This window comes from Rugamonas brunnea (genome assembly GCF_014042345.1).
GTDB lineage: Bacteria > Pseudomonadota > Gammaproteobacteria > Burkholderiales > Burkholderiaceae_D > Rugamonas > Rugamonas brunnea.
Genome location: NZ_JACEZT010000002.1, coordinates 111,876 through 338,392, shown reverse-complemented (window position 1 = coordinate 338,392; position 226,517 = coordinate 111,876). Strand labels below are relative to the sequence as shown.

The 226,517-nt window shown below is 66.3% G+C and carries 213 protein-coding genes, 1 other RNA gene and 1 riboswitch (2 of these 215 cut by a window edge); of the genes, 99 read left to right on the top strand and 115 right to left on the bottom strand.

Translation table 11 applies throughout. From position 1 onward, the window contains the following. The 4 genes from H3H37_RS05355 to H3H37_RS05340 form a co-directional block, all read right to left on the bottom strand. On the bottom strand, positions 1-1,202 hold the 5' portion of the coding sequence (locus H3H37_RS05355) for a PqiB family protein (protein WP_229218665.1). Its footprint begins 424 nt before the window's first position; only the first 1,202 of its 1,626 coding nucleotides appear in the window; it begins with the start codon at positions 1,200-1,202; the stop codon falls past the left edge of the window. Beyond that, positions 1,183-2,466 carry a paraquat-inducible protein A gene (locus H3H37_RS05350; RefSeq protein WP_311197396.1) on the bottom strand — a complete coding sequence of 428 codons (1,284 nt, stop codon included), beginning with the start codon at positions 2,464-2,466 and terminating at the stop codon, positions 1,183-1,185. The genes H3H37_RS05355 and H3H37_RS05350 overlap by 20 nt, the downstream gene beginning before the upstream one ends. Positions 2,467-2,620: 154 nt before the next feature. Continuing rightward, the gene (locus H3H37_RS05345; RefSeq protein ID WP_182160601.1) at positions 2,621-3,853 is read right to left on the bottom strand and encodes a M20/M25/M40 family metallo-hydrolase; all 1,233 of its coding nucleotides are present in this window, start codon (positions 3,851-3,853) and stop codon (positions 2,621-2,623) included. A gap of 30 nt (positions 3,854-3,883) precedes the next feature. Beyond that, complete coding sequence (locus H3H37_RS05340; protein WP_182160600.1) at positions 3,884-5,101, bottom strand: urate hydroxylase PuuD; 1,218 nt, start codon at positions 5,099-5,101, stop codon at positions 3,884-3,886. 109 nt (positions 5,102-5,210) lie between these two features. Here H3H37_RS05340 and H3H37_RS05335 point away from each other — a divergent pair, with 109 nt between their 5' ends. After that, positions 5,211-6,146, top strand: a complete 936-nt coding sequence (locus H3H37_RS05335; RefSeq protein ID WP_182160599.1) for a LysR family transcriptional regulator — start codon at positions 5,211-5,213, stop codon at positions 6,144-6,146. Positions 6,147-6,268: 122 nt separating this feature from the next. Here the strand turns inward: H3H37_RS05335 and H3H37_RS05330 are convergent, their stop codons facing one another. The 10 genes from H3H37_RS05330 to aptA form a co-directional block, all read right to left on the bottom strand. After that, positions 6,269-6,757, bottom strand: a complete 489-nt coding sequence (locus tag H3H37_RS05330; protein WP_182160598.1) for a hypothetical protein — start codon at positions 6,755-6,757, stop codon at positions 6,269-6,271. A gap of 556 nt (positions 6,758-7,313) precedes the next feature. Continuing rightward, positions 7,314-7,637 (bottom strand): hypothetical protein, encoded by a 324-nt coding sequence (locus H3H37_RS05325; protein ID WP_182160597.1) that lies wholly within the window; start codon positions 7,635-7,637, stop codon positions 7,314-7,316. A gap of 126 nt (positions 7,638-7,763) precedes the next feature. Further along, positions 7,764-9,026, bottom strand: a complete 1,263-nt coding sequence (locus H3H37_RS05320; RefSeq protein WP_182160596.1) for a Zn-dependent hydrolase — start codon at positions 9,024-9,026, stop codon at positions 7,764-7,766. Between the two features lie 13 nt (positions 9,027-9,039). Beyond that, positions 9,040-10,437 (bottom strand): dihydropyrimidinase, encoded by a 1,398-nt coding sequence (gene hydA, locus H3H37_RS05315; protein ID WP_182160595.1) that lies wholly within the window; start codon positions 10,435-10,437, stop codon positions 9,040-9,042. Positions 10,438-10,453: 16 nt separating this feature from the next. Then, complete coding sequence (locus H3H37_RS05310) at positions 10,454-11,938, bottom strand: NCS1 family nucleobase:cation symporter-1 (RefSeq protein ID WP_182160594.1); 1,485 nt, start codon at positions 11,936-11,938, stop codon at positions 10,454-10,456. Between the two features lie 118 nt (positions 11,939-12,056). Beyond that, complete coding sequence (gene preA / locus H3H37_RS05305) at positions 12,057-13,385, bottom strand: NAD-dependent dihydropyrimidine dehydrogenase subunit PreA (RefSeq protein ID WP_182160593.1); 1,329 nt, start codon at positions 13,383-13,385, stop codon at positions 12,057-12,059. Next, the gene (locus H3H37_RS05300; RefSeq protein ID WP_220456339.1) at positions 13,378-14,754 is read right to left on the bottom strand and encodes an NAD(P)-dependent oxidoreductase; all 1,377 of its coding nucleotides are present in this window, start codon (positions 14,752-14,754) and stop codon (positions 13,378-13,380) included. The genes preA and H3H37_RS05300 overlap by 8 nt, the downstream gene beginning before the upstream one ends. A 64-nt stretch (positions 14,755-14,818) precedes the next feature. Next, complete coding sequence (locus tag H3H37_RS05295; RefSeq protein WP_182160592.1) at positions 14,819-16,321, bottom strand: CoA-acylating methylmalonate-semialdehyde dehydrogenase; 1,503 nt, start codon at positions 16,319-16,321, stop codon at positions 14,819-14,821. Positions 16,322-16,346: 25 nt separating this feature from the next. Continuing rightward, entirely contained in the window at positions 16,347-17,462 is a 1,116-nt protein-coding gene (ald, locus tag H3H37_RS05290; RefSeq protein WP_182160591.1) for an alanine dehydrogenase, read from the bottom strand. A gap of 80 nt (positions 17,463-17,542) precedes the next feature. Beyond that, positions 17,543-18,859: an omega-aminotransferase AptA gene (gene aptA / locus H3H37_RS05285; protein ID WP_182160590.1), complete on the bottom strand. Its 1,317-nt coding sequence runs from the start codon at positions 18,857-18,859 to the stop codon at positions 17,543-17,545. A 195-nt stretch (positions 18,860-19,054) separates the two neighbouring features. Between aptA and H3H37_RS05280 the strand changes: the two genes are divergently transcribed. The 7 genes from H3H37_RS05280 to H3H37_RS05250 all read left to right on the top strand — a co-directional run bounded on the left by H3H37_RS05280 (position 19,055) and on the right by H3H37_RS05250 (position 24,545). Continuing rightward, on the top strand, positions 19,055-20,524 hold the full coding sequence (locus H3H37_RS05280) for an aminotransferase-like domain-containing protein (RefSeq protein ID WP_182160589.1): 1,470 nt from the start codon (positions 19,055-19,057) through the stop codon (positions 20,522-20,524). A gap of 11 nt (positions 20,525-20,535) precedes the next feature. Beyond that, positions 20,536-21,219, top strand: coding sequence for a TetR/AcrR family transcriptional regulator (locus H3H37_RS05275; RefSeq protein WP_182160588.1), 684 nt, complete (start codon positions 20,536-20,538; stop codon positions 21,217-21,219). A 26-nt stretch (positions 21,220-21,245) separates the two neighbouring features. Beyond that, positions 21,246-21,845, top strand: a complete 600-nt coding sequence (locus H3H37_RS05270) for a GNAT family N-acetyltransferase (RefSeq protein WP_182160587.1) — start codon at positions 21,246-21,248, stop codon at positions 21,843-21,845. A gap of 145 nt (positions 21,846-21,990) precedes the next feature. Next, complete coding sequence (locus H3H37_RS05265) at positions 21,991-22,257, top strand: hypothetical protein (RefSeq protein WP_182160586.1); 267 nt, start codon at positions 21,991-21,993, stop codon at positions 22,255-22,257. Further along, positions 22,254-23,165: a sensor histidine kinase gene (locus H3H37_RS05260; protein WP_182160585.1), complete on the top strand. Its 912-nt coding sequence runs from the start codon at positions 22,254-22,256 to the stop codon at positions 23,163-23,165. The genes H3H37_RS05265 and H3H37_RS05260 overlap by 4 nt, the downstream gene beginning before the upstream one ends. Next, the gene (locus H3H37_RS05255) at positions 23,162-23,938 is read left to right on the top strand and encodes a LytR/AlgR family response regulator transcription factor (RefSeq protein WP_182160584.1); all 777 of its coding nucleotides are present in this window, start codon (positions 23,162-23,164) and stop codon (positions 23,936-23,938) included. The genes H3H37_RS05260 and H3H37_RS05255 overlap by 4 nt, the downstream gene beginning before the upstream one ends. Before the next feature lie 178 nt (positions 23,939-24,116). Further along, positions 24,117-24,545, top strand: a complete 429-nt coding sequence (locus tag H3H37_RS05250) for a VOC family protein (RefSeq protein WP_182160583.1) — start codon at positions 24,117-24,119, stop codon at positions 24,543-24,545. A 38-nt stretch (positions 24,546-24,583) separates the two neighbouring features. Here the strand turns inward: H3H37_RS05250 and H3H37_RS05245 are convergent, their stop codons facing one another. From H3H37_RS05245 to xapA, 7 genes are all read right to left on the bottom strand, one after another. After that, a complete protein-coding gene (locus H3H37_RS05245; RefSeq protein ID WP_182160582.1) occupies positions 24,584-25,804 on the bottom strand; it encodes a nucleoside deaminase in 1,221 nt (406 codons plus the stop codon). A gap of 5 nt (positions 25,805-25,809) precedes the next feature. After that, positions 25,810-26,217, bottom strand: a complete 408-nt coding sequence (locus H3H37_RS05240) for a cytidine deaminase (RefSeq protein ID WP_182160581.1) — start codon at positions 26,215-26,217, stop codon at positions 25,810-25,812. Between the two features lie 14 nt (positions 26,218-26,231). After that, positions 26,232-27,554 carry a thymidine phosphorylase gene (deoA, locus tag H3H37_RS05235; RefSeq protein WP_182160580.1) on the bottom strand — a complete coding sequence of 441 codons (1,323 nt, stop codon included), beginning with the start codon at positions 27,552-27,554 and terminating at the stop codon, positions 26,232-26,234. A 51-nt stretch (positions 27,555-27,605) separates the two neighbouring features. Beyond that, complete coding sequence (locus tag H3H37_RS05230; RefSeq protein ID WP_375539982.1) at positions 27,606-29,999, bottom strand: aldehyde dehydrogenase family protein; 2,394 nt, start codon at positions 29,997-29,999, stop codon at positions 27,606-27,608. A gap of 18 nt (positions 30,000-30,017) precedes the next feature. After that, positions 30,018-30,980, bottom strand: coding sequence for a deoxyribose-phosphate aldolase (gene deoC, locus H3H37_RS05225; protein WP_182160579.1), 963 nt, complete (start codon positions 30,978-30,980; stop codon positions 30,018-30,020). Beyond that, complete coding sequence (locus H3H37_RS05220) at positions 30,977-32,170, bottom strand: phosphopentomutase (RefSeq protein ID WP_182160578.1); 1,194 nt, start codon at positions 32,168-32,170, stop codon at positions 30,977-30,979. The genes deoC and H3H37_RS05220 overlap by 4 nt, the downstream gene beginning before the upstream one ends. A gap of 121 nt (positions 32,171-32,291) precedes the next feature. Beyond that, a complete protein-coding gene (gene xapA / locus H3H37_RS05215) occupies positions 32,292-33,131 on the bottom strand; it encodes a xanthosine phosphorylase (RefSeq protein ID WP_182160577.1) in 840 nt (279 codons plus the stop codon). A 295-nt stretch (positions 33,132-33,426) separates the two neighbouring features. Here xapA and H3H37_RS05210 point away from each other — a divergent pair, with 295 nt between their 5' ends. From H3H37_RS05210 to H3H37_RS05200, 3 genes are all read left to right on the top strand, one after another. After that, positions 33,427-34,578, top strand: coding sequence for a carbohydrate kinase (locus H3H37_RS05210; protein WP_182160576.1), 1,152 nt, complete (start codon positions 33,427-33,429; stop codon positions 34,576-34,578). 72 nt (positions 34,579-34,650) lie between these two features. Further along, positions 34,651-35,574, top strand: coding sequence for a pseudouridine-5'-phosphate glycosidase (locus H3H37_RS05205; protein WP_182160575.1), 924 nt, complete (start codon positions 34,651-34,653; stop codon positions 35,572-35,574). Between the two features lie 30 nt (positions 35,575-35,604). Continuing rightward, positions 35,605-36,513, top strand: a complete 909-nt coding sequence (locus tag H3H37_RS05200) for a LysR family transcriptional regulator (RefSeq protein ID WP_182160574.1) — start codon at positions 35,605-35,607, stop codon at positions 36,511-36,513. Here H3H37_RS05200 and H3H37_RS05195 read toward each other — a convergent pair. Beyond that, entirely contained in the window at positions 36,485-36,667 is a 183-nt protein-coding gene (locus H3H37_RS05195; protein ID WP_182160573.1) for a hypothetical protein, read from the bottom strand. The two genes, H3H37_RS05200 and H3H37_RS05195, sit on opposite strands and share 29 nt — an antisense overlap. Then, entirely contained in the window at positions 36,664-36,963 is a 300-nt protein-coding gene (locus tag H3H37_RS05190; protein ID WP_182160572.1) for a toxin-antitoxin system TumE family protein, read from the bottom strand. The genes H3H37_RS05195 and H3H37_RS05190 overlap by 4 nt, the downstream gene beginning before the upstream one ends. A gap of 219 nt (positions 36,964-37,182) precedes the next feature. Here H3H37_RS05190 and sorA point away from each other — a divergent pair, with 219 nt between their 5' ends. Further along, entirely contained in the window at positions 37,183-38,436 is a 1,254-nt protein-coding gene (gene sorA / locus H3H37_RS05185; protein WP_182160571.1) for a SorA family sulfite dehydrogenase catalytic subunit, read from the top strand. Between the two features lie 10 nt (positions 38,437-38,446). Next, the gene (gene sorB / locus H3H37_RS05180; protein ID WP_182160570.1) at positions 38,447-38,782 is read left to right on the top strand and encodes a SorB family sulfite dehydrogenase c-type cytochrome subunit; all 336 of its coding nucleotides are present in this window, start codon (positions 38,447-38,449) and stop codon (positions 38,780-38,782) included. A 49-nt stretch (positions 38,783-38,831) separates the two neighbouring features. On the opposite strand, the gene H3H37_RS05175 is transcribed toward sorB, so the two are convergent. The 4 genes from H3H37_RS05175 to H3H37_RS05160 form a co-directional block, all read right to left on the bottom strand. Then, on the bottom strand, positions 38,832-40,631 hold the full coding sequence (locus H3H37_RS05175; protein WP_182160569.1) for a GGDEF domain-containing protein: 1,800 nt from the start codon (positions 40,629-40,631) through the stop codon (positions 38,832-38,834). A 189-nt stretch (positions 40,632-40,820) separates the two neighbouring features. After that, a complete protein-coding gene (gene pcp, locus H3H37_RS05170; protein ID WP_182160568.1) occupies positions 40,821-41,471 on the bottom strand; it encodes a pyroglutamyl-peptidase I in 651 nt (216 codons plus the stop codon). A 14-nt stretch (positions 41,472-41,485) separates the two neighbouring features. Beyond that, positions 41,486-42,442, bottom strand: a complete 957-nt coding sequence (locus H3H37_RS05165) for a DUF979 domain-containing protein (protein ID WP_182160567.1) — start codon at positions 42,440-42,442, stop codon at positions 41,486-41,488. After that, positions 42,439-43,206: a DUF969 domain-containing protein gene (locus tag H3H37_RS05160; protein WP_182160566.1), complete on the bottom strand. Its 768-nt coding sequence runs from the start codon at positions 43,204-43,206 to the stop codon at positions 42,439-42,441. Before H3H37_RS05160 ends, H3H37_RS05165 begins: the two co-directional genes overlap by 4 nt. Before the next feature lie 195 nt (positions 43,207-43,401). Between H3H37_RS05160 and H3H37_RS05155 the strand changes: the two genes are divergently transcribed. From H3H37_RS05155 to H3H37_RS05110, 10 genes are all read left to right on the top strand, one after another. After that, positions 43,402-43,914, top strand: coding sequence for a MarR family winged helix-turn-helix transcriptional regulator (locus H3H37_RS05155; RefSeq protein ID WP_182160565.1), 513 nt, complete (start codon positions 43,402-43,404; stop codon positions 43,912-43,914). A 243-nt stretch (positions 43,915-44,157) separates the two neighbouring features. After that, on the top strand, positions 44,158-45,345 hold the full coding sequence (locus H3H37_RS05150) for an MFS transporter (protein ID WP_182160564.1): 1,188 nt from the start codon (positions 44,158-44,160) through the stop codon (positions 45,343-45,345). 28 nt (positions 45,346-45,373) lie between these two features. Continuing rightward, positions 45,374-46,039 (top strand): hypothetical protein, encoded by a 666-nt coding sequence (locus tag H3H37_RS05145; protein WP_220456337.1) that lies wholly within the window; start codon positions 45,374-45,376, stop codon positions 46,037-46,039. A 61-nt stretch (positions 46,040-46,100) separates the two neighbouring features. Continuing rightward, entirely contained in the window at positions 46,101-46,913 is an 813-nt protein-coding gene (locus H3H37_RS05140; protein WP_182160563.1) for an AfsA-related hotdog domain-containing protein, read from the top strand. Between the two features lie 55 nt (positions 46,914-46,968). Next, positions 46,969-47,652, top strand: a complete 684-nt coding sequence (locus H3H37_RS05135) for an HAD family hydrolase (RefSeq protein ID WP_182160562.1) — start codon at positions 46,969-46,971, stop codon at positions 47,650-47,652. Between the two features lie 10 nt (positions 47,653-47,662). Further along, positions 47,663-48,184 (top strand): DUF2165 family protein, encoded by a 522-nt coding sequence (locus H3H37_RS05130; RefSeq protein ID WP_182160561.1) that lies wholly within the window; start codon positions 47,663-47,665, stop codon positions 48,182-48,184. A gap of 41 nt (positions 48,185-48,225) precedes the next feature. Continuing rightward, positions 48,226-49,650, top strand: coding sequence for an efflux transporter outer membrane subunit (locus H3H37_RS05125; RefSeq protein ID WP_182160560.1), 1,425 nt, complete (start codon positions 48,226-48,228; stop codon positions 49,648-49,650). Positions 49,651-49,674: 24 nt separating this feature from the next. Next, positions 49,675-50,889, top strand: coding sequence for an HlyD family secretion protein (locus tag H3H37_RS05120; protein WP_220456336.1), 1,215 nt, complete (start codon positions 49,675-49,677; stop codon positions 50,887-50,889). A 13-nt stretch (positions 50,890-50,902) separates the two neighbouring features. Continuing rightward, positions 50,903-52,516, top strand: a complete 1,614-nt coding sequence (locus H3H37_RS05115) for a DHA2 family efflux MFS transporter permease subunit (RefSeq protein ID WP_182160559.1) — start codon at positions 50,903-50,905, stop codon at positions 52,514-52,516. A gap of 83 nt (positions 52,517-52,599) precedes the next feature. Then, positions 52,600-52,860 carry a DUF4148 domain-containing protein gene (locus H3H37_RS05110; RefSeq protein ID WP_182160558.1) on the top strand — a complete coding sequence of 87 codons (261 nt, stop codon included), beginning with the start codon at positions 52,600-52,602 and terminating at the stop codon, positions 52,858-52,860. An 82-nt stretch (positions 52,861-52,942) separates the two neighbouring features. On the opposite strand, the gene H3H37_RS05105 is transcribed toward H3H37_RS05110, so the two are convergent. Both H3H37_RS05105 and H3H37_RS05100 read right to left on the bottom strand, forming a co-directional pair. After that, positions 52,943-53,347, bottom strand: a complete 405-nt coding sequence (locus H3H37_RS05105; protein WP_182160557.1) for a hypothetical protein — start codon at positions 53,345-53,347, stop codon at positions 52,943-52,945. Between the two features lie 206 nt (positions 53,348-53,553). Beyond that, complete coding sequence (locus H3H37_RS05100) at positions 53,554-55,863, bottom strand: TonB-dependent receptor (RefSeq protein ID WP_182160556.1); 2,310 nt, start codon at positions 55,861-55,863, stop codon at positions 53,554-53,556. Positions 55,864-56,474: 611 nt separating this feature from the next. Here H3H37_RS05100 and H3H37_RS05095 point away from each other — a divergent pair. The 5 genes from H3H37_RS05095 (at position 56,475) to H3H37_RS05075 (ending at position 61,444) form a co-directional block, all read left to right on the top strand. Then, positions 56,475-57,479, top strand: a complete 1,005-nt coding sequence (locus H3H37_RS05095; protein ID WP_182160555.1) for a BMP family lipoprotein — start codon at positions 56,475-56,477, stop codon at positions 57,477-57,479. 71 nt (positions 57,480-57,550) lie between these two features. Then, positions 57,551-59,080 carry an ABC transporter ATP-binding protein gene (locus tag H3H37_RS05090; RefSeq protein WP_182160554.1) on the top strand — a complete coding sequence of 510 codons (1,530 nt, stop codon included), beginning with the start codon at positions 57,551-57,553 and terminating at the stop codon, positions 59,078-59,080. Then, positions 59,077-60,159, top strand: coding sequence for an ABC transporter permease (locus H3H37_RS05085; protein WP_182160553.1), 1,083 nt, complete (start codon positions 59,077-59,079; stop codon positions 60,157-60,159). Before H3H37_RS05090 ends, H3H37_RS05085 begins: the two co-directional genes overlap by 4 nt. Before the next feature lie 2 nt (positions 60,160-60,161). After that, positions 60,162-61,133, top strand: a complete 972-nt coding sequence (locus tag H3H37_RS05080; protein ID WP_182160552.1) for an ABC transporter permease — start codon at positions 60,162-60,164, stop codon at positions 61,131-61,133. 146 nt (positions 61,134-61,279) lie between these two features. After that, positions 61,280-61,444: a hypothetical protein gene (locus H3H37_RS05075; RefSeq protein ID WP_182160551.1), complete on the top strand. Its 165-nt coding sequence runs from the start codon at positions 61,280-61,282 to the stop codon at positions 61,442-61,444. Positions 61,445-61,504: 60 nt separating this feature from the next. Here the strand turns inward: H3H37_RS05075 and H3H37_RS05070 are convergent, their stop codons facing one another. Continuing rightward, a complete protein-coding gene (locus H3H37_RS05070) occupies positions 61,505-61,891 on the bottom strand; it encodes a c-type cytochrome (protein ID WP_182160550.1) in 387 nt (128 codons plus the stop codon). Positions 61,892-62,014: 123 nt separating this feature from the next. Here H3H37_RS05070 and H3H37_RS05065 point away from each other — a divergent pair, with 123 nt between their 5' ends. Beyond that, complete coding sequence (locus H3H37_RS05065; protein ID WP_229218664.1) at positions 62,015-62,920, top strand: substrate-binding periplasmic protein; 906 nt, start codon at positions 62,015-62,017, stop codon at positions 62,918-62,920. Positions 62,921-63,104: 184 nt separating this feature from the next. Beyond that, the gene (locus tag H3H37_RS05060; RefSeq protein ID WP_182160549.1) at positions 63,105-63,704 is read left to right on the top strand and encodes a hypothetical protein; all 600 of its coding nucleotides are present in this window, start codon (positions 63,105-63,107) and stop codon (positions 63,702-63,704) included. Between the two features lie 37 nt (positions 63,705-63,741). Here H3H37_RS05060 and H3H37_RS05055 read toward each other — a convergent pair whose 3' ends face one another. From H3H37_RS05055 to puuE, 7 genes are all read right to left on the bottom strand, one after another. Continuing rightward, a complete protein-coding gene (locus H3H37_RS05055) occupies positions 63,742-64,983 on the bottom strand; it encodes a phospholipase D-like domain-containing protein (RefSeq protein WP_375539981.1) in 1,242 nt (413 codons plus the stop codon). A 5-nt stretch (positions 64,984-64,988) separates the two neighbouring features. Further along, positions 64,989-66,689 carry a bifunctional metallophosphatase/5'-nucleotidase gene (locus H3H37_RS05050; RefSeq protein ID WP_182160548.1) on the bottom strand — a complete coding sequence of 567 codons (1,701 nt, stop codon included), beginning with the start codon at positions 66,687-66,689 and terminating at the stop codon, positions 64,989-64,991. Positions 66,690-66,766: 77 nt separating this feature from the next. Then, positions 66,767-70,186, bottom strand: a complete 3,420-nt coding sequence (locus H3H37_RS05045) for a TonB-dependent receptor (protein WP_182160547.1) — start codon at positions 70,184-70,186, stop codon at positions 66,767-66,769. Between the two features lie 604 nt (positions 70,187-70,790). Beyond that, a complete protein-coding gene (locus H3H37_RS05040; RefSeq protein WP_229218663.1) occupies positions 70,791-72,389 on the bottom strand; it encodes an amidohydrolase family protein in 1,599 nt (532 codons plus the stop codon). Positions 72,390-72,421: 32 nt separating this feature from the next. After that, on the bottom strand, positions 72,422-73,717 hold the full coding sequence (guaD, locus tag H3H37_RS05035) for a guanine deaminase (RefSeq protein ID WP_182160546.1): 1,296 nt from the start codon (positions 73,715-73,717) through the stop codon (positions 72,422-72,424). A 12-nt stretch (positions 73,718-73,729) separates the two neighbouring features. After that, complete coding sequence (gene xdhB / locus H3H37_RS05030) at positions 73,730-76,057, bottom strand: xanthine dehydrogenase molybdopterin binding subunit (RefSeq protein WP_182160545.1); 2,328 nt, start codon at positions 76,055-76,057, stop codon at positions 73,730-73,732. A gap of 58 nt (positions 76,058-76,115) precedes the next feature. Continuing rightward, positions 76,116-77,069 (bottom strand): allantoinase PuuE, encoded by a 954-nt coding sequence (gene puuE / locus H3H37_RS05025; RefSeq protein ID WP_182160544.1) that lies wholly within the window; start codon positions 77,067-77,069, stop codon positions 76,116-76,118. Between the two features lie 122 nt (positions 77,070-77,191). On the opposite strand from puuE, the gene uraH reads away from it, so the two are divergent. The 3 genes from uraH (at position 77,192) to H3H37_RS05010 (ending at position 80,786) form a co-directional block, all read left to right on the top strand. Further along, complete coding sequence (uraH, locus tag H3H37_RS05020; RefSeq protein ID WP_182160543.1) at positions 77,192-77,542, top strand: hydroxyisourate hydrolase; 351 nt, start codon at positions 77,192-77,194, stop codon at positions 77,540-77,542. A 254-nt stretch (positions 77,543-77,796) separates the two neighbouring features. Continuing rightward, positions 77,797-79,095 carry an HD-GYP domain-containing protein gene (locus H3H37_RS05015; protein WP_182160542.1) on the top strand — a complete coding sequence of 433 codons (1,299 nt, stop codon included), beginning with the start codon at positions 77,797-77,799 and terminating at the stop codon, positions 79,093-79,095. Continuing rightward, complete coding sequence (locus H3H37_RS05010; RefSeq protein ID WP_182160541.1) at positions 79,092-80,786, top strand: PAS domain-containing sensor histidine kinase; 1,695 nt, start codon at positions 79,092-79,094, stop codon at positions 80,784-80,786. The genes H3H37_RS05015 and H3H37_RS05010 overlap by 4 nt, the downstream gene beginning before the upstream one ends. Before the next feature lie 16 nt (positions 80,787-80,802). Here H3H37_RS05010 and H3H37_RS05005 read toward each other — a convergent pair whose 3' ends face one another. The 3 genes from H3H37_RS05005 to H3H37_RS04995 form a co-directional block, all read right to left on the bottom strand. Then, the gene (locus tag H3H37_RS05005; protein ID WP_182160540.1) at positions 80,803-81,915 is read right to left on the bottom strand and encodes a transporter; all 1,113 of its coding nucleotides are present in this window, start codon (positions 81,913-81,915) and stop codon (positions 80,803-80,805) included. A 228-nt stretch (positions 81,916-82,143) separates the two neighbouring features. Continuing rightward, on the bottom strand, positions 82,144-82,770 hold the full coding sequence (locus tag H3H37_RS05000) for a TetR/AcrR family transcriptional regulator (protein WP_182160539.1): 627 nt from the start codon (positions 82,768-82,770) through the stop codon (positions 82,144-82,146). A 170-nt stretch (positions 82,771-82,940) separates the two neighbouring features. Further along, complete coding sequence (locus H3H37_RS04995) at positions 82,941-84,011, bottom strand: amidohydrolase family protein (protein ID WP_182160538.1); 1,071 nt, start codon at positions 84,009-84,011, stop codon at positions 82,941-82,943. A gap of 165 nt (positions 84,012-84,176) precedes the next feature. On the opposite strand from H3H37_RS04995, the gene H3H37_RS04990 reads away from it, so the two are divergent. The 14 genes from H3H37_RS04990 to H3H37_RS04925 all read left to right on the top strand — a co-directional run bounded on the left by H3H37_RS04990 (position 84,177) and on the right by H3H37_RS04925 (position 98,410). Continuing rightward, complete coding sequence (locus H3H37_RS04990) at positions 84,177-85,061, top strand: alpha/beta fold hydrolase (protein WP_182160537.1); 885 nt, start codon at positions 84,177-84,179, stop codon at positions 85,059-85,061. Then, positions 85,058-86,053 (top strand): VOC family protein, encoded by a 996-nt coding sequence (locus tag H3H37_RS04985; protein ID WP_182160536.1) that lies wholly within the window; start codon positions 85,058-85,060, stop codon positions 86,051-86,053. The genes H3H37_RS04990 and H3H37_RS04985 overlap by 4 nt, the downstream gene beginning before the upstream one ends. A gap of 44 nt (positions 86,054-86,097) precedes the next feature. Further along, complete coding sequence (gene mhpA / locus H3H37_RS04980) at positions 86,098-87,825, top strand: bifunctional 3-(3-hydroxy-phenyl)propionate/3-hydroxycinnamic acid hydroxylase MhpA (RefSeq protein ID WP_182160535.1); 1,728 nt, start codon at positions 86,098-86,100, stop codon at positions 87,823-87,825. Further along, entirely contained in the window at positions 87,822-88,616 is a 795-nt protein-coding gene (locus tag H3H37_RS04975; protein WP_182160534.1) for a 2-keto-4-pentenoate hydratase, read from the top strand. The genes mhpA and H3H37_RS04975 overlap by 4 nt, the downstream gene beginning before the upstream one ends. A 9-nt stretch (positions 88,617-88,625) precedes the next feature. After that, complete coding sequence (locus H3H37_RS04970; RefSeq protein WP_182160533.1) at positions 88,626-89,600, top strand: acetaldehyde dehydrogenase (acetylating); 975 nt, start codon at positions 88,626-88,628, stop codon at positions 89,598-89,600. Continuing rightward, entirely contained in the window at positions 89,597-90,637 is a 1,041-nt protein-coding gene (gene dmpG, locus H3H37_RS04965) for a 4-hydroxy-2-oxovalerate aldolase (protein WP_182160532.1), read from the top strand. Before H3H37_RS04970 ends, dmpG begins: the two co-directional genes overlap by 4 nt. Positions 90,638-90,651: 14 nt before the next feature. Continuing rightward, on the top strand, positions 90,652-91,092 hold the full coding sequence (locus tag H3H37_RS04960) for a DoxX family protein (protein ID WP_182160531.1): 441 nt from the start codon (positions 90,652-90,654) through the stop codon (positions 91,090-91,092). 247 nt (positions 91,093-91,339) lie between these two features. Further along, the gene (locus tag H3H37_RS04955) at positions 91,340-92,629 is read left to right on the top strand and encodes an HlyC/CorC family transporter (RefSeq protein ID WP_182160530.1); all 1,290 of its coding nucleotides are present in this window, start codon (positions 91,340-91,342) and stop codon (positions 92,627-92,629) included. A 204-nt stretch (positions 92,630-92,833) separates the two neighbouring features. Then, positions 92,834-94,567, top strand: a complete 1,734-nt coding sequence (pilB, locus tag H3H37_RS04950) for a type IV-A pilus assembly ATPase PilB (RefSeq protein ID WP_182160529.1) — start codon at positions 92,834-92,836, stop codon at positions 94,565-94,567. A 10-nt stretch (positions 94,568-94,577) separates the two neighbouring features. Beyond that, on the top strand, positions 94,578-95,795 hold the full coding sequence (locus H3H37_RS04945; RefSeq protein ID WP_182160528.1) for a type II secretion system F family protein: 1,218 nt from the start codon (positions 94,578-94,580) through the stop codon (positions 95,793-95,795). A 102-nt stretch (positions 95,796-95,897) separates the two neighbouring features. Next, on the top strand, positions 95,898-96,767 hold the full coding sequence (locus H3H37_RS04940) for a prepilin peptidase (RefSeq protein ID WP_311197401.1): 870 nt from the start codon (positions 95,898-95,900) through the stop codon (positions 96,765-96,767). 1 nt (position 96,768) lies between these two features. After that, positions 96,769-97,410: a dephospho-CoA kinase gene (gene coaE / locus H3H37_RS04935; RefSeq protein WP_182160526.1), complete on the top strand. Its 642-nt coding sequence runs from the start codon at positions 96,769-96,771 to the stop codon at positions 97,408-97,410. A gap of 64 nt (positions 97,411-97,474) precedes the next feature. Next, positions 97,475-98,230: a cell division protein ZapD gene (gene zapD / locus H3H37_RS04930; protein ID WP_182160525.1), complete on the top strand. Its 756-nt coding sequence runs from the start codon at positions 97,475-97,477 to the stop codon at positions 98,228-98,230. A gap of 9 nt (positions 98,231-98,239) precedes the next feature. After that, positions 98,240-98,410, top strand: coding sequence for a DNA gyrase inhibitor YacG (locus H3H37_RS04925; protein ID WP_182154239.1), 171 nt, complete (start codon positions 98,240-98,242; stop codon positions 98,408-98,410). Positions 98,411-98,429: 19 nt separating this feature from the next. On the opposite strand, the gene H3H37_RS04920 is transcribed toward H3H37_RS04925, so the two are convergent. Genes H3H37_RS04920 through argJ form a run of 3 tightly spaced genes read right to left on the bottom strand, consistent with a single transcriptional unit; the run spans position 98,430 to position 101,016 of the window. Further along, positions 98,430-98,894, bottom strand: a complete 465-nt coding sequence (locus H3H37_RS04920) for an NUDIX domain-containing protein (protein WP_182160524.1) — start codon at positions 98,892-98,894, stop codon at positions 98,430-98,432. Continuing rightward, entirely contained in the window at positions 98,891-99,775 is an 885-nt protein-coding gene (locus H3H37_RS04915; protein ID WP_182160523.1) for an ATP-binding protein, read from the bottom strand. The genes H3H37_RS04920 and H3H37_RS04915 overlap by 4 nt, the downstream gene beginning before the upstream one ends. A 2-nt stretch (positions 99,776-99,777) precedes the next feature. Beyond that, entirely contained in the window at positions 99,778-101,016 is a 1,239-nt protein-coding gene (gene argJ / locus H3H37_RS04910) for a bifunctional glutamate N-acetyltransferase/amino-acid acetyltransferase ArgJ (RefSeq protein ID WP_182160522.1), read from the bottom strand. Between the two features lie 417 nt (positions 101,017-101,433). Here argJ and H3H37_RS04905 point away from each other — a divergent pair, with 417 nt between their 5' ends. From H3H37_RS04905 to H3H37_RS04885, 5 genes are all read left to right on the top strand, one after another. Further along, positions 101,434-102,654 (top strand): porin, encoded by a 1,221-nt coding sequence (locus tag H3H37_RS04905; RefSeq protein ID WP_182160521.1) that lies wholly within the window; start codon positions 101,434-101,436, stop codon positions 102,652-102,654. Positions 102,655-102,677: 23 nt separating this feature from the next. Next, a complete protein-coding gene (locus H3H37_RS04900; RefSeq protein ID WP_375539980.1) occupies positions 102,678-103,076 on the top strand; it encodes a type 2 periplasmic-binding domain-containing protein in 399 nt (132 codons plus the stop codon). A gap of 277 nt (positions 103,077-103,353) precedes the next feature. Beyond that, complete coding sequence (locus H3H37_RS04895) at positions 103,354-104,562, top strand: porin (RefSeq protein WP_182160519.1); 1,209 nt, start codon at positions 103,354-103,356, stop codon at positions 104,560-104,562. A gap of 13 nt (positions 104,563-104,575) precedes the next feature. After that, complete coding sequence (locus H3H37_RS04890) at positions 104,576-104,983, top strand: type 2 periplasmic-binding domain-containing protein (protein WP_182160518.1); 408 nt, start codon at positions 104,576-104,578, stop codon at positions 104,981-104,983. Positions 104,984-105,071: 88 nt separating this feature from the next. Then, positions 105,072-107,072 (top strand): ATP-binding protein, encoded by a 2,001-nt coding sequence (locus H3H37_RS04885; protein WP_182160517.1) that lies wholly within the window; start codon positions 105,072-105,074, stop codon positions 107,070-107,072. Between the two features lie 95 nt (positions 107,073-107,167). Here the strand turns inward: H3H37_RS04885 and secA are convergent, their stop codons facing one another. After that, the gene (secA, locus tag H3H37_RS04880) at positions 107,168-109,933 is read right to left on the bottom strand and encodes a preprotein translocase subunit SecA (protein WP_182160516.1); all 2,766 of its coding nucleotides are present in this window, start codon (positions 109,931-109,933) and stop codon (positions 107,168-107,170) included. Between the two features lie 259 nt (positions 109,934-110,192). Between secA and H3H37_RS04875 the strand changes: the two genes are divergently transcribed. Further along, positions 110,193-110,678: a DciA family protein gene (locus tag H3H37_RS04875; protein ID WP_229218662.1), complete on the top strand. Its 486-nt coding sequence runs from the start codon at positions 110,193-110,195 to the stop codon at positions 110,676-110,678. Between the two features lie 27 nt (positions 110,679-110,705). On the opposite strand, the gene lpxC is transcribed toward H3H37_RS04875, so the two are convergent. Beyond that, positions 110,706-111,641, bottom strand: coding sequence for a UDP-3-O-acyl-N-acetylglucosamine deacetylase (gene lpxC, locus H3H37_RS04870; protein WP_182160514.1), 936 nt, complete (start codon positions 111,639-111,641; stop codon positions 110,706-110,708). 54 nt (positions 111,642-111,695) lie between these two features. Further along, positions 111,696-112,538 (bottom strand): DMT family transporter, encoded by an 843-nt coding sequence (locus H3H37_RS04865; RefSeq protein WP_182160680.1) that lies wholly within the window; start codon positions 112,536-112,538, stop codon positions 111,696-111,698. 329 nt (positions 112,539-112,867) lie between these two features. Between H3H37_RS04865 and H3H37_RS04860 the strand changes: the two genes are divergently transcribed. Further along, complete coding sequence (locus H3H37_RS04860) at positions 112,868-113,764, top strand: diguanylate cyclase (RefSeq protein WP_182160513.1); 897 nt, start codon at positions 112,868-112,870, stop codon at positions 113,762-113,764. A gap of 95 nt (positions 113,765-113,859) precedes the next feature. Here the strand turns inward: H3H37_RS04860 and H3H37_RS04855 are convergent, their stop codons facing one another. Then, the gene (locus H3H37_RS04855; RefSeq protein WP_182160512.1) at positions 113,860-114,636 is read right to left on the bottom strand and encodes a helix-turn-helix transcriptional regulator; all 777 of its coding nucleotides are present in this window, start codon (positions 114,634-114,636) and stop codon (positions 113,860-113,862) included. Positions 114,637-114,726: 90 nt separating this feature from the next. Between H3H37_RS04855 and H3H37_RS04850 the strand changes: the two genes are divergently transcribed. Then, complete coding sequence (locus H3H37_RS04850) at positions 114,727-115,500, top strand: class I SAM-dependent methyltransferase (RefSeq protein ID WP_182160511.1); 774 nt, start codon at positions 114,727-114,729, stop codon at positions 115,498-115,500. Between the two features lie 18 nt (positions 115,501-115,518). On the opposite strand, the gene H3H37_RS04845 is transcribed toward H3H37_RS04850, so the two are convergent. The 20 genes from H3H37_RS04845 to rnpB form a co-directional block, all read right to left on the bottom strand. Then, positions 115,519-115,794, bottom strand: a complete 276-nt coding sequence (locus H3H37_RS04845; protein WP_182160510.1) for a type II toxin-antitoxin system RelE/ParE family toxin — start codon at positions 115,792-115,794, stop codon at positions 115,519-115,521. After that, positions 115,791-116,189, bottom strand: coding sequence for a hypothetical protein (locus H3H37_RS04840; protein WP_182160509.1), 399 nt, complete (start codon positions 116,187-116,189; stop codon positions 115,791-115,793). Before H3H37_RS04840 ends, H3H37_RS04845 begins: the two co-directional genes overlap by 4 nt. A gap of 177 nt (positions 116,190-116,366) precedes the next feature. Beyond that, positions 116,367-116,870 carry a peroxiredoxin gene (locus tag H3H37_RS04835; RefSeq protein ID WP_182160508.1) on the bottom strand — a complete coding sequence of 168 codons (504 nt, stop codon included), beginning with the start codon at positions 116,868-116,870 and terminating at the stop codon, positions 116,367-116,369. Positions 116,871-117,034: 164 nt separating this feature from the next. Further along, a complete protein-coding gene (gene ftsZ / locus H3H37_RS04830) occupies positions 117,035-118,252 on the bottom strand; it encodes a cell division protein FtsZ (protein WP_182160507.1) in 1,218 nt (405 codons plus the stop codon). A 191-nt stretch (positions 118,253-118,443) separates the two neighbouring features. Beyond that, a complete protein-coding gene (gene ftsA / locus H3H37_RS04825; protein ID WP_173593949.1) occupies positions 118,444-119,676 on the bottom strand; it encodes a cell division protein FtsA in 1,233 nt (410 codons plus the stop codon). Positions 119,677-119,685: 9 nt separating this feature from the next. Further along, the gene (locus tag H3H37_RS04820) at positions 119,686-120,525 is read right to left on the bottom strand and encodes a cell division protein FtsQ/DivIB (RefSeq protein WP_182160506.1); all 840 of its coding nucleotides are present in this window, start codon (positions 120,523-120,525) and stop codon (positions 119,686-119,688) included. Between the two features lie 4 nt (positions 120,526-120,529). Further along, entirely contained in the window at positions 120,530-121,498 is a 969-nt protein-coding gene (locus H3H37_RS04815) for a D-alanine--D-alanine ligase (protein WP_182160505.1), read from the bottom strand. Between the two features lie 11 nt (positions 121,499-121,509). Beyond that, positions 121,510-122,901, bottom strand: a complete 1,392-nt coding sequence (murC, locus tag H3H37_RS04810) for a UDP-N-acetylmuramate--L-alanine ligase (RefSeq protein WP_182160504.1) — start codon at positions 122,899-122,901, stop codon at positions 121,510-121,512. Continuing rightward, complete coding sequence (gene murG / locus H3H37_RS04805; protein ID WP_229218661.1) at positions 122,898-123,965, bottom strand: undecaprenyldiphospho-muramoylpentapeptide beta-N-acetylglucosaminyltransferase; 1,068 nt, start codon at positions 123,963-123,965, stop codon at positions 122,898-122,900. Before murG ends, murC begins: the two co-directional genes overlap by 4 nt. Beyond that, the gene (gene ftsW, locus H3H37_RS04800; RefSeq protein WP_182160503.1) at positions 123,962-125,182 is read right to left on the bottom strand and encodes a putative lipid II flippase FtsW; all 1,221 of its coding nucleotides are present in this window, start codon (positions 125,180-125,182) and stop codon (positions 123,962-123,964) included. The genes murG and ftsW overlap by 4 nt, the downstream gene beginning before the upstream one ends. Further along, positions 125,182-126,696: a UDP-N-acetylmuramoyl-L-alanine--D-glutamate ligase gene (gene murD, locus H3H37_RS04795; RefSeq protein ID WP_182160502.1), complete on the bottom strand. Its 1,515-nt coding sequence runs from the start codon at positions 126,694-126,696 to the stop codon at positions 125,182-125,184. Before murD ends, ftsW begins: the two co-directional genes overlap by 1 nt. Then, complete coding sequence (gene mraY / locus H3H37_RS04790; protein ID WP_182160501.1) at positions 126,696-127,865, bottom strand: phospho-N-acetylmuramoyl-pentapeptide-transferase; 1,170 nt, start codon at positions 127,863-127,865, stop codon at positions 126,696-126,698. Before mraY ends, murD begins: the two co-directional genes overlap by 1 nt. Before the next feature lie 2 nt (positions 127,866-127,867). Continuing rightward, a complete protein-coding gene (locus H3H37_RS04785) occupies positions 127,868-129,253 on the bottom strand; it encodes a UDP-N-acetylmuramoyl-tripeptide--D-alanyl-D-alanine ligase (RefSeq protein WP_182160500.1) in 1,386 nt (461 codons plus the stop codon). After that, positions 129,253-130,803: a UDP-N-acetylmuramoyl-L-alanyl-D-glutamate--2,6-diaminopimelate ligase gene (locus tag H3H37_RS04780; RefSeq protein ID WP_182160499.1), complete on the bottom strand. Its 1,551-nt coding sequence runs from the start codon at positions 130,801-130,803 to the stop codon at positions 129,253-129,255. The genes H3H37_RS04785 and H3H37_RS04780 overlap by 1 nt, the downstream gene beginning before the upstream one ends. Continuing rightward, entirely contained in the window at positions 130,800-132,575 is a 1,776-nt protein-coding gene (locus tag H3H37_RS04775) for a peptidoglycan D,D-transpeptidase FtsI family protein (RefSeq protein ID WP_182160498.1), read from the bottom strand. Before H3H37_RS04775 ends, H3H37_RS04780 begins: the two co-directional genes overlap by 4 nt. Then, positions 132,572-132,847, bottom strand: a complete 276-nt coding sequence (ftsL, locus tag H3H37_RS04770; RefSeq protein WP_182160497.1) for a cell division protein FtsL — start codon at positions 132,845-132,847, stop codon at positions 132,572-132,574. Before ftsL ends, H3H37_RS04775 begins: the two co-directional genes overlap by 4 nt. Then, positions 132,844-133,809, bottom strand: a complete 966-nt coding sequence (rsmH, locus tag H3H37_RS04765; RefSeq protein WP_182160496.1) for a 16S rRNA (cytosine(1402)-N(4))-methyltransferase RsmH — start codon at positions 133,807-133,809, stop codon at positions 132,844-132,846. The genes ftsL and rsmH overlap by 4 nt, the downstream gene beginning before the upstream one ends. Before the next feature lie 9 nt (positions 133,810-133,818). Beyond that, entirely contained in the window at positions 133,819-134,247 is a 429-nt protein-coding gene (mraZ, locus tag H3H37_RS04760) for a division/cell wall cluster transcriptional repressor MraZ (protein WP_182160495.1), read from the bottom strand. Positions 134,248-134,960: 713 nt separating this feature from the next. Further along, positions 134,961-136,451: a glycerol kinase GlpK gene (glpK, locus tag H3H37_RS04755; RefSeq protein ID WP_182160494.1), complete on the bottom strand. Its 1,491-nt coding sequence runs from the start codon at positions 136,449-136,451 to the stop codon at positions 134,961-134,963. An 87-nt stretch (positions 136,452-136,538) separates the two neighbouring features. Continuing rightward, an RNA gene (rnpB, locus tag H3H37_RS04750) (RNase P RNA component class A) lies at positions 136,539-136,872 on the bottom strand. Between the two features lie 132 nt (positions 136,873-137,004). Between rnpB and H3H37_RS04745 the strand changes: the two genes are divergently transcribed. Continuing rightward, entirely contained in the window at positions 137,005-138,711 is a 1,707-nt protein-coding gene (locus H3H37_RS04745) for a thiamine pyrophosphate-binding protein (protein WP_182160493.1), read from the top strand. A gap of 61 nt (positions 138,712-138,772) precedes the next feature. On the opposite strand, the gene H3H37_RS04740 is transcribed toward H3H37_RS04745, so the two are convergent. Both H3H37_RS04740 and H3H37_RS04735 read right to left on the bottom strand, forming a co-directional pair. Continuing rightward, positions 138,773-139,402 carry a hypothetical protein gene (locus tag H3H37_RS04740; RefSeq protein ID WP_229218660.1) on the bottom strand — a complete coding sequence of 210 codons (630 nt, stop codon included), beginning with the start codon at positions 139,400-139,402 and terminating at the stop codon, positions 138,773-138,775. A 142-nt stretch (positions 139,403-139,544) separates the two neighbouring features. After that, on the bottom strand, positions 139,545-140,576 hold the full coding sequence (locus H3H37_RS04735) for a porin (protein ID WP_182160492.1): 1,032 nt from the start codon (positions 140,574-140,576) through the stop codon (positions 139,545-139,547). A gap of 1,251 nt (positions 140,577-141,827) precedes the next feature. On the opposite strand from H3H37_RS04735, the gene H3H37_RS04730 reads away from it, so the two are divergent. The 9 genes from H3H37_RS04730 to H3H37_RS04690 all read left to right on the top strand — a co-directional run bounded on the left by H3H37_RS04730 (position 141,828) and on the right by H3H37_RS04690 (position 151,647). Beyond that, entirely contained in the window at positions 141,828-142,781 is a 954-nt protein-coding gene (locus H3H37_RS04730) for a MerR family transcriptional regulator (protein ID WP_182160491.1), read from the top strand. 196 nt (positions 142,782-142,977) lie between these two features. Further along, positions 142,978-143,997, top strand: coding sequence for a signal recognition particle-docking protein FtsY (gene ftsY / locus H3H37_RS04725; RefSeq protein ID WP_182160490.1), 1,020 nt, complete (start codon positions 142,978-142,980; stop codon positions 143,995-143,997). Between the two features lie 4 nt (positions 143,998-144,001). Beyond that, positions 144,002-144,676, top strand: coding sequence for a cell division ATP-binding protein FtsE (locus H3H37_RS04720; RefSeq protein WP_182160489.1), 675 nt, complete (start codon positions 144,002-144,004; stop codon positions 144,674-144,676). Continuing rightward, a complete protein-coding gene (gene ftsX / locus H3H37_RS04715) occupies positions 144,673-145,593 on the top strand; it encodes a permease-like cell division protein FtsX (RefSeq protein WP_182160488.1) in 921 nt (306 codons plus the stop codon). The genes H3H37_RS04720 and ftsX overlap by 4 nt, the downstream gene beginning before the upstream one ends. Before the next feature lie 459 nt (positions 145,594-146,052). Then, entirely contained in the window at positions 146,053-146,946 is an 894-nt protein-coding gene (gene rpoH / locus H3H37_RS04710) for an RNA polymerase sigma factor RpoH (protein ID WP_182160678.1), read from the top strand. A gap of 205 nt (positions 146,947-147,151) precedes the next feature. Next, positions 147,152-147,616 (top strand): hypothetical protein, encoded by a 465-nt coding sequence (locus H3H37_RS04705; protein ID WP_182160487.1) that lies wholly within the window; start codon positions 147,152-147,154, stop codon positions 147,614-147,616. An 81-nt stretch (positions 147,617-147,697) separates the two neighbouring features. Beyond that, complete coding sequence (lepB, locus tag H3H37_RS04700) at positions 147,698-148,384, top strand: signal peptidase I (protein ID WP_182160486.1); 687 nt, start codon at positions 147,698-147,700, stop codon at positions 148,382-148,384. Between the two features lie 111 nt (positions 148,385-148,495). Next, positions 148,496-149,233: an ABC transporter ATP-binding protein gene (locus H3H37_RS04695; protein WP_182160485.1), complete on the top strand. Its 738-nt coding sequence runs from the start codon at positions 148,496-148,498 to the stop codon at positions 149,231-149,233. Then, positions 149,230-151,647 carry a CPBP family intramembrane glutamic endopeptidase gene (locus tag H3H37_RS04690; RefSeq protein WP_182160484.1) on the top strand — a complete coding sequence of 806 codons (2,418 nt, stop codon included), beginning with the start codon at positions 149,230-149,232 and terminating at the stop codon, positions 151,645-151,647. Before H3H37_RS04695 ends, H3H37_RS04690 begins: the two co-directional genes overlap by 4 nt. A 37-nt stretch (positions 151,648-151,684) precedes the next feature. Here H3H37_RS04690 and H3H37_RS04685 read toward each other — a convergent pair whose 3' ends face one another. The 7 genes from H3H37_RS04685 to H3H37_RS04655 form a co-directional block, all read right to left on the bottom strand. Beyond that, positions 151,685-152,452 (bottom strand): FadR/GntR family transcriptional regulator, encoded by a 768-nt coding sequence (locus H3H37_RS04685; protein ID WP_182160483.1) that lies wholly within the window; start codon positions 152,450-152,452, stop codon positions 151,685-151,687. A gap of 74 nt (positions 152,453-152,526) precedes the next feature. After that, the gene (locus tag H3H37_RS04680) at positions 152,527-153,357 is read right to left on the bottom strand and encodes an HDOD domain-containing protein (RefSeq protein WP_182160482.1); all 831 of its coding nucleotides are present in this window, start codon (positions 153,355-153,357) and stop codon (positions 152,527-152,529) included. Positions 153,358-153,445: 88 nt separating this feature from the next. After that, positions 153,446-154,093 carry a UdgX family uracil-DNA binding protein gene (locus tag H3H37_RS04675; protein ID WP_229218659.1) on the bottom strand — a complete coding sequence of 216 codons (648 nt, stop codon included), beginning with the start codon at positions 154,091-154,093 and terminating at the stop codon, positions 153,446-153,448. A 64-nt stretch (positions 154,094-154,157) separates the two neighbouring features. Then, a complete protein-coding gene (locus H3H37_RS04670) occupies positions 154,158-154,739 on the bottom strand; it encodes a TerD family protein (protein WP_182160480.1) in 582 nt (193 codons plus the stop codon). A gap of 37 nt (positions 154,740-154,776) precedes the next feature. Next, the gene (locus tag H3H37_RS04665) at positions 154,777-155,472 is read right to left on the bottom strand and encodes a TIGR00266 family protein (protein WP_182160479.1); all 696 of its coding nucleotides are present in this window, start codon (positions 155,470-155,472) and stop codon (positions 154,777-154,779) included. Between the two features lie 43 nt (positions 155,473-155,515). Next, on the bottom strand, positions 155,516-156,091 hold the full coding sequence (locus H3H37_RS04660; protein WP_182160478.1) for a TerD family protein: 576 nt from the start codon (positions 156,089-156,091) through the stop codon (positions 155,516-155,518). Between the two features lie 117 nt (positions 156,092-156,208). After that, positions 156,209-157,255, bottom strand: coding sequence for a DUF475 domain-containing protein (locus H3H37_RS04655; protein ID WP_182160477.1), 1,047 nt, complete (start codon positions 157,253-157,255; stop codon positions 156,209-156,211). Positions 157,256-157,355: 100 nt separating this feature from the next. On the opposite strand from H3H37_RS04655, the gene nhaR reads away from it, so the two are divergent. Together nhaR and H3H37_RS04645 are read left to right on the top strand one after the other, a co-directional pair. Beyond that, positions 157,356-158,267, top strand: a complete 912-nt coding sequence (nhaR, locus tag H3H37_RS04650; protein ID WP_182160476.1) for a transcriptional activator NhaR — start codon at positions 157,356-157,358, stop codon at positions 158,265-158,267. 124 nt (positions 158,268-158,391) lie between these two features. Then, on the top strand, positions 158,392-159,732 hold the full coding sequence (locus tag H3H37_RS04645; RefSeq protein ID WP_182160475.1) for a hemolysin family protein: 1,341 nt from the start codon (positions 158,392-158,394) through the stop codon (positions 159,730-159,732). Here H3H37_RS04645 and H3H37_RS04640 read toward each other — a convergent pair. From H3H37_RS04640 to H3H37_RS04615, 6 genes are read right to left on the bottom strand one after another with little or no spacing between them, the layout of a single operon-like run. After that, positions 159,729-160,772 (bottom strand): AI-2E family transporter, encoded by a 1,044-nt coding sequence (locus H3H37_RS04640; protein ID WP_182160474.1) that lies wholly within the window; start codon positions 160,770-160,772, stop codon positions 159,729-159,731. The two genes, H3H37_RS04645 and H3H37_RS04640, sit on opposite strands and share 4 nt — an antisense overlap. 53 nt (positions 160,773-160,825) lie before the next feature. Further along, the gene (locus tag H3H37_RS04635; RefSeq protein WP_182160473.1) at positions 160,826-161,425 is read right to left on the bottom strand and encodes an SCO family protein; all 600 of its coding nucleotides are present in this window, start codon (positions 161,423-161,425) and stop codon (positions 160,826-160,828) included. Between the two features lie 8 nt (positions 161,426-161,433). Next, positions 161,434-162,327 carry a heme o synthase gene (gene cyoE, locus H3H37_RS04630; protein ID WP_182160472.1) on the bottom strand — a complete coding sequence of 298 codons (894 nt, stop codon included), beginning with the start codon at positions 162,325-162,327 and terminating at the stop codon, positions 161,434-161,436. Next, entirely contained in the window at positions 162,327-163,490 is a 1,164-nt protein-coding gene (locus H3H37_RS04625) for a COX15/CtaA family protein (protein ID WP_229218658.1), read from the bottom strand. The genes cyoE and H3H37_RS04625 overlap by 1 nt, the downstream gene beginning before the upstream one ends. Positions 163,491-163,496: 6 nt before the next feature. Then, complete coding sequence (locus H3H37_RS04620) at positions 163,497-164,087, bottom strand: SCO family protein (RefSeq protein WP_182160676.1); 591 nt, start codon at positions 164,085-164,087, stop codon at positions 163,497-163,499. Between the two features lie 31 nt (positions 164,088-164,118). Further along, complete coding sequence (locus H3H37_RS04615) at positions 164,119-164,850, bottom strand: SURF1 family protein (RefSeq protein WP_182160471.1); 732 nt, start codon at positions 164,848-164,850, stop codon at positions 164,119-164,121. Between the two features lie 39 nt (positions 164,851-164,889). Here H3H37_RS04615 and H3H37_RS04610 point away from each other — a divergent pair, with 39 nt between their 5' ends. Beyond that, complete coding sequence (locus tag H3H37_RS04610) at positions 164,890-165,093, top strand: twin transmembrane helix small protein (protein ID WP_182160470.1); 204 nt, start codon at positions 164,890-164,892, stop codon at positions 165,091-165,093. Positions 165,094-165,223: 130 nt separating this feature from the next. On the opposite strand, the gene H3H37_RS04605 is transcribed toward H3H37_RS04610, so the two are convergent. From H3H37_RS04605 to H3H37_RS04580, 7 genes are all read right to left on the bottom strand, one after another. Continuing rightward, positions 165,224-166,084: a cytochrome c oxidase subunit 3 gene (locus tag H3H37_RS04605; protein ID WP_182160469.1), complete on the bottom strand. Its 861-nt coding sequence runs from the start codon at positions 166,082-166,084 to the stop codon at positions 165,224-165,226. Positions 166,085-166,125: 41 nt separating this feature from the next. Then, positions 166,126-166,338: a DUF2970 domain-containing protein gene (locus H3H37_RS04600; RefSeq protein ID WP_182160468.1), complete on the bottom strand. Its 213-nt coding sequence runs from the start codon at positions 166,336-166,338 to the stop codon at positions 166,126-166,128. A 14-nt stretch (positions 166,339-166,352) separates the two neighbouring features. After that, positions 166,353-166,904, bottom strand: a complete 552-nt coding sequence (locus H3H37_RS04595) for a cytochrome c oxidase assembly protein (protein WP_182160467.1) — start codon at positions 166,902-166,904, stop codon at positions 166,353-166,355. Positions 166,905-166,911: 7 nt separating this feature from the next. Further along, a complete protein-coding gene (locus H3H37_RS25620; RefSeq protein WP_220456333.1) occupies positions 166,912-167,019 on the bottom strand; it encodes a cytochrome oxidase small assembly protein in 108 nt (35 codons plus the stop codon). Positions 167,020-167,082: 63 nt separating this feature from the next. Beyond that, a complete protein-coding gene (gene ctaD, locus H3H37_RS04590; protein WP_182160466.1) occupies positions 167,083-168,678 on the bottom strand; it encodes a cytochrome c oxidase subunit I in 1,596 nt (531 codons plus the stop codon). A gap of 13 nt (positions 168,679-168,691) precedes the next feature. Beyond that, positions 168,692-169,915 (bottom strand): cytochrome c oxidase subunit II, encoded by a 1,224-nt coding sequence (coxB, locus tag H3H37_RS04585; RefSeq protein WP_182160465.1) that lies wholly within the window; start codon positions 169,913-169,915, stop codon positions 168,692-168,694. A 462-nt stretch (positions 169,916-170,377) separates the two neighbouring features. Continuing rightward, on the bottom strand, positions 170,378-171,301 hold the full coding sequence (locus H3H37_RS04580) for a methyltransferase domain-containing protein (RefSeq protein WP_182160464.1): 924 nt from the start codon (positions 171,299-171,301) through the stop codon (positions 170,378-170,380). A 99-nt stretch (positions 171,302-171,400) separates the two neighbouring features. Here H3H37_RS04580 and H3H37_RS04575 point away from each other — a divergent pair, with 99 nt between their 5' ends. Next, positions 171,401-172,153 (top strand): ComF family protein, encoded by a 753-nt coding sequence (locus tag H3H37_RS04575; protein ID WP_182160463.1) that lies wholly within the window; start codon positions 171,401-171,403, stop codon positions 172,151-172,153. A gap of 18 nt (positions 172,154-172,171) precedes the next feature. Beyond that, complete coding sequence (gene trmL / locus H3H37_RS04570; protein WP_182160462.1) at positions 172,172-172,642, top strand: tRNA (uridine(34)/cytosine(34)/5-carboxymethylaminomethyluridine(34)-2'-O)-methyltransferase TrmL; 471 nt, start codon at positions 172,172-172,174, stop codon at positions 172,640-172,642. Between the two features lie 61 nt (positions 172,643-172,703). Here trmL and H3H37_RS04565 read toward each other — a convergent pair whose 3' ends face one another. Next, a complete protein-coding gene (locus H3H37_RS04565; RefSeq protein ID WP_182160461.1) occupies positions 172,704-173,609 on the bottom strand; it encodes a DJ-1/PfpI family protein in 906 nt (301 codons plus the stop codon). 147 nt (positions 173,610-173,756) lie between these two features. Here H3H37_RS04565 and H3H37_RS04560 point away from each other — a divergent pair, with 147 nt between their 5' ends. The 3 genes from H3H37_RS04560 (at position 173,757) to H3H37_RS04550 (ending at position 176,128) form a co-directional block, all read left to right on the top strand. Continuing rightward, complete coding sequence (locus tag H3H37_RS04560; protein WP_182160460.1) at positions 173,757-174,845, top strand: sensor histidine kinase; 1,089 nt, start codon at positions 173,757-173,759, stop codon at positions 174,843-174,845. Next, entirely contained in the window at positions 174,842-175,567 is a 726-nt protein-coding gene (locus H3H37_RS04555; protein WP_182160459.1) for a LytR/AlgR family response regulator transcription factor, read from the top strand. Before H3H37_RS04560 ends, H3H37_RS04555 begins: the two co-directional genes overlap by 4 nt. Positions 175,568-175,657: 90 nt before the next feature. After that, positions 175,658-176,128, top strand: coding sequence for an acyl-CoA thioesterase (locus tag H3H37_RS04550; RefSeq protein WP_182160458.1), 471 nt, complete (start codon positions 175,658-175,660; stop codon positions 176,126-176,128). A gap of 7 nt (positions 176,129-176,135) precedes the next feature. Here H3H37_RS04550 and H3H37_RS04545 read toward each other — a convergent pair whose 3' ends face one another. The 3 genes from H3H37_RS04545 to H3H37_RS04535 are packed head-to-tail and all read right to left on the bottom strand — an operon-like array spanning position 176,136 to position 178,263. Continuing rightward, positions 176,136-176,579, bottom strand: coding sequence for a MarR family winged helix-turn-helix transcriptional regulator (locus H3H37_RS04545; protein WP_182160457.1), 444 nt, complete (start codon positions 176,577-176,579; stop codon positions 176,136-176,138). Next, positions 176,576-177,052: an adenylyltransferase/cytidyltransferase family protein gene (locus H3H37_RS04540; RefSeq protein WP_182160456.1), complete on the bottom strand. Its 477-nt coding sequence runs from the start codon at positions 177,050-177,052 to the stop codon at positions 176,576-176,578. The genes H3H37_RS04545 and H3H37_RS04540 overlap by 4 nt, the downstream gene beginning before the upstream one ends. Positions 177,053-177,093: 41 nt before the next feature. Then, positions 177,094-178,263, bottom strand: a complete 1,170-nt coding sequence (locus H3H37_RS04535; RefSeq protein ID WP_182160455.1) for a PilT/PilU family type 4a pilus ATPase — start codon at positions 178,261-178,263, stop codon at positions 177,094-177,096. A gap of 191 nt (positions 178,264-178,454) precedes the next feature. Between H3H37_RS04535 and H3H37_RS04530 the strand changes: the two genes are divergently transcribed. The 4 genes from H3H37_RS04530 to H3H37_RS04515 all read left to right on the top strand — a co-directional run bounded on the left by H3H37_RS04530 (position 178,455) and on the right by H3H37_RS04515 (position 181,696). Beyond that, complete coding sequence (locus H3H37_RS04530) at positions 178,455-179,393, top strand: hydrogen peroxide-inducible genes activator (RefSeq protein ID WP_182160454.1); 939 nt, start codon at positions 178,455-178,457, stop codon at positions 179,391-179,393. A gap of 75 nt (positions 179,394-179,468) precedes the next feature. Further along, on the top strand, positions 179,469-180,323 hold the full coding sequence (ubiA, locus tag H3H37_RS04525; RefSeq protein ID WP_182160453.1) for a 4-hydroxybenzoate octaprenyltransferase: 855 nt from the start codon (positions 179,469-179,471) through the stop codon (positions 180,321-180,323). A gap of 118 nt (positions 180,324-180,441) precedes the next feature. Continuing rightward, positions 180,442-180,807, top strand: coding sequence for an ElaB/YgaM/YqjD family protein (locus H3H37_RS04520; protein WP_182160452.1), 366 nt, complete (start codon positions 180,442-180,444; stop codon positions 180,805-180,807). A 136-nt stretch (positions 180,808-180,943) separates the two neighbouring features. Next, the gene (locus H3H37_RS04515) at positions 180,944-181,696 is read left to right on the top strand and encodes a substrate-binding periplasmic protein (protein WP_229218657.1); all 753 of its coding nucleotides are present in this window, start codon (positions 180,944-180,946) and stop codon (positions 181,694-181,696) included. A gap of 74 nt (positions 181,697-181,770) precedes the next feature. Here the strand turns inward: H3H37_RS04515 and H3H37_RS04510 are convergent, their stop codons facing one another. Beyond that, a complete protein-coding gene (locus H3H37_RS04510) occupies positions 181,771-182,070 on the bottom strand; it encodes a high-potential iron-sulfur protein (protein WP_182160451.1) in 300 nt (99 codons plus the stop codon). A gap of 187 nt (positions 182,071-182,257) precedes the next feature. On the opposite strand from H3H37_RS04510, the gene H3H37_RS04505 reads away from it, so the two are divergent. Next, positions 182,258-183,505, top strand: a complete 1,248-nt coding sequence (locus tag H3H37_RS04505) for a parallel beta-helix domain-containing protein (protein ID WP_182160450.1) — start codon at positions 182,258-182,260, stop codon at positions 183,503-183,505. Positions 183,506-183,528: 23 nt separating this feature from the next. Further along, on the top strand, positions 183,529-184,704 hold the full coding sequence (locus H3H37_RS04500) for an SO2930 family diheme c-type cytochrome (protein ID WP_229218656.1): 1,176 nt from the start codon (positions 183,529-183,531) through the stop codon (positions 184,702-184,704). Positions 184,705-184,803: 99 nt separating this feature from the next. On the opposite strand, the gene proC is transcribed toward H3H37_RS04500, so the two are convergent. Together proC and H3H37_RS04490 are read right to left on the bottom strand one after the other, a co-directional pair. Further along, positions 184,804-185,628, bottom strand: coding sequence for a pyrroline-5-carboxylate reductase (gene proC / locus H3H37_RS04495; RefSeq protein WP_182160449.1), 825 nt, complete (start codon positions 185,626-185,628; stop codon positions 184,804-184,806). Between the two features lie 14 nt (positions 185,629-185,642). Then, on the bottom strand, positions 185,643-186,344 hold the full coding sequence (locus H3H37_RS04490) for a YggS family pyridoxal phosphate-dependent enzyme (protein WP_182160448.1): 702 nt from the start codon (positions 186,342-186,344) through the stop codon (positions 185,643-185,645). A gap of 121 nt (positions 186,345-186,465) precedes the next feature. On the opposite strand from H3H37_RS04490, the gene H3H37_RS04485 reads away from it, so the two are divergent. The 8 genes from H3H37_RS04485 (at position 186,466) to H3H37_RS04450 (ending at position 193,452) form a co-directional block, all read left to right on the top strand. Next, positions 186,466-187,509 carry a type IV pilus twitching motility protein PilT gene (locus H3H37_RS04485; protein WP_182160447.1) on the top strand — a complete coding sequence of 348 codons (1,044 nt, stop codon included), beginning with the start codon at positions 186,466-186,468 and terminating at the stop codon, positions 187,507-187,509. 27 nt (positions 187,510-187,536) lie between these two features. Then, entirely contained in the window at positions 187,537-188,673 is a 1,137-nt protein-coding gene (locus H3H37_RS04480) for a PilT/PilU family type 4a pilus ATPase (RefSeq protein ID WP_182160446.1), read from the top strand. Then, positions 188,673-189,158 carry a glutathione peroxidase gene (locus H3H37_RS04475; RefSeq protein ID WP_182160445.1) on the top strand — a complete coding sequence of 162 codons (486 nt, stop codon included), beginning with the start codon at positions 188,673-188,675 and terminating at the stop codon, positions 189,156-189,158. Before H3H37_RS04480 ends, H3H37_RS04475 begins: the two co-directional genes overlap by 1 nt. A 196-nt stretch (positions 189,159-189,354) precedes the next feature. Then, positions 189,355-191,826 (top strand): putative bifunctional diguanylate cyclase/phosphodiesterase, encoded by a 2,472-nt coding sequence (locus H3H37_RS04470; protein ID WP_182160444.1) that lies wholly within the window; start codon positions 189,355-189,357, stop codon positions 191,824-191,826. Positions 191,827-191,847: 21 nt separating this feature from the next. Then, positions 191,848-192,339, top strand: a complete 492-nt coding sequence (locus tag H3H37_RS04465) for a hypothetical protein (protein ID WP_182160443.1) — start codon at positions 191,848-191,850, stop codon at positions 192,337-192,339. Between the two features lie 80 nt (positions 192,340-192,419). Further along, the gene (locus tag H3H37_RS04460; protein WP_311197395.1) at positions 192,420-192,752 is read left to right on the top strand and encodes an ArsR/SmtB family transcription factor; all 333 of its coding nucleotides are present in this window, start codon (positions 192,420-192,422) and stop codon (positions 192,750-192,752) included. Positions 192,753-192,760: 8 nt separating this feature from the next. After that, positions 192,761-193,018 (top strand): hypothetical protein, encoded by a 258-nt coding sequence (locus tag H3H37_RS04455; protein ID WP_182160442.1) that lies wholly within the window; start codon positions 192,761-192,763, stop codon positions 193,016-193,018. A 32-nt stretch (positions 193,019-193,050) separates the two neighbouring features. Beyond that, positions 193,051-193,452, top strand: coding sequence for a hypothetical protein (locus H3H37_RS04450; protein WP_182160441.1), 402 nt, complete (start codon positions 193,051-193,053; stop codon positions 193,450-193,452). Here the strand turns inward: H3H37_RS04450 and glcF are convergent. Genes glcF through H3H37_RS04435 form a run of 3 tightly spaced genes read right to left on the bottom strand, consistent with a single transcriptional unit; the run spans position 193,449 to position 197,256 of the window. Next, entirely contained in the window at positions 193,449-194,696 is a 1,248-nt protein-coding gene (glcF, locus tag H3H37_RS04445; protein ID WP_182160440.1) for a glycolate oxidase subunit GlcF, read from the bottom strand. The genes H3H37_RS04450 and glcF overlap by 4 nt on opposite strands. 9 nt (positions 194,697-194,705) lie before the next feature. After that, positions 194,706-195,755, bottom strand: a complete 1,050-nt coding sequence (glcE, locus tag H3H37_RS04440) for a glycolate oxidase subunit GlcE (RefSeq protein WP_182160439.1) — start codon at positions 195,753-195,755, stop codon at positions 194,706-194,708. 10 nt (positions 195,756-195,765) lie between these two features. Continuing rightward, the gene (locus H3H37_RS04435) at positions 195,766-197,256 is read right to left on the bottom strand and encodes an FAD-linked oxidase C-terminal domain-containing protein (RefSeq protein WP_182160438.1); all 1,491 of its coding nucleotides are present in this window, start codon (positions 197,254-197,256) and stop codon (positions 195,766-195,768) included. A gap of 191 nt (positions 197,257-197,447) precedes the next feature. On the opposite strand from H3H37_RS04435, the gene H3H37_RS04430 reads away from it, so the two are divergent. Both H3H37_RS04430 and H3H37_RS04425 read left to right on the top strand, forming a co-directional pair. After that, entirely contained in the window at positions 197,448-198,002 is a 555-nt protein-coding gene (locus H3H37_RS04430; RefSeq protein ID WP_182160437.1) for a cob(I)yrinic acid a,c-diamide adenosyltransferase, read from the top strand. 55 nt (positions 198,003-198,057) lie between these two features. Continuing rightward, positions 198,058-199,221: an alpha/beta fold hydrolase gene (locus H3H37_RS04425; RefSeq protein ID WP_229218655.1), complete on the top strand. Its 1,164-nt coding sequence runs from the start codon at positions 198,058-198,060 to the stop codon at positions 199,219-199,221. A 51-nt stretch (positions 199,222-199,272) separates the two neighbouring features. Here the strand turns inward: H3H37_RS04425 and H3H37_RS04420 are convergent, their stop codons facing one another. The 4 genes from H3H37_RS04420 to H3H37_RS04405 form a co-directional block, all read right to left on the bottom strand. Further along, on the bottom strand, positions 199,273-200,040 hold the full coding sequence (locus H3H37_RS04420) for a M48 family metalloprotease (RefSeq protein ID WP_182160436.1): 768 nt from the start codon (positions 200,038-200,040) through the stop codon (positions 199,273-199,275). Between the two features lie 190 nt (positions 200,041-200,230). Next, the gene (gene dxs, locus H3H37_RS04415) at positions 200,231-202,102 is read right to left on the bottom strand and encodes a 1-deoxy-D-xylulose-5-phosphate synthase (protein WP_182160435.1); all 1,872 of its coding nucleotides are present in this window, start codon (positions 202,100-202,102) and stop codon (positions 200,231-200,233) included. Positions 202,103-202,106: 4 nt separating this feature from the next. After that, positions 202,107-202,991 carry a polyprenyl synthetase family protein gene (locus tag H3H37_RS04410; RefSeq protein ID WP_182160434.1) on the bottom strand — a complete coding sequence of 295 codons (885 nt, stop codon included), beginning with the start codon at positions 202,989-202,991 and terminating at the stop codon, positions 202,107-202,109. Further along, the gene (locus H3H37_RS04405; protein WP_182160433.1) at positions 202,988-203,251 is read right to left on the bottom strand and encodes an exodeoxyribonuclease VII small subunit; all 264 of its coding nucleotides are present in this window, start codon (positions 203,249-203,251) and stop codon (positions 202,988-202,990) included. The genes H3H37_RS04410 and H3H37_RS04405 overlap by 4 nt, the downstream gene beginning before the upstream one ends. A gap of 366 nt (positions 203,252-203,617) precedes the next feature. Between H3H37_RS04405 and H3H37_RS04400 the strand changes: the two genes are divergently transcribed. Genes H3H37_RS04400 through H3H37_RS04390 form a run of 3 tightly spaced genes read left to right on the top strand, consistent with a single transcriptional unit; the run spans position 203,618 to position 206,543 of the window. Continuing rightward, positions 203,618-204,718 carry an aromatic ring-hydroxylating oxygenase subunit alpha gene (locus H3H37_RS04400; RefSeq protein WP_182160432.1) on the top strand — a complete coding sequence of 367 codons (1,101 nt, stop codon included), beginning with the start codon at positions 203,618-203,620 and terminating at the stop codon, positions 204,716-204,718. Positions 204,719-204,755: 37 nt separating this feature from the next. After that, the gene (locus tag H3H37_RS04395; protein WP_182160431.1) at positions 204,756-205,679 is read left to right on the top strand and encodes a DMT family transporter; all 924 of its coding nucleotides are present in this window, start codon (positions 204,756-204,758) and stop codon (positions 205,677-205,679) included. A gap of 9 nt (positions 205,680-205,688) precedes the next feature. Beyond that, a complete protein-coding gene (locus tag H3H37_RS04390; protein WP_182160430.1) occupies positions 205,689-206,543 on the top strand; it encodes a sulfurtransferase in 855 nt (284 codons plus the stop codon). A 41-nt stretch (positions 206,544-206,584) separates the two neighbouring features. Here H3H37_RS04390 and H3H37_RS04385 read toward each other — a convergent pair whose 3' ends face one another. The 3 genes from H3H37_RS04385 to polA form a co-directional block, all read right to left on the bottom strand. Then, positions 206,585-207,334, bottom strand: a complete 750-nt coding sequence (locus tag H3H37_RS04385) for a ZIP family metal transporter (protein ID WP_182160671.1) — start codon at positions 207,332-207,334, stop codon at positions 206,585-206,587. A 155-nt stretch (positions 207,335-207,489) separates the two neighbouring features. Beyond that, complete coding sequence (locus H3H37_RS04380) at positions 207,490-208,374, bottom strand: dienelactone hydrolase family protein (protein ID WP_182160429.1); 885 nt, start codon at positions 208,372-208,374, stop codon at positions 207,490-207,492. An 85-nt stretch (positions 208,375-208,459) separates the two neighbouring features. Next, complete coding sequence (gene polA / locus H3H37_RS04375) at positions 208,460-211,234, bottom strand: DNA polymerase I (protein ID WP_182160428.1); 2,775 nt, start codon at positions 211,232-211,234, stop codon at positions 208,460-208,462. 224 nt (positions 211,235-211,458) lie between these two features. On the opposite strand from polA, the gene H3H37_RS04370 reads away from it, so the two are divergent. From H3H37_RS04370 to H3H37_RS04360, 3 genes are all read left to right on the top strand, one after another. Continuing rightward, the gene (locus H3H37_RS04370; protein WP_182160427.1) at positions 211,459-211,878 is read left to right on the top strand and encodes a hypothetical protein; all 420 of its coding nucleotides are present in this window, start codon (positions 211,459-211,461) and stop codon (positions 211,876-211,878) included. A 66-nt stretch (positions 211,879-211,944) separates the two neighbouring features. Further along, complete coding sequence (locus tag H3H37_RS04365; RefSeq protein ID WP_182160426.1) at positions 211,945-212,901, top strand: homoserine kinase; 957 nt, start codon at positions 211,945-211,947, stop codon at positions 212,899-212,901. Next, positions 212,901-213,683 (top strand): BPSS1780 family membrane protein, encoded by a 783-nt coding sequence (locus H3H37_RS04360; protein ID WP_182160425.1) that lies wholly within the window; start codon positions 212,901-212,903, stop codon positions 213,681-213,683. Before H3H37_RS04365 ends, H3H37_RS04360 begins: the two co-directional genes overlap by 1 nt. 81 nt (positions 213,684-213,764) lie before the next feature. Here the strand turns inward: H3H37_RS04360 and H3H37_RS04355 are convergent, their stop codons facing one another. From H3H37_RS04355 to thiC, 9 genes are all read right to left on the bottom strand, one after another. Then, a complete protein-coding gene (locus H3H37_RS04355; RefSeq protein ID WP_182160424.1) occupies positions 213,765-216,074 on the bottom strand; it encodes a UvrD-helicase domain-containing protein in 2,310 nt (769 codons plus the stop codon). A gap of 76 nt (positions 216,075-216,150) precedes the next feature. Next, positions 216,151-217,257, bottom strand: coding sequence for an S-(hydroxymethyl)glutathione dehydrogenase/class III alcohol dehydrogenase (locus tag H3H37_RS04350; protein WP_182160423.1), 1,107 nt, complete (start codon positions 217,255-217,257; stop codon positions 216,151-216,153). 80 nt (positions 217,258-217,337) lie between these two features. After that, entirely contained in the window at positions 217,338-217,811 is a 474-nt protein-coding gene (locus tag H3H37_RS04345) for a response regulator (RefSeq protein WP_182160422.1), read from the bottom strand. A gap of 274 nt (positions 217,812-218,085) precedes the next feature. Next, entirely contained in the window at positions 218,086-218,715 is a 630-nt protein-coding gene (locus tag H3H37_RS04340; RefSeq protein ID WP_182160421.1) for an ANTAR domain-containing response regulator, read from the bottom strand. Between the two features lie 82 nt (positions 218,716-218,797). Continuing rightward, positions 218,798-219,412 (bottom strand): thiamine phosphate synthase, encoded by a 615-nt coding sequence (thiE, locus tag H3H37_RS04335; protein ID WP_182160670.1) that lies wholly within the window; start codon positions 219,410-219,412, stop codon positions 218,798-218,800. Positions 219,413-219,438: 26 nt separating this feature from the next. Continuing rightward, positions 219,439-220,311, bottom strand: a complete 873-nt coding sequence (thiD, locus tag H3H37_RS04330; RefSeq protein WP_229218654.1) for a bifunctional hydroxymethylpyrimidine kinase/phosphomethylpyrimidine kinase — start codon at positions 220,309-220,311, stop codon at positions 219,439-219,441. Then, positions 220,308-221,099 (bottom strand): thiazole synthase, encoded by a 792-nt coding sequence (locus H3H37_RS04325; RefSeq protein ID WP_375539979.1) that lies wholly within the window; start codon positions 221,097-221,099, stop codon positions 220,308-220,310. The genes thiD and H3H37_RS04325 overlap by 4 nt, the downstream gene beginning before the upstream one ends. Before the next feature lie 24 nt (positions 221,100-221,123). Further along, entirely contained in the window at positions 221,124-221,327 is a 204-nt protein-coding gene (gene thiS, locus H3H37_RS04320; protein ID WP_182160419.1) for a sulfur carrier protein ThiS, read from the bottom strand. A 7-nt stretch (positions 221,328-221,334) separates the two neighbouring features. Next, complete coding sequence (thiC, locus tag H3H37_RS04315) at positions 221,335-223,254, bottom strand: phosphomethylpyrimidine synthase ThiC (protein WP_182160418.1); 1,920 nt, start codon at positions 223,252-223,254, stop codon at positions 221,335-221,337. Between the two features lie 72 nt (positions 223,255-223,326). Continuing rightward, positions 223,327-223,439, bottom strand: a riboswitch (TPP riboswitch). 296 nt (positions 223,440-223,735) lie between these two features. Between thiC and H3H37_RS04310 the strand changes: the two genes are divergently transcribed. From H3H37_RS04310 to H3H37_RS04295, 4 genes are all read left to right on the top strand, one after another. Beyond that, positions 223,736-224,620 carry an FxDxF family PEP-CTERM protein gene (locus H3H37_RS04310; protein WP_182160417.1) on the top strand — a complete coding sequence of 295 codons (885 nt, stop codon included), beginning with the start codon at positions 223,736-223,738 and terminating at the stop codon, positions 224,618-224,620. A gap of 109 nt (positions 224,621-224,729) precedes the next feature. Continuing rightward, complete coding sequence (locus H3H37_RS04305; protein WP_182160416.1) at positions 224,730-225,587, top strand: AraC family transcriptional regulator; 858 nt, start codon at positions 224,730-224,732, stop codon at positions 225,585-225,587. An 18-nt stretch (positions 225,588-225,605) separates the two neighbouring features. Continuing rightward, positions 225,606-225,905 (top strand): putative quinol monooxygenase, encoded by a 300-nt coding sequence (locus tag H3H37_RS04300; protein ID WP_182160415.1) that lies wholly within the window; start codon positions 225,606-225,608, stop codon positions 225,903-225,905. A 161-nt stretch (positions 225,906-226,066) separates the two neighbouring features. Beyond that, positions 226,067-226,517, top strand: partial view of a DUF4382 domain-containing protein gene (locus tag H3H37_RS04295; RefSeq protein WP_182160414.1) — the 5' end (the start) only. The gene runs 776 nt beyond the window's last position; only the first 451 of its 1,227 coding nucleotides appear in the window; the start codon lies at positions 226,067-226,069; the stop codon falls past the right edge of the window.

Sequence of the window (226,517 nt, the reverse complement as noted above, 5' to 3'; positions counted from 1 at the left end):
AGCGCCACGTACAGTTGACCCGTCAGCAGATTCCCCGTGCGCAGCTGGGCCCGCAGGCCACGGCTCACCATGCGCTCCAGCACGGCCTGGCCGGCGTTGCGGTCAGGATCGGCCGCCATCGCCTGCTGGAAGCGCTTGCCCAGCCGCTCGGGATACATGTCCACCGTGACGGGCATGCGGAAGCTCTTTTTGACCGGGTCGTATTCGACGCCGACGGAACGCACCTCACCGAGCACGATGCCCCGGAAGTCCACCGCCGCTCCCGGCGACAGCCCGCGCAGCGACTGGTCGAAATACAGCACGGTGGTAATCGGCAGCCCGTCCGGCTCGCGCATGGCGCTGGCCTGGTCAGACGCCAGCAGGAAATTGGCGCCCGCCGGCGCCTCTGCCTCCGGCTTCTGGCCGCTGATCGATTCGAACGCGATGCCACCCACCAGCAGCGCCGTCAGCGACTGCGTGTTGAGCTTGAAGCCGTTCGAGTCGAGCCGCACATCCACACCGCTGGCATGCCACCAGCGCGTGTTCTGGCCCACGTAACGATCGTAGGGCGCGTTGACGAACACTGTCATGCTCACGCCGTTCCCCTGGTCGTCCAGGTCGAAGCCGATCACCTGGCCGACCTGGATGCGGCGGTAGAACACCGGTGAGCCGACATCGATCGAGCCAAGGCTCTCGCCGTGCAGCGTGAACTGGCGGCCTTTCTGGTCGCCCGTCACCTGCGGCACCCGTTCCAGTCCCGTGAACTCGTCGCGCGTGACGGCCGACTTGCCCGCGTCCACGCCGATGTAGGCCCCCGACAGCAGCGTGCCCAGGCCCGACACGCCGCTCGCGCCCACGCGCGGGCGCACCACCCAGAAGCGCGTGTCCTCGGCCGTGAAGCGCTTCGCTTCTTTGCTCATGTCGATCGTCACCAGCACTTTCGACAGGTCGGGCGAGAGCGAGATGGCGCGTACCAGGCCGATATCGACATCCTTGAATTTGACCTTGGTCTTGCCCGGTTCCAGTCCGTCGCCCGTGCGGAAGCTGACCACCACCGTAGGGCCCTGGTCCAGTATCGACTTGATCACCAGCGTGGCGCCGATCAGCGCCGCCAGCAGCGGCACCAGCCACACCAGCGAGGGCAGCCAGCGGCTGGCCTTTTCCACCACGGGCGCCGGCAGGTGGACATCGCCATGCTCGGCGTCAGGGCCGGTTTCTTCCATCGGTTTCTCCATTCACTCCAAGATGATCCCAGATCAGGCGCGGATCGAACTGCATCGATGCCAGCATGGTCAGCACCACCACCGCACAAAAGGCCAGCGCGCCGGGTCCCGCCGTGATCACGGCCAGCGTCTGGAAGCGCACCAGCGCCACCGTCAGCGTGATGACGAAAATATCGAGCATGGACCAGCGGCCCACCAGTTCCACCACGCGGTACAACACGGTGCGCTGCAACGGCCGCCAGCGCGAGCGGCGCTGCGCCGTCCACGCCAGCAGCGACAGCGCGGCCAGCTTCAGCACGGGCACCACGATGCTGGCGATGAAGATGATGGCCGCCAGCGCCGGCGAGCCGCTGTGCCAGAAGTAGATCACGCCGCTGATGATGGTGTCGTCCTCCTTGCCGAACAGCGAGTGGGTGTACATCACCGGCAGCAGGTTGGCTGGGATATAGAGGATGGCGGCGGCCAGCAGCAACGCCCAGGTGCGCGCCACGCTGTCGGGCCGGCGCCGGTGCAGGACGGCGCCGCAGCGTGGGCAGTGCTGGCGCCGTTGTTGATGCCTGCCCCGGTCCAGGGACACCAGCCCGCACGCATGGCAGGTAAGCGCGGGCGCGCGGCCCGCCAGCACGGAAGCGGGCGCGGGCAGCGCGGCGCCGCGCGCGCGGGCCTGCTCGTCGGCCAGGTGCCACAGGATGCGCGGGTCGAACGCGGTGACGATGGCCAGCATCAGCGTGAGCGCGCCGAAGGCGAACAGGCCGGGCTGGGGCTCCACTTGCGCCAGGCTGGTCATCTTGACGACGGTGATCAGGATGCCGATCATCAGCACTTCCGTCATGCCCCAGTGGCGCGCGGCGCGCACGATGCGCAGCAGCCGGTGCAGGCCGGGCGGATGCAGGCCGGCGCGCAGGCTGAGGGTCACGTACAACAGGCAGCCCAGTTCCACGGCCGGCAGCAACAAGGTGCACAGGAAGACGATGGCCGCCACCACCTGCATGTTCTCGTTCCACAGCACATGAATGGCGCCCAGCAGCGTGGCGCTGGAGCGCTGGCCATTCACTTCGAGCGCGACGATGGGGGAAAGTTGGGCGATGAGGAAGGTGACCACGGCGCCCAGCACCAGCGCCGCCATGCGGTTGGCATCGGAAGCGATGCCGCGATAGAGAACAGAACGACAGCGCACGCAACGCGCCTTCTGGCGCGGCGCGAGCGGGTGGCGGCGGTGCAGCTTGCCGCAGTCATGACAGCTGATCAGTTCGTATCTGTGCACGGTCACTCTCAGGCTGAGTCCAGCATGCATGATACGACAAGCGGCCGCGATTTCCTCTAAAAATGGCTAGAGGCGTCATCCCCACGAAAGTGGGGATCCATACGGCGCCAATGGCTGCCGCGACGCATGGATTCCCGCCTACGCGGGAATGACGTTAAGCGGCCAGGAAATCGAACAGCGTCATCGCCACCACCTTGGTCGCCTTGCGCAAATCTTCCAGCAGCAGCCGTTCGTCCGCTTTCTTGGCGTTCGACTCGGGCACGGTGCGCGGGCCTGCACCGTACAGCACGGCCGGGATGCCCTGCTCGCCGTACAGGCGCGCATCCGCGTACAGCGGCGTGCCCTGGGCCGGGATATCTTCGCCGATCACGGTTTTGGCGTTCCGCTGCAAGTTGGCTACCAGCCGTTCGCCGCCGGGGAGCGGGCGCAGCGCGTGCGACAACAGCAGGCGCTTGATCTCGATGCGGATGCCCGGTTCGCCGCGCACGGCGTCTTCGATCAACGCGCGCACCTGCCCCTCCACCGCCACCGGATCTTCCTCGGGGATCATGCGGCGGTCCAGCTTCATCACCACTTTGCCGGGCACCACGTTGGTGTTGGTGCCGCCGTCGATGCGGCCCACGAGCATGGTGGGCGAGTCGATGCCGGGCACCTGCGATTTGACCTTCTTCAGTTCCGGCAGCTGGCCATAGATGGCGTTGAGGATCTTGGTGGCCGCTTGCAGCGCATCGTGGCCCGTCTCCGGCATGGCGCCGTGACCGGACTTGCCGTGCACGGTGATCTCCAGTTGCAGGCAGGCGTTGTGCGCGGTGACGATGTTGTAGCTGAAGCCGGCCGCGATCACGAAGTCCGGTTTGGTCAGCTTCTGCTGCAGCAGCCAGCCCGGTCCCAGCAAGCCGCCGAACTCCTCGTCATACGTGAAGTGCAGTTCCAGCCCGCCCTTGAGCGGCACGCCCAGCGCTTCCAGCGCGCGCACGGCGAAGATGTAGGTGGCGAAGTCGCACTTGGAGACGGCGGCCGCGCGGCCGTAGATGTAGCCGTTGTCGATCACGCCGCCGTACGGTGGATAGGTCCAGTTGTCGCCCGGCGGCACCACGTCACCGTGCGCGTTCAGGGCCACCGTGGGCCCGCCCGGCTGGTAGGGCCGGCGCACGATCAGGTTGGTGATGGTTTCCATGCCGTAGTCGCGCACCACCGGCTCGGGCACGGCGTGCTTTTCCGCCTGCCAGCCGTAGGCCTTGACCAGTTCCGCCACCATGTCCGCATGGGGCGCGTTGTTGCCGGGCGGGGTGTCGGTGGGCACGCGCAGCACCTGCTGCAGCACGCCCACTTCCTCGTCGAAATGGGCGTCGATCCAGGCCGCCAGTTGTTCCTTTTGATTGCTCATCCCGTTGTTCTCCTTGATAGTGGGTCGCGCTTACTTGGCGCCGGCTTCGTACCAGGCCGCGATGGTGGCCCGCTCCGCGTCCGTCATGTTGGTCAGGTTCCCGATCGGCATGGCCTTGAGCTGGACGGCCTGCTTGTAGATCTTCTCGGCGCTCTGGTGGATTTGCTGGTCGGTGTCGAGCACCATGCCCAGCGGCGCCGTGGCGAAGCCGGGCTGGGTGGGATGGGCCGAATGGCAGGCGACGCAGCGCTGGGCGATGATGGCTTCGACCTTCTGGAAGGCGGCCGCCGGATCGGCCGACGGCGCCACGGCCACCGGCGCGGGCGGCGCAATGGCCACGGCCACGCCCAGCAGCAGCGCCACGCCGGCCACCGGATAACGCCATTCCACGCGGCCCTTGTGGCGCAGGTTGAAGAAGTGGCGGATCAACACGCCGGCCGCCATGATGAAGGCCAGCACCAGCCAGGCGTGGTCGTTCCGGTAGGTCATCGCGTAGTGGTTGCTGATCATGATGAACAGCACCGGCAGCGTGAAGTAGTTATTGTGGACGCTGCGCTGCTTGGCCTTCTGGCCGTGCTTGGGATCGGGCAGGCCGCCGGCCTGCATGGCCTCGACCATCTTGCGCTGGCCGGGAATGATCAGCATCAGCACATTGCCGACCATGATGGTGCCGATCAGCGCGCCCACATGGATGTAGGCGGCGCGCCCGCTCAGCACATGGGTCAGGCCGTAGGCCGCGGCGACGATCAGCGCGAAGATCACGATCCCGAACGGCAGCTCGCGCTGGCCCAGCGGCGAGCGGCACAGCAGATCGTACACCGTCCAGCCGGCGACCAGCGTGCCGACGCCGATGCCGACCGCCTGCCAGCTTCCGATGTCGGCCACCTGCTTGTCGATCATCATGGCCTGGGCGTTGAAGTAGTAGGCGATGGTGAGCAGCGCGATGCCCGACAGCCAGGTGGTGTAGGCCTCCCATTTGAACCAGTGCAGTTCCTTGGGCAGTTCGGCCGGCGCCACCAGGTATTTTTGCGGGTTGTAGAAGCCGCCGCCGTGGACGGCCCACAGTTCGCCGGACACGCCCTTCTTCGCCAGATCGGACCCCGGCGCGGGCGGACGGATCGAATTATCGAGCCAGACGAAATAGAACGAGGCACCGATCCATGCGATGCCGGTGATGATGTGCAGCCAGCGCACGATCAGGTTGAGCCACTCAAGGCCATACGGGATCAGATAGGCAAATGCGTCCATGCGTTCCTTGGGTAAGAGGAGTGGCGAATTTACAGAAGATAATCGGATTTGATTCCGGCAACATGAAGATTAGAGTATATTTAACATATCGCCTAACATATATCGCACCATGCCAGCATTGCCGCAACACCTGGACCTGCACCTGATCCGCATTCTCTATCTGCTGCTGGTGGAGAAGAACGTGTCGCGCGTGGCGCTCAAGCTCAATCAACCGCAACCGTCGATTTCCGCCTCGCTGCGCAAGCTGCGCGAACTGACGGGCGATCCGCTGCTGGTGCGCGGCGCGCGCGGCATGGTGCCCACCCAGCATGGCGAGAGCCTGCTGGCGCCGGCCAAGCGCATTCTCGACGAGACGGAGAATCTGTTCGTCAAGAAGACGCCGTTCGTGCCGCAGGAGGAAGCGCGCGTGTTCCACATCGCCGCGCCCGATTACCTGGACAGCCAGTTCCTGCCCAATGTGGTGGCCCTGCTGCGGCGCGGCTCACCGCTCAGCCGCATCAAGATCCACAGCCTGGGACCGGGCTCGGACTACGTCCGCCTGCTGTCGGACGGCGACATGGACCTCGTCATCGCCAACTGGGACGAGCCACCCGAGCACCTGCACATGTCCAAGCTGTTCGAGGACCCCATCATCTGCACCATGCGGGCCGATTGTCCGTACGCGATGCGCACCGGCAGCGAGGACATGACGTTGTCCGATTATCTGAGCCTGCCCCACGTGCGGCCCACGCAGATGCTGCCCGGCTACCACGGCGTGGTGGACTCCTACCTGGAGGCGCAAGGCATGCAGCGCAATGTGATGGTGGAATCGGCCTACTTTGGCCTGATCCCCTACATGCTGACCCAGACCGACCTGGTGCTGACCACAGGCCGCCAGTTCGTGCGCTACTACGAGCGCAATCTGCCGCTCAAGATGTTCACCGTGCCCGTCAAATTCCCGGCTATGCGCTTTTACCAGCTATGGCACGAGCGCGTGCACCAGGCGCCGGAGCACAAATGGCTGCGCGACCAGGTCAGCGCGGCGGCCCGCACGCTGCAAAAATAAACGCCGCTTATCAGCCACGACATATATCAGCCACGCGTTGCCGGCTTTTTTTTCGCGGCACGATGCGTCGGCGCGACACCGCTATTCCCCGTTTTCGATTAGGCCTTGCGACGGTGATGGCGCTAGTCGCACTTGCCCCGTAATTTGGCCACCGCCACGAACGGCAATGCCAGCAGGCCGAAGAAGATGTAGGTCGGCTGGAATTTCAAGCCGTCCGCGTGTAGACAACTGGGTATCTGGGCCTGGTCGAAGGCGGCGGACAGGACGTCGGCCTGCGCGCTGCCACGATAGACGACGCCTCCGGGCGCCACGCCCGGCTGCATCTGCTTGTTGGCCGCAGCCTGTCGTTCGGCGGCAGCCTGCTGATCGGCCTCCACCAGGGTTGCATGGATCGCCTCGTGGATGGCGGCGTCGCTCAGTGGAGGATGGCCGGCGACGGGGGCGGGCGCGAACGGATCAGGGACGGCTGATCCGCTGGCCTGGGCGAGCGACGGTGCTGGTGCTGGCGTCGGACCAGGTGCACGCGCGGAGGTGGCTGGCGGCGCGGCACAGGTCGCGCTGCTGAAAGCGGCCAGGGTAATGACGACACAGACTTGAGCCAGACGTCGCATAGGGAGCAGGAATACGGTAGGCCGCGCGACGACGCCGCGCACACGAGCCATTTTTCACTATATATGCCGGCTACGCAGCAGTTGTTAAAAATAACATGTTGTTACACTCCCCTGCCGCGTCCACTGGCACCGCATCAGACATGCGATTCCGGAATAATGCTTATTGGAAAGATTGATTGGCTTTGTCTGCCGCGATGCAGCATAATTCACTTGTCTCCTCCAACTCCGTAACAAGAATTGGATTTAACCCGCCACCATGGCGGGTTTTTTTTTTGCCCATCATCGCGTCCATGGGTGCGCGCCAGCGGCGAAACGCAACGCCATCAGATATACAAACTGAAAATAATGCTTATTGGAAATATAAATTGGCCACGCCTGGCGCGCCGCAGCATAATGGAACTGTCTCCTCCAACTCCTAAGAAGAATTGGATTTAACCCGCCACCATGGCGGGTTTTTTTTCGACTTAAGGTGGGCATCCGACAAGCTGGCGCATAAAAAAAAAGCCCGCCATCTTGCGATGGGCGGGCGTTGCGCGGGCCACGGGCCGATGACGGCTTAACCGGCCGTGCGGGCGTTATGCTTCTTGCGGTAGATCTTGTTGCTGCTGTGGTCCAGTTCCCGGTTCAAATGGGCGCGCTCCTGACGCGTCACCTTGCCGTCCGCCTCGGCTTTTACCTTGTCGGCCTCGATCTTCGCTTCGCGCTTTTCCAGGTTGGCCGTTTCCTTGCCCGTCAGCTGGCCGCTGTTGATCCCCTGGTCGATGCGCATTTCCTGGCGCTCCTGGCGGGCATCGATTTTCGGAGTGGCCGTGTTCTGGGCGAAGGCCGGCGCGATCAAGGTGGCCAGGGCAGCGGTCAACAGCACTTTATTGATCTTCATGTTCGTATCCTCTATCGTCGGGGTTGCGGGCAACGCGCCCATGCACACTCTAACGAAACACCGGCAGAATGGTGTACCGCCCAGCTGTAAGGGATGTAACGAGATGCTACGCCGGCCAGCGCACCGCTAGGCTGCCACGCCCGCCCGCTCCAGCATCGCGTGCAGCAGCACATTGCAGCCAGCCTCCAGGTGTTCGGCCTTGGCGTCCTCGATCTCGTTGTGGCTGATGCCGTCCTTGCAGGGCACGAAGATCATGCCGGCCGGCGCCACGCGCGCCGCGTAAATCGCATCGTGTCCGGCGCCCGATACCACGTCCATGGTCGAATACCCGAGCTTCTCGGTGGCCTTGCGCACCGCGCCCACGCAGTCCGGGTGGAACGGGCATGGCGGGTAGTAGGACACGCGTTCGATCGTGATGCCCAGCCCCGTCTCGCCGCGCGTGCGTTCGACGAAGGCCAGCATCTCCTCGTGCATGGCGTTGAGCAGGGTGTCGTTCACATTGCGCAGGTCGATGCTGAATTTGACTTCGCCCGGAATCACATTGCGGCTGTTGGGGAACACCTGCACCATGCCCACCGTGCCCCGCCCATACGGCGGATAGCGGTTGGCGATGACCACCACCTCCTGCATGATCCTGGTGGCCACCTGCAGCGCATCCTTGCGCAGGCCCATGGGCGTGGGGCCGGCATGCGCCTCCATGCCGGTCACCACGCAGTCGTACCAGCTCAGGCCCATCACGGCCGGCACCACGCCGATCACCTTATCCGCATCCTCCAGCACCGGGCCCTGCTCGATGTGGGCTTCAAAATAGGCGCCGATCGGATGTCGGCCCGGCACTTCGCTGCCCTTGTAGCCGATGCGCTCCAGTTCCTCGCCCACGGTCTTGCCGTCCACGTCGCGCGCGGCGTAGGCCGTCTCCAGCGTGAAGGCGCCACAGAAGACGCCGGAGCCCATCATCACGGGCACGAAGCGCGAGCCTTCCTCGTTGGTCCAGAACGCGACTTCGATCGGCGCCTCGGTCTGGATGTTCAGATCGTTCAGCGTGCGCACCACTTCCAGCCCGGCCAGCACGCCGTAGTTGCCATCGAACTTGCCGCCGGTTGGCTGGGTGTCGATATGGCTGCCCGTGACCACCGGCGGCAACGCGTTGTTGCGGCCGGCGCGGCGCATGAAGACATTGCCGATCTGGTCCACCGTGACGGACAGGCCGGCCGTCTTGCCCCAGCCGACCACCAGGTCGCGTCCCTGCCGGTCCAGGTCCGTCAAGGTCAGGCGCTTGACGCCGCCCTTGGGTGTGGCGCCGATGCGGGCCAGTTCCATCAGCGCCGCCCACAGGCGTTCGCCGTTGATACGCAGTTCGTTCCGCAGTTCGTTCCGCAGTTCGTTCATCTCTCGCTCCCGATCAAGACTTGGCCGACACCGGCACGAAGGCCGGCCGTTCCACATAACGCCCCGCGCCCTCCTCCGCCATCAGCACGCCGCGGTCGAACACGACCTTGCCGGCGGCCATCGTGGTGCTGGGGATGCCGCGCACGGTGCGCCCTTCGAACACGTTGAAGCCGCCCTTGGCGTGCTGGGTTTTGGCGCTGATGGTGCGCGTGCCTTCCGGGTCCCACACCACGATGTCGGCGTCCGAACCCACGGCGATCACGCCCTTGCGCGGGTACATATTGAAAATCTGGGCCGCGTTGGCCGACGTCACGCGCACGAATTCGGACGGCGTCAACCGGCCCGTGTTCACGCCCGCATCCCACACCACGGCCATGCGCTCCTCCACGCCGCCGCAGCCGTTGGGGATCTTGGTGAAGTCGTCCTTGCCGGCCGCCTTCTGCGCGGCGCAGAAGGTGCAGTGGTCAGTGGCCGTCGTGTGCAGGTTGCCAGCCTGCAGGCCGTGCCACAGCGCAGCCTGATGGTGCTTGCTGCGGAACGGTGGGCTCATCACGTGGCCGGCAGCGAACTCCGGGTCGGCGCTGCGGTACACGCTGTCGTCGATCACCAGGTGGCCGGCCAGCGCCTCGCCGTACACGCGCTGGCCGTTGGCGCGCGCCCGCGCGATGGCTTCCAGCGATTCGGCGCACGACACGTGCACGATGTAGAGCGGCGTGTTGAGCACCCCGGCGATGGTGATGGCGCGGTTGGCCGCCTCCGCCTCCACGGCCGGCGGGCGCGAGAGCGGGTGCGACGACGGCCCCGTCAAGCCCCGGCGCAGCAAGTCCTGCTGCAACTGGAACACCAGTTCGCCGTTCTCCGCGTGCACGGTGGGGATGGCGCCAAGTTCCAGCGCGCGGCGGAAGCTGTTCACCAGCGTTTCATCGTCGGCCATGATGGCGTTCTTGTAGGCCATGAAGTGCTTGAAACTGTTCACGCCATGGTCGCGCACCAGGATGCCCATCTCCTCGCGCACGCTGTCGTCCCACCACGTCACGGCCACGTGGAAGGTGTAGTCGCCAGCCGCCTTCTGGGCCCAGCCGCGCCACGTGTGGAACGCTTCCAGCAAGGACTGCTGCGGGCTGGGGATAACGAAATCCATGATGGTGGTGGTGCCGCCGGCCAGCCCGGCCGCCGTGCCGGTGAAGAAGTCGTCCTGCGTGACGGTGCCCATGAACGGCAGGTTCATGTGGGTGTGCGTGTCTATCCCGCCCGGCATCACATACTGGCCGTGGGCGTCGATCACGCGCGCCGAATGGGGCGCCTCCAGGTTCTCGCCCACAGCGACGATCTTGTCGCCGAAGGTCATCACATCGGCACGAAAGGCGCGGTCCGCGTTGACGACGGTGCCGCCGCGAATAATCATGGTCATAGGCTGGTCCTTTCCGTTATGGCTGGGCCGCCGCGCGCATGGCCGGCAGCGCCTTGCCCTTCATCAGCACACCGTACACCAGCGCCGAGATGGCGATGCCGACGAACCAGGCGTAGGTGTAAATGGTCTTGAAGCCGTCCGCCACGCCGGGGAACGACGCGGGGAATGCTGCGTTCAAAAAGCCCGGGATATTGGGCAGCACGCCGATCACGAACGCCACCAGCGCCGCCATGTTCCAGCCGTTGCCGTAGGAGTAGCTGCCATCCTCGCGGTACAGCTGCGGCACATCCAGCTCCGTCTTGCGCACCACGTAGTAGTCGATGATCAGGATGCCGGCGATGGGGCCCAGCAGCGCGGAATAGCCGATCAGCCAGGTGAAGATGTAGCCCTGGGTCGATTCCAGTATCTTCCACGGCATCATCAGGATCGCGATCGAGGCCGTGATGTAGCCGCCCGTCTTGTAAGAGATCAGCTTGGGCGCCAGCGAGGAGAAATCATAGGCCGGCCCCACCAGGTTGGCCGCCAGGTTCACGCTGACCGTGTCGATCAGCAGGATCAGCAGCGCCACCAGCACCGCCACGCCGGTCATGCGGCTGGACAGGTCGACCGGGTCCCAGATCGCCTTGCCATACAGGACTACGGTGGCCGAGGTGACGATCACCGCCATCATGGCCAATAAGCCCATGGGAACAGGCAGGCCGACGGACTGGCCCAGCACCTGGTCGCGCTGCGAACGGGCGAAACGGGTGAAGTCGGGGATGTTGAGCGCCAGCGTGGCCCAGAACCCCACCATGGCCGTCAGCGAAGGCCAGAAGGTGGACCAGAACTGGCCGGCCTTCTTGCCGCCTGCAACGAACTGCGACGGCGCCGACAGCAGATCGCCAAAGCCGCCCGCCTTGTTGTACACCCAGCCCAGCAGCACGAAGCAGATCAGGATCTTGAGCGGCGCCGTGTAGGTTTCCAGTTTGCGGATGGCGTCCATGCCGTGCACGATGTACCAGAACTGGATGCCCCAGAACGCCAGGAAGCACGCCAGCTGCGCGCCGTTGATGCCGAGGCCCGCCAGCTTGGCGCCGCCGATCTCGCCGCCCATCATCACGCCCAGCAGCGTGTAGATCATCTGGCCGCCGAACCAGGTCTGGATGCCGTACCAGCCGCAGGCCACGATGGCGCGCATCAGCGCCGGCAGCCGCGCGCCCATGGTGCCGAACGAGGAGCGGGCCAGCACCGCATAAGGGATGCCGTACTTGGTGCCGGCGTGGCCGATGGCCAGCATCGGCAGCAGCACGATGGCGTTGGCCAGGAACACGGTCAGCACGGCCTGCCAGCCCGACATGCCGCCTTCGATCAGACTGGCCGACAGGGTGTAGGCCGGGATGCACATCACCATGCCCACCCACAGCGCGGCGAAGTGATACCAGCGCCAGGTACGTTGCGCCGCCGAGGTGGGCGCCAGGTCTTCATTCCACAGTTGCGTGCTGCCAGTCGCTTCTTTGCTCACGTTGGTCTCTCCTAGGGTTGATGATGCATCCGGCCCGGCCACGTGAACGTATCAAGTGGCCGGGCCAGTGTATCCCAGTCTTTGCAATTTTTATACCTAACCCTGTCTTCGCTGCGCACTAGTTCTGGGCCACCTCCGCCGCCGGCTCCTGTGCTGTGCTTTGCACGGCGCTTTGTGCTGATTCTGCGCGCGGATTGCGGGGGTCCTGCGTCCAGTTCATGTACGGCTTGCCCGTCTTCTGCGGCACCATCGTGATGCAGCCCTGCACCGGACAAGTGATTTCGCACAGGTTGCAGCCCACGCATTCCTCCTTGATCACCTCGTAGCGGCGCCCGCCCTGCTGGTCGATCAACTGCGCGATCGACTGGTGCGACGTGTCCTCGCAGGCCACGTAGCAGCGGCCGCACTGGATGCAATCGTCCTGGTTGATCTGGGCGATCACCTGGTAGTTCATGTCCAGGTATTTCCAGTCCGTCGTATTGGGCACGGCCTTGCCCGAGAATTCGCTGATGCTGCGGTAGCCCTTCTCGTCCATCCAGCGCGACAGCCCGTCCTTCATCTCCTCGACGATGCGGAAGCCGTGCAGCATGGCCGCCGTGCACACCTGCACCGAACCAGCGCCCAGCGCGATGAACTCGGCCGCGTCGCGCCAGTTGCCGATGCCGCCGATGCCGGAGATGGGCAGGCCCGCCGTGGCCGGGTCGCGCGCGATCTCGGCCACCATGTTGAGCGCGATCGGCTTGACGGCCGTGCCGCAGTAACCGCCGTGCGTGCTGGCCCCGCCCACGGTGGGGAAGGCCACCATGCGGTCCAGGTCCAAATGGGTGATGGAGTTGATGGTGTTGATCAGCGAGACGGCGTCCGCCCCGCCCTCCTTGGCCGCGCGCGCTGGCCCGCGGATGTCGGTGATGTTGGGCGTGAGCTTGACGATCACCGGCAGCTTCGAGTGCTTCTTGCACCAGCTGGTCACCATGCGCACATACTCGGGCACCTGGCCCACGGCCGCGCCCATGCCGCGCTCGGGCATGCCGTGCGGGCAGCCGAAATTGAGTTCGATGCCATCCGCGCCAGTCGCCTCCACCAGCGGCAGGATATCGGCCCAGGCCTTTTCCTCACACGGCAGCATCAGCGACACGATCAGCGCGCGGTCCGGCCAGTCCTTCTTGACCTGGGTGATCTCGCGCAGGTTGATCTCCAGCGCGCGGTCCGTGATCAGTTCGATGTTGTTAAAGCCGATCACCTCGCGGTTCTTGCCGTAATGGGCCGAGTAGCGCGACGACACGTTGACGGCCGGCGGGTCCTCGCCCAGCGTCTTCCACACCACGCCGCCCCAGCCGGCCTCAAAGGCGCGCACCACGTTGTAGGCCTTGTCCGTCGGCGGCGCGGACGCGAGCCAGAAGGGATTGGGCGACTTGATTCCGCAAAATTCGATGCTCAGATCAGCCATGATGCGGCTCCTTATTGGATTGTATGTCGCGGTGGATGGCCAGCGCCGCCAGCTTCCCGTGCTGCACGGCTTGCACCGTCAAATCCTGTCCCGGCGCCACGCAGTCGCCGCCCGCGTAGATGCGCGGCAGGATGGTGCGGAAGTGGGCGTCCACGTGGATCTTGTCGCCGTCGCGCTGCAAGGTCTTGGCCAGCGGATCGCTGATGCTGTCCGGGTCCATGCTCTGGCCGATGGCCTTGAAGATGGCATCGGCCGCGATCTCAAACGTCTCGCCGGTGCCGGCCAGGCGGCCGTTGTTGAGCGCCGTTTTCTCGAAGCGCATGCCGCGCACGCGGCCGGCCTCGTCCAGCAGCACTTGCTGCGGCTGGGCCCAGGTGCGCATGCGGACCTGGTTTTCCTTGGCGATGTGCTGCTCGTGGCCGGTGGCGCTCATGGCATCGAAGCCGCGCCGGTACACCAGCGTCACCTCCTCCGCACCGAGGCGCTGGATCTGCACCGCCATGTCGATGGCCGTGTTGCCCGCGCCGATGACGATGGCGCGCGCCGGCACCGGCAGTTGCGACAGGTCGTCGGCCTGGCGCAGCGCGGCGATGTAGTCCACGGCCGCCAGCAGGCCAGGGGCATCCTCGCCGGTCAAGCCCAGGCGGCGGCTGGCGCCCAGGCCCAGGCCCAGGAACACGGCGTCGTACTGGGCCTGCAAATCCTTCAGTTGCACATTGCCGCCCAGGGTCTGGCCGTGGCGGATTTCGATCCCGCCTATGCCGAGCAGGAACGCCACTTCCTTCTGCGCGAAATCGTCCGTCAGCTTGTATTTGGCGATGCCGTATTCATTGAGGCCGCCCGACTTTTCCCGTGCCTCGTAGATGACGACATCGTTGCCCAGCATGGCCAGCCGGTGCGCGCACGACAGGCCGGCCGGGCCGGCGCCCACCACGGCGATCTTGCGCCCCGTGGCCGGCGCGCGCTGGAACGGATGCTGGCTGAACGCCATGTGGTCGATGGCGTAGCGCTGCAGCAGGCCGATCTTCACGGGCTGGCCTTCCGCGTCGTGGTTGCGCACGCAGGCGTCCTCGCACAGGATCTCGGTCGGGCACACGCGCGCGCAACTGCCGCCCAGGATGTTCTGCTTGAGGATGCCGGCCGCCGCGCCGTTCACATTGCCCTCGTGGATATTGCGGATGAAGCTGGCCACGTCGATCTCGGACGGGCAGATACGCGAACAGGGCGCATCGTAGCAATACAGGCAGCGCGCGCTTTCAATGGCGGCCTGGCGCGCGTTAAGCGCGGGCGCCAGGTCGGTGAAATGCTCGGCCAGCGCGCTGCCCGATTGCGGGGACTGCGGCATGTACTTCAGGGATTCGATCATCATTGCACAATTCCTGACTTGGCTGGTTGACGGGGACGCGGTCAAACATGCTGCACGGGACCGGCCTTTACTTCATCTGCGGGAACGCAAATTCCGCGCCGGCGCTGGCCGTGTTGGGCCAGCGCTGCATGACGGCCTTGTGGCGCGTGTAGAAACGCACGCCCTCCGGGCCGTAGGCGTGATGGTCGCCGAACAGGCTGCGCTTCCATCCGCCGAAACTGTTGAAGGCCATGGGCACGGGCAGCGGCACGTTCACGCCCACCATGCCGACCTGGATCTGGCGCACGAACTCGCGCGCCACGCCGCCGTCGCGCGTGTAGATGGCCACGCCGTTGCCGTACTCGTTGCGGTTGATCAGGGCCACGGCCTGGCCCACGTCGGGCGCGCGCAGCACGCACAGCACGGGGCCGAAGATCTCCTCCTTGTAGATGCTCATGTCCGGCGTCACATGGTCGAACAGGGTGCCGCCCACGAAGAAGCCATTCTCGCGCCCGGCCACGTGGTAGTTACGGCCATCGACCACCAGCGTGGCGCCCTGCTCCAGCCCTTCGCCGATCAGCCGCTCAATGCGCTCCTTGGCCGCGCGCGACACCACCGGGCCCATTTCTGCGTCGGCCGCCATGCCGTCGCGGATCTTCAGCGCGGCCGTGCGCTTGGCCAGCGCGCCGATCAATTTGTCGCCCGCGTCGCCCACGGCCACCACCACGGAAATGGCCATGCAGCGCTCACCGGCCGAACCATAGGCCGCGCCCATCAGCGCATCGATCGCCATGTCCATGTCGGCGTCCGGCATCACCACCATGTGGTTCTTGGCCCCGCCCAGCGCCTGCACCCGCTTGCCGCTGGCGCAGCCGCGCGCGTAGATGTATTCCGCGATCGGCGTGGAGCCGACGAAGCTCACGGCCTGCACCACGGGATGGTCGAGCAGCGCGTCCACGGTGACCTTATCGCCCTGCACCACGTTGAACACGCCGTCCGGCAAACCGGCCTCCTTGAGCAGGCGCGCGTGCAGCAGCGACGGCGACGGGTCGCGTTCGGACGGTTTCAGCACGAAGGTGTTGCCGCAGGCTAGGGCGACGGGGAACATCCACATCGGCACCATCACGGGGAAGTTGAACGGGGTGATGCCGGCCACCACACCCAGCGCCTGGCGCATGGACCAGGCGTCGATGCCGCGCGAGATCTGGTCCGTGAATTCGCCCTTGAGCATTTGCGGAATGCCGACCGCGAATTCCACCATCTCGATGCCGCGCGCCACCTCGCCCTGGGCGTCGGCGAAGGTCTTGCCATGCTCGCGCGTGAGCATGGCCGCGAATTCATCCGTGTGCTGCTGGCACAGTTGCAGGTACTTGAACAGCACCCGCGCGCGCGTCAGCGGCGGCGTGGCCGACCACGACGGGAAGGCGGCGGCGGCGGCGGCCACGGCCGCGTCGACCTCCTGCGCCGTGCCCAGCGCCACGCGCGCCACCGGCTCGCCCAGCGCCGGGTTGTACACGTCCGCATAACGGCCGCTGGTGGTGTCGGCCTTGGCGCCGTTGATGTAATGGGTGATGGTGTCAAGCATGGTCATGATGTTCCGTTCTCTTTAAATGCGCTCAGCCCAGCAGGCTGTCCGCTTCGACATAGTGATAGCCCAGGCCATGCGCCACCGCTTCATAGGTGACGTGGCCGTGGCAGACGTTCAATCCGTTCTTCAGATGGGGGTTGGTCCGCAACGCCTTCTGCCAGCCCTTGTCGGCCAGCGCCAGCGCGTGGGTGATGGTGGCGTTGTTGAGCGCGAAGGTGGAGGTGCGCGCCACGGCGCCCGGCATGTTGGCCACGCAGTAGTGCACCACGCCGTCCACCACGAAAGTGGGCTTTTCGTGCGTGGTGGGATGCGACGTTTCGAAGCAGCCGCCCTGGTCGATGGCCACGTCCACCACCACCGCGCCCTGCTTCATGCGCGAGATCATGGCCGCCGTCACCAGCTTGGGCGCGGCCGCGCCGGGCACCAGCACGCCGCCCACCACCAGGTCGGCGTCCAGCACCGCCTCCTCCACCGTGTGCGCGTTCGAGTACATGGTGCTCACGCGGTTGCCGTAGATCAGATCGAGCTGGCGCAGGCGGTCGATGTTTTTATCGAGGATGGTCACGCGCGCGCCGATGCCCACGGCCATCTGCAGCGCGTTGGTGCCCACCACGCCGGCGCCGATGATGGCGATATGGCCGGGCGCCACGCCGGGCACGCCGCCCAGCAGCAGGCCCATGCCGCCCTTGGATTTTTCCAGATGGGCGGCGCCGGCCTGGATCGCCATGCGCCCCGCGACCTCGCTCATCGGCGCCAGCAGCGGCAGGCCGCCGTTCGGGCCGGTGATGGTTTCGTAGGCGATGCAGACGGCGCCGGAGGCGACCAGGGCGCGGGTCTGGTCCGGGTCGGGCGCCAGGTGCAGATAGGTGTACAGGATCTGGTCGTGGCGCAGCATCGCGCATTCCTCGGGCTGCGGTTCCTTGACCTTGACGATCATCTCGGCCCGCGCGAAGATTTCCGCTGCCGTGTCGACGATGGTCGCGCCGGCGCCCTCGTACATCGCATCGGTCAGGCCGATGGCCGCGCCGGCGTTCTGCTGCACCAGCACCTGGTGGCCGCGCAAGACCAGCTCCTTCACGCTGGCCGGCGTCAGGCCCACGCGCGACTCCTGGTTCTTGATCTCTTTCGGTACGCCTACTAGCATGCTGTTCTCCTCGTTGTTATATGAGTGTGTGTAGCCGCTTCAGCAACGCCGGGGACATGGCCCCGGCCTGTCCGTCTCCGTCAATCGAGGGTTTTCAGCACCTTGGCCAGCTTGCCGAACAACTCGTCGATGTGCTTCTTCTCCAGCACCAGCGGTGGCGACAAGGCGATGATGTCGCCCGTGGTGCGTATCAGCAGGCCGTCCGCGAACGCCTTCTTGAACGCGTCGAAGGCGCGCGCGCCGGGTTTGCCGGCGATCGGTTCCAGCTCAATGCCGGCGATCAGGCCGATGGTGCGGATGTCGATCACGTGCGGCAGGCCGCGCAGCGAGTGCACCGCGTCCTCCCAGTACTGCTGCAGGCTGGCCGCGTGCTCGACGATCTGCTGTTCGCGGAACACTTCCAGCGTGGCCAGCGAGGCGGCGCAAGCCAGCGGGTGGCCTGAGTAGGTGTAGCCGTGGAACAGTTCGATGCCGGCCGGCGCCTGCATGAACGCTTCGTACAGGAAGGGCTTGGTGAACACGGCACCCATCGGCACCACCCCGTTGGTCAGGCCCTTGGCCGTCGTCATCAGGTCCGGCTCGACGTCAAAATAGTCGGCCGCGAACGGCGTCGTCAGGCGGCCGAAGCCCGTGATCACTTCGTCGAAGATCAGCAGGATACCGTGCTTGGTGCACAGCTCGCGCAGGCGCTTCAAATAACCCTTGGGCGGAATCAGCACGCCAGTGGAACCGGCCACCGGCTCCACGATCACGGCAGCGATGGTGGACGCGTCGTGCAGGGCGACGATGCGTTCCAGCTCGTCGGCCAGGTGGGCGCCGTATTCGGGCTCGCCGCGCGTGAACGCGTTCTTCTCCAGGTTGTGGGTGTGCGGCAGGTGGTCCACGTAGGGCAGCATGGCGCCGTAGGGCTTGCGGTTGCCGGCGATGCCGCCCACCGAGATGCCGCCGAAGCCCACGCCGTGGTAGCCGCGCTCGCGGCCGATCAGGCGGGTGCGGGTGCCCTCGCCGCGCGCGCGGTGATAGGCCAGCGCGATCTTGAGCGCCGTGTCCACGGCCTCGGAGCCGGAGTTGGTGTAGAACACGTGGCCGAAGCGGTGGTTGGTGTACTCCATCAGCTGTTCGGCCAGATCGAAGGCGGCCGGGTGGCCCATCTGGAAGGTGGGCGCGAAATCGAGCTGGCCTATCATTTCGCGCACGGCCGCCACGATCTTGGGCTGGGCGTGGCCGCAGGGCACGCACCACAGGCCGGCCGTGCCGTCCAGGATGGTGTTGCCGTCCACGTCCTTGTAGTACATGCCTTCGGCCGAGACCAGCAGGCGCGGATGGATCTTGAAATCGCGGTTGTTCGTGAACGGCATCCAGAAGGACGCCATCGATGCCGGACGGGTTTCATTCATGTCTGTCTCCAGTTCCTCGGGACGGCGCCGCAGCGCGGGCGCATCGTAAAAATAATTTACCAGTTGGCAAAATGATGATGCAATAATAGACAGCACAACAACTATGGCACAGATACACAAATATCAAAACTCGCCAACCGTACAGGCGGCAAAAACACTACAGTTTTGTTCAGCGCAACATGAAGGAGAGCACGGATGGAGGACGCGCACACTGCGCCCGATCGGCACCCGGACACGCCGCCCGACGGCGGCTGGCCCGTGGTGTCCATCGCGCGCGGCGGCAAAGGCAGCCTGGTGGACCAGATCGTGGCCGCCATCAGCGCCCTGGTGGGCCGGCGCGAGTTGCGCGTGGGCACCAAGATGCCGTCCGTGCGCCAATTCGCCAAGTGTAATGGTGTCAGCACCTTCACTGTGGTGGAGGCCTACGACCGGCTCGTCACGCTGGGTCTGCTGTCCTCGCGGCGCGGTTCCGGCTACTTCCTGGCCCGCCAGGACGTGCCGGCCGCCCTGCTGCCGGCCCCGTTCCACCCCACCCCGGCCGCCATCGACGCGCTCACGCCGGAACTGTATTCGGGCATGTCGGACGCGTTGCCCGTGGGCGCCGGCTGGCTGCCGCCCGAGTGGTATGGCGAGGACACCATCCTCGACGCCGTGCGCCACGCCATGCGCATCCCGGCCAACCGGCTGCGCGGCTACGGCCATCCGCTGGGCTTTCCCACGCTGCGCCAGCACATGGCCGCCACGCTGAGCGAGGAGCTGTATGCGATCGAGCCGGAGCAGATCCTGCTCACCCACGGCGCCACCCACGCGTTCGACCTGATCCTGCGCACGCTCACCAAGCCGGGCGACACGGTGCTGGTGGAGGACCCCGGCTACAGCAACCTGCTGTCGCTGATCCGCCACCACGGCTGCGTGGCGGTGGGCATCACGCGCAGCGAACAGGGGCTGGACATGGACCAGCTGGCGGCCCAGGCCAAGGCCACCCAGCCCAAGCTCATGTTCGTCAACACGGCGCTGCAAAACCCGCTCGGCACCTCGCTCATCGCGGCCCAGGCCCACCGCCTGCTGGCCCTGGCCGAACAGTTCGACTTCTGGCTGGTAGAGGACGACATCTACCGCGAACTGGCGCCGCGCGGCGAGGCGTCGCTGGCGGCCATGGATGGCTTGCGGCGCGTGATCCGGATCGGCAGCTTTTCCAAGACGCTGTCGCCGGTGCTGCGCGTCGGCTCCATCTGCGCCTCGTCCTCGCTGCTGCCCGAGCTGCTGCGGGTGAAGATGCTGGCCGGCCTCACCACCTCCGAGATCAACGAACGGGCCGTGTACCACGCCATCACGGCGCGGCCCTACAAGCGCATGGTGGAACGGCTGGTCGCCCAGCTCGACGCAGGACGCGAACGCACCATCGCCCTGCTGCGCGAAGCGGGCATGGTGCCGCTGGCGCGCCCGCGCGGCGGCATGTTCGTCAGCGCCGGCTGGCCGGACGCGCCCACCCCGGAATTCAACGGCAAGGTGGTGGCCGAACTGGCGCTGAAAGCCGGCATCCTGCTGTCGCCCAACGACTTCTTCCTGCTGCACCCGGCCGACACGGTCTGGTTCCGCTTCAACGCGGCCTACGCCGACCATCCGCAACTGCTGCAATTCCTGCGTTCGATACGCCCTCGCTGAAAGACGACTCCATGCCGACCGCCAAATCCCCTGCCGCCCCCCTGCCGAAGAACAGCCGGCGCGCCCTCAACCGCGACCGCCTGGAAGCGGACATCGCCGCCGAAGCCGTGCGCGTGTTCGCCGAATGCGGCTACGAAGGCACCTCGATCGCCACCGTGGCCGAGAACGCGGGCCTGTCCAAGCAAAACCTGATGTACTACTTCCCGTCCAAGCAGGCGCTGTACCAGCGCGTGCTCGACAACGTGCTCGACGAATGGCTGGAGCGGATGGAGAACCTGGCCGATCCCAGCCAGGAACCGCAGGACGTGCTGCGCGCCTACGTGCAGGCCAAGCTGCGCTTCTCGCGCGAGCAGCCTTGGGCCTCGCGCGTGTACGCGATGGAGGTGATCGGCGGCGCGCCCCTGTACGGCGCCCAGATCCAGAACCGCGTGGTGCCGCTGCTGCGCAAGGACATCGACGTGTTCGAGCACTGGATCGCGGCCGGCAAGATCGCGCCCATCAACGCCACCCACCTGCTATTCGCCATCTGGGCCATGACCCAGTCCTATGCCGACTTCTCGACCCAGATGGCGCTCGTGCTGGGCCGCAAACAGCTGACCCGCAAGGACTTCGACGATGGGGAAAAGCTGATCGTCGACATGGTGCTGGCCGCCATCCGCGTGCAGCCGCCGGCGCCGCTGTCCGCCGCCGACTAAACAAACTTTTCATCCTGCTGACCACCATGCCCGTGTTCGAACCATTCACCCTGCAAACGCCGCGCCTGACACTGCGCTTCCTGGAACCCTACGACGCCGACGCCCTGTTCGCCATCTACGCCGACCCGCAAGCAATGCGCTACTGGAGCTGCGCGCCGTGGCGCGAACTGGGCCAGGCCGCCAGCCATATCGCCACGTCGCGCCAGCACTACGACAGCGGCGAATCGCTGCGCCTGGCCATCACGCTGGCCGCCACCGGGGAGCTGATCGGCACCGCCACGCTGTATGCGTTCCACCGCGCCAACCGCCGCTGCGAGATCGGCTACATGCTGTCGCGCTCCCACTGGGGCCAGCGCTACATGCCCGAAGCGCTGGCCGCGCTGATCGACCATGGCTTCGGCGCGCTCGACCTGCACCGCATCGAAGCGGACCTGCATCCGGCCAACGACGCATCGGCCACCATCCTGGAACGGCTGCACTTCCGCCAGGAAGGACGGCTGCGCGAACGCTGGTTCGTGGACGGTGAACTGTCCGACAGCGTGATCTACGGCCTGCTGCGCAGCGACTGGCGGGCGGCACGAGGCAACGACAACGGCGGCAAGCCCGGTCCGGCCCCGGTGGTCTGATTCTTTGCCAGCGCCACGGCCGCCATTCATCGCGCGTTGCCGCAGGTCAGGCCCCGCTATGCGCAATTGGTCGGATGGCGCTGTCGCCGCCGGCCCGGCTACGCTACATTGACGTCATCGGCCATCTTTCACAAGGAGTTGCCAGATGAGTAAAATCACCCGCCAGGGCGTGCTGGACGTCCTCAACGAAGTGGGCACCGCCTTCCTGCACACGGCCCGCTACGGCGCGCGCACGCTGCAGCGCATGTCGTGGCCGGCGTTGCTGCTGGTCTGCGTGCTGATGGCCATGATCCTGACCCTGCTGCCGCTGGCGCTGCTGCTGTTCACGGCCTTCCTGCTGCTCAAGCTGGCCGTGGGCGCCTGCATCCTCGAACGCCACCACAAGGCCCGGCCGCCGGAGCACCATTCGTGACATCGGCCAAGCGCACCCCGGGCCGCGTGGTCGGCTTCGTGCGGGAGCTGGGCGATACGGCCAGCGCCCTGTGGTGGCGCTTTTTCGACTGGCTGGCCCAGGTGGCATGGCGCAAGCTGATCATCATCTGGGTGCTGGTGCTGCTGCTGGATCTGACGCCGTTCGGCCAGCCCGAACAGGCGCTGGCCTTCGTGCTGGCCTCGTTCGGGCTCAAGGTGCTGGCCGGCGGCAAGCGCAAGGCCGAACTGGAAGCGCGCCAGGCCGCGGCCCACGCCGGCGAGGAAACGCTGGAACGGCGGCTGGTGGAAGCCCGGCTGGCGGCCCTGCAAGCCCAGGTTGAGCCGCACTTCCTGTTCAATACCCTTGCCCTGATCGGCCAGCTGATCGAGACCGACCCGCCCGAGGCGGCCCGCATCCATGCCCACCTGATCGACTACCTGCGCGCCACTCTGCCCCAGATGCGCTCCCGGGGCAACGGCACGCTGGGCCGCCAGCTTGACATGGCGCGCGCCTACCTGGCCATCATGCAGGCGCGCATGAAGGCGCGGCTGGCCGTGTCGATCGACGTGCCGGCCGAATTCCACAGCGCCAGCTTCCCGCCCATGATGCTGCAGATCCTGATCGAGAACGCCATCAAGCACGGGCTGGAACCGAAGATAGAGGGCGGCCGCATCGACATCCGCGCCAGCGTCACGGGCAGCCAGTTGCAGGTGGACGTGATCGACGACGGCGTGGGCTTTTCCACCCACGCCGGCGACGGCATGGGCCTGGCCAACGTGCGCGAACGGCTGCAACTGCTATACGGCGCGCGCGCCGAACTGGTGATCGAAGCGCCGCTGACGGGCGGCGCGCGCGCCACGATACGGCTGCCGTACGCGCCCGACATCTTCGCCAAGGGAGCCGCATGAATCCGCAACTGCGCGCCACGGCGCTGATCGCCGACGACGAGGACGCCATGCGCGACCAGTTGCGCACCCGCCTGCGCGACGTGTGGCCGGCGCTGGAGATCGTGGCCGAGGCGGCCAACGGCATCGAAGCGGTGGCGCTGGCCGGCCAGCACCAGCCCGACATCGTGTTCCTCGACATCCGCATGCCCGGCCTGTCCGGCATCGAGGCGGCCCGCATGCTGTTCAACCGCTGCCACCTGGTGTTCGTGACCGCCTATGACCAGTACGCGATCGAAGCGTTCGAACAGGGCGCGCTCGACTACGTGCTCAAGCCGGCCGGCGGCGAGCGCCTGAAGACGACCTGCGACCGCTTGCAAACGCGGCTGGGCAAACAGCCGGCCAACATCGAACAGCAATTGACGGCCCTGCTGCGCAGCCAGCACGGCGGCAAGGCGGCGGCCAAGCCCGACTACCTGCGCTGGATACAGGCCGTGGTGGGCAGCAGCCTGCGCATGATCAGCACGCGCGAAGTGCTGTTCTTCCGGGCCGACGAAAAATACACGCGGGTGCAAACGCTGCAGTCCGAAGTCCTGATCCGCAAGACGCTGAAGGAACTGGCCGATGAGCTCGACCCCGACGAATTCTGGCGCATCCACCGCTCCACGCTGGTGCGGGTGGACGCCATCGAGGAAGTCACACGCGACTTGCGCGGACGCCAGATGGTGCGCGTGCGCAACTTTCCCGAGCTGCTGGAAGTGAGCCGGGGCCACGCCCACCTGTTCCAGCAGATGTGACGGCGCGCCGGTTGTGGCGGCGTCCCCACTGGTCTATATTGGAGCCAGCCACCGGATTTGCCACCCAATGACCGTCCTTCTGAGCGACATCAATACGGCCCCCGCGCGGGCCGGCCACGGCGAACCCCCTGGGCCTCGGCACGATCGAAGCAGTTCCACACCAGATTGGGAGAGAACCATGTCCACGATACCGAAAGCCACCAAGGCCACCATCATCCCCTGCATGCGCTACCGCGACGCGCCCGCCGCCATCGAATGGCTGTGCGACACCTTCGGCTTTGAAAAACAACTGGTGGTGCCCCACGAGGACGGCACCATCGCCCATGCCCAGCTTTCATACGGCAATGGCATGATCATGCTCGCCTCCGTGTTCGACACGGAATACGGCCGCCTGATCCGGCAGCCGGGCGAGAAGGACAAGGCCGTCACCCAGTCCGCCTACCTGGTGGTCAACGACGCCGACCTCGTGTACGGCCGCGCGCTCGAAGCGGGCGCCCACATCGTGCTCGACATCAAGGATGAGGACTACGGCGGACGCGGCTTCACCTGCCGCGACCCGGAAGGCCACCTGTGGAGTATCGGCACCTATGATCCCTGGCAGGGTTGAAGGGCGCGCCGGTTCGAGGGTGCGCCGGCTGCCCAGTCTCAGGCGAGCGCCGCGACCAGCGCCGCGTCGGCCACCTGCGTGGGGCGGATGCGGATCACGCCACGGTACAGCGGCGGCAAGCCCGCGCACAGCGCGGCCAGCGCGTCCGGGTCCATGCGCGGGCGCACGTACTGGAACTGCGCCGGATTCCGCAACGGCAACGGGCCTTCCATGGTCGAGCCATACGCGCCCAGGTCCATGAAACTGCGCGCGCTGTCGTCCGGCCCCTGGGCGAACACGAAGGTGCCGTCCTTGGGGTGGCCCAGGTACTGGCGCACTTCCTCGCGCTGGGCGGGACATGCCTCGACCATCAGCTGGTAGCGCAGCCGCGCGTAGGCGCGTGTGGTCTCCATGAACGCGGTGCGGATGCCGGAGCGATCACGTCCACCGGGCAGGCATAGCAGCAGGTTGCCGAACGAATCGAGCAGTGCGACGGCGTCACCGGCGCCACCACGCTCGCGGTCCTCGGCCATGGCGCGCAGCAGGTAGGGCGCCAGGTCCGCGTCCGGCTGCTGCGGGGTGCAACGGTAATGCAGCGCGTCGGGATAAACGGCCCTGAGCGCGCGCACGATGGCGTGGTCGGGCGCCAGCGTGGCCGGGCACTTGAGCTGCGATTGTGGCAAGTCGGTATTGAACAGCGCGGTCACCTCCTCCTGCGTGGCCTCGAACACGAGCGAACACAAGGCCTGGGTCGGCTCCGCGATGGTCTTGCCGATAAAGAAGGACTTGGGCGCGGCGCCCGCAGCGGGCCGTGCATACTGCGACGAGCCCAATACGGCCGGATAGCTGAACGCGGCCCCGGCCTGTTCGCGCAACGGCGCCGGCAGCGACGGGAAGGAAGCGCTGGCATCGAAGTTGACACCCGCCTGATGATCGGGTGCGGCCGCCACCACATTGAAGCCGGCGGCCAAGATCGCTCCGCTACACATGCAGCACGGGTCAAGCGAGGTGACGATGGTGATGTCCTGCGGCGCCGGCAAGTCCCGGCCCTTGGCCAGTTCGGAGAAATACCAGTCGATCAACTGGCGCTCGCCATGGGCCGTGGGATCGAACACCAAGCCGTGGCGGACCACATTGTTATGCAGCGACATCAGCACGGCGCCATGCTGGTCGAGCATCACCCCGCCCACGCCGAAGGTGCCCTGGGTCTTGGCCGCGATAGCCTCGGCCGCCGCGATGGCGACGGCGGCCTGCACGTCGATGGTCTTCTTGAGCGCCAAGGTGCTTACTTCTTTTTCAGGTCGGCGCCGCCGAAGGCGTTGGGCAGCTGGGCCGCCGCCGTGGTCTCGAACACGTCGCCCTTCAGGTTGCTCAGCACCACGGGCAGCTCGTTGCCGCCCAGTTCCAGGATCACCTGGCGGCACGCGCCGCACGGGGCGATGGGACCGTCCGTCTCGCCGATCACGGCCAGCTTGTCGAAGTCGCCCGGCTGGTAGCCATGCGCGAAGGCGCTGAAGAAGGCCGTACGCTCGGCGCAGTTGCACAAGCCGTAGGACGCGTTCTCCACGTTACAGCCGTGGAACACGCGGCCGTCATTGCACAGCAGCGCGGCGCCGACCTTGAAGTTGGAGTACGGCGTGTAGGCCTTGAGGCGCGCGGCGGCGGCCTCCGCGATCAGTTGTTCGTTGTTCATCTGTGTTCTCTATATTAGGGCCGGATCGCGCGGTAGATCACGGGGTTGGCGGCTGGCGCGGCATCGGCGATATGATACGCGGCCTGGATTTCGCGCACCGCTTGCTGGGCCGCCGCTTCTGTGCGCGCGTGCACCAGCGCCAGCGGCTGGCCCGCCTCGATGCGCTCGCCCAAACCAGCGAGCTCCGTCAGGCCGACGGCGAAGTCGATACCATCGCTCGGACGGCGACGGCCGCCACCGAGGCTGACCACGGCCAGGCCGATGCCACGGCAGTCGGTGCTGACCGCATAGCCGGCCTTGGGCGCGGGCACGGGCACCACGATGGGCGCGCGTTCCAGGTGACGGTCCGGGTTTTCCAGCAGATCGGCCGGGCCGCCCAGCGCCACCACCATGCGCGCAAAGCGGGAAGCCGCTTCGCCGCTGTCAAGCGCCGCTTGCAACTTGGCGCGCGCCGCCGTTTCGTCGGCGGCCAGGCCGCCCAGCACCAGCATTTCCGCGCACAGCGCCATCGTCACTTCATGCAGGCGCGCGGGACGCGAACGGCCCGTCAGGTAATCCATCGCGCCGCGCACTTCGAGCGCGTTGCCGGCATACGGCGCCAGCGATTCGTTCATGTCCGTCAGAATGGCCGAGGTACGCATGCCGGCGCCATTGCCGACCGCGACGATGCTCTGCGCCAGTTCCAGCGATTTCTCGTAGGTCGGCATGAAGGCGCCGCTGCCCACTTTGACGTCCATCACCAGCGCATCCAGCCCGGCCGACAGCTTCTTCGACAGGATGGAGCCGGTGATCATGGCCACCGATTCCACCGTGGCCGTCACGTCGCGGATCGAATAGAAACGCTTGTCGGATGGCGCCAGCGACGAGGTCTGGCCGATGATGGCCACGCCCACCTCGCGCACCACCTGGCGGAAGCGCGCGTTGTCGGGAACCGTGCAGTAGCCGGGGATGGCGTCGAACTTGTCGAGCGTGCCGCCCGTGTGGCCCAGGCCACGGCCCGAAATCATGGGCACGTAGCCGCCGCAGGCCGCGATCATGGGGCCCAGCAGCAACGACACCACGTCGCCCACGCCGCCGGTGGAATGCTTGTCCAGCACGGGGCCGGGCAGGTTCAGCGAACGCCATTCCAGCACTTCGCCCGAATCGCGCATGGCCAGCGTGAAGGCCACGCGCTCGTCCATGTTCATGTCATTGAAGAACACGGCCATGGCCAGCGCGGCGATCTGCCCTTCGCTGACGCTGCCGTCCGTGATGCCGCGTACGAAGAACTGGATCTCCTCGGCGCTCAGGGCGCCGCCATCACGCTTCTTGCGGATGATCTCTTGGGTTAAAAACATGCGATGCTCCGCTTGAAAAATCTTTGTGTTGAAAGTGGGGCCTGTGGCCGCTTAAACGCCGTACGGAATCCAGATGTTCTTCACCTGGGATGCGTGCGCCAGCACGGCACGGCCACCGCTTTGCGCGGTGCTGTACCAGTCGCGCCCTTTTGCGCCGCCCACCCAGGTGCGCTTGAGCGTGCCGGCCGACAGGCGCTCCACTTCGGCACAGCCCTCGGCCGATCCGTCGTGGCGCCAGACGGCGTCGATGTCGGCGTGGGTGGCCAGCGTGCGCGCCAGTTCGTCGGCGCTGCCGGTGACGATGTTGACCACGCCGCCCGGCAGGTCGGAGGTGTCGAATACCTGGTACAAATCCGTGGCCGACAGCGGATGCGCTTCCGAGGGCACCACCACCACGCGGTTGCCCAGCGCGATGGCCGGCGCCACCAGCGAGATGAAGCCCAGCAGCGGCGCCTCGTTCGGGCACACGATGCCGATCACGCCCACCGGCTCGTTGAGCGCGACCGTGATGCCGTGCATCGGCGGCTGGTGCGCCTGGCCGTCATACTTGTCGGCCCACGCCGCATAGTAGAACAGGCGTTCGATGGCGGCCTGCACTTCGCGTTCAGGGTTCTTCGCACCCGTCATGGCGGCGATGCGGGCCGCGAATTCCTCGCCGCGCGCGGCCAGGTTTTCAGCGATGTAGTACAGCACCTGGGCGCGGTTGTGCGCCGTGGCCTTGGTCCAGCCGCCGGCCTTGTGGGCTGCTTCCACGGCATTGCGGATGTCCTTGCGGTTGCCCTCGCCCACTTCGGCGATGAATTCGCCGTTGGCGCCGTGGATGGCGCGGCTGTAAGCACCATCCGGGCGCGCCTGCTTGCCGCCGATGTACAGCTTGGCCGTGCGGTCGATGCCGAACGGGCTGTCGTGCGGGGCCGCCGCGTGTGCGTTGGCCTTGGCCTTGGCCTGCGCTTCCACCAGCGGTGCGGGCGGGCGGGCGTCCTCCGACAGCGCCGTCATGTATTCAAACATGCCTTCACGGCCACCCTCGCGGCCGAAGCCGGATTCGCGGTAGCCGCCGAAGCCGCACGCGGCGTCGAACTGGTTGGCGGTGTTGATCCACACCACGCCAGCCTTGATCTGCGGCGCCACGTCCAGCGCCAGGCTGATGTTCTCGGTCCACACGCAGGAAGCCAGGCCGTACACGGTGTTGTTGGCCAGCTGGACCGCCTCGGGCGGGGTGCGGAAGCTCATCGCCACCAGCACCGGGCCGAAGATCTCGGCCTGGGCCACGGCGGCCGTGGTGGACGCGCCCGTGATCAGCGTGGGCGGGAACCACGAACCGTCGGCCGGCAGTTCGCAGGCCGGCTGGTAGATGGTGCAGCCTTCGGCGCGGGCCGATTCCACCAGCCCGGCGATGCGCTGGCGCTGCACCGGGTCCACCAGCGCGCCGATGTCGATCGACTTGTCGAGCGGGGAACCGAGCGTGAGCTTATCCATGCGGGCGCGCAGCTTAGCCAGGAACTTGGCTTCGACCGATTCCTGCACCAGCAGGCGCGAACCGGCGCAGCAGACCTGGCCCTGATTGAACCAGATCGAATCGACCAGGCCTTCCACGGCCGCATCCAGATCGGCATCCTCGAACACGATGAACGGCGATTTACCGCCCAGTTCCAGCGACAGCTTCTTGCCGCTGCCGGCGGTGGCGATGCGGATCGCGCGGCCCACCTCCGTCGATCCAGTGAAGGCGATCTTGTCGATGCCGGTATGCTTGACGATGGCTTCGCCCACGCGGCCATCGCCGGTGACGATGTTGACCACGCCGGCCGGCACGCCAGCCTGCACGCACAGTTCGGCGAACAGCATGGCCGTCAGCGGCGTGAACTCGGCCGGCTTGAAGACGACGGTGTTACCGGCCGCCATGGCAGGTGCGATCTTCCAGGCCAGCATCAGCAGCGGGAAGTTCCACGGTACGATCTGGCCCACCACGCCTACGGCGCGGTAGTCGGCGAATTCCTCGGCCTGCAGCTGGGCCCAGCCGGCGTGGTAGTAGAAGTGGCGCGCGGCCAGCGGCAGGTCGACGTCGCGCGTTTCGCGGATGGTCTTGCCGTTGTCCAGCGTTTCGAGCACGGCGAACAGGCGCGCGTGCTTTTGCAGCAGTCGCGCCAGCGCGTACAGCACGCGCGCGCGGCCATGGCCACCCAGCACCTGCCAGCCCGGCTGGGCGCGACGGGCGGCGGCCACGGCGCGCTCCACGTCCGCTTCCGTAGCCTGGGTCAGGTCGGCCAGCTTGCTGCCATCGGCCGGATTGGCTGAGGCGAACAGCTCGCCCGGCGCGCTCCACGCATTGTCGATGAACAGGCCGAAGGTGCGGCCGCGCTGCTCCAGCCAGGCTTGCGCTTCCTTGGTGCTCTCGGGTGCTGGGCCGTATTCCATGGTATTGAGAATCTCGTTAATAGTTGGCATGACGAATCCGTTGTGATCTTAAGGTTGCGCGTGGCGGTGGGCGGCCGAGTAAGCACCGGTGACGTAGTGCTCGATCTGGCGCTCGATATCCGTCAACAGGCTGGAGGCGCCGATGCGGAACAGGTGCGGCTGCAGCCATTCATTGCCCAGTTCTTCCTTCATCAGCGTCAAATACTGCAACGCGGCCTTGGCCGTGCTCACGCCACCAGCCGGCTTGTAGCCGATCTTGAAACCAGTTTGCTCGTGGTAGTCGCGGATCGCGCGCACCATCGTCAGCGAGACCGGGATGGTGGCGTTGACGGGCTCCTTACCGGTCGAGGTCTTGATGAAATCGGCGCCCGCCATCATGCACACCCACGACGCCTTGGCCACGTTTTCCAGCGTGACCAGTTCGCCCGTGGCCAGGATGGCTTTCACGTGCGCCTCGCCGCAAGCTTGGCGGTAGGCCACCATCTCGTCGTACAGCGCCTGCCAGTTCCCCGTCAGCACGTGCTGCCGGGTGATCACGATGTCGATCTCGGACGCGCCGGCGGCCACCGACAGCTCGATCTCGCGCACCTTGGTTTCCAGGCTGGTCAGACCGGCCGGGAAGCCGGTGGAGACGGCGGCGATCGGCAAACGGCCCTGCAGCACTTGCACGGCCGGCTTGATCATCTCGTGGTAGACGCACACGGCGCCCGTCGTCAGCGGGTAATCCTGCAAGCCCATGGCCTGCACCAGGTCGGCGCGCAGCGGGCGCAGCGCCTTGCGGCACAGGCGCTCCACGCGGCCCGGCGTGTCGTCGCCCGACAGCGTGGTCAGGTCGATCAGGCCGATGGCCTTGACCAGCCACGCGGCCTGGTATTCCTTCTTGACCGTGCGGCGGTTGGCCAGGCTGGCCGCGCGGCGGTCGGCGGCGGCCTTGTTGATGTGGATGTGGTTGATCCAGCCCAGGTCGAGGGGGACCGCTTCGTTGCGCTTGAAGCCGGGGAGAGTGCTCATAACAGGTTGGTTCCGTTCGAAAGAGGTTGCACGCCGAGGTGGTGGGCCACGGTCTGGCCGATGTCGGAGAAGGTGTCGGAGATGCCCAGCGCGCGCGGCTGCACGCCGGGGCCGAAGAAGATCATCGGGATGTGTTCGCGCGTGTGGTCCGAGCCGGTCCAGGTGGGGTCGCAGCCATGATCGGCCGTCACCACCACCAGGTCGCCTTCGCGCAGCTTGGCCATGAATTCGGGCAGGCGCGCATCCATCTCGTGCAACGCGTTCGAGTAGCCGGCCACGTCACGGCGGTGGCCGAAGGCCTGGTCGAAGTCGACGAAGTTGACGAAGGTGAGCGCGCCGTCGCCCGCCTCGTCGGCCACCTTCAGCAGCGCGTCGAACAGGGCCATGTTGTCGGCGCCCTTGACCACGCGCGACACGCCTTGCGCGGCGAAGATGTCGCTGATCTTGCCGAGCGCGATCACCTCGCCGCCGCCGTTCTTTACGTGGTCCAGCAGCGTGGGCGCGGGCGGCGCCACGGCGTAGTCATGGCGGTTGGTGGTGCGCGTGTACTTGCCGTTGGCGCCCACGAACGGGCGCGCGATCACTCGGCCGATGTTGTACGGTTCGACCAGTTTGAAGGCGATCTCGCACAGTTCGTACAAGCGTTCGAGGCCGAACGATTCCTCATGCGCGGCGATCTGTAGCACTGAGTCGGCCGAGGTGTAGATGATCGGTTTGCCGGTGGCCACGTGCTCGTCGCCGTGCTTGTTGATGATCTCCGTGCCGGAGGCGTGGCAGTCGCCCAGGAAGCCGGGCACATTGCCCAGCTCCCGCAGGCGGGCCGTCAACTCGGCCGGGAACGAGGGCACGGTGCGGGGGAAGTAGCCCCAGTCGAATTCCACCGGCACGCCGGCGATCTCCCAGTGGCCGCTCTGGGTGTCCTTGCCCGTCGAGCGCTCGCGGGCGGCGCCGTAGGCGGCCGTGAAGCCGTCGCGTTGACTGAAACCGTCGGCCCACCGGCCGCAGGCCGTGTGGGCGGCGGCGGCCAGGCCCAGTTTTTCCAGCGTCGGCATGTTCATCGGGGTGCCGGCCTTGGCGGCCCAGGCGGCGATGTGGCCGAAGGTGTTGGCGCCCGAATCGTTGTACTTGGCGGCGTCCGGCGTGGCGCCGAGGCCGAAGGAATCCAGCAGGAGGATAAATGCGCGTTTCATGATGTGCTCCGGTGCGGCGAGGTATTCAGTGTAAGCAGTGTAGGCCGATGGCCCAAAAAACAAAGGGGCGGACCACGCCGCAGAAATACAAAGGGGCGGACCAGGCCGCCCCCACAGGGATTTACGCTTGCGGCGTCTTCGCCACGTTGGCCAGGAAGCCCAGTATCAGTTCGATCAACGACTTGGCGCCCACGGCCGCGTATTTGAGCGTCTGCTCGTGCGACAGCGGGAACGGCGACAGGCCCTCGGCCAGGTTGGTGATGACGGACACGCCCACCACCTTCAGGCCGCAATGGCGGGCCGACACCACTTCCGGCACCACGGACATGCCCACCACGTCGGCACCCAGCGTCTTGAAGGCGCGGATCTCGGCCGGGGTTTCGAAGTTCGGGCCGGCGTAGGCGATGTACACGCCTTCGTGGATGGTGATGTTCTTGTCGGCGGCCGTCGCTTGCAGCAGCTTGCGCAGGTCGGCGTCGTAAGCATTGGCCATGCTGAAGAAGCGCGGGCCGAAACGCTCGTCGTTGGGGCCGATCATCGGCGTGCCGGGCATGAAGTTGATATGGTCGGTCAGCGCCACCAGCGAGCCGGCGTCCACTTCCGCGCGCAGCGAACCGGCGGCGTTGGTCACGAACAGCATCTCGCAGCCGAGCAGCTTCATGGTGCGCACGGCCGACGTCATCACGCCCATGCCATAACCTTCGTACACGTGGCCGCGGCCTTTCATGCACACCACGGAGACGCCGGCCAGGGTGCCGATCACCAGTTCGCCGGCGTGGCCGTGCACGGTGCTGATGGGGAAGCCGGGCAGTTCGTCGAAGCTGATGGTCACCGCGTCCGTCATCTGTTCGGCCAGCACGCCGAGGCCGGAACCGAGGATCATCGCGATGCGCGGCTTGAAATCGGCCGGGATGCGGGCGCGGATGATGGCGGCGGCCTGGAATGGGGAATTGTTAGACATGGATATCCTCGTTGTAATCGGTATGGTTCGGAATGGCGATGCTGTGTTGCCCTGCGCGCGCAGCGCAGTCTGGCCGGGCGCCGGGCGCCGCTACAACAACTGCTGGTGATGCGGGTATGCTGTGGATCAAAACTGGTTGAACGACACTATGCCTGATCGTTATATGTATGGCAAATACCATTTTTCTTCACCATTTATACGTGTAATGAATAAATAAGCGCGATAATAGGGCTGCTCAATTGACAGGCAGAAAACATTTGTTTAGCATTAAAAACAAATGTCTTGTGGAGTGGCCGTGACGGAACTGTCGAAAAAGGAACAGCTATACCAGCTGATCCGCGCCAACCCTTTCATCTCCCAGCAGGACCTGGCCATCGAATTGCGCCTGTCGCGCTCGGCCGTGGCCGGCCACATCGCCGGCCTGATCCGCGAGCGCCGGTTGCTGGGCCGGGCCTATGTGCTGCCCGACAAACGCCCCATCGTCTGCATCGGCGCGGCCAACCTGGACCGCAAGCTGCGCACGCTGGCGCCACTGCAACTGGGCACCTCCAACCCGGCCAGCGCCGAGGAAGTGTTCGGCGGCGTGGCCCGCAACATCGCGGAAAACCTGACCCGGCTCGCCATCCCGGCGGCCCTGCTGACGGCGCTGGGCACGGATGCGGCCGGACGCGCGCTGGCCGACCACGCGGAAGCGGCCGGCATCGATATGCGCGGCAGCCTGCACGTGGCCGACTGCGCCACCGGCACCTACACGGCCGTGCTGGACGCGGGCGGCGAGATGACGGTGGCGCTGGCCGACATGGCGCTGTACGACCGCCTCACGCCCGCCTTCCTGGCCAGCCGCCAGCCGCAGCGCGCGGCCGCCGCCATGACGGTGGCCGACCTGAACCTGCCGCGCGACGCCGTCGCCCTGCTGCTGGCCGACGCCCGCCACGACGCCGTGCCGCTGATCGTCGTGGCCGTGTCGCAGCCCAAGATGGCGCGCCTGCCGGCCGACCTGCACGGCCTGCGGCTGCTGATCCTCAACCGAGGCGAACTGGAAACCCGGGTCGGCCGCGCCCTGCCCACCGGGGACGACGTGGCCGCCGCCTGCCGCGAAGTGCAGGCCCAGGGCGCGCGCGACGTGATCGTCACTTGCGGCGGCCAGGGCGTGTTCCACACCACGGCCAACCAGGGCCCGCTGGCCTGGCTGCCGGCCCACCAGGTCGAGGTGGTGGACGTGACGGGCGCCGGCGACGCGTTCGCGGCCGCCGTCTGCTGGTCGCTCTACCAAGGCAGCGACGACCTGGGACTGGCCTGCCGGCGCGGCCTGAAGGTCGCCGCCATGACGCTGGAAAGCCCGGACACCGTCTCGCCCGTGCTGGCGGCCGACGTGCTCGACGAAATCAACGACTTCGACCTGAACGCGCCGCCCTTCCCCGCGCCGGACGCGCCGCACATGCGCTAGCGCACGGCCCAACCATCGCCCGCTACAACGACCGCCACCATCGCCAATATCGCCACCATCAGGACCGACACCATGCACTCCTTCCTCTCATTCTCGCCCGAAGTGGCGGCCGCCCGCGCCGCCGGCAAAGCCATCGTGGCACTGGAATCGACCATCATCTCGCACGGCATGCCGTATCCGCAGAACGTGCAGATGGCGCGCGAAGTGGAACAGATCATCCGCGACGGCGGCGCCGTGCCGGCCACCGTCGCCATCATCGACGGCAAGATCTGCATCGGCCTCTCGCCCGAACAGCTGGAACTGCTGGCCACGGCGCCCGATGCCATGAAGGTGAGCCGGCGCGACCTACCCTACGTGCTGTCGCAAGCCAAACTGGGCGCCACCACTGTGGCCGCCACCATGATCTGCGCCGAACTGGCCGGCATCGAAGTGTTCGTCACGGGTGGCCTCGGCGGCGTGCACCGTGGCGCCGAGACCAGCTTCGATATCTCGGCCGACCTGCAGGAGTTGGCCCGCACATCGGTGGCCGTGGTGTGCGCCGGCGTCAAGTCCATCCTCGACATCGGCCTCACGCTGGAATACCTGGAGACGCACGGCGTGCCCGTGGTCAGCGCCGGCCAGCCCGGCTTTCCCGCGTTCTTCACGCGCGAGAGCGGCTACAACGCGGACTTCCAGCTCGACACGGCGGCCGAACAGGCGGCCTTCATCCGCACCAAGTGGGAACTGGGCCTGAACGGCGGCGTGGTGGTCAGCAATCCGGTGCCGGCGGCGGACGCCATGCCCAAGGCGGAGATCGACGCCATCACGGAACAGGCCTTGAACGAGGCGGCCCAACGCGGTATCACCGGCAAGCAGGTCACGCCATTCCTGCTGGGCCGCATCAAGGACTTGACGGCCGGGCGCAGCCTGGCCACCAACATCGCGCTGGTGAAGCACAACGCGCGCGTGGGCGCCGCGCTGGCTTGCGCGCTGCACGCCCATCCGGCGACCCGCTGATCCACGCTGAACCACTCCAGACACCACGCCATGTCCATCGACCTGAAACAGTTACGCTACTTCCTGGCCGTGGCCGAGGAAAAAAGCTTCAGCCGGGCGGCCGAGCGGCTGCACATCTCGCAGCCGCCGCTCAGCCAGCAGATCATGAAACTGGAAGCGGAACTGGGCGTGCGCCTGTTCACGCGCACCACCCGCACCTTTGAGCTGACGGTGGCGGGCAAGGCGCTGATGCAGGAGGCGGCCGAGCTGCTGGCGCGCATGCGCATGACCATCGACACTATCCGCCAGATCGACCGCGGCGAAGTGGGACGGCTGCGGGTGGGCATCGTCGGTTCGGCCATGTGGGGCCCGATCCCCAGCCTGCTGGAGGAATTCCAGACCAAGTACCCGCGCGTGACGTGGACCCTACACGAGCTGGGCCCCACGGTTCAGTACGATGCGCTGCGTGCCAAGCAGGTGGACGTGGGCTTCTGGCGCGAGCCGAAGCTGGACGAGGATGAACTCAAGCGCGACAACCTGCGCCAGGAACTGTGCTACCGCGAGAACGTGTGCGTGGCCATCAACGACCACCACCCGCTGGCCGCGCGGGCCGAGATCGACCTGATGGACATCGCCCAGGAACCGATGCTGACGCTGGCGCTCGACAAGTCCTCCTTCCCGCGCTACCTGATCGAATGCTGCGTCAAGGCCGGCTTCCAGCCGACCATCTTCCAGGAAGCGAACGAGCCGCAGACGCTGCTGGCCATGGTGGGCGCGGGCCTGGGGGTGACCCTGCTGCCGGAGACGACCAGCCGCATCGGCTGGCCCGGCGTGGTGTTCGTGCCGCTGCGCGATCCGCCGTCGGCCAACCTGTACATCACCTACCCGGCCAACGACGACGCCCCGGTGGTGCGCGCCTTCCTCAACATCATCAATCCGCCAGCGCCGGGCGAGGGCTGAGGGTCGCCAGCCACTTAAGCATGTCGTCGGGGTCTTCGAAGCTGACGACGTGCGAGGGCGGAATCGGAAGTTGTTGGTCGGCCAACTGCGCGATCTTGCGTCCGCGCTCGAAAAACTCTTCCACAGTTTCTACCTTAACAATAAGCTTAGTCATTTGTGCTCCAGAAAGGCAGTCCAGTCACGTCGGAAGCGGGCTTCGACATCGTCGAAATTTGTATAACTAACAGGTTCAACCAGCCCCATGTAATGCCTGTGATGACCATTGCCATGCGCATTGTCATAACCGACAACCCGTCCGTTGTCGCGTTGGAATACGCGATGGTTTATATACGCCAGATTGTACCGCGTGACGCGCCCGCACGAATCAACCCAGACTTCACGCCGTAACTGGCCATTACCGCGTTTTTTGGTAATGGAACACGTCTCGTCGATAATCTTTTTATCAGTCATGCCCCATGCTATCGCGCCACCACTGTCCTCTCTCTGACCGAACGCTAAGGAACAGAGAGAACAACGTGACTGTCGCTTACGCGCGCCGCCGCACTTGCCATTTGACGACAGCGCGCTGCCATTTGATGACAAAAACCACACATTTTCCGCTATACGATTGACCGCGCCCCCGCGCGCCGGGCAGACTCCATTTCTATTCCAACCAGCATGGAGGCCCGCATGACCCAGTTCCAGAAACCGCCGGCGCTACCCCTGCCGCAACGGCGCGCATTCCTCAAACAGGCCGGCGCGCTGGGCGCGGCGGGCACCCTGGGGGGCACCGCGCTGACGGCGCTGGCCGCCGCGCCGGGCCGCATCGTGCTGCCGTTTGAAAACGGCGAGCGAGAACTGGTGGCCTATCCGCAAAAGCGCCCGCTGATCCTGCTCACGGCCCGCCCGCCGCAACTGGAGACGCCGTTCGCCATCTTCGACCAGGGCGACATCACGCCCAACGACGCGTTCTTCGTGCGCTACCACTGGAGCGGGATCCCGACCTCCATCGACCTGAACACATACCGCCTGAACGTGGGCGGCAACGTGAACCAGCCGCTGACGCTGACGCTGGACGAACTCAAACAACTGGGCCAGCCGGTCGAGGTGGTGGCCGTCAACCAGTGCTCGGGCAACAGCCGCGCCCTGCTCGCGCCGCGCGTGGGTGGCGGCCAGCTGGGCAACGGCGCCATGGGCAACGCACGCTGGACCGGCATCCCGCTCAAGACCGTGCTGGAAAAAGCCGGCATCAAGGCCGGCTCGGTGCAGGTCAGCTTCAACGGCCTCGATACGCCGCCACTGGGCGACGGCCCCGATTTCGTCAAGGCTCTGAGCGTGGACCAGGCCATGGATGGCGAGGTGCTGCTGGCCTGGCAGATGAACGGCGCCGACCTACCGGTGCTGAACGGCTATCCGCTGCGGCTGGTGGTGCCGGGCCACTACGGCACCTACTGGGTCAAGCACCTGTCCGATATCACGGTGCTCGACAAACCATTCGACGGGTTCTGGATGAACCCCGCCTACCGCATCCCCGACAACGCCGGCGCCAGCGCGACGCCCGGCGTGGCGCCCGCGAAGACGGTGCCGATCAGCCGCTTCAACGTACGTTCCTTCATCACCAGCGTGGCCGACGGCGCGCAGGTGGCCAAGGGCCGGCCGCTGGAAGTGCGCGGCATCGCCTTCGATGGCGGTTATGGCATCACGGAAGTGGCCTTCTCGGCCGACGGCGGCCGCAACTGGCAGGCCGCGCGGCTGGGCAAGGACCTGGGCCGCTACTCGTTCCGGCGCTGGAGCATCGCCTTCACCCCGCCGCGCAAGGGCGCGTATGAACTGAAGGTGCGCGCCGTGAACCGCATCGGCCAGAGCCAGCCCATGGACCCGCTGTGGAATCCGGCCGGCTATATGCGCAATGTCGTCGAATCCACCCACATCGTCGCCGTCTGAGGAGCACCGCATGCGCCCCATCCTGTTTGCCCTGTCCCTGTCCGCGGCGCTGGCCGCGCCGGCCGCGCCCGCGGCCAGCATCGACCTGCCGCCCGAGACGGCCCTGTTCAAACCCAGCACCCTGCCCGGCTATGCGCTGGTGCAGCGCAACTGCATGTTGTGCCATTCGGTGCACTACATCCAGAGCCAGCCGCCCCAATTGCCCCGCGCCTATTGGGAAGCCACCGTCAAGAAAATGAAAAAGCCGTTCGGCGCGCCGTTCCCGGAAAGCGAGATGGCCGACATGGTCGACTACCTGGTCAAGACCTATGGCGCCGAGCGCCCGCCCGCCAGCGGCGCGAAATAAACACAGAGCCGGCCGGGAACGGAAAGCCGGTAGCCAGGCCGGCCGCCGTTCAGGCCACCATCACACAATTGCGCCCGCCGTTCTTGGCGCGGTACAGGGCCTGGTCGGCGCGCAGCAGCAGGCGCGAGATACTGTCGCTGCCGCCCGTTTCCAGCGCCGCCACGCCGACGCTGACGGTCATGCTGTAGTGGCAGCCATCGTCGCCCCGCAGCGGCATGGCCGCCACCGACGCGCGCAGGCGTTCCACCAGCTCCACCGCCACCTGCGGTCCCGTATTGGCCAGCAACAGCACGAATTCCTCGCCGCCGAAGCGGGCGATCAGGTCGGCGCCGCGCATGGTGCTGCCCAACACGTTGGCGATGGCCACCAGCGCGCGGTCGCCCGCCATGTGGCCATGCTCGTCGTTGATGCGCTTGAAGTGGTCGATGTCGAGCATGCACAAGGTCAGTTCGTGGCCATAGCGGCGCGCGCGCTCGATCTCGTGTTCGATCCATTCCATCATGCGGCGCCGGTTCGGCAGGCCTGTCAGTTCATCGGTGCTGGCCCGCTGCTCCAGTTCCGCGTTGGCGCTGCGCAGTTCCTGGGTGCGCAGCGCGACGCGCGCCTCCAGCTGCAAGCGTTCCTCGCCCAGCGCGCGGTGCAGGCGCAGCGCGCGGCGCGCCAGCGCGAAGCAGAACATGGCCGGCAACGGCAGCCAGGTGAGCGCGCCGTTGAAGTGGATGGCGTAATCGACGCCGGACGGCAGCGTGTAGCCCCAGCCTGCCCGCAGCCAGGGCGCCAGCCAGGGGTCCCACAGCTGGTGCACCAGGTCAATGTACAGCGACGGCGCCAGGCCCAGCATGAGCAGCAAGCCATCCTGGCTGTCCTGCTCGGCGCGCCGCCAGCCCAGCCAACCGCCGAGCATGATGAGCGATTCGACCACCATGTCCTGCCGATTCTCGAACTCGAAACGGTCCATCGGCGGCATGGGCAGGGGCACGCCGGCCAGCGCCAGCAGCGACCAACCCATCAGGGCGACATCGACGGCGATCACCATATGCAGCGCGCGCGCCAGCCACACGCTGCTGCGCGCGAAGCGGCCGAAATGCAGCGCCAGCCAGCACAGCAAACAGGTCGACAGCGGCGTGGCCAGCTGCCACAGCCAACCGGCATCGACGTCCAGCAGCATCACGTCCAGCCGCGCGTAACACAGCAACGACAGGCCCAGCGCGAATGAATAGCCCGCGTATTCGCCGAATTCGCGCTCGCGCAAGGCCAGCCCGAAGGCGGCGGTGAACATGGCCGAGGTGAGCAGCAAGGTGGACGCCAGCATCGTCGTCATCAGCGTGCGCTGCTGCTCCTGCAACACGGCGGGCAAGGGCCCCTGCCCGCGCGCGATCACGCGCTCGGGAAAGGCGGGATTGGATGAATCGAGTTTGAGATAGAAAGGCGCGGCCTGCAGCCCGGCCAGCGGCAACAGCGTGCGCCAGCCCTGCTCCAGCGCGCCGCCCGCATCGGTGCGGGCGGTGCCGACGGGCAGCTGGCGCCCGCCGCTGTCGAACAGGGTCATGTGCAGCATGGTCGAGTGCTGCAACACCAGGTATTCCGCCTGCGGCGCCGCCAGCGCGCCGGCGGCGGCGACCCGCAGCCAGCAAGCGTCGCCACGCGCGATCAGGGCGCCCGCGTCGGGCACGGGCAGCCAGCCTGCTGCGGCCTGCCAGCCCGGCATCACCGGCGCTGGCGAAGGCGATGGCGGAGCGCAGCGGTAGTCAAGCCGCACTTGTGCCGCCTGCGCCAGGCACAGCGCGGGCAGCAGTATCCCCCACGCCAACACGATGGCGGTCAAGACGCGGCGTAATGTGCTATGCATGGGCCAGATCCAGGGCGGAGGGGATTCACGGCAACTAGTGTTTACCGTCGGAACGATTATAGCCCGTTGGCAATACTGATAACACTATTATGATGAAAGAAAGAGAAAAGAGTGGGGGCAATACCAACACATCCCGCACACATCCAAGCGCCGCCATGCGCCCGGATGCGGTCAATACTGTCTAAGCGCTTAGTGCGTCACGCCCCCCGCCTCGCGCAGATCGACGTCGTAGGCCAGCACCGTGCGCACGGCGATGCGCAAGCCTTCGATCATGTCGGTCAGCCGCATGCTGGGCGCGCCCGGGTGGCGCGCGGCCTGCTGCGGCAGGTAGGGCACGTGGATCAGGCCGGCCCGCATGGTGGTGCCCCAATCGGCCGCCTGGTGCATCAGGCTGTAGAACACGTGATTGCACACGAAGGTGCCGGCCGACTGCGACACGGACGCCGGCAGGCCCGCCTCGCGCAGCTGGTGCACGATGGCCTTGATCGGCAGCGTGGAGAAATAGGCGGCCGGGCCGCCGGCCACCACGGGCACGTCCACCAGCTGGCGCTTGCGGTTGTCCTGGATGGGCGCGTCGTCGACATTGATGGCGATGCGCTCGACCGACATGTCGACCCGGCCGCCGGCCTGCCCCACCATGATCACGACGCTGGGCTGGACCTCCTCCACGATATGGTGCAGCAGCTTGCTGGCCACGCCGAACGCGCACGGCAGCTGGCGCGCCACCACCGTGAAATCGCCCTCCTGCCAGTCGCCCAGCACGCGCACGGCTTCCCACGACGGGTTGATGTCTTCGTTGTTGAACGGTTCAAAACCAGTCAACAATATGATCTTGTTCATGCATTTCACTCCGGTTACCGGTACATCAAAAAATACAACAGGCCGATGTTGACGGCCAATAGCGGCAAGGCGGTGGGCCACTGCGCCTTGATCACGCCATGCTTGTCGTCCAGCTCCAGCAAGGCCGCCGGCACGATGTTGAAATTGGCCGCCATCGGCGTCATCAGGGTGCCGCAGTAGGCGCTGAACATGCCGATGGCCGCCATCACGGCCGGATCCGCATGGTACACCTCCACCAGCACCGGGATGCCCACGCCGCCCGTCATCACGGGGAAGGCGGCGAAGCCATTTCCCATCACGATCGTGAACAAGGCCATGCCCACGCAGTACACGGCCACCGCCGCCAGCCGGGTGTCGAGCGCGATCCACTGCGTGACGACATGGGCCACGGCCTTGCCGACGCCGGCCTGCACGAACAACAGTCCCAGCACGGCCAGCATGTGCGGCAGCACCACGGCCCAGCCCATGCTGTCGACCAGGCGGCGCGCCTCGCGCAGTGCCTGGGCCGGGGTGGCGCGGGTCAGCCAGCAGGCCGCCGCCACGGCCAGCAGCGCGCCGCAACCGAGGCACACCAGCGTCAGATTCTTCGCCTCCAGCAGCGGCTGGCCACCGACTTGCGCCTGCTTGAGCAGCGTGGCGCCGGCGATGGTGACGGCGGGGATCAGCAGCGCCGGCAGCAGCAGGCGGTGTCCCAGCCGGCGGGCGCTGGCGGCCCGTTCGGCGGCCGGCCGTTCGCCGTGGCGCCCCGGCAGCACGCCGCCAAAACCGGCCAGCAGCGCCATCACCACCATGGCCAGCCCCACCACTTGCGGCGGCAGGCGCTCGCCGGCCAGGTAGACCAGCGCGTACAGGCCCCAGAACAAGGCGGCCGCGTGACGGCGCGGGTGGTGGCGGTCGCGCAGCGTCATGAGGGCGATCAGCAGCAGCATGGCGCCGACCACCAGGTAGAAGAAATCGAGGGTGATGGTCATGCGCCGTCTCCTGCCGCGCTGCCGTCCGGCGCCTGGCGGTGGCGCGCCGGTTCCGACGCGGCCGCGCGCACCAGCGCCTGCGCGCCCTCGCGCGCGATGCGCGCGTCGAGCCGGCGCAGCCGCCAGGCGTGGATCACGAAGGCGCTGACGGCCGTCGGGATGCCCCACAGCGCCATGCGCAGCGGATCGACTTCCAGCCCCTCGCCGCGCAGGATGGTCTGCATCAGCACGATGGCGCCGAAGGCGACGAAGATATCCTCGCCGAAGAACAGGCCGACGTTGTCGGTGGCGGCGGCCATGGCGCGGATGCGCTGGCGCAGCACTTCGCTCAAGCCCGGATGGCGGGCGGCGGCCACGCCTTCGGCCATGGGCGCCACCAGCGGGCGCACCATGGTGGGATGGCCGCCGAGACTGGTCAGGCCGAAAGCGGCGCTCAGCTCGCGCGCCAGCAGGTAGGCGATCAACAGCCGGCCCGTGGTGGCCGAGCGGATGCGGGTCACCACGGCCTGGGCATGCTCGCGCAGGCCGTAGCGCTCCAGCAGGCCGATGGCGGCCAGTGGCAACAGCAGGATCAGGGGCAGGTTGCGGGTCTTGACGAAGGCCGTGCCCAGCGCGGCCAGCCAGTCGCCGGGCGGCATGGCGACGGCTACGCCGGTGGCGGCGCAGGCGGCCACCACCACCAGCACCGGATGAAGCCGCAACGCGAAGCCGGCCACGATCACGGCCACCCCGATCAAGGGCCACAGATTGACGGCTGCCTGCATGCGCGTTCCTTTCCCCGGAAAAATGCTGGCATGATCTTACCCCAGCCGGCCCGCCGTGCGTGGCCCAAACGCGCTAACGCCCCCGTCCGTCACCCGGGCGCGACGGCATCTAAGCAAAAAGACAAAAAATTCTTTTGACAGCCACAATTTAGCACGCTAATATTTATCCAACTACTAATCAAACGAGACACCACCATGTTGGAACTCAAGGATTTACCCAGCTTCGATACCTTGTCGCAATTTGCCAAGCTCTATCCGAATCCCGATGTCGAGGGCTTGCAAACGTGGCTGCTGCTATCGCGCAGTTGCAGCGACATGATGGCCGAGTTCGAAGTGAACCTGGCCCGCCATGGCCTGTCGCAGACCAAGTTCTTCGTGCTGCTGCTGCTTAAGCGCAGCCCCGGCGGACTGGGCGTGGGCCGGCTGGCCGAAGGGGTGAGCGTATCGTCGCCCACCATGACGGGCATCGTCGACCGCCTGGAACAAGCCAAGCTGTGCCGCCGCGAGCAGGACGTGGGCGACCGCCGCGCCTGGGTGGTGCGGCTGCTGCCGGCCGGCGAAGCCTTGCTGGCCGAAGCCCTGCCCGAGCATTACAGCTGGGTGGCGCAGCTGATGAGCGTGTTCAGCCCCCAGGAGCGCGAACAGTTGCGCAACCTGATGCGCAAGCTCAACACCAGCATGGCCGACATCAAGGCGGTGACCGCCTGAGGCCGGCCGGGGCCGGGCGGCAGGCGCCGCGCGGCCCAGAAGGTAGGGATTTTTTTTGCGCAAAATATTTAGCAAGCTACATAGTTAAGCGCTATTTTTATGCTAATATTGAAATCATGACTGAATAACAATTTATTCAACCCGCTGGCGACGCCAGTTTTTTTTGACGGATTTATTTAGCTTACTACATAGTGCCTAGCTAATTAAAAGCTGTCGTATTAATAGCCAACGAAAGGATAGACGATGAAACATCCGGTTGCCGTGTTGACCCTGCTGGCGCTGTGCGGCCTGGCCGCCGTGTCCCAGCTCTACCTGCCGCTGCCGCTGCTGGGCCAGATCGGCCGCCAGTTCGGGCTGGACGCGGCCGGCGCCGGCGCCGCCCTGGGTGCGTTCAGCTTCGCCTACGCCAGCGGCTTCCTGCTGTTCGGCCCGCTATCGGACCGCGTCGGCCGCAAGCCCGTCATGGTGGGCGGCCTGCTGGCCCTGACGGCGACCACCCTGCTGCTGAGCCAGGCCAGCACGCCCGCCGAACTGTACGCGGGGCGCGCCCTGCAAGGCCTGGCCACGGCCGCCTTCCCGCCGGCCGCGCTGGCCTTCCTGGCCGAAGCGCTGCCGGGCCGGCTGCGCCTGTGGGGCCTGGCATGGCTGAGCACGGCCTTCCTGCTGGCCGGCCTGGTGGGCCAGATCTACGGCGGCCTGGCCGGCGCCGCCTACGGCTTCGGCTGGGCCGTGGCCCTGCCCTGCCCGATCTACCTGGTCACGGCCTGGATGCTGGCCCGCCTGCCGCAGGAATTGCGCGCCCCCGTCACCACGCCGCTGCTGGCCAGCTACAGCGGCCTGCTGCGGGTGCTGCGCCAGCCCGCCCTGCGCACCGTGTACGGCGCCGCCCTGCCCCTGATGATGAGCTTCGTGGCCTTCTACCTGGGCCTGGACCACCACCTGGGCGCCGCGCTGCGGGCCGCCAACCTGAGCCCGCTGGCCGTGCGTGCCATCGCCGTGCCCGGCTTCCTGATGCCGCTGGCCGTGGCCGTACTGCTGCCCCGCTTCGGCGCCCAGCGCATGGTGAACGTGGGCCTGGCCACGGCCGCCGCCGGGCTGGCCATGGCCGCCATCGCCAGCGGCGCGGGCGGCAAGCTGGCCACCACGCTGGCCGCCAGCGTGCTGTTCGTGGCTGGCGTGGGCATCAGCGTGCCGAGCCTGATCGCCCGCACCAGTGCCCTGGCCGAGGCCAGCTGGCGTGGCCAGGCCGTATCGCTGTACACCTTCGTGCTGTTCAGCGGCGCCAGCCTCGGTCCATGGCTGGCCAGCACGGCCGCCCCGCTGCCGGCCACCCGCTACTTCGGCTGCCTGGCCCTGCTGGTGGCCGGCGCCCTGATCGTCAGTTTGCCCACCGGCCGGCTGGCCGCCGGCGCCGCCGTGGCGCCCCGCTGACCGCCCCCATCCTGAAAGGAGAAGCACGATGAAACCGAACACCACCGCCGCCAACGACCACCTGGCCGCCCCGCTGGCCGACCACCTGGCCGCACCCGTGGCCGACCTCCTGGCCGAGCAAAGCCAGCCGCTGCCCGTGCGCCTCGACGCGCGCCTGCGTCCGCCGGCCGGCTTCGAGACCCTGGCCAGCGTGAATCCCGTCACGCTGGACGGCGCCCCCGCCTGGCACCTGCGCTACGAGCGTAACGACGGCCAGAACGGCGGCCTTGGCGGCGAACACTACAGCATGGTGCTGGCGCCGTCGGGCCAGTTGCTGGGCAAGACATGGTTCAGCGCGGCCCAGTGCCACGGCGCGCTGCCCAGCGTGGCCCAGGCCCAGCGCATCGCCCATGCTTACCTGGAGCAGCAGGCGCCGGACCTGCTGCCGGGCATGGCGCTGCAATGGGTACAGCCGCACGACGAAACACTGCACACCACGGCGGCCGACGGCCGGGTCCGCACCCACACGCTGACGGGCATGAAGGTCAAGTGCCGCAACGAGCGCGACGGACGCTACTTCTGGATCATCGTCGGCCCCAACGGCGTGGTGCTGACCTTTGAACGCGACATCGTCTGGGATTTCACCCGCAGCCTGCGCCAGACCGAGAAATGGCTGCATGACAGTTGGTTGATGGGGCACGCCGCCCTGGCTTGAGCCTGGCGCTTCGGACCGAAGGCATTGCACTTTTCCATTCACTTTCTTAAAGGAGGATTTTATGAACCTGCAACTCGTTATCGCTGAAGACTTCAACAAATTCGTACAAAAACCGGGCGTGCTGGCCTACCAGACCCTGCTCGATCAACTGCGCCACAACCGGGTCGAGGCCCTGCGCGGCAAGACCCTGGTGGCCGGCCAGGGCTTGAGCGGCATGCAGATCGACCATGCCTACTGCCTGGCCATCAGCCTGGGCCTGGGCCAGGAATTCGCCTGCTGGAATGAACTGAACCGCCACAGCCGCGCCGGCCATGCGCTGTCGCACAAGCACCAGGACCAGAACGTGCTGATCTCCGTGCCGCGCAAGATCGACGACAGCCACTTCGAAGCGGACCTGCTGATCGACGCCCGCAGCGAACTGATGCTCGACCACCTGACCGGCCTGCACGTGCAGGGCATGGTGCTGACCGAAGCGTGCCGCCAGATGTTCATCGCCACCACGGAGGCGCACTGCATGGGCGCCGACGCGCCGGCCAAGCGCTACTTCGTGATCAATGAGATGAACATGCGCTTCCTGCAGTTCGCGTTCCCGTTGCCGGCCACCATCCGCTACACGCTGCTGGACCTGCAGCGCCCCCGCGCGGACCGCGTGAGCGTGGTGGCCGACATGGAGGTGTGGCAGAACGGGCGCGCGGTGGCCGGCATGGCCGTCAAGTTCGGCGTGTTCGACGACGCCTACCTGGGCCCGCGCGAGAACCAGCTGGCCGACCAGGCCCTGTCGCACAGCATGGACTTGCTGATGGCCGACCTGATCTCGCGCGGCCTGGGCCAGCCCGCCGCAGCCCCCGCGTCCACCGTGGCCCTGCCGGCCTGACCGTCCACCGCAACCGGCCGGCGCGCCAGCGTGCGCCGGCCCACAGGAGAACCGCATGTCCCGCAACCGCTACGCTTTCTTCGACGTCGACGAAACCCTGATCGACCAGAAAAGCATGTTCACCTTCCGCGCCTTCTACCTGCGCGAACGGCTGGGCCCCGTGCGCGGCGCGCTGGCCGACTGGCTGGCCCAGCGCCGCCTGCGCGCGCTGCTGCGCCAGGGCCGCGAACGCAACGAAGTGAACCGCGCCTACTACCGCGCCTTCCGCGGCCACGAGCAGCGCGCGCTGGCGGCCAGCGCGCGGCGCTGGTTCGCGCAAGCGTCGACCCAGCCCGGCTTCTACATCGCCCCCGTGCTGCGCGCGCTGCGCCGCCACCAGGCCGACGGCGTGCAGCCGGTGTTCGTGTCCGGCTCGGCGCTGGAAATCATCCAGCCGCTGGCCGATGCGCTCGGCGTGCAGCACCTGCTGGTCAACCGCATGGCCGTCGAGCAGGGCCGCTACACGGGCGAACTGCTGGCGCCGCAGACCATCGGCGCCGGCAAGCGCGTAGCGGTGGACGCCTTCCTCGCGGCCCATGGCGCCAGCGGCGAACAGTGCTACGGCTACGGCGACCATTTGTCCGACCTGCCGCTGCTGGAAGCCGTGGGCCACCCCACCGTGGTGGCGCACGAACTGTCGATGCTGACGCTGGCCAATGAACGCGGCTGGCCGGTGCTGATCCCCCATCCCACCATGTAAGGAGAGAGTCATGTCTACCCGCATTTCCGCCCTGAGCCGCCTGGTGCTGCTGACCGGCCTGGCCCTGTGGCTGAGCATCGCCGTGTTCAACAACCTGACCGACCCGGGCACCAACCGCCAGCTGCTGGGTCACATGCTGTCGATGGACCTGCTGCGCGGCGAGCCGGTGCTGGGCAACGGCCTGGCGTGGCACGCCTGGCCCGTGGATCACGTGCCCACGCTGCTGTACGCGGTGGCGGCCGTGCAGGTGACGGTGGCCTCGGCCCTGTGGCTGGCAGCCCTGCTGTTCGCCCGCGCCAGCTGGAGCGGCAAGCAGCGCCAGTTGCGCCAGGCCCGCAGCGCCGGCGTGCTGGCCCTGTCCGGCTTCCTGCTGCTGTGGCTGTGGTTCGCCTGCGGCGGCCTGTGGTTCGGCTACTGGATCAAGCAAGGCGCCGTGCAGTCGGTGCACCTGACCATGATCCTGATCGCGCTGGGCGCCCTGCTGTACGTACAAAGCGCGCCGGTGGCCGAAGCCCCGCTGCACAACGCCTGACATTGAAACAACGCGACACGCAGAACTGAAGGAGAATTGACATGAAACCGTCCCTTTCCATGCCGGCCGTGCTGGCCGCCCTGCTGCTGGCCGGCTGCGCCAGCCCCGGCCCGCAACGGCCGCTGGCCACGCCGCTGGCCGCGAACGCGGTGGCCACCGGCGTCAGCGCCGCCGTGGGCGACTGGCCGGCCAGCGACTGGTGGCGCGCCTTCCATGACGCCCAGCTGGACCGCCTGATCGCGCAAGCCATCGCCGGCGCCCCCGGCCTGGCTGAAGCGCGTGCCCGGCTGGAACGGGCCGACGCCCTGCTGCAGGCGCGCCGCGCCGACGGCGGCCCGGAACTGAGCGCCGACGCGGCCGCCGCCCGCCTGCGCTACAGCGGCAACGGCGCCGTGCCACCCGCGCTGGCCGGCACCAGCCACACCTCGGCCGCGCTGACGCTGGGCTTCCGCTACGAATTCGATTTCTGGGGCCAGAACGGCGAACGGGTGGCGGCCGACCTGTCGCGCGCCGACGCGGCCCGCATCGAGGCCCGCGCCGCCGAGGCGACGCTGGCCGGCGCCATCGCCCACGACTACGTGGAACTGGCGCGCACCGAACAACAACTGGCACTGGCGCAGCGCCAGGTGGAGCTGCGCCAGCGCGAAGTGACGCTGCGCCAGGCCCGCATGCGCACCGGCCTCGATACGGAAGTGGAATGGCGCCAGGCGCTGGCCGAGGTGCCGATGGCGCAGGCCGCCGTGGCCCAGCTGGCCAACCAGGCCACGATGCTGCGCCACCAGTTGGCCGCGCTGGCCGGCGCCGGGCCCGCGTTCGGCGAGGCGCTGACGGCGCCCACGCTCAAGCTGGACCAGCCGCTGTCGCTGCCCGCGCGGCTGGACGCCGACCTGGTGGGCCGCCGGCCCGAGATCGTGGCCCAGCGCCTGCGGCTGGACGCGGCCGGCCATGACGTGGCCGCCGCCCGCGCCGACTTCTATCCCAACATCGACCTGACGGCCAGCGCCGGCGTGGCCGCGCTGGACGCCGGCAATCTCCTGCAAGGCAACAGCCGCCTGTTCGGCTTCGGTCCGGCCCTGCACCTGCCGCTGTTCGACGCCGGCCGGCTGCGCACCGGCCTGGCCATGCGCCACGCCGACTACGCGCTGGAAGTGGCGCGCTACAACCAGCTGGTAATCGACGCCATGCGCGACGTGGCCGACCAGGTGGCCACCTGGCGCGCACTCGACAGCCGCCTGGCCTCGCACGGCAGCGCCGTGCGCGAGCTGGACGCGGCCGAGAAGGCGGCCAGCCAGCGCTACCAGCAAGGCTTGTCGAGCTACCTGGTGGTGCTCGGTGTGCAGCAGCGCCAGCTGGCCCAGGCCCAGGCCGACGCCGACCTGCGGGCGCGCCGCCTGCAGACGGCGATCCGCCTCAACCATGCACTGGGCGACGGTGTGGCGCTGGGCGCCGCGCCGGCCCAATCCTGACCCTCTTTCTGATCGGAGACCAACATGACTACCCAAGCCCCCGCCGTTCCCAACCAGGCCGTTGGCGCCCAAGCTGCAGCCCAACCGGCCGCCACCGCGCCCGCCGCGCGCCGCAAGGCCATGCTGGTGGCGCTGGCCGCCGCGCTGGGCGTGGCCGCCGTCGGCTACGGCGCCTACTGGTACTCGAGCGCCCGCTTCCAGATCTCGACCGACGACGCCTACGTGGCCGGCAACGTGATCCAGCTCACGCCCCAGGTGGCCGGCACTGTGGTCGCCATCCACGCCGACGACACCAACTTCGTGCAGGCCGGCACCGTGCTGGCCCAGCTCGACCCGACGGACGCCAAACTGGCGCTGGAAAAAGCCAAGACCCAGCTGGCCCAGACCGTGCGCCAGACGGAGGCGCTGTTCCTGAACCAGTCGGCCCAGTCGGCCGCCGTGGCCTTGCGTGAAGCGGAACTGCGCCGCGCGCGAGCCGACCTGGCCCAGCGCAGCGTGCTCAAAGGCAGCGGCGCCGTGTCCGAGGAGGAGATCCGCCATGCCGAGGATGGCGCGCGCACGGCCGCCGCCGCGCTCGAGGCGAGCCGCCAGCAATACGCGGCCAGCCGCGCGCTGGCCGGCGCCGGCGCCGTGCGCGAGCACCCGGCCGTGGCGCAAGCCGTGGCCGCGCTGCAGGAAGCCCAGTTGACGTTGGACCGCACGGCCATCATCGCGCCGCAAAGCGGCTACGTGGCGCGGCGCAGCGTGCAGATCGGCCAGCGCGTGGCCGTGGGCGCGCCGCTGCTGGCCGTGGTGCCGCTGGACCAGCTGTGGGTGGACGCCAACTTCAAGGAAAGCCAGTTGCGCCACATGCGCATCGGCCAGCCCGTCACGCTGACGGCCGACCTGTTCGGCCACAACGTGGTGTACCACGGCCGCGTGGCCGGCCTGGGCGCCGGCACCGGCAGCGCGTTCTCGCTGCTGCCGGCCCAGAACGCGACGGGCAACTGGATCAAGGTGGTGCAGCGCTTGCCGGTGCGGGTGGCGCTGGAGCCGTCGGAGGTGGCGGCCCATCCGCTGCGCGTGGGGCTGTCGATGGTGGCCGAGGTGGACGTGTCGCAGCAAAGCGGCGCGCAACTGGCGGGCGCCATCAGCGGCGCGCCCGTGGCCCAGACCAGCGTGTATCAGGCCCAGGCCGGGGCGCGCGCCGGCGTGGCCGACATCGCCAACCAGATCGTGCGCGCCAACCTGCTGCGCTGAACGGAGCATCGCCATGACCACCGCCAAGGCCACCGCCGCCATCGCCAACACCACCCGCGCCACCGGTACCACCGCCACCGCGCCAGCCGCACCCGCCGTGCCGCCGCTGACAGGCATGCGGCTGGTGTTCGCCTCCATCGCGCTGGCACTCGCCACGTTCATGAACGTGCTCGATATCACCATCGCCAACGTGTCGATTCCGTCCATCGCGGGCGACATCGGCGTGTCGGCCAGCCAGGGCACGTGGATCATCACCTCGTTCGCCGTGGCCAACGCCATCGCCGTGCCGCTCACGGGCTGGCTCACCCAGCGCTACGGGCAGGTGCGCCTGTTCGTGGCGGCCGTGCTGCTGTTCGTGCTGGCCTCGCTGCTGTGCGGCCTGGCCACCAACCTGGAAAGCATGATCGTGTTCCGCATCATGCAGGGCGCCGTGGCCGGCCCCATGATCCCGCTGTCGCAGGCGCTGCTGCTGCAAAGCTATCCGAAGGAGAAATCCGGCATGGCGCTGGCCATGTGGGCCATGACCACCATGATCGCGCCCGTGATGGGGCCCATCCTCGGCGGCTGGATCTCGGACAACATCTCGTGGCCGTGGATCTTCTACATCAACATCCCCACCGGCCTGTTCGCCGCGTGGCTCACGTGGGTGCTGCTGCGCGACCGCGAGTCGGCCCGCGTGAAGAAACCGATCGACGGCGTGGGCCTGGGCCTGCTCGTGGTGTGGGTCGGCTGCCTGCAGGTGATGCTCGACAAGGGCAAGGAACTGGACTGGTTCAGCTCCCCCGAGACGGTGGTGCTGGGCCTGACGGCGGCCATCGCCTTCGCCGTGTTCGTGATCTGGGAGACGACCCACCAGCACCCGATCGTGGACCTGAGCCTGTTCAAGGGCCGCAACTTCTCGATCGGTACGCTGGCGCTGTCGCTGGGCTATGGCGTGTTCTTCGCCAACCTGGTGCTGCTGCCCCTGTGGCTGCAGCAGTTCGCCGGCTACACGGCCACCTGGGCCGGCATCGTCAGCGCGCCGGTGGGCATCCTGGCGCTGCTGCTGTCGCCGCTGGTGGGCAAACATATCGGCCGCTTCGACGTGCGCTGGCTGGCCAGCTTCGCCTTCCTGGTGTTCGCCGTCGTGTGCTGGCTGCGCTCGCAGTTCAACATGCAGGCCGACGTCACCACCATCATGCTGCCGCAGCTGATCCAGGGCGCGGCCATGGCCACCTTCTTCGTGCCGCTGACGGCGCTGGCCCTGTCCGGCCTGCCGCCGCTGCGGCTGGCGGCCGCCTCCGGCCTGTGCAACTTCGCCCGCATCACGGCCGGCGCGTTCGGCGCCTCGGCCGCCGGCACCCTGTGGGACGACCGCGCCAGCCTGCACCACGTGCGCCTGGCCGAAGCCGTGTCGCCGTATGCGCAAGCCACCCAGGACACGCTGGAACGCCTGTCGCAGCTTGGCTATTCGGCCGCCCAGTCATGGCAGCTGCTGGAACGCCAGGTCAACACGCAGGCCTACATGCTGGCCGCCAATGACCTGTTCTGGGGTTCGGCCCTGCTGTTTGTCCTGCTAATCGGCGTCGTGTGGCTGGCCCGGCCCGTGGCCGCCGCCGGCAAAGTCGACGCAGGCGGCGCCCACTAAACGATTTATACCGTTTTATTCACCGTTTCCGCTTCACCGTTGTTCTCTCAACCGCAGTACTTACTTACGACAGGAGCTACATCATGAAAACCACCACCTGGATCGCCACCCTGATCATCGCCGCCAGCAGCACCGCCTTCGCCGCCGACGCTCCCGACGCCACGCGCTCGGAAGCCGCCGGTTCCTCTTCGGCAGCCGCGCCAACCCAGCCCGCCGCAACCGGCCTGACGCGCGAGCAGGTACGCGCCGCCCTGTTCGAAGCCCGCAGCAAGGGCGAGGTGCCGGAAACGGAAGCGGACATGGACGTGGCGCAGACCCGCAAGCACCACCCGCAAGCCCACTAAGCCGCTGTGCATGCGCCTGTGCGCGACGCATGGGGACGTAACACCGTCAGGAAGCACGGCGTTACGTCCTCGCCAAGCGGTGTCAGTTGCGCACCTTGTAGGTCTGCAGTTCCGACATCAGGTTATCCATCGCCTTGAGCGTCGCCCGGACAGCAAGGGCCTGGGCGTCGCCCGAGGTGCGTCCGTTGGTATCGGTGGACAGCATGGTAAAGGTTTCAATGGGGTGAGCGTTGCTGCCTTTGGGCCGGATGCCGACGATCGCATGCCCCGCCGCCATATTGTTCATCACGTAGGTCGACGTTTGCACGAACAACTCATTTTTTGCATTGAACTTCGCGCAATACGCGTCCGTCACATGGCTGCCGATGTCCGGATTGATCAGCGACCTGGTCGACTCCTCACCGTAGTGGTGCCAGGTGAAGGTGCAAGCGCTGGCATGCGCCATCGAGAGCACCGAAATCAGCAATGCCGCGATTTGTTTCTTCATTCAACAAGTCCTTTATCCGAATATGAACAGGTGCTAACACCGGGGAAATTCCGCCCTCATTCTATTGTCTAATAGAAATTCTTTCCACAGCAACATACTGCTGGAAATCAATGGCACCCCGGTCGGCCCCGCCGGCAAGATGAAAAAAACAGCCCGCGCACCTTGCGGCGCGCGGGCTGCGGCGGGAACACCTGAACGACGGCGGCTTAGAAGTTGACCTTGAACGTGGCGCCCCAGGTGCGCGGTTCGTTCAGCATGCCGGTCAGGTTGTCGAAGTCGATGGCGCCGATCAGCACCTGCTTGTTGGTGATGTTGCGGCCAAACGCAGCCACTTCATACTTGCCGCCGTTCCAGCGGTAGCCGGCGCGCAGGCCGCCTTCCGTCAGCGGCTTGGCCTTGTACTCGGGCGCTTCGTACAGGAAGAAGTTGTAGCTGCTGCGGTAGGTCCAGTCGGTGTAGGCATAGAACTCGCCGTCGCCCATCTCCTTGCTGTACTTGAGCGTGAAGTTCAGCTGGGTCTTGGGTGCGCGCGGCAGCGGGTTGCCGTCAACCTTGGAGGTGCCGGGAACGAGTGGATTCATATTGCTCGGCGAGCAGCCCGACGCGGCGTTGTTGGTGTAGTTGCCGCAGTACTGCACGAAAAGGTTCTTGTCCTTGATCTCCGTGTCGTTGTAGCTGCCGCCCAGCGTCATGCTGAACGCGTCGCTCAGGTTGGCCTGGAAGTCCACTTCCATGCCCTGGCCCGTCACCTTGTCGGCATTGACCAGCTGGTTCATGTTGACGGTGCCGCTGCCGGCCGTCAGCTGCTTGTCCTTGACGCGATACTGGAACACGCTGGCCGACAAACGGGCCCGCTTGTTGAACAAGTCCTGCTTGATGCCGGCCTCGTACGACAGCGCCTTTTCCGCGCCGGCGAACGATGGCTTGTCGGTCAGGCCGAACAGGCGGCCCTGCATACTGGGCGCGCGGTAGCCGGTGGCGACGCGGCCGAACAGGTTGGTGGTCTTGTCCAGCTCATAGGTGCCGCTCAGGTCCCAGCTCACGTTGTGCGAGGTGTTGTCGATCTGGTTGAACGACGACTGGGGCGGTTCGATGCGGCTGGCCGTGAAGTCCTTCTTGTCGCTCGTATAGCGCATGCCGCCGCGCAGTTTCAGCTGGTCGGTGACGGTGTAGTTGAGCGAACCAAACGCGGCCCACGACTTGGCATCCTGGGTCTGGGTGGCGTATTTGGGCGACAGCGGATTGCCCGGCGTGAGCGAATCGAAAGCGATACTGTCGATGCGGATGTGCTCATCGAAGTAGAACAGGCCGGCGATCCACTGCAGCGGGCCCTTGTAATTGGACTCGGCGCGCAGCTCTTGCGAGAACTGGCGGTGGCTGGGCAGTAGGTCGGCCGTCTCGACCGGGAACGGGATCACGCCGGGACCGCTCGGCTGGGCGCCGATCACGGGACCGCAGAACAGCGTGCAGCCGTAGCCGCCATCGACGTCGCCACGGCTGTAGAAGTCCAGCGTCTCGTAGCCGGTGATCGAATGCAGCGTGATGTCGCCCGCGTTGTACTTGAGGCGGATGTTGCCGCCCTTGGTCTGCAGGTGCTGGTAGTTCTGGCCGTCGGTCGGGTAGGAACCATAATCGAAGCCGTCCACCAGGTCGTTGGTGCCCTTCTTGATGATGTTGGCGCGGAACAGGGTGGCGCTGCCGTGGTAGTCGCGCTCATGGTAGTTGAACAGCGCGCTGAAGTCCTTGTTCGGCTGCACCAGGGCCTGCAGGCGGAACGCCTGGTCGCCATAGCCTTCGAAGTCCTTGGTGCCCGTGTTGGGATTGGGATTGGTGTTGTGCACGCGGTTGCCGCGGTGCTGGCTGGTGCCCGAGAAGCGCAGCGCCACGGTGTCGCTGACGGGGATGTTGAACATGCCTTCGGCCGTCTTAGCCGAGTAATTGCCGATGCCCAGCGTGACATAGCCTTCCTGGCGGAACACGGGCCTGGCCGAATCGAACTTGATCACGCCGGCCGGCGAGTTGCGCCCGAACAGCGTGCCCTGCGGGCCGCGCAGCACTTCCACCTGGTCCACGTCGAACACGGGGAAGCCCTTGAGCATGGGGTTTTCCTGCACGATGTCGTCCATCACCAGGCCCACGGGCTGGGAGGCGTTCAAGTCAAAGTCGGTATTGCCCAGGCCTCGGATGTAGAAACGGGGGAAGGTACGGCCATAGTCCGATTCCACGTTCACGCTGGGCGAGCGGCCGGCCAGGAAGCGGATGTCGGCCGCGCCCGAGGTCAGCACGTCGAGCTTTTCGCCCTTGAGGGTGGCGATCGACATCGGCACGTCCTTGATGTTCTCGGCGCGGCGCTGGGCCGTCACGATCACCGTTTCCAGCTGGCCCGGCGCGGTCTGCTCGGCGGCGGGCGCGGCCTGCCCCGCCTCGTCGGCCATGGCCGCGTGCAGCGGGAAGGTGCCGGCCACGGCCAGCGCGATCAGCGTGCGGGTGGCAAATCCATTACTTTTTCTTATCATGAGTGCAACTCCCATAGGTCTAACACCTGTTGAAAATTCCATGCCGGCGGCCGGATGGGCCGGGCAGGAGATCGGTCGTCGCGTCCGCGACAGTGCGCGCGGGCGCTGGAAACATGTGACATTCCGCACATTTGCCTTTGCATTCTGCAAAGTAGTGGCCATGCTAGCACGTGAATTAGTCGCAAAAATTCATATCTATTTCGTATAAATAACGAAATAAAATCGTATTTGTCGAACATATCCGGGCTGTAGCATAGTAGGGGACGGCCCCGGCACGGGCTTGGCCGTGCGCATTCCGGCGCCGCCCCATGAAATGGCCACGATCGTTGTCCTTGTTGCTGGACTAAATTTTTTCCGAACGGACAAAAAAGCAACAACAATTAAAAATCTTGACAGCAAACCACTGTTGCCGCCCCGCGACAGCAGCCGCGAAAGATTAGTTAAAGAATAAGTCAATGAACATTGCTGCACCGCAGCATCAGACCGCCGCTTTTCCGAGGAAAGCCTCTAAACCTGCGCCCTGCGGGGCGGGCGGGCCCGGATTAAATGTTGCTAAATTAGATGTTTTGGCCAATAAAAATATACAATACCGATCTTCCAGGAGCCTATTCATGAAACTATCACCATTCAGTTTGACGATCGCGGCCTTCGCCGCGGCTGGCGCCTGCGCCAGCGCGTCCGCGGCTGACCCTAAGCTGGGCATCGTGTATGACGCAGGCGGCAAGTTCGACAAATCGTTCAACCAGTCCGCCTTTGAAGGCGCTTCGCGCTTCAAGAAGGAAACCAACATCAATTTCATCGAAGTACAGGCGTCCAGCGACACCCAGGCCGAGCAGATGCTGCGCGGCCTGGCCCGCAAGAACCTGGACCTGATCGCTTCGATCGGCTTCGCCCAGACCCAGGCCGTGCAAAAGGTGGCCAAGGAATTCCCGAAAGTGCACTTCGTGCTGATCGACGGCGTGGCGCAAGGCGCCAACGTCAATTCCGTCACCTTCAAGGAAGAGGAAGGCTCCTACCTGGTGGGCGTGGCCGCCGCCATGGCCTCCAAGTCCAAGAAGCTGGGCTTCGTGGGCGGCATCGACATCCCGCTGATCCGCGCCTTCGCCTGCGGCTATGAGCAGGGCGCCAAGGCCACTTATCCGAAAGTGGAAGTGATCCAGAACATGGTGGGCACCACGGCCGCGGCCTGGAACGACCCGGCCAAGGGCGGCGAGCTGGCCCGCTCCCAGTTCGAGCGCGGCGTGGACGTGGTGTTCGCCGTGGCCGGCGGCAGCGGCTTGGGCACGCTGCAAACGGCCAAGGAAAAAGGCAAGCTCGGTATCGGCGTGGACTCCAACCAGAACCACCTGTACCCCGGTTCCATCCTGACCTCCATGGTCAAGCGCGTGGACAACGCCATCTACGATTCCTTCATGCAGATGAAGAATGGCACTTGGAAGGCCGGCGTGACGGCCAAGGGCCTGAAGGAAGGCGGAGTGGACTGGGCGCTCGACGAGAACAACCGCAAGCTGATCACGCCCGAGATCGAAAAGCGCGTGCTGGGCGCGCGCAAGGACATCATCGACGGCAAGGTCAAGGTGGTCGACTACCGCGCCGCCAACCACTGCCCCGTTTAATCTCCCGCTTCATGACATGACGCGCCGCCGGGGTGATCCCCCGCGCGGCGCGTTTTAACACTCTACTTCCTATGCAGCCAGCAGTTGAATTCCGCGCCATCTCCAAGCAGTTTGGCGCCGTGCAGGCGAACGCGGATGTGTCGTTCTCCATCGCCCCCGGGTCCATCCACGGCCTGGTGGGCGAGAACGGCGCCGGCAAATCGACCCTGATGAGCATCCTGTACGGCTACTACCGTGCCGACAGCGGCCAGATCCTGCTCAACGGCCAGGTCCAGGCCATCCGCACCAGCCAGGAGGCGATCCGGCTCGGCATCGGCATGGTGCACCAGCACTTCATGCTGGTCGAGAACATGACCGTGCTCGACAACGTGATGCTGGGCGCCGAGGGCGGCTTCAAGCTGGCCGCCCAGCGCCCCGCCGTGGAAGCGAAGCTGCGCGAGATTTGCGCCCGCTACCGGCTCGACGTCGATCCGCTGGCAACCATCGCCGACCTGTCCGTGGGCGCCCAGCAGCGCGTCGAGATCCTCAAGCAGATCTACCGCAGCGCCAACATCCTGATCCTGGACGAGCCGACGGCCGTGCTCACGGCCCAGGAGACGGCCTCACTGTTCGACATCCTGCGCCTGTTCAAGGAGCAGGGCAAAACCATCATCCTGATCACCCACAAGCTGCAGGAAATCCTCGACATCACCGACACCGTCACCGTCATGCGCGGCGGGCGCGTGATCGGCGCCGTGCCCACGGCCGCCACCACCAAGGAGGAACTGGCCAACATGATGGTGGGCCGGCCGATCGAGAACAACCTGCCGCGCGCGCCGTACAACCCGGGCGCGCCGGTGCTGACGGTGGAGAACCTGCAGTTGCAGGACGCCCAGCACGTCAAGCTGCTGGCCGACATCGGCTTCACGCTGCGGGCCGGCGAGATCGTCGCCATCGCCGGCGTGTCCGGCAACGGCCAGAGCGAATTGATGGAGATCCTGGCCGGCATGCGCCTGCCCACGGCCGGCAAGCTGAGCTACCTGGGCCAGGAACTGCCATACGCCAGGCGCCACGACGCCGACGGCCTGCCGCGCGCGTTCCGCGAACTGGGCATCGCCCACGTGCCCGAGGACAGGCTGCGCGACGGCGTCGTGAAAAGCTTCTCCGTCATGCACAACACCATCCTCGGCTACCAGGACAAGCTGAAGAACCGCTGGGGCCTGTTCGACTTCAAGGCCATCGCGGCCCGCTGCGCCGGCCTGATGAAGACCTTCGACGTGCGCCCGGCCGACGGCGGCCTGCGCATCGGCCTGCTCTCGGGCGGCAACCAGCAAAAGGTGGTGATCGCGCGCGAAGTGCTGGCGCAGCCCAAGCTGATGCTGGTGGGCCAACCCACGCGCGGCGTGGACATCGGCACCATCGAGTCCATCCACAGCCAATTGCTGGCCCTGCGCGACGCCGGCGTGGCCATCCTGCTGGTGTCGGTCGAACTGGAGGAGGTGCGGGCGCTGGCCGACCGCATCCTCGTCATGTGCGGCGGCCGCATCACGGGCGAACTGAAGATAGAAGAATTCGACACCACCCGCATCGGCCTGCTGATGGGGGGCATGCATAAATCATGAACAACCACGACCTGCCACGCTGGGCCACGGCCTTCGTCCTGCCCATCCTGAACCTGCTGTCGGCCATGCTGGTCGCGGCCGGCGTCATCTACCTGCTCGGCGAGAGCCCCACGGAATCGCTGGGCATCCTGCTGCACAGCGCCATCCTCAACCCGGAGGGACTGGGCTACACGCTGTTCTACGCCTCCACCTTCGTCTTTACCGGCCTGTCCGTGTCGATCGCCATGCAGGCCGGCCTGTTCAACATCGGCTCGGAAGGCCAGATGTATTTCGGCGGCCTGGGCCTCACGCTGGCCATGCTGGCCTGCGACAGCACGCTGCCCACCTGGGCCCTGATCCCGGCCGCCATCGTTGGCGCCGCCCTGTTCGGCGCGCTGTGGGCCTTCGTGCCCGGCTACCTGCAAGCGAAACGGGGCAGCCACATCGTCGTCACCACCATCATGTTCAACTTCATCTGCGCCTCGCTGATGAACTTCATCATCGTCAAATACCTGATCCCGGCCGGCGAGCAGAACACGGCCAGCCGTGCGTTTTCCGACGCGGCCGCCATGCCGCTGCTGAACAAGTGGCTGCCCGTGCTGGGCGAGACGCCGCTCAACATCAGCTTCCTGATCGCGCTGGTGGCGCTGGCCATCTACGGCCTCGTCGTCAGCCGTTCGGCCTGGGGCTTCAAGCTGCGCACCGTGGGCCAGAACCCGCACGCGGCCCACTACGCCGGCATCGGCCTGTCGAAGATGATCATCACCGTGATGCTGATCTCGGGCGCGCTGGCCGGCCTCGGCTCGGTCAACTCCATCCTCGGCTCGACCCACTACCTGAGCCTGAACTTCGTCGGCGGCGCCGGCTTCATCGGCATCGCCATCGCGCTGATGGGGCGCCAGCACCCGGTCGGCATCCTGCTGTCGGCCGTGCTGTTCGGCGCCCTGATCCAGGGCGGCTTCGACCTGTCGCTGGAAAAGCCGAACATCCCCACCGAGACCTTCATCTTCATCCAGGGCTTGATCATCCTGTTCTGCGGCGCGATGGAATACTTCTACGCGCCGGCCATCATCGCCCTGCTCAAGCGCACGAAAGGCTGACCATGACATTCGCAGACCTGCACCTCGACAGCGTCCTCGTCTCCACCGTGCGCAACGCGCCGGTGCTCATCTTCGCCGCCTTGGCCGGCCTGTTCGCGGAACGCTCGGGCGTGATCGACATCGGCCTGGAGGGCAAGATCCTGGCCTCGGCCTTCGTCTCGGCCGCCGTCGCCTTCGCCACCCAGAACCCGTGGTATGGCGTCGCGGCCGGCATGGCCATCTCGGTCGCGCTGGCCATGCTGCAAGCGTACGTGGCCATCACCCAGAAGGGCAACCAGCTGGTGGGCGGGATCGCCATCAACATCGCCATGAGCGGCCTGACCTTCGTGCTGGCCCAGTTCTTCTTCCAGCAGGGCGGCCGCACGCCGGACCTGGGCCAGGCCCGCTTGTTCGACGTGGTGCTGCCCGGGTCAAGCGCCGTCGAGAACATCCCGTTCATCGGCTGGCTATACGCACACCTGATCGGCGGCCACTCGGTGCTGGTCTACCTGGCCTTCGCGCTGGTGCCGCTGGTGCACTGGGTGATCTACCACAGCCGCTTCGGCCTGCGCCTGCGCGCCTGCGGCGAGAACCCGCACGCTGCCGACGCGGCCGGCGTGAACGTGGAACGCCAGCGCTACCTGGCCATGCTGGTGGCCGGCGTGCTGTGCTCGTTCTCGGGCGCCTACCTGGCCATCGTGCAAAGCGGCTTCTTCCTGCGCGACATGTCGGCCGGCGCCGGCTACCTGGCCCTGACGGCCATGGTGTTCGGCAACTGGCGTCCTGTGTACACCTTCCTCGGCTGCCTGATGTTCGGCTTCTTCGGCGCCGTGCAGATCCAGATCGAAGGGGTGGAGCTGCCCGTGGTGGGCCGTATCCCGGGCTCGCTGATCCAGATGGTGCCCTACGTGGTCACCGTGGTGGTGCTGGCCGGCCTGATGGCCAAGTCGGTGGCGCCCAAGGCGCTGGGCACGCCGTTCGTCAAGTCGCGCTGAGTCGCACTGAGCCGCATTTCCGCCGGGCATGTCCGGCGTGGTTCCGCTTGATTTGACGCGCGGTACGGGGGCCGATGGCGGGCGTATGATGGACTTCCGCGATGCCGGTTCCGGCCATCGCCCCGTCCACCGCACAGGAGGTCATCATGTCCAAGTCCAGCCAAGGCCACCCGCCCCGCCCCATGCACGCGCCGCCCTCGAAAGTCGACGCCGTCAGCCAGCAGAAACAACGCGCCGAACAGGCCGAAGTGGCGGGCCGCCACAAGAACGCGGGCCGCAACGACAACATCGGCCACAAGACCTCGCGCTGAGGGCCGCGCGCTGCGGCACCGCGGTGACGCGGACGCTGGGCGCAGCACGACGCCAGCCAACTAGCGCTGCGTGCGCAAATAGGCCAGCAGGTCGGCGATCTGCTGCGCGTCGCTGATGCCCCAGAAGCGCATGCGCGTGCCCGGCACCACGTCGCCGGGGCCGCGCAGGAACGCGCCCAAGGTCTGCTCGTTCCACACGATGCCGGACCGGCGCATCGCGTCCGAATACGTGTAATCCGTGGTCGAGGCGGCGCGCCGGCCGATCACCGCATTCAGTTGCGGGCCGAAGCCACCGCGCGCGGACGGCCCCACTTGGTGGCAGGATGCACATTTCCTGAACGCGGCCTTGCCCGCCGCCACGTCGCCGCCCGCGCGCGCAGGGGCCAGCGCGCATAACGCGGCGGCGGCCAGCGCGCAACGCACGGAGTGACTTGCTGATCTCGACATGCAAGCTCCAAATCCGCGCAGTCTACCACCAACAGGGCGCCGGCTTGACGGAGATCGCTTGCACGACAATAGGACGGCATGCCACACTGTTGCCGAAGATCACCGCACCCACGACGCAGTTCCATGAGACAAGACGACAATTGGCGCCTCCAGTGCTGCCGGCTGGCCCTGCTGGCGATGCTGTGCCTGCAGGGCGCCTGGGCCCAGGCCTACGACCGGCTGGTCTACCCGCTGTCGGTGGGCGTGGACAGCCGCTACGAGTACGACTGGGCCGTGCTGCGCATGGCGCTCGACAAGAGCCGTCCCCAGTTCGGCCCCTACGCGCTGCACCAGGCCACCACCTCCATGTCGCCGGCCCGCATCACACAGGAATTGCTGATGCCGACCGGCCACATCAACGTGCTGGTGCGGGCCACGGCGCCCGAGCTGGAGCGGCAGTTCCTGCCGGTGCGCATCCCCGTCGACCGTGGCCTGCTGGGCTACCGCGTGTTCCTGGTGCGCCGCGACGACCTGCCCCGCTTCGCCGCCGTGCATACGCTGGACGACTTGCGCAAGCTGCGCGCCGGCCTGGGCAAGGACTGGATCGACGTGCCCGTGCTGCGCGCGGCCGGCCTGCCGACCGAAGAAGGCTCGGCCTACGAGGGCTTGTTCTCGATGCTGGAAGCGGGCCGCTTCGATTATTTCTCGCGCGGCACCGACGAAGCGCTGCGCGAATACGACGAGCGCCGCGCCAGCCATCCGAAGCTGGCCATCGAACCGACCCTGCTGCTGCACTACCCGCTGCCGCGCTACTTCTTCCTGCGCCGCGACGCGGAAGGCAAGCGGCTGGCCGCCCGCATCGAGGCCGGCCTGGAGAGCATGGTGCGCGACGGCTCGCTCAACACCCTGTTCCAGCGCTACAAGGGCGCCACCATCGCCGCCGCCAACCTCAAACAGCGGCGCGTGCTCACCATCCCCAACCCCACGCTGTCGCCACACACCCCGCTGGCGCGCAGCGAACTGTGGTTCGACCCGTTCAACGGCAAGTGAAGGTAGCCACCGCTTGCGGTCGCGCAAACCGGGCATAGAGGAAATGTTGCATTTTACTTATAATTGCCCATTTCGCCCGCCTGCACCGCACGCGTCCTTTCACCCCACGCCAACGAGGATCAACGCCATGACAGCCACACAATCACCGCTTCGGCATACGGTCGCAGTGCTATTGGCCAGCGCCTTGAGCGCCACCTTGAGCGCATGCGGCGGTGGCGGCGCATCGGCCCCGGCCGCGGCCGTCGTCACGCCGGTCACGCCCACCACCCCCACCTACCAGCTGGCGGCCACCAGCACGCTGTTGACGGCAGGTGTGACGGTCGGCACGCCGAACTGGCCGGACGGTTCCACCGCCAGCGGCGGCAACGGCGCGCCCGTGGCCGGCATCAACTGCCTGGTCACGGAGGATTACCACATCCACGCCCACCTGACGATTCTGCGCGATGGCAACGCGCTGGCCATCCCAGCCCACATCGGCCTGCAAGGCTGCGCCTACGAATTGCACACCCACGACCAGTCGGGCGTGATCCACATCGAAACGTCGAGTGCCCGCCAGTTCACGCTGGGCCAGTTGTTCGCCGTCTGGGGCCAGCCGCTCAGCCGCAGCAACGTGGCCGGCATCACCGGCTTGCCTGTCACGGTGCTGTACAACGATAGCGATACGGTGCTGGAATGGACCGGCGACATCGGCGCGCTCGAATTGACCAGCCACCGTTCCATCACCATCGAACTGGGCGCACCCCAGTACACCGTGCCCGCCTACCGCTGGGACGCCGGCCTGTAAGCGGCCGCCATCACCCAGCATTACATGACGAAGCGCCTCATTGCGGCGTGCCCTTGGCCGGCTTGGCGTAAGCCTTGTTGATGTCGAGCGGCTGGGCATACGACGAACTCCACGTCTGCTCATGCAGCGCGGCCAGCCGCCGCGCCATCGCGTCATTGCGCATCACCACCTCCAGGTTGCGCGACAAATCCATGTAACCGCCGGCCCAGTTGCTGGTGCCGACCCAGGCCAGCTGGTCGTCGATCACCATGATCTTGCTGTGGATGACGCGCGCGAACGGAATGAAGCCGGTCGAAGCCACCGGCAGCGTCACCACCCGCACCTCCACGTTGGGCAGCACGGCCAGGCTTTTCAGGTAGGGCTGCTCGGCTTCCTCCAGGTTCCAGTTCGACACCAGCAGCTTGACCTTGACGCCGCGGTTGGCGGCGCTGCGCACGGCGTTGTCGATCACGGCGTAATACGGGCGCGTGCCCTTGGGGCCGTAGCTGAGCGGCGCGTAGTCGAGCAGCTGGATGCGCACCTCGCGCCGGGCCGAGGCCAGCAAGGCCGGCAAGCCCGTCTCCGAGTCGCCCACGCCGGCCGGGTTGTAGCGGTTGGGGCTGGCCAGCAGGAAGGACTCCTGGTTCAGGTCGGCCGCCACCGTGTGCGCGTTCAGCACCGGCGCCTGCAGGCCCTGGGCCGCCAGCACCTGCGCGCGCCAGTCCTGGTCGAACACGGCCTGCACCTGGGCCACGATGCGCGGCTCGGTGATGCGCAAGCCCGTCTCGTGGATATGCTCGAACGAGCGCCAGTCGAAGTTCTGGCTGCCCACGTAGGCCGTGGCGCGGTCCACCACCAGGTACTTGGCGTGCAGGATGCCGTTGCCGGTCAACTGGTTGAAATCGATGATGTGCAGTTCCAGGTTGGGGATCGCCTTCAGCCGTTCGATGGTGGCCGCGTCGGACAGCCGCACGCCCTTCTGGTCCAGCAGGAAGCGGATATGCACGCCGCGCCGGCCAGCCGCCTCCAGCCGCGTGAGCACGCGCTCGAACGCGCTGCCGGCCTGGCCGACGACGTAGAACTGGCCCAGCACGATCTCCTTGCGGGCCTGGTCGAACAGCTCGCACCAGACGGTGGCCGGGTCGCGCAGGTCGGCGTTGACCAGCGTGGTTTCGCGCGGCGCCGTCTGCACCAGTTCGAAGCCGGGAATGGTGAACGCGGCGTGGGCCAGCGAGGCCGTGCCCAGCAGCGCGGACAATAACAGGGAAGAATACAAGGAAGAAGACAGACGGCGCATCATGGTCCTTATGGTTGCGGGGCGCGCTGGATGCGGCCCTGGGATTGCTTGCTGCCGGCCGGCTTGTTGAGCTGGTCGCGGTGGGTCAGGTAGGCGGCCACGGCGTCGCTCAGGTAGATGCCGGTATCGGCGCGGCTACGGCCGCTGGTGAAGACGGGGAAGGCATCGCCGCCTTCGGCCAGGAAGTTGTTGGTGGCCACGCGGTACGGGCTGTCCGGCTCCAGCGGCACGCCATGCAGGGTCACGCTGCCCGGCACCACGCGGCTGCCCGCCGGCAGGTTGGGATTCCACTGGTAGCTGAAGCCATCGGACACTTGCAGCAGCATGTGCTTGTCGCCATCGCCGCCCTGCCATTGCTGCTCCAGCAGCGTGGCGATCTGGGCGCCCGTCAGGTTCATCACCACCACCGTGTTCACGAACGGCAGCACGGTCTGCACCTGGCCCAGGGTGACGCGGCCATCGTGGCCCGCCTCCAGGTCCTGGCGCATGCCGCCCAGGTTCATGAACGCCAACTGGGCCCCGAACGGCGTGCCGGCCTGCAGCATGGCGTCGGCCACCAGGTCGCCCAGCGGCGACTCGTCCACGTCATCCTTGCCCAGCGGGACGGCGGGCACGGCCAGCCGCCCCACGGGACGCGCCAGCGCCGCCGTGCTGCGCGCGCGGGCGCGGGCGAGGTAGGCGTCGAGCGCCGGATCGGCCGGATAGCGGCCGGCCAGCATCACCTCGTTGCTGGCGCTGATGGCGCGCACGCGGTTGTCGGCCGTGTCCACCGTGAGCCGGATGCGCGACAGCACGTGGCCGGCCGTCTCGGCCTGGGTCACCACGCGGCCGTCCACCTGGCACAGATAGCCCTTGTGCGAATGGCCGCTGACGACCAGGCGGATGGCCGGATCGAGGCGCTTGACGACATCGACGATGGGCCCCGTCAAATGGTCGCAGCCCGGTTGGTCGAAATAATCGGTGGTGCGACCGCCCTGGTGGATCAGCACCACGAACACGCCCACGCCCTGCTTGCGCAAGTCCGGCAGCAAGGCGTTGATGGCGTTGGCCTCGTCGGTGAATTCCAGCCCGCTCACGCTGGACGGCAGGGACAGCGCCGCCGTGTCCTTGAGCACGGCGCCGATGAAGGCCACGCGCACGCCATGCGCCGTCTCGATCTGGTAGGCCGGAACGATGGGCTTGCGGGTCACCATGTCGATCACGTTGGCGGCCAGGTAGTGGAACCGGGCGCCGCCGTAATTGGGCGCGAACTGGCACGCCTTGTCGGCGCGCGGCGAGACGCAGCCGCCCTTCTGCTGGCGCAGCAGTTCGGCGCGGCCCAGGTCGAATTCGTGGTTGCCGAGCGCGCTGACGCGCAAGCCCAGCAGGTCAAGCGCGCCGATTGCCGGTTCATCGGCCCACATGGCCGAGATGGACGGGCTGGCGCCCACCAGGTCGCCCGCGCCCACCAGCAGCAATTCGCTGTCGTCCTTGCGCCAGGCCTGCAAGGCCGCGCCCAGCGTGGCGATGCCGCCGGCCTGCGCCGTCGTCTCGCGCCGCGCGCGGGCGCTGGTGTAGGTGAAGGTGCTCGGCTCCAGGTTGCCATGGAAGTCGTTGAGCGCCACCAGGTTGATGACGGCCGTGTGCGGCGGTGCTTGGGGCGCGCTGGCGCAAGCGACCAGCAGGGCCGCCAGCGCGGCGGCGGCCAGGGGGCGGAGGAAAGTAGTCATCGCGATATTATATGGAACAAAAAACGGCTGATGTCGCCATCAGCCGTCCGGTCTTGCTCAGCTACGCATCGGTACGCTTAGAACTCGTACTTGACGGTGGCCTGGATCGCCCACTGCGACTCGCCCTTGACCTGGCGGGTGTCCAGCGTTTCCACGTCGCGCACCTTGTAGATGTAGCGGCCTTGCGCATCGAGGCCGACGTAGTCGACGAAGCTGCGGGCCTGGCCGCCGGCAGGCTGGAAGCCCACTTCGTTGATGCGGCCCCACTTCTTGTTCAGCAGGTTGCCGACGTTGAAGATGTCGAACGTGAACGAGCCCTTGTGGTCCTTGAAGAAGCCCGGGATCTCCTGCTTGATGCGCAGGTCGACCGAGTTGGTCCAAGGCGAGAAGTCCGAGTTGCGGCTGACGATGCCGCCGGCAGCCTTCTTCAGCACCGGGTTGGCGTTGACGATGGACCAGAACTTGTCCTCGTTGGCGTGGCTGGTGGCCGTGTCGCCAGCGAACACCACCTGGCCCGAACCGGGCGCGGACGGGATGTACATCAGGTCGTTGCCGCCCTGGCTGTCGCCGTTCAGGTCGTTGTTGAAGGTCCAGCTGTACGGCTTGCCGCTGCGGCCTTCATAGAACATGCCGAAGGTGGTCTTGTAGGAACCGAAGAAGCGCTTCTGGAAGTTGACCAGGGCGTTGATGCGGTTCTTGACCAGGTAGGCCGAGTTGGCGGCCACTTCCTCGTTCGGGTTGAAGATGGAACGGCCGTTGAAGGTCGAACCGGAGGTCGACGAGGTCAGCGGCGACACTTCCGTCGCGTCCGAGTAGGTGTACGACACCGACCAGTTCAGGCCGTTCGTCATCGGACGGCTCAGCGACAGCGTGGCCAGGTTGCTGCGGCCCTTGTCGGTGCCCGTGGCCACCAGCACGTTGCCGAAGGCGGTGTTGCTGAGCGCCTTGTTGCGGGCGCCGGTGCAGGTGGCGCCGTTGCTGACCATCACGCCGGCAGCCGTCCAGCAAGCCGGGTTGTAGGCTTGCGCCGAGTAGTACAGCGCGCGGCCGTCGGTGCCGGTCTTGGTCGGCGTGCCCAGGTTCAGGCTCTGGTAGTAGATGCCGTCACGCACCTTGGTGTTCAAGTACTCGGCGCCGAACACCAGGCCGAACCATGGCAGTTCCGCGTCCAGCGCGATGTTGGACTTCCACACGGAAGGCTGCTTCAGGCCGGGCGCCAGCGCATCCACGTTGGCCTGGGCGCTCACGCCGGGCAGGCTGGTGAGCTGCTTGTTGATGTCGGGGCTGAAGTTGCCGTCCGTCGTGGGGCAGGCGCCCGAGCCGCCGCATACCACGTTGTGGGTGGCCACGCCGGGGTTGGAGAACGGGTTGGACAGCCAGACGGTGGCCGCCGCGCCCTGGAACAGGCCGGTGCCGCCGCGCACCTGCATCGGACGCGCGCTGTCGAAGGTGTAGTTGAAGCCGGCGCGCGGCTGCCACAGTTGCTGGCCGTCGAAGGTGACGGTGTTGTCCAGGCCAAAGCCGCCGGTCTGGCGCGTGCCCGTCGCCGGGTTGCCAGGCACCATGGGCGCGGCCGCGGCGGCGTTGCGCAGCGGACGGCCGTCGACGTGGGCCGTGTCGAGGCGCACGCCGTAGCTCAGCGTCAGGTTCTTGGTGGCGCTCCACGTATCCTGGGCGAACAGGCCGTAGTTCTTCATGGTGAAGCGGGCCACGGCGTCGTCCATCGTCAGGCCCGTGTTGGGCACCTGCAGCGTGTACGACGAGGGGCGGCCACGGCTGAAGTTCTCCAGCACCGCCTGTTCGATCTGGCCGTTGGTGGCCTTGCCGCAGTCGAGCGTGCCGGCGGCCGCGAACGCGTAGTCGAGCTTGTTGATGCACGAGAAGGTGTAGTTGCCCCAGACGTTTTGCAGGAAGGCGTTGTACACCTCGTTCTTCTGGTAGTCGCCGCCGAACTTGACTTCATGGTCGCCCAGGGTCCAGTTGGCGCCCAGGTAGCCATCCATGGTCTTGGTGTTCAGGATGTTGCGCTGGTAGCTGTTGTCGGTGCCGAAGGACAGCGTGCGGCTGGCCGTGGAGACACCGGCCGGGGTGCCGTCCGGCGTAGGGCCGGTGAACGACAGGTTGACCAGCGGCAGTTGCGAATTCAGGCTGGGCAGCCGGTCGTAATCGCGCTGCGACAGCTTGACCTCGGTCGAGAAGGTCGGGGTCCAGTCGGCGGTCCACTGGGCCACCTTGGTCTCGATGGTCTTGCCCTGGTTGAACCAGCGCGAGTTGAGCGAGATGCTGGACGCGTCCAGGCCGGGGAACTGCGGCTCCTGTTGCTTGGTCTTGGCCCAGCGGAACATGGCGCGATGGTTATCGTTGATGTTCCAGTCCAGCTTGACCATGCTGTCGTCCACGTTCAGGGCCGAGTTGGCTGGCTGGGCCGAGGTGCCCACGTCGAAGCCGTACTGGTTCTTGGCGATGGCAGTGGCGCCGGCAATGGCCGAGTTGGTGATACCGACGTTGGTCATCGGGCTGCCGATGGGGCCGAACGCCGGCGCGGCGCGCGTCGATTCCAGCTTCTCGTAGGCGGCGAAGATGAACAGCTTGTCCTTGATCAGCGGGCCACCCACGGTGGCGCCCTTGGTGGTTTCCTTGAACGGGGCCGGATCGTAGTAGGTGTCGGTGCTGGCGTTGTAGCGTTTGCCGGCCAGCGAGTCATTGCGGAACACGTAGTACACGCTGCCGTGCACCTTGTTGGTGCCGGACTTGGTGACGGCGTTGATGTTGCCGCCCGTGTAGCCCTTCTGGGTCACGTCGTAGTTGGCCACGTTGACCTGCACCGACTGGATCGCCTCGATCGAGATCGGCTGCTTGGCCGTCGGGCTGCCGTTCGACTCCAGGCCGAAGGTGTCGTTGACGGCCACGCCGTCAATGGTCAGCGAGTTGTAGCGCGAGTTCTGGCCGGCCACGGACATTTCGCCGCGTTCCTTGTCGGTCTGCGACACGCGGGGGTCGGCGCGCGCATAGTCCTGCAGGTTGCGGTTGATGGAACCCTGGATGTCGAGTTCGGTGCGGCCGATGCTGGTGCCCGTGCCCATGGTGGTTTTGGAGAACTTCTCGGAACGGCCGCCGGCCACGCCGGCGATGGTCACGGTCTGCATGGCCGGCGCGCCCAGCGTGGCGTCCACGTTGGCCGTCTCGGCCAACTGGATGTACACGTTCTCGCGCTTTTCCGTCACGCCGTCCTTGGTGATGGTGATCGTGTACGGACCGCCGGTGCGCAGGCCACGCGCCACGTAGCGGCCTTCCGCGTCCGTTACCACATTGTTGACCGTACCGGATTCGGTATGGACGATGGTGACGACGGCACCACTGGCCGGCTTGCCGTCGGCAGCCGAGATCCGGCCACCGATGGCCGAGGTGGTGTTTTGCGAGAAGGCGGGCGCTGCCGCGAGGGCGATGGACAGGCTGAGCGCGATCTGCGTCAGCCGGAGCCGTTTGTGATCAATCATGGTGGTACCCCAAAATAGACGAATAGTTATATGGAAATCCGCGCGGATAGCGGGAGCTCCTCTTTACTGTGTTGCAACTGGTAAGCCGCGTGGCCGCGTGGCCGGACATCTGCCGCTGCGCGCCATGCCTGGCGCTGCCCCTGCGGGCGCAGCGCACAAGTGTAACGGTTCAATATTTCACGGTAATGACAGCTTTATGGCAACATTGCTCATAAAGAAAATGGCGCCGATAAGCGCCGCCGTACTACGTCAACTTCCTGCGTAAGCCCGTTCCTAAGCTGTTGTAGAAGCAAAAATATTGCATTTTTTGGATCATCGTCCCACTATGCATGAGGCCAAAATCGTTGACAAATACGATTTAACTTAGGGATTAAGACGAGGAGCGAATAAATGAAACCGGAAACGGCATGACAGGCTGGAAGCAAAGGCCAGGCCGGGGCTGCCGGGCCGGATTATAGTTCAGGCCATCATGGCATGAAAATAATTCATCTTTGAAATGCGGGGAAACTAGAGTAAGTCCACCAATTTGTGTCGCGACAGGGCAACGACGCGCCGCCCGGCTGCGCGCAGCGGCGCAGCGGGTGGGCAACTGCCTGGCAACAGCTTATTTGCGCTTCGGTTCGGCGGCAGCGATGGCCGCTTCGAAACGGGCGAATTTGCCGTCCAGCGCCTTGAGCAGGCGCTGCTTGTCGGCCGGCGCCAGGAAGGCATAGCGCAGGCTGTCGTAGGACAATTTTTTCACTTCGGCGTAGTCGGGCCGGTAGCGGGCCGCGTACAGCACGTACTCGCCCGACAGGTTGTTGCGCGACACGCCCGCATCATCGGTGGCCAGCACGAACGGCACACCATACTTGCGGTACAACGTCACCGGGTGCGCCGCACCCTTGATGCCGAGGATGAAGTCGTTGCTGCTCAAATTGACTTCGACGGCGATGCCCTTGTCATGCATGGTTTTCATGATGGCGAGCGGATTGGTCTCATGCGCGATATCCATGCCGTGGCCGATACGGCTGGCGCCGGCCACCTCCACCGCCTCTTTGATGTGGAAGGTCAATCCTTCCGGCGGCACCATGCCCAGCGCCAGCTCGCCCGCGTGCAGCGCCAGCTTGACGTTCGGGTACTTCGCTTTCAGGAACTTGAACATCTGCATGTGCATCGCATAGTCGCGCATCGAGACATTCACGCTCTCCTGCCCCACGATGTTGACGCCCACCACCTGCGGGCTCATGGCCGCCAGCTTGAAGCTCGATACCATGGACGCGAACACCTGCGACGGCGACAGGAAACGCAGCACGAATGGCTGGTAGCGCATGGTGAATTGCGCATCATCGATACCGGCGCTGCCCGTCTTCAGGTTGTCCAGGTAGGACGCGATCCACTGCTGGTAGCCCTGCTCGTGCTCCAGTTGCGCGCTGTAGGCTTCCAGCGCCGCATCCGTCACGCCGTGGGCCAGCGCTTCGCGGTCGAAATCGTCGTTATGGGTGAACGGCGCCAGCTCGAAGATGGTTTCGATGTAGCTCAGGTTTTCCTGGATGGCGCGTTGCTTGAGGCGCAGCAGGCCGTCATGCGCGTTGCTCGACGCCACCGGACCGAAATAGCCAAAGGTGTCGAAGAACTGCCGGTCCGGCGGCGACTGGTTGCCGCTGTGGTTGTAAAAGTCCTTGTCCGACCAGTGCTGCAGCACTTGCGCCAGCAGCGTGTTATCGCCCATCACCTGCTGACCCGTCACGCACGCGCGCTCGGCGGCCGGTTTGGCCTGCTCGGCGGCGATGGTGGCCTTGTCCGTCTCGATCCGGTAGCTGCTGCGGTTGACGCAGTAGTGCTGCTGGTCCACCCACTCCAGGTACTGCTCGGCGTACAGCGCGCCCGAATAGTGGTGGTGCAGGTCGCCGCCCTTGGGCATCATGGTGAAGAACATGGTCAGCTCGGCCAACTTGGGCTCGCTGCCGGCCAGCAGCGCGGCGAAATGGCGCTGGGTGATCGCTTCGTTGCGAGCGGCCACCTTGGCAGCGCTGGTTGCGTTGACTGCGCTGGTTGCGTTGACTGCGCTGGTCGCATTGGCAGCATTGGTCGCTTCGGCAGCATTGGCCGCCTTGGCGCCAGCGGCGGCGTGCGCCGCGTGCGCCGCGTGGGGTAAAGCGCTGGCAGCGAGGACGGCGGCAGCGGTGGCGGGCAGCATCAGGCTGGCGATTTTTCTTGGCATGCGGTGGTCTCGCTAAGGTTGGACGTCAAACATCAGGCAGCGTCGCGCACGTGGACCCGGTTGCCGGCCGCGTAGGTGGCGGCCACGGCGCGGTCGTCGCCCAGCAGCGCCAGCGCGAACAGCAATTCTTCCAGGCTGGCGCAGTGGCTGGTACGGCGCTGCAACAGCGGCGTTGCTTGCGGGTCGAGCACGATGAAATCCGCTTCCGTCCCCGGCGCGAAACCGCCTATCGTGCCCTCCAGTCCCATGGCGCGGGCCGCGCCCAGCGTGGCCAGGTAGAACATGCGCAGGGCCGGCAGATAGCTGCCCGTCAAGCGCGCTACTTTATAGGCTTCATTCATTGTTTGCAACATGGAGAACGACGTGCCGCCGCCCACGTCCGTGGCCAGCGCCACCCGCATGCCGGCGCGGTCGGCCTGGGCAAAGTCGAACAGGCCGCTGCCCAGGAACAGGTTGGAGGTGGGGCAGACGGCCGCCGCCGCGCCGGTGGCGGCCATGCGGGCGCGGTCGGCGTCGTCGAGCCAGATGCAGTGGCCGTACACGGCGCGCGGTCGCAGCAGGCCGCAGCGCTCGTACACGTCCAGGTAGCTGCGCGCCTGCGGGAACAGTTCGCGCACCCAGCGGCATTCGTCGGCGTTTTCCGACACGTGGCTTTGCACGAAGGTGTCCGGCCAGGCTGTGGCCAGTTCGCCGGCCAGCCGCAATTGGGCCTCGCTGGAGGTGGGCGCGAAACGGGGCGTGATGGCGTACAGCGCGCGGCCCTTGTTGTGCCAGCGCCGGATCAGCGCCTCGCTGTCGCGCGCGCCCGTTTCGGCCGTGTCGCGCAGCCATTCGGGGCAATGGCGGTCCATCAGCACCTTGCCCGCCACCATGCGCAACTGGCGCTGGCCGGCGGCCGCGAACAGGGCGTCCACCGAGGCCGCGTGCACGGTGCAGTACACCATGGCCGTGGTGGTGCCGCAGCGCAGCAGCTCATCGAGGAAGAATTCGGCCGTGCGGGCCGCGTGGGCCGGATCGGCGAACTGGCGCTCGGTGGGGAAGGTGTAGGTGTCCAGCCACGGCAGCAGGCCAGGCGCCGGCGAGGCGATCATGTCCGTCTGCGGATAGTGGACGTGGGTGTCGATGAAGCCGGGCGTGATCAGTTTCCCGCTGTAGTCGTGCAGCGGGGTGCCCTGCGGCAGCGTGGCATGCAGCGCGTCGTAATCGCCGGCCGCCACCACGCGGCCCTCGTCGACCAGCAGCAGGCCATCCTCGTGCCAATGATGGGCGTCGTCGCGGAAGGCCGGATCGGCGTGGAAGTGGAGCAGGCTGGCGCGGTAGGCTTGCATCGATGTTCCCGTTCAATGGGCCGTGCGCACGGCCGTGATGGCGCGCAGGATGGCCTCGCAGGTGGCCGGCGCGTCCAGCGGCGGGCGCACGCGGTGCTGGCCCACGCTGGAAATGGCGTCGCGGATCGCGAAGAACACCGAGAACGGCAGCAGCAGCGGCGGCTCGCCCACGGCCTTGGAGCGGTGGATGCTGTCCTCCACGTTGGCGTTCTGGTACAGGCGCACGTGGAATTCTTCCGGGCAGTCCGAGACGGCGGGGATCTTGTAGGTCGAGGGCGCGTGCGTCATCAGCTTGCCGTCCGCGTTCCACCACAGTTCCTCCGTCGTCAGCCAGCCCATGCCCTGGATGAAGGCGCCCTCCACCTGACCGATGTCGATGGCCGGATTGAGCGAGCGGCCCGCGTCGTACAGCACGTCGGCGCGCAGCAGCTTCCATTCGCCGGTGAGGGTATCGACCACCACTTCGGACACGGCCGCGCCGTAGGCGAAATAGGAGAACGGGTGGCCCTGCATGGTGACGGGGTCCCAGTGCAGGCCGGGCGTAGCGTAAAAGCCGTCCGACCATAGCTGGACCCGCGCCAGGTAGGCTTGCCGCACCAGCTCCGTGAACGGCAGCACCTGGCTGTTCACGTGGACCTGGTTGCCGGCGAAGCGCACGGCGGCGGCGCCGCCGCCATACAGGCAGGAGGCCAGCACGGCCAGCCGCTCGCGGATGCGGCGCGCCGCCGCCTGCGCCGCCTTGCCGTTCAGGTCCGCGCCGGTGGAGGCGGCCGTGGCCGAGGTATTGGCCACCTTGGCCGTGTCGGTGGCCGTGATGCGCACGCGGTCCAGGTCCAGTCCCAGCTCGTGCGCCACCACCTGCATCACCTTGGTGTTGATGCCCTGCCCCATCTCGGTGCCGCCGTGGTTGACCAGCACCGAGCCGTCCGCGTACACGTGCACCAGCGCGCCCGCCTGGTTCAGGTGGGTGACGTTGAAGGCGATGCCGAATTTGACGGGCGTGAGCGCGACCCCCTTCTTCAACACGGGGCTGCGCTCGTTGAAGCGGGCGGCGGCGGCGCGCCGCACGCGGTAATCGCTGCCCCGCTCCAGGTCGGCCACCAGGTCGGCGATCACGTTATCGACAATGGTCTGGCCGTAAGGCGTGACGTTGCGCCCGCCGATGCCGTAGAAATTCCGGCGCCGCACGTCGAGCGGATCGAGGCCCAGGTGGCGTGCGATGTCGTCGATGATGTATTCGATGGCGATGGCGCCCTGCGGCCCGCCGAAGCCGCGGAAGGCCGTGTTGGACTGGGTGTTGGTCCGGCCGCAGGCGGCGCGTATCTCCACGTCCGACAAGTAATAGGCATTATCGAAGTGGCACACGGCGCGCGTGGCGACGGGGCCGGACAGGTCGGCCGAATACCCGGCGCGCAAGGTCATGTCCACGCGCGCGGCCAAGATGCGGCCGTCCGCGTCGTAGCCGGCCTCGTATTCGTAGTAGAAGCAGTGGCGCTTGCCGGTGACCAGCATGTCGTCGTCGCGGTCGGCCCGCAGCTTGACGGGGCGCTGCAGGCGGTGCGCGGCCAGCCCGGCCAGCGCCGCCCACTGCGCCGACTGCGACTCCTTGCCACCGAAGCCGCCGCCCATGCGCCGGCATTCCACCTGCACCCGATGCGACGGCAAGCCCAGCGCGTGGGCCAGCACGTGCTGCATCTCGCTCGGATGCTGGGTCGAGCAGTGCACCAGCAGGCACTGGTCTTCGCGCGGGATGGCGTAGGCCACCTGGCCTTCCAGGTAGAAGTGCTCCTGGCCGCCCACGAACAGCCGGCCCCGTACCTTATGCAGCGCCAGGTCCAGCGCCGCCTGGCAGTCGCCCCGCTGCAGCAGCATGGGCGGCAGCACATGCGCGCGCGCGTCGCGCGCCTGTTGCGGCGTGAAGATGGCGGGAAGGTCGGCATAAGTCACGGCGGCGCGCCGCGCGGCGCGGCGGGCGTTGTCGTGGCTGTCGGCCACCACCAGGAACAGGGGCTGGCCCACGTACAGCACTTCGCCGTCGGCCAGGATGGGATCATCGTGCAGGATAGGGCCGCACTCGTTCACGCCGGGGAAGTCGCGCGCCGTGTAGACGGCCACCACGCCGGGCGCGGCCAGCACCGGGGCCAGGTCCAGCCCGACCACGCTGGCATGGGCCCGCGCCGACAAGCCCAACGCCGCGTGCAGCGTGCCCTGGAGTTCCGGCACGTCGTCGGTGTAGGTGGCCTTGCCCAGCACGTGGAGCCGGGCCGATTCGTGGGCGCTGGGCAGGCCCACGGCGGCCCATGCGGTGGCGTGTCGTTCCGTTGCGCCGGCGTAGTTCATGGCGACCTCCTTTCAGACTACGCCATCATACGCCCGAATCGGCGCGGCCGGCCGCCGGTCAGCCTGTGAACGGGTGGTGCTGGTGCCAGTGCTCGGCGATGTCGATGCGGCGCGTGATCCACACCTGGTCGTGGCTTTGCACGTAATCGAGGAAGCGCGCCAGCGCGGCGGCGCGGGCCGGGCGGCCCACCAGGCGGCAGTGTAGGCCGATAGACAGCATCTTGGGCTGGTTCAGGCCATTGGGATCGCCTTCCGCGTACAGCACGTCGAAGGCGTCCTTCAGGTAGTCGAAGAACTGGGTGCCCGAATTGAAGCCCTGCATGGCGGCGAAGCGCATGTCGTTGGTGTCCAGCGTATAGGGCACGATCAGTTGCGGCGCCACGGCGGCCTGGCCGCTGGCATCCGTGTAGTCCACCTTTTGCCAGAACGGCAAATCGTCGCCATAGTAATCGGCGTCGTAGCGGAAGCCGCCGTGTTCCACCACCAGCTTGCGCGTGTTGGGCGAATCGCGGCCCGTGTACCAGCCTTGCGGCGCGGTGCCCGTCAGCTCCTTGATGATGGCGACGGCTTCGCGCATGTGGGCGCGTTCCGTGGCCTCGTCCAGGTTCTGGTACGAGATCCAGCGCAGGCCATGGCAGGCAATTTCGTGGCCCAGTTGCTGGAACGCGGCCACCGCTTCCGGGTTGCGCTTGAGCGCCATGGCCACGCCGAAGATGGTCAGCGGCAGCTTGCGCTCCTCGAACATGCGCAGCAGGCGCCACAGGCCGGCCCGCGAGCCATATTCGTAGATCGATTCCATGCTCAGGTGGCGGTTGGTGAACGCGGCCGCGCCGATGATCTCGGACAGAAAGGTTTCCGACGCCGGATCGCCATGCAGCACGTTGTTCTCGCCGCCCTCCTCGTAATTGAGGACGAACTGCAACGCCACCCTGGCCTTGCCCGGCCAGTTGGCGTGCGGTGGGGTGCGGCCGTAGCCGATCATGTCGCGCGGGTAGTGATCGTATGTTGTCATCGTCGGTCAGAAAGAAAGAGGGGCAATGAAGGATATATGGCGCATCATATATTGCTCTGCCGGCCCCAGTATATGATTTGCTACATAAACACCACCACCCAAACATATATGGAGGAGAGACCATGGGTAAGCTTAGTACGCACGTGCTCGATATCACCGTCGGCAAGCCTGGCGCCGGCGTGAAAGTGGCGCTGTACGCCGTCGGGCCGGCCGGCAAGACCTTGCTGAAGACCGACGTCACCAACGCCGACGGCCGCTGCGCGCCGCTGCTGGAAGGCGACGGCATGCAAGTGGGCCAGTACGAGCTGGTGTTCGACGCGGGCGACTACTTCGCGGCGCAAGGCGTGGAACTGCCCTCGCCCCGCTTCATCGACCGGGTGACGTTGGCGTTCGGCATCGCCAGCGTGGAACAGAACTACCACGTGCCACTGGTGGTATCGCCATGGGCCTATTCCACCTACCGCGGCAGCTAACCGCGCCCCCATCCCCCGGGCCGCGCGCGCCGGCCGGTGCGACCTGCGCGCAACGCTAGCAATTTGATAGCATCAATCACCACGGGCGGCGCGCCTGTGGGTATCGCCACCCGCCAACTTTCATTCAAGAAAGTCAGATTTTGTGGTGTACAAAGTCCGATTCCGTAGCATGATGTAGATCAGCAATCAGCCACGACCAGTGGCGCGATGCTTGCATACCGGAAGTTACGGGCCACCGGGGGATCCGCGCCATCATGCTCGACCAAGCCGAAATCTCGATCGACCAATTGCGGGTGGGGCTGTACGTGCACCTGGATTTGAAGTGGTTCGAGCATCCGTTCGCGTTCAGCCACTTCAAGATCAAGGACGAGGAGCAGATCCAGGTGCTGCGCGGCCTGGGCTTGCGCAAGGTGCGCATCAGCCCGGCCCTGAGCGATCCCGGCGCCTCGCCCGGACCGGCCGCCGGCGACGGCGCCAGCGCCGGCGGGACGGCGGCGGACGGCGCACCGGCGCCGGCGCCGGCCCTGTCCTCCATGCAGCAAGCCAAGCGCGCCATGGTCGAGCGCATCAACCAGCAGCGCGAACAGGCCGGCCAGATCGAGAAAGCCTTCCTCGACGCGGCCCGCACCATCCGTTCCATCGAAACCAAGCTGTTCAGCAATCCGGCCAGCGCCGTCGAACAGGCCAGCCAGCTCGTCACGCAGATCGTCGATTCCATCCTGTGCGCGCCGGAACTGGCGATCCACGTGATGGGCGACAAGGTCGGCGGCGAGGAGCTGTATCTGCATTCGCTCAACGTGACCATGCTGGCCATGATGATCGCGCGCGACATCCAGTTGCCGCACGCCGTCATCTCGCTGCTGGGCATGGGCGCGCTGCTGCATGACATCGGCCTCAAGAACGTGTCCGACAAAATCCTCAACAAGCCCGACGCGCTGAGCCGCGCCGAGCAGAACGCCTACCAGCTGCACTGCCAGTATGGCGCCGACCTGGCGAAGGAACTGGCGCTGGCGCCGGCCGTGGCCGCCATCGTGCGCGACCACCACGAACTGTACGACGGCAGCGGCTACCCGCGCGCGCTCAAGGGCGAGGCCATCAGCGTGCTGACCCGCATCGTCTCCATCGCCGACCATTACGACGAGCTGTGCAACCCGCCGCACTTGTCCGCCGCCCTCACCCCGCACGACGCGCTGTCGCAGATGTTCGCGCGCCAGCGCGACAAGTTCGATCCCAAGCTGCTGCAGATCTTCATCCGCTGCCTGGGCGTGTACCCGCCCGGCACCGTGGTGCAATTGTCCAACGGCGTGCTGGGCATGGTGGCCACCATCAACACCAGCAAGCCGATGAAGCCCATCGTCGTCATCTACGACGCGGCCGTGCCCAAGCACGAAGCCATCCTGGTCGACCTGGAGCGCGAGAGCAGCCTGAACATCGTCAAATCGCTCAAGCCGGCGCAAGTGCCGCAGGACGTGCTGCTGTACCTGAGCCCGCGCAAGCGGGTCAGCTACTACTTCGACGCCAGCACGGCCGGGCAAGGGGCCGCCGCCCCATGAGCAGCCGCAGCCTCCAGCAACTGATGCTCGACCACAGCCCGCACATGATGCTGCTGGTCGAGCCGCACAGCCTGCGCATCATCGGCGCCAACCGCGGCGCGGCCCAGACGCTGGGCTACGCCGAGGAGGCGCTGCCCGGCATGGCCATCACCGACATCGAAAGCTCGCTGCCCGACGTGTTCTACTGGGAGGACGTGCGCAACGGCCTGTACCAGGATATCGAAGCCCAGGAGGGCGAATACCGCTGCGCCGACGCCAGCATGATCACGGTGGCCAAGTCGGTGCGCGTGATCGAGCACGACGGCGCGCCCTTGCTGCTGGTGCAGGCGCGCGATATCCGCCACGAGCGCCAGGTGGAGGAAGTGCTGGAGCAGACGCTGTCGCAACTGCGCGCCACGCTCGAATCGACCGGCAACGGCATCCTGGTGCTGGACTGGCAGGGCAAGATCGCCAGCATGAACCGCCTGTTCAGCAATATGTGGGGCGTGCCGGCGGCGCTGCTGGACGCGCGCGACGACACCGCCATCCTGGCCTTCCTGTCGGCCCAGGTGGCCGAGAGCGCGCTGTGCCGCAGCCTGCTCAGCGCCGTGGTCAGCGAGGACGAGACGGAACACTTGCTGCGCCTGCTCGATGGCCGCGTATTCGAATGCCGCGCCCGCCCGCAGTACCTGGGCGAGCGCATCGTGGGCCGGGTGTTCAGCTACATGGACATCACCGAGCGCGAGCGGGCCGAGGCGGCCCTGCGCGAATCGCGCGACCAACTGGAGGCGCGCGTGCTGAGCCGCACGGCCGACCTGCAGCGCGCCAACGCCACGCTGGAGACGGAAAAGGCTTGCCAGCAGGAGCTGATCCGCAAACTGAACGAAGCCCAGAACCAGCTGCTGCAATCGGAAAAGATGGCCTCGATCGGCGTGCTGGCGGCCGGCGTGGCGCACGAGATCAACAACCCGATCGCCTTCGTCAACTCCAACCTGAACGCGCTGCAGCAGTACGGGCGCGACATGCTGCGCCTGCTCGACGCCTACGAGGCCAGCACGGCCACGCTCACGCCCGGGCAACTGGCCGCCATCGAGCACCTGAAGCAAGAGATCGACGCCGAGTTCCTGCGCGAAGACCTGGGCAACCTGCTCGACGAATCGCGCGAGGGGCTGGAGCGCGTGATGCGCATCGTGCAGGACTTGAAGTACTTCTCGCACGTCGACAGCAGCGGCCTGGTGCTGGCCAACCTGGAACAGGGGCTGGACAGCACGCTCAACGTGGTGTGGAACGAGATCAAGTACAAGGCCGAAGTGGTCAAGGAATATGGCGGCATCGCCCAGGTGACGTGCTTCCCGTCGCAGCTGAACCAGGTGTTCATGAACCTGCTCGTCAACGCCGCCCACGCCATCGAGGAGCGCGGCCGCATCACCGTGCGCACCGGCGGCGGCGAGGGCCACGTGTGGGTCGAGGTCGAAGACAGCGGCAAGGGCATTCCGCCCGAACTGCTGGGCCGCATCTTCGAACCGTTCTTCACCACCAAGCCGGTCGGCAAGGGCACCGGGCTGGGCTTGTCGCTGTCGTATGGCATCGTGCAAAAGCACGGCGGTCACATCACCGTGCACAGCGAGGTCGGCAAGGGCTCCGTGTTCCGGGTGGTGCTGCCGCTGGAACGGGCGCCGCAGGACGAGGAGGCGGCCAGCACCGTATCCTGAGGCCGCCCGGCCGCCGTCAGAACAATTTGACCAGCCGCAGTTGGGCGAAGTTGCCCGCCTTGGCGTTGCGCGACGAACTGGTGGTCATGTACTGCACCGTCAACGCCGCGTCGATCACGGGCAGCTTGGTGGTGAAAAACAATCCCGTACCCGTCAGCGCATAACGGTTGGCGCCGAACGCGCCACCGTCGTCGTCCTGGTACTGCCGCACCAGCACGGTGTGCGCGCCTACCACGCCCACCGGCGACAGATAGGCCAGCGCCGCTTCCGCGCCGGCCCAGTTGCCGCTGCGGATATGGCTATCGCGGTTGCGGTCGTTCAGGCCCAGCGTGAACTTGCCGGCCACCGCCAAGTGCGGCGTGGCCAGCCAGGCCGCCTGGAACGCCGGGCGCAGCGTGTAGAAATTGCCGAAGCCGACGTTGACGGCGCGCGCGCTGTCGTAATGGCCGGTCGGCAGGACGATCGAACCGCCGGCCACGATACGCCAGCGCTCACTCGAATACGTCCACCCACCCAATAATTCCGCATCGCCCATGCCTTCGTCGTTGCCCGACACCGCGTTGCCCTGCGCCGCCAGCCCGGCCTGGTAGCCGGCGTCGAAGCCGACCGCCACCTGCGCCCGCGCCGCCGTCGACGGCACCAGCGGATTCGGATAGCTGAGCGCCGGCGTCGGCGCCGCCAGCGTGAGGCGCTGCTTGATCACGGCATAGGCCAGGTTGACGCCGAACGTGAAGTGGCCGCCGCCGACCACCTCCGGACTCATGTAACCGATGGCCACGTTCTGCTGGTTCTGCGACGAACCGGCCGTGCCGCTCACGCCATCCTGCCCGCCATAGGACGGATACAGCGCGGCCGGCGTCGGCGCCGGCAACGGCAGCACACCGCCCGGCACGGCCATGGTCCGCACTTCTCCATGGTCTCCGCTGAGCTTGTCGATGTCGATCCGGGTCAGCGCGCCGGCCACGGCCACGCCGGGCTGGTCGAGCGGCGCGAAGATCTCGCCGCCCAGGCTGCCGGCGATGTTATAGCGCACGCGGAAGGCGTCGGCCGCCAGGGCGGGCGCCACCACCAGGTGGGCGGCCAGCAACAGCATGGCCCGGTTCGGCATGCGCTTGTGTTTCACTTTCATTGTCGTCTCCGTCATTTTTTCGTTTGAGGTGCAGCCGGCGGCGCGCAAGGCAAGTGCACCACCGGCTGCCCGGTCAATTATAGTGACATTTTTATCGATTTGACGAATTTGTCGATACGAAAAAATGGCGACGGAAGGCGAGCGTTGTAACGGCACGTCAAGCGACGGGCGCGGGCGATGGCCGGCGCGCCTGCGGGGCGGCGCCGGCTAAGACGGGAGGGAGGACGATCAGGCGGCGGGCGCGGGGTGGGTGCGGACCAGCAGCGAATCCGGCGGCAAGGCGACGGCGGGCAGCGGCAGTTGCACCAGGCGGCCCGCCGTGGCGGGCGTCATGCCCAGCCCCATCAGGATATGGCTGGTGGCCTGTTCGGGGAAGTGCGGCGGCACGGCCCGGCCGACGATGCTGTTGACGGCGGCCAGCGCGATGCCGGCCACCACGTCCAGTCCCATGCCCACGTCGGCGATCTTGAAGCGGCCGGCCCGCATGCCGTCTTCCAAGTGGCGCGGGATGTATTCGTACACCAGGTTGTTCGGACCGGCTGCGTGCAGGCCGGTGCGGGCCATGAAGGCGGCGAAGGTCGGGTAGGCCTGCACCGCGTGCAGGTACAGGCGCAGGCCCAGCGCCAGGCGCTCGGCCGGGTCCTTGAGCGTGCCGACCACCGCCTCGATCATCTGCATCAACTCGTTGCCCAGGTCCTCGACGACGGCGGCCAGCAGTTCCGCGTTGGTCTTGAAGTAATGGTAGAACGTGCCGCGCGACACGCCGGCGGCGACGATCACGTCGTCGATCACCACTTCCTCCAGGCCCCGCTCGGCGAACAGCTTGAGCGCGCTCTCAATCAAATGCCGGCGCATCTTCTGTCTGCGCTCGGCGCCAACACGGACGCGGTGGTCCTCTTGCTTCATGTGCATCGGCTACGCCATTTTGTGGTTATTCGGTGGGCCGCGCCGCCCCGCCAGCCCGGCCCGGCGCGCGCGAAGCCGGTATTGTCCCACAGTTCAGGCCCCGCCCCGCCGCCGTCCGGTCAACGATTGCGCATGCGCTCGGCCACCTTGCCGACCACGCGCGCGCCCAGCCGCCGGCCCATGGTGCGCAGCGTGTCGCCCTGGTACAGCGGCGTGGCCCGCACCTGCTCGCCGGCCACGGCATGGCGGGGGAACAGCATCAAGCCGTTGCCGCGCGCGACGCCGTACTTGCCGGCCGCGTCGAGCATGTCGGTGCGGTCGAGCGTGGCGCAGCACATGGCCGTGACGGGCGCCGGCGCGAACGGAAAGTCGCTGCCGAACAGGATGTGGGTGGGCGCCACCAGCTCGCGCAGCGCCCCCAGCGCGTAGGGCGAGGGCGACAGCGCCGTGTCGAAATAGAAGCGCTTGATGTACTCGAGCACGCCCTGCGGCGCCTGCCGCGCGTACTCGGGCAGGGCATTGGCCAGCGAGATGCGCCAGGCGACATAGGGCAGGAAGCCGCCGGCGTGGGCCAGGATCCAGCGGATGCGCGGGTAGCGCTCCAGGGTGCCGGTCAGGATCAGGTTGACGGCGGCCCGGGTCGTGTCGCACAGGAATTCAAGCAGGAAGCCGGGCGCCCCCAGCCCCAGCTGCTCGCTGGTGGCGTGCATGTTCGGATGCACGAACACGGTCGCGCCGCGCCGGTCCAGCTCCGCCATCAATTCGTCCAGCGACGGATCGCCGAGGAACACGCCGTCGGTGCTGCCGAGCAGCACCACGCCGTCGGCCTTGAGCACGTCCAGCGCGTGGCAGGCCTCGCGCGCGGCCAGGTCGGCGAACGGCATCGGCAGCACGGCGAACGAGCCGAAACGGCCCGGCGCGCGCCGCTCCATGTCGGCCGCGAATTCATTGCACTGCCTGGCCAGGCCGACGGCCGCGTCGCGGTCGCCGAAATACACGCCGGGCGCCGACAGCGAGGTGATCGCGGTCTGGATGCCGTTGGCGTCCATCACGGCCAGCGAGTCGGCCGGGGTCCAGTCCGGCAAGCGGGCGCCGGCCACCGTCGACAGGCCGCGGCGTCGCATTTCTTCAACAAACGCGGGTGGAATGATGTGGTGGTGGACGTCCAGCCGTCCCTGTTTGATGCCCATCGCTATCCCTCTCTATCCCTCTGTGAATACGCCGGCGCCAGTGCCAGCCATGTGAGCAGCCTACCTCAATTCGACAAAAACATCAACTTGACACAAATGTCGAAACAAAGTTAAGGTGCGCATCAGGCGGGCACTGACGATCGCCACCACAGGAGATATTGCACAATGAGAAACGAACTCGCATTGCCGGCGCTGGCCACGAGAAAGGTCCAGGTCGGAAACCGCAGCATCCAGCTGGCCGAGGCCGGCGAAGGACCGCCCGTGCTGATGCTGCACGGCGGCGGCCCCGGCGCCTCGGGGGTATCGAACTACACCAGGAACATCGGCGCCCTGGCCAGGCATTTCCGGGTGCTGGTGCCGGACATGCCCGGCTATGGCCAGTCGAGCAAGGGCATCGCGCGCGACGACCCGTTCGGCGACCTGGCCGGCAGCATGGCCGGCCTGCTCGACGCGCTGGGAATCCGCTCGGCGCACCTGATCGGCAATTCGCTGGGCGGCGCCTGCGCCCTGCGGCTGGCGCTCGACCATCCCGAACGGGCCGACCGGCTGGTACTGATGGGGCCGGGCGGCGTCAACACCACGCGCTCGCTGCCCACGCCGGGCCTGAACCGCCTGTTCGACTACTACAACGGCGACGGCCCCAGCATGGAAAAACTGACCCGCTTCATCCGGGGCGACCTGGTCTATGATGGCAGCCTGGTCAGCGCCGACGTGATCGCCGAGCGCTACCGTTCCAGCATCGATCCGGGCGTGCTGGCGGCGCCGCCGCTGCGCCGCCCCAAGGGCTTGCCCAAGTTCCGCAAGCTCGACTTCACGCGCGACCCGCGCCTGCAACAGTGCAGCACACCGACCCTGGTGTTGTGGGGCACCGAGGACAAGGTCAACCGCCCGTCCGGCGCGCGCGCGCTGCAACAGCGGATGCGCCGCTGCGACGTCCACCTGTTCAGCGAAACGGGCCACTGGGTGCAGTGGGAGCGGGCCGCCCAGTTCAACGCCGTCACCACCGCCTTCCTGCTCGAACACGGCGCCGAGACGCGGGGCCAGGCATGAGCGCCGCCCACCCCGCCCCGGGCGCCCTGTTCGACGCCGTGACGCTCGGCTATCTGGTGGTCGAGTCCGCGCGGCTGGACGACTGGCGCCAGTTCGGCGAGGACGCGCTCGGCATGGAACTGGCCCACCGCGACGCGCACACGCTGGCCCTGCGCATGGACCGGCACCAGCGCCGCCTGATCGTGCAGGCCGGCCCCGGCGAGGACGTGCTCGCCATCGGCTGGCAGTTGCGCGACCAGGCCGCGCTCGACGAGGTGCTGGCGCGGCTGCGCCGGCGCGGCATCGCCGTGTCGGCCGCCAGCGCCGAGCAGGCCCGCACGCGCGGCGTGGCGGGGTACTGGCAATGCACCGGCCCCAAGGGCCTGGGCATCGAGCTGTTCACCACGCCGCTGCTGAACGAGGCGCCGCTGCGCATGCGCACCAGCGCCTTCGTGACGGGCCAGTCCGGCATGGGCCACGTGGCGATCACGTCGCGCCGGCCGGAAGCCATGCTGGCGTTCTGGCACGACATCTTCGACGCCCGCCACAGCGACGACATCGTGGCCCACATCAGCGGCCTGACGCTGGACATCCGCTTCCTGCGCCTGAACCCGCGCCACCACTCGATCGCCGTGGCGTGCACGCGCGGCCGGCGCATGGACCCGATCCGTACCCGCATCCAGCACTTCAATGTGCAGGCGGCCACGCTGGACGACCTGAGCGCGGCCTACGTGCGCTGCCGCCAGCTCGGCTACCCCATCGTGCTGGGCATGGGCCAACACACCAACGACAAGGAACTGTCGTTCTACGTGCGCTCGCCATCGGGCTTCGAGATCGAATACGGCTGGCAACCGATCCAGGTCGACGAGCAGGCCTGGCAGCCCAGCATCCACCAGGGCATCAGCATCTGGGGCCACCGGCCGCAGCAGCAGACGCTGGGCGACAAGCTGGGCGAAATGGGGCGGGCCCTGCGCTCGCTGGTGGGCAGGGAATTCATGCCCAACGGCTTTTAACGCCGCACACCACACCACACCACACAAAAATGGGAGACAACGATATGAATGCCGACACCGATGCCACGTTCGAGTACGACGTGGTCATTTCCGGCCTGGGGCCGACCGGACTGACCCTGGCCCACCTGCTGGGCATGCGCGGGCGCAGCGTGCTGATCCTGGAGCGCGAGCCCGCCTTCTACGGCAACGCCCGCGCCGTCTACACGGACGACGAATGCATGCGCATCTTCCAGGACGCCGGCCTGGCCCAGGAACTGGCCGAGGACATGCTGCTCGACATGCCGTTCCAGTGGGTGCTGCCCGACGACACCGTGCTCAACCAGTACCACGACCTGGCGCGCCCCTACGGCTGGCCGATCTGCAACCTGTTCTACCAGCCGTTCCTGGAGGAGAAGATGGCGGCCCTGCTGGCGCGCTACCCCTCGGTGCGGCTGCGGCGCGGGCGCGAAGTCACGCGCTGCCAGCAGGATGGACGCGGCGTGCAGGTGTTCCACCTGGCCAGCCAGGGCCAGAACTACAGCAAGCCGGCGCCCGTGCCCGGCGTCACGCCCCTGCCGCAGGCGGGCGAACAGGTGGCGCGCGGCAAATACTTCGTCGCCTGCGACGGCGGGCGCAGCGTGATCCGCAGCCAGCTCGGCATCCAGATGACGGGCCAGAGCTTCCCCAACCCGTGGCTGGTGGTCGACATCAAGGAGAACCCCGGCGAGGACTGCCTGCGCCACCTGCCCTATTTCAACTTCTATTGCGACCCGGCCTGCCCCACCGTCAGCTGCCGCCAGCCGAACGGCCACCACCGCTTCGAGTTCATGCTGATGCCCGGCCAGAGCAAGGAGTACATGGAGGACCCGGCCACCATCCGGCACTACCTGTCGCGCTACATCGACGTCGACAAGGTCACCATCCTGCGCCGCCTGGTCTACACCTTCAACGCCCTGATGGCGCAGGACTGGCGCCGCGGCCGGGTGTTCCTGGCCGGCGACGCGGCCCACATGACGCCGCAATTCATCGGCCAGGGCATGAACGCCGGCGTGCGCGACGCCTGCAACCTGGCCTGGAAGCTGGACGCCGTGCTGGCCGGCCAGGCCGGCGAACAACTGCTCGACACCTACCAGAGCGAGCGCATGCCGCACGCCCAGGCCATGATCAATATGTCCATCCTGATGAAGGACTTCGTGTCCATGTCCAATCCGCTCAAGGCCATGCTGCGCAACGGCCTGGTGCGGCTGATCCGGCGCACGCCGGGATTGCGCGTGCTGCTCACCGAGGCGCGCTTCAAGCCGCAGCCGGTCTACCGCCAGGGCAGCTATTTCGGGCTGGCGCGGCGCAAGCGCAACGGCCCCGAAGGGCGCCTGACGCCGCAGCCGATGGTGTTGACCCGCAACGGCAAGCAATTGCTGCTGGACGCCGTGACCGGCCACGGCTACGCACTGATCGGCGCCGGCGTCGATCCGCGCGACCACCTCAAGCCGGCCGACCGCCAACTGCTCGACGCGCTTGGCACCCGCTACGTGGCGCTGTATCCGCACGGCGGCCGGCCCCAGGGCGACGTGGCCCGCGCCGGCCCGGCCGGCCTGGAGGAGCTGGAGGACCTGAGCGGCCAGGGCATCGCCTGGTTCAAACGCAGCGGCATCGGCGCCGGCGCGGTGGCGCTGGTGCGGCCGGACAAGTTCGCCTTCGGCATGGTCGAGGCGGCGCTGGCCGGCCAACTGGTGGCGGCGCTGCGCGCGCAGCTGGGCCGGCCGGCCCGCATCGACGCCCGGGAGGCGGCATGAGCGCCCCGGTCCGCGACGACGCGGTACTGAGCGCGGCGGCCGCGCTGGCCCGGGCGCGCGCGGGCGGCGCCACCATCGCCCCCATCTCCGCCAGCCACGGCATCGCCGGACTGGCGCAAGCCTACGCGGTGGCGGCCGTCAACACGGAGGCCCGGCTGGCGCAGGGCGCGCGCATCGTCGGCAGCAAGATCGGCCTGACCTCGCTCGCCGTGCAGCAGCAGCTGGGCGTGGACCAGCCCGATTTCGGCGTGCTGTTCGACGACATGGAATACCTGGACGGCGACGCCATCCCTGCCGCCCGGCTGCTGCAGCCAAAGGCCGAAGTGGAAGTCGCCTTCATCGTCGGTCACACCCTCGCCGGGCACGCGCCCAGCTGGGCCGAGTTCGTGCGCGCCATCGATTACGCGCTGCCGGCCATCGAGATCGTCGACAGCGCCATCACGGACTGGCGCATCAAGCTGGAGGACACGGTGGCCGACAACGCCTCCTGCGGCCTCTACGTGCTGGGCCAGCAACCTGTCGCGCTGGGCCGCACGTCCCTAGCCGAGGCCGGCATGCAGTTGTACCGCAACGGCAAGCTGGTGTCGACCGGCAGCGGCGCCGCCTGCCTCGGCCATCCGCTGCGGGCCGCCTACTGGCTGGCCCGCACCATGGCCGGCCTGGGCCGCCCCCTGCAGGCCGGCCAGGTGGTGCTGTCGGGCGCGCTCGGGCCCATGGTGCCGGTCGCGGCCGGCGACGAGCTGCATGCCATCGTCGACGGCCTGGGCCACGTCGGCTGCCATTTCATTTGAGGAGTCCACATGACTGAAAAAATCCAGGCTGCCATCATCGGCAGCGGCAACATCGGCACCGACCTGATGTTCAAAATCCTGCGCCATGCCCGGCATATCGAGCTGAGCGTGATGGTCGGCATCGACGCCGCGTCCGACGGCCTGGCCCGCGCGGCGCGGCTCGGCGTGGCCACCTGCCACGAGGGCGTCGAAGGCTTGCTGCGCATGCCGCAGTTCGCCGACATCGGCATCGTGTTCGACGCCACCTCGGCCGGCGCCCACCGCCACAACGACGCGCTGCTGCGGGCGGCGCGGCCGGACATCGTCTGCGTCGACCTGACGCCGGCCGCCATCGGCCCCTACTGCGTGCCAGTGGTCAACGGCGACGCATGCATAGCCGCGCCCAACGTCAACATGGTCACCTGCGGCGGCCAGGCCACCATCCCCATGGTGGCGGCCGTCGCGCGCGTGGCCACCGTCCATTACGCCGAGATCGTGGCCTCGATCGCCAGCCGCTCGGCCGGCCCCGGCACCCGCGCCAACATCGACGAGTTCACCGAGACCACCTCGCGCGCGATCGAGGTGGTGGGCGGCGCCCGCAAGGGCAAGGCCATCATCATCCTGAACCCGGCCGAGCCGCCGATGATCATGCGCGACACGGTCTACACGCTGAGCGACATGGCCGACGAAGCCGCCATCGCCGACTCCGTCGCCACCATGGCCGCCGCCGTGCAGGCCTACGTGCCCGGCTACCGCCTCAAGCAGCAGGTGCAGTTCGACCGGATCGAACCGGGCCAAGGCCTCAACATCCCCGGCGTCGGCCCGCGCATGCATGGCTTGAAGACCTCGATCTTCCTCGAAGTCGAGGGCGCCGCCCACTACCTGCCGGCCTATGCCGGCAATCTCGACATCATGACCAGCGCCGCCCTGCGCACCGCTGAACAGATGGCGCAGCGCCAGCGCGCCCCCGCCCCCGCCGCCACCATTTCCCGGAGCCTGCCATGAACCAGAAACTCTACATTTCCGATGTCACCCTGCGCGATGGCAGCCACGCCATCCGCCACCAGTACAGCGTGGCGCAGATGCAGCAGATCGCCCGCGCGCTCGACGCGGCCGGCGTCGATTCGATCGAAGTGGCCCACGGCGACGGCCTGCAGGGAGGCAGCTTCAACTACGGCTTCGGCGCCCACACGGACGTGGAATGGATCGCGGCCGTGGCCGGGGTGGTCAAGCAGGCGAAGATCGCCACCCTGATGTTGCCCGGCATCGCCACCCTGCACGACCTGCGCGCCGCCTACGATGCCGGCGCGCGCGTCGTGCGCGTGGCGACCCACTGCACCGAGGCCGACATCGCGGCCCAGCACATCGAGTACGCGCGCAACCTGGGCATGGACGCGGTCGGCTTCCTGATGATGAGCCACATGCAAAGTCCGCAAGGCCTGGCCGAGCAGGCCCGCCGCATGGAAAGCTATGGCGCCACCTGCTGCTACGTGGTCGATTCCGGCGGCGCGCTGGGCATGGCCGACGTGCGCGCCCGCCTGCGCGCCTTCAAGGACACGCTGCGGCCCGAGACCCAGACCGGCATCCACGCCCACCACAACCTCAGCCTGGGGGTGGCCAACAGCATCGTCGCCGTGGAGGAAGGCTGTGACCGCGTGGACGCCAGCCTGGCCGGCATGGGCGCCGGCGCCGGCAACGCGCCGCTGGAAGTGTTCATCGCCGCCGCCGACCGCCTGGGCTGGCAGCACGGCTGCGACCTGTTCGCACTGATGAACGCGGCCGACGACATCGTGCGGCCGCTGCAGGACCGGCCGGTGCGGGTCGACCGCGAAACGCTGGCGCTCGGCTATGCCGGCGTCTACAGCAGCTTCCTGCGCCACGCGGAGGTGGCGGCCGGCAAATACGGGCTGGCGACGATGGACATCCTGGTCGAACTGGGCCGCCGCGGCATGGTGGGCGGGCAGGAAGACATGATCGTCGACGTGGCGCTCGACCTGCGCAAGTCGCGCGACGCCGCCAACGCCGCCCGCGCCGCCTCATGAAGGAGAAGCGCACCATGCGACAACACACCACCCCACCACCACCGATCGGGCAAGGGCACGGCTACGCGCTGCTGGTGGCGCGCATCCTGCTGGCACTGATCTTCATCGCCGCCGGCATCGATAAGCTGGGCCACTACAACGCCACGCTCGCCTACATGCAGACGATGGCCGTGCCCGGAGGGCTGCTGCCGGCCGTGATCGCGCTCGAACTCGGTGGCGGCCTGGCCATCGTGCTGGGCGCAGCGACGCGGCCGGCGGCGCTGGGCCTGGCCGCGTTCTGCGTCGTCGCGGGCGCCCTGTTCCACCGCCAGTTCGCCGACCCGGTGCAGGTTGCCATGTTCATGAAGAACCTGGCCATCGCCGGCGGCCTGCTGTGCCTGGCCGTCGCCGGCGCCGGCCGCCTCAGCGTCGATGCGCGCCGGCGCCCCGGCCGGGCGGCGGCAAGCCTCTCGTGAGCGCATGAGCGCATGAGCGCATGAGCGAGGCGACGCGCGCGTGAGCGCGGGGAATACGCCGGCCGGGCGGCGTATTCCCTCCCCCTGGCGGGCCGGCGCCGGCCCAGGCCGGGTAGGCAAACTTGCATCGCTACCGCCCTTGCCTTAAAATCCAGAACTCCATGGCCGCGTTCCGGGCCAGCCCGCCCTGGCTCCGTGCCGCAGTATGCCGGCCAGTTTCCCCATGCAAGATTCTTGACGGTGACCCTTGGATACCGTGCCGTTCTGGGTGCAATTACTTGCGCTCGCTCTCCTGATACTGTGTTCGGCCTTTTTCGCAATGGCGGAAACGGCCCTGATGGCGGCCAACCGCCACCGCCTGCGCCACCTGGCCAAACGGGGCAGCCGCAGCGCCAGCACCACGCTGTGGCTGCTCGAACGCACCGACAAGCTGCTGTCGCTGGTGCTGATCGCCAATACCCTGATCAACGCCATGGCCACGGCGCTGGTGACGGCCATCGCCATCGACACCTTCGGCCACGACGACAACGTGATCACCATCTCCACCAGCGTGGTGGCCTTCCTCTTGATTGTGTTCGCGGAAATCTCGCCCAAGGTGATCGGCGCCACCTACCCGGAAAAGATCGCGCTGCCCACCAGCATGGTGCTGAAGCCGCTGATGGCGGCCGCCAAGCCGCTGATCTGGTTCGTCAACCTGTTCGTCAGCCTGCTACTCAAGCCGCTGCGCATCAAGGATGGCGCGCACCAGCACGACGCCCGCCTGTCGCCCGAGGAGTTGCGCTCGATCGTGCTCGAAGGCGGCAACTTCATCCCGCAAAAGCACAAGAGCATCCTGCTCAACCTGTTCGACCTGGAAACCATCTCGGTCGAGGACATCATGACGCCGCGCTCGCAGATCGAGGCGCTGGACCTGGCGCTGCCGGTGGAGGAGATCAAGCACGAGCTGACCACCTGCTACCACAACAAGCTGCCCGTCTATGAAGGCGAGATCAACCAGATCGTCGGCATCCTGCACGTGCGCAAGGCCGTGGCCCTGCTCAACCAGGAGCAGGAACTGACGGTCGAGCATTTCCGCGCGCTGCTGACGGCGCCCTATTTCATCCCGCAGGACACGCGCGTGTTCACCCAATTGCAATATTTCCAGGAGAACCGCGAGCGGCTCGGCATCATCGTCGACGAGTACGGCGAGGTGCAGGGCCTGGTCACGCTGGACGACATCATCGAGGAGATGATCGGCGAGTTCACCACCTCCATGCCCGGCGCCGCCCGCGCCGACAGCTTCGACTGGAACGAACAGGGCGAATGCCTGCTGGAAGGGGCCACGGCATTACGTGACATTAACAAGCGTCTGGGATTAAACTTCCCACTGGACGGGCCGAAAACCCTGAACGGGATGATGCTGGAATTGTTGCAGGACATCCCGGAATCGCCGATCAGCGTCAAGATCGGCCAGTGCGTGATCGAGGTGGTGCAAGTGCAGCACCAGTCGATCAAAGTGGTGAAATTGATACGTCCGTCCGGCAAGCGCGCCGCCTGAGCAGAACCGCCGCAACCCCGCCGTTGCGGGCGCCCTGCCCCGCGGCGATGCGCCGGCGGCCATGATGGGGCACACATTGTTACCGTACGGCAACAAATTACTTTACAAACCAGCTTCCTGAGGGCATTATCCGACGGGTAGCCGAGGGCCAGGCCGACCCTGTCCGCTCCACGTTCCCTACCCTTATCTTTACAGCGCGCTCTTATGGCAGCAGTCCTCCCCAACGCGGCGCCCAGCACCTCCTTGCCGGGGCTGGCCCGCGCCCTGATGCAAGCCGGACGCCTGAGCGTCCAGCAGGCGGAGGCGCTGCAAAAAAAATCGCTGACCGAGAAGCTGCCCTTCATCGACGCCGTGCTGGCCAGCGGCACCCTGGACGCGTCCACGCTGGCCTCGTTTTGCGCGGAAACCTATGGCTATCCGCTGATCGACCTGGCCTGCCTGAACCTGGACGTGCTGCCGCCCAAGGCCATCGACGGCAAGCTGATGTACACCCAGCGCGTGGTGGCGCTGGCCAAGCGCGGCAACAAGATGTCGGTCGCCATCTCCGACCCCACCAACACCCAGGCCCTGGACCAGATCAAGTTCCAGACCGAATCGACGGTGGAGCCGGTGATCGTGGCCCACGACGCGCTGCTCAAGCTGCTGGCCGCGCTCAGCAAGAGCGCCGAGCAGAGCATCAACGAGCTGGCCGGCGAGGAACAGGACATCCAGTTCGCCGAGGACGACAATCCGGCCACCACGGCCGCCGCCGACCAGGCCGCCAGCGAGGTGGAGGACGCGCCCATCGTGCGCTTCCTCAACAAGATGCTGATGGACGCCGTCAACATGGGCGCCTCCGACCTGCACTTCGAGCCGTTCGAAAAGTTCTACCGCATCCGCTTCCGCGTCGACGGCGTGCTGATCGAGCATGCCCAGCCGCCGATCTCGATCAAGGAAAAGCTGGTGTCGCGCATCAAGGTGCTGGCCAAGCTCGACATCTCGGAAAAGCGCATCCCGCAGGATGGCCGCATGCGCCTGATCGTGTCGCCGACCAAGACCATCGACCTGCGGATCTCGACCCTGCCCACGCTGTTCGGCGAAAAGACCGTGATGCGTATCCTGGACGCCACCCAGGCCCAGATGGGCATCGACGCGCTCGGCTACGACCCGGACCAGAAGGCGCTGCTGCTCGACGCCATCCACCGCCCCTACGGCATGGTGCTGGTGACGGGCCCCACCGGTTCGGGCAAGACGGTGTCGCTGTACACCTGCCTGAACGTGATCAACAAGCCCGGCATCAACATCTCCACGGCCGAGGACCCGGCCGAGATCAACCTGCCGGGCGTGAACCAGGTCAACGTCAACGACAAGGCCGGCCTGACCTTCCCGGTGGCCCTGAAATCGTTCCTGCGCCAGGACCCGGACATCATCATGGTCGGCGAGATCCGCGACCTGGAGACGGCCGACATCGCCATCAAGGCGGCCCAGACCGGCCACATGGTGTTCTCCACGCTGCACACCAACGACGCGCCGTCCACCCTGACGCGCCTGATGAACATGGGCGTGGCGCCGTTCAACATCGCCTCATCCGTGATCCTGATCACGGCCCAGCGCCTGGCGCGCCGGCTGTGCATCTGCAAGCAGCCGGTCGACATTTCGCCGGACCTGCTGATCAAGGCCGGCTTCAAGCCCGAGGAACTGGACGGCAGCTGGAAACCGTACGGCCCGGTCGGCTGCGAACGCTGCAACGGCGGCGGCTACAAGGGCCGGGTCGGCATCTACCAGATCATGCCCATCACCCCGGCCATCGAAGCGCTGATCCTGGCCAGCGGCAACTCCATGCAGATCGCGGCCCAGTCCGAGGCCGAAGGCGTGAAGTCGCTGCGCCAGTCCGGCCTGGTCAAGGTCAAGAGCGGCCTGACCAGCCTGGAAGAAGTACTCGGCTGCACCAACGAATAGGAAAGCGACCATGGCCACATCGAGCGGCACCCCGATCAAGGAATCCATCTTTACCTGGGAAGGCAAGGACAAGACCGGCAAGACCGTGCGCGGCGAGCTGCGCGCCGGCGGCGAGGCCGTGGTCAACGTCACCCTGCGCCGCCAGGGCATCATGGTCACCAAGGTCAAGAAGAAGGTCTACCGCAGCGGCAAGAAGGTGACGGACAAGGATATCTCGCTGTTCACGCGCCAGCTGGCCACCATGATGAAGGCCGGCGTGCCGCTGCTGCAATCGTTCGACATCGTCGGCAAGGGCCACGCCAACCCGTCCGTGTCCAAGCTGGTGCTGGACCTGCGGGCCGACATCGAGACCGGCACCAGCCTGAACCAGGCGTTCCGCAAGTTCCCCCTGTATTTCGACCCGCTGTTCTGCAACCTGGTGGGCGCCGGCGAACAGGCTGGTATCCTGGAGGACCTGCTGACCCGGCTCGCGATCTACAAGGAAAAGACGCTGGCCATGAAGGCCAAGATCAAGTCGGCCCTGATGTACCCGGTGTCGATCCTGGCCGTGGCCTTCATCGTCACGGCCGTGATCATGATCTGGGTGGTGCCGGCCTTCAAGGAAGTGTTCAAGAGCTTCGGCGCCGACCTGCCCGCGCCCACGCTGGCCGTAATGGCGATCTCGGAATTCTTCGTCAAGTGGTGGTACGTGATCTTCGGCGGCATCTTCGGCGGCCTGTACTTCTTCTTCCGCGCCTGGCAGCGCTCGGCCAAGGTGCAGCGCTTCATGGATGTCACCATGCTCAAACTGCCCGTGTTCGGCGACGTGATCCGCAAGGCCACCATCGCGCGCTGGACCCGCACCCTGTCGACCATGTTCGCGGCCGGCGTGCCGCTGGTCGAGTCGCTCGACTCGGTGGGCGGGGCGGCCGGCAACGCCGTCTACCTGGACGCCACGCGCCGCATCCAGAGCGAGGTCAGCACCGGCACCAGCCTGACGGTGGCCATGCAGAACGCCGACGTGTTCCCCAACATGGTGACGCAGATGGTGGCCATCGGCGAGGAATCGGGTTCGCTCGACGCCATGCTGGGCAAGGTGGCCGACTTCTACGAGGAGGAAGTCGATGACGCCGTCGCTTCGCTGTCGAGCCTGATGGAACCGATGATCATGGTGATCCTGGGCGTGCTGATCGGCGGCCTGGTGATCGCCATGTACCTGCCCATCTTCAAACTCGGCTCCGTCGTCTGACGGCCGGTTGGCAGCATGGGGCCGCGCGCCGGCCCCATGCCAGCCAGGAATGCATTACACTCGACCCGTGACAATAACGACGCCCCCAGGGCGCAACACTCCATCGTGCAAACTACCCTCTTCTTCGCCCCGCCCGCCAACCTCGTCATCAGCCTGATCGCCGGCCTGTTCGGCCTGATGTTCGGCAGCTTCCTCAATGTCGTCATCCACCGCCTGCCGAAGATGATGCAGCGCGAATCGGACAACTACGTGGCCACGGAAAGCGGCAAGGAGCCGCCCCACACCGACCGCTACAACCTGATCGTGCCGCGCTCGGCCTGCCCGCACTGCGGCCACCAGATCACGGCCATGGAAAACATCCCGCTGCTCAGCTACCTGATCCAGGGCGGCAAGTGCAGCGCCTGCAAGGCGCCGATCTCGGCCCGCTACCCGGCCGTGGAACTGCTGACGGCGGTGCTGTCGGGCGTGATGGTGTGGCACTTCGGCAGCGGCTGGGCCGGCCTGGCCGCCATCTTCTTCGTGTGCGCGCTGGTGGCCATGACCTTCATCGACTTCGACACCCAGATGCTGCCGGACGACCTGACCTTCCCGCTGCTGTGGGCCGGCCTGCTGCTCAACATCAACGCCACCTTCGTGCCGCTGCAGGACGCCGTGATCGGCGCGGCGGCCGGCTACCTGGCGCTGTGGTCGATCTACTGGCTGTTCAAGCTGGCCACCGGCAAGGAAGGCATGGGCTATGGCGACTTCAAGCTGCTGGCCGCGCTGGGCGCGTGGATGGGCTGGAGCATGCTGCCGGCCATCATCCTGCTGTCGTCGGTGGTGGGGGCCGTGGTCGGCATCTGCCTGATCGTGTTCGCGCGCCACGGCCGCCACAATCCGATCCCGTTCGGCCCCTACCTGGCGGCGGCCGGCGTGATCGCCCTGCTGTGCGACAAACAACTGTCGGGCTTCACGTCCGGCCTGCTGGGCTGACATGGGCGGCCAGCCTCGCTTCACGGTCGGCCTGACGGGCGGCATCGGCAGCGGCAAGAGCACGGTGGCCGAGCTGTTCGCCGCGCGCGGCGTGACCATCGTCGACACCGACCAGATCGCCCACAGCCTGACGGCGCCCGGCGGCGCCGCCATGGCCGACATCGTTTCCCAGTTCGGCCCCGAATACGCGGACGCGACCGGCGCGCTCGACCGCGCCCGCATGCGCCAGCTGGTGTTCGCCGACGCCGCCGCCAAGACCAGGCTGGAAGCGATCCTGCACCCGCGCATCCGGGCCGCCACCGAGGCGGCCACGGCCGCCGCCACCGGTTGCTACGTGATGCTGGCCATCCCGCTGCTGGTGGAATCGGGCTCGTGGCGTGCGCGGGTGACGCGCGTGCTTGCGGTAGACTGCGCGGAAACGGTTCAGCTAGCCCGTGTGATGGCGCGCAACCACTTGCCAGAAGCGCAAGTGCGGGCCATCATGGCGGCACAGGCCACGCGCCAGCAGCGGCTGGACGCGGCCGACGACGTGATCACCAACGACGCCGGGCTGGACGCGCTGACGCCCCAGATCGAGCGCCTGCACCAGTTATATCTGACTTTTTCGACCGGAATGGCGCCAAACGGGCCTCAACGTTTGTAATTTTGCTTCGCTTGCTTCAAAATCACGGGATTATCAGCGGGTCCACACATAGAGGGATGTTATTTTGATCGTCTACGAATATCCTTTCAACGAACGCATACGTACCCTGTTGCGGTTGGAGGACCTGTACGAGAAATTCAAGTTCTTTGTGCATCAAGAACACCCGATGCAGCACCATGTCGCGCTGGCCACCATCTTCGACATGCTGGAAGTGGCGGGACGGGCCGATCTCAAGTCGGACCTGCTGCAAGAGCTGGAACGCCAGCGCCAGAGCCTGCTGGGCTACCGCATGAATCCCAACGTCCAGACCGAAACGCTGGACGCCATCCTGGGCGAGCTGGACGCCGTCAGCGGCGCGCTGGTGGCGGCCCAGGGCAAGACCGGCCAGAACGTGCGCGACAACGAATGGCTGATGTCGATCCGCGGCCGCACCATCATCCCCGGCGGCGCCTGCGAGTTCGACCTGCCGTCCTATTACGCGTGGCAGCAGCGCAGCGCCGAACAGCGCTTCGCCGACATCGCCAACTGGTTCGCCCCGCTGGCGCCGCTGTTCGACGCGCTGGCCCTGGTGCTGCGCCTGCTGCGCGACTCGGGCGGCCCGGTCAAGATGATCGCCTCGGCCGGCAGCTACCAGCAGATGTTGCAGGGCAAGGTGTACCAGATGCTGCGGCTGACGCTGGACGAGACGTTGGGCGCCATCCCCGAGATCTCGGCCAACAAATACATGCTGTGGGTGCGCTTCACCACCCAGGGCGGCGACCTCAAGCCCAAGCCGCTCGAAGACGATGTCCCATTCGAGCTCACGCTCTGTAATTTTTGATCGATTGCTATGACCGTTGTAGATTGCCCCACCTGCGGCGCCAAAGTGGAATGGAAGCCGGAGAACAAATTCCGCCCGTTCTGCTCGGAACGTTGCAAAAAAATCGACCTGGGCGCCTGGGCCGAGGAAAAATACACCATCCCCGCCGCACCGCCCGTCGATCCGCTCGACCAGGAATGAGCGCGGCCGCTAGCGGCGCCTAGCCGTAGCGCACCTGCTCCAGCCATGCCAGCAAGGGGATGGTGGCGGGCAGCAGCGGCTCCACCCCCACCGTGCCCTGCCAGGCGAACGCCTGCCCTTCCAGGCTTTGCGGTTCGCCTGCCCAGTCGCGGCTGATGAAGAAATGCAGCCGCACGTGCGCATGCGGATACACGTGCTCGATGCCGCACCATTCCTCGGCGCTGTGGATGGTCAGGCCCAGCTCCTCGACGAATTCGCGTTTGAGCGCCTCCAGCACCGTCTCGCCCGGATCGACTTTGCCGCCGGGGAATTCCCAATAGCCGGCGTAGGGCTTGCCGGCCGGCCGCTGGCCCAGCAGCACGTCGCCGTTGGGCTGGACCAGGATGCCGACGGCCACGTCGATCGGACGCGCCGGCGCCTCGCCACCCGTGCCGTTCTTGCTGCTCTTGCCGTTCGTGTCACTCACGCTACCCCCACCGCTCATGCCACGCCGTCCTGCGGCAGCTTGCCCGCGTAATCCTTGGCGAACTGCCAGGCCACCCTGCCCGAGCGGGAACCGCGCTGCAAGGCCCAGCGCAGGGCGTCGGCGCGGGCGGTCTCGATCTGCGCCGCGTCGCAGCCGAACGAGGTGAGCCAGTGGGCCACGATGTCGAGGTAATCGTCCTGCTTGAACGGATAGAACGACAGCCACAAGCCGAAGCGCTCGGACAGCGAAATCTTTTCCTCCACCGTCTCGCCCGGATGCAGATCGCCATCCTCGTCATGCTGGTAGCTGGCGTTGTCGGACATGCGCTCAGGCATCAGGTGGCGGCGGTTCGAGGTGGCGTAGATCAGCACGTTGTCCGACTGGGCGGCCACGCTGCCGTCGAGCGCCACCTTGAGCGCCTTGTAGCCGCTCTCGCCCTCTTCGAACGACAAATCGTCGCAGAAAATGATGAAGCGCTCGGGCCGGCCGGCCACCAGGTCCACGATGTCGGGCAGCTCGGCCAGGTCGGCCTTGTCGACCTCGATCAGGCGCAGGCCGTCGGCCGCGAACTGGTTCAGGCAGGCCTTGATCAGCGAGGACTTGCCGGTGCCGCGCGCGCCCGTCAACAGCACGTTGTTGGCCGGGCGGCCGGCCACGAACTGGCGCGTGTTCTGCTCAATCTGGGCCTTTTGCGGGCCGATGTTGTGCAGGTCCGACAGCGTGATGGACGAGGCGTGCGCCACGGCCTGCAGGTAGCTGGCGCCGCTGTGGTGGCGGCGCCAGCGGTAGGCGAAACCGAGCCGCCAGTCCGGCGCGCGCGGCGTCTGCGGCAGGATGGCCTCGACGCGCTGCAGCAGCGCCTCGGCCCGCACCAGGAATTGTTCCAGTGGCGTGCTCATGATCAGGAACGGTAGTCGGCGTTGATGGTCACGTAGTCGTGCGACAGGTCGCAGGTGTAGACGGTGGCGGCGGCCGCGCCGCGCGCCAGCTTGACGCGCACCGTGATCTCGCTTTGCGACATCACGCGCTGGCCATCCTCTTCCTTGTAGTCGGGATTGCGGCCGCCATCCTTGGCCACCCACACGTCGTCCAGGTACAGGTTGAGCTTGCTCACGTCGAGGTCGTCCACGCCGGCGTAGCCGATGGCGGCCAGGATGCGGCCCAGGTTGGGGTCGGAAGCGAAGAAGGCGGTCTTGACCAGCGGCGAGTGGCCAATCGAGTAGGCGATCTTGCGGCATTCGGCCACGTCCTTGCCGTCCTCCACGGTGACGGTGATGAACTTGGTCGCGCCCTCGCCGTCGCGCACGATGGCTTGCGCCAGGAACAGCGCGAGGTCGGTCACGGCGGCCGCCAGCGCGGCGTATTCAGGGCTGTCGACCGAATTGACTTCCAAGGTGCCGGCGCCGGTGGCGATCAGCATGAAGGAATCGTTGGTCGAGGTGTCGCCGTCGATGGTGATGCAGTTGAAGCTGAGGTCGGCCACCTGCTTGACCAGCACGTCCAGCACCGGCTGGGCCACCTTGGCGTCGAACGCGAGGAAGCCCAGCATGGTGGCCATGTTGGGCTTGATCATGCCGGCGCCCTTGCTGATGCCCGTCAGTGTGACGGCGTGGCCGGCCACGTTGACGCTGCGCGAGGCGGCCTTGGGCTGGGTGTCGGTGGTCATGATGGCTTCGGCCGCGTTGTACCAGTTGTCGGCCTTCAGGCTGGCCACGGCTTGCGGCAGGCCGGCCACGATCTTGTCGACCGGCAGCTGCTCGAGGATCACGCCGGTCGAGAACGGCAGGATCTGCTGCGCCTCGCAGCCGAGCAGGCCGGCCAGCGCGGCGCAGCTGGCGTTGGCGGCGGCCAGGCCGGCCTCGCCCGTGCCGGCGTTGGCGTTGCCGGTGTTGACCATCAGTGCGCGGACCGGCTTGCCGCCGGCCTGGGCGGCCGCCAGGTGGGCCTTGGCCACCTGCACCGGCGCGGCGCAGAAACGGTTGAGCGTGAACACCCCGGCCACCGTGGCGCCCGGCGCCACCTGCAGCACCAGCACGTCCTTGCGGTTGGGCTTCTTGATGCCGGCTTCGGCGTAGCCGATGTCGACGCCCGCGACGGGCTTGAGGTCAGCGGCGATGGGCTTGGGGGAGTTGACGGCCATAGTATGTTCTCGTGCTAGGAATGGAGGGAAAAAGGTAGCCGCTATTGTAATCCCTGGCGGGCGAATTGGTGTCGCGGCCGCTGCCGTCAACGTGGCCCGGATGGCGTCGCGATCGACCGCCAGTCACACGCCGGACCCGGACCGCACGCACTTTCGGTCCTGGCCTGCCAAGATATAAAAAAGACATTCAATATCAATAACTTATTGATCCAACGTCGACAATGGCGTCGCTTTTTGGTCGAAAAACCACATTAAAAATAGAACACTCATTCTATTTCCCTCCTGAACAACAGATGCCTTGTGGAAATTAGACTAAGGTGGCGGCTGCGTACGCCAAGAGCGTGCCGCGACCGACTGGCGAGCTGCGCCATACGACAGAACGCCGACAAGAATAAAGAACTTAAGAGAACCCGACGAATGAAAAAACAACTGTTAGTAGCAAGCATCCTGGCCGCCTTCGGTGTGTCGACCGCGCAAGCGGGCACGATGGGCGATGGCGACCTGAGCATCAGCGGCTTCGGCACGCTGGGCGTGGCCAAGAGCAATACGGACCAGGCCCAGTTCGCCCGTTACAACCAGGCTGAAGGCGTGTCCGACAAGGCCCGCATCGGCCTGGACAGCAACCTCGGCCTGCAAGCCACCTATAAATTCAACGACCAGCTCTCGGGCACGGTGCAAGTGCTGACCCGCAAGAACACCAGCACCAGCTTCACCACCGACCTGACCTGGGCCTTCCTCAAGTACAAGATCAACGATGAAGTGAACGTGCGCGTGGGCCGCGTGGTGGTGCCGACCTTCCTGATCTCGGACTACCAGAACGTGGGCTACGCCAACACGATGATGCGTCCGCCGATCGAGCTGTACGGCCAGAACACGCTGGAGAACGTGGACGGCGCCGACGTCAACTACCAGCACGCCTTCGGCGACGTCAACTTCACGGCCCAGGCCTTCGGCGGCGTCAGCCGCGGCAAGCTGTTCATCCCGACCGGCGCCGGTTCCGTGGCCACCTACCGCGCCCCGGCCGGCGGCATCACCCTGGCGGCCGAATACGGCCCGTTCCAGATGCGCCTGGCCCATGCGCGCGCCAAGCTGACCACCAACGACCTGACCCCGGTCAACAACCTGACCAATGTGCTGAACAAGTTCGGCTTCACGGACCTGGCCAATGACCTGAGCCTGACCCCGGGCAAGAAGATCGCGTTCACCTCGGTCGGCCTGACCATGGACTGGAACAACATCCTGCTGCAATCGGAATACGCGCAACGCCGCGACAAGGAAGCCGTGTACGTGCCTGACACCAACGCCTGGTACGCGCTGGCTGGCTACCGCGTCGGCAAGGTGCTGCCGTACTACGCCCACGCGGCCGTCACCGGCGCGGGCAGCTCCGTCACCGTGCCCGCCACGCTGCCGGCCAACAGCCCGCTGGGCGCGACCGTGCGCGGCCTGCTGGTGTCCACCGAGCAAAGTTCCGACCTGGTCGGCGTGCGCTGGGACTTCGCCAAGAACGTGGCGCTGAAGGTCCAGGTCGACCGCGTCAAGCCGAAGGTCAAGTCCGGTTCGCTGATCTTTGTCCAGCCGGCCGCCGGCATCACCAACAGCGTGACCGTCGTTGCGGCCGCGCTTGACTTCGTATTCTGATCGGGAGCCCCTCCATGAAATCCATGATGACTTCTTTGCTGCTGGCCGCCCTGGCCGCGGCGGCGCTGCCGGCATCGGCTGAAACCGTTGTGATCGTCAGCCAGAAAAACCCGGCCACCCGCATGTTCTCGGAACAGGCAGCCCAGTTCTTCCTCGGCAAATCGACCATGTTCACCCCCGTCGACCAGGCCGAAGGCTCGGCCATCCGCGCCGAGTTCTATCACAAGGTGGCCGACAAGGACGCAGCCCAGGTCAAGGCCATCTGGTCCAAGATCGAGTTCACCGGCAAAGGCACGCCGCCCAAGGAGTATCACTCGGACGCCGAAGTTCGCAAGGCCGTGGCCGCCGATCCCAAGGCCATCGGCTACATCAGCAAGGCCGCGGTGGACGACACCGTGAAAGTGATCCTGACGCTGCCATAAGCAACCGTCCGGCCCACACTGCAGCCATCACGCAACGCCCGGCCCCGTGCTGGGCGTTGTCATATCTGGAACGAGGCCAGACGAATTTGTCCTGGACGTCGGTGAAAAAACCACAGTTTTCCCACCGGCGGCGCAATTCCGCGCATTCTAGTTTTATGCCTCATGGAAATTCGTCTAAGGTTACATCTAAGCGCGCAGGGCGGCGGCAGCGATCCTGAGCGAGCAACGCGTGCAAGTAAAAAAATTTCTCGACGTAAGAGACAACAAGAGGGGACTTATGAAAAAACTCGTACTGGCAAGTGCATTAATCACGGCATTCGGCGCCGCCCACGCGGGCGCGATGGATGACGGCAATCTCACCATCGGCGGCTTTGGCACGCTGGGCGAGGCCAAGATCAACACCGACAAGGCACAGTTCATCCGCTACAACCAGGCCGAAGGCGTGGGCGAGAAGGCCCGCATCGGCCTCGATTCCAACCTCGGTCTGCAGGCCAGCTACAAGGTCAACGATGCGCTGTCGGGCACGGTGCAGGTGCTGACCCGCAAGAACACCAGCACCAGCTTCACCACCGACCTGACCTGGGCCTTCCTGAAGTACAAGATCAATGACGAGCTCAACGTGCGCGTGGGCCGGGTCGTGATCCCCACCTTCCTGATTTCGGACTACCAGAACGTCGGCTACGCCAACACCATGATGCGGCCGCCGGTCGAGATGTACGCGCAGGATCCGATCGAAAGCGCCGACGGCGCCGACTTCAACTACCAGCACGCCTTCGGCGACACCAACTTCACGGCCCAGGGCCTCATCGGCGTCAGCCGCGGCAAGCTGGTGCTGGCCGGCACCACGGCCGTGGCCACCTACCGCGCGCCCGTCATGGGCCTGAGCCTGGCCGTCGAGCATGGTCCCGTCACCTTGCGCGCCGCCCACGTCGAAGCCAAGCTGAGCGGCAACGACGCCGTCCCGCTCAACCAGCTGAGCGCGACGCTGACGGCGGTCGGCTTCTCCGGCCTGGCCAATGATCTGACGTTCAACAACCGCAAGAAGGTGACCTTCACGGAAGTGGGCGCGACGCTGGACTGGAACAACATCGTCGGCCAGGCCGAGTACGGCATGCGCCGCGCCAAGGAGCCGGTCTACATCCCCGACACCAATTCCTGGTATGCCATGGTCGGCTACCGCGTCGGCAAATTCCTGCCGTATTTCAGCCACGCGCAAGTGACCCAGCATGGCCGCTCCGTCACGCTGCCGACCGGCTTCCCGACCAGCGGTCCGCTGGCGGCCGTGGTCGGCAACCTGCTGCAAGCGAACTTGCAGAGCACCAACCTGGTCGGTGTACGCTGGGACTTCGCCAAGAACGTGGACGCCAAGTTCCAGGTCGACCGCGTCAAGCCCGGCGCCAAAGGCGGTATGCTGATCAACGGCCCAGTTGGCGGCCTGAAGGACAACGTCACCGTGGTGGCCGCGTCGCTCGACTTCGTGTTCTGATGGGGAGGATGCCATGAAACTGCTGATCCAAGCCTCCCTGCTGTGCGCCCTGTCCGCCACCGCCCTGTCGGCCAGCGCCGAAACCGTGGTCATCGTCAACAAGGCCAACCCGGCCACCCGCATGTTCTCGGAACAGGCGTCCCAGTTCTTCCTGGGTAAGTCGACCATGTTCACGCCGATCGACCAGGCCGAAGGTTCGCCCATCCGCGCCGACTTCTACCACAAGGCGGCCGACAAGGACCCGGCCCAGGTGAAGGCGATCTGGTCCAAGATCGTGTTTACGGGTAAGGGCACGCCACCGAAGGAGTACAGCTCCAACGCCGAGGTCAAGAAAGCCGTTGCTGCCGATCCCAAGGCAATCGGTTATATTGACAAGTCGGCAGTGGACGACACGGTCAAAGTGATCCTGACCCTGCCGTAAGAGCTGGCGTCTTCCGCGCCCGCGCCCCATGTCGGGAGCGCGGGCGCTGTCTCGTCCGGCGTAGAGATGCTGGCATGGGAGGCAAGTCTTGAGTTTATCGCTGCGCGCGAAATTTCTGCTGCTCAGTGCCGTGGTGCAGGCGCTGGTGGTCGGTCTGCTGATCTGGAACAGCCTGCGGCTGATGGATAGCGCTGTCAGCAAAAATGCCGAACGGGTGGCCCATGAATACGCCGTCACCCTCAATCTTTCCCTCGGTCCCTACGCCACCCGCGGCAAGCTGACCGAGCTGAGCAACTACCTGGCCGAAATGCTGGCCGATCCCAACGACAGTTACCTGCGCTACCTGGTCATCCTCGACGCCGAGCGCCGCCCCATCCTCGAAGTGGGCACCCGCGCCGCCACGCTGCCGTTCGCGCTGGCCGCGAATACCGGACTGGGCCAGGTGCTGCGCACCTATGACGACGGCCACACGCTGCACGCGCGCACCCCGCTGCTGCTGCAGGATAACAAGGTCGGCTCGCTCAACTTCGGCCTGTCCACGCGCGACCTGCAACAGGCGCGCGACGAGGTGATGTGGCAAGGCGGTGTGATCTCGCTGGCCGGGCTGGTGCTGGGCGTGGCCCTGTTCTACCTGTTCACCCACGGCATCGGCAAGCGGCTGCAAGCGCTGACGGGCCGCACCCGCGAACTGGCGCCCGGCCTGGAAGCGGTGGCGCCGCAAGCGCCGCGCCGCGAAGGCGACGAGATCGACCAGTTCTCGCGCTCGCTGAACGCGATGAGCGCCGCGCTGCGCCAGCGCGTGGCCCAGCTCGAACAATCGCAACAGCGCCTGTCCGAATCGGAAGCGCGCTTCAAGACCCTGTTCGACATGGCGCCGTTACCATTGAGCGTGACCGATTTCGACGGCCACATCATCGCCGCCAACCAGGCGCTGACGCGCACCTTCGGCCACCCGGTCGACGAGCTGATCGGCCGGCGCTCGGACCAGCTGTCGTTCTGGGCCAGCATGCGCGAGCGCGACCGCATGTGGGACATCTTCCTGCGCGACGGCGCCGTGCAGGGCGACGTGGCCGGCGTGCTGCTGCCCGACGGCAGCGTGGGCAGCGTGGCGATCTGGTCCTCGACGCTGGTGCTCGACGGCCGCCAGGCCATCATCTGGGCCCTGCTGGACCTGACCGAGGAACTGAACGCCAAGCGCGAACTGAAGGACCTGAACGTGTCGCTGGAGAGCCGGGTCAGCGAGCGCTCGGCCGCGCTGGAGCGGGCCAACGCCGACCTGAGCGCCGCGCTCGACACCCTGCGGCAAACCCAGCACGAGCTGCTGGCGTCGGAGAAGATGGCCTCGCTCGGCTCGCTGGTGGCCGGCATCGCGCACGAACTGAACACGCCGATCGGCAACAGCCTGCTGGCCTCGACCACGCTGGGCGACCGGGTGCTCAGCTTCGACGCCCTGGTGGCCAGCGGCAACCTGCGCCGCTCCGAACTGCAGCAATACCTGGACGAGGTGCGGCTGGCCAGCGAACTGATCTCGGGTTCGCTGCGCAAGGCGGCCGACCTGATCTCGTCATTCAAGCAGATCGCCGTCGACCAGACCAACGACCAGCGCCGTGAATTCGACCTGGCCACGGCCGTGCACGACACGGTGGCCACCTACATGCCGCGGCTGCGGCGCGCCAACTGCGCGGTGCGGGTGGAAGTGCCCGACGGCATCAAGCTCGACTCCTATCCGGGCGGCCTGTACCAGATCCTCAACAACCTGCTCAACAACGCGCTGGCGCACGCGTTCGAGCACCGCGCCAGCGGCAACATCACGATCGAAGCCGGCGCGGTCGAGGACGACATGGTGGACCTGGTGTTCTGCGACGACGGCGCCGGCATGACCGAAGACGTGCTGCGGCACGTGTTCGACCCCTTCTTCACCACCAAGATGGGCCAGGGCGGCACGGGGCTGGGCATGAACATCGTCTACAACATCGTCACTGGCGTGCTGGGCGGACGGATCGCGATCGACTCCGCGCCCGGCGCCGGCACCACCATCCACCTCACCATCCCGCGCGTGGCGCCCCAGCGCGACCCCGCCCGCCCCTAAAAAACAAAACCGGGGTCAGGTCATGCCATCAAGCAAGCCACACGCGGCTTGCTTGATGGCATGACCTGACCCCGGTTTAGGGGCGCAGAAGGCGATCAGGCCAGCTTACCGTGGCAAGCCTTGTACTTCTTGCCGCTGCCGCAAGGGCATGGGTCGTTGCGGCCCACTTTCACGCCCATGTTGAGCAGCGGTTCGCCGGTGGCTGGTTCCGCGTTGGCGGTGGGCGCCAGCAAGTCTTCCGGCGCCGCGTTCGGGTTGAAGTCGGCGTGCTGGTAGTGCACATTGCCCACGTGCGGCTGCTGCATGGCCGCCTCGGCCGCGTCGATCTCCTCGCGCGACTGGATGCGCACCGTCATGATCAGGCGCACCACTTCGTTCTTGATCATGTCCAGCATCTGGCCGAACAGCTCGAACGCTTCGCGCTTGTACTCCTGCTTGGGGTTCTTCTGCGCATAGCCGCGCAGGTGGATGCCCTGGCGCAGGTGGTCGAGCGCAGCCAGGTGCTCGCGCCAGTGGCTGTCCACGCTTTGCAGCATGACGTTGCGCTCGAAGCCGGCGAACGCTTCCTTGCCGACGATGTCGATCTTGGACTGGTACAGCGCATCGGCCGCGGCCAGCACGCGCTCGAGGATGTCCTCGTCGGTCAGGTTCTGCTCCGATTCGAGCATGGCGTGCAGCGGCAGTTCGATCTGCCATTCGGCCAGCAGCGCCGCTTCCAGGCCCTTGATGTTCCACTGCTCTTCCACCGACTCGGCCGGCACGTATTCGCGCACCATGTCGGTGAAGGCGCCGTGGCGCAGCGACTGGATCAGCTCGGAGATGTCGACGCTTTCCAGCAGCTCGTTACGCTGCTGGTAGATCACCTTGCGCTGGTCGTTGGCGACGTCGTCGTATTCCAGCAGTTGCTTACGGATGTCGAAGTTGCGTGCTTCCACCTTTCGCTGGGCCGATTCGATCGAGCGCGACACGATGCCCGCCTCGATCGGCTCGCCTTCCGGCATCTTCAGGCGGTCCATGATGGCGCGCACGCGGTCGCCCGCGAAGATGCGCAGCAGCTGGTCGTCGAGCGACAGGAAGAAGCGCGAGGAACCGGGGTCGCCCTGGCGCGCGGCACGGCCGCGCAGCTGGTTGTCGACCCGGCGCGACTCGTGGCGCTCGGTGCCCACGATGTGCAGGCCGCCGGCCGCCACCACCTGGTTGTGCAGTGCCTGCCAGCCGTCGCGCAGTGCCTGGGCCTGGGCCGCTTTCTCGGCGTCGCTCAGTTCGGCGTTCGCTTCGATGAACTGGATCTGCTTTTCCACGTTGCCGCCCAACACGATGTCGGTACCGCGACCGGCCATGTTGGTGGCGATGGTGATGGCCTTGGGGCTACCGGCCTGGGCGATGATTTCCGCTTCACGCGCGTGCTGCTTGGCGTTCAGCACGTTGTGCGGCAGGCCGCCCTTGGTCAGGATGCCCGACAGCAGCTCGGAGTTCTCGATCGAGGTGGTACCCACCAGCACCGGCTGGCCACGGTCGTAGCAGGCGCGGATTTCCAGCATCATGGCGTTGTACTTCTCGGCCGACGACTTGTACACCTGGTCGTGGCGGTCCTTGCGCTGCGATGGACGGTTCGGTGGGATCACGACCGTTTCCAGGCCGTAGATTTCCTGGAATTCGTAGGCTTCCGTGTCGGCCGTACCGGTCATGCCGGCCAGCTTGCTGTACATGCGGAAGTAGTTCTGGAACGTGATCGAGGCCAGGGTCTGGTTCTCGTTCTGGATCTTGACGCCTTCCTTCGCTTCCACGGCCTGGTGCAGGCCGTCGGACCAGCGGCGGCCCGTCATCAGGCGGCCCGTGAATTCGTCGACGATGATCACTTCATTGTTCTGCACCACGTAGTGCTGGTCCTTGAAGTACAGCGCGTGCGCGCGCAGGGCCGCATACAGGTGGTGCACCAGCGTGATGTTGGCCGAGTCGTACAGCGAGGCGCCTTCGGGCAGCAAGCCCATCTTGGTCAGGATGGCTTCGGCCTTCTCGTGGCCGGCCTCGGTCAGCAGCACCTGGTGCGCCTTCTCGTCCTTGGTGTAGTCGCCGGGGACTTCGACCTTGCCCTTGCCGTCCGGGGTTTCCTCGCCGATCTGCTGGGTCAGTAAGCGCGGCACTTCATTGATCTTGTAGTACAGGTCGGTGTGGTTCTCGGCCTGGCCGGAGATGATCAGCGGGGTGCGGGCTTCGTCGATCAGGATCGAGTCCACCTCGTCGACGATACCGAAGTTCAGCACGCGCTGGACGCGGTCGCGGGCCTCGAACACCATGTTGTCGCGCAGGTAGTCGAAACCGAATTCGTTGTTGGTGCCGTAGGTGATGTCGGCGTTGTAGGCGGCCTGCTTGGCGGCGTGCTCCATCTGCGACAGGTTGATGCCCGTCGTCAGACCCAGCCAGCCGTACAGCTTGCTCATGGTGTCGGCGTCGCGCTGGGCCAGGTAATCGTTGACCGTCACGATGTGCACGCCCTTGCCGGCCAGCGCGTTCAGGTAGGCCGGCAGCGTTGCCGTCAGCGTCTTGCCCTCGCCTGTGCCCATCTCCGCGATTTTGCCGTAGTGCAGAACCATGCCGCCGATCAGCTGCACGTCGAAGTGGCGCATCTTGAACACGCGCTTGCTCGCTTCGCGGCAGACGGCGAACGCTTCGGGCAGGATCGCGTCCAGCGACTCACCGTTGGCGATGCGTTGCTTGAAGGCGGGCGTCTTTGCTTGCAGCTCGGCATCCGACAGCTTTTCAATGACAGGCTCGAGCGCATTGATCTCGCGTACCGTTTTTTGGTATTGCTTGAGCAGCCGCTGGTTGCGGCTACCGAAAATCTGGGTCAGTAATGACATGCTTGAATTCTTGAAAAAACGCCGTTAAAAAAAGCTCTGTTGGTGAAAGTTGCCTTACCGCACGGAGTTCGACTATGGCAAAAGACGATGATTTTATCATGCGCAGTCGCCCACATTGGGGTATTGGCCTATATAACAATAGCCCAAATCAGAACAATGCCACAAAATCAATATATTTTGTATGAGGGTAGCGCGCAATTGCTGCAATGGCGTGACAGCGGCCGGCACGGACGGGCCGGCTTGTGATATGTTTCGGCCCATGCGATTCAACTCCTCCAACCTGTCCCTGAAGCGGCCCACGGCCGTCGGCGCCACCGATTTCCTGCGGCGCGACGACAAGATGGCCGCGCTGCTGCCGGCCATCGAGCGCATGGCGTCGCTGCAGCGCGACTGCGCGGCGGCCCTGCCGGCCATGTTCCAGTACGTGGAAATCCTGTCGTTCGAGGAAGGCCAGCTGGTGCTGGCCACGCCCAACGCGGCGCTGGCGGCCAAGCTCAAGCAGCAAGTGCCCAAGCTGCAGGACACGCTGGCCCGGCGCGGCTGGCAGGTGGAGGGCGTCAAGCTGCGGGTGCAGATGGTGAAGGCAGCCGAGATCAAGGAACAGATGCGGGCCCTGTCGCTGCCCGAGGCGGCCGTGGCCGCGTTCGACGAGCTGGGCCACACGCTGGAGCAAACCAGCCAGAACGCCGGCCTGATCGAAGCGCTGCAACGGATGGTGGCGCGCCGGCGCCAGGGTGGCGGTTAAAAAAAATCGGGGACCAGCCCCGATTTGTTAAGTTAGCGCCCACTCGCGCGCCATCTGGCGCAGATACGACGGCGGCGCCGCCTCGTTGGTGTCGAACGAGACGATTTCATACGCTTCCGGATGCTTGAGCAGCTCCAGCAACAACTGGTTGTTGAGCGCGTGGCCGGACTTGTGCGCCTCGTAGCTGGCCAGCAAGGGATGGCCTACCAGGTACAAATCGCCGATGGCGTCCAGGATCTTGTGGCGCACGAACTCGTCGTCGTAGCGCAAGCCGTCCGAATTGAGGATGCGGTACTCATCCATCACGATGGCGTTTTCCAGCGAACCGCCGCGCGCCAGGCCTATGCCGCGCAGCATTTCCACGTCCTGCATGAAGCCGAAGGTACGCGCGCGCGCCACGTCATGCACGTACGACACGTCGCCGAAATCGACCTGGGCCCGCTGGCTGGTGCCATCGACGGCCGGGTGGTTAAATTCGATGAAAAAGTCTAATTTAAAACCGTTGTATGGCGACAACCGCGCCCATTTTTCCTTGTCGCCGACGCCGTCGCGGATCTCGACCGGCTGCAGCACGCGGATGAATTTCTTGGCCGCCGGCTGCTCCTGCACGCCCGCCTGTTGCAAAAGAAATACGAACGACGAGGCCGAGCCATCCATGATGGGGATTTCCTCGGCGCTCACGTCGATGTACAGGTTGTCGATGCCCAAGCCGGCGCAGGCCGACATCAGGTGCTCGACCGTGGACACGCGCGCGCCATCCTTGACCAGCACGGAGGCCATGCGCGTGTCGCCCACGGCCATGGCGCTGGCGGGGAAATCGACCACGGGGTCCAGGTCCACGCGGCGGAACACGATGCCCGTATCGGGCGCGGCCGGGCGCAAGGTCAGCTCGACCTTGGTGCCGGAATGCAGGCCCACGCCGGTGGTGCGGACCAGTTGTTTGATGGTGCGTTGTTTAAGCATCCCGCGATTATAGCGAAGTTGGGCCAGCCACGTTTCCGCCCTGTTGCCAGCCGATCACGGATGTTCCGCCTCGGCATGCACGGCCTCGTGCCGCACCAGGTAGATGCCGCTGGCCACGATGATGAGCGCGCCGAGCACCGTGTAGCCGTCCGGCAGCGTGTGCCACAACAGCCAGTCGATGGCCACACCCCAGGCCAGTGCCGAGTATTCGAACGAGGCCACGGTGGACGCCTTGCCCTTGCTGAACGCTTCCGTGATGGCCAGCTGGCCGAAAAAGCCGCTCAGCGCCAGCCCCACCAGCACCAGCCAGTCCTCCTGCCGCACCGGCACCCAGACGCCGGCCGCCATGGCCAGCCCGCCGCCGGCCATGATCAGCAGATACCAGAACATCATCGATTCGCTGTTGTCGGTGCGGCTCAGCACGCGGCTGGCGATGGCCGACACGGCATAGCAGGCCGCTGCACCCAGGATGGACAGGCCGCCGATGGACAGGAAACCCGTCCCTTCCGGCCGCAGCACCACCAGCACGCCGATCATGCCGACCACGATGGCGGCCCACTGGGCCCGCCCCACCTTTTCCTTCAGCACGAACACGGACAGGGCCGCGATCAGCGACGGCGCGATGAAGAAGATCGAATACGCCTCGGCCAGCGACAGGTTGCGCAGGCCGAACGCGAACATGGTCAGCATGCCGATGCCGAGCGCGCCGCGGAACAGGTGCATGGACCAGCGCACGTGCAGGATGCGCGCGAACGCGCCCCGGTAGGCCATGTAGGCGCACAGCAGCGGCAGCGAGCACAGGGCGCGCAAGGCCGTCACCTGCATGGCCGGGTAATGGGCCGACAGCACTTTCATGGCCGTGTCCATCATGGAGAACATGGCCACGGCGATCAGCATGGCGTAAATGGCGTGCAGGTTTTCCCTGCGGGAGACGATGACGGCGGACAGAGCGGGCCTCTCAGGATAACGGTGGCCGCTGCGAGGGTGGGACGCGGCCGCATGGAACGTCATCATGGCGACGTCCAGAGCCAGCAGCGGCGGCGTGTGGCCAGCGCTCCGGGAAATTATAGCAAGGCGGAAATATTTGTGCTGGGCGCGCCCGGCCCCGTGCCGGCGCCAGCGTGCGCAATTTGTCCACACTCTCCCCCGATTGCTGCTGTATGGCAAACCCGTTGATGGTAAGCTGAATTGAATGCATGTTGATCAATTATTCTGAGGAGATGCGCATGGCGCTCGAAGCGGCGACCCGGGAAGAATTGCAATCGATACTCGCGCAACTGAAAGAAGCGCTCAACTACCACCAGGCGTGGTACGGGGCATTGGTCCGCACGCTGGTGTGCGGGCTGCCGGGCGACAAACGCGATATCGACGAACTGGCCCACACCATGTGCCGGTTCGGCCAATGGTTTTATAGCGAGGCCCCCGAGGAACTGCGCAAGCACCCTGGTTTCATCGCCATGGGGGAAGAACACCAGCGCTTGCACCAGCTGGCCAAGCAGTTGCTGCTCGTCGCCGGCGGGGGCAATCACATCGCCACGCTCGACTACGACAACTTCTCCAACGCACTCGACCGGATGCGGCTGGAAATCACCTCCCTCGAACGGGAGCTGGAAAACTCGCTGTTCAATCACGACGCGCTGACCGGGGCGATCACCCGCTACGAGATCCTGCCGACCTTGCGCGAACAGCAGCAGGTAGAGAAGCGCCAGACCCAGGCCTGCTTCATCGCGATGGTGGACTTCGACCATTTCAAGGCGGTCAACGACCGCTACGGGCATCCGGCGGCGGACCGGGTACTGGCGACCACCATCCACTATCTGATCAAACAGCTGCGCCCCTACGACAAGGTGTTCCGCTATGGCGGCGAAGAGTTCCTGCTCTGCATGCCCCACGCTGAACCGGCCATGAGTTATGCGCGCATCGATCTGCTGCGCGCCCGGATCGCCGCGCTGCCCATCGACATCGGCCTGGACGAACCGGTGCACATTTCCGTGTCCATCGGCCTGACCCACCTCGACCCGGAGCTGCCGGCAGCGACCTCGATCGAACGCGCCGACAAGGCGCTCTATGCGGCGAAGGCGGCGGGGCGCAATTGCGTGCGGGAATGGCATCCATCGATGTGACGGCGGGCGCGGCACATGGCCAGCGGCGCCGCCGCGGCCACTGCGGCCACTGCGGCCATCGCGCCCACTAGGGCCGCCGCGCCTGAGTACATGGCTTAGCCAGGCGCCGGCAGCAACATCACCAGTTTCAGGTCCGGCCGCTGGGCCAGGTGCAGCGTGACCTGGCTGAAGGTGTGCTCGGCGCCGGCCGCGTCGCGGAAGCGGCGCGCGCCGCCCTCGCGGCCCACGACGTCCTGCAACGTCCACAACTGGTGGAATTCCTCGCTGGCCGCCACCAGTTCCGCGATCAGGCTGGCCAGCGGTTCCTGGGCCGCGTGGCGGCCTGTGTCGGCGCGGAACTCGGCCACCAGCCGGCGCGCCCGCTCCGGCCAGTCCACCGTCAGGCTGCGCGCCTGCGCTTGCAGGAACATGAAGCGCAGCAGGTTGGGCGTTCCCGCGCCCTGGCCACCGTCGAGCCAGCCGCGCAACAGGGCCGCCGCGTCGGCGTTCCAGGCCAGCGCGTCCCACTGGCGGTCCAGGATGTAGGCCGGGGCGTTGATGGCGCGCACCAGCGCGTCCAGCCCCTGCCCGGCTGCGCCCGCATCAAGGTCATGCTGCGGATCAAGCCGGCCGGCCAGACTGAACAGGTAGGCGCGCTCGGCCACCGACAATCGCAGCACGTCGGCCAGCCGGGCCAGCAGGCGGGCCGAGGCCGCCACGGGCCGCCCCTGCTCCAGCCACGTGAGCCAGGTGGGGCTGACCTCGCACAACTGGGCCAACTCCTCGCGCCGCAGGCCGGGCGTGCGCCGCCGTCCACCGCCGGACAGGCCGGCGCTGGCAGGGGTGACGCGCTCGCGGTGGGCGCGGATGTAATCGCCGAGGGTGGTGTGCATGGTAGAAGTTATACCAGTATAAGTCCTTGTCTTGTTACAGGATAGGAATTTGCCTATCCTGACGCTTCCCCACCACACGAGGAAGCCACCATGAAACAGCAAGCCGTCATCGTTGAGCAATTTGGCAACACCGCGCAAGCCTACCTGAGCAGCGCCGTCCACGCCCAGGGCGCGGACCTGGCCGCCATGCATGACATCGCGCGCAAAATGGCCCTGCCCCGCGTGCTGGACCTGGGCTGCGGCGCCGGCCACGCCAGCTTCGCCGTGGCGCCCGTGGCGCAGTCGGTGGTGGCGTTCGACCTGTCGCAGGCCATGCTGGACGTAGTGACGCAGGCGGCGGCCGACCGCGGCCTGGAAAACATCCGCACCCAGCAGGGCGACGTGGGCCAGCTGCCGTTCGCCGGCGCCATCTTCGACCTGGTGGTGACGCGCTTCTCGGCCCACCACTGGCTGGACGTGCCGGCCGCCCTGCAGGAAGCCTGGCGCGTGCTGCGCCCGGGCGGCAAGCTGGTGATCGTGGACATTGTGGCGCCCGCATCGGCCCTGTGCGACACCACCTTGCAGGCCGTGGAACTGCTGCGCGACGGCTCGCACGTGCGCGACTACCGGCTGTGCGAATGGGGCCACAAGCTGGGCATGGCCGGTTTCGCCCACCGTCTCGACAGCCAGTGGAAACTGGAGATGCGCTTCGCCGAATGGGTGGCGCGCATGCGCACGCCGGCGCTGCGCGAACAGGCCATCCGCAGCCTGTGGGATTCCGCCCCGCGCGAGGCGCGCGACTACTTCGCCGTGCAGGCCGACCATTCGTTCACTATCGACGCGGCGATGTTCGTGGCCTGCAAGCAGGAGGAAGAGATTTATTGATCGATTAAGGGCGCGTTTTCACGGATAACGCTTTTTCGCGTGAACGACGTTCAACGCAATCACGGCGTCAGCGTCCTCAAGCAGGATCACGATGTAGTTGCGATGCGCGATCAACTCGACCGTTCCCTTGACGCGGCCACGGCGGCGGGGGAAGTTCGGATCTGCAAGACGATCGACTTGCGCGTCAATACGCGCCCAAAGATTGGTTGCCGCTTGCGGACTATCGCGGGCGACGAAACGCCAGATGTCATCCAGATCGCTTAGATAGGTAGCGGTCCGGATGACCCGCTTCATGATGCGGCGAGCCGGGACATTCTTTCTGCCTTGATCTTGTCCCACTCCTCCTTCGAAAAGGTAGGATTGGAACCGTCGCGCAAGCCAGCCAACGCGGTTTCCACCTTATCCTGTAACCAGGAATCGTAAGTACACTCGGCCTCGGCCGCCTCCGGCACCCAGGCTGCGTATTCCACGCGCACTTGCTCGATGCCAGTTCCACGCAACAATGATAATGCATCGCGCGGATCAACAAAGCGCTGCACATCGCCGCCGGCATCCGCCAGCATGTAGATGCCATCGGCCGTTTCGATCCAGACCTGAAAACTCGCGCCTTGCGCGCGCAGCGTCACCGCAGCCGTCAGATCGGCAAGCACGCGCACGCGCAATTCATCAGGTGTCAGGAATTGACTCATCTTCTCTAAGCACAAAGACAATGGATAAGGCTAGATCATACGCCTGTCCCATCACACCCGCCGCAACGCCCAAATCGGCTTTGCCCATCATCAAATCAAAGACGCGCCCGGGGATGATGCCACCAAAACAAAACGGCGCCGCGGCGCCGTTTTGTCTTGCAAGTGGTGCAGCCGGAATTACAGCTGGCCCAGCAGCGTTTCCGCGTTCGACACTTCGAACTTGCCGCCCTGCTCCACGTTGAGCTGCTTGACGACGCCATTCTCGACCAGCATCGAGTAGCGCTGCGAGCGCGTGCCCATGCCGAACTTGCTGAAGTCGGCGTCCAGGCCCAGCGCCTTGCTGTAGGCGGCGTTGCCGTCGGCCATCATGCGCACGATGCCGGTCGCTTTCTGGTCGCGGCCCCAGGCGCCCATCACGAACGCGTCGTTGACGGAGATGCACCAGATTTCATCGACACCCTTGGCCTTCAGTTCGGCCGCGTGCTTGACGTAGCCAGGCACGTGCTGTGCCGAGCAGGTCGGGGTGTAGGCGCCTGGCAGGCCGAAGATGGCGATCTTCTTGCCCTTGACCAGGTCTTGCACGTTGAACGTGTTGGGGCCCAGTGCGCAACCTTCCGTTTCGGTTTCGATGTATTCCGACAGGCTGCCTTCTGGCAGGGTATCGCCGATCTTGATGGTCATGTTTGACTCCTCTGTTCTGAATTTGAATAAAAAAACCGCGCCTCGGCGCGGTATGCCCCGGCATAGAACGTGCAGTATGCCTGAAGCGCGATGATTCTGCTGGAAGACGCCAAAACGGCGCCCGCCCCGCTTTCAAGCCTGCGGGCCGGGCGCCGCCGCGCATCTTAGTCAGCCTGCTTGCGCAGGAAGGCCGGGATGTCGTAGGTTTCCATGCCGTTCTTCTGCAGCGCCTGCACCTGCTCGGACGCCGTTTCGCGGCGCCATACCGCCGGCGCCTTCATGCCGTCGTAAGCAGCGTTGCCCAGGCCGCCTGCCGCGCCCACGGACACGGAAGTGGCAGCCGCGCCACCGCCCAGCGAGGCCGATGGCATCAGCGGGCTGTTGTGGGTGCCCGTGCGCAGCATCTGCTGCGGCACCAGCTGCACGTGCTTCTTGGCCTTGCCCAGGCCGGTGGCCACCACGGTCACGCGGATGTTGTCGCCCATGTCGTCGTCGTAGGCGATACCCTGGGCGATGGAGGCGTCCGGTGCGGCGAAGGCGCGCACGGCGGCCATCACTTCCTTGATCTCCTTACCCTTCAGGCCACGGCTGGCCGTCACGTTCACCAGCACGCCGCGCGCGCCGGACAGGTCCACGCCATCGAGCAGCGGCGAGGCGACGGCCTGCTCGGCCGCGATGCGGGCGCGGTCCACGCCGGAGGCGGTGGCCGTACCCATCATGGCCTTGCCCTGCTCGCCCATGATGGTCTTGACGTCGTTGAAGTCGACGTTGATGTGGCCCGGCACGTTGATGATCTCGGCGATGCCGGCCACCGCGTTGTTGAGCACATCGTCGGCGTGCTGCAGCCATTCGATCAGCGATTCGTCTTCGTAGATCTCTTCCAGCTTCTCGTTCAGGATCACGATCAGCGAGTCGACGTTGGCCGACAGCTGCTCCAGGCCCTCGTCGGCGATGTCCATGCACTTCTGGCCTTCGTGCGAGAACGGCTTGGACACCACGGCCACGGTCAGCGCGCCCAGTTGCTTGGCCACTTCGGCCACGATCGGTGCGGCGCCAGTGCCGGTGCCGCCGCCCATGCCGGCGGCGATGAACACCATGTGCGCGCCGCGCAGCGAGTCCTCGATGCGCTGGCGCGATTCCTCGGCCAGCTTGCGGCCGACGTCAGGCTTCATGCCCGCGCCCAGACCGGTCTCGCCGATCTGGATGATGTTGTCGGCCTTGGAGGTCGACAGGGCCTGGGCATCGGTGTTGGCGGCGATGAACTCGACGCCCGACATGCCCTTGTTGATCATGTGTTGAACTGCATTGCCACCTGCTCCGCCGACGCCGACGACCTTGATGACGGTTCCCAAAGCTGCGTTATCGACCATATCAAACTCCATGATGTGCTCCTATCAGTATGCGGTTTCCAAGCGCCAGGCCTCATATCTTTTAGGAGAACTGGAGATTGAAAACTGCGGTTGAATTATATAAATTGTTTAGCTAAATGTATTGGAATCGCCGTACTAAAAACCACAAACCACACTGCACCAACCGAATTTACTGCTGACCTTTACCACTTGACCTGCACTGCTTAGAAATTACCGAGGAACCATTCCTTCATACGCTGCCACACCGCCTTCACAGAACCATCCTGGCGGGTCACGATGTGGCCGCGCAGGTACTGCTTTTTCGCTTCCAGCAGCAGGCCCAGTACCGTCGCGTAGCGCGGGCTGCGCACCACGTCGGCCAACTGGCCGCGGTAGTCGGGCGTGCCGAGGCGGGCCGGCTTGAGGAAGATGTCTTCCGCCATCTCCACCATGCCCGGCATGATGGAGGTGCCGCCCGTCAGCACGATGCCCGACGACAGCACGCCTTCGTAACCGGATTCGCGCACCACCTGGTGCACCATCGCGAACAGCTCTTCCACGCGCGGCTCGATCACGGCCGCCAGCGCCTGGCGCGACAGGTTGCGCGGACCACGGTCGCCCAGGCCCGGCACTTCCAGCGATTCGCCCGGATCGGCCAGCACCTGCTTGGCCACGCCGTAGCGGATCTTGATTTCCTCCGCCTCCGAAGTCGGCGTGCGCAGCGCCATCGCGATGTCGTTGGTGATCTGGTCGCCGGCGATCGGGATCACGGCCGTGTGGCGGATCGCGCCGTCCGAGAACACCGCCACGTCGGTGGTGCCGCCGCCGATGTCGATCAAGACCACGCCCAGCTCCTTCTCGTCCGGGGTAAGCACGGCGTCGGCCGAGGCCATCGGCTGCAGGATCAGGTCCGACACTTCCAGCCCGCAGCGGCGCACGCACTTGACGATGTTCTGCACGGCCGACACGGCGCCGGTCACGATGTGCACCTTCACTTCCAGACGGATGCCGCTCATGCCGATCGGCTCGCGCACGTCCTCCTGGCTGTCGACGATGAATTCCTGCGGCACCGTGTGCAGCAGCTGCTGGTCGGTGGGGATGTTGACGGCCTTGGCCGTCTCGATCACGCGCGCCACGTCGGTGGCCGTCACTTCCTTGTCCTTGATGGCCACCATGCCGCTGGAATTGAAGCTGCGGATATGGCTGCCCGCGATGCCGGCGTAGACGTTGCGGATCTTGCAGTCGGCCATCAGCTCGGCCTCCTCCAGCGCGCGCTGGATGGATTCCACGGTGGCCTCGATGTTGACCACGACGCCCTTCTTCAATCCCTTCGATTCGTGCTGGCCCAGCCCGATCACTTCGTGGCGTCCGTCGGACATCACCTCGGCCACCACCGCCACCACTTTCGAGGTGCCGATGTCGAGGCCGACGATCAGGTTTTTCGCATCTTTAGTCATTTCTCTCGCCTACTGTATGTGCTTGCTGATTGGCTTTAAATTGTTGGTCTGTGTGCCCTGCTTCATTACTGCCGGTCGCGCCTTCGGTCTGGCGCCTTCGGCCGGTATCTTCAGGTCGGCCGCGCTCAGCGCCAGGCCGTTCTGGTACCGCATGTCGATGGTCTCGATATTCTGCAAATGGCTGACCAGCTGCGGATAAATGCCCAGCAACCGGTCCACCCTTTCCTTCAGCGTGGTGGCGGTCTGCTCACGCCCCAGCGCCACGCTCATGCCGTTATCAAGCTTCACGGTCCACGCATAGCGGCCCGACAGCGACAGCGCTTCCGGCACCAGCTTGAGCGGCGCGAACCACTGGCGCAATTCCTCGAAGCGCGACAGCACTTCCTTCTCGCTGCCTTCCGGCCCGTCGAACTCGGGCAGCGCGTGGTCTTCCTCGGCCTCGGCCAGGTTGGCCGTGAACACGTCACCCTTGGTCGACAGCAGGCGGCCATCGGCACCCCAGGTGCCCAGCGCCTCATGCTCCTCCAGCGCCACGATCAGCTGGTCCGGCCATTCGCGGCGCACGGTGGCGCGCCGCACCCAGGGCACCGACTCGAACGCCTGGCGCACGGTGTCCAGGTTGGTGGTGAAGAAGTTGCCCTTGATGCGGCCCAGCGCGTTGTTGCGCAGCGTAAGCTGGCTCACGTGGCGCAGTTCGCCGTCCGCCGCCAGGCTCTCCACGCGGATCGTGCGCAGGTTGAACATGGGCCGCTGCGCCAGCCACCAGACGCCGGCGGCCAGGCATGCCAGCAGCGCCAGGGCGAAGATGCCGTTGGCGGTAGCATTCAAGGCTTTAGCGTCTTGCCACATGCGCTTACTCCTTGCCCGTGGCCGGCGCGGCCATCTTCAGGCGCGCCGAGCGCAGGATTTCCACGCACAGCTGCTCATAGCTGATGCCGGTCGCGCGCGCCGCCATCGGCACCAGCGAATGGGTGGTCATGCCGGGCGAGGTGTTCACCTCCAGCAGGAACGGCTTGTTGTCACGCTCGCGCAGCAGCACGTCGACCCGGCCCCAGCCCTCGCAACCAAGCGCGCGGTAGGCTTCCACCGCGATGCGCTGCATCTCGGCCGTCGTCGCCTCGTCCAGCACGGCCGGGCAGTAGTACTTGGTGTCGTCCGTGAAGTACTTGTTCTGGTAGTCGTAATTGCCTTCCGGCGCCACGATCTCCACGATCGGCAGCGCGCGGGCGCTAGCGCCCTGCCCCAGCACGGCAACCGTGAATTCACGGCCGGTGACGAATTCCTCGGCCAGCACGGAATCGTCCAGCGCGGCGGCCGTGTCGTAGGCGGCCTTGAAGGCGTCGGCGGCCACCACTTTCGTGATGCCGATGGTCGAGCCTTCGTGCGGAGGCTTGACGATCAGCGGCAGGCCCAGCTCGGCCGCCACTTTATCCAGGTCCGAGTTCGCGTCCAGCACCGCGTATTTCGGCGTCGGCAGGCCGTGCATCAGCCACACGATCTTGGTGTAGATCTTGTCCATGCCCACGGCGCAGGCCATCACGCCGCTGCCCGTGTACGGAATGCCCAGTTGTTCCAGCGCGCCCTGCATGCTGCCGTCTTCGCCGTAGCGGCCGTGCAGCGCGATGAACACGCGGTCGAATTGCTCGGCCGCCAGCTCGGCCAGCGAGCGCTGGCCCGGGTCGAAGGCGTGGGCGTCCACGCCCTGGCTTTGCAGGGCCTGCAGCACGCCAGTGCCGGACATGATGGACACGTCGCGCTCGGCGGAGCGGCCGCCGAACAGCACGCCGACCTTGCCCAGCGCCTTAGCCTCAGTTGCAGTCATTTGATTCACGTTCAGACCTTCGGATAGTTAGTCAGTTTGGCAGGGACGCCGCTGATCGAGCCTGCGCCCATGGTGATGACGACGTCGCCGTCGCGCACCACGCCCATGATGGTTTCCGGCATGTCGCCGATCGCCTCCACAAAAATCGGTTCCGTCTTGCCGCGCGCGCGCAACGCGTGGGCCAGCGCGCGGCCGTCGGCGGCCACGATGGGCGCCTCGCCGGCCGCGTACACTTCTGCCAGCAGCAGCACGTCCACGCTGCCCAGCACCTTCACGAAGTCCTCGAACAGGTCGCGGGTGCGGGTGTAGCGGTGCGGCTGGAACGCCAGCACCAGGCGGCGGCCCGGGAACGCGGCGCGCGCGGCAGCCAGCGTCACTTCCGTTTCCACCGGGTGGTGGCCGAAGTCGTCCACCAGCGCAAAGGTGCCGCCGCCGGGGATGGCGATGTCGCCATAGCGGGTGAAGCGGCGGCCCACGCCGGCAAAGCCGGCCAGGCCGGCCTGGGTGTCCTTGTCGGCGATGCCGATCTCGCGCGCGATGGCCACGGCCGAGCAGGCGTTCTGCACGTTGTGCATGCCGGGCTGGTTGAGCACCACGTCCAGGTCGGGATAGCCTTCCTGCAGCACCGTGAAGTGCATTTCCACGCCCACGGCGCGCGCGTTCACGGCGCGCACTTCGGCGTCCGGGTGGAAGCCGTAGGTGGTCACCGGCTTGGTCACGTGCGGGATGATGGCGCGCACGTGCGGATCGTCGATGCACAGCATGGCGCGGCCATAGAACGGCAGGCGGTGCGTGAAGTGGACGAAGGCCTGCTTGAGCTTTTCGAAATCGTGCTCGTAGGTTTCCATGTGATCGGCATCGATGTTGGTGATGACTTCGATCATGGGGGTCAGGTTCAGGAACGAGGCGTCCGATTCGTCCGCCTCGGCCACCAGGTAGTCGCCCGTGCCCAGCTTGGCGTTGGCGCCAGCGCTGGTCAGGCGGCCGCCGATGACGAAGGTGGGATCGAGCCCGCCCTGCGCCAGCACGGACGCCACCAGGCTGGTCGTTGTGGTCTTGCCGTGGGTGCCGGCGATAGCGATGCCGCGCTTGAGGCGCATCAGTTCACCAAGCATGACGGCGCGCGGCACGATGGGGATCTTGCGGGCGCGGGCGGCCACCACTTCCGGGTTGTCCTGCTGGACGGCGGTGGAGGTGACGACGGCGTCGGCGTTGCCGATGTTTTCCGCCGCGTGGCCCTGGTGGACGGTAGCGCCCAGCGACGCCAGGCGCTGCGTGACGGCGTTGCTGCCCAGGTCCGAGCCGGTGACGGTGTAGCCGAGCGTGAGCAGCACTTCGGCGATGCCGCTCATGCCGCTCCCGCCGATGCCGACGAAGTGAATATTCTGTACTTTGTGTTTCATGAGAGTTGTTCCAATACTTGTGCGATCGCGTCGTTGGCGTCGCGCTTGCCGGCCTTCTTCGCCGCCATGGCCATGGTCTGGCAGGCGTTGCGGGTCAGCGTTTCCAGCAAAGTCGCCAGGCTTTGCGGATTCATTTCCGTCTGCGGCATGTGGATGGCCGCGTTCTGCTTGGCCATCCATTTGGCGTTGTCGCGCTGGTGGCTGGTGGTCGATGCCACCAGGGGCACCAGCACGCTGGCCACACCGGCCGCCGTCAGTTCCGACACGGTGATGGCGCCGGCGCGGCAGATCACCAGGTCGGCCTGGGTGTAGGCGTGCGCCATGTCGTCGATGAAGTCGACCACGTTGGCCTCCACGCCGGCCTGCGCGTACGCGGCGCGCAGCGCATCGATGTTCTTCTTGCCCGACTGGTGCGTCACCTGCGGGCGCAGCGCGGCCGGGATCAGCGCCAGCGCGGCCGGCAGGTTGTCGTTCAGCGCCTTGGCGCCCAGGCTGCCGCCCACCACCAGGATGCGCAGCGGGCCTTCGCGGCCGGCGAAGCGCTGCTCGGGGCCGGCCATGTCGAGGATCTCCTTGCGCACCGGGTTGCCGGTGACGACGGCCTTGCCGGCGGCGCGGCCAAATTCGGCCGGGAAGCCGAAGCACACGCGCTGCGCCAGCGGCGTCAGGGTCTTGTTCGACAGCAGTAGGGCCGCGTCGGCGTTCACCAGCACCAGCGGCACGCCGCGCAGGCGCGACATCATGCCGCCGGGGACGGTCACGTAGCCGCCCATGCCCAGCACCACGTCCGGCTTGCGCTTGCCGATGTAGCCGAAGCAGGCCGCGAAACCGGCCAGCATCTTGAACGCGCCCGCCACGGTGTGCTTGAGGCCCTTGCCGCGCATGCCGGAAAAGTCGATCGCATCCATCGCGATGCCGTGTTTCGGCACGATGTCCTGTTCCATGCCGTGGGCCGTACCCAGCCAGCTCACTTCCCAGCCGCGCGCGCGCATGGTCTGCGCAATCGCCAGGCCGGGGAAAATGTGGCCGCCGGTGCCGGCCGCCATGATCATCAATCGTTTCATAATCTGCCACCACGCATCAGGACCCGGTTCTCGTAGTCGATCCGGAGCAGGATCGCGAGCCCGACGCAGTTAATCACCACCCCCGTGCCGCCATAGCTCATCAGCGGCAGGGTCAAGCCCTTGGTCGGCAGCAGGCCAAGGTTGACACCCATATTGATAAACGTCTGCACCCCGATCCAGATGCCGATGCCCTTGGCCGTGAGGCCGGCGAAGGTCTGGTCGATGGCGATGGCCTGGCGGCCGATGTCGAAGGAGCGCTTGACGATCCAGTAGAACATTGCGATCACCACCAGCACCCCGGCCAGCCCCAGTTCCTCGCCGATCACGGCCAACAGGAAGTCGGTGTGCGCTTCGGGCAGGTAGTGCAGCTTTTCCACGCTGCCCCCCAGGCCCACGCCGAAGATCTCGCCGCGCCCGAAGGCGATCAGCGAGTGCGTCAGCTGGTAAGCCTTGTTCAGCGCATTGTCTTCCTGCCACGGGTTGAGGTAGGCGAAATAGCGCTCGCGCCGGAACTTGGACAGCGCGATGATGGAAATGAAGATCGTCACCAGCACGGCGCCGATGCCGCCGAACCAGATCGCGTTGATCCCGCCCAGGAACAGGATGCCCATGGCGATGCAGACGATCACGCCGAACGCGCCCAGGTCCGGCTCCAGCAGCAGCAACAGGCCGACGAATCCGACCGCCGCCGCCATCGGCATGAAGCCCTTGGTCAGCTTGTGCATGTATTCCTGCTTGCGCACCGTGTAGTCGGCCGCATACAGCACGGCCACCACCTTCATCAGCTCCGACGGCTGCAGGTTGATCACCTTGAGCGAGAGCCAGCGGCGCCCGCCGTTGACCACCACGCCCAGGCCGGGAATCAGCACCAGCACCAGCAGCACCAGCGTGCCGATGAACAGGTAGGGCGCGGCCTTCTGCAGGTCAGCGATGCGGATGCGGAACACGAACAGGCCTGCGACCAGCGACACCGCGATGAACAGCGCCTGGCGCGTGAGGAAGTAGGTGTTCTGCCAGCGCACATAGTTGGCGAACTTGGGCGAATCGGGCAGCGAGATCGAGGCCGAATACACCATCACCATCCCCAGCAGCATCAGCAGCAGCGTGACCCACACCAGCGGCTGGTCGTATTCCATCATCTTGGACTGCCGCGCGCGACTGCCCACCGGCATGGAGGCCGGTGGTGCGTTGAAGCGGAATGGCAGCTGGAAGGCCATCAGATCTCCTGTCCCGCGTCCAGCGCGATGTCACGCACGGTGTCGATGAACACCTGCGCGCGGTGCGCGTAGTTCTTGAACATGTCCAGGCTGGCGCAGGCGGGCGACAGCAGCACGGCGTCGCCGGCTTGCGCCAGCGCGCAGGCGCGCTTGACGGCTTGTGGCAGGTCGGCGCAATCCTCCAGAACCACGCCCGTTTCGTCCAGCGCGGCGCGGATGGCCGGCGCGTCGCGACCGATCAGCAGCACGGCGCGCACGTAGCGCGACACCGGATCGGCCAGCGGGGCGAAGTCCTGGCCCTTGCCGTCGCCGCCGGCGATCAGCACCAGGCGCTGGTTCTCGCCCGTGAAGCTCTTGCCCAGGCCGATCAACGCCGCCACGGTGGCGCCCACGTTGGTGCCCTTGCTGTCGTCGTAGTATTCAACTTCATTGATGGCCGCCACCAGCTCCACGCGGTGCGGCTGGCCACGGTATTCGCGCAGGCCGTGCAGCAGCGGCGCCAGCGGCAGGCCGATGGCGCGGCACAGGGCCAGCGCGGCCAGCGCGTTGGCGGCGTTGTGCTGGCCGCGCACTTGCAGCGCGTCGACCGGCATCAGTTTCTTGAGCACGCATTCGACCGGCTCGGGGGCCGGGTCGTTCTTGCGGCGCTTCTTGCGTTCCACTTCCTCGCCCGGGTCGGCCGAGGCCAGCCAGTAGATGCCGCGCTCGTTGTGCAGGCCGAGGCAGTCGGCGTGCTGCGGCGTGTCGGTGCCGAAAGTGATGTTCTCGCCAGTCGGGTCCTGCATGCGCATCACGACCGCATCGTCGCGGTTCAGCACGCGCACGGTGTCGGCGCCGAAGATGCGCTGCTTGTCGGCGGCGTAGGCGGCCATGTCGCCGTGCCAGTCCAGGTGATCCTGGGTCACGTTGAGCACCGTGGCGGCATCGGCGTTCAGGCTGTAAGTGGTGTGCAGCTGGAAGCTTGATAACTCAAGTACCCACACTTGCGGCAACTGGTTTTCTTCGGAAGGCGCGTCCAGCACTTCGCGCAGCACGTCCAGCGCGGCCGGGCTGATATTGCCGGCCACGCGCACCGTGTTGCCGGCGCGTTCGCACAACTGGCCCACCATGCTGGTGACGGTGGTCTTGCCGTTGGTGCCGGTGATGGCGATGACTTTGGGCGCGTAACCGCGTTCTTCCTTGAGCGCTTTCAGGGCCTGGGCGAACAGTTCGATCTCGCCCCAGACAGGGATGGCGCGTTCGGCGGCGGCCGGCACGATCTCGGCCAGCTCGCGGTTGGGCGCCAGGCCGGGGCTGACGGCCACGAAGTCCACGCCGTCGAGCAGCGCGGCGCCGAACGGGCCGGCGACGAATTCCACGTCTGCCACGGCGGCGCGCAGCGCGGGCAGGCGCTCGGGCGCTTCGCGCGTGTCGGCCACGCGCACGCGCGCGCCGGCGCGGGCCAGCCACAGCGCCATCGCCAGGCCGGATTCCCCCAGCCCCAGTACCAGTGCGGTTTTGCCTTCGTAGTTCATCAGCGCAGCTTCAGGGTAGTGAGTCCGACCAGGACCAGCATCATCGTGATAATCCAGAACCGCACGACGACCTGGGTCTCTTTCCAGCCTTTTTGTTCAAAGTGGTGGTGCAGCGGCGCCATCAGGAACACGCGGCGGCCCACGCCATAACGCTTCTTGGTGATCTTGAACCAGCCCACCTGGATGATGACGGACACGGTTTCGGCCACGAACACGCCGCCCATGATGAACAGCACGATCTCCTGGCGCACGATGACGGCCAGCGTGCCGAGCGCGCCGCCCAGCGCCAGCGCGCCCACGTCGCCCATGAACACTTGCGCGGGGTGGGTGTTATACCAAAGGAAGGCCAGGCCGGCGCCCGTCAGCGCGCCGGTGAAGATAATCAGTTCGCCCGCGCCGGGAATGTGCGGGATGAACAGGTATTTGGAATAGGTGGCGCTACCGGTCAGGTAGGCGAACAGGCCCAGCGCCGCACCCACCATGATGGTCGGCATGATGGCCAGGCCATCGAGGCCGTCCGTGAAGTTGACGGCGTTGCTGGTGCCGACGATCACGCAGTAGGTCAGCGCGATGAAGCCCCACACGCCCAGCGGATAGCTGATGGTCTTGAAGAACGGGACGATCAGGTCGGCCTTCGGCGGCAGGTCCATCGAGAAGCCCGACTGCACCCAGGCGAAGAACAGCTCGAACACCTTGCCCGCGTTGGGTGCGGACACGGAGAACGCCAGGTACAGCGCGGCGCTGATGCCCACCAGCGACTGCCAGAAGTATTTTTCGGCCGAGCGCATGCCCTCCGGGTCCTGGCGCACCACCTTGCGGTAGTCGTCCACCCAGCCCACGGCGCCGAAGCCCAGCGTGACCACCAGCACCGGCCAGATCAAACGGTTCGACAGGTCGCACCACAGCAGCGTGGAGATGCCGATGGCGATCAGGATCAGCACCCCGCCCATGGTCGGCGTGCCGTGTTTTTTCAGGTGGGTCTGCGGGCCGTCCGTGCGCACGGCCTGGCCGTACTTCATGGCGGTCAGCTTGCGGATCACGGCCGGGCCAGCGCCCAGGCCGATCACCAGCGCCGTGATGGTCGCGAACACGGCGCGGAAGGTGATGAAGTTAAAGACCCGCAAAGGTCCGAGGTCCTGCTGAAAATATTGCGCGAGCCAAAGCAGCATGATTAGTGACTTTCCTTGTTAGCTTGTTGCGATCCAATCAAATGCTGCACGACCCGTTCCATCTTCATGAAACGGGAGCCCTTGATTAATACGGTTGCATCCGGCGTGTTGGCGGCGTCGAGCGCCGCCAGCAGATCGCCGAACTGTTCAAAATGACGGATGGACGCACCGTGCATGTGGCGCGCCAGTTCGCCCGTCGCGAGCACCTGTTCGATGCCCTTGCTCTGCGCGTAAGCGCCGATTTCTTCGTGAAACTCGCGGCCCTTGCTGCCCACTTCGCCCATGTCGCCCAGCACCAGTATGCGCGGCGCGGCGGCTTTCGCCAGCACGTCGATGGCGGCGCGCACCGAGTCTGGATTGGCGTTGTAGGTATCGTCGATGACGACGGCGCCATTGGCGGCGGTCTTCTTCTGCAGCCGTCCGGCCACGGGCGCGAACGCCTCCAGTCCGAGCCGGATGGCGGTGGCCGAGATGCCGGCCGCGTAGGCGCAGGCGGCGGCGGCCAGCGCGTTGCGCACATTGTGTTCCCCGGCCGCCTGCAGGCGCACGAAGAACGGCGTGGTGGCCGCGTCATGGCCGATGGTGATGGTCAGTTCGCTGCCGAAGTCGCCGGCACGGTAGGTGCAGCTGACGTCCGCCTGCGGCGTCAGGCCGAAGGTGACGGTGCGGCGCTGGCCGGCCAGTGATTGCCAGATCGGCGTGAACTCGTCGCCATGTGGGAACACGGCCACGCCGTCGTCGCCCAAACCGGCCAGCACGGCGCCGTTCTCGCGCGCCACGGCTTCCACCGTGTGCATGAATTCCTGGTGTTCGCGCTGGGCGTTGTTGACCATGGCGACGGTGGGTTCGGCGATGGCGCTCAGGCGCGCAATCTCGCCCGGATGGTTCATGCCCAGTTCCACCACGGCGGCGCGGTGCGCGGCCTCCAGGCGGAACAGCGTGAGCGGCACGCCCACTTCGTTATTCAGGTTGCCGCGCGTGGCCAGGCGCGCGTCCTCGCCGCCGCAGGCCTCGGCCAGGATGGCCGCGATCATTTCCTTGACGGTGGTCTTGCCATTGCTGCCCGTGACCCCGATCACGGGCACGCTGAACTGGCGGCGCCAGTAGTTGGCGATGCGGCCCAGCGCCACCAGCGTGTCCGGCACGACGATGGCAGGCAGGGTCCAGCCGTCCGGCAGGCGCTCGGCCACCACGGCCGCCACGCCCTTGGCCGCCACTTGCGGCAGGAAGTCGTGGGCGTCGAACACGTCGCCGCGCAGGGCGACGAACAGCGCGCCGGCGGCCACGTTGCGGCTGTCGGTGGAAACGCCGTCGAACGCCGTGTTGGCGTCGTTGACGAGCGTGGCGCCGGGAATGGCGCCCGCGAGCTGGGCCAGCGTAGCGCGCATCAGTTCGGCCTCATCATGGTCAGGCGGGCCGACAGGGCCAGCTGGGCGTGGTCGGCGTCGGAGAACGGCAGCTTCTTGCCCTTGATCTCCTGGTAGGGTTCATGGCCTTTACCGGCCAGCAGGATCACGTCCGGCTTGGCCGCATGCTTGATGGCCAGCAGGATGGCGGCGGCGCGGTCCTCCACCGTCTGCAGCGTGGACGACGGATGCTGCTGGTCCATGCCAGCCACGATCTGGGCGATGATGGCGTGCGGGTCTTCGCTGCGCGGATTGTCGCTGGTGACGAGCACGTGATCGGCCGCCTGGGCGATCTTGCCCATCTGCGGGCGCTTGCCCGGATCGCGGTCGCCGCCGCAGCCGAACACGCACCACAACTGGCCACCGCGATCCTGCGCCACCTGGCGCAGCGCTTGCAGCGTTTTTTCCAGCGCATCGGGCGTGTGGGCGTAGTCGATCACCACCATCGGCGCATCCTGGCCGCCCACCTGCTGCATGCGGCCGGGGGCCGGGCGCAGCGATTCGATGGCGTCCAGCGCGGCGCGCAGGCCCACGCCCTTGGCCAGCAGCGCGCCCAGCACGCCGAGCGCGTTGCTGATGTTGAAGTGGCCCACCAGCTGGGTCTTGACCTGGGCCGCGCTCAGCGGGCAGTCCAGGTGGAATTCGGTGCCAGCAGTGCGGCTGCTGCGGAACTGGCTGGCGCGCAGCATCATCACGCCGGGCAGGTCGGGCACGGTGGCCGCATCGGCCAGCGTGTAGCCGATCACGGGGATGGCGCCGGACAGCTTGCCCCGCACATGCTCCACCAGCCGCAAGCCCATCGGGTCGTCCAGGTTGATCACGGCCGTCTTCAGGCCGGGCCAGTCGAACAGTTTGGTCTTGGCCGCTTCATACGCCGCCATGTCGCCGTGGAAGTCCAGGTGGTCGCGCGTGAGGTTGGTGAACACAGCCACGTCGAAGTGCATGCCGGCCACGCGGCCCTGCTCCAGGCCGATGGACGACACTTCGATCGCCAGCGACGCGGCGCCGGCGTCGCGCGCCTCGGCCAGCGTGCGGGCCAGCAGCACCGCATCCGGCGTCGTATAGCCAGTGACATCGAATTCCGCCTCGGCGCGGCCCTTGAACAGGCCCACGCCCAGCGTGCCCACCACGGCGGCCGTTTCGCCACCGCGCGACAGGGCCTGGCCCAGCCACACGGCGCTGGAGGTCTTGCCGTTGGTGCCCGTCACGCCCACGGTGAACATGGCGCTGTCGGGCTGGCGGTAGAAGGCATGCGCAATCAGGCCGGCGCGCGCCTTGAGCTGCTCGACGGTGATGTAGGGCGCGGCCCAGTCGGGATTCCAGGTAAAGCCGGCCGGGTCGAGCACCACCAGCGCGGCGCCGGCCTCGATGGCCGTTTCAATATAGTTGCGCCCATCGCCGGCGTCGCCGGGATAAGCAAAGAACACATCGCCCACCTTGATGCGGCGCGAGTCGGACGCCAGCTGCGCCGTGGGCGCCAGCCTGCGGATCGCGTCGGCGATAGTCAACGGGTCGAAGTTGGAAGTCGTCACATTTTCCCCTGTTCGGAATTCTCAGGAATGATGATATGGGTCACGTTGGCGTCGGGCGTGATGTTCTTCGCGCGCAGCACGTTGGCCGCCAGCGTGGAGAACACCGGGCCGGCCACGTCGCCGCCCACGTGCACCGCGCCACCCGGTTCGTCGATCATCACGGCGATCACGAAACGGGGGCTGGACATGGGCGCCATGCCGACGAAGTTGCCGATGTATTTGCTCTGCGAGTAGCGGCCGTTGATGACCTTTTGCGCGGTGCCGGTCTTGCCGCCCGTGCGGTAGCCTGGCACCTGGGCCTTCTCCGCCGTGCCGCCCGGCTGCGTCACCATCTCCAGCATGTCGCGCATCTCGGCCGCCGTCTGCGCGCTCACCACGCGCGTGCCCACGGGCGGCTCGGTCACCTTCTGGAACGACAGCGGGATGATGTCGCCGTCGCGGGCGTAGATCATGTAGGCGCGCGCCAGCTGGATCAGCGACACGGAAATACCCTGGCCGAAGCTCATGTTGGCCTGCTCGATCGGGCGCCACGATTTGTACGGACGCACGCGGCCGGCCACGGCGCCGGGGAAGCCCCACTTGGGCTGCTGGCCCAGGCCCACCTTGGTGAACATCTCCCACATCTCCTGGGGCGGCATCTGCAGCGCCATTTTCGAGGTGCCAATATTGGACGACTTCTGGATCACCTGCTGCACCGTGATCACGCCGTGCGGGTGGGTGTCGTGCACCACCTTGTCGCCGATGGCGTAGTAGCCGGGCCCGGTGTCGATCAGCGTGAGCGGCTTGACGCGCTTGGTGTCGAGCGCCAGGCCCACCGTGAACGGCTTGAGCGAGGAACCGGGTTCGAAGGTGTCCGTCATCACGCGGTTGCGCAACTGCTCGCCCGTCAGCGCGGTGCGGTCGTTGGGGTTGTAGGACGGCCAGTTGGCCAGCGCCAGCACTTCGCCCGTGTGCACGTCCAGCACCACGGCGGCGCCGGCCTTGGCCTTGAACTTCTCCACCGCGTCCTTGAGCTGGGTGAAGGCGATGTACTGGATCTTGCTGTCGATCGACAGCGTCAGGTCCTTGCCGTCGTGCGGCTCGCGGATCGATTCGATGTCCTCGACGATGTGGCCGAGGCGGTCCTTGATCACGCGCCGGCTGCCCGGCACGCCCATCAGCGTTTTCTGCTGCGCCAGTTCCATGCTCTCCTGGCCCACGTCCTCCACGTTGGTGAAGCCCACCACGTGGGTGGCCACTTCACCCTGCGGGTAGAAGCGCTTGTATTCCTTGCGGGTCTGAATACCCTCGATACCGAGCTTGGTGATCTGGTCGGCCACGTCCTGCTCCACCTGGCGTTTCAGGTAGACGAAGCCACGGTCGGAATCGAGTTTCTTCTGCAGCTCGGCGTCGCTCATCTCCAACAGCTTGGCCAGCGCCTTGAGTTTTTCCGGCGGCGCTTCCTGCACGTCGTCCGGGATGGCCCAGATGGCCTTGACGGGGATCGACGAAGCCAGCACCTGGCCGTCGCGGTCGGTGATCTTGCCGCGCGTGGCCGGCAGGTCCAGCGTGCGCGCGTAGCGGATCTCACCCTGCTTTTGCAGGAACTGGGTCGACAGGCCCTGCAGCCAGGCGGCGCGGCCGGCCAGCAGCGCGAACGCAGAGAACAGCACGAACAGCACCACGCGCGAGCGCCACACGGGCAGGCGCACGGCCAGCACGGGATTTTTCGAGAACGGCACACCCTTGGAGGCCGCTACCCGCGAGACGCTGGCGTTGGAGGCGCGCTTCATTTGCCCTCTTCCGGCGACAGGTACTGGGTACGGGTGGCCGTCAGCGGCACCATGTTCAGGTCACCGCGCGCGATCTGCTCGATGCGGGCGTGCTTGCCCAGCGTGGACTGGTCCAGCTGCAGCTGCGCCCATTCGATGTCGAGCTGGCGCGCCTGCGACTGGCTGCGTTCCAGTTCGATGAACAGGTGGCGCGCCTGGTATTGGGCGTTAACGAGCGACAGGCCGCAAGCGACCAGCAATGCCGTCAGCACCAGGTTGATCTTGCCGCTCATGGCGCCCCCTCCGGCAGCGGCAGGCGGCGCGCCACGCGCATCACGGCGGAACGGGCGCGCGGGTTGGCGTCCACTTCGGCGTCGGACGGCTTGATCTTGGAGATCAGCTTGAGCAGCGGCTGCGGCAGGTCCACGGCGCGGATCGGCAGCCGGCGGTCCGGCTGCGGCACGTTGGCCTTGGCCGCGAAGAAGCGCTTGACCATGCGGTCTTCCAGCGAGTGGAAGCTGATGATGGCCAGGATGCCGCCCGGCGCCAGGCAGTCGAACGCTTGCTCTAGTCCGGCCTCGAGGTCTTCAAGCTCTTTATTGATGAAAATCCGGATAGCCTGAAAGGTACGGGTGGCCGGATCCTTGCCCTTTTCCCGAGTCTTGACCGCGCCTGCCACGATGCCGGCAAGCTGTCGTGTGCTTGAAATTGGCTCGACTGCCCGGCGAGCAACAATCGCCTTTGCAATCTGAAAAGCAAACCGTTCTTCCCCATATTCTCTGATCACCTTTTCCAGTGTCTGTTCGGATTCTGTGGCGAGCCACTCGGCCGCCGACATGCCGCGCGTGGTGTCCATGCGCATATCGAGCGGGCCATCGTTGCGGAAACTGAAGCCGCGCGCCGCGTCGTCCACCTGCGGCGAGGAGATGCCCAGGTCGAGCAGGATGCCGTCCACCTGGTCCACGCCCCGTTCCGTGAGGGCGGCGCGCATGGTGGCGAAGCTGTCATGCACGATGGTGAAGCGCGGATCGGCCACCTGTTCGGCGGTGGCGATGGCTTGCGGGTCCTTGTCGAAGGCGATCAGGCGCGCGTCCGGCCCCAGGCGCGACAGGATCAGGCGGCTGTGGCCACCGCGCCCGAAGGTGCCGTCCACATACACGCCGCCGGCGCGCGCGCCGGCCAGGGCCAGCGCGTCGACCGCTTCGTCTAGCAGCACCGTACGATGCTGAAATTCCGGCACCGCCGTTGTCGTCATCGCGGGGCCTTAGAAGGAGAAGTTGGCAAGGACATCGGGAGTGCCGGCTTCGATCGCCTGCTGCTCTTTTTCCGCCAGTTTGGCGGCATCCCAGATTTCAAAGTGGCTGCCCATGCCGATCATCATGATCTCGCGCGACAGCCCGACGGCGTTGCGCAGTTCGGGCGAAATCAGCACGCGGCCGGCGCTGTCGAGTTCGACGTCGCAGGCGTTGCCGAGGAAGATGCGTTGCCAGGCCCGGGCCGACATGGGCCAGGCGGCGATCTGTTCGCGGTGGCTTTCCCACACAGGGCGGGGGAAGAACAGCAGGCAGCCGTCCGGGTGTTTGGTCAGCGTGAGTCGGCCTTCGCACTGGATGGCCAGCGCGTCACGGTGCTTGGCAGGGATGGACATCCTGCCTTTGGCATCGAGACTGATTGCGGACGCGCCTTGAAACACGGGAGTTACCTTTAGACCTCTGATTGGTTAGCGGAGTGGAAAACGCCATCTTTTGTCGCCTCCTCCCCCGCCGCTAAGTCAGGAGAAAAATCCCACAAAAAGACACTTTTTCACACAGATGCCCACTTTAGAGGATGGAAGATGGGTGGTCAAGCGCTTTCGCCCAACCGAAACAGGGATTTTATTAATGAAATTAAGGACTTAGCGTACTTCCTTGAAGCCGTCTCGCGCAAAAATATATTGAGAAATTAAATACTTATAGAAGATTGTGAATGTGCTACCTCATCTATGCGCGCGCTTTTCGCTGTGCTGGAGGGCAGTAAATGTTGGATGAAAATAATTAAATTAATTGCATACAGTTGCCAATCGCCAACATCACAGTAGCGATCCGGCAACAGGCCGAACAGCGGGGCGGGATGGCCGCAAGCCGGGAGGAAAAAGTGTGATTTTTGTAGAGAATGACCAGCCTGGCGCGCCTGGCGCGCATTTCGCGGATATGGAGACTTTCAACACTGCACAATCAAGACCACGGTTTGTTGCCTATTTGTTGCCCAATTTTTCAGTGGACAGCCGCATGCGAATCGCCAGCTTGTATAGACAACATTGCCTGACGAGCCAAGAGACATGCGGCGCAGTCCACACCACCGCCGCTATTATACGGAATCAGCCAAGCACCCCCGCGCACACCTGCGTGCGCGGGGGCGGGGACGGCCTCAGGCCGGCGTTTCCCAGCTGCGCGAACGTTCGACGGCGCGCGCCCACTGGGCCAGCAGCGTGGCGCGCTGGTCGGCGCCCATCTGCGGCAGGAAGCGGCGCTCGCACTGCCACTGGGCCGTGATTTCTTCCTGCGTGTCCCAGAAGCCCACGGCCAGGCCGGCCAGGTAGGCCGCGCCCAGCGCCGTCGTTTCCGTCACCTGCGGCCGCACCACGGGCACGCCCAGCAGGTCGGCCTGGAACTGCATCAGCAAATCGTTGCGGGCCGCGCCACCGTCGGCCCGCAGCTCCGTCAGCGGGATGGCCGCGTCCTTCTGCATGGCCGCCAGCAGTTCGGCGCTCTGGAACGCGATCGCCTCCAGCGCCGCGCGCGCGATGTGGCCCTTGTGGCTGCCGCGCGTGAGGCCGACGATGGTGCCGCGCGCGTACGGGTCCCAGTGCGGTGCACCGAGGCCGACAAAGGCCGGCACCATGTAGACGCCGCCGCTGTCAGGCACGCTGGCGGCCAGCGCCTCCACCTCGGACGAGTGTTGGATGATACCGAGCCCGTCACGCAGCCACTGCACGGTGGCCCCGCCCATGAACACGCTGCCTTCGAGCAGGTAATCGGTGCGGCCATCGACGCGCCAGCCCACCGTGGACAGCAGCCGGTTGTGCGACACCACCGGGTGACGGCCCGCGTGCATCAGCATGAAGCAGCCGGTGCCGTAGGTGTTCTTGACCATGCCCGGCTGGTGGCAGGCCTGGCCGAAGGTGGCGGCCTGCTGGTCGCCGGCGATGCCGGCCACCGGGATGGCGCCGCCGAACAGGCCGTCGCGCGTGCTGCCCACCTCCTCGCTCGACGATACCACCTGCGGCAGCATCTCCTCGGGAATGTCGAACAGGTCCAGCATGTCCTGGTCCCAGCGCATCAGGTGGATGTTGAACAGCATGGTGCGGGCCGCATTGCTCACGTCCGTCACATGGCGGCCCGTGAGCTTGTAGACCAGCCAGCTGTCGATGGTGCCGAAGGCCAGCGCGCCATGGCGGGCCCGCTCGCGCGCGCCGGGCACGTGGTCGAGCAGCCATTTGAGCTTGGTGGCGGAAAAATAGGCATCCAGTTCCAGGCCCGTGACGTCGGCCACCAGCTTGGCCTTGCCGTCGGCGCGCAGCTGGGCGCAGTAGTCGGCCGTGCGGCGGTCCTGCCACACGATGGCCGGCGCGATCGGCTCGCCCGACTTGCGGTCCCAGACGACGGTGGTCTCGCGCTGGTTGGCGATGCCGATGGCGCGCACGTGGGCGCTGTCCACGTGCAGCTCGTGCAGCACCTTGCGCGCCACGGTCAGCTGGCTGTTCCAGATTTCATTGGGATCGTGCTCGACCCAGCCGGGCTGGGGATAGTGCTGGGGGAATTCCTGGGCCGCGCTGGCGCAGATGCGACCGTGGTGGTCGAACAGGATGGCGCGCGAGCTGGTAGTGCCCTGGTCCAGGGCCAGTATGTATTGTGTCATCGGCAGATCCCCTGGCGTCGCCGCTCCGGACCTGCGCATGCACCAGCGGGCGGCCGCCGTGTTAAGCAAAGTAATACAACAGAATTTAGTTGAAGCAAGCCGATAGGCCGGATTTTGTTACGGCGCGGGCGAACCCGCGCTATGACAGCCATTCCTCTAGGCGCCGAATTACTCCGGCGCTCAAGCTTCCTACCCGCACGCTCCGCGAGCAACATCATCGCGTGCCTATTTGGAATTGCACCAGGTGGAGGTTACCGCGTTTCACCGTAACTTAATACGCTCGTCTCTGTGGCCCTATTCCTCGCCTTATATCCCGAGGGACTTTCGGCGGACGGCCGTTAACCGTCACCCCGCTCTATGGAGTCCGGACCTTCCTCCCGCCGGGCATTACGCACCGGCCAGCGGCTGTCTGGCTTGCTTCAACGCATATTGTACCGCGCCGGCCGCCAAATCTGAAATTTGGTGTCGCCATTAGAAAAGCCGGGCCCCGCGCAGCGTCTTAGAATGGGGCTGCCGGCGACCATCCCGCTCGCCCCCACGATAAGGTTATACCATGACCCATCCCTCCCGCACCGGCGGCCAGATCCTGGTCGACGCCCTGAAGATCCACGGTGTCGACACCGCCTTCGGCGTGCCCGGTGAAAGCTATCTCGACGTCCTGGACGCGCTGCACGACTCCGATATCCGCTTCATCATCGCCCGCCAGGAAGGCGGCGCCGCCTTCATGGCCGACGCCTACGGCAAGATGACCGGCAAGCCCGGCATCTGCTTCGTCACCCGCGGGCCGGGCGCCACCAACGCCTCGATCGGCGTGCACACGGCCTACCAGGATTCCTCGCCCATGATCCTGTTCATCGGCCAGGTCGGCAACGACTTCACCGACCGCGAAGCGTTCCAGGAAATCGACTACCGCCGCATGTACGGCCAGATGGCCAAGTGGGTGGCCCAGATCGACCGCGCCGACCGCATCCCTGAATATATGGCGCGCGCCTTCCAGGTGGCCACCAGCGGCCGCCCCGGCCCGGTGGTGCTGGCGCTGCCGGAGGACATGCTGACCAGCGTGGCGGCCGTGGCCGACACGGCCCGCTACCAGCCGGTGCAGGCCTCGCCGTCGGCCGACCAGATCGACCATGTGCGCACCCTGCTGGCCGGCGCCAAACGGCCGCTGGTGCTGCTGGGCGGCGGCGGCTGGAATCCGCAAGCGTGCGCCGACCTGCGCGCCTTCGCCGAAGCCAACGCGCTGCCGGTGGCGTGCGCGTTCCGCTTCCAGGACCTGCTCGACAACGCGCACCCGAACTACGTGGGCGACGTGGGCATCGGCATCAACCCCAAGCTGGCCGCGCGCGTGCGCGAGGCGGACGTGATCCTGGCCATCGGCCCGCGCCTGGGCGAGATGACCACCAGCGGCTACAGCCTGCTGGAATCGCCCGTGCCCAAACAGAAGCTGATCCACATCCACGCCGACGCCGAGGAACTGGGCAGCGTCTACCAGGCCGCCCTGATGATCAACAGCGGCATGCCGCAAGCGTGCGCCATGCTGGCCGCGATGGCGCCGGTGGACGCCGGCGCCTGGCGCGCCAGCGTGGCCGAGGCCAAGGCCGAGCTGCTGGCCTACCAGCAGCAGCCGCCCATCTTCAAGGATGGCCAGGCGCCGCTGGATTTATGGCAGGTAGTGCAGCAGATCCGCGCCATCGCCCCGGCCGACACCATCATCACCAATGGCGCCGGCAACTACGCCACCTGGGCCCACCGCTTCCACCGCTACGGCGGCATGCGCACCCAGCTCGCGCCCACCAGCGGCGCCATGGGCTACAGCGTGCCGTCGGGCGTGGCGGCCAAGATCGTGGCGCCGGAACGCACCGTGATCACCTTCGCCGGCGACGGCGAGTACATGATGAATGGCCAGGAGCTGGCGACGGCCGTGCAATACAAGGCGGGCGTGGTCATCCTCGTGTTCAACAATGGCATGTTCGGCACCATCCGCATGCACCAGGAACGGACCTATCCGGGCCGGGTGTCGGGCACGGTACTGCATAACCCCGACTTCGCGGCACTGGCCAAGGCCTATGGCGCGCATGGCGAAACGGTGACGGAGACGGCCCAGTTCGGGCCGGCGCTGGAGCGGGCACTGGAACACGCGCGCGCCAAGCGGCTGCCGGCCGTGATCGAGCTGCGCTACGACGGCGACCTGATCACGCCGGGCGCCACCCTGTCCACCATCCGCGCCAACGCGCTGGCTGAGCGCGCGGCAAAGACGTAAGGCTCCCTCGTCGGGCGGCCTTGGGGTCTGACCCCGGCCTCATCGGGGTCTGACCCCGGTTTCAGGCCTGCGTACCCGGCAAAGCCTCCGCAGCGGGCTGACGCTGCGGAGGCCGCTTGCCGCCCTCATTCTTCAGCATCGGCGCGTCGTCCTCGCCGTGGCCGTCAGCCGGCGCCTGGCCGCCGTCGGCGTCCCCGGCGGCCGGCTTGCGCGGCGCCGGACAGGCGCGGCAAGCGCCCGGCTTGCGGCCGAAATCGACCACCCTTTGCAGCCGCATCGGCACCGCGCCATCGTCGCAGTAAGCGCCATCGAGCAGCAGCGTATTGCCATCGTCGGACAGCTTGCCGCTGATGGTGCGCTCATCCTCGCCCGGCGGCGTGACGACGAAATACAACTGGCGCCCGCGCGGGTCGATATTCACATCGCTGGCCACCACGGGCCAGCTCAAGCCGCCGGCCGTGTACTCATAAATCACCGTATCGACTTCCGCGAAGCGCTGCAGCGTGATGCGCTGGCCGCCGAACTCGCCGCTGTCCGGGTGCAGACACAGGTCGGAAAACACCAGCATGCCGAAACGGGGCAAGGTGGCGGCGGGCCGGCGCGCCACCTTGGGCGCGGCCAGCGCGGCGCACGAGGCGAGCAGGATCAGACAGGCCAGCGCGGCGCGGCCGGCGGAACGGGTGGGCATCATGGCGGAAACGGAAATGGTAGGGAGGGAATATTTTACCGCCTGGCGGACGCCGGCGGTGGTGGACGGTGCAAAGCCGCCCGTAAACGCACATCGGCCGCGCGAACGCGGCCGATGTGTCATCTAAATCCGAACTAGGCGGAAATTAGAAGTTGTGCTTCAGGCCAACGTTGAAAGCCTTGTCGCCGGTGCCGGCTTCGGTGTTGTTGCCAACGGTGTAGAACGCGCCGTTCTTGTTCTTGATCTTGGCGTAAGCGACGTAGGCGCTGGTACGCTTCGACAGAGCGTGGGTGTAGCCGATGGCCCACTGGTCAGCGTCTTGGTTAGCGGCCAGCTTGTCGTTCTTACGGGTGAACGAGGCGATCACGCTGCCTGCTGGGCCGACTGGCACGGTGGCGCCAACCAGGATGTTGTTGCTGTCAACGACAGGCGACAGCTGCGACAGCTGGCCCTTGTCACGGCCGTAGGCGAAGAAGGCCTTGGCAACCTGGAAGTCGTAGTTCACGGCCAGCAGGGAGTTGTGGCCCATAGGCGCGTCAACGGCGGCGGTGTCGTTGTTACGTGCGTTGTAAGCGAAGCTTGCGTTCAGAGGACCGTTCGAGTAGCCAACCGAACCACCGATCTGGCGCTGTGCCTTGTTCGAGCCAGCTTGCTCGCCCACGGCGTACGACAGTTCAGCTTGCACGCCGTTCAGCGAAGGGGTGCGGTAGGTCACGGCGTTGCTGTTGCGGGTCAGGGTGTCCTGGGTTGCGAACAGGTTCTTGGCGGTACCAGCCAGGCCCAGAGCGAACGGGTCAGCCACGTCGCGCAGGGTTTCGTAGTAAGGGGTGTACTGACGGCCCAGCAGCACGGTGCCGGCTTCTTTCGACACCAGACCAACGTACGATTGACGGTTAGCGATCGAACCAGCAACGTCGGACGCGCCGGTGTCAGCTTTCACGCCCGATTCCAGGACGAACACGGCGCTCAGACCGCCGCCCAGATCTTCGGTGCCCTTGAAGCCCAGACGCGAAGCCGAAGCCACGCCCGAGGTCACTTTGGTTACGGTACCAGCCGCACCACCACGCTCGCTCACGATGCCGGCATCAACGGTACCGTAGATCGTCACGTTCGACTGTGCGAAGGCAACGTTGCTCATTGCGCCCAGGATTGCGATGGAGATAAGAGATTTTTTCATTACGTAATTCCTTCAGTTGTGTTGCGGGTAAAAAGGTAAAGCTAGTGCTACGCCTAAATTCGGTGCTTATTCGGCGCCGGTTGGGGCGTCGTTTATGCGTGAGGGCATTCTCCCCAGCTGCCACGTTGCAGTCCTTGTTGCCGGACGCGTTCACATTGTGTTGCGGCCGATTTAATCGATGCCGGCTTTATCGCGGTGCTTGTGGCACCGGAGGCGGCACTATACTGACGCTTTGAGTATCCATCAAGTGTAAAAACGCTCATATTGGTTATCGCTTGCGGCGATTTCCTTCATGTCACCGTGCTGGATTTTCAAAAACTGCAATATTTTACCGCATCGCAATATATCCTGCCGAGACAGCCCACTAACTTGTCAAATCCGCACAGATGAACTTGGTGCGGCGCCCGGCGAACCGGACCGCCTGAAGCTGCTGCAATTGAAAAATGCATCAGTGTCGGACTAAGTAAAAATAGCTACATTGCTATTTCTGGCTGTATTTTATACCGAACCCTTGCTCGGCACACTTATACCAAATGTGTAGAAGCCGCCTTACCCGGAGAATGTTTGGCAGTTTCCGCAGGAAAACAGGGGGCGGAACCGTGTTTGTCTATAGTAAGAGTGCTCAATTAATGAAATAAATTCTGCGCGCGCACCCTGCTGCTGCGCCGCAGCAGCAATTTGTAAGCAATTGCTACTTGTTGTCGAGAGGCGACAAAAAGTTGGTCCCGGGGCCCCTCCGCGCCCCTGCCGGCGGCCGACGGGGCGGCCCGACAACATGAAACGCCTTCATGAAAGCAGCGACCGGGCCAATGGCGCCGGGCTGCCCTGGCGATTTAACAATTGGCGCCGCCACGCGCACCGGAGACGCCATCCGGACACTGCTCCGCCACAACATTCTTGGTTTTTTTTCACCGGCGCGCCAACTTTTTTGTCCATGGCAAATAGGAAGCATTCGCACTATTTTTGAGATTAGTTCTTTATGTCAACAGTGTGTCGTGGACAAGGTTCTATACTGTGGATAAGTGGCCTGGAAACGCGGCCCGGCACCACCACTTTCTTCTCTTAAACACGGTTAGAATGCAGGTCGCGTTCCAGTGATGTTGCAGCCCGATTGCAGCCAGATTGCTGTTAAGTTGAGGCTCAGTTGCTGCTGGCAACGCGGAACCCAAACCGAACCGATGCCTGCACCAGAGGCACCAAAACCATGTGCGCAAACCAGCGTCTACCCGATTCCCGTAGCCGCACAAGCTGATGAAAACTAACGCCCACACTTTGCCTGTTTCGAGCACCATCAGCGACGTCGAGCGCGACACCGGCGTGGCCAAGGAAACGCTGCGGGTCTGGGAACGGCGCTATGACTTCCCGCAACCGCTGCGCGACGCCCACGGCGAACGCAGCTACCCGGTGGAACAGGTGCGCAAGCTGCGCCTGATCAAGCGCCTGATCGACCTCGGTTTCCGGCCCGGCAAGGTGATCGGCTACGACGTCGAACAATTGCAGGCGATGGCCGAGCGCGCCGTTCAGTCCGGTCCCCAGTTATCCCAGCCCCATCCTGAGCAGCAGCAATTGCTGGAACTGTGCAAGGCGCACGACATGGACGCGCTGCGCCGCCGCCTGTCGCAGGCCTTGCTGGTGATGGGCCTGAAAAGCTTCGTGATCGACCTGGTGGCGCCCTTGACCCGGCTGGTGGGCGAAGCCTGGGCCAGCGGCCAGTTGGCCGTGTTCGAAGAGCACCTGTACACGGAAACGCTGAAAATGGTGATGCGCAGCGCCATCTTCTCCGTGCCGCAGGCCAACGCGGCCAGCATCGGCGCGCCGCGCATCCTGCTGACCACCCTGCCCCAGGACCGCCACAGCCTCGGCTTGCTGATGGCCGAGGCCATGTGCGTGGTCGAAGGCGCCTATTGCGTGTCGCTGGGCGTGCAGACGCCGCTGCTGGAAGTGGTGGAGGCGGTGCGCGTGCTGCAGGGCGACATCGTGGCGCTGTCGTTCTCGGCCTCGATGAACCCGCGCCAGGCGCTCGACAGCCTGGCCGAACTGCACATGCGCCTGCCCGAGGCGGCCGAGCTATGGGCCGGCGGCAACAACGCGGCGCTGCGCCGGCGCAATCCCAAATTCGTGCGCGTGCTCAACCTGAGCGAAATCGGCCACGCCATCGCCGAATGGCGCTTGCGCCACCCGCGCCAGAGCACGCGCGCCGGCTGACACCCGGGCGGCCGGCCCCGCGCCGTCCCGCCGTCGGCCCGTTGCCGGTCCGTTGTTGGCCCGTCATCGGCGGCTGCGGTCTTGCCATTCAGACAGCCCCGGCGGGCCGCCCCGCCCCGTGCTCTGGTAAAATATCGCCATTCCCAGTGTCCGGCGCCGCCGGCCATCCGCTTGAAGCGCCTTCGATCACACATCCATGTTTAGTTTCTTCAAGAAAAAACCCGTCGTTCCCGAAGTTCCGCCCGCCGCCGCGCCGCAGCCGCTGCCGGCCAGCGCGCCGTCCGCCGAGCCCTTGCTGGCGGTGGAGGAACCGGCGCCGCGCAAATCGTGGATGTCGCGCCTGAAGGCGGGCCTGTCGAAGACCTCGGCCAACCTGTCCATCCTGTTCGTGGGCGCCAAGATCGACGACGACCTGTACGATGAACTGGAAGCGGCCCTGCTGATGGCCGATGCCGGCGTGGAGGCGACCCAGTACCTGCTCGACGCGCTCAAGCGCAAGGTCAAGGAAGACAAGCTGCTGGACGCGGCGGCCGTCAAGGCGGCCCTGAAAACGCTGATGATCGACCTGCTGACGCCGCTGCAGCGCCCGTTCGAGCTGGGCCGCCACCAGCCGCTGGTGATGATGATTTCCGGCGTCAACGGCGCCGGCAAGACCACCACCATCGGCAAGCTGGCCAAGCACATGCAGTCGCACGGCCAGTCGGTGCTGCTGGCGGCCGGCGACACCTTCCGCGCCGCCGCCCGCGAGCAACTGATGGTCTGGGGCCAGCGCAACAACGTGACCGTGATTTCGCAGGCTTCGGGCGACCCGGCCGCCGTCTCGTTCGACGCCGTGCAATCGGGCAAGGCGCGCGGCATGGACGTGGTGATGGTGGACACGGCCGGCCGCCTGCCGACCCAGTTGCACCTGATGGAGGAACTGAAAAAGGTCAAGCGCGTGATCGGCAAGGGCATGGAAGGCGCGCCCCATGAAACGCTGCTCGTGATCGACGGCAACACCGGCCAGAACGCGCTGGCCCAGGTCAAGGCCTTCGACGACGCGCTGCAACTGACGGGCCTGGTGATCACCAAGCTCGACGGCACGGCCAAGGGCGGCGTGCTGGCCGCCATCGCGCGCGTGCGCCCGGTGCCCGTGTACTTCATCGGCATCGGTGAAAAGATTGAAGACTTGCAGCCCTTCGTGGCGGCCGATTTTGTCGAAGCCCTGCTCGGATAAGCCTATGATTGAATTCCAGAACGTCACCAAGCAATATTCCCCCGACGCCACCGCCCTGCGCGGCGTGTCGCTGACGGTAGAGAAAGGCGAACTGGTCTTCCTGGCCGGCCCCTCGGGCGCCGGCAAATCCACCCTGTTGAAGATGATCGCGGCCATGGAGCGCCCGAGCAGCGGGCGGGTGCTGGTCAACGGCCAGGACGTGGGCCGCATCAAGCCGGCCGGCCTGCCCTTCCTGCGCCGCAACCTGGGCCTGATCTTCCAGCAGCAACGGCTGCTGACCGACCGTTCCGTGCTCGACAACGTGATGCTGCCGCTGCTGGTGACGGGCGCGCCGCGCGCGGCCGCCGAGCAGCGCGCCCGCGCCGCGCTCGACAAGGTGGGCCTGCTGGACCGGGCGCTGGGCCAGCCGCTGGCCCTGTCGGGCGGCGAGCAGCAGCGCGTGTCGATCGCGCGCGCCATCGTCAACCGGCCCCAGATTATCCTGGCCGACGAACCGACGGCCAACCTGGACCGCGCCAGCGCCAACCAGGTGCTCGACGCGCTCAAGGCCTTCCATTCCGTGGGCGTGACCTGCCTCATTTCCAGCCACGATGAACAGATGCTGGACGCTGCGGCCCGCGTGATCCACCTCCAACACGGCCAGATCGATGGCCAGTCCGCAGCGGGAGCGCAGGCATGAGCAACTGGTTACGGCAACACGGTTTTGCGCTGGCGGCGGCGCTGGTGCATGTGCGCCGCGCGCCCGGCAGCTTCCTGTTCAATATCATCGTGGTGGCGATCGCGCTGGCGCTGCCGTTCGCGGGCGTGACCCTGCTCGACAACGTGCGCCCCATGTCCGAGCAATTGTCGGTCGATCCCGAAGTCAGCGTGTTCCTCAAGCAGGAGCTGCCGCGCGCCGACGCCGAGGCGATGGCGACCACGCTGCGCCAGCTGGTGGCCGACAAGCAGGCCAAGATCATCTTCACGGCGCGCGAAAAGGCGCTCGACAACCTGAAAACCAAGAGCGGACTGTCCGACGTGCTCGGCACGCTGGGCGAGAATCCGCTGCCCGACAGCTACGTGCTCAAGCTCGACGCCTTCCGCAACGCCCAGGCCGGCGGTGACGTGGACGCGCTGGCCGACCAGATCCGCGCCCTGCCCGGCGTGGACACGGTGCAGGTCGATTCGGCTTGGGTCAAGCGGCTGGCCGCGCTGATCAAGGTGCTGCGGCTGGCCCTGCTGCTGCTGGCCGCCACCCTGGGCACGGTGGTGGTGGCCGTGGTGTTCAACACCATCCGCCTGCAGGTGATGACGCAGCGCGACGAGATCATCGTCTCCAAGCTGATCGGCGCCACCGACACCTTCATCCACCGCCCGTTCTATTACACGGGCGCCCTGCTGGGCCTGTGCGCGGGCGCCGTGGCGCTGGGCGCCGTGGCGCTGGCCCTGCGCCCGCTCAACACGGCCATCGCCGAGTTCGCCCGCCTGTACGCATCCGAATTCCAGCTCACACCGCTGCCGCCGCTGGCCATGGCTGCCCTGCTGGCCGTGTCGGCCACCCTGGGCCTGGTGGGCGCCATGCTGTCGGTCCAGCGCCACCTGTCGCGCCTGGACTGAGTCCCGTCAAGCCGTGTATGCCCCAATCGTGCGTTCGCGCACGGTTTTTCGGCGCGCACCGGCCTACAATTAAGTTCCGCTTAAGCTCGCCACCGCATGCTGATCGCGTCGTCAGCTGCGGTGTATTGCCTTGGTCAATATGACGCCCACATCCAGCGCCGGCACTGCGCCGGGACTGGATACGCAAACGCCATAGACCGCTAAAAACCGATAGCATTTTTACTATCAAAGCGATTATGGATGGCGATTGGCACTCATCGACGGAGAGTGCTAATATATGAAACATCGTGGGGCTGGGTATTCTTAGAAGCAACTTTTTAGCGCAAGAATCCCGGTTTCCTCAAGCACTACCGCAGCGGGTCATAAATGGGGTAACAAACGGTAACATCGGATGTGAACCACCCGGCTGCATGGCACATTGACACTTAGCAATATCAGCTAGCGAGGAATTACATGAATATGATGTCCGCACCGAACGCGTTGGTCCCGGCCGCCAACCGTGCTCTGGGCCTCGGGTTCACTGGCAACCTGGGCAACCTGGATGCCTATATCTCGGCCGTCAATCGCCTGCCGATGCTGTCGCACGACGACGAAGTCTCGCTGGCCCGCCGCCTGAAGGAAAAGAATGACCTGGCCGCCGCCCAAGAGCTGGTGTTGTCCCACCTGCGCCTGGTGGTGTCGATCGCCCGCGGCTACCTCGGCTACGGCCTGCCGCACGCCGACCTGATCCAGGAAGGCAATATCGGCCTGATGAAAGCCGTCAAGCGCTTCGACCCGGACCAGGGCGTGCGCCTGGTGTCGTACGCCATGCACTGGATCAAGGCCGAGATGCACGAGTACATCCTGAAGAACTGGCGCCTGGTCAAAGTGGCCACCACCAAGGCCCAGCGCAAGCTGTTCTTCAACCTGCGCAGCCACAAGCAGGGCCTGGACGCCATGACGCCGTCGCAGATCGACGGCCTGGCCAAGATGCTCGACGTGAAGCGCGAGGAAGTGATCGAGATGGAAACCCGTTTGAGTGGCCGCGACATCGCCCTCGAATCGCCATCGGACGACGAGGACGACAAGTTCGCCCCGATCGCCTACCTGTCCTCGGAGCAGAGCGAGCCGACCCGCGTGCTGGAAGCGGAGCAGGTCACGCGGCTGCAGTCGGAAGGGCTGGAAACGGCGCTGGGCAAGCTCGATCCGCGCTCGCGCCGCATCGTCGAAGCGCGCTGGCTGGCCAACGACGACGGTTCCGGCGCCACGCTGCACACGCTGGCCGACGAATTCGGCGTGTCGGCTGAACGCATCCGCCAGATCGAATCGGCCGCGCTCAAGAAGATGAAAGGCGCGCTGGCCGCCTACGTGTAAGAATCTGGCAAGACCGGCCGGCCCCCGTGCCGCACACATGCCGCCCCGCGACCGCGCCGGGCGGCATTTTTTCTGGCGCGGCCGCCGGTGCGTGTACCATATCCATCCCGCCGTGATGGGTGACGCCGACCGTGCGCCGCCGCCGGGCAGCCGCTGCTATTCTCGATTTGTTCGTCTCGTTGCATTCCTGACTGAAAGGATACGCATGAACAGCAAGTTGTCGCGCCATGTTTGGCACTATCTGTTACTGCTTTTACTGCTGCCGGCCCTGGCCGGCAGCGGCGCGCGCGCCAGCGACGGCGCGCCCCCGGCGCCACCCGCGCCGACCAAAATCACCGTCGCCCTGACCCAGGGCCAGAGCGCCACCATCGCGCCGGACACCGTGCTGCGGCTGGAACGCGTCAACGACAGCCGCTGCCGTGTAGGCGCCGTCTGCGTGTGGGCCGGCTACATCAGCTACACCTTCACCCTCACCAAGGGCGGGACCAGCACCAGCTTCGTGCTGGCGGCCGACATGCCCGGCGCCAGCAAGACCGCCAACCAGGGCGGCCTGACCTTCACCCTGCTCGGCGTGGTGCCCGACAGCGTGCCCCACATGAAGGCGCCGGTACCCGATTACCGGGTCAGCGTGCAGGTGAGCCACGCCCCCGCCCCCGAACCGGGGCGCTAAGAAGTTTGCAACAACCGCTAAGTCCTGATTAAGAAACCGTGACGATACTGGCAACACATTCAACATCCACACGGAGACATCATGCAAGGCTGGATACGCGCCAACAAAGGGTTCCTGTTGTTCCTCACGCTGTTCGGCATCTTCCGCACGGCCGTGGCGGACTGGAATCCTATCCCGTCCGCCTCCATGCATCCCAACCTGCTCGAAGGCGACGTGGTGCTGGTGAACCGGCTGGCCTACAACGTCAAGCTGCCGCTGACGGACATCGTGCTGGGCCACACCGGTGAGCCGCAGCGCGGCGACATCGTCACCTTCAGCTCGCCCCAGGATGGCACGCGCCTGATCAAGCGCGTGATCGCGCTGCCCGGCGACCGCGTCGAGATGCGCGACGAGCAGCTGATCATCAACGGCCAGCCGTCCAGCTACGCCCTGCTCGGCGATGGCCGCGAGACGGTGGGCGCGGCCGGCACGCTGCGCACGGTGCAGCTGCGCGAAACCATGGCCGCCGGCGCGGCCGCCCCGCACGCGATCCAGCTGCTGCCGCAGGTGAACGCGCGGCGCAACTTCGCCCCCATCACGGTGCCGCCCGGCCAGTACATGATGTTGGGCGATAACCGCGACAACAGCGCCGACTCGCGCTACATCGGCCTGGTGCCGCGCGCGCTGCTGATCGGCCGCGCCGTGCGGGTGCTGGCCTCGGCCGACATCCAGGGCAACTGGCACCCGCGCACCGAGCGCTTCGGCATGGACCTGTACAGCCCGCATTGATCCAGCTCCAGCCCGGGCCCGTTGCCGTGGTGTTATGATCCAGTCAAACTTGTCATAACACTAGCCGGCTGCTCCGGGCGCGACGCGCCGGCGGCCGGCACGGAGCACACCATGATCGAATTTGCAGGCCTGGCCAAAGTTTACGGCGCCTTCGACGCCGTCAAGCCGCTGTCGCTGACCGTACGGCGTGGCGAAGTGTTCGGCTTCCTCGGCCCCAACGGCGCCGGCAAGACCACCACCATCCGCATGATGATGGGCATCCTCGTGCCCAGCGCCGGCCAGGTGCGCATCAACGGCTATGATTGCCACGGCGCGGCCCACGAGGTCAAGCGCCACGTGGGCTACCTGCCCGACACGCCGGTGTTCTACGACTACCTGCGCGGCCGCGAGATCCTGCAGTTCGTGGCTGAGATGCACGGCTACGACCGCGCCGAAGCGGCCCGCCGCGGTGCACGCCTGCTGGCCGAGTTCGGGCTGGAGGAAGCGGGCGAGGACTACGCCGTCAACTACTCGCTGGGCATGAAAAAGCGCCTGGGGCTGGCCTGCGCGCTGGTGCACGAACCGGCCGTGCTGATCCTCGACGAACCGATCAACGGCCTCGATCCGCGCGCCTCGCGCGAGGTGCAGGAACGCCTGCTGGCCGCCGCCGCGCAAGGCACCACCATCTTCGTCTCCACCCACCTGCTGGACATGGCCGAAAAGCTGTGCGACCGGGTCGGCATCATCCACCACGGCGAGCTGGTGGCCACCGGCACGCTGGACGAAATCCGTGGCGACGCCTCGGCCGCCGCGTCGCTGGAGGACGTATTCCTGAAGATCACAGCCGGCGACGACGGCGTCGCGCCATGATGGCCGCGCCGTCGCCCGGCCGCGCCATGCTGCTGATGGCGCGCCTGCGCCTGACGCGGCTGCTCAACCAGGCCGATGCCCTGTTGTTCCGCGCCGCGCGGCGCAAGCGGGCCGGCCGCGCGGCCACGCCGGGCAAGCGCCGCAACTCGTGGCTGCTGGCCCTGCTGATCGCACTGATGGCCGGCTTCTCGTTCACCCAGCTGGCGCGCAACGCGGTGCTCAACCTGCACTGCCACATCGACGCCGCCTGCGCCGCCACCGACGACCAGGGCGCCACCTACATGGCGCTGGAAAAGGGCGCGGCCGCTCTGGCCACCACGCCATTCAGCCCGCACCTGGCCAGCGCACTGACCATGATGCTCACCCTGCTGTTGCTGGTCAGCGTGCTGTTCGCGGTGGGCAGCCGCGAGCTGGCCCAGGCCGACTGGGACCTGGAATGGCTGGCCACACTGCCCGTGCGGCGCAAGACGCTGCTGTGGGGCCGCGTGCTCGAACGCAGCGTGAGCAATCCCACCGCCCTGTTCGCGCTGCTGCCCCTGTGCGGCCTGCTGGCCTGGTATTCCGGCTTGCGCTGGAGCGTGCCGCTGGCCATGCTGGCGATGGCGGCCCTGCTGCTGCCGCTGACGGCCCTGTGCCACACGCTGGCCGACACGGGCCTGCGCATGTGGCTCCCGGCCTCGCAATTGCGCAACCTGCAGGCGCTCACCAGCCTGGCGTCCATGCCCATCCTCTATTTCGTGATGGCGCTCGGCATGCCCAACGGCGCCAGCTTCCCCATCGAATGGGCCGCTGCGTATCCGGCCTGGAGCGCATGGACGCCGCCCGGCGTCATGATCCAGCTGCTGCAGGCGGCCACGCCGGGCCGCGCCGCCGCGCTGGCCGCACTGCTGCTGGCCCAGGTGGGCCTGCTGCTGGCTGGCGGCGTGGCCTTGCTGGGATACCAGTTGCGCCACGGCGTGGTGGCCTCCGGCGAGCGCGCCAGCGGGCGCCCCAGGGTGCGGACAACCATGGACGAACCCACCAAGGCCGGCGCCGATCACGCCACGGCCACCCCGCGCGCCGGTGCGCGCGGGCTGCTATCGCCGGTCAAGCGGCGCGAATTGCGCCTGCTGTCGCGCGACCGCAACTTCCTGGTGCAAAGCCTGCTGCTGCCGGTGGTGATCATCGGCAGCCAGCTGATGTTCAACGGCGCCCTACACGACCTGGGCCAGTTCGCCCACCATCCGTCGGTGGTGGCCGCCGTCGCCTTCGGCATCGGCAGCTACGTGCTGATGCTGTCGGCCTTCCAGACCCTCAACAACGAAGGTCCGGTGCTGTGGCTGCTGTACACCTTCCCCCGCAACGTGGAAAGCGTACTGCGCGAGAAGGTGCAGCTGTGGGGCGTGCTGGCCCTGTTCTACCCGCTCGGCGTGTTCGGCCTGGCGCTCCATGCCGGCGCACCGCTGGACTGGCCACTGGCCGGCTCGTTCCTCCTGGTCCTGACCGGCATGCCCGTCTTCGCCGTGATCGCCGTGGCGCTGGGCGTGTTCGCCTGCGACCCGCTGGCGACGGATGTGCGGACCCGCGTGCGGCCCAGCTACGTCTACCTGTACATGCTGCTGGCCAGCTTCTACGGCTATTCCATCTACACCACCTTCTGGCCGCAAAAGCTGGTGGTGATGGTGCTGTGCGGCGCGCTGGCGCTGGCCATGTGGCAGAAGGCGCGCGACGAGCTGCCCTATCTGCTGGACCCGGCCGCCGCGCCGCCAGCCCGCGTCTCCACGGCCGATGGCCTGATGGCGGCCACCGCCTTCTTCGTCCTGCAAGCGCTGATCGGCATGCTGTTGAGCGACGGGCCGGGCAAGATCGGGCTGCAAGGCCTGACCATCGCCTTCGCCTCGGCCGGCGCCACCGTGTATGGCTGCACCCGCCTGATCTACTGGCGCAACAGGACGGCCGGCGTGCCGGCCATCGTGCGCGGCGGCGATGCGGGGACTGGGACTGGGACTGGGGCGGGGGCGGCGGCGGGCCTGGGCCTGGCCATGGCCGTGCCGGCCATCGCCGTAGGGCTGGCCTACCTGGCGGCGCTGCGCCACAGCGCGCTGGCGCCGGCGCTGTCAGCCGCCGCGACCGGCGCCACCCTGCACCCGGGCTGGATGCTGGCCCTGGCCGTGCTGGCCGCGCCGCTGTGCGAGGAATTCATTTTCCGTGGCCTGATCTTCGGTGGCCTGCGGCGTTCGATGGGCGCGCTGCCCGCCATGCTGGTCAGCGCGGCGGTGTTCGCCATCGTCCACCCGCCGCTGTCGATGCTGCCCGTGTTCGTGCTGGGATTACTGACCGCTTGGAGCTACGAGCGCAGCAAGCGGCTGCTGGCGCCCATGCTGGTGCACGCGCTGTACAACGCGGCCGTCGTGTCGTGGCAGCTCTGGTATTGAACCCGGCACTGAATCTGGCACTGGGACTGGCACTGAGTCAGACCGTGGCCGGCGCGCCATCGATGGCCTGCGCGCGGCGCAACCGTTCGCGGCAGTTGCACAGGTTGGTGCGCATGGCGGCGCGCGCCGCCTCCGGGTCCTGGCGCTCGATCGCGTAGTAGATGTCTTCGTGTTCGCGGTAGATGCGCTGCAGGCAGTCGCCGGCCGCCCCTTGCGACAGGCGCGAGAGCTGGTCCGGCGCCAGGTGGGCGCGCGGGATGATGGCCTGCCCCAGGTCCGTCATCAGGTCGATGAAATAGCGGTTGCCGGTGGCCTCCGCGATCAGCAGGTGGAAGCGCTGTTCCGCTTCCTCCGACACGCCCGGCAGCGCGGCCCCGCTCAGGATGCGGCGCAACGCCGCCTCCATCTGCGCCACCTGCTGCGCGCTGCGGCGGGTGGCGGCCAGCCAGGCCGCCTCCGTCTCTACGCTCATGCGCAATTCCAGCACGGCCAGCAGGTCGGGCAGGCTGTGCACGGCGCCGGCCGCCACGCTGAGCCGGGCCGGTTGCGGCGCCAGCACGAAGGTGCCCACGCCGTGCCGGGTCTGTACCAGCCCCGCCGCCTGCAAATGCGAGATCGCCTCGCGCACCACGGTGCGGCTCACGCCATGCTGCTCCATGATGTCCGATTCGGCCGGCAGCTTGTCGCCGGGCTTGCAGTCACCACTGCGGATGCGCGCGGTGACGCTCTCCACCACACCCTGGGCGAGATTGCGCGGCTTCTTATTGCGGGGCACGAACAAGGGAACGGGAACGGTGTGGGACATGACGCGGATGGGCGGTGACGGGCCGGCCCATTATAGCAGCGCGACCTGACAGCAGTTGAAGTGCGGGCGCCGCCTCAGACCAGCAACGCCGCGCTCATCGAGTCGGCGTCCGCCGCCGACTGGCGCAGCACATCGTCGAGCCGCGCGTTGTCGCGCACATAATCTTCCAGCGCCTGGTCCGTGCCGGTCGCGTCGACGGGCAGCGCCAGCGGCGACGCCACGGGCGCCAGCCGTTTGGCCAGCAACAGCGTGTCGCGCAGGCCGGCCGGTGGCGGCGTCAGCGTCGCGCCGCGCAGCGCCACGATGGCCAGCGCCACCGGCTCCGGAATGGCCAGCTTGCGCATCATCTCGCGCGTAATGATTTCCCGGGCCGCCCCCATCCACTCGGCCGGATCGTCGAGCAGGCCGGGCAGCTCGTCGGCGCGCGACAGCAGGTAGAAGCCGCCCGCCTCGTGCACGATGCCGGCGAACAGCGCCGTGTCGGCGTCGACCGCCGTCACATGGCGGGCCAGCACATGGGCCAGCGCTGCCACGTGGGCCGTGTGGCGCCACAACTGCCCGGCCATGGCGCGCAATTGCGGATCGCGGATGCGGCTGCCGAACTGGCGCACCACCATGGCCGCCGCCATCGTGTACAAATTGCGGTAGCCGACCCGCAGCACCGCCGTGCGCACGCCCGTGACGAGCGGGCCGCGGCGGTTGAAGACGGCCGAATTGGACAGCGCCACCGTGCGCGCCGCCAGTTGCGGCTCGGCCAGCACCTTGCGCACCACGTCGTCCGTGGCGCAATCGGGATCGGCCAGCGCCAGCTGCAGGCGCAGCGCGGCATTGACGCTGGTGGGAAAAACCAGCTCGCCACGTTCGGCTTGCGACACTATCTGGGCGAAGTCTCTTAGTTTTTCCATGGAAACATTATACCCGTGCCCCTCCGCCAGCGGACAGGCTGGGGGGGCGGCGGCGTGCGCGCCAACAACACTTTGGTCGATCAGGGCGCTAAACGCCGGCGTCGGGCGCGCGCAACAGGCGCACGGCCTCGCGCAGCCCGGCCACCAGCTGGGCGCGCGCGTCCTGTTTGGCCTGCGCACCCGGCACCCGCAACACGAAGGAAGGATGGTAGACGGCCACGATCCAGCGGCCCTGGTGCCGCTGCGGCTGGCCCATGGCCTGCCTGAGGGTGGCGTGGGGATTGCCGGTGACGGCCTTGAGCGCCGTGCTGCCCAGGGCCACCACCACGCGCGGGCGCACGCGGGCCAGTTCCCCGTCCAGCCAGTAGCGGCAGGCGTCGATTTCCTGCTGGGCCGGCGTCTTGTGCAGGCGCCGCTTGCCGCGCGGCTCCCATTTGAAATGCTTGACGGCGTTGGTGACGTAGACGCCGGCGCGGTCCACACCCGCCTCCGCGAACAGCGCGTCGAGCAGGTGGCCGGCCGGGCCCACGAACGGCAGGCCGGCCAGGTCTTCCTGGTCGCCCGGCTGCTCGCCCACCACCATCATGGGCGCGTGCGCCGGGCCGGCGCCGCCCACGGCCTGGGTGGCCTGCCGCCACAAGTCACAGCGGCGGCACTGCTGCAAGTCGTCCGGCGCGGGTGGTGGCGATGGTGGCGGCGATGGTGGTGGTGGCGGCGGCGGTGTGCGATGGGGCATGGCGCTGATCTCCCGATCACCCATCCTAGCGCGTCCACCGCCCTGGCGACGCCACGTTGCCCGCTTACAGGTGCGGCGCGATCAGGGGCAGCAGATCGTCGAAGGTGCGGCCGCTGGCGTTCTCGCCGATCGCGTGCATCTTCCACTCGCCGTTGTGGCGGTACACCTTGGCCATGATCTGGGCCGTGTGCGGTCCCTGCACCGACAGGTTGAAGCGCGCCACCTCCTTGCCGCTGGCCGCGTCCAGCAGGCGGCAGTAGGCGTTCTCCACCTGCGCAAAATTCTGCCCCGTGAAGCTGTTGACGGTGAACACGAGGCTGCGCACACCGGCCGGCACCTGGCCCAGGTCGACGTTGATCTGTTCATCGTCGCCATCGCCGGCGCCAGTGCGGTTGTCGCCCGTGTGCACGATGCTGCCGTCCCGGCTGCGCAACTGGCGAAACCAGATCACATCCAGCGGCCGGTTGGCCTCGTCGAACATCACGCACGAGGCGTCCAGGTCCACCGCTTCGCTGCGGGCGCCGAAACCGAAGAAGCCCTTGGTCTTGATGGCATCCCAGCCCAGACCCATGACGACGCGGCCCAGGGTGGCGCCGGCTTCCTTGTCCAGCGAGATCTTCTGGCCTTTTTGCAGATTGACTGACATTGCTATTTCCTTTCGTTAGAAGTTGCGGGCGAACGCCTTATTGCTGGCGGCGCTGGGTCCAGTTCAGGAAGGCTTCCCGGTTGCGCGAGCACACCAGCACCTTGCCCTGTCCGGAGAAGCGCAGCACCATGCCCTCGCCGCTGGTCTGGCTGTTGATCAGGTTGCCGAGGAAGCCGCCGCTGCCGCCGGTGGTGATGGACATTTCGTAGCGCAGCGCGCTGTCCCAGCACACCACGTGCGCGTTATCGATCACCACGTCGCGGCCCGGCGTCACCTCCAGCTGCGAGATGGAACCGAAACCCGACACCACCACCTGCCCGGCGCCGGCCGTCTCCGTGATGAAGAAGCCACCGTTCTGGGCGAACAGCGCGTTGCCCACGTTCTGGGTGCGCACCCGCAGCTCGACGCCGGCACTGGCGGCCACGAAGGCGCCGTCGCTCAGCATGTACTGGCGCGGCCCCACGTCCACCACCTGCATGGCGCCCGGCAACGTGGGCGACAGCAGGCAGTCGCCTGCGCCGCGCACGGCCTCGATGTGCTGCTGGAAGAACGATTCGCCGTTCGCAAAGCGCCGCATCAGCGCGGCGCCGATGCCGCCGGTGACCTTGCCGCGCAAGTCCAGCGCCGCCTCCATCATCACCATCGCATCCGACTCGCAGTAGATTTTTTCGCCGTGCGCGAGCGACACGTGCAGGAACGGGTCGACGTCCCCGGTAACAGTAAATGCTGGCATAGTGTTCCTTCCTGAAACTCGTTTTTTATACCGTTTATACGGTTTATATGTTCACGCCGAACGACGAGGCCAGTGGCCCCAGGCCACCCTTGAAGCCCTGGCCCACGGCCTTGAACTTCCAGTCGCCGCCGTTGCGGTACACCTCGCCAAACACCATCGCCGTCTCGGCCGAGCCATCCTCGGACAAGTCGAAGCGCGCGATCTCCGCGTTGCCGCTGGCGTTCACGCAGCGCACGAAGGCCTTCTGCACCATGCCGAAGTTCTGGCGCCGCGCATCGGCCTCGTGGATGGTCACGCAGATGGCGATGCGGTCCACGTTGGCCGGCACGTCGCCCAGGTTGATGGTCACCGTCTCGTCGTCGCCATCGCCGGCGCCGGTGCGGTTGTCGCCCGAGTGGGCCACCGAGCCCTCCACCGACTTGAGGTTGTTGTAGAAGATGAAGTCGGCGTCGCCGCGCACCTTGCCGTCGGCCTTGAGCAGGAAGGCCGAGCCGTCCAGGTCGAAGCTGTTGCCGTCGGTGGCGCGCACGTCCCAACCGAGACCGATCACCATCTTCGACAGGCCGGGGGCCTCCTTGCTCAGGTTGACGTTGCCGCCTTTTTGCAGACTGATTGCCATGATGTGTTACTCCTGTTTGCTTGTATGAGCACCTGGCCGCATGGGCCTGTACCACTTGCACGCGGCGGGCCGGTGCCTGATGCCCGCCGCGTGGTCCAACTTGTGCCTGAGGTTGCGTTACGCTGCCAGCGCCGGCGCCTGCTGCTTGCGCCGGTGGCGGATCGAGGACCACAGCGAGGCGGCGATGAAGGCCACGCCGACCAGGCCCGTGAACACCTCGGGGATGTGGAACTTCATGCTGGCCAACATGATCACGGCCAGGATGCCGATCGCGTAGTGGGCGCCATGTTCGAGGAACACGAATTCATCCAGCGTGCCCTGCTTGACCAGGAACACCGTCAGCGAGCGCACAAACATGGCGCCGATGGCCAGGCCCAGCATAATGATCACCACGTCCGTCGTGATGGCGAACGCGCCGATCACACCGTCGAAGCTGAACGACGCATCCAGCACTTCCAGGTACAGGAAGCCGCCGATACCGCCACGCTTGATCAGGTCACCCACGTTGGTCCCGTTCTCCTCCTTCTCCAGCAGGCTGCTGACGGCGTCCACGCCCACATAGGTCAGCACGCCCCACAGGCCGGACACCAGCACCACCAGCTTCTGCTCGGGTTCCACCAGCGTCAGGCTGGCCAGCAGCGCGCCCAGCGCCACCATCACCGAGATCGACGACACCTTGCCCAGCGCGCCCAGCTTCTGCTCCACGTGGCCCAGCCAGTGCAGTTCCTTGTCCTCGTCCAGCAGGAAGTTCAGGAACACCAGCAGCAGGAAGATGCCGCCGAAGGCCGCCACTTCAGCGTGGTGGTTGGTCAGATGGGTGGAATACGCGGCCGGATCGTTCAGCGCCAGGTTCCACACCTCCATCAGCCCCAGGTCGGCCGCCATGGCCACGATCACCAGCGGGAACAGCAAGCGCATGCCGAATACGGCGATGATGATGCCCACGCCCAGGAACAGCTTCTGCCAGAAGGCGTCCCAGGTTTTCAGCACGGAGGCATTGACCACCGCGTTATCGAACGACAGCGAGACTTCCATCACGCCCAGAATGGCCGCGATGCCGATGGCCGATAGCGCGCCGGCCCATCCCGTATGTTCATAGCCCCACCACCCCGCCGCCACCAGGCAGACGAAGGTGACCAGGAACGACACCTTGAAGTGTTTCATTGCGATACCCCGTTGTTGTGATGAATGGGGTGCAGTGTAGGGCCGGACGCGATATTAAAAAATAGAAGATAATCGAAGCATTACTTCGAAAAAGCAGAAGATGAAAACAACCGGACTCAATTTCCGCCACCTGTATTTTTTCTGGATGGTGGCCAAGGAAGGCAGCGTCACGCGCGCGGCCGAGCGCCTGGGACTGGCCGTGCAGACTGTCAGCATGCAACTGGCGCTGCTGGAACAATCGGTGGGCAAGCAACTGCTGGAACCGCAGGGACGGCGGCTGGCGCCGACCGAGGCGGGCCGGGTGGCGCTCAGTTATTGCGACCAGATTTTTCTGCTGGGCGACCAGTTGCAGGACGCGCTCGAGGAGACGGACACCGGCAAGATGCGGCTCACGGTGGGCATCTCCGATTCGCTGCCCAAACTGATCGCCTTCCGCCTGCTGGAGGCGACCCAGCAAATGGGCCAGCAGGTGAAACTGGTATGCCTGGAGGATGAATTCGAGTCGCTGCTGGCAGACCTCGCGCTCAACAAGCTGGACGTGGTGCTGACCGACCGCGCCGTGCGCCCCGGCGGCGGCCTGCGCGTGTTCAGCCACCTGCTGGGCGAAAGCGGCATGCAGTTGTTCGGCGTGCCACGGCTGGTACGCAAGGTGCGGCGCAACTTCCCCGCCAGCCTCGATGGCGCGCCGCTGCTGCTGCCGACGCGGAACAACGCGCTGCGCGGACGCATCGACGCCTGGCTGGTGCAGCATGGCGTGCGGCCCGACGTGGTGGGCGAATTCGAGGACAACGCCATGCTCAACACCTTCGGCCGCAACGGGCTGGGCTTGTTCTTCGCGCCGTCGGCGCTGGCGCACGACATCCAGGAGCAGTTCGGCGCCGTGCTGGCCGGCGACGCGCCGGAATTGCGCGAACAGTTCTACGCCATCTCCAACGAACGCAAGATCAAGCACCCGGCCGTGGAAGCGATCCTGACGGCCGTGCACAGCGGGCCGTTCGCTGTCGCGCCGTGAACACGGCGGCGGCCCGTCCACGCGCGCCGCGTCAAACCGCCAGGGCGCGGGACGCGAAAATTGCGCTGCCGGGGTGCCGGGTCGGCTAAGATGCAGGTTTTGAACGCCCGCCAAGCGCGCCCCTATGCAAAACCTCCTGCTCGTCCTGCTCGCCCTCGTCCTGGTCGCGCTCAACGGCTTCTTCGTGGCGGCCGAATTCGGCATCGTCACGCTGCGCCCCACCCGCATCCGCGCCATCGCCAAAAGCCAGGGCCTGCGCGGGCGCACGCTGGCCAAGGTGCACGGCGATCTGGATGCTTACCTGTCGGCCTGCCAACTCGGCATCACGCTAGCCTCGCTGGGCCTGGGCTGGGTCGGCGAGCCGGCCTTCGCCGGTCTGCTGGAACCGCTGTTCGCCGCCCTCGGCGTGACGTCGCCGCAGCTGATCCACGGGGTGGCCTTCGCGCTGGCGTTCACCGTCATCTCGTTCCTGCACATCGTGGTGGGCGAACTGGCGCCCAAGTCGCTGGCGATCCGCATGCCCGAAGCGATCGGCCTGTGGAGCGCGCTGCCGCTGTACGGCTTCTACTGGGCCATGTACCCGGCCATCTGGCTGCTCAACGCCAGCGCCGGCATGGTGCTGGGCCTGGCGGGCCTGTCCGGCAAGGGCGGCCACGAGGCGCATTACTCGGTCGATGAACTGAAGCTCATCCTGCGCAGCAACCAGCCGGGCCAGAAGTACAGCAAGGAGGAGCGCAACATCCTGGCCCACTCGCTCGAATTCAGCGAGTTGTCCGTCTCCGACCTGATGCGGCCCATCAATGAGGTGATCGCGCTGCACGCCGACCTGCCGCTGGAGGAGAACCTGCAGACCATGCTGCGCAACCGCTTCAGCCGCTACCCGTATTACGACGCGGACGGCGAGACGGTGCTGGGCCTGATCCACCTGAAAGACCTGTTCTTCGCCCAACAATCGGGCAAGCCGGTGACCGACCTGGCGCCGCTGCTGCGGCCGGTGGAGACCATCTCCGCGCGCACGCCCGCGCTGGAACAGTTCCGCCGCTTCCGCGACGGCGCGCCCCACTTCGCGCTGATCGGTGAAAAAGGCAAAAGGCCGCTGGGCTTCATCACGCTCGACAACCTGCTGGGCGCCATGGTCGGCGAAATCCACGACGAATTCCGCCTCAACGAGAACGACTGGCTCAAGCAGCCCGACGGCACGCTGGTGGGCAAGGCCAGCCTGCCCATCTTCTCGCTGGAGCGGGCGCTGGGCATCGACATCGAGAACGAGGAACTGGGGCTGGACGAAGTGGAATCGGTGGGCGGCCTGCTGATGCTCAAGCTGGGCGACATCCCCAAGCAGGGCCAGCGCGTGAGCTTCCGCTACTTCGACATCGTGGCGAAGAAGATGACGGGGCCGCGCATCCTGCTGGTGAAAGTGATCCCCAAGGCGGCGCCGCCCGACGATACGGACGACCTGGACTAATCGACCGTGGGGGCGTCGCCCCAGTGCCGCAACAGGCCCAGGCCCACGGCCAGCAGCGTGGGGCCGATGAACAGGCCGACGAAGCCGAACGCCAGCACGCCGCCCATCACGCCCAGCAGCACCAGGATGAACGGCAGGCTGCTGCCACGGCTGATCAGCATGGGCTTGACCACGTTGTCCACGCCGCTGATGGCGAAGAAACCCCACACCAGCATGAACACGCCCCACCCGGTGCGGCCTTCGTTGAACAGCCAGACGGCGGCGCCGCCCCAGATCAGCGGCGGCCCCACGGGGATCAGCGACAGCACGAAGGTGGTGATCGACAGCAGCGCCACGGCGGGCACGCCGGCCAGCGCCAGCCCGATCGCGGCCACGCCGGCCTGCGCCAGCGCCGTGCCCAGCAGGCCATACATCACGCCGCGCACGGTGCGGCCCACGGTGTCGGCCACGGCCTCGCCCTGCTCGCCAATCAGCTTGGCCATGCCGCCGCGCACCAGCGCCACGATGGAATGGCCGTCGCGGTACAGGAAGAAGCACACGAACACGGCCAGGCTGACCTGCGCCACGCCGCGCCCCAGCACCAGACTGCCGCCCAGCAGCAATTTGCGCGCCGGTTCCAGCAGGCGCTGGGCCAGCGCAATCAGTTCCTCGCGGCTGGCCACCAGCTTGCGCAGGTAGGCGTCGACCGGCTCGCCCACCAGCGGCAATTGCTTGAGCCAGGGCGGCGGGACGATGGTGCCGTCGTCGAGGGCGGCGCGCACCTGGTCGAAATAGCTGGCCGCGTTGTCGGCCACGCTCCACGCCACCAGCGCCAGCGGCACCAGGATCACCAGCGTGAGCGAGGTGGTCATCAGCGCGGCGGCCAGCGTGCGGCGCTGGCGCACGCGGTGCAGCAACCACAGGTACAAGGGCCAGCTGGAGATAGCGATGGCGGCCGCGAACAGGATCGCGGCCAGGAACGGCTGCAGCACGATCAGGCAGCCGAGGATCAGCAGCACGGTGGCCGCCAGGCGGGTGTAGGGTTGGAAGCGCTGCTCCATGCATTCCCCGGTCGGTTGGACGGCGGGCGGCGCGGCGCCGCCCGGTCAGGCTGTCAGTTCAGCAGCAGCTTGAGGTCGTGCACGATGGGCTCGGGGCCCAGGCCGTGGCGCACGAACAGGCGCAGCTTGCCCGTCTTGTCGAACACATAGCTGCCGGCCGTGTGGTCGACCGTGTAGCTGTCCTTGGTCTTGCCCGGCACCTTGGCGTAGAACACCTTGAATTCCTTGGCCACGGCGGCCGTCTGCTCCGGCGTGCCATACAGGCCGATGAAGCGCTTGTCGAACGCGGGCACATACTGGGCCAGCAGCGCCTGGGTGTCGCGCTCGGGATCGACGGTCACGAACAGCACCTGCACCTGGTCCGACAACGGGCCCAGGGCCTGCATCACGCTCTCCATTTCCGCCATCGTGGTCGGGCATACGTCCGGGCACTGGGTATAGCCGAAGAACATCACCACGGCCTTGCCCTTGAAGTCGGCCAGCTTGCGCGGCTTGCCCGTGTGGTCGGTCAGCGCGAAATCGTGCGCGTAATCGAGGCCGGACAGGTCGGTATTCTTGAATTCCACTTTCGGCAGCGCGGGCTTTTCGCCGCAGCCGGCCAGCGGACCGGCGGCCAGTACGGCCAGCGTCAACAGGGCTAACAGTTTTTTCATGGTGTGCTTTAAAACTTGAAGTAGTGGTCCACCAGCAGCGCGGCGAACAGCAGCGACAGGTAGATGATGGACCAGGTGAAGGCCTTGCGGGCAATCAGGTCGGTGTAGTGACGGTAGATTTTCCACGCATGGTGCAGGAACACGGCGTTCAGCACCACGGCGCTGGCCAGGTAAATCAGGCCGCTCATGTGGACGGCGAACGGCAGCAAGGTGGTGGCGGCCAGCGCGATCGTATAGAGCAGCACGTGGAACTGGGTGAACGGCAGGCCGTGCGTGACGGGCAGCATGGGCAGGCCGGAGCGGGCGTAGTCGTCGCGCCGGTACATGGCCAGCGCCCAGAAGTGCGGCGGGGTCCAGACAAAGATGATCAGCACCAGCAGCCAGGCTTGCATCGGCACGTCGTTGGCCACGGCGGCCCAGCCCAGCGCGGGCGGCATGGCGCCCGACAGGCCGCCGATGACGATGTTCTGCGGCGTGGCCGGCTTGAGGATCATGGTGTAGATCACGGCGTAGCCGACGAAGGTGACGAAGGTCAGCCACATGGTCAGCGGGTTCACCAGCGCGTACAAAATCCACATGCCGGCGCCGCCGATGATGGCCGAATACAGCATGGTCTCGCTGACGCTCAGCTCACCGGTGGCCACCGCGCGGCGCGCCGTGCGCGCCATGCGCGCGTCGATCTCGCGCTCGGCCAGGCAGTTGACGGCGAACGCGGCGCCGGCCAGCAGCCAGATGCCGACCGTGGCGGCCACCACCACGCGCCAGTCGGGCATGCCGTCGGTGGCCAGGAACATGCCGATCACGGCGCAGAACACGGCCAGTTGGGTCACGCGGGGCTTGGTCAGCGTCCAGTATTGGGCGAAACGGTTGCTGGGTTTATGGGTGGCGGTGTGGGTCGTCATTAGTGGTGTCTGGCAGCGGTGGCTTGCGGGAATACGGCGCTGGCGGCTGCCTTCTGCGCAATCTCGAATTGGAACTTAGCCCGGTAGTTTAACATGGTCAGCAACAGCACCAGCAGCGCCGCCCCGGCGTTATGGAGCACGGCGATGGCCAGCGGATAGTTGAGGAAGATGGTGGCCACGCCCGTGCACAGCTGCGCCGCCAGCACCACGGCGATGGCGCGCGCCGTCTTGTGCAGGGCCGTGTGGCCCCAGGCGCGGAACGCCGTGTAGCCGGCCACCAGCGCCACCACGAAGGCGAAATTGCGGTGCACCCAGTGGATGGCCGTCAGCGCGGCGAACGGCAGGTAGTGGCCGGCGGCCGTCTTGCCCAGCTCACGCCACAGCGTGAAACCGTGTTCGACATCCATCTCCGGCACCAGCTTGCCGCCGCACAGGGGGAAGTCGGTGCAGGCCAGCGTGGCGTAGTTGGTGCTCACCCAGCCGCCCAGCGCCAGTTGCACCAGCAGCAACGCGCCCGATAGCGCCGCCAGCAGCCGGATGTTGCGCATGGCCGGCGGCGAGCCGGTCACCGTGCGCACGGGGGCGATCAGCTGGTCCTGGCGGCCGCCATACCACGTGAGCAGGGCCAGCAAGCCCATGCCCAGCAGCAGGTGGGTGGTGACGATCACGGGCTGCAGCTTGAGCGTGACGGTCCAGGCGCCGAACGCGCCCTGCAGGCAGACGAAGGCCAGCAGCGCCGTCGGCAGCCAGGGCGCGTATTCCGCGCGGCTACGGTCACGCAGCCAGTGGCGCCACGATTGCACCACCATGGCCACGATCAGCACCCCGATCGTCATGGCCAGGTAGCGGTGGATCATCTCGATCCAGGCCTTGGCCACCGTCACCGGGCCGCTGGGCAGCAGCGCTTCGGCGGCCTGGATCTGCTCGTGGGCCAGGAAGGGGTTGGCCGTGCCGTAGCAGCCGGGCCAGTCGGGACAGCCGAGGCCGGAGTCCGTCAGGCGCGTGAAGGCGCCGAACACGATCAGGTCGAAGGTGAGGAACACGCACACCCACACCAGCTTGCGGTACTTGCTGGTGTCGGACGAGGTCCACACGATGGACAGCGGCAGCAGGGCCACCAGCAGCGCGGTGATGGCCATTTGGGGCAAGGTGGCGGCATGCATGATGGTTCAACCTATGGCGGAAGCCTTGAGCAGTTTGGCCAGGTCCTTCTTCACCTTGGCCATTTTATCGATATCGGACGAGACGGCGCGCGCCGGGAAGCGCATCATCAGGTTGCCCAGCGGGTCGATCAGGAACACGTGCTCGCTGAGCGGGCCGTCCGTGCCGGGCGGCAGCCACTTCTCCACCGCGCTGGCCGGCGCGCGCAGCATGTGGGTGCCGTCGTTCACGCGCAGCAGCATGGTGTCCAGCGGCGCGTCGTCCGTGATCAGCCAGACCCGCTCGATGCGTTCCATGTCCTTGCCCTGCATGGTGCGCAGCTGGCGCATGGCGAACAACTGGTCCTGGCAATCCTGCTGGCAGTCGGACGGGCCCACCTTGAGCATGATCCACTTGCCCTTGTAGTCGCCCAGCGTGGCCGGCTTGCCGTCCAGCGTGGTGCTGGCCATGGCGGGGATCGGGTACTGGCGCGGGTCGATCAGATCGCCGTAGTTGGTGCGGCCGCTGGGCTTGATCACGTAGTAGGTGAAGTAGGAGGCGATCAGCGGCGCCGCGCACACGGCCAGCACGGCCAGCAGTTTCCAGCGCCCGCGCGCCATCTGCCGCGCCGCCGGGTCGATATTGGCCGTCTTATTTTCCACTGCTTTTTCCACGTCGGTATCCATTCCACACATAAAAGATGATGGCCATCGCCGCCAGTGCGTACCACTGGAAGGCGTAGCCGCGATGTTTGTCCACACCCAGCGCCGGCGCCGGCCAGTCGCGCACCAGCGGCGCGTCGTCCGGGCCGGCGACGCCGGCCTGCTCGACCACGAACGGCGCTAGCGCCAGGCCGCTGACCGCCGCCACCTGGGCCGGGTCCGCGTTCTGCACGATGGCGCCCGGACGCAGCACGGGCGCGGCGCCCAGCTGCATCACATGGCCCGCGTTCTGGCGCGCCACGCCCTCCAGCGTGACGGTGCCGGCCGGGGTGGCGTAGGCGGGCAGCTTGTCGCGCTGCACCGGATCGCGCGGCAGCCAGCCGCGCGCCACCAGTACGGCGCCGGCCGTGCCGTCGATGCGGAACGGCATCAGCACGTAGAAGCCGGCCCGGCCCTGGTATGGCCGGTTATCCAGGTACAGCGGCCAGTCCGTCACGAACTGCCCGCGCACGCGCACGCGGCGGAATTCGGCGTCGGCCGCCGCCACGGTGCGGCCATCGAGCACCAGCGGTGCGGCGGCGGCGCCCTGCGCCAGCCGCGCCTGCAGCGCCAGCTTCTCCGCCGCGCGCCGTTCTTGCCAATTTCCCAAGGCGATACCGAGCGCCACCACCAGCACGGTGGCCGCCAATGGGATAAGTTTAAACCGGAAGGCGATACGCATTACAATGGTGCCTCAAATCTCTCTACAGTCTATCGCGCCATGAAAATTGCCGTCGCCATCGCCTTCATCCTGATCATCGGCAGCCTGGGTTCGGCGCTGTTCTTCCTCATGCGCGACAAGGGCAAAAGCAACAACACGGTGCGCGCGCTGGCCGTGCGGGTGGGCCTGTCGATCACGCTGTTCCTGCTGATCCTGCTTGGCTACAAGCTCGGCTACATCCAGCCCACCGGCATCCGCCAATAAGCCGAAAATAAGGCGCCAATAAGCCGCCAATAAGCGCTCCTCCTGCCACGAAAAAAGCCGCATCCGGGTCTGCCCCGCATGCGGCTTTTTCAGCTTCGCGGCTGGCGCGCCGCGAAGAATTATAGCGCTCTTACATCCAGTACACGACCACGTACAGGGCCAGCCAGACCACGTCCACGAAGTGCCAGTACCAGGCCGCGCCTTCGAAGGCGAAGTGGTGGTCGGGCGTGAAGTGGCCGCGCAGCACGCGGTACAGCACCACCGACAGCATGATCGCGCCCATGGTCACGTGGAAGCCGTGGAAGCCGGTCAGCATGAAGAAGGTGGAACCGTAGATGCCCGAGGTCAGCTTCAGGTTCAGCTCGCTGTAGGCGTGCATGTATTCGAAGGCCTGGAAGCCCATGAAGGTTGCGCCCAGCAGGATGGTCAGGAACAGCCAGAATGCCGTCTTGCCGCGATGGCCAGCGCGCAGCGCGTGGTGCGAGATGGTCAGCGTCAGGCCCGAGGTCAGCAGCAGCGCCGTGTTCAGGGTCGGGATCGGGAACGGACCCATGGTCTTGAATTCCTGGATAGTGCCGGCCGGGCCCGCATTGCCCCAGTGGGCCGAGAAATCAGGCCACAGGATCTTGTGGTCCAGGTCACCCAGCCATGGCATGGTGATGCTGCGTGCATAGAACAGGGCGCCGAAGAACGCGCCGAAGAACATCACCTCCGAGAAGATGAACCAGCTCATGGACCAGCGGTAGGAGTGGTCGATGCGCTGGCTGTACAAGCCCTTCTCCGACTCGCCGATGGCGTCGCCGAACCAGAAGTACAGCACCGTGATGATGCCGGCCAGTCCGACCAGGTTGGCGGCCGGGCCCCACGATACATCGTTCACCCAGGCCGACGCGCCAGCCATGGTCAACAGCAGCGACAGGCCGGCCAGCAGCGGCCACTTGGATGGACCAGGCACGAAGTAGTACGGTGCCGAGGCGTTTTGTGAACTCATCTTCATCTCCCTAAATCTAACTGTATGCGTGAATGCTGCTTTTATTTTGAAACGACAAATTTAACGATCGATATCAGTAACGCAATGAACAGGGCCACCCCGATCAAGCCGGCGATGATGACGTGCACGGGATTCAGTTTAGCCGAATCCGTGTCGAAATCACTTTTGCGGCGCAGGCCGAAGAAAGACCAGAACACCGCCTTCATGGAGTACAGGAACGACGCCTGCTGCTGCGGTTTCTTCACTTCATCCATGGCGTCCACCTTGCTCACTTCGAGGCCGTCTTGTCCAGACCGGCGATTTCAAAAAACGTGTACGACAGCGTGATCGTCTTCACATCCTTGGGCAGGGCCGGGTCGATGTAGAACACGACCGGCATCTGCCGCGCCTCGTTCGCCTTCAGGGTCTGCTGCTTGAAACAGAAGCATTCCACCTTCTTGAAGTGCGGCGTGGCGCTTTGCGGCGCGTAACTGGGGATGGCCTGGGCCTGCACCGTGCGCGGCTGCGTGTTGACCACTTCATACAACACCGTCTGCAACTGGCCCGGATGCACCTTGACGCTGGCCACCACGGGCCGGAAGCGCCACGGCCCTTGGGCGTTGCCGTCGAACTCCACGGTGATGGTGCGGCTCGCGTCCACCTGGGTGTTCTGGTCCAGCGTCACCGTGCCATCCTTCTGCGTCAGCACGTTGATCCCCAAGACTTCGCAGATCTGCTTGTAGACGGGAATCAAGGCGTAGCCGAAGCCGAACATCATGACGGCGATGACGAGCAGCTTGCCCAGCAATTGCCGGTTCAGGCCGCGGGTTTCCTGGTCCATGGCCACGTCAGCTCAGCCAGATGTGCTTGACGAACACGGACACGAAGAACACCAGCGCCACCGACGCCAGGATCAGGCCGGTCCTCACATTGTTTGGTTTATTCGCTTGCGACATGATTTCCTGCTCGCTGCTGTATCGATCGTTGGCGGACCGCCGGCTGGCGGCCCGCCCTTGTCATTACTTGACGGTTGGTGGCGTCTCGAAGGTGTGGAACGGCGCCGGGCTAGGCACGGTCCATTCCAGGCCTTCCGCACCATCCCATGGCTTGGTCTCGGCCTTCTTGCCGCCACGGATGGTCGGCAGCACGACGAAGAACAGGAAGAACGCTTGCGACAGGCCGAAACCGAAGGCGCCGATGGAAGCGATCATGTTGAAGTCCGTGAACTGCGCCGGGTAGTCGGCGTAGCGGCGCGGCATGCCGGCCAGGCCCAGGAAGTGCATCGGGAAGAAGGTCACGTTGAAGGTGATCAGCGACAGCCAGAAGTGCAGCTTGCCCATGGTTTCGTTGTACATGTGGCCGGTCCATTTCGGCGACCAGTAGTAGAAACCGGCGAACAGCGCGAACAGCGAGCCGGCCACCAGCACGTAGTGGAAGTGGGCCACCACGTAGTAGGTGTCCTGCAGCTGGATGTCGATCGGGGTCACAGCCAGGATCAGGCCGGTGAAGCCGCCCATGGTGAACACGAAGATGAAGCCGACCGCGAACAGCATCGGCGTTTCAAACGTCATGGAACCTTTCCACATAGTGGCGATCCAGTTGAACACCTTCACGCCCGTGGGCACGGCGATCAGCATGGTGGCGTACATGAAGAACAGCTGCGAGGTCACCGGCATGCCGGTGGTGAACATGTGGTGGGCCCACACGATGAACGACAGGATGGCGATCGAGGCGGTGGCGTACACCATCGAAGCGTAGCCGAACAGCGGCTTGCGGGCGAAGGCCGGCAGGATCTGCGACACGATGCCGAACGCCGGCAGGATCATGATGTAGACCTCGGGGTGGCCGAAGAACCAGAAGATGTGCTGGTACATGACGGGGTCGCCGCCGCCGGCCGCGTTGAAGAACGAGGTGCCGAAGTGGCGGTCGGTCAGGGTCATGGTGATGGCGCCGGCCAGCACGGGCATCACGGCGATCAGCAGGTAGGCCGTGATCAGCCAGGTCCAGCAGAACATCGGCATCTTCATCAGCGTCATGCCGGGCGCGCGCATGTTGAGGATGGTGACGATGATGTTGATCGAACCCATGATGGACGAGGCACCCATCAGGTGCATGGCGAAGATACCCATGTCCATGCCGATGCCCATCTGGCTCGACAGCGGCGCGTACAGCGTCCAGCCGGCGGCCGTGGCGCCACCAGGGACGAAGAACGACGACGCCAGCAGGATGGCGGCCGGTGGCAGCAGCCAGAACGAGAAGTTGTTCATGCGGGCGAAGGCCATGTCGGAGGCGCCGATCTGCAGCGGGATCATCCAGTTGGCGTAGCCGACGAAGGCCGGCATGATGGCGCCGAACACCATCACCAGGCCGTGCATGGTGGTCAGCTGGTTGAAGAATTCAGGCTGGAAGAACTGCAGGCCGGGCTTGAACAGCTCGGTGCGGATCATCAGGGCCAGCACGCCGCCCGACAGCAGCATGATGAAGGAGAACCACAGGTACAGCGTGCCGATATCCTTGTGGTTGGTGGCGAACAACCAGCGCGACAGGCCGTGCGGGTGGTCGTGCGCGTGGTCGTGCGCGTGATCGTGTGCGTGATCCAAAGTGCTTGTGCTCATGTAAGTCCCCTAATTACTTGCGTGCAGCCGCGACTTCGGCTGGTTGAACGATGTTTTCGGCGGCCTTGTTCGACCAGTTGTTGCGGGTGTAGGTGATCACAGCCGCAATTTCCGTATCCGACAGCTGTTTCCATGCTGGCATCTCGCCAGGGAACTTGCCGCTCTTCTTGCCGTTCAGCAGAACGTGGATCTGGTCCGCCTTGGGACCGTTGACGACGGGCGAACCGTCCAGCGCGGCGAACGCGCCGGGCAGACCCTTGCCGGTGGCCTGGTGGCAGACCACGCAGTTGGTGGCGTACACTTTCTCGCCCTTGGTTTTCAGTTCATCGATGGTCCACACCTTGCTCGGATCTTCCGCCAGCGCGGCCATTTCCTTGAGCTTGCCGTCGACCCAGACCTTGTACTCGTCTTCCGTCACGACCTTGACCACGATGGGCATGAAGGCGTGTTCCTTGCCGCACAGTTCGGCGCAATTGCCGCGGTAGGTGCCGGTGTGCTCGGCCTTGAACCAGGTGTCGCGCACGAAGCCGGGGATGGCATCCTGCTTGACGGCGAAGGCGGGGATGGACCAGGCGTGGATCACGTCATTGGCCGTGGTGACGATGCGGATCTTCTTGTTGACCGGCACCACCACTTCGTTGTCGACTTCGATCAGGTAATTCTCGCCGCGCGGCTGGGTCGGCGCCACGCCGGGCGCGCCCACTTGCGCGCGCGGGGTGGACAGGTTGGACAGGAAGGAAATGCCCTGGCCCTCGCCCTTCAGGTAATCGTAGCCCCATTTCCACTGCATTCCGGTGGCCTTGATGGTGATGTCGGCGTTGGAGGTGTCTTTCATGCCGACCACGGTGCGGGTGGCGGGCAGCGCCATGCCGATCACGATCAGGAACGGCACCACGGTCCAGGCGATCTCGACTGCGGTCGATTCATGGAAGGTGGCAGGCTTGTGGCCCAGCGACTTGCGGTGCTTGATAATCGAATAGAACATCACGCCGAACACGGCGACGAAGATGACCATGCAGATCACCATCATCCAGGTGTGCAGGCTATAGACTTCGGTCGCGATCTGGGTCGCCGGTGCCTGCAGGTTCAGTTCGTGCACCATGGGACCGCCGGTACCGCCCGTGGCCGCCGTGTAGGTGCCGGCCGCCACCGGGGCGTCGGCCGCCCACGCCGGCATGCCCGCCGCTGAGACCAGCAGCCCGAGCATCAACGATTGAAGTCGCTTTGCATGTTTCATGTTTTCCCCAACCACCAAAAAAAATGGATATATTTTTTTTAAAACGGCGTGAAGATTCGATGAGTTGAACCGCCGCCGCTCCTTAAACACCTTCAGACCCGGCCCGGCGCGCCCGCAAAAAACATCAGGCTGCGATAGAGCAGAATCTTGATATTTCGCCAAGCGTACCTAATATTACTATCAGATGCCCGGCCTGCACTAGCAATTACTCTTCGCCTCCCCGACGCCGCCTATATTAGGTGGGCGATGTCAAGACATGACAAAATTAGTCAACGATTATATAGAACAAAAATGACTTCCATCAAGGAATAATCCTATTTCCCATAGTGGCGGCGCAGCATAATCGCGTCCGAAATGGCCGCACGCGGCCCGGCGGCGGGCCCTCGCGGATCGCCGCTGCGCATCATTTTGATAGCAATTTGATAGTGAATGGGTGGCGGACAGGGCGCCCGCCGGCGTCGCCTAACGCGGCTTGCGGGGCAGATCGAAGCGGATGATGGCCTCGCCCGACGACGTCACGCGCGGGGCGGGACGGAAGGCATGGCCGTAGATGATTTCGAACGACAGGCCCAGCTTGCCATCGGGACGGCGCGCCCGCTCCAGCGCGGCCAGCATCCGGGCCCAGGCCTGGCGGCCGATCAGCCCGCGCCGGCGCGTGGCCAGCGGATTGCCGCCCCAGGCCCGCACGTCGGCCAGCAGCGCCTGCGGCGTATCGTAGGTGACGGTGATCACTTCCATGTCCAGCACCGGCGTGGAAAAGCCCGCCTCCACCAGCTGATCGCCAAAATCGTGCATATCGACGAAGGGCAGGCCGTGCGGCGCCATGTCCACTTCCTCGAACGCAGCCCGCACCTCCTTGAACGTGTCGGGGCCGAAGCAGGAGAACATCAGCAAGCCATCGACCTTGAGCACGCGGCGCCATTCGGCGAACACGCGGTCCGGCTGCGGATGCCAGTGCAGCGCCAGGTTGGACCAGACGAGGTTGACGGCGCCCGGCCCCAGCGGCAGCGCGGCGAAATCGCCGCACAGCAGGTCCACGCCGGACTTGGCCGGCAACAGCTTGCTCATCAACTGGTTGATGGCGCCGGGCCGCGCCGCCCGTGCGCGGGCCGCGCCCACCATGGCCTCGGCCGCGTCCACCCCCAGGATCTGGGCCGCAGGATAGGCTTTTTGCAACATTGCCAGATCGGCGCCCTCGCCGCAGCCGGCGTCGAGCACACGCTGGGGCGACAGCTTGATCAGGCCCAGCCGGTCTTGCATGCGGGCGGCGATCTCGCGCCGCAGGAAGTCGGACGGTTGCACCCGCTGCGGGTGGGCGAAGGCGGCGCGCACGCGCGCCAGGTCGATGGGTGCGCTGAGTTTGGGCGCTTGGGCAGGCACTTGCATGATTCTTAATCAGGAGCGGTGAAGATGCGATAATGTCGGCAGTGTACATGGTTGTAGCCAAACGCGATGCCGACCGCCCCGCCACCGCCGCGCCCGCCTATGCCAGCCAGCGCCCGCGCGCTGCTGCGCCGGGCCGGCACGGCCCTGCAGCGCGGCTTGTTGCCCACCGCCTGCGCGCTGTGCGGCGCCGCCTGCGCCGACACGCTGTGCGCGCCCTGCACCGCCCAGTTTTTCGGCCATGACTGCCCGCGGGTTCCTCGCTGCCATCAATGCGCCAATCCGCTGCCGGCCTGTGCCGATGGCGGGACCGCCCTGTGCGCCGGCTGCCTGCTGCATCCGCCCGCGTTCGACATCACCGCGGTGGCGGCCGATTACTCCCTGCCGCTCGACCAGCTGGTATTGCAGTTAAAATTCGGCCACCGGCTGGCCCACGCGGCGCTGTTCGCCCGGCTGCTGCGCGACGCCGTGCTGGAACGCCCCGGATTCGTGCTGCCAGCCGTGCTGTGCCCCGTGCCGCTGGGACCGCAGCGGCTGGCCGAACGCGGCTACAACCAGGCGCTGGAAATCGCCCGTCCGCTGGCGCGCCTGCTGGGCGTGGCGCTGGCGCCGCGCCTGGCCTGCCGCGTGCACGACACGCCGGCCCAAAGCCGCGTCGCGCCCGACCAGCGCGGCCGCAACGTGGCCCAGGCGTTCGCCGTGACCGATCCGGCGCTGGTGGCAGGCCGCCACATCGGCATCGTCGACGATGTCATGACCAGCGGCCAGACCCTGCATGCGCTGGCCGCCACCTTCAAGCGTTACGGCGCCGCGCGCGTGAGCAACCTGGTGTTCGCGCGCACGCCGCCCCATTGAATTTTTTAGGAGAAGCACTTGTTCCACGTCGTCCTCGTCAACCCGGAAATCCCGCCCAACACGGGCAACGTGATCCGCCTGTGCGCCAACACGGGCGCCCAGTTGCACCTGATCGAACCGCTGGGCTTCCCGCTGGAAGACTCGAAAATGAAGCGCGCCGGCCTCGATTACCACGAATACGCGCAAATGCAGGTGCACAAGAACTGGGACGCCTTCCTGGCCGCCGTGCAGCCGGACCCGGCCCGCATGTTCGCCATGACCACGCACGGCTCGTCGCCGTTCGCCAACGCCAGCTTCCGCCCCGGCGACGTGTTCGTGTTCGGCTCCGAAACGCGCGGCCTGGACCCGGCCCTGCGCGAATCGTTCCCGCCTGCCCAGCGCATCCGCCTGCCGATGCGGCCCGACAACCGCAGCCTGAACCTGTCGAACACGGTGGCCGTGGTGGTGTTTGAGGCCTGGCGCCAGAACGGCTACGCGGGCGGCGCCTGACGCCAGCCCGCACGCACGCGGGCACGCGGGCACGCGGGCGCGGCGCGATGCTCAGCGCAGTTCAGCTCAGGAAACGGCCCGGGTTGGCGTCAAATAACGTCTTGTGCCCGGCCATGCAGAAGTAATAGGTGCGCCCCCGGTACACGGAGGCCGGCGCGCTGGCCTTGTCCACATCCATTTCGCACACCACGCAACAAGGGTGTTGATCAGTCGATACCCTTCGTTTTGCGTAAGCCACGTTGGCATCCGGGTTCAGCCAGCCCTGCCCCTGGTATTCGAGGTGGTCGGCCGTGCGCACGGCCACGTCGCGGCCGCAATAGCGTTCCACCACGCGCAGCGCGAGGTCGATGCCCGAAGACAGGCCGCCCGCGCTGGCCAGCTTGCCCGACTCGACATAGCGCGCGCCGCGCTTCAGCACAATGTCGGGAAATTCCATCTGAAATTGCACGTAAGCGCTGTGGTGCGTGGTCGCCGCCTGTCCCGCCAGCAGGCCGGTCCGGGCCAGCAGGAAAGCGCCCATGCAGACCGACATGGTGAGGTCGGCCGTTTGGGCTGCCGTCCTGATCCAGGCCAGCATGGCCTCGTCCGGATCGCCTTGCGCAGGGATCACGATCACTTTGGGTGCGGGTGCCGTAGCGAACGTGTAATCGGGCACGATGGTCATCCCGCCGGTCGCCCGGACCGGCGCCTTCGTTTCCGCCACCGTGTAGAGCTGGAACACGGGCGGCCCCTTGCGGCCCGGAACGACAACGTTTTCGAACACTTCCCATGGCCCGGCGAAATCGATGACGACGGCTTCGTCCGACAACACGAACGCCACCGGAATGCTGCCCTCGGCCGGCAGCGGCAACGGCGACGGCGCCCGGGTACTTCCGGCACGCTGGCCCCTGGCATGGCCGGTCGCGGGCAATGCCGCCGTCAACCCCAGCGCCGTCGATAAAAGAAAGAGATCGCGTCTGTTCATCATGTGCTTTTCCTTGGCTGTGCGCACCGGCTGGTGGCGAGCAATGAGTTTCCCATCGCGCTGCTGCCGGCACGAGACGCTTGGCTGCACGCCGTCGTGCATTGGCTGCAAACTTTCGCAAAGTGCAATGTTTTACCCTATGATGGCGTCATGAAAACAGCCACTTACCCAGCACCCGGCGCGTGGCGCTACGTGGCCGGCGCCTGGCTGGCGCTGGCCCTGTTCGATGCGACCCAGACCGTGGTGTCGATGCGCGCCATGGGCATGCACCACGCCTGGCTCACGCTGTACCTGGTGACGGCCGCGTCCTGGGCGCCCTGGGCGGTGCTCACGCCCGCCATCCTGCGCCTGCTGGGGCGCTTCCGCCTGCCGTCCGCCAAGCTCCTGCACTGGAGCGTGCATGGCGCGGCCTGCCTGGCCGTCGGCGTGGCATGGGCCACCTGGTCGGCCTTGCTCGAACACGCGACCAATCCCTACGCCTACGCCGCCGGCCCCGGCGCGTTCGGCCCCCTGTGGCAGGCGAAATTCCTCGGCACGGTGGTGGTCGACGTGCTGCTGTATGGCGCCATCGCCGCGCTCAGCATGACGCTCGAAGCCCACAACCGCCTCTGGCAGCAGCGCGCCGCCGGCGCCCGCCTGGCCGAACTGCTGGCGCAGGCGCAACTGGCCGCGCTGCGCCTGCAAATCGAACCACACTTCATCTTCAACGCGCTCAACGCGGTGACCGGACTGATCCGCGAACACCGGGAGCAGGAAGCGATCGCCGCCATCGCCGCGCTGGGCGACCTGCTGCGCCGCGTGACGGACCGCTCGCAGCGCCAGTTCGTGAGCATGGAGGAGGAGATCGATTTCCTGCGCAAGTACCTGGACATCCAGCGCATGCGCTTCGCCGAACGGCTGCGCTACCAGATCGACATTCCCGACGAACTGATGCAGGCGCAGGTGCCCGATTTCATCGCCCAGGCGCTGGTGGAAAACGCCATCAAGCACGGCATCGCCAGGCGTGCCAAAGGCGGCGAAGTGCGCGTGTCGGCCACCTGCGACGGCGCGGTGCTGACTTTGCGCGTCGCCAACGACGGCCCGCCGTTGCCGGAGCCGCTGCAGGAGCGCGTGGGGCTGGCCAATACCCGGCAGCGCCTGCTGGCCCTGTTCGGCGACGCGGCGGCCCTGTCGCTGCACAACCTCGCTGGCCACGGCGTGCTGGCGACCATCACCCTGCCCTACCGCGCGCCCGCATGAATACCACCGCCCAAACGCCATTGCGCGCCCTGATCGTCGACGATGAACCGCTGGCGCGGCGCAATATCGCCGCCTTGCTGGCGCGCGATCCCGGCGTCACCGTCGTCGGGCAATGCGGTTCGGCCGACGAGGCGCTGGCGGCGATCGCCGGAGCCAGCCCCGATCTCGTGTTCCTCGACGTGGAAATGCCGGAATGCGATGGCTTCGCCCTGCTGGAACGGCTCGGCCCGGCGCCAGCGTTCGCCATCGTCTTCGTCACTGCCCACCATCAGTTCGCCCTGCGCGCCTTCGACGTGGGCGCGCTGGACTACCTGTTAAAGCCGTTCGACGACCAGCGCTTTGAACGGGTGCTGGCGCGCGCGAAAGAACGCCTGGCCATGTCCGGCGCCGCGCGACGCTTCCTCATCAGGAACGGCAACACGCTGGAGGTGGTGAAGTTCAGCGAGATCGACTGGGTCGAGGCCAGCGATTATTACTCGACCTTGCACGTCGGCGGCCGCACGCATCTGCTACGGCGCAGCCTGGCGGACCTGGACGCCTTGCTGGCCGCGCATGGCTTCGCCCGCATCCACCGTTCCACCATCGTCAACCTGGAGCGCATCGCCGCGCTCGGTATGCGCGAAGACGGCGAATACGAAGTCGTATTGCGGTGCGCGCGGCGCTTGCGCGTCAGCCGGCGTTACCGCAAGCCAGTGCTGGAACGGCTGGAAACCGCGCTGTAGCAAGGCCAACCGTTTTTGAAGCACACCGCGAACAAGGTTCAATTTTGAACTATAATGTTCAAAATTGAACCATTATCAGGAGTTCCCGCCATGAATCTGTTCGTCCGCCTGTTCTATGTGCTGATCACCACCCTGTTCCGCCCGCGCCTGCCGGTCGGCCCGGCCACCAGCGAGCTGGCGCTGATGACCATGCCCAACGACCTGGACATCAACCTGCACGTCAACAACGGCCGCTACCTGACGCTGTGCGACCTGAACCGGGTCGACCTATTCATCCGCTCCGGCCTGGCCAAGCTCATGGTCAAGCATGGCTGGATGCCCGTCATCACCGAGCACACGATGAACTACCGCAAGCAGCTGGGCGTGTTCCGCCGCTTCAAGGCCAGCCTGGAACTGACCCACTGGGATGAACGGCATTTCTTCATGACGCACCGCTTCACCATCGGCGACAAGCTGATCGCCGAAGGCACGTCGAAAGGGCTGTTATTGGGTAAGCAGGGCGTGGTCGCGCCCGGGGTGGTGATCGCGGCCTTGCAGGCGCGCCGCGACGCGGGCGCCTGAGGCGCGCTTACAGCAGCGCTTCCAGCTGGGACGAGACGCGCTCCATCACGCGGGTGATGGTGGCGAGTTCCGCCTCCGACGTTCCGGCCACCATGGCGTGCACCACCTCGGCCTGGATCTTCATGGCTTGCTGCGCCAGCGCCATGCCGGCCGCCGTCAGGGTCAGGCGCTTGGTGCGGGCGTCGTCCGCGTCCGTGTCGCGCATGACGAGGCCGCGCTCCTCCATCTGCGACAGCAGCATGCTCACGCCGCTCTTGGTGATGAAGCAGCGCGCCGCCAGCTCGCGCTGGCTGAGGCCCGGCCGCGTGGCCAGCGTGGCCAGCACTTCCAGGTCGCCCACCCGCAGGTGGATCTCGGCCAGCCGCTTGCTGACCACCGCCTCGCACAGGTTGTAGGCGCGCACGGTCGCCAGCCAAGCCTGCGTGCCATGCGGCGACGAAGGCTGCTTCATCCCTGCCGCACCTTGTTCAGCAGCTTGGTGGTGGAACGGTCATGTTCGAAATCGATGGCGATGGCCTGGCCGCCGTAGGCCAGCACGGCCTGCCCTTCCGGGATGGCCTGCATGTCGTAGTCGCCGCCCTTGGCGTAGATCTCGGGCCGCGCTTGCAGCACCACCTGCAGCGCCGTGTCCTCGTCGAAATCGACCACCAGGCTGACCGACTCCAGCGCGGCCAGCACGGCCATGCGGTCGGCGCAACTGTTGAGCGGGCGGTCGTCGCCCTTGCCCAGCCGCTTGACGGAGGCGTCCGTGTTGGCCGCCACCACAAGCGAGGCGCCCAGCGCACGCGCCTGCGCGAGGTAGGTCACGTGGCCACGGTGCAGGATGTCGAACACGCCATTGGTCAGGACCACGGGCTTGGGCAGCGCGGCCACGCGCGCGGCCAGTTGTTCACGGGTGCAAATCTTGTTTTCAAATACGGGCATGGTTGTTCTTGGGTGGGGCGGCGCAGCATGGCCTGCCGGGTTTATTCGTCTTCTTCCTCGTCATCCATCTGCATGCTGAGTTCGCCTGCCGAGCCGCCCGACGTCTCGCCGTGGCGATCGCCGCGCAGCTTGATCTGCAGCCGCAGGCCGTTGGCCGAGTCGGCGTTGCGGATCGCTTCGTCGTAGCCGATGTAGCCCTTATTATAAAGTTCATACAGGGCCTGGTCGAAGGTGCACATGCCGAGCTCGCGCGACTTGTGCATGATTTCCTTGATCGACTGGAAATTGCCCTTGAAGATCATCTCGGCGATGGTCGGCGTGTTGAGCAGGATTTCGATGGCCGCCTTGCGGCCCTTGCCATCCTCGGTGCGCACCAGCCGCTGCGAGACGATGGCGCGCAGGTTGGACGACAAGTCCATCAGCAACTGGTTGCGCCGCTCCTCGGGGAAGAAGTTGATGATGCGGTCCATGGTCTGGTTCGAGTTGTTCGCGTGCAGCGTGCCCAGGCACAGGTGGCCCGTTTCCGCGAACGCGATCGCGTGCTCCATGGTCTCCGTGTCGCGGATCTCGCCGATCAGGATCACGTCCGGCGCCTGGCGCAGGGTGTTCTTCAGCGCGTTGTGCCACGACAGCGTGTCGACGCCCACCTCGCGGTGCGTGATCAGGCAACCCTTGTTCTTGTGCACATACTCGACCGGGTCTTCCACCGTGATGATGTGGCCAGCCGAGTTGGCGTTGCGGTAATCGATCATGGCCGCCAGCGTGGTCGACTTGCCCGAGCCCGTGCCGCCCACCACCAGCACCAGCCCGCGCTTGGTCATGATGACCTCTTTCAGGATCTCGGGCAGGTCCAGCTTTTCAAACGTGGGGATCTCGGAGGCGATGGTGCGGATCACCATGGCCACGTTCTGCTGCTGCACGAACACGTTGACGCGGAAGCGGCACACGTCGGGCAGCGAGATGGCGAAGTTGCATTCCATCTCGGCCTCGAACTCGGCGCGCTGCTTGTCGTTCATGATCGACAGCGCCAGCGCGCGCGTGATCGGTCCGCTCAGCTTCTGCTGGCTGAGCGCCTTCATCGCCCCCTGCGATTTCATGCTGGGCGGGAAATCGGCGGAAATGAACAAATCCGAACCGCCCGTGTGGTGCATCACCTTGAGCAGCTTGTGCAGGTAATCCCGCGCCTCGTCGGGGCCAAAAGTGGAGGACATGCTAACCTTTCGATCTATCGTTACCGCGACACGGCCAGCACCACGGCCATTGCGCGCCATTATATCGGCAGCACCTGCCACCGCCGTTTTTTCATCAACGACACAACGGATGCGATAGCCATCGCCATGGCGGTTGACATTGGCCCATTTATATCATTGCGTCCCCGCAATGCCTGTGTTCAAATACATTTATGACACTGACCGAACTGAAATATATCGTTGCTGTTGCACGAGCGAAACACTTCGGCCACGCGGCCGAGGCGTGCTATGTGGCCCAGCCAACGCTCTCGGTAGCAATCAAGAAGCTCGAAGACGAGCTCGGTGTCGTATTGTTTGAACGGGGCGGCGCGGAAATCTCCGTCACCCCGCTGGGCGCCCAGATCGTGGCGCAGGCCGAGCGCGTGCTGGAACAGACGGCCGCCATCAAGGAACTGGCCAAGCAGAACAAGGACCCGCTGGCCGGTCCGCTGCGGCTGGGCGTGATCTACACCATCGGCCCCTACCTGCTGCCGCCGCTGGTCAAGGCCATGATCGCCAACGTGCCGCAAATGCCGTTGATCCTGCAGGAAAATTTCACCGTCAAGCTGCTCGAAATGCTGCGCCAGGGCGAACTGGACGCGGCCATCATGGCGCTGCCGCTGCCCGAGCACGGCATGGCCGTGCAGGCGCTGTACGACGAACCGTTCGTGGTGGCCATGCCGCCCCAGCATCCGTGGGCCAAGCGGGCGGCCATTCCGGCCGAGGACTTGAAGACGGAAAACATGCTGTTGCTCGGCAACGGCCACTGCTTCCGCGACCAGGTGCTGGAAGTGTGCCCCGAGATGGCGCGTTTCTCCTCGCCCGGCAATGGCATGCAGCGCACCTTCGAAGGCTCGTCGCTCGACACCATCCGCCACATGGTGGCCTCCGGCATCGGCCTGACCGTGCTGCCGCGCGCCTCCGTGCCGGACATGGACAGCGCGGACGGCATGCTGCGCTTCCGCCATTTCACCCAGCCCGAGCCGTCGCGCCGGGTGGTGATCGTGTGGCGCAAGAGCTTCACCCGCAAGGCCGCCATCGACGCCATCTGCGCCGCCGTGGCGCAATGCCACCTGCCCGGCGTGACCCCGCTGCCGATGGACGCCCACTGACGGCGACCGCCCCACCGTGACGCAGCGGGCCAGGATTTGCGATAATCGCATTTTGTCCTGCAACGGAACGTCCCCATGAACAAGCTGGAGCTGTACGCGCGCCTGCTGCGCCTCGACAAACCGATCGGCACGCTGTTGCTGCTGTGGCCCACGCTGAGCGCGCTGTGGCTGGCCTCGGGCGGCAAGCCGGACTGGAAGCTGGTGCTGATCTTTTCGCTGGGCACGCTGCTGATGCGTTCGGCCGGCTGCGCCGTCAACGATTACGCCGACCAGGATTTCGACAAGCACGTCAAGCGCACGGCCCAGCGCCCCATCACCAGCGGCAGGATCAGCGGCAAGGAAGCGCTGGCCATCGCGGCCGCGCTGGCGCTGCTGTCGTTTTGCCTGATCCTGCCGCTCAACACGCTGACCAAGCAATTGTCGGTGGCCGCCGTGATCATCGCCGCCACCTATCCCTACTTCAAGCGCTTCTTCGCCCTGCCCCAGGCCTACCTCGGCATCGCGTTCGGCTTCGGCATCCCGATGGCCTTCGCCGCCGTGCAGGACACGGTGCCGCCGCTGGCCTGGGTGATGCTGGTGGCCAATGTGTTCTGGGCCCTGGCCTACGACACGGAATACGCGATGGTGGACCGTGACGACGACTTGAAAATCGGCATCAAGACCTCGGCCATCACCTTCGGCCGGCATGACGTGGCCGCCGTCATGTTCTGCTACGCCGCCAACCTGACGCTGTTGCTGGCCTGCGGCTGGCTGCTGGGCCTGCGCGCCTGGTTCGTTACGGGACTTCTGGCAGCGGCCGGCATTGCGGCGTACCATTACACCTTGATACGGGGCCGTGAACGGGACGCCTGCTTCTACGCCTTCCGCCACAACAACTGGCTGGGCGCCGCGGTGTTCGCTGGCGTGGCCCTGGATTACGCGCTGCGCTAAGCACGGCACCAGGCGCGTTCCGCATACGCTTGATCTGGCGCACAGCGCCGTCCGCGCAGCAACTTATACACTGGGCATTTCACGATGTAGTGATCCACCTAACCAGGGAGTGACCATCATGGAACAGACTGTGCAACAAGGAAATGGCGCCGTGAACGGCAACGTGGCGCAAGGCCAGGCCGCCAACCACGAGGCGCGCGAAAAACTGATGAACGATCTGAAGCTGGTGATCGGCGACGCCGAGAGCTGGCTCAAGGAAGCCAAGCGCAACGCGGCCCATAGCGCCGGCGAAGCGCAGGCCCGCTTCGACGACACGCTGCGCACCGCCAAGACCGATCTGCTGCGCCTGCAGGACAGCATGACGGCGCGCGGCAAACTGGCGGCCCAGTCGGCCAACGGCTACGTCAAGGGCCATGCGTGGCAAGCCGTGGGCCTGGGCGCGGCCGTGGGCGTGATCGCCGGCCTGCTGCTGGCGCGGCGCTGAGCCATGGACGGGCGCGTGCTCCCACGCGCGCCCGGCGGTTTACATTCCGGCCGGGAGCGCAGCGCCATGCCATAATGGCGCTGCACCGCGCTTACCCGCGCGCAACTTCCCGTTCCGGATTCCCATGCAACTTTGCTTGTCCTATCGTCTGCTCACCATGCTGGCGGCCTGTGCCGTGTTGATGCCCGCCAGGGCGGTGGACGTGAAGATGGCGTTCGGCGAGAAAATTCCCCCGTTCTGCTTTCCCGAAACAAACTCGGGCATCGAACTGGAAGTGATCGGCGAAGCGCTGGCCTACCGGGGCCATGTGCTCAAACCCCAGTATTTCCCGTTCGCCCGCGTGCCGGTCGCCTTCAAGGGCCGGGTGGTGGACGCGGCCATGACGGACCTGGGCGAGGACCTGACGGCCGCCGGCGGCAACTACGGCGACCCCGCCGTCCTGTACGACAACGTGTTCATCAGCCTCAAGGAACGCCACCTTGTGATCCGCACGCCGCAGGACTTGCGCGGCTTGCGCGTGATCGCCTTTGCCGGCGCGGCCAAGCGCTATCCCGACTGGCTGGGGCCGGTCAAGAATGCGGGCCTGTATTTCGAGCAGAACGACCAGGCGCTGCAGGTGCTCACGCTGGACAAGGGCCGCTACGACCTGGTGCTCAGCGACCGCAACATCTTCAAATACTTCAGCTTGCAACTGAAGCGCGAACATGGCGTGCCGCTCAAGCCGATCCAGGAACACAGCTTCGTCAAGCTCAACCCACTGGATTACCGCCCCGTATTCCGCGACAGCCGCGTGCGCGACGACTTCAACGCCGGCCTCAAGCACTTGAAGGAAACGGGGCGCTACAACGCCATCTACCAGAAATACCTGAGTGACGACAAGAACAACTAGCGACCTTGGACGTCGTTTCAAAACGCCCGTAGCAAGGCGCCACAACGACGCCATGGGCGTTTTGCAACGCCTTCTCAGCTAAAGGCGCTGCACCAGGCCCCTGCCAGCACCAGCTTGCCGGGGAACAGCGGGCAGCCGCCCTTGCCATCGGGACCATCTTCGTAGATCTGGCACTTGGAACATTGCTGGTCAGGCTGGTGTTCAGGGTATTTGCCCTGATCCACGCGGGCCGTCTCCGTCACATAGCCGAATTCCAGCGCCTTGGGGTCGTCCTCGCGCAACAGCGTACGGTCGTCGGCCACGGCCAGCCGGCCCAGGCCGGCGGCGGCCAGCCCCGCCATGGCTTGCATGATGAAGATTCTGCGATTGGCCATGTTGCCTCCCGAATGTTGTGTAGCCGCCATAATACTACCGGCCGCACCCAGCCGATGCGCCGGGCCGGTGTCGTCGCCGCAACAAAACAGGACGAATGTCCAATACGAGCGTTGCAAAGCGGCCGGCCACGGCTATACTGCCAGAGCCGTACTCTGCACACCAATAAAAAAACAAGGGGACAGTTTCATGCACAAGGTACTGAGCGCGCTCGCGCTTTGCGGTTCCGTTTGCCTGTTGACTTCATGCAGCAAAACGGCGGACGCCCCGGCCGGCGCCAACGCCGACGCCGCGTTCCAGCAACACTTGCAGGAGCAACTGCTGGACGCCAAACCGGGCGACGTGATCACCATTCCCGCCGGCCACTACCACCTGAGCAGCGGCCTCACGCTGCGCGCCAACGGCGTCACCGTGCGCGGCGCCGGCATGGACCAGACCGTGCTCTCGTTCAAGGGCCAGGTGACGGGACCGGAAGGCATGCTGGTGTACGCCAGCGACTTCACCATCGAAGGCCTGACCATCGAGGACTCCAAGGGCGACGGCCTGAAGATCAACGACGGCGACCACATCACCATCCGCAAGGTCAAGGTGCAGTGGACGGGCGGCTCCAAGGTCAGCAACGGCGCCTACGGCATCTACCCGGTCAAGACGAAGAACGTGCTGATCGAAGACTGCGTGGCCATCGCCGCCTCCGACGCCGGCATCTACGTGGGCCAGTCGCACGACGTGGTGGTGCGCCGTTCGCGCGCCGAGCAGAATGTGGCCGGCATCGAGATCGAAAACACCGTCAACGCCGACGTCTACGACAACGTGGCCACCAACAACACGGGCGGCATCCTCGTGTTCAACATGCCCAACCTGTCGCAGGCCGGCTACGCCACGCGGGTGTTCCACAACAAGGTCGACAAAAACAACCTCGGCAACTTCGCCGCGCGCGGCACGGCCGTGGCCAGCGTGCCGGCCGGCTCCGGTGTGGTGATCAACTCCAATTCCAAGGTTGAAATCTTCGACAACGACATCACCGACAACCAGACCGCCAACGTCATCATCTCCAGTTACCACTCGACCGGCTACTACACGGAAAAAGGCGTTTCGGCCGGCTACGATCCCTATCCGAAAGCCATCTTCGTGTACGGCAACCGCTTCCACGGCGGCGGCGACGCGCCCGACGGGCTGGACCTGAAAGCCCTGAAGCTGGCCATGTACGGCCTGACGGGCCACCTGCCCGACGTGCTGTGGGATGGCTACGTGGACACCAAGCTGCTGGTGAACGGCAAGCTGCCGGCCGAGGCGCGCATCTGCATCCAGGACGGGGTGGACGTGCTCAACGCGGACGGCCCCCACAAATACCAGAACCCGAACAAGGACACGGCGCCCTACCGCTGCCAGCTGGCCAAGCTGCCGCCGGTGACCATCCCGCAACTGTCGGCCTCCTGAAACCAAGCAAGCAGGGAATCCCCATGATGTTCGCCCCACCTGGCCGCCGCCCATGGCGCGCGGCCGCCCTGGCCCTGTGCGCGCTGGCCCTGACGGCCTGCACGCGCGGCCAGCCGCCCGTCGATTTCATCACGGATGGCAATCCCCCCAAACTGAGCGACTGGCATCTGATGGCGGCCGATGGCGGCCGTCTCGTGCTCAACAACGGCGTCGTCCCGTACGATCTGAACACGCCGCTGTTCACCGACTATGCGCAAAAGCTGCGCACCATCTGGATGCCCAAGGGCAGCAGCGCCACCTACCAGGCCGACACCGCTTTCGACTTCCCGGTCGGCACCATCATCTCCAAGACTTTCTTCTATCCGCGCCAACCGGGTATGGGCGCGGGTGCGGACGCGGGCAAGCCCGATGCCGTGCTGGCCACCTACGACAGCAGCCGCAACGGCGGCGAGCGGCTGGACCTGGCCAACGTGCGCTTGATCGAAACGCGGCTGCTGGTGCGCCGCAAGACCGGCTGGATCGCCTTGCCCTACGTCTGGAACGCCGAACAGACGGACGCCGTGCTGGCCCGCACCGGCCAGCAGGTGGCGCTGGACGTGCAGCATGAGGACGGCAGCCACCGGCCGCTGACCTACGTGGTGCCCAATGTGAACCAGTGCGCCTCGTGCCACGTGGCCGACCTGAAGACGCGCCAGTTCCAGCCCATCGGCCCGAAAGCGCGCCATTTGAACCGTGACTACACGCACGACGGCGTGACGGAAAACCAGCTCGCCTACCTGACCCGCATCGGCTACCTGACGGGCGCCCCCGCGCCGCAGGCCGCGCCGCGCAACGCCAACTGGCGCGACGACAAGCAAACGCTGGACGCGCGCGCCCGCGCCTACCTCGACATCAACTGCGCCCACTGCCACAACGACAAGGGCGCGGCCAACACCACGGCGCTGCACCTGAACATCGGCGCGCCGGCCGATCTGCACCTGGGATTGTGCAAGCCGCCGGTGGCGGCCGGCGCCGGCACGGGTGGCCGGCAATACGGCATCATGCCCGGGAAGCCCGATGAATCGATCATGCTGTACCGGCTGGCCTCAGCCGAAACGGGCGTCATGATGCCCGAACTGGGACGCGGCTCCGTCCACGCGGAAGGCGTGGCCCTGATCCGCGCCTGGATCGCCGCCATGCCGCCCGGCTGCGGCCACTAACAAAAAACCGGGGTCAGGTCATACCATTAAGCAAGATCTTCACATCTTGCTTAATGGTATGACCTGACCCCGGTTTTGGTTTTAGTTACCTGAGGTCGATCAGGCCGCGCCGCCCAGCTCGTCGCCGAGCTCCTTGCCGCGCTGGGCCGCCGCTTTCACGGCCGTGACGATGGCGGCCTTCACACCGCTCGCTTCCATGCTGGTCAGGGCCGCGTACGTGGTGCCGCCCTTGGACGTGACGCGCTCGCGCAGCAGCGATACCGGCTCGTCCGACTGTGCGGCCAGTTGCGCCGCGCCGGTGAACGTGGCCAACGCCAGCTGCTTGCCCTGCTCCGCGCTCAGGCCCAGTTCCGCCGCCGCCTGCTGCATCGCTTCGATGAAGTAGAACACATAGGCCGGGCCGCTGCCCGAGACGGCCGTCACGGGATCGATCTGCGCTTCATCGTCCAGCCACACGGTCTGGCCCACCGCTTTCAGAATGGCGTCGGCCGCGTCCTTCTGCGCCGCGCTCACGCCGGCCGTGGCCACCATGCCCGTGATGCCCTGCCCGATCAGGGCCGGCGTGTTGGGCATGCAGCGCACGATGGCACCGTAGCCCCCCAGCCAGCGCGACAGGTCCGCCGCGCGGATGCCGGCCGCGATCGACAGCACCAGCGGCGGCGTGGTCTTGTCCAGCAGCGGCAGCAACTGGGCCGCCACTTCGCGCATGCTCTGCGGTTTGACGGCCAGCACGATCACGTCGCGCCCCGCCAGTTCGGCGCCGGCGGCGCTGGCCGTGCTGACGCCAAATTTGCTGCGCAGTTGCTCCAGCGCGGCTCCGTTAGGGTCGACCACGTGGATGTTGGCGCCGGCCGTCAGCTTGCCGGCCAGGCCTGCGATCAGGGCCGAGGCCATGTTGCCGCCGCCGATAAATGCAATCTTCATGTTGATCTCTCGTTTTAATGGTAGTTGCGTGATCCGAATATGGCGCTGCCCACGCGCACGATGGTGGCGCCTTCGACGATGGCGGCGCGCAGGTCGGCCGACATGCCCATCGACAGCGTGTCGAGCGCGAGGCCGCCAGCGCGCAGCTGCTCAACCAGCGCGCGCAGTTGGGCGAACGGCGCCCGTTGTTGTTCAAAGTCCGCGGCCGGCTCGGGGATGGCCATCAGGCCGCGCAGGCGCAGGTTGGGCAGCGCGGCCACTTGCGCTGCCAGCGCGGCCACCTCGCCCGGCGCCACGCCGCTCTTGCTCGCTTCGCCGCTGATGTTCACTTGCAGGCAGATGTTGAGCGGTGCCTTGTCCGCCGGGCGCTGCTCGGACAGGCGCTGGGCGATCTTGAGCCGGTCCACCGTGTGCACCCAGTCGAAATGCTCGGCGATGGGCCGGGTCTTGTTGCTCTGGATGGGGCCGATGAAATGCCATTCCAGCGCGGCGCCGGGCGCGCCGGCGGCCACGGCGGCGATCTTGTCGAGCGCTTCCTGCAGGTAGTTCTCGCCAAACGCCAGCTGGCCCGCGCGCACCGCTTCCAGCACCGCTTCCGGCCCGAACGTCTTGGACACGGCCAGCAACTGGACAGCGCCTGCCGGGCGGCCACTTTCTTGTAATGCGGAAATAATTGTGCCGGCTATGGCTTGCAAGTTCTGGGCGATTGTGGACATAATCAATGAGGAAACAGTGGTATGCGGACAGTATACGAATTCGATTGAACAACGCGGCTGAACAACGCCGCGCCGGTGCGCCGTCCCGGCGCGCGCCCGACAACAGGCACAGGGATTATAAATGGACATTTCAGAATTGCTGGCATTCTCGGTCAAGAACAAGGCCTCGGACTTGCACCTGTCGGCCGGCTTGCCGCCCATGATACGGGTGCACGGCGACGTGCGCCGCATCAACCTGCCGCCGCTGGAGCACAAGGACGTGCACGGCATGATCTATGACATCATGAACGACGGCCAGCGCAAGGCCTACGAGGAAATGCTCGAATGCGACTTCTCGTTCGCCATTCCCGGCCTGGCGCGCTTCCGCGTCAACGCCTACAACCAGGAACGGGGCGCGTCGGCCGTGCTGCGCACGATTCCGTCCAAGATCCTGAGCCTGGAAGAACTGAACTGCCCCAAGATCTTCGCCGAGCTGGCGCTCAAGCCGCGCGGCCTGGTGCTGGTGACGGGCCCCACCGGCTCCGGCAAATCGACCACGCTGGCGGCCATGGTCAACCACGTCAACGAGAACGAGTATGGCCACATCCTGACCATCGAGGACCCGATCGAATTCGTGCACGAATCGAAGAAGTGCCTGATCAACCAGCGCGAAGTGGGACCGCACACGCTGTCGTTCAACAACGCGCTGCGCTCGGCCCTGCGCGAAGACCCGGACGTGATCCTGGTCGGCGAATTGCGCGACCTGGAAACCATCCGCCTGGCCCTGTCGGCCGCCGAGACGGGCCACCTGGTGTTCGGCACGCTGCACACCTCGTCGGCCGCCAAGACCATCGACCGTATTGTCGACGTGTTCCCGGCCGATGAGAAGGAGATGGTGCGCGCCATGCTGTCCGAATCGCTGCAGGCCGTGATTTCGCAGACGCTGCTCAAGACCAAGGATGGTTCCGGCCGCGTGGCCGCGCACGAGATCATGGTCGCCACGCCGGCCATCCGCAACCTGATCCGCGAAGCCAAGATCGCGCAGATGTATTCGGCCATCCAGACCGGCAGCAACGTGGGCATGCAGACGCTGGACCAGACCCTGACGGACCTGGTACGGCGCAACGTGATCTCGTCGGCCGCCGCCCGTTCGGCCGCCAAGACGCCGGACAACTTCCCCGGCTGAACGCCGCACACATAAGGAGCGGCCACCATGGAACGCGACCAGGCATCCAAATTCATGTTCGACCTGCTGCGCCTCATGCTCAGCAAAAAGGGCTCGGACTTGTTCATCACGGCCGGCTTCCCGCCCGCCATCAAGATCGACGGCAAGATGACGCCCGTCTCGGCCCAGGCCCTGACGCCGGCCCACACGGCCGACCTGGCGCGTTCCATCATGAACGACAAGCAGACCGCCAGCTTCGAGCTGACCAAGGAAGCCAACTTCGCCATCAGCCCCGGCGACCTGGGACGGTTCCGGGTCTCGGCCTTCGTGCAAATGAGCTCGGTGGGCATGGTGCTGCGGACCATCACCAGCGAGATCCCCAAGCTCGAAGACCTGGGCTTGCCGGCAGTGCTGAAGGAAGTCGTGATGGCCAAGCGCGGCCTGGTGATCATGGTGGGCGCCACCGGCTCGGGCAAATCGACCACGCTGGCGGCCATGGTCGGCTACCGCAACGAGAACAGCTACGGCCACATCATCACCATCGAGGACCCGGTCGAATACGTCCACCCGCACAAGAACTGCATCGTCACCCAGCGCGAAGTGGGCGTGGACACGGACGACTGGGAAGTGGCGCTGAAAAATACGCTGCGCCAGGCGCCGGACGTGATCCAGATCGGCGAGATCCGCGACCGCGAGACCATGGACCACGCGATCGCCTTCGCCGAGACGGGCCACCTGTGCCTGGCCACGCTGCACGCCAACAGCGCCAACCAGGCGCTGGACCGCATCATCAACTTCTTCCCCGAGGAACGCCGCCAGCAGTTGCTGATGGACCTGTCGCTGAACCTGAAAGGCATGATCTCGCAGCGCCTGGTGCCGCGCAAGGAAAGCAAGGGCCGCGTGGTGGCGATCGAGATCATGCTCAATTCGCCGCTGATCTCGGACCTGATCTTCAAGGGCCAGGTGCACGAGATCAAGGAGCTGATGAAGAAGTCGCGCGAACTGGGCATGCAGACCTTCGACCAGTCGCTGTTCGACCTTCACGAGGCCGACCTGATCACCTATGAAGACGCATTACGCAACGCCGACTCCGTGAACGACCTGCGGCTCGCCATCAAGCTGGAAGGCAAGGCCGCCAAGACGCGCGACCTGTCGGCCGGCACCGAACATTTGGGGATCATCTGATGCACACCATTTTCGACCTGGAAGCGGACACCCTGTCCGGCAAGCCCGTCAGCCTGGGCCAGTACAAGGGCCAGGTTCTATTGATCGTCAACACGGCCAGCAAGTGCGGCTTCACGCCCCAGTACCAGGGGTTGGAAGCCGTGTACGAACAATTCAAGGACAAGGGCGCCGTGGTGCTGGGCTTCCCATGCAACCAGTTCGGCGCCCAGGAACCGGGTTCGGCCGACGAGATCGGCGCCTTCTGCGAAAAGAACTACGGCGTCACCTTCCCCATGTTCGCCAAGGTGGACGTGAACGGCAGCCAGGCCCACCCGCTGTTCAAGCAGCTCAAGAAGGAAGCGCCCGGCCTGCTGGGCACGGAGGGCATCAAGTGGAACTTCACCAAGTTCCTGGTGCGCAAGGACGGCACCGTCTATAAGCGCTACGCACCGGCTACCAAGCCTGAAGAACTGATCGCCGACATCGAGAAACTGCTGGCCGAGTGACGGTCCGCCGGCCCCTCGCTTGCAATCCGCAAGCGAGCGGTGGCCGCATAGCCCCTGTCGTGGCAAGAACTTTACAAATGGCAAAATAAAATGCTGGTGGATTAACTTTTCGGTAATAATGAGGATGGTTTAATTCGCCGGATCATCTTGACCGCCTATGCCTCTGCTGAGGAAACTACTGTCGCGCTGGTTACAGATGGGTACCTACTCCCGCCTGTTCCTGCCGATCTTCGTCATCATCGCCGTCGTCACGGGCGTGCGCTACACGCTGCTCGTCGACGGCGAATCGCAGGCGGCCGGCGCGCGCTACCGGCAACAGGCGCATGAACTGGAAAGCTACCTGACCACGGCCTTGCAGCCGGCGCTGGCCGCGCGCGACCGCGCCGCGCTCGACGCCACCCTGGCCGGCGCCCTGCTGCTCAATCCCGACCTGGCCGACGTCCATCTCGATTACCCCGGCGGCCACCTGGAAGCGCTGCGCGCGGCGCCCGCGCCGGTGCGCCATCCCGACTGGTTCGCCGCGCTCGACACCGTGCCGGCGCTGGCCATGGAGCGCGCCATCGGCCCGCGCGCCAACCTGGCGCTGCGCTTCTCGCCCACAGCGCCGCTGAACGCCGTGTGGCACTCGGTGCGCCAGCAAGCCGTGATCTCGGCCATCAACATCTCCATCATCTATGCGCTGCTGGGCGTGCTCGTGTGCGTCAACCAGCGCATGCTGCGCCGGCTGGAACTGGCCACCGACCGTTTCCAGAACGGCGACTACGCCGTGCGCATGCCCGTGCGCGGCACGCTGGAGGCGCGCGCGCTGGCGCGCACCTTCAACAACATGGCCGAAAAAGTGGCGGCGCTGGTGCTCACGCTGCGGCGCAGCCAGCAGCAACTGCGCGAGGAAAAAGAGCGCATCGAGGTGACGCTGGCCTCGATCGGCGACGCCGTCATCACCACCGACACGGCCGGCCGCATCGCCACCGTCAACGCCGTGGCCGAAGCGCTCACCGGGCGGACCGGGGAGCAGGCGCGCGGCATGGAGCTGCACCAGGTGTTCGTACTGGCCAATAACTTCGGCCAGCACACGCTGCTCAAGGCCACCGACGCCATCTGCGCCGGCGGCGAGGCCGTCAAGATGGCCAACCAGGCCTTGCGCCACACCTCGGGCGAACTGGCCAACATCGAATACACGGCCGCCGCCATCCGCTCGGCCAACGGCGCCGTGCACGGCATGGTGCTGGTGTTCCGCGACGTGAGCGAACGGCGCCAGCTGATCCAGCAGATGTCGTGGCAGAGCAACCACGACGTGCTGACCGGCCTGCCCAACCGCAGCGCGCTGGCGGCCCGCTTCGAACACGAGATCGCGCGCGCCCGCGAAGGCTGCTACCGGCTGGCCGTGTGCCTGTTCGACCTCGACCACTTCCAGCACGTCAACGACAGCCTGGGCCAGGCCGTCGGCGACGCCCTGCTCACGCAAGTGGCCAGCCGCCTGCACGAAATGGCCGGGCAGCGCCAGTACGTGGCGCGCCTGGGCGGCGACGAATTCGTGCTGCTGCTGCCGGAACTGGGCGAACGGGCCGCCATCGGCCAGCTGCTGCAACGGCTGATGGCGGCGCTGGAACGGGACTACCTGTGCGAAGGCGAAGTGGTGAAGATGTCGGCCAGCGTGGGCGTGGCCATCCACACGGGCAACGAGGTGAGCGCCGACCAGTTACTGCGCCACGCCGACCAGGCCCTGTACCAGGCCAAACTCACGGGCCGCAAACGTTACCACTTCTTCGACGCCGATCACGACGAGCAGGTGCGCACCCACCACAACCGCCGCACGGAGGTGCGCGCCGCGCTGCGCGCCGGCCAGTTGCGGCTGCACTACCAGCCCAAGCTGGACATGCGCTCGGGCCGCATCATCGGCATGGAGGCGCTGCTGCGCTGGCAGCATCCGGTGCGCGGCATGGTGGGGCCGATGGAGTTCCTGCCCATCGTCGAGCACAGCGACATCATCGTCGACATCGGCGAGTGGGTGCTGCGCGAGGCGCTGCGCCAGTTGCAGGCGTGGCGCGCGCAAGCACCGCACTGGGTGGTGAGCGTCAACATCGCGGCGCGCCATTTCCAGCGCGCCGATTTCGTCGAACGGCTGGGCGCCATCTTGGCCGAATTCCCGGACGTGCCGCCGGCCATGCTGGAACTGGAGATCCTCGAATCGTCGGCCCTGTCCGACGTGGCCCATGTGCGCGCCATCATGCAGGCCTGCCAGCGCCAGGGCATCAGCTTCGCGCTGGACGATTTCGGCACCGGCTATTCCTCGCTGTCCTACCTCAAGCGGCTGCCGGCCGACACGCTCAAGATCGACCAGAGCTTCGTGCGCTCCATGCTGGTGGAACGTGAAGACCTGCACCTGGTGTGCGCCATCATCAACCTGGCGCGCTCGTTCGGCATGCGCATCATCGCCGAGGGCGTGGAGACGCCCGAGCATGGCGCCATGCTGATGCGCCTGGGCTGCGACCTGGCCCAGGGCTACGGCATCGCCCGCCCCATGCCGGCCGACGAAGTGCTGGCCTGGGTGGCCGCCTTCGACAGCGCGGCCGTCTGGCAGGCGGCTGCGCAGTTGCCGCCCATCGTCACGCTGCATGGCGCCGAGGCCGATGGCGGCGCCCAGTTCCCGCTGTTCGCGGCGGGTTGAATTCAACCCATGGAGTAACACATGAAAAACGTTCTGCTGGCAGCCGGCCTGCTGATGATCACCAGCGCCCACAGCGCCCTCGCCGACGAAGCCGCCGCTTGCAGCGCCGCCGCCGGTTCCTACCGCACCGGCGTGGTGGTGCGCGGCCCCGCCTTCGCGCATGGCCAGTACCGCAAGGGCGTGGAACTGTCGCACACGCACCTGACCATGAAGGCGGACCAGGATGGCCGCATCTACGACGTGGCCATCGACAACGTGTTCGTGCCCGGCTTCGACCGCAACCAGGCCGGCATCCCCGCGCCGCTGACCGCCATCCGCGTCAACGACCGGATCGGCGTATGCGGCCAGCTGTACACCAACGGCGTAGGCATCCACTGGGTGCACACCAACTGCGGCAAGCGCCCCACGCCTGCCCATCCGGACGGCTGGCTCAAGGAGCTCAAGCCGGACGGCACGGCCGGTCCCAGCGTGACCGACAACGGCGCCTTCTGCCCGCTGTTCCAGCGCCACTGAGCACAGCCCGCGCGCAACGCCGTGCGCACGCCACGGCGAATTTGCTTGCTTTATTTTCATGTGTAAGATATTCTTTACACGTGAAAACGAAAACCCTACAACTCGACGGCGATCAGTTGCTGGCCATGCTGTCGGCCCTGGCCAACCCGCACCGGCTGCGCATCATCGCCATGCTGGAATCGGGCGGGCGCAACTACGTCAGCCAGCTGGCGCGGGAGCTGGGCATCAGCCGCCCGCTGCTGCACCTGCACCTGCAAAAGCTGGAAGACGCGGGCCTGGTGAGGAGCCAGCTGGAACTGTCCCCGGACGGCAAGGCGCTCAAATTTTTTGAGGCGGCGCCGTTCGACGTCGAACTTACCCCGGCCGCCATCGCACAGGCGGCGCGGTCCCTGTCCAATAACACTGAAACGTAGAGGCCATCATGTCCGAAAGTGTGTTTCTCCTGACGATCTGCCTGCCGCTCATCACCATCATCGTGGTGTTCGGCATGCGCTCCTATGCGGCCATCCAGCAAGCCAAGGCGCGCTTGGCCAACGACAACGCCTACCGCCAGCTGGCCGAACAAGCGGCCGCCGCGCAAGCGGAAACGGCGCGCCGGCTGGCATCCATGGACGCGGCGCTGGGCGAACTGAAATCGCGCGTGGCGACGGTGGAAAAAGTGCTGAAGGAAGTCGAGTAAATCCCATTCCCCTGAAATAAGGAGCAAGCGAGATGAAAGAAGTGTCCGTGATCCGGCTGTATCTGCTCAGAGCGCTGTACCTGCTGGTCGTGGTGGGCCTCGGCCTCCTCATCTGGCCCGGCGTGATCCACCATGACAAGCCATGGGAACTGATGCAGGGCGTGGTGGTGTGCATGCTGGCCGCGTTCTCCGCGCTGTGCGTGCTGGGCCTGCGCTATCCGTTGCAGATGCTGCCCCTGCTGCTGTGGGAACTGACGTGGAAGCTGATCTGGCTGGGCACCGTCGCCTACCCGCTGTGGAAAACGGGCAGCCTGGCCGGGGCCACGCTGGAAAATGCCATCCAGTGCCTGGTGGTGCTGATCTTCCCCTTCATCATCCCGTGGCGCTACGTGTACGACCACTACCTCGTCAAACAGGCCGAACGCTGGCGCTAAGCCGCCGGCGCCAGCGCGCGGTCGATCAGTTCTATCCAGTGCTGCACCGGGGTCTGCGTACCCGACTGCAGGTGCGCCTGGCAGCCCACGTTGGCCGACACGATGACTTCCGCCTCCGTGGCCGCCAGACTGGCCAGCTTGCGGTCACGCAGTTGCAGCGACAATTCCGGCTGCAGCAGAGAATAGGTGCCGGCCGAGCCGCAGCACAAATGGCTGTCCGCGCACAGCGTCACATCGACACCGGCCGCACGCAACAGGCCTTCCACCTTGCCCCGGATCTGCTGGCCGTGCTGCAGCGTGCACGGTGGATGGTAGACCACGCGCTGCTTGATCTTGCCGCGCAGCCGGCGCGCCAGCTCTTCCTCGAACGCCGGCATCACCTCGCTCAGGTCGCGCGTCAGCGCCGAGATGCGCTCGGCCTTGACCGCATAGGCCGCGTCGTGCGCCAGCAGGTGGCCGTATTCCTTGACGGTGGCGCCGCAGCCGGACGCCGTCATCACGATCGCTTCCACGCGCGGCGCGCCGCCCGTGCCTTCCACATACGGCCACCAGGCGTCGATGTTGCGGCGCATGTCATCCAGGCCGCCGTCCTGGTCATTCAGATGGTAGCGCAGCGCGCCGCAGCAACCGGCCTTGGGCGCGCTCAGCAACTGCACGCCCAGCAAGTCCAGCACGCGCGCCGTGGCGCTGTTGATGTTGGGCGCCATGCCCGGTTGCGTGCAGCCTTCCAGCACCAGCATCTTGCGCGCGTGCGAACGCGCCGGACGCTGGCCGGCGCTGTGCGCGTGCGGGATCTTGTCCTGCAAGGGTCTGGACAACAAGGGCCGCAACAACTGGCCCGCCTTGAGCGCCGGCGTGAATACCCAGCTGCGCGGCAGCGCTTCCTTGAGCACGGCGCGCTTGACGCGCTCGGCCAGCGGGCGCTGCACGCGCTGCTCGACCACCTTGCGGCCGATGTCCACCAGCCGCCCGTACTTGACGCCGGACGGGCAGGTCGATTCGCAGTTGCGGCAGGTCAGGCAGCGGTCCAGGTGGCTCTGGGTCTTGGCCGTGACGGGCGCCCCTTCCAGCACCTGCTTGATCAGGTAGATGCGCCCGCGCGGCCCGTCCAGCTCATCGCCCAGCAACTGGTAGGTGGGACAGGTGGCCGTGCAAAAGCCGCAGTGCACGCAGGCGCGCAGGATGGCGTCGGCTTCTTCGCCGTCGCGCGTGTTCTTGATGAAATCGGCGAGATCAGTTTGCATGGTGCTCCGTCAGTACATGCGGCCGCGGTTGAAAATACCGGCCGGATCGAAACTGGCCTTCAGGCGCTGGTGGATGGCCGCCACGGCCGGCGCCAGCGGCTGGAACACGCCCGCTTTCCGGTCGCCGCCGCGGAACAGCGTGGCGTGCCCGCCCACGGCGGCCACCGTGCGGCGGATGCTGGCCGCGTCGCCGCCGGCCACGTGCAGCCAGCGCTGCGCCCCGCCCCACTCGATCAGCTGTTCGCCCTTCAGCACCAGCGCGCTGGCCGTGGGCGGCACGGACAGCCGCCACAATTCGCCGCCATCGAAGAAGGCATGGCGCTGGTCGCGCAGGCTGGCCCAGAAGGCCGCGTCATGGTCCACCGGCTGGCCGCCCAGCTTGCGCCGCGCGGCCGCCACGGCCGCCTCGGCCCCGGACAGGCGCAGCGACAGGATGCCGTCGTGCCAGCAACTGGCCGAGATGGGCAGCGGCTGGCCGCCCCACTCGTTCAGCCGGCGCAGCGCGTCGATCTCCGACAGCTCGAAGCGCACGCTGGCCTCGCACACGGGCTGCGGCAGCACCTTGAGCGACACGTCCATGATCAGGCCCAGCGTGCCCAGCGAGCCGGCCAACAGGCGCGACACGTCGTAACCGGCCACGTTCTTCATCACCTGGCCGCCGAAGCACAGCAGCTCGCCATGCCCGTCCATCAGGGCCGCGCCCAGCACGAAGTCGCGCACGGCGCCGGCGCTGGCGCGGCGCGGGCCGGACAACGCCGCCGCCACCACGCCGCCGATGGTGGATGCGGCGCCATAGCGTGGCGGCTCGAAGGCCAGCATCTGGCGCCGTTCGGCCAGCAGCGCTTCGATCTCGGCCAGCGGCGTGCCGCAGCGGGCCGTGATCACCAGCTCCGTCGGTTCGTAGGCCAGCACGCCGCTGTAAGCGCGCGTGTCGAGCAGTTCGCCGGTGGGCATGTTGCCGTACCAGTCCTTGGTGCCGCCGCCGCGCAGGCGCAACGGCGTGCCGGCGGCCGTGGCCGCGCGGATCTGTTCTTGGTATTGGGTGAGGATGGCGTGCAAAGGAACTCCGTCAGAAACGCGGCAAGTCGGGGAATTTCAGGACGCCGCCCGTGACCCGCATCTTGCCCATGTCGGCGCAGCGGTTCAGGGTGGGGATCGCCTTGTCGGGATTGAGCAGCTTGAGCGGATCGAAGGCGCGCTTGACGGCGAAGAACGCTTCCAGCTCCTGGGCCGTGAACTGCTCGCACATGGAATTGATCTTCTCGATGCCCACCCCGTGCTCGCCCGTGATGGTGCCGCCCACTTCCACGCTCATCGCCAGGATCTCGGCGCCGAAGGCCTCGGCCCGCGCGAATTCGTCGGGCTGGTTGGCGTCGAACAGGATCAGCGGGTGCAGGTTGCCGTCGCCCGCGTGGAACACGTTGGCGCAGCGCAGGCCGTACTTGGTTTCCATGCGCGCGATCCCGGCCAGCACCTCGGCCAGCCGTTTGCGGGGGATGGTGCCGTCCATGCAGTAGTAATCGGGCGAGATGCGGCCGGCGGCCGGGAAGGCGTTCTTGCGGCCCGACCAGAAGCGCAGCCGCTCGGCTTCGTTCTGCGACACGGCGATGGCGCTGGCGCCGGCCGCCTGCAGCACGGCCGTCATGCGCGCGATGTCTTCTTCCACTTCCTCGGGCGTGCCGTCGGCCTCGCACAGCAGGATGGCGGCCGCCTCGGTGTCGTAGCCGGCCTTGCAGAACGGCTCGACCATGCGGGCCGAGGTCTGGTCCATCATCTCCAGCCCGGCCGGGATGATGCCGGCCGCAATCAGGTCGGCCACGGCGTTGCAGCCGGCGCCCACCTCGCTGAAGGAAGCCATGATCACGCGCGCCGTCGATGGCTTGGGAATCAGCTTGACCGTCACTTCCGTCACGATGCCCAGCATGCCTTCGGAACCGATGAACACCGCCAGCAGGTCCAGCCCCGGCGCATCCAGCGATTCGCCGCCCAGCTCCACCACCTCGCCCTCGATGGTGACCATGCGCACCCGCAGCACGTTATGCACGGTCAGGCCATACTTCAGGCAATGCACGCCGCCCGAATTCTCGGCCACGTTGCCGCCGATGGTGCAGGCGATCTGCGACGAGGGATCGGGGGCGTAGTACAGGTCATGGCGGGCGGCGGCGTCGGAGATGGCCAGGTTGCGCACGCCCGGCTGCACCACGGCCGTACGCGAATAGGCGTCCATGCGGATGATCTGGTTCAGGCGCGCCGTGGACAGCACCACCCCGTCCGCGATCGGCATGGCGCCGCCGGACAGGCCGGTGCCGGCGCCGCGCGGCACGATCGGCACTTGCAACTGGCGGCACACGTTGACGATGGCGATCACCTGCGCCTCGCTGTCGGGCAGCACCACCACCATCGGCAGCTGGCGGTAGGCGGCCAGGCCGTCGCATTCGTAGGGCCGGGTATCCTCCGGCTCGGCCAGCACGCAGCGCGCGGGCAGCACGGCGCGCAGGGCCTCGGCCACTTGCTGGCGGCGCGCGAACAGGTTGGCCGGATCGGGGGGAGCGGTATGCATGGCGGCGAAGGAAACGAGTCGATAGATAGCGATTGTAAGCACAAACGGCGCTGCCGTCCCGTCGGGCGATCAATTGCGGCCCATCGTTGGCCCGTCGTCGGGGCCGATTCGCCGCGTCGCCGGTGGGGGAAATGCGCTGCGGAGCGCGGAATTGGCGTATCCTCACAGCTTTTCACGGATCAGGAACCAACATGGGCAACCGACTCTCCAAGATCGCCACCCGCACCGGCGACAACGGCACCACCGGCCTGGGCGACGGCACGCGCACGGACAAGGACAGCGTGCGGGTGCACGCCATGGGCGACGTGGACGAACTCAATTCCAACATCGGACTGCTGCTGTGCGAAGCCATGCCTGACGACCTGCGCGAAGAGCTGGTGACGATCCAGCACGACCTGTTCGACCTGGGCGGTGAACTGTGCATCCCCGGCTACCAGATGATCACGGAGGCCCACGTCGCCCGCCTTGACGACCTGCTGGCCAAATACAACGCCGACCTGCCGGCGCTGACGGAGTTCATCCTGCCGGCCGGTTCACGGGCGGCCGCCGTGGCGCATGTGTGCCGCACCGTGTGCCGCCGCGCGGAACGGGCCATCGTCACGCTGGGCAAGGCCGAAACCATCCACGACCACCCGCGCCAGTACGTGAACCGGCTGTCGGACCTGATGTTCGTGCTGTCGCGCGTGCTCAACCGCTTCGCCGGCGGCAGCGACGTGCTGTGGCAGCACGAGCGCAAGCGCAGCTGACACGCCGTTCCGCCCCGCGCGCGCCGGAACCGGCCGCTCATCGCCTGGAGACCGCATGACATCACGCCTCCCTTCGCCCTCCGCCCTTGCGCGGACCTTGCTGTTATGCGGCGCCATGCTGGCCATGGCCGTGTCCACGCGGGCCCGCGCGGACACGGCCGCCGCCCCCACCTCACCCGCCGCGCCCCAGCAGTTCGCCCGCCTCGGCGACCTGCGGCTGGAAAGCGGCGCCGTGATCCATGACTGCCAGCTCGGCTACCGCACGCTGGGCACGCTCAACGCGGCGCGCGACAACGCCATCCTGGTGCCCACCTGGCACACGGGCACCAGCGGGCAGTTGCTTGAAGTACTGGGGCCGCAAGGCCTGTTCGATCCGGCGCCCTACTTCGTGATCCTGGTGGACGCGCTGGGCAACGGCGTCTCGTGCTCGCCGTCCAACAGCGCCAGCCAGCATGGCAAGGCCTTCCCCGCCTTCACCATCCGCGACATGGTGGCCAGCCAGCACCGGCTGCTGACGGAACAACTGGGCCTCCACCACCTGCGGGCCGTGGTCGGCTACTCGATGGGCGGCATGCAGACGCTCCAGTGGACGGTCAGCCATCCACGCTTCATGGACGCCGCCGTGGCCATCGCCGCCACCCCGCGCCTGTCCAGCTACGACCTGCTGTTCTGGCGCACGGCCGAACAGGCCATCGTCACCGACGCCGCCTTCGCCGGCGGCGACTACCAGCGCAACCCGCCGCTGCCACTGTTCCAGATGGTGTTCGCGCTGAACGCCACGTCGCCCGATTTCCGGCAGCATAAGACCACGCCGGCCGAATTCGACAAATTCCTGCGCGAGACGGTGGCGCCCGACCCGGAAGCGCCGGACGCCAACGACAACCTGGCGCAGATCCGCGCCCTGCTCAGCCAGGACATCGGCGCCGGGCCGGGTGGCCCGCCAGGACTGGAACAGGCGGCGACCCGGGTGCGGGCGCGCGTCCACCTGATCAACGCAAGGCAGGACCAGCTGGTCAACCCGCGCGCGGCGCAGACGCTGGCGCCGATGCTGCATGCGCGCCTGACCTTGCTCGATAGTGAATGCGGCCACTTCGCCATCCAGTGCGACATGGCGTCGATACGCGCGGCCGTCGAAATGGCGCTCAAGCCGGAAGTGGGCAGCGTCCCGGAGGCGATCAGCAAACCACGCAGCGCCGGCATCGCAGTGACGCCGAAGTGATTGCGGTGCGGTCAGCGCGTGGATCACGGCAGCGCGTTCAGCGCGCGCGGATCACGGCGACACGGCCAGCGGCGCGTCGGCGCCCAGCAGCAGGGCCATGCCCCTGGCCATGCTGAGGCGCGAAGCGGCGGCCGGATGGTCGGCGATCAGCGCAGCCGGCTCCTGGGTCGCCAGCTTGACGTAAAAACGCACCATGGCCGCCGGCGGCCAGCCGGCCCGGTAGGCCAGCACCATGCCCAACTGGTCGGCCTCGCTCTCCTGCATGGACGACAAATCAGACAGGCGGATTTGCAGCGACAGGTCGCTGTCGAGCCGCTCCATGAGCACATCGAGCGGCAACGGCGGCCGGCGCACCAGCAGGAACGCCTCGGACAAGGTCTCGCGCACATGTTCGGCCACGGCGTGGGCCACCTCGTGGGCCAGCAGCGTGGCCAGCTCGCCATCGTCCAGCGCCAGCTGGCGCACAAAGGCGCTGCCGACCAGGATTTTCCCGCCCGCCATGCAGACGGCGTCGACTTCGGGATCGCTGGTGGTATGCAGTTCCCACTGCCATTGGGCCGCATCGGGCTTGAGGGCGATGGCGGCCCGTATCAGCCCGGCGCTGACGGAACGCAGGCGGGCCAGCAGCGCGGGATCGTCATCGAGCTTGCGGTCGGCGGCCAGCTCCACTACGCGCTCGATATAGCGGTCCTCGACCTGGCTGTCGACCGCATCGGCGGAAAAGCGCAATTCCTGCCAGCGCCCCGATTCCGGCACCTGGCCCCGTGCCGTGCCGCAGCACAGCCACAGAACCGCCGTCCAAACGGAAATCCGGTGCATGCCGTCCTCCCCGCGAGCCAGTTGCGCAAAACGATTTATACCAATATAGGCCCGAGGTGAACTCGACGCAAGCACCAGAAGAAAACCGGGGTCAGGTCATGCCGTCACGCATTTTGCGTGACGGCATGACCTGACCCCGGTTTTTTGCGTTAGCTTAGAAGTGCGCTCGCTGCGGCGGGCAGCGAAACGATCAGCCGTTGTTGACCACCAGTCGCGGCACGTCGGCACCGAAACGCTGGCGGATCGAGGCGGCGATGCCATCCGCGTCCAACCCCACGCTGGCCAGCAGCTTGGCCGGGTCGCCGTGGTCGATGAACTTGTCGGGCAGGCCCAGCATCAGCAGCGGCTTGACGATGCCGGCGGCGGCCAGCGCCTCCGCCACGGCGGCGCCCGCGCCACCCATGATGCACCCCTCTTCCACCGTCACCAGGTAGTCGTGATCGGCGGCCAGTTGCTTGACCAGCTCCTCGTCCAGCGGTTTGACGAAGCGCATGTTGGCCACTGTGGCGTCCAGCGAGGCGGCCGCCTTGACGGATGGCGCCACCATGGAGCCGAACGCCAGGATGGCAATCTTCTGGCCCTGGCGCTTGATCTCGCCCTTGCCGATTTCAATGGTCGTCAGCGCCGGGTCGATCGCCGCGCCGATGCCGGCGCCGCGCGGATAGCGGATCGCGGCCGGGCCGTTGTACTGGTAGCCGGTGGTGAGCATCTGGCGGCATTCATTCTCGTCCGACGCGGCCATGACGACCATGTTGGGGATGCAGCGCAGGTAAGCCAGGTCGTAGTTGCCGGCGTGGGTGGCGCCGTCCGCGCCCACCAGGCCGGCGCGGTCCAGCGCGAACGTCACGTCCAGGTTCTGCAGCGCCACGTCGTGGATCAACTGGTCGTAGGCGCGTTGCAGGAAGGTGGAGTAGATCGCCACCACGGGCTTCAATCCTTCGCATGCCAGGCCGGCGCCGAAAGTGACGGAGTGCTGCTCGGCGATGCCGACGTCGAAATAGCGGTCCGGGAACTGCTGCTCGAAGCGCACCATGCCCGAGCCTTCACGCATGGCGGGCGTGATGCCGACCAGGCGTTTGTCGGCGGCGGCCATGTCGCACAGCCAGTTGCCGAATACTTCGGTGTAGGTGATCTTGCCCGGCGCCGTGGACGGCTTGATGCCTTCTGCCGGATTGAACTTGCCGGTGCCGTGGTACAGGATCGGTTCGGCCTCGGCCAGCTTGTAGCCCTGGCCCTTCTTGGTCACCACGTGCAGGAACTGCGGACCCTTGAGGTGCTTGATGTTCTGCAGCGTGGGGATCAGCGATTCGAGGTCGTGGCCGTCAATGGGGCCGATGTAGTTGAAGCCGAATTCCTCGAACATGGTGGCCGGCACCACCATGCCCTTGGCGTGTTCTTCGAGCCGCTTGGCCAGCTCCAGCACGGGGGCCGGCAGCACGGATTTGCCCACGTTCTTGGCGGCCGCGTAGAACTGGCCCGACATCAGGCGCGCCAGGTAGCGGTTCAGCGCGCCCACCGGCGGCGAGATCGACATGTCGTTGTCGTTCAGGATCACCAGCAGGTTCAGGTCTTCCTGCACGCCGGCGTTGTTGAGCGCTTCGAAGGCCATGCCGGCCGTCATGGAGCCGTCGCCGATGACGGCGATGGCGTGGCGCTGCTCACCCTTGATCTTGGCCGCCTGCGCCATGCCCAGCGCGGCCGAGATCGAGGTCGACGAGTGGGCCGTGCCGAAGGTGTCGTATTCGCTCTCGTCGCGCTTGGGGAAGCCGGAGATGCCGTCCAGCTGGCGCAGCGTGTGCATGCGGTCGCGCCGGCCCGTCAGGATCTTGTGCGAGTAGGTCTGGTGGCCCACGTCCCACACGATGCGGTCGTGCGGCGTGTTGAACACGTAGTGCAGCGCCACCGTCAGTTCCACCGTGCCCAGGTTGGACGACAGGTGGCCGCCCGTCTTGGAGACGGAATCGAGCAGGTAGTGGCGCAGTTCATGGGCCAGCGGCGTGAGCTGATGGCGCGCCAGCTTGCGCACATCGGCCGGGGAATCTATGGTTTCGAGCAAGTTCATTTTCTTATGCCTTCCGCTGCACGATCAGGTCCGCGAGTTCGCGTAAGCGCAGCGCTTTGTCACCGAACGGCGCGAGCGCTGCGTGCGCGTCGAGCCGCAATTGTTGGGCCAGCGCGCGCGACGGTTCCAGGCCGAGGATGGAGACATAGGTCGGCTTGTTGTCGGCCGCGTCCTTGCCGGCCGTCTTGCCCAGCGTGGCCGAATCGGCCGTCGCGTCGAGCACGTCGTCCACCACCTGGAATGCCAGGCCGATGGCGCGCGCGTAGGTGTTCAGGGCCGCCGTCTCGGCCGCGTCCAGCGTCTTGCCGGCCAGCGCGCCCAGCACGACGGAGGCGCGCAGCAGCGCGCCCGTTTTCAGCTGGTGCATCTGCTCCAGCTGTTCCAGCGTCAGGCTCAGGCCCACGCTGTCAAGGTCGATGGCCTGGCCGCCGCACATGCCAGCCGAGCCGGAGGCGTGCGCCAGCAGCCGCAGCATGGGCACCAGGCGCTCGCACGGCGCCGCTTCCGACAGCACCAGGAAGGCCTGCGATTGCAGCGCGTCGCCGACCAGCAGCGCCGTCGCTTCGTCGTAGGCCACGTGCACAGTCGGTTTGCCGCGGCGCAGTTCGTCGTCGTCCATGCACGGCATGTCGTCATGCACGAGCGAATAGGCGTGGATCATTTCCACGGCCGCCGCCGCGCGGCTCAGCAGCGCCTCGTCGGCGCCGAACAGGGCCCCGGCCGCGTACACCAGCAGCGGGCGCACGCGCTTGCCGCCGCCCAGCAACGCGTAGCGCATCGCCTGGTGCAGCTTGGTGGGCACCACATCGGGGCCCGGCAGGTAGGCGGCCAGGTCGCGCTCGGAGGCGGCCTGCACGGTTTTCATCCAATCGTCGAACGCGGGCGTCATGCCAGTTCCTCCTGGTTATCGGCGAACGGCTTGAGCATGTCCCCTTCCAGCACCTTGACCTGGGATTCCACCTTGTCGAGCTGCTGGGCGCAGTATTTCACCAGCTCCGAACCGCGCTGGTAGGCCGCCACCGACGCTTCCAGCGGCAGCTGGCCGGCCTCCATTTGGGCCACCAGTTGGGCCAGTTCAGCCATCGCTTCCTCGAAGGTAGCGGGCGGCGCGGCCGTTTGCGCGGCGTCCGCGCTAGATTTCTTAGACATAGAATTCGGATCTTTACAGGCAAAACGCGCCTGAGTTGTGCAAAAAGCAGCGCTGCGGGCGCAGTGTAGCCCGTTATTTTAGAACAAACCAACTTATCCGGTCGAACATAATAGGCGCACAGTCTGGCCCACCACGGGGCGCCAGCACGGACATCGACCGGGAAATCTGGATTTTATCGCAATCCTCCGGCGGACTGCGTTGCCGGATCAAGCGCACCCCAGTTGGCGGCAGTTCCGGGCGCAAAGGGGGTGGAAACGCGGTATAATCGCCGGTTCTGTCCGAAATACCATTTTCAACAACTTGAATTCAGGTCTTTACGGATTCTGTCTCTCTTTGGTTTGAAGCACATATTAAGGGGGGTTTGGATGTCCGATCTGGGTAGCCACGCCAAGCTCGCGCCGACTGAAGCGCAACTTCCGGTTAACGTCTATTTTGACGACGCGCTGTTGCAGCGCGAAATACAACAATTATTCCAGACGGGGCCGCGCTACGTGGGCCACGAGCTGATGGTGCCGAACGCCGGCGATTTCGCGACCCTCGTTTCCGAAAACGAAGGGCGCATGCTGGTGCGCAACGCCAGCGGCGTGGAACTGGTGTCCAACGTCTGCCGCCACCGCCAGGCGCTGATGTTCAACGGCCGTGGCAATGCGGACAACATTGTCTGCCCGCTGCACCGCTGGACCTACGATCTCAAGGGCGAGCTGATCGGCGCGCCCCACTTCGAGACCACGCCCTGCCTGAACCTGCCCAAGACCCAGCTGCAAAACTGGAACGGCCTGCTGTTCGAGCAGAACGGCTACAACGTCATGGAGCAGCTCAAGGCGCTGTCGGTGACCAAGGACCTCGACTTCTCGGGCTATATGTTCGACCACGTGGAAGTCCAGACCTGCAATTACAACTGGAAGACCTTCATCGAAGTCTACCTGGAGGATTACCACGTCGAGCCGTTCCACCCGGGCCTGGGCAGCTTCGTGCGCTGCGACGACCTGCGCTGGGAATTCGGCCGCGACTACAGCGTGCAGACGGTGGGCGTAAACCGCGGCCTGACCAAGGCTGGCTCCGACGTCTACAAGCGCTGGCAGGAGCAGGTGCTCAAGTTCCGTGGCGGGGAAGCGCCGCCGTATGGCGCCATCTGGCTCACGCTGTACCCCAACATCATGGTCGAATGGTATCCGCACGTGCTGATCGTCTCGACCCTGTGGCCGGAAGGCCCGCAGCGCACCAAGAACGTGGTGGAGTTCTACTACCCCGAGGAGATCGTGCTGTTCGAGCGCGAGTTCATCGAGGCCGAACGGGCCGCCTACATGGAAACCGTGGTCGAGGATGACGAGATCGCGCTGCGCATGGACGCCGGCCGCAAGGCCCTGATGGAGCGCGGCACGACGGACGCCGGCCCCTACCAGTCACCAATGGAAGACGGCATGCAGCACTTCCATGAGTGGTATCGCGGCAAGATCACGCTGTAACCATTAAGGCCGCATAGGCGGCGGAACCGGGAAGTCGATGCAGTCGCTGTGGATGTTGTTTGCCAGTTTTATGTTCGCCGCCATGGGGATGTGCGTGAAGCTGGCCTCCGACCAGTTCGGCACCTCGGAAATCGTGTTCTACCGGGGCGTGGTGGGCGTCACCACGCTGTACTGCATGATCCGCATGCAGCGCGGCGACCTGCGCACCACCATGCCCGGCGCCCACCTGTGGCGCGGCGTGGTGGGCGTGCTGTCGCTGTGGCTGTGGTTCTGGACCATCGCCCGCCTGCCGCTGGCCACGGCCATGACCCTCAATTACATGGCGCCGATCTGGATCGCCGTGTTCCTGTTCGCCGCCGGCTGGTGGCACGCAAAACACCGTGTGGCGTGGCCGCTGCTCGCGGCCGTCGGCATGAGCTTTGTCGGTGTCACCCTGCTGCTGCAGCCAGCCTTCCATGCCAACCAGCTAGGACCGGCGCTGGTGGCGCTGGGCTCCAGTGGCCTGTCGGCCATGGCCTACATGCAGGTGCGCAAGCTGGGCCTGGCCGGCGAACCCGAGTACCGGGTGGTGTTCTATTTCTCCGTCATGAACCTGGTGGCCGGCGCGGCCGGCACCATGCTCTCAGGCTCCGCTGGCCAGTCCGGCTGGCATCCCATCAACACCGTGCACGGCGCCTTGTTGCTGCTGGGCGTGGGCGTGTGCGCCACCAGTGCCCAGATGGCCATGACGCGCGCCTACCGGCTTGGCAGCACGCTGGTGGTGGCCAACCTGCAGTACACGGGCATCGTGTTCTCCAGCGTGTGGGGTGTGCTGGTGTTCGACGACCGCTTCGGCTGGCACAGCTGGGCCGGCATCGCCGTGATCCTCGCGTCGGGCAGCGCCGCAACGTTTTACAATACCCGCAGTACCGAACGCGGTAAGGCCATCGCCAACACCGATCCGATCGCAAGCGAAGTTTAAGGAGCAGCCATGCACACGACGTTGATAGACGCGGCCACCCTGGCCGGGCACCTGACCGATCCCGACTGGATCGTGATCGACTGCCGCCACGATTTGATCGACCTGGAAGCGGGCCGCGTAGCCTTTGCGGCCGGCCATATCCAGAACGCGCAGTTCGCCAGCATGGAGGACGACCTGGCCGGCCCCAAGGTGGGCCCGGACGGCAAATTCCACGGCCGCCATCCCCTGCCCGACCGCGCGGCCCTGATCGAAAAACTGCGCCAGTGGGGCGTGAACGACCAGTCGCAGGTGGTGGCGTACGACGCGCACGGCGGCATGTACGCGGCGCGCCTGTGGTGGATGCTGCGCTGGGTCGGCCACCCGGCCGTGGCCGTCCTCGACGGCGGCCTGGCCGCATGGCAGGCCCAGGGCTTGCCGCTGGTGACGCCGGTGGCCACGCGCCCCCGTGGCAACATCATGGAAAAGCCCTCGCTGACCCGCACCGTGACGGCGGGCGAACTGGTGGCCAACCTGGCCGACGGCGCCCTCAAGGTGATCGACGCGCGCGCGCCGGACCGCTTCCGCGGCGAAAACGAAGTGGTGGACCCGGTGGGCGGCCACATCCCCGGCGCCCGCAACCGCTTCTTCAAGGACAACCTGCTCAGCGACGGGCGCTTCAAGCACCCCACCCAGCTCACCAAGGAGTTCGGCCCGCTGTTCGACACGGTATCGGATGTTGTCATGCAGTGCGGCTCGGGCGTGACGGCCTGCCACAACCTGCTGGCCCTGGAAGTGGCTGGCCTGAGCGGCGCGGCCCTGTACCCGGGTTCGTGGAGCGAATGGTGCGCCGACCCGGCACGGCCGGTGGCCACGGGCGAAGCTTAAGATAATCTCAGCAAAGCACACCACGCCGACCAAGCCGGCCGTCAGTGCCCGCGCGTGAGGAACAGCACGATCGCCACGCCGACGGCGATCAGGATCACTTGCGGCACCGTCTCGCGCAGCGTGGCGCGACGCTGCATTTGCGGCATCAGGTCGCTCACGGCGATGTAGATGAAACCGGACGAAGCGAACACCAGCACATACGGAATCATGCCGCTGGCGCGGTCCAGCATGTAGTAGCCGAGCACCCCGCCGGCGATCGCCATCAGGCTGCACAGCAGGTTGTAGACGTAGGCGCGCGTGCGCGTGAAGCCGGCGTTGAGCAGCACGATGAAGTCGCCGATCTCCTGCGGGATCTCGTGCGCGATGATGGCCAGGCCCGTCACCAGTCCCAGCTCGGGATTGGCCAGGAAGGCGGCCGCGATCAGGATGCCGTCCGTGAAGTTGTGCATGCCGTCGCCCACCAGGATCATCCAGCCCGCCTTGCCCGCCTCGCGCTTGTCGTGGCCATGGTGGTGGTGGTGGCCGTCGCCCTCGTGGTGGTGCGAGTGGCGCAGGATGGCCAGCTTTTCCAGCATGAAGAAGGCCAGCAGCCCGCCCAGCAAGGTGGCGAACAGGCTGCGCGCGTCGGCCTGCGATTCGAACGCTTCGGGCAGCGCGTGCAGCAGGGAGGTGGACAACATGATGCCGACCGACAGGCTGACCATGCGCTCGACCACCTTGGACAGCAGCGCGAACGAGAAGATGGCGGCGGCCGTGATGCTGACGACGCCGGCCACGGTGGTGGCCAGCAGGATGGAAATGAGTGTCGAGTCGATTTTGAACCTCTTATGGCAGGGGCCAGGCGCGGCGGCAGGGCTGCAAGCGGCGCGGGCCGGACGGTATTTTACCGCCCGGCCCGCTTATTTGCCCAATCGGCGCCAGATGAGGCTCATCGGACGCCCATCGCTTACATCACGCCATGCTCACGGAACCAGGCGATGGCGCGCGCAAACGCGTCCTTGGCGTCCGCTTCCACGTAGCTGGGGCGGTAGTCGGCATGGAAGGCGTGACCCGAATTCGGGTACACGACGAACTGCGACTTGTTGCCAGCCCGGTTCAGCGCTTCTTTCATGCGGGCGATGGAATCCTGGCTGATGCCCGGGTCCTTCAAGCCGTACAGGCCCAGCACCGGCACCTTCAGTTGCGGCGCGATGTCGATAGGATAAGTCGGCGTCATGGCGTTGGCCTCGCCCACCAGGCGGCCATACCAGGCCACGGCCGCCTTCAGTTGCGGGTTGTGGGCCGCGTACATCCACGCGATGCGGCCGCCCCAGCAAAAGCCCGTGATGCCCATCTTGTCCGGATTGCCGCCGTTGGCCTTGGCCCACGCGAACGTGGCGTCGATATCGCCCATCACCTGGGCGTCCGGCGTCTTGGCGATGATGTCGCGCTGCAGGTCGGCGATGCTGGCCGCCTTGCTGGGGTCGCCCTGGCGCACGAACAGCTCCGGCGCCAGCGCCAGATAGCCAAGTTTGGCGAAGCGGCGCGCCACGTCCGCGATGTGCTCGTGCACGCCGAAGATCTCGGACACGACCACGATCACGGGCAGGTTGGTCTTGCCTTCGGGCTGGGCGCGGTAGACGGGCACGGTCTGCCCGTTCACGTTCAGGTGCAGCGTGCCGGCCGTCAGGCCCACGGTATCGGTCTTGATGACGTTTTGCGCCACCACCGGCAGCGCGGCCACGGCGAAGCCCGTGCCCAGCGCCACCTTCAGAAAATCGCGACGGTCCACACCGCCCGACAACGACGTTTTCGACAGCAGACTTGCAGCATCTTGTACCAGATCTTTCATGTGTCTCCTCTTATAGTTTAACGTCTCCAACCGGGCCCCTTGTGAGGGCCCGCCTTTCCAAACACCGTTACCGGGCGGGCGCGTCTCAGTGCGCCTCGTCCCAATTCCTGCCCACGCCCACTTCGGCCGTCAGCGGCACCTTCAGCTCGGCCACGCCGGCCATCAGGCGCGGCAACTGCTCGCGCACCAGGGAAAGTTCCGCCTCCGGCACTTCCAGCACCAGTTCATCGTGCACCTGCATGATCATCTTCGTTTGCAGGCCGTCGCGCTCCAGCCAGCCCTGCACGGCAATCATGGCCAGCTTGATCAGATCGGCCGCCGTGCCCTGCATGGGTGCGTTGATGGCCGCCCGTTCCGCGCCCTGGCGGCGCGGGCCGTTGGGCGAATTGATCTCGGGCAGCCACAGGCGGCGGCCGAACACCGTCTCCACGTAGCCGCGCGCCTTGGCCTGCGCGCGCGTGTCTTCCATGTACTGCTTGACGCCGGCGAAGCGGGCGAAATAGCGGTCGATATAGCTTTGCGCCGCGCCGCGCTCGATGCCCAGGTTGGACGCCAGCCCGAACGCGCTCATGCCGTAGATCAGGCCGAAGTTGATCACCTTGGCGTAGCGCCGCTGTTCGCTCGACACCTCGTCGGCCGGCACGCCGAAGATTTCGCCGGCCGTGGCGCGGTGGATGTCCACCCCGTCGGCGAAGGCGCGCAGCATATTCTCGTCGCCCGAGATGTGAGCCATGATGCGCAACTCGATCTGCGAATAGTCGGCCGACACGATATGGCTGCCGGCCGGCGCCACGAACGCTTCGCGGATGCGGCGGCCTTCCTTGGTGCGGATCGGGATGTTCTGCAGGTTGGGATCGTTGGACGCCAGCCGGCCCGTCACGGCCACGGCCTGCGCGTAGTTGGTGTGCACCCGGCCCGTGCGCGGGTTGATCATCTTGGGCAGCTTGTCCGTGTAGGTGGACTTGAGCTTGGACAGGCTGCGGTACTCCAGCAGCACTTTCGGCAGCGGATAATCCTCGGCCAGCTTTTGCAGCACTTCCTCGTCGGTGGACGGCGCGCCGCTCGGGGTCTTCTTCACCACCGGCAGCTTGAGCTTCTCGAAGAAGATCTCGCCGATCTGCTTGGGCGAACCGAGGTTGAACGGCTGCTCGGCCAGTTCGTGCGCCTTCTGCTCCAGTTCCGCCACGCGCGCGCCCAGTTCAGCCGACTGGGTGGCCAGCAGGCCGGCATCGATCATCACGCCATTGCGCTCGATCTTCTGCAGCACCACGGCCGTCGGCAATTCGATGGCGCGGTAGATGTGGTTCAGCTTTTCGTCGCCTTCCACCTTGGCGATCATGTGCTGGTGCAGGCGCAGCGTGATGTCGGCATCCTCGGCGGCGTAGGCCGTGGCGCGGCCCAGCTCCACCTGGTCGAACGTGATCTGGCTGGCGCCCTTGCCGCACACGTCGACGAAGGGAATCGTGGTCACGTTCAGGTGGCGCAGCGCCAGGCTGTCCATGTCGTGCGGACGGTGCGACTCGAACACATACGATTCGAGCAGCGTGTCGTGCACGATGCCGCGCAACTGCACGCCATGGTTGGCGAAGATGTGGCTGTCGTACTTGAGGTTCTGGCCCACCTTGGCCTTGTTCTCGTCTTCCAGCCAGGGCTTCAGGCGCGCCAGCACGTGCTCGCGCGACAGCTGCTCCGGCACGCCGGCATAGGCGTGGGCGACGGGGATGTAGCAGGCCACGCCCGGCTCCACGGACAGGGAAATGCCGACCAGCTGGGCCGTCATCGGCTCCAGCGACGTGGTTTCCGTGTCCACGGCCGTGAGGGCGGCCGCGTCGATCACGGCCAGCCAGTGGTCGAGCTGGGCGTCCGTCAGCACGGTGTCGTAGCGCAGCTCGGCGGGCGCTTCCGCAAACAGGTCCTCGGTGACGCCACCGGCCACCACCACGGCGGCGCCACCGCCAGCAACAGCAACCGCGGCGGCGGCCGGCGCGGCCTTGCCGCTGGCCGCGCTCAATTCGCGCTGCAAGGTCTTGAAGCCGTATTTGGTGAAGAAGGCCAGCAGCGATTCCACGTCCTCGGGCCGCGCCGCCAGCGATTCTGTGATGGTGCTCATGTGGCCGGACAGGTCGCAATCGGTCTTCACGGTGATCAACTGGCGCCCGCGCGGCAGCCACTCCAGCGCCTTGCGCAGATTCTCGCCCACGGCGCCGCCCACGCTGGCCGCGTTGGCCATCACGCCATCAAGGCTGTCGTACTGGGTCAGCCATTTGAGGGCCGTCTTGGGGCCGCACTTGTGCACGCCGGGCACGTTGTCGACCGTGTCGCCGATCAGGGTCAGGTAATCGATGATGCGGTTGGGCGGCACGCCGAACTTGGCCAGCACGCCGGCCTGGTCCAGCTTCTCGTTGCTCATGGTGTTGATCAGCGTGACGCGCTCGTTGACCAGCTGGGCCAGGTCCTTGTCGCCGGTCGACACCACCACATCCATCCCGGCCTGGGCCGCCTGCACGGCCAGCGTGCCGATTACGTCGTCGGCCTCGACGCCTTCCACCATCAGGATGGGCCAGCCCATGGCCTTGACGGCTTCATGGATCGGTTCGATCTGCAACCGCAGGTCGTCGGGCATCGAGGCGCGCGTGGCCTTGTATTCGGGGTACATCTCGTCGCGGAAGGTCTTGCCCTTGGCGTCGAACACGCAGGCGATGTAGGCGGCCGGATAGTCGGCCCGCAGGCGGCGCAGCATGTTGACCATGCCGTGCATGGCGCCGGTCGGGTGGCCGTCCGGGCTGCGCAAATCGGGGAGCGCGTGGAAGGCGCGGTAAAGGTAACTGGAACCGTCAACTAACAGCAGGGTTTTATGCATAATGCCGGGAAAAAATGGGGGACGCGCGCGTGGGCGAAACAACCATTATCGCAGACTTTACGGGCCCCATCGCCGTCATTGCATTATTTGCAGAAAGACAATGAAACAACAGCCGCGTGCCGCTATCGCGCCCGGAAATGACGCTTTAGAAACAGCGAAGCGTGTCTGTTTGTTACAATGGGTTCTGACACTGACTTCATCCCGTTTTCACAGGCGAACCCACCATGATGCGCACCTCCACTCTCTGGCAAGTCCTCCTCCTGGCGCTGTGCGCGCAGGTGGGCGTGGCCAGTGCCCAGACGCCCGCTGCCAGCACCCCGCCCAAGCTCGAAAAACTCGAGGAAGTGGCGGACGACCCGATCACGGTCAACGCCAAGCCGGCAGCCGCTGAGAAAAAAATCACCGAGAAGCGCGAAGGCGGCCGCGTGACCGAAGCCAAGGTCAAGAGCGGCAAGAGCACCTACACGGTCAAGCCCAACATCCCGGTCGGCAGCGCGCTGCCGGGCGACGCCATGGGCAGCGCCAACCGCGGCCCCAACTGGACCGTGATGGAATTCGACATCGGCAAGAAAAAGAAGAAGACCCCGGAGGAAGAAGCGGCCGACACCAGCGTGCCGCCACCACCGCCACCGGCCAAGCAATAAGGCCGGTTTATCCGCCGCGTCCCGTCCCACACGGGGCGCGCCCACCGAACCTCACCCCTGACACTCATGGCAGTTTTTACCCCGGTCACGCTGGACGATATCGGCCAGTGGATCCAGCAATTCCCCCTCGGCAAGGCACTGACCATCAAAGGCATCGCCTCCGGCATTGAGAACAGCAATTTCTTCCTGACCACCGAGCGCGGCGAATACGTGCTTACCATCTTCGAGAACCTGTCGTTCGAGCAGTTGCCGTTCTACCTGCGGCTGATGGACCACCTGGCCGCGCGCGGCGTGCTGGTGCCCGCGCCCGTGGCCACCAACACCGGTGAACTGCTGGCGTCCCTGCACGGCAAGCCGGCCGCCATCGTCAGCAAGCTCGAAGGCCGCTCGCAGATGGACCCGCAGCCCGTGCACTGCGCGGCCGTGGGCGCCATGCTGGCGCGCATGCACCTGGCCGGACAGGATTACCCGCTGCAGCAACCGAACCTGCGCGGCCTGGCATGGTGGAACGAGACCACGCCGCAAGTGCTGCCCTATCTGTCCGATGAAAGCGCCCACCTGCTGCGCGCCGAGATGCACTTCCAGCAAGCGTTCGCCGGCTGCGAAACCTACCGCCAGCTGCAGCAAGGCCCGGTGCACGCCGACCTGTTCCGCAACAACGTGATGTTCGACGGCGAGCGCCTGACCGGCTTCTTCGACTTCTATTTCGCCGGCTGCGACACCTGGCTGTTCGACGTGGCCGTCACCGTCAACGACTGGTGCATCAACCTGGACACGGGGGTGCTGGATACGCCCCGCGTGCGCGCTATGCTGGACGCCTACCACGCCGTGCGCCCGTTCACGGCGGCCGAGCAGGAAGCCTGGCAGCCGATGCTGCGCGCCGCCGCGCTGCGCTTCTGGCTGTCGCGCCTGTATGACTTCTACCAGCCGCGCGAAGCGGAAATGCTGACCCCGCACGACCCCACGCACTTCGAGCGCATCCTGCGCGAACGCATCGCCACACCGGCGCCGGGCCTGTACTGATGAACAAACTGCCCGCAAGTACCGGCTGGCTGTGGGTGAAACAGGGACTGGCCCTGTTCCGCCGACAGCCGGCCGCGCTCTCGACGCTGCTGCTGGGCTCCATGTTCATCTCGCTGCTGGCCAGCGTGGTGCCGCTGCTGGGACAATTCATGCCCGTGATCCTGGTGCCCGTATTCTCGGTCGCCTTCATGCAAGCCTGCCTCGACATCGAGCAGGGCAAGCGCATCGTGCCGGCCCGGCTGCTGACGGGCTTTCACAAGCCCGCCGTGGGCACGCTGCTGAAATTGGGCGTGCTGTATTTGTGCGCGGCCGCGCTGGCCCTGGGCGCCTCGGCGCTGGCCGACGGCGGCGTGCTGTTCCAGCTGATCACGGGACAAATCGAAGCCAATGCCGACACGGCCCAGCAACTGAAGGAAGCCAACCTCGGTGGCGCCATGCTGCTCGCGTGCGCCGTCTACATCCCGGCTGCGATGGCGTTCTGCTTCGCCGCGCCGCTGATCTACTGGCAGAAAATGGCACTCGGCAAAGCCATCTTCTTCAGCTTCTTCGCCGTGCTGCGCGCGCTCAAGGCCTTCATCGTGTTCGCGCTGGGCTGGTTCGCCATCACCGCCACGGTGAGCGAAGTGGTGATCATGCTGATGGGCCGCAGCCAGGCGGCGCTGCTGGTGCTGCTGCCGCTGTCCGTGATCCTGACGGTGCTGCTGCACTGCTCGTTCTACGCCAGCTACCGCCAGATCTTCGGCCTGCCGGCCACCACGCCGGAACCGGCCCCGCAGGAATAAAAAACCGGGGTCAGGTCATGCCATTACACAACATGCGTGATCGCATGTTGTGTAATGGCATGACCTGACCCCGGTTTTTTGTCAGCGGCCCAACCGCTCCAGCTTGGCCACGCTCAGGTCCAGTACCTTCATGCCGTGGCTGCCGAAATTGATCTGGGCGCGCGCGTTGCCGCCGCTGCCTTCAATGTTGACGATCACGCCTTCGCCGAATTTGCCGTGCGCGACCGATTCGCCAATGCGCCAGCCGGCGCCGGCCGATTTCTGCGCGATCTTCTGGGCGATGGCGTTGTCCGAGCCCACCAGCGGCACCACGTCGTCCCACGCCGACTTGCGGTTGTTGGACGCGAACCAGTGCGATTGCACCTTGGGCGACAGCCACTTGAGCGATTCTTCCGGCAGCTCGTCGAAGAAGCGCGATTTCATGTTGTAGCGGGTCTGGCCGTGCAGCATGCGGGTCTGCGCGAAGCTCATGTACAGCCGCTTGCGCGCGCGCGTGATGGCCACGTACATCAGCCGCCGCTCCTCCTCGATGCCGCCATCCTCGCGCGAACTGCTCTCGTGCGGGAACAAGCCCTCCTCCAGGCCCGTGATGAACACGTTGTCGAATTCCAGGCCCTTGGCCGAGTGCACCGTCATCATCTGCAGCGCGTCCTGGCCGGCCTGCGCCTGGTTGTCACCGGCCTCCAGCGAGGCGTGCGACAGGAAGGCCGACAGTGGCGACATCACGGTCGGCAGCGGCGCGTCGGCATCGTAGATCTCGACGCCGTCGGCGTTGACGATGGCGTCGCCCGCCTGGGCCTGCGCCTTCGGTCCCATGTGGGCCGGCGCGCCCTGGCCGTAGCCTTCCTCGGACACGAACTGAGTCGCCGCGCTCACCATCTGCTCCAGGTTCTCGATGCGGTCGGCGCCTTCCTTCTCGGTCTGGTAATGGGTCAGCAGACCGCTCATCTCCAGCGTCACGCGCACCAGTTCCGGCAGCGCCATCTGCTGCGTCTCGAACCGGGCGCCTTCGATCAGGCGCACGAAACCGCCGAGCGAAGTGCCGGCCTTGCCCGCCACGTAAGGCACGGCCGCGTACAGCGAGATGCCATGCTGCTCGGCCGCCGCCTGCAACTGCTCGATTGAGCGCAGGCCGATGCCGCGCGTGGGGAAGTTCACCACGCGCAGGAAGGCAGAGTCATTGTGCGGGTTATCCATCAGCTGCAGGTAGGCGATGGCGTGCTTGACCTCGGCGCGCTGGAAGTAGCGCAGGCCGCCGTACACGTGGTAGGGGATGCCGGCCGAGAACAGCGCATGCTCAATCACGCGCGACTGCGCGTTGGAGCGGTACAGTACGGCGATCTCGCTGCGCGACACGCCGTCCGCGATCAGGTTCTTCGACTCCTCGATGATCCACTGCGCTTCGGCCAGGTCGGAGCTGGCTTCGTACACGCGCACCGGCTCGCCGTGGCCGGCGTCCGTGCGCAGGTTCTTGCCGAGGCGCTTGCTGTTATTGGCGATCAGCATATTGGCCGCGTCGAGGATGTGGCCATGCGAGCGGTAGTTCTGTTCCAACTTGATCAGGTTCTGCACCTTGAACTCGCGCTCGAACGCGCTCATGTTGCCCACGTTGGCGCCGCGGAAGGCGTAGATGCTCTGGTCGTCGTCGCCCACGGCGAACAGCGCGCCGCCGCCCTGGCTGCCATGGCCGGCCATCAGCTTGAGCCAGTTGTACTGCAGGTTGTTCGTGTCCTGGAACTCGTCGACCAGAATGTGCTTGAAGCGCTGCTGGTAATGCTCGCGCAAGGGCTGGTTACGGCTCAGCAGCTCGTAGGTGCGCAGCAGCAGTTCGGCGAAATCGACCACGCCTTCGCGCTGGCACTGGTCGTCGTACAGCTGGTACAGCTCGACCTTCTTGCGCTCGTCCGGACCGTACGGGTCGATCTTGTTGGCGCGCAGGCCCTGCTCCTTGGCGCCGTTGATGAAGTACTGCACTTCCTTGGGCGGGAACTTCTCGTCATCCACGTTGTTCGCCTTCAGCAGCCGCTTGATGACGGACAGCTGGTCCTGCGAATCGAGGATCTGGAACGTCTGCGGCAGCGCGGCATCGCGATAGTGGGTGCGCAGCAGCCGGTTGCACAAGCCGTGGAAAGTCCCGATCCACATGCCGCGCGTATTGATCGGCAGCATGGCCGACAAGCGCGTCATCATTTCCTTGGCCGCCTTGTTGGTGAAGGTCACTGCCAGGATGCCGGCCGGCGACACCTGGCCGGTCTGGATCAGCCACGCGATGCGGGTGGTCAGCACGCGCGTCTTGCCGGAGCCGGCGCCGGCCAGGATCAGGGCGCTCTGGGGCGGCAGCGTGACGGCGGCCAGTTGTTCGGGATTGAGGTTGTGGAGGAGATTTTGCATCCCGTGATTATACCGGGCCGGCGCGCCAGTGCTGGGGTTTTATACAGTCCAGCACTGTGATGGCCGGCCCGCCGGGTCAGTACAACACCACGGAACGGATCGATTCGCCCGACTTCATCAAATCGAAGCCTTCGTTGATGCGCTCCAGCGGCAGCCGGTGCGTGATCAGGTCGTCGATATTGAGCTTGCCTTCCATGTACCAGTCGACGATCTTGGGCACGTCGGTGCGCCCGCGCGCGCCGCCGAACGCGGAGCCTTTCCACACCCGGCCCGTCACCAACTGGAATGGCCGGGTGGCGATTTCCTGACCGGCCGCCGCCACGCCGATGATGATGGACTGGCCCCAGCCCTTGTGGCAGCACTCCAGCGCCTGGCGCATGGTGGTGGTGTTGCCGATGCATTCGAAGCTGTAGTCGGCGCCGCCGTCGGTCAGCTGGACGATGGCGTCCACCACGTTCTCCACCTTGGACGGGTTGATGAAGTGGGTCATGCCGAATTTGCGCGCCATGTCCTCGCGGGCCGGGTTGATGTCGACCCCGATGATCTTGTCCGCGCCCACCATGCGCGCGGCCTGGATCACGTTCAGGCCGATGCCGCCCAGGCCGAACACCACCACGTTGGCGCCCGCCTCCACCTTGGCCGTGAACAGCACGGCACCCACGCCGGTGGTCACGCCGCAGCCGATGTAGCACACCTTGTCGAACGGCGCGTCGGAGCGGATCTTGGCCAGCGCGATCTCCGGCACCACGATGTAGTTGGAGAAGGTGGAGGTGCCCATGTAGTGGAAGATCGGTTTGCCGTCCAGGGAGAAGCGGCTGGTGGCGTCGGGCATCAGGCCGCGACCCTGGGTGGAGCGAATCGACTGGCACAGGTTGGTCTTGCGCGACAGGCAGAATTTGCACTGGCGGCATTCCGGCGTGTAGAGCGGGATCACGTGGTCGTCGCGCTGCAGGCTTTTCACGCCCGGCCCCACGTCCACCACCACGCCGGCGCCCTCATGACCCAGGATGGCGGGGAAGATGCCTTCCGGGTCGGCACCCGACAGCGTGTAGTAATCGGTGTGGCAGATGCCGGTGGCCTTGATCTCGACCAGCACCTCGCCCTCGCGCGGGCCGCCCAGCTCCACTTCCTCGATCGTCAGCGGCTGGCCCGCCTTCCATGCAACGGCTGCTTTGGTTTTCATGTGTTCGTCCTTGTTGGCGTCAGAGGTGATCCGGCACGGCCGGTGCACCATCATAGCAAATGGCCAACGTGAACGAAACGTCAGTACGCGGGCTGGGCCACCGTGGCGGCGGCGGGGGCCAACAACCGCGACATGGTCAGCCACAACTGGCGCGGCGACGTCCACGGCTTGGGCAGGAAGGCCATGGCCTGGTCGTAGCGGTTCGGCCGGCGCGCCGAATACAGCAGCACCGGCGTGGCCTGCTGCGCTTCACACAGCAGTTCCAGCAGGGCCGCGCCGTCGCCGTCGGGCAGGTCCGGGTCCAGCACGACCAGCGCGAAGCGCCCTGCCCGCACGGCCCGCATCGCCGCGTCCAGCGTGCCGGCGTGGGTGACCTGGGTTTCCGGTACCAGCAGCGTGGCCAGCACCAGCGCGCTTTCATGGTCGCCGTCCACATGCAGCACGCGCGACGCGGCGGCCTGCCCATGCAGTTCGTCATGGACAGCGCGCGCCTGGTCCAACTGCGGCGCGATGGCGCTGAACGGCACTGGCGCAACGGTTGGCTTGATCGTCATGGCATTTCTCCGGCAAAAAAGGGAATCGGACTGTCCCGCGCGCACGGCGGCCGCGCGGTAACGGCGCAGGGCTACGGTGGTGGCGGAATCGGTTCGGCGGAGCTGGGCCGGACTGGAATGGCGGCGCGGGGAACGGGCGGCCGCAAGGTGGGGCGAGGCAGCGGAGGCGGGTTACGGCCCTGCTGCCCATCATCGGCGTGGCCGATTGTTACGGCCACAGGGCTTCATCTTACAACAAAACACAGGGCCGGCAAGCGCCCGGCCGGCCCGGCGTTTACTTTTTGAGACGGTTGTTGAACGCCGCGTGCAGGCTGTTCAGGGTTTCCTCGGCCGACAGCAGCTGGTCGGCCACTTCGTTGACCTTGCGCCGGCTGGAGCGGGCGTGGTCGCGCAGCACTTCGAAGGCCGTGTTGCGGTCGGTCTGGAATTTGCACATCAGCAGGCCCACGGCCAGGCTGGTTTCGCGCCCGGCGGCCAGCGCCGCGTTCAGGTTCAGTTCCGTGCGGCGCAACTGGCGGATCTCGTCGGCACGCGCCAGGCCGGCCGCGAAGGCGGGCATCAGGTGCTTCTCGTCGACCGGCTTGACGAGGAAACCGACGGCGCCATAGGCGGCCGCCTGTTTGCCGGCGTCCGCGTCGCCGCGGCCGGACAGGAACATGAACGGCACCGAGGTCTGGGCGTGCAGGCGCTTGGCCAGTTCCAGGCCGTTCATGCCTGGCATGTGGATATCGAGCAGGGCCAGGTCAGGTTCGCGCTGGGCGATCAGTTGCAAGGCTTGCTCGGACGAGGAAGCCTGCTGCGTATCGTAACCGGCGTGGCGCAGCACCTCGCCCAGGTAATCGAGCAGCAGTTGGTCGTCGTCGACGATCAGGATCAGTCGCTTAGCGCTGGCGGAGACGTTCATGTGGCGGACCCGTGGACAAGTAAACGCCTGAATTATAAGGCGTAACGGACCACGGATTACCAGCCTCTTATCAATGCCGTTGTTAATTAGCCAAGAACAAAGCCCGGAAGCGGTGCACGGCGGCGGCCGGGTCGTCGGCCAGGTACACGCTGCTGATGGCCGCCACCATGTCGGTGCCGCGCGCCACCAGCGGCGCCGCGTTCTCCGGCGTCATGCCGCCGATGACGACACTGGGCACGGTGATCACGGCGCGCGCCTCGTCCAGGATGGACGGCGCCGTCGTGACTGCGTACTGCTTCACCCGCGACGGGTAGAAGCCGCCGAACGCCACGTAGCTGGCGCCAGCCGCCTGCGCCGCCAGCGCGCGCGGCAAGTCGCCGTAGCAGGAGGCGCCGACGATCTTGTCCGGCCCCACCGCGGCGCGCACTTCGGCCAGCGTGGCGTCGGTGCCGCCCACGTGGATGCCGTCCGCGTCGAGCGCGCGGCACAGGTCCACGTGATCGTTAATGATCAGCGGGACGCCGTGGCGGCGGCACAGCGCCAGCAAGGCCGCGCCCTGCTCCGTGCGCAGCGCCGGACTGGCATCCTTGTGGCGGTACTGCAGCAGCGCCACGCCGGCGCCCAGCGCCAGTTCCGTCACGGCCAGCAGCCGTTCCGTATCGTCCCAGTTGGGGGTGACCAGATAAAGTCCTTGCATCATGCTCTCTCAAAAGTAGGGGGTGGTCAGCGCAGCGGAATACGCTGGCCGTCGGCGATCGGGTAGGACGCCTCCAGCGCGTGGTGGCAGTACAACTGCGCCCGTTCCAGCGCCACGGCCATCGGCACCTGCTGCGCCAGCAGGCCGGCGATGGACGCGGCCAGCGTGCAGCCGCTGCCGTGGAAGCCGCCCGGCAAACGGGGCCAGCGCCATTGCTGCTCGCGCTCCGGGCCGTACCAGCGGTTGACCACCTGTTCGCCGTCGTCGTGGCCGCCCGTGATCAGCACATGCTGGCAGCCACGCGCGCGCAACACGCGCGCCTGCGCGGCCGGCGCGTCCTCGCCGCTCAGGGCCCGAGCTTCCGGGCCGTTGGGCGTAAGCACGGTCACCAGCGGCAGCAGCGGCGCCAGCGCCAGCACGGCGTCGTCGCGCGACAGCAGGTCGCCGTGGCCGCTGGCCAGCACCGGATCCAGCACCACGGGCAGGTCCGGCTGGCGTGCGCGCAGGCGCGTGATCAGGCCGGCGAGCGCCTGTGCGTTGGCGGCGCTGCCCGTGATGCCGATCTTGACGGCGGCGATGGCGATCTTGGCCGCCAGCACCTCGGCCTGGCGCAGCACCATGGCGCTGTCGACCGGCTGCACGTGGTAGACGCGGTCGTTGTCCTGCGCCGTCAGCGCCGTGACCACCGTCAGCGCGTGCGCGCCCTGGCCGGCAACGGCCTGCAGGTCGGCCGCGATGCCGGCGCCGCCGGACGGGTCGACACCGGCCAGCACCAGCACGCAGGCCCGTTCATCGGGACGGCGTGCGGGCGGCGCCGCCGGCGAACCCGCGCCGGCTGGCCCGTGCACGCCGGTGGCGCCGGCCAGCCCGTCCATGGCGGTGGCGCCGCCGCCCGTCATGCCAGCCGGCCGGCCATCGGCGACGATGGCGAGGCGGCGAAGCGCTTCGGAATCCGGCCCGCCAGGTAGGCTTCGCGGCCGGCCTGCACGCCAAGACGCATGGCGCGCGCCATGCGCACCGGGTCCTGGGCGCCGGCGATGGCGGTGTTCATCAGCACACCGTCGCAACCGAGTTCCATCGCGATGGCGGCGTCCGAGGCCGTGCCCACGCCGGCGTCCACCAGCACCGGCACCGTGGCCTGCTCGATGATCAGCGACAGGTTCCACGGGTTGAGGATGCCCATGCCCGAACCGATCAGCGAGGCCAGCGGCATCACGGCCACGCAGCCTATGCTGGCCAGCAGCTTGGCCTGGATCGGATCGTCGCTGCAGTAGACCATCACGTCGAAGCCATCGCGCACCAGCGCTTCGGCCGCGACCAGGGTTTCCGGCATGTGCGGGAACAGGGTCTTCTCGTCGCCCAGCACTTCCAGCTTGACCAGCTTGTGGCCGCCCAGCAGTTCACGCGCCATCTGCAGCGTGTAGACGGCGTCCTTGGCCGTGTAGCAGCCAGCCGTGTTGGGCAGGATGGTGTACTGCGACGGCGGCAGCACGTCCAGCAGGCTGGGCGCCTTCGGGTCCTGGCCGATGTTGACGCGGCGGATGGCCACCGTGATGATCTCGGCGCCGGCCGCGTCGGTCGCTTCCTTGGTTTGCGCCAGGTCCTTGTATTTGCCGCTGCCCACCAGCAGGCGCGAATTGTAGGTCTTGCCCGCGATGGTCAGCAGGTCTTGGTTCTGCTCTTGCATTTTCATAGTCCTTTTCGTCCGTGGTTAGCCGCCGCCGATGGCGCGCACGATGTCCACCTTGTCCTGCGCCTGCAACTGGCGCTCGCGCCATTGCTGGCGCGGCACCACCGTGCGGTTGATGGCCAGCGCCAGCGCCTGGCCGGTCAGCGACAGTGCGTCGACCAGGTCGTTCGCCGTGTGGCCGGCCGGCACGCTGTGCGGCGCGCCGTTCAGTTCTATCGCGATCATGGCCGCCTCACAGCTTGCGATACAGCTCGGCGCCGTTCTTGACGAACTCGATGGCCTTGGTCTGCATGCCCTGCTCCAGCGCCGCCTTGTCGTCGATGCCGCCGTTGGCCGCCGCGAATTCGCGCACTTCCTGCGTGATCTTCATCGAGCAGAAGTGCGGGCCGCACATCGAGCAGAAGTGCGCCACCTTGGCCGAATCCTTGGGCAGGGTCTCGTCGTGGAATTCGCGCGCCTTGTCCGGGTCCAGGCCCAGGTTGAACTGGTCGTCCCAGCGGAATTCGAAACGGGCCTTGGACAGCGCGTTGTCGCGGATCTGCGCGCCGGGATGGCCCTTGGCCAGGTCGGCCGCGTGGGCTGCGATCTTATAGGTGATGATGCCGTCCTTGACGTCGTTCTTGTCGGGCAGGCCCAGGTGCTCCTTGGGCGTGACGTAGCACAGCATGGCCGTGCCGTACCAGCCGATCTGCGCTGCGCCGATGCCGGAGGTGATGTGGTCGTAGCCGGGCGCGATGTCGGTGGTCAATGGGCCCAGCGTGTAGAACGGCGCCTCGTGGCACTGCTCCAGTTGCAGGTCCATGTTCTCCTTGATCAGTTGCATGGGCACGTGGCCGGGGCCTTCGATCATCACCTGCACGTCGTGCTTCCAGGCGATCTGGGTCAGCTCGCCCAGCGTCTTCAGTTCGCCCAGTTGCGCTTCATCGTTGGCGTCGTAGATCGAGCCGGGACGCAGGCCGTCGCCCAGCGAGAACGACACGTCGTAGGCCTTCATGATTTCGCAGATCTCTTCGAAGTGCGTGTACAGGAACGATTCCTTGTGGTGGGCCAGGCACCACTTGGCCATGATGGAGCCGCCGCGCGAGACGATGCCGGTCAGGCGCTTGGCCGTCATCGGCACGTAGCGCAGCAGCACGCCGGCGTGGATGGTGAAGTAGTCGACGCCCTGCTCGGCCTGTTCGATCAGCGTGTCGCGGAAGATCTCCCACGTCAGGTCCTCGGCCTTGCCGTTGACCTTTTCCAGCGCCTGGTAGATCGGCACGGTGCCGATGGGGACCGGGCTGTTGCGGATGATCCATTCGCGCGTCTCGTGGATATGCTTGCCGGTCGACAGGTCCATCACGTTGTCGCCGCCCCAGCGGATGGCCCACGTCATCTTCTCCACTTCCTCGCCGATGGACGAGGTAACGGCCGAGTTGCCGATGTTGGCGTTGATCTTGACGAGGAAATTGCGGCCGATGATCATCGGCTCGATTTCCGGGTGGTTGATGTTGGCCGGGATGATGGCGCGGCCGCGGGCGATCTCGTCGCGCACGAATTCGGGCGTGATCTCGGCCGGGATGGCGGCGCCGTAAGCCTGGCCCGGATGCTGGCGGCCCATCAGGTCGGCCAGGCGCTGGCCCATGGGGCCGGAGGTCTTCAGGTTTTCGAGGTATTCCTTGCGGCGCAGGTTTTCGCGGATGGCGACGAATTCCATCTCGGGCGTGATGATGCCCTGGCGCGCGTAGTGCATCTGCGTCACATTCTTGCCGGCCTTGGCGCGGCGCGGCTGGCGATGCAGGTTGAAGCGCAGCTCGGCCAGGGCAGGATCGGCCAGGCGCGCCTTGCCGTAGTCGGACGTGGGGCCGTCCAGCTCCTCGGTGTCGTCGCGCTCCAAAATCCAAGGCAGGCGCGGGGTGGAGGCGAGGCCGGAGCGGATGTCGATCTTGGCGTCCGAGTCGGTGTACGGACCCGAGGTGTCGTACACATACACGGGCGGGTTGGCTTCAAAGCCGAACGAGGCGGGCGTGTCGGCCTGGGTGATCTCGCGCATCGGTACGCGGATGTCGGGGCGGCTGCCCTGCACGTAGACCTTGCGCGAATTAGGCAGCGGTGCGATGGCGGCCTGGTCGACCGTGGCGGTGGCGGAGAGGAATTTCGGATTGGCGTTCAATTTGGCTCCTTGGTTGGCTACAGGAGCCAGCAAAGGAGGTGGGGATGGCGCTGATGATGGCCTGACGGCGGCCGGCGATATCCTGAGCTTCCCTTCGCTGGCATTATCCAGATCAGGTTCGGAGGGTATTTCTCACCCGCGCGGCGCTCAATTGATGGCGCTTTGCAGGACCCCTAGCGTGTGCCGCTCCACCGTGAGGCGGGGCAGCGGATCGCATTATACATCGGTGTGCCGCCCGTGCGGCGTACCGGAACGCGAGCGCAAATCCAACATCGCCCATAGCCCCTATGCGCGGTACCCCGCTTGACAACGAACGCCGCGCGCCTACCGTGTCGCGCCTGCAACAGCGGCATCATTTTCCGGACTTGCCTTATTTTTAAGCATGAAAAACTGCTACAATTTCCAGCAATTGCAAAAAGACAATTATTTTTTGATATTAGTCCGGCCACAGCACCCTCCCCTTACTTTTCAGGATGCCACCATGAAACCAACTTCCCCCGTCCTTTCCACCCTGTTGTTGGGCGCCGCGCTCGGCTGCGCGCTGCCAGCCCACGCCACGGTCTATGCCAGCTATTCCGGTTCCCAGCTTGGCGTGACGCAGCGTACCGACGCGCTGGTCCAGACCAACTACTTCGGCACGGGCGTGCAGGCACGCGGCCTGGCGCTGGGCGCGAACAACGACCTGTACATCGCGGCCGGCAACCACCTGATCAACTACAGCACCAGCGGCACCCTGATCCACGACATGGCCTTCCCCATCTCTTCCATCAATTACACCGACGTGGATGTGGGCGGCGGCCATGTGGTGGCCTCCTACAATGGATCGCAGCAAGGCTTCACGGTGCGCGACTACGCGCTGAACCAGTCGAACGCCGTCAGCACCGGCTTTGACATCAGCGGCATCGCCGCCGGCGACAACAACCACGTCTACCTGGCCTCGGGCAATCACCTGTACGATTACCTGACCAACGGCACCCAGGTCACCAACATGACCTTCCCCGACCTGGGCATCAATTACACCGACGTCGCCTATGGCAACAATCTGCTGGTGGCGTCCTATGCCGGTTCCCAGCATGGCGTCACGCTGCGCAACCTGGCGCTGAACCAGACCAGCTATTTCGGCGTCGGTTTCGACATCGACCGGCTCACGCTGGGCACCAACAACGACGTCTTCCTGACCTCGGGCAACAACATCTACGACTACTCGCTCACGGGCACGCTGCTCAACCACATGACCTTCCCCGACAGCGACATCCGCTACACCGGCATCGACGCGATGGCGCCTGTGCCTGAACCCGACACGGTCGCCATGCTGCTGGCCGGCCTGGGCCTGGTGGGCTGGATCGCGCGCCGCCGCAAGGCCTGAGCAAGGCCAACCACTGCCGGCGGGCGACAGCGGGGACTGACCTACCCGCGCGCGCTTCCCGCCGGCGCGACCGCATGGCATGATGGCCAGCCCACCGTCACCATCCGCCATGCGCCGCTTTCACCTGCTCCCCATCCCGCCATTGCAGCCGTATATCGACCGGCTATGGGGCTGGGAGAGCGCCCCCGGCGAAACCATCGCGCTGCCCACGCTGTTGCCGGGCGCGGGGGCGGAACTGTATTTCCACTACCGGCGGCCATTCCGCCACGCCGGTGCTGCCGGTGATGATGGCGCGGCGCTGTGTTCCGCGCCGCACGCCCCGGCCCATTTGCTGAGCCTGCGCACCGTACCGCTGGCGCTGGCGACGATGGCCGAGGTCGGCTTCATCGCCGTGCGCTTCCGCAGCGGCATGCTGGCCTGCTTCACGCCCGTGCCCGCCGCCGAGCTGCACGACAGGCCGCGCGACGTGGCCGATGTGTGGGGTGCGCCGGGCCGGCAGTGCGCCGCCGGCGTGGCCCGGGCCGACACGCATGCCGAGCGGCTCACCCTGATCCAGCAATTCCTGCTGCGCCAGTTGCGCCCCGAGCGCGCCGACCCGCTGGTCGAAGCGGCCGTCGATATCCTGTACCGCAGCCACGGTGGCGTGCGCATCGAACCGTTGGCGGACCGGCTCCACCTGGGGCGGCGCCAGCTCGAACGGCGTGTGCTGGCCTGGACCGGCCAGACCCCGGCCGCGTTGCGCCGCCTGTGCCGGTTCCACCACACGGTACGAGCGCTGCTGCTGGCGCCCGGCGCCCCCGGTCTCGATACGGCGCTGCGCCACGGCTATTTCGACCAGGCCCATTTCATCCACGACTTCCGGGCGCTGGCGCACACCACGCCCCAGCGCTTTCTGCGCCAGGCCAGTGGCACGACGCATTTTTACAATCCCCCGCGCGCCGGGGACGGCACCATACAAGCTCCCTGAACCTCCACGGAGCTCACTATGTTGTTAATTGCCAACTTGCATTCCCATCCACATACGGCCGACGAAGTGGCCGCCACGCTGTGCGCGCTGGCCGTCACCAGCCGCGCCGAACCGGGCTGCCTGTCCTACACGGTGCACCGGCGCCGGGACCAGCCCGATGTGTTCGTCGTGTGCGAGCTGTACCGCGACCAGGCCGCCTGCGACGCGCACCTGGCCTCGCCACCGCTGCGTCAGGCGCTGGCCCGCTTCGAGACGCTGCTGAGCGCCCCGCCAGCCATCCAGATGTGCGACACTATTTCCATGCCGAGTCCGCTTTAAAGTGCCGGCGGGCCTGGCTGCCGGGTCAACTCAAAAGTAAGAGTTGTAACAAAACCTCACTATGTGCGGAAACTAACATTCTTGTTTCCACAAGGAACGCATAATGTCTGTGCAGCGAACTCGTCACTGCCGTCGAACGTCAACAGAATAAGAGGCCCATCATGAAACAGCCAGGCTATCGCCCCCTTCGCACCGCCAGCGTGGCCCTTGCCGCGCTCACCGCTCTCACCCTTGCCGCATGCGGCGGCGGTGGCGGCGGCTCCACAGCGCCGACCACCACCCTGGGCACGCTCACCGTGTCGCTGACCGATGCGCCCTCTTGTGGCTTTGACGCCGTCAACGTTACCGTCAACAAGGTGCGCGTGAACCAGAGCGCAACGGCCAGCGACACCGATGCCGGCTGGACCGACATCACGCTCAACCCGGCCCGCAAGATCAACCTGCTCAACCTGACCAACGGCGCGCTCGACGCACTGGGCCAGACGCCGCTGAGCGCCGGCCATTACACCCAGTTGCGCCTGGTGCTGGACCCGAACACGGGTAACGGCCTGGCCAACTCCGTGGTCCCCACCGGCAGCACGACCGAGGTCTCGCTCGACACGCCGAGCGCGG

Excerpts from the sequence above, each read along its gene's own strand:
- H3H37_RS04480 (WP_182160446.1), top strand. The coding sequence starts at position 187,537 with ATGGAACGCGACCAGGCATCCAAATTCATGTTCGACCTGCTGCGCCTC.
- H3H37_RS04420 (WP_182160436.1), bottom strand. The coding sequence starts at position 200,040 with ATGCACCGGATTTCCGTTTGGACGGCGGTTCTGTGGCTGTGCTGCGGC.
- H3H37_RS04840 (WP_182160509.1), bottom strand. The coding sequence starts at position 116,189 with ATGAGTCAATTCCTGACACCTGATGAATTGCGCGTGCGCGTGCTTGCC.
- ftsZ (WP_182160507.1), bottom strand. The coding sequence starts at position 118,252 with ATGGAGTTTGATATGGTCGATAACGCAGCTTTGGGAACCGTCATCAAG.
- H3H37_RS04310 (WP_182160417.1), top strand. The coding sequence starts at position 223,736 with ATGAAACCAACTTCCCCCGTCCTTTCCACCCTGTTGTTGGGCGCCGCG.
- H3H37_RS04305 (WP_182160416.1), top strand. The coding sequence starts at position 224,730 with ATGCGCCGCTTTCACCTGCTCCCCATCCCGCCATTGCAGCCGTATATC.
- H3H37_RS05115 (WP_182160559.1), top strand. The coding sequence starts at position 50,903 with ATGACCACCGCCAAGGCCACCGCCGCCATCGCCAACACCACCCGCGCC.
- H3H37_RS04455 (WP_182160442.1), top strand. The coding sequence starts at position 192,761 with ATGTCCGAAAGTGTGTTTCTCCTGACGATCTGCCTGCCGCTCATCACC.
- deoC (WP_182160579.1), bottom strand. The coding sequence starts at position 30,980 with ATGAGCACTCTCCCCGGCTTCAAGCGCAACGAAGCGGTCCCCCTCGAC.
- H3H37_RS05330 (WP_182160598.1), bottom strand. The coding sequence starts at position 6,757 with ATGCGACGTCTGGCTCAAGTCTGTGTCGTCATTACCCTGGCCGCTTTC.
- deoA (WP_182160580.1), bottom strand. The coding sequence starts at position 27,554 with ATGTTTTTAACCCAAGAGATCATCCGCAAGAAGCGTGATGGCGGCGCC.
- H3H37_RS05280 (WP_182160589.1), top strand. The coding sequence starts at position 19,055 with ATGGAGGACGCGCACACTGCGCCCGATCGGCACCCGGACACGCCGCCC.
- ftsA (WP_173593949.1), bottom strand. The coding sequence starts at position 119,676 with ATGACTAAAGATGCGAAAAACCTGATCGTCGGCCTCGACATCGGCACC.
- H3H37_RS04745 (WP_182160493.1), top strand. The coding sequence starts at position 137,005 with ATGACCCATCCCTCCCGCACCGGCGGCCAGATCCTGGTCGACGCCCTG.
- H3H37_RS05275 (WP_182160588.1), top strand. The coding sequence starts at position 20,536 with ATGCCGACCGCCAAATCCCCTGCCGCCCCCCTGCCGAAGAACAGCCGG.
- puuE (WP_182160544.1), bottom strand. The coding sequence starts at position 77,069 with ATGACAACATACGATCACTACCCGCGCGACATGATCGGCTACGGCCGC.
- H3H37_RS05130 (WP_182160561.1), top strand. The coding sequence starts at position 47,663 with ATGTCTACCCGCATTTCCGCCCTGAGCCGCCTGGTGCTGCTGACCGGC.
- H3H37_RS04730 (WP_182160491.1), top strand. The coding sequence starts at position 141,828 with ATGAAAACTAACGCCCACACTTTGCCTGTTTCGAGCACCATCAGCGAC.
- H3H37_RS04300 (WP_182160415.1), top strand. The coding sequence starts at position 225,606 with ATGTTGTTAATTGCCAACTTGCATTCCCATCCACATACGGCCGACGAA.
- nhaR (WP_182160476.1), top strand. The coding sequence starts at position 157,356 with ATGAAAACAACCGGACTCAATTTCCGCCACCTGTATTTTTTCTGGATG.
- H3H37_RS04775 (WP_182160498.1), bottom strand. The coding sequence starts at position 132,575 with ATGAAGCGCGCCTCCAACGCCAGCGTCTCGCGGGTAGCGGCCTCCAAG.
- H3H37_RS04560 (WP_182160460.1), top strand. The coding sequence starts at position 173,757 with ATGAAAACAGCCACTTACCCAGCACCCGGCGCGTGGCGCTACGTGGCC.
- H3H37_RS04915 (WP_182160523.1), bottom strand. The coding sequence starts at position 99,775 with ATGAGCACGCCACTGGAACAATTCCTGGTGCGGGCCGAGGCGCTGCTG.
- H3H37_RS05250 (WP_182160583.1), top strand. The coding sequence starts at position 24,117 with ATGTCCACGATACCGAAAGCCACCAAGGCCACCATCATCCCCTGCATG.
- H3H37_RS05085 (WP_182160553.1), top strand. The coding sequence starts at position 59,077 with ATGAACAACCACGACCTGCCACGCTGGGCCACGGCCTTCGTCCTGCCC.
- H3H37_RS04890 (WP_182160518.1), top strand. The coding sequence starts at position 104,576 with ATGAAACTGCTGATCCAAGCCTCCCTGCTGTGCGCCCTGTCCGCCACC.
- H3H37_RS04490 (WP_182160448.1), bottom strand. The coding sequence starts at position 186,344 with ATGTCCACAATCGCCCAGAACTTGCAAGCCATAGCCGGCACAATTATT.
- dmpG (WP_182160532.1), top strand. The coding sequence starts at position 89,597 with ATGAACCAGAAACTCTACATTTCCGATGTCACCCTGCGCGATGGCAGC.
- uraH (WP_182160543.1), top strand. The coding sequence starts at position 77,192 with ATGGGTAAGCTTAGTACGCACGTGCTCGATATCACCGTCGGCAAGCCT.
- H3H37_RS04635 (WP_182160473.1), bottom strand. The coding sequence starts at position 161,425 with ATGAAAAAACTGTTAGCCCTGTTGACGCTGGCCGTACTGGCCGCCGGT.
- H3H37_RS04325 (WP_375539979.1), bottom strand. The coding sequence starts at position 221,099 with ATGCAAGAGCAGAACCAAGACCTGCTGACCATCGCGGGCAAGACCTAC.
- H3H37_RS05155 (WP_182160565.1), top strand. The coding sequence starts at position 43,402 with ATGTTGGAACTCAAGGATTTACCCAGCTTCGATACCTTGTCGCAATTT.
- H3H37_RS04520 (WP_182160452.1), top strand. The coding sequence starts at position 180,442 with ATGGAACAGACTGTGCAACAAGGAAATGGCGCCGTGAACGGCAACGTG.
- H3H37_RS04595 (WP_182160467.1), bottom strand. The coding sequence starts at position 166,904 with ATGGACCAGGAAACCCGCGGCCTGAACCGGCAATTGCTGGGCAAGCTG.
- H3H37_RS04835 (WP_182160508.1), bottom strand. The coding sequence starts at position 116,870 with ATGACCATCAAGATCGGCGATACCCTGCCAGAAGGCAGCCTGTCGGAA.
- H3H37_RS04580 (WP_182160464.1), bottom strand. The coding sequence starts at position 171,301 with ATGCAAGTGCCTGCCCAAGCGCCCAAACTCAGCGCACCCATCGACCTG.
- H3H37_RS04655 (WP_182160477.1), bottom strand. The coding sequence starts at position 157,255 with ATGAAACACTTCAAGGTGTCGTTCCTGGTCACCTTCGTCTGCCTGGTG.
- thiD (WP_229218654.1), bottom strand. The coding sequence starts at position 220,311 with ATGACGGGCGGCGGCGCCACCGCCATGGACGGGCTGGCCGGCGCCACC.
- murC (WP_182160504.1), bottom strand. The coding sequence starts at position 122,901 with ATGAAACACAAAGTACAGAATATTCACTTCGTCGGCATCGGCGGGAGC.
- H3H37_RS04695 (WP_182160485.1), top strand. The coding sequence starts at position 148,496 with ATGATCGAATTTGCAGGCCTGGCCAAAGTTTACGGCGCCTTCGACGCC.
- H3H37_RS04865 (WP_182160680.1), bottom strand. The coding sequence starts at position 112,538 with ATGCTGATCGCCGTGGCCATGTTCTCCATGATGGACACGGCCATGAAA.
- H3H37_RS04785 (WP_182160500.1), bottom strand. The coding sequence starts at position 129,253 with ATGCGCGCTACGCTGGCCCAGCTCGCGGGCGCCATTCCCGGCGCCACG.
- H3H37_RS04435 (WP_182160438.1), bottom strand. The coding sequence starts at position 197,256 with ATGCATACCGCTCCCCCCGATCCGGCCAACCTGTTCGCGCGCCGCCAG.
- H3H37_RS04355 (WP_182160424.1), bottom strand. The coding sequence starts at position 216,074 with ATGCAAAATCTCCTCCACAACCTCAATCCCGAACAACTGGCCGCCGTC.
- H3H37_RS05340 (WP_182160600.1), bottom strand. The coding sequence starts at position 5,101 with ATGGACGCATTTGCCTATCTGATCCCGTATGGCCTTGAGTGGCTCAAC.
- H3H37_RS04675 (WP_229218659.1), bottom strand. The coding sequence starts at position 154,093 with ATGCCCCATCGCACACCGCCGCCGCCACCACCACCATCGCCGCCACCA.
- coaE (WP_182160526.1), top strand. The coding sequence starts at position 96,769 with ATGGGCGGCCAGCCTCGCTTCACGGTCGGCCTGACGGGCGGCATCGGC.
- ftsX (WP_182160488.1), top strand. The coding sequence starts at position 144,673 with ATGAGCAACTGGTTACGGCAACACGGTTTTGCGCTGGCGGCGGCGCTG.
- H3H37_RS04855 (WP_182160512.1), bottom strand. The coding sequence starts at position 114,636 with ATGCACACCACCCTCGGCGATTACATCCGCGCCCACCGCGAGCGCGTC.
- glcF (WP_182160440.1), bottom strand. The coding sequence starts at position 194,696 with ATGCAAACTGATCTCGCCGATTTCATCAAGAACACGCGCGACGGCGAA.
- H3H37_RS05045 (WP_182160547.1), bottom strand. The coding sequence starts at position 70,186 with ATGATTGATCACAAACGGCTCCGGCTGACGCAGATCGCGCTCAGCCTG.
- cyoE (WP_182160472.1), bottom strand. The coding sequence starts at position 162,327 with ATGACGACCCACACCGCCACCCATAAACCCAGCAACCGTTTCGCCCAA.
- H3H37_RS05120 (WP_220456336.1), top strand. The coding sequence starts at position 49,675 with ATGACTACCCAAGCCCCCGCCGTTCCCAACCAGGCCGTTGGCGCCCAA.
- mraY (WP_182160501.1), bottom strand. The coding sequence starts at position 127,865 with ATGCTGCTTTGGCTCGCGCAATATTTTCAGCAGGACCTCGGACCTTTG.
- H3H37_RS05105 (WP_182160557.1), bottom strand. The coding sequence starts at position 53,347 with ATGAAGAAACAAATCGCGGCATTGCTGATTTCGGTGCTCTCGATGGCG.
- sorA (WP_182160571.1), top strand. The coding sequence starts at position 37,183 with ATGACCCAGTTCCAGAAACCGCCGGCGCTACCCCTGCCGCAACGGCGC.
- H3H37_RS04860 (WP_182160513.1), top strand. The coding sequence starts at position 112,868 with ATGGCGCTCGAAGCGGCGACCCGGGAAGAATTGCAATCGATACTCGCG.
- H3H37_RS04340 (WP_182160421.1), bottom strand. The coding sequence starts at position 218,715 with ATGAACGTCTCCGCCAGCGCTAAGCGACTGATCCTGATCGTCGACGAC.
- H3H37_RS04530 (WP_182160454.1), top strand. The coding sequence starts at position 178,455 with ATGACACTGACCGAACTGAAATATATCGTTGCTGTTGCACGAGCGAAA.
- H3H37_RS04645 (WP_182160475.1), top strand. The coding sequence starts at position 158,392 with ATGCAAAACCTCCTGCTCGTCCTGCTCGCCCTCGTCCTGGTCGCGCTC.
- guaD (WP_182160546.1), bottom strand. The coding sequence starts at position 73,717 with ATGCAAGCCTACCGCGCCAGCCTGCTCCACTTCCACGCCGATCCGGCC.
- H3H37_RS04505 (WP_182160450.1), top strand. The coding sequence starts at position 182,258 with ATGCACAAGGTACTGAGCGCGCTCGCGCTTTGCGGTTCCGTTTGCCTG.
- H3H37_RS04615 (WP_182160471.1), bottom strand. The coding sequence starts at position 164,850 with ATGCGTATCGCCTTCCGGTTTAAACTTATCCCATTGGCGGCCACCGTG.
- H3H37_RS04690 (WP_182160484.1), top strand. The coding sequence starts at position 149,230 with ATGATGGCCGCGCCGTCGCCCGGCCGCGCCATGCTGCTGATGGCGCGC.
- ubiA (WP_182160453.1), top strand. The coding sequence starts at position 179,469 with ATGAACAAGCTGGAGCTGTACGCGCGCCTGCTGCGCCTCGACAAACCG.
- xdhB (WP_182160545.1), bottom strand. The coding sequence starts at position 76,057 with ATGAACTACGCCGGCGCAACGGAACGACACGCCACCGCATGGGCCGCC.
- H3H37_RS05110 (WP_182160558.1), top strand. The coding sequence starts at position 52,600 with ATGAAAACCACCACCTGGATCGCCACCCTGATCATCGCCGCCAGCAGC.
- H3H37_RS04895 (WP_182160519.1), top strand. The coding sequence starts at position 103,354 with ATGAAAAAACTCGTACTGGCAAGTGCATTAATCACGGCATTCGGCGCC.
- H3H37_RS04720 (WP_182160489.1), top strand. The coding sequence starts at position 144,002 with ATGATTGAATTCCAGAACGTCACCAAGCAATATTCCCCCGACGCCACC.
- mhpA (WP_182160535.1), top strand. The coding sequence starts at position 86,098 with ATGAATGCCGACACCGATGCCACGTTCGAGTACGACGTGGTCATTTCC.
- H3H37_RS04380 (WP_182160429.1), bottom strand. The coding sequence starts at position 208,374 with ATGAAAGATCTGGTACAAGATGCTGCAAGTCTGCTGTCGAAAACGTCG.
- H3H37_RS04425 (WP_229218655.1), top strand. The coding sequence starts at position 198,058 with ATGACATCACGCCTCCCTTCGCCCTCCGCCCTTGCGCGGACCTTGCTG.
- H3H37_RS04740 (WP_229218660.1), bottom strand. The coding sequence starts at position 139,402 with ATGATGCCCACCCGTTCCGCCGGCCGCGCCGCGCTGGCCTGTCTGATC.
- H3H37_RS05320 (WP_182160596.1), bottom strand. The coding sequence starts at position 9,026 with ATGAACGAACTGCGGAACGAACTGCGGAACGAACTGCGTATCAACGGC.
- H3H37_RS04820 (WP_182160506.1), bottom strand. The coding sequence starts at position 120,525 with ATGTGGCAAGACGCTAAAGCCTTGAATGCTACCGCCAACGGCATCTTC.
- H3H37_RS04905 (WP_182160521.1), top strand. The coding sequence starts at position 101,434 with ATGAAAAAACAACTGTTAGTAGCAAGCATCCTGGCCGCCTTCGGTGTG.
- H3H37_RS05295 (WP_182160592.1), bottom strand. The coding sequence starts at position 16,321 with ATGACCATGCTTGACACCATCACCCATTACATCAACGGCGCCAAGGCC.
- H3H37_RS04470 (WP_182160444.1), top strand. The coding sequence starts at position 189,355 with ATGGGTACCTACTCCCGCCTGTTCCTGCCGATCTTCGTCATCATCGCC.
- H3H37_RS05090 (WP_182160554.1), top strand. The coding sequence starts at position 57,551 with ATGCAGCCAGCAGTTGAATTCCGCGCCATCTCCAAGCAGTTTGGCGCC.
- H3H37_RS04500 (WP_229218656.1), top strand. The coding sequence starts at position 183,529 with ATGATGTTCGCCCCACCTGGCCGCCGCCCATGGCGCGCGGCCGCCCTG.
- hydA (WP_182160595.1), bottom strand. The coding sequence starts at position 10,437 with ATGACCATGATTATTCGCGGCGGCACCGTCGTCAACGCGGACCGCGCC.
- H3H37_RS04465 (WP_182160443.1), top strand. The coding sequence starts at position 191,848 with ATGAAAAACGTTCTGCTGGCAGCCGGCCTGCTGATGATCACCAGCGCC.
- H3H37_RS04640 (WP_182160474.1), bottom strand. The coding sequence starts at position 160,772 with ATGGAGCAGCGCTTCCAACCCTACACCCGCCTGGCGGCCACCGTGCTG.
- H3H37_RS04975 (WP_182160534.1), top strand. The coding sequence starts at position 87,822 with ATGAGCGCCCCGGTCCGCGACGACGCGGTACTGAGCGCGGCGGCCGCG.
- ftsY (WP_182160490.1), top strand. The coding sequence starts at position 142,978 with ATGTTTAGTTTCTTCAAGAAAAAACCCGTCGTTCCCGAAGTTCCGCCC.
- polA (WP_182160428.1), bottom strand. The coding sequence starts at position 211,234 with ATGCATAAAACCCTGCTGTTAGTTGACGGTTCCAGTTACCTTTACCGC.
- H3H37_RS04735 (WP_182160492.1), bottom strand. The coding sequence starts at position 140,576 with ATGAAAAAATCTCTTATCTCCATCGCAATCCTGGGCGCAATGAGCAAC.
- H3H37_RS04985 (WP_182160536.1), top strand. The coding sequence starts at position 85,058 with ATGAGCGCCGCCCACCCCGCCCCGGGCGCCCTGTTCGACGCCGTGACG.
- H3H37_RS04475 (WP_182160445.1), top strand. The coding sequence starts at position 188,673 with ATGCACACCATTTTCGACCTGGAAGCGGACACCCTGTCCGGCAAGCCC.
- H3H37_RS04510 (WP_182160451.1), bottom strand. The coding sequence starts at position 182,070 with ATGGCCAATCGCAGAATCTTCATCATGCAAGCCATGGCGGGGCTGGCC.
- H3H37_RS05240 (WP_182160581.1), bottom strand. The coding sequence starts at position 26,217 with ATGAACAACGAACAACTGATCGCGGAGGCCGCCGCCGCGCGCCTCAAG.
- murG (WP_229218661.1), bottom strand. The coding sequence starts at position 123,965 with ATGAAACGATTGATGATCATGGCGGCCGGCACCGGCGGCCACATTTTC.
- H3H37_RS04680 (WP_182160482.1), bottom strand. The coding sequence starts at position 153,357 with ATGGAAAAACTAAGAGACTTCGCCCAGATAGTGTCGCAAGCCGAACGT.
- H3H37_RS04540 (WP_182160456.1), bottom strand. The coding sequence starts at position 177,052 with ATGCCCGTATTTGAAAACAAGATTTGCACCCGTGAACAACTGGCCGCG.
- H3H37_RS05190 (WP_182160572.1), bottom strand. The coding sequence starts at position 36,963 with ATGACTGATAAAAAGATTATCGACGAGACGTGTTCCATTACCAAAAAA.
- H3H37_RS04850 (WP_182160511.1), top strand. The coding sequence starts at position 114,727 with ATGAAACAGCAAGCCGTCATCGTTGAGCAATTTGGCAACACCGCGCAA.
- H3H37_RS04990 (WP_182160537.1), top strand. The coding sequence starts at position 84,177 with ATGAGAAACGAACTCGCATTGCCGGCGCTGGCCACGAGAAAGGTCCAG.
- H3H37_RS04845 (WP_182160510.1), bottom strand. The coding sequence starts at position 115,794 with ATGAAGCGGGTCATCCGGACCGCTACCTATCTAAGCGATCTGGATGAC.
- H3H37_RS04900 (WP_375539980.1), top strand. The coding sequence starts at position 102,678 with ATGATGACTTCTTTGCTGCTGGCCGCCCTGGCCGCGGCGGCGCTGCCG.
- H3H37_RS05140 (WP_182160563.1), top strand. The coding sequence starts at position 46,101 with ATGAACCTGCAACTCGTTATCGCTGAAGACTTCAACAAATTCGTACAA.
- dxs (WP_182160435.1), bottom strand. The coding sequence starts at position 202,102 with ATGAACTTGCTCGAAACCATAGATTCCCCGGCCGATGTGCGCAAGCTG.
- H3H37_RS05300 (WP_220456339.1), bottom strand. The coding sequence starts at position 14,754 with ATGATGATCGAATCCCTGAAGTACATGCCGCAGTCCCCGCAATCGGGC.
- H3H37_RS25620 (WP_220456333.1), bottom strand. The coding sequence starts at position 167,019 with ATGTCGCAAGCGAATAAACCAAACAATGTGAGGACCGGCCTGATCCTG.
- H3H37_RS05095 (WP_182160555.1), top strand. The coding sequence starts at position 56,475 with ATGAAACTATCACCATTCAGTTTGACGATCGCGGCCTTCGCCGCGGCT.
- H3H37_RS05165 (WP_182160567.1), bottom strand. The coding sequence starts at position 42,442 with ATGACCATCACCCTCGATTTCTTCTACCTGGTGGTCGGCGCCATGCTG.
- H3H37_RS04945 (WP_182160528.1), top strand. The coding sequence starts at position 94,578 with ATGGCCACATCGAGCGGCACCCCGATCAAGGAATCCATCTTTACCTGG.
- H3H37_RS04920 (WP_182160524.1), bottom strand. The coding sequence starts at position 98,894 with ATGAGCGGTGGGGGTAGCGTGAGTGACACGAACGGCAAGAGCAGCAAG.
- preA (WP_182160593.1), bottom strand. The coding sequence starts at position 13,385 with ATGGCTGATCTGAGCATCGAATTTTGCGGAATCAAGTCGCCCAATCCC.
- H3H37_RS04815 (WP_182160505.1), bottom strand. The coding sequence starts at position 121,498 with ATGACTGCAACTGAGGCTAAGGCGCTGGGCAAGGTCGGCGTGCTGTTC.
- H3H37_RS04350 (WP_182160423.1), bottom strand. The coding sequence starts at position 217,257 with ATGAAAACCAAAGCAGCCGTTGCATGGAAGGCGGGCCAGCCGCTGACG.
- H3H37_RS04550 (WP_182160458.1), top strand. The coding sequence starts at position 175,658 with ATGAATCTGTTCGTCCGCCTGTTCTATGTGCTGATCACCACCCTGTTC.
- H3H37_RS04410 (WP_182160434.1), bottom strand. The coding sequence starts at position 202,991 with ATGACGCCCGCGTTCGACGATTGGATGAAAACCGTGCAGGCCGCCTCC.
- H3H37_RS04400 (WP_182160432.1), top strand. The coding sequence starts at position 203,618 with ATGTCCGATCTGGGTAGCCACGCCAAGCTCGCGCCGACTGAAGCGCAA.
- H3H37_RS05075 (WP_182160551.1), top strand. The coding sequence starts at position 61,280 with ATGTCCAAGTCCAGCCAAGGCCACCCGCCCCGCCCCATGCACGCGCCG.
- H3H37_RS05135 (WP_182160562.1), top strand. The coding sequence starts at position 46,969 with ATGTCCCGCAACCGCTACGCTTTCTTCGACGTCGACGAAACCCTGATC.
- H3H37_RS05145 (WP_220456337.1), top strand. The coding sequence starts at position 45,374 with ATGAAACCGAACACCACCGCCGCCAACGACCACCTGGCCGCCCCGCTG.
- H3H37_RS04390 (WP_182160430.1), top strand. The coding sequence starts at position 205,689 with ATGCACACGACGTTGATAGACGCGGCCACCCTGGCCGGGCACCTGACC.
- H3H37_RS04545 (WP_182160457.1), bottom strand. The coding sequence starts at position 176,579 with ATGAAGCAGCCTTCGTCGCCGCATGGCACGCAGGCTTGGCTGGCGACC.
- thiS (WP_182160419.1), bottom strand. The coding sequence starts at position 221,327 with ATGATCGCGATAGAACTGAACGGCGCGCCGCACAGCGTGCCGGCCGGC.
- H3H37_RS04370 (WP_182160427.1), top strand. The coding sequence starts at position 211,459 with ATGATGCGCACCTCCACTCTCTGGCAAGTCCTCCTCCTGGCGCTGTGC.
- pcp (WP_182160568.1), bottom strand. The coding sequence starts at position 41,471 with ATGAACAAGATCATATTGTTGACTGGTTTTGAACCGTTCAACAACGAA.
- H3H37_RS05270 (WP_182160587.1), top strand. The coding sequence starts at position 21,246 with ATGCCCGTGTTCGAACCATTCACCCTGCAAACGCCGCGCCTGACACTG.
- H3H37_RS05325 (WP_182160597.1), bottom strand. The coding sequence starts at position 7,637 with ATGAAGATCAATAAAGTGCTGTTGACCGCTGCCCTGGCCACCTTGATC.
- H3H37_RS04705 (WP_182160487.1), top strand. The coding sequence starts at position 147,152 with ATGAACAGCAAGTTGTCGCGCCATGTTTGGCACTATCTGTTACTGCTT.
- H3H37_RS04405 (WP_182160433.1), bottom strand. The coding sequence starts at position 203,251 with ATGTCTAAGAAATCTAGCGCGGACGCCGCGCAAACGGCCGCGCCGCCC.
- glpK (WP_182160494.1), bottom strand. The coding sequence starts at position 136,451 with ATGACACAATACATACTGGCCCTGGACCAGGGCACTACCAGCTCGCGC.
- H3H37_RS05220 (WP_182160578.1), bottom strand. The coding sequence starts at position 32,170 with ATGAAACGCGCATTTATCCTCCTGCTGGATTCCTTCGGCCTCGGCGCC.
- H3H37_RS05015 (WP_182160542.1), top strand. The coding sequence starts at position 77,797 with ATGCTCGACCAAGCCGAAATCTCGATCGACCAATTGCGGGTGGGGCTG.
- H3H37_RS05205 (WP_182160575.1), top strand. The coding sequence starts at position 34,651 with ATGCACTCCTTCCTCTCATTCTCGCCCGAAGTGGCGGCCGCCCGCGCC.
- H3H37_RS04535 (WP_182160455.1), bottom strand. The coding sequence starts at position 178,263 with ATGTCCTCCACTTTTGGCCCCGACGAGGCGCGGGATTACCTGCACAAG.
- H3H37_RS05175 (WP_182160569.1), bottom strand. The coding sequence starts at position 40,631 with ATGCATAGCACATTACGCCGCGTCTTGACCGCCATCGTGTTGGCGTGG.
- H3H37_RS04395 (WP_182160431.1), top strand. The coding sequence starts at position 204,756 with ATGCAGTCGCTGTGGATGTTGTTTGCCAGTTTTATGTTCGCCGCCATG.
- H3H37_RS04925 (WP_182154239.1), top strand. The coding sequence starts at position 98,240 with ATGACCGTTGTAGATTGCCCCACCTGCGGCGCCAAAGTGGAATGGAAG.
- H3H37_RS04610 (WP_182160470.1), top strand. The coding sequence starts at position 164,890 with ATGAAAATTGCCGTCGCCATCGCCTTCATCCTGATCATCGGCAGCCTG.
- H3H37_RS05230 (WP_375539982.1), bottom strand. The coding sequence starts at position 29,999 with ATGCCAACTATTAACGAGATTCTCAATACCATGGAATACGGCCCAGCA.
- ftsW (WP_182160503.1), bottom strand. The coding sequence starts at position 125,182 with ATGGCCTTCCAGCTGCCATTCCGCTTCAACGCACCACCGGCCTCCATG.
- H3H37_RS04575 (WP_182160463.1), top strand. The coding sequence starts at position 171,401 with ATGCCAGCCAGCGCCCGCGCGCTGCTGCGCCGGGCCGGCACGGCCCTG.
- H3H37_RS05000 (WP_182160539.1), bottom strand. The coding sequence starts at position 82,770 with ATGCGCCGGCATTTGATTGAGAGCGCGCTCAAGCTGTTCGCCGAGCGG.
- xapA (WP_182160577.1), bottom strand. The coding sequence starts at position 33,131 with ATGTCTAACAATTCCCCATTCCAGGCCGCCGCCATCATCCGCGCCCGC.
- H3H37_RS04875 (WP_229218662.1), top strand. The coding sequence starts at position 110,193 with ATGCGATTCAACTCCTCCAACCTGTCCCTGAAGCGGCCCACGGCCGTC.
- H3H37_RS05125 (WP_182160560.1), top strand. The coding sequence starts at position 48,226 with ATGAAACCGTCCCTTTCCATGCCGGCCGTGCTGGCCGCCCTGCTGCTG.
- sorB (WP_182160570.1), top strand. The coding sequence starts at position 38,447 with ATGCGCCCCATCCTGTTTGCCCTGTCCCTGTCCGCGGCGCTGGCCGCG.
- H3H37_RS05150 (WP_182160564.1), top strand. The coding sequence starts at position 44,158 with ATGAAACATCCGGTTGCCGTGTTGACCCTGCTGGCGCTGTGCGGCCTG.
- murD (WP_182160502.1), bottom strand. The coding sequence starts at position 126,696 with ATGAACTACGAAGGCAAAACCGCACTGGTACTGGGGCTGGGGGAATCC.
- H3H37_RS04555 (WP_182160459.1), top strand. The coding sequence starts at position 174,842 with ATGAATACCACCGCCCAAACGCCATTGCGCGCCCTGATCGTCGACGAT.
- proC (WP_182160449.1), bottom strand. The coding sequence starts at position 185,628 with ATGAAGATTGCATTTATCGGCGGCGGCAACATGGCCTCGGCCCTGATC.
- H3H37_RS05200 (WP_182160574.1), top strand. The coding sequence starts at position 35,605 with ATGTCCATCGACCTGAAACAGTTACGCTACTTCCTGGCCGTGGCCGAG.
- H3H37_RS04430 (WP_182160437.1), top strand. The coding sequence starts at position 197,448 with ATGGGCAACCGACTCTCCAAGATCGCCACCCGCACCGGCGACAACGGC.
- ald (WP_182160591.1), bottom strand. The coding sequence starts at position 17,462 with ATGCTAGTAGGCGTACCGAAAGAGATCAAGAACCAGGAGTCGCGCGTG.
- H3H37_RS05100 (WP_182160556.1), bottom strand. The coding sequence starts at position 55,863 with ATGATAAGAAAAAGTAATGGATTTGCCACCCGCACGCTGATCGCGCTG.
- H3H37_RS05265 (WP_182160586.1), top strand. The coding sequence starts at position 21,991 with ATGAGTAAAATCACCCGCCAGGGCGTGCTGGACGTCCTCAACGAAGTG.
- H3H37_RS04960 (WP_182160531.1), top strand. The coding sequence starts at position 90,652 with ATGCGACAACACACCACCCCACCACCACCGATCGGGCAAGGGCACGGC.
- H3H37_RS04685 (WP_182160483.1), bottom strand. The coding sequence starts at position 152,452 with ATGTCCCACACCGTTCCCGTTCCCTTGTTCGTGCCCCGCAATAAGAAG.
- H3H37_RS05160 (WP_182160566.1), bottom strand. The coding sequence starts at position 43,206 with ATGCAGGCAGCCGTCAATCTGTGGCCCTTGATCGGGGTGGCCGTGATC.
- H3H37_RS04665 (WP_182160479.1), bottom strand. The coding sequence starts at position 155,472 with ATGCCAGCATTTACTGTTACCGGGGACGTCGACCCGTTCCTGCACGTG.
- H3H37_RS04450 (WP_182160441.1), top strand. The coding sequence starts at position 193,051 with ATGAAAGAAGTGTCCGTGATCCGGCTGTATCTGCTCAGAGCGCTGTAC.
- lepB (WP_182160486.1), top strand. The coding sequence starts at position 147,698 with ATGCAAGGCTGGATACGCGCCAACAAAGGGTTCCTGTTGTTCCTCACG.
- H3H37_RS04485 (WP_182160447.1), top strand. The coding sequence starts at position 186,466 with ATGGACATTTCAGAATTGCTGGCATTCTCGGTCAAGAACAAGGCCTCG.
- aptA (WP_182160590.1), bottom strand. The coding sequence starts at position 18,859 with ATGAATGAAACCCGTCCGGCATCGATGGCGTCCTTCTGGATGCCGTTC.
- H3H37_RS04605 (WP_182160469.1), bottom strand. The coding sequence starts at position 166,084 with ATGAGTTCACAAAACGCCTCGGCACCGTACTACTTCGTGCCTGGTCCA.
- rpoH (WP_182160678.1), top strand. The coding sequence starts at position 146,053 with ATGATGTCCGCACCGAACGCGTTGGTCCCGGCCGCCAACCGTGCTCTG.
- H3H37_RS04625 (WP_229218658.1), bottom strand. The coding sequence starts at position 163,490 with ATGCATGCCGCCACCTTGCCCCAAATGGCCATCACCGCGCTGCTGGTG.
- H3H37_RS05345 (WP_182160601.1), bottom strand. The coding sequence starts at position 3,853 with ATGAGCAATCAAAAGGAACAACTGGCGGCCTGGATCGACGCCCATTTC.
- H3H37_RS05040 (WP_229218663.1), bottom strand. The coding sequence starts at position 72,389 with ATGCCAAGAAAAATCGCCAGCCTGATGCTGCCCGCCACCGCTGCCGCC.
- H3H37_RS04970 (WP_182160533.1), top strand. The coding sequence starts at position 88,626 with ATGACTGAAAAAATCCAGGCTGCCATCATCGGCAGCGGCAACATCGGC.
- H3H37_RS05065 (WP_229218664.1), top strand. The coding sequence starts at position 62,015 with ATGAGACAAGACGACAATTGGCGCCTCCAGTGCTGCCGGCTGGCCCTG.
- H3H37_RS05055 (WP_375539981.1), bottom strand. The coding sequence starts at position 64,983 with ATGATGCGCCGTCTGTCTTCTTCCTTGTATTCTTCCCTGTTATTGTCC.
- pilB (WP_182160529.1), top strand. The coding sequence starts at position 92,834 with ATGGCAGCAGTCCTCCCCAACGCGGCGCCCAGCACCTCCTTGCCGGGG.
- H3H37_RS04620 (WP_182160676.1), bottom strand. The coding sequence starts at position 164,087 with ATGGCGCGCGGGCGCTGGAAACTGCTGGCCGTGCTGGCCGTGTGCGCG.
- H3H37_RS05010 (WP_182160541.1), top strand. The coding sequence starts at position 79,092 with ATGAGCAGCCGCAGCCTCCAGCAACTGATGCTCGACCACAGCCCGCAC.
- H3H37_RS04565 (WP_182160461.1), bottom strand. The coding sequence starts at position 173,609 with ATGATGAACAGACGCGATCTCTTTCTTTTATCGACGGCGCTGGGGTTG.
- coxB (WP_182160465.1), bottom strand. The coding sequence starts at position 169,915 with ATGAAACATGCAAAGCGACTTCAATCGTTGATGCTCGGGCTGCTGGTC.
- lpxC (WP_182160514.1), bottom strand. The coding sequence starts at position 111,641 with ATGCTTAAACAACGCACCATCAAACAACTGGTCCGCACCACCGGCGTG.
- H3H37_RS05255 (WP_182160584.1), top strand. The coding sequence starts at position 23,162 with ATGAATCCGCAACTGCGCGCCACGGCGCTGATCGCCGACGACGAGGAC.
- H3H37_RS05050 (WP_182160548.1), bottom strand. The coding sequence starts at position 66,689 with ATGACTACTTTCCTCCGCCCCCTGGCCGCCGCCGCGCTGGCGGCCCTG.
- H3H37_RS05005 (WP_182160540.1), bottom strand. The coding sequence starts at position 81,915 with ATGAAAGTGAAACACAAGCGCATGCCGAACCGGGCCATGCTGTTGCTG.
- rsmH (WP_182160496.1), bottom strand. The coding sequence starts at position 133,809 with ATGACGACAACGGCGGTGCCGGAATTTCAGCATCGTACGGTGCTGCTA.
- H3H37_RS04600 (WP_182160468.1), bottom strand. The coding sequence starts at position 166,338 with ATGGATGAAGTGAAGAAACCGCAGCAGCAGGCGTCGTTCCTGTACTCC.
- H3H37_RS05070 (WP_182160550.1), bottom strand. The coding sequence starts at position 61,891 with ATGTCGAGATCAGCAAGTCACTCCGTGCGTTGCGCGCTGGCCGCCGCC.
- thiE (WP_182160670.1), bottom strand. The coding sequence starts at position 219,412 with ATGCAAGGACTTTATCTGGTCACCCCCAACTGGGACGATACGGAACGG.
- secA (WP_182160516.1), bottom strand. The coding sequence starts at position 109,933 with ATGTCATTACTGACCCAGATTTTCGGTAGCCGCAACCAGCGGCTGCTC.
- H3H37_RS05335 (WP_182160599.1), top strand. The coding sequence starts at position 5,211 with ATGCCAGCATTGCCGCAACACCTGGACCTGCACCTGATCCGCATTCTC.
- ftsL (WP_182160497.1), bottom strand. The coding sequence starts at position 132,847 with ATGAGCGGCAAGATCAACCTGGTGCTGACGGCATTGCTGGTCGCTTGC.
- H3H37_RS04995 (WP_182160538.1), bottom strand. The coding sequence starts at position 84,011 with ATGGGCATCAAACAGGGACGGCTGGACGTCCACCACCACATCATTCCA.
- H3H37_RS05080 (WP_182160552.1), top strand. The coding sequence starts at position 60,162 with ATGACATTCGCAGACCTGCACCTCGACAGCGTCCTCGTCTCCACCGTG.
- H3H37_RS05195 (WP_182160573.1), bottom strand. The coding sequence starts at position 36,667 with ATGACTAAGCTTATTGTTAAGGTAGAAACTGTGGAAGAGTTTTTCGAG.
- ctaD (WP_182160466.1), bottom strand. The coding sequence starts at position 168,678 with ATGAGCACAAGCACTTTGGATCACGCACACGATCACGCGCACGACCAC.
- H3H37_RS04360 (WP_182160425.1), top strand. The coding sequence starts at position 212,901 with ATGAACAAACTGCCCGCAAGTACCGGCTGGCTGTGGGTGAAACAGGGA.
- argJ (WP_182160522.1), bottom strand. The coding sequence starts at position 101,016 with ATGGCCGTCAACTCCCCCAAGCCCATCGCCGCTGACCTCAAGCCCGTC.
- H3H37_RS04660 (WP_182160478.1), bottom strand. The coding sequence starts at position 156,091 with ATGGCAATCAGTCTGCAAAAAGGCGGCAACGTCAACCTGAGCAAGGAG.
- H3H37_RS04670 (WP_182160480.1), bottom strand. The coding sequence starts at position 154,739 with ATGTCAGTCAATCTGCAAAAAGGCCAGAAGATCTCGCTGGACAAGGAA.
- H3H37_RS04365 (WP_182160426.1), top strand. The coding sequence starts at position 211,945 with ATGGCAGTTTTTACCCCGGTCACGCTGGACGATATCGGCCAGTGGATC.
- H3H37_RS04345 (WP_182160422.1), bottom strand. The coding sequence starts at position 217,811 with ATGACGATCAAGCCAACCGTTGCGCCAGTGCCGTTCAGCGCCATCGCG.